Below are 168,421 nucleotides of genomic sequence, written 5' to 3'. Positions count from 1 at the left end.
CCTTCCGGAGTCACCCAGTTGATGTTCTGGGCAGGATCCTTGATATCACAGGTCTTGCAGTGAACACAGTTCTGGGCGTTGATCTGGAACTTCTTGCCGCTGCCGTCTTCGGCTTCAACCACCTCGTATACGCCGGCCGGGCAGTAACGCTGCGCGGGCTCGTTGTACTTGGGCAGGTTGTCCTTCAGCGGAATGTCCGGATCGGTCAGTTTCAGGTGAACCGGCTGATCTTCCTCGTGGTTGGTGTTGGAAATGAACACCGACGACAGCTTGTCGAAGGTCAGGGTGTTATCCGGTTTCGGGTAATCGATCTTCTTGGCCTCGGACGCCGGCTTCAGGGTGGCGTAATCCGGGATGGTGTCGTGCAGGGTGAACGGCAGGCTGCGATGCAGGATGTTCTGCTCGAAGAAGGCGATGCCGCCGCCAACCACATTACCGAATTTGTGCATGGCCGGGCCAAAGTTGCGCTCGTCATACAGTTCTTTGTAGAGCCAGCTGTCCTTGAAGCGATCGGCAAAGCTGGTGATTTCCTCACCGGACTTGCCTTCCTTCAATGCTTCGAACACCGCTTCCGCGCCCAGCAGGCCAGATTTCATGGCGGTGTGGGAGCCCTTGATCTTGGAGAAATTCAGGGTGCCGGCATCACAGCCCAGCAACAGGCCACCCGGGAAGCTCATCTTCGGCAGGGAGTTGAAGCCGCCCTTGGTGATGGCGCGGGCACCGTAGGAAACACGCTTGCCGCCTTCCAGATACTGTTTGAACTCCGGGTGCAGCTTGAGGCGCTGGAATTCATCGAACGGGCTCAGGTGCGGATTGCTGTAGGACAGGTCGGTGATCAGGCCGACATAGACCTGGCCGTTCTCCAGGTGGTACAGGAAGGAACCGCCCGTAGAGCTGCTTTCACTCAGCGGCCAGCCCGTGGAGTGCACAACCAGGCCCGGCTCGTGTTTGGCCGGATCGATGTCCCACAGTTCCTTGATACCAATACCGTAGTGCTGGGGATCCTTGCCTTCGTCCAGCTTGAAGTCATTGATCAAGCGCTTGCCCAGGTGACCACGACAGCCTTCGGTGAACAGGGTGTACTTGGCGCGCAGCTCCATGCCCGGCATGTAGCCGTCTTTCTCGCTGCCGTCACGGGCCACGCCCATATCGCCGGTAATGATGCCTTTTACCTGGCCATCTTCAATGATGGTCTCGGAAGCGGCAAAGCCCGGGTAGACTTCCACGCCCAGGCCTTCGGCCTGCTCGGCGAGCCAGCGGCACAGATTGCCCAGACTGATGATGTAGTTGCCATGGTTGTGCATGTTCTTCGGCACAAAGGCATTGGGGATCTTGGTCGCTTTTTCCTGGTTCTTCAGCAGGAAAATGTCATCCCGGGTCACCGGGGTGTTCAGCGGTGCGCCTTTCTCTTTCCAGTCCGGGAAGAGTTCGTTTAGCGCGGTCGGCTCGAATACGGTACCGGCCAGGATATGAGCGCCGATCTCGGAACCCTTCTCAACGACACAGACCGTCAGTTCCTGTTCAGCTTCCTGAGCCAGCTGCATGACCCGGCAGGCAGCCGAAAGGCCAGCGGGCCCACCGCCGACGATAAGAACATCAAATTCCATCGATTCGCGTTCCACGTTGGTCTCCTCAAACTTCTTTTAATGGATATTATGTGCCCGCAGGCGGATAATTCAGGGGGGTTATCATACCGGTAAAACTCCGTATAGACGACTCCCCTTAGTCGAATAGCCCGACTTGATAACTCTTTTGACAACCCCAAGGGTAGCGCATATCGAAAATCAAACAAACGTTTGTTTGAAATTTGGCCTGTCCTTTGGCATTGTTTATAGAGGTGCTAAACGTGCTTTCTGAGTCGTTTTTTAGTATCGTCTCACAGCTTTGCTGAGTCAATACGGTTCAGTTGGCTGTGAAAACAGGCGTGGCGTGTCGACTGGGGCTATTGACCCCGTGCACCTTTGCCTGCAGTATAAGTCCGCCGTGACAGCAGGCCCCGCGTGAGGCCGCTGTTTGAACGTTCGGTCTGAAGCCCTTAATTCCGGCCTCACATCGAAACGACAGGAATCGAGAAACACTCCGTTTTCCGCATACGTGGAGTCGTGTTTTGAGAGTGTTTCTGATTGCGAGTCATTAAACCCATCGTAGAAGAACGAGGAATCTATGAAGGTTCTGGTCGCTGTAAAACGAGTTATCGACTACAACGTAAAGGTGCGCGTCAAGCCGGACAACACCGGCGTTGATCTCGCCAACGTCAAGATGGCAATGAACCCGTTCTGCGAAATCGCTGTAGAAGAAGCGGTTCGCCTGAAAGAGAAGGGTGTTGCCAGTGAAATCGTGGTGGTATCCATCGGCCCGAAGGCCGCCCAGGAGCAAATCCGTACTGCTCTGGCACTGGGTGCCGACCGTGGTATCCACATCGAAACCGACGAAGAGGTTCAGTCTCTCGAAGCGGCCAAGCTGCTGAAGAGCGTGGTGGAGAAGGAAGAGCCGAAGCTGGTTATCCTCGGTAAACAGTCCATCGATTCCGACAACAACCAGACCGGCCAGATGCTGGCCGCGCTGACCGGTATGGGTCAGGGCACCTTCGCGTCGGAAGTGGTTGTCGAAGGCGACAAGGTCAACGTCACCCGTGAAATCGACGGTGGCCTGATGACCCTGGCGCTGAACCTGCCGGCCGTGGTCACCACTGACCTGCGTCTGAACGAGCCGCGTTACGCTTCGCTGCCCAACATCATGAAGGCCAAGAAGAAGCCGCTCGAGTCCATGAGCCCGGCCGATCTGGGTGTCGACATTGCCAACCGTCTGTCCACCCTGAAAGTGGAAGCACCGGCCGCCCGTCAGGCGGGTGTGAAGGTAGCGGACGTTGCTGAGCTGGTCGATAAACTGAAGAACGAAGCGAAGGTGATCTAAATGAGCATCCTTGTAATTGCTGAACATGACAACAGCGAGCTGAAGCAGGCAACCCTGAACGTAGTCGCCGCTGCCAAAGCCATCGGTGGCGATATCGACGTACTGGTTGCCGGCGAGAACTGCGGCGCTGTAGGCGAAGCAGCGGCGAAGGCCGAAGGCGTGAACAAGGTACTGGTTGCCGACAACGCCGCTTACGGTCACTTCCTGGCGGAAAACCTGGGTGAACTGGTTGCCGAAGTGGGCAAGGGCTACAGCCACATCCTGGCTGCCGCCGGTACCACCGGTAAGGACTTCATGCCGCGCGTTGCTGCGCTGCTGGACGTGGCTCAGGTCTCCGACATCATGCGCGTCGAGTCTGAAGACACCTTCGTTCGTCCGATCTACGCTGGTAACGCCATTGCTACTGTGAAGGCGAACGACGCCATCAAGGTCATCACCGTACGTCCGACCGCATTTGATCCGGTTGCCGCAGAAGGCGGTTCCGCCGCTGTTGAGCAGCTGGACGTGGTAAAAGACGCCGGCCTGTCCGCCTTCGTGAGCGAAGAGCTGGCCAAGTCCGACCGTCCGGACCTCGGCAGCGCCGGTATTGTGGTTTCCGGTGGCCGTGGCATGCAGAACGGCGACAACTTCAAGATGCTGGAGCAGGTAGCTGATCTGCTGGGCGCCGCCGTGGGTGCATCCCGTGCCGCCGTGGACGCCGGCTTCGTGCCGAACGACATGCAGGTCGGTCAGACCGGTAAGATCGTTGCTCCGCAGCTGTACATCGCTGTTGGTATCTCCGGTGCCATCCAGCACCTGGCCGGTATGTCCGACTCCAAGGTGATCGTTGCGATCAACAAGGACGAGGAAGCGCCGATCTTCCAGGTTGCCGATTACGGCCTGGTCGCGGACCTGTTCGAAGCGGTTCCGCAGCTTGAAGAAGAGTTGAAGAAAGTTCTGTAACTTTCTGAGAGCTCAGAAAAAAGGCACCTACGGGTGCCTTTTTTTATGCTTCCTGGAAACGATCCGTTTTTCCGCTTTGCCGATAATCAGGGTGTCGGCCAGTATGTGCAGCGCCCGATTGGTGGTGCGCACGCCGTGGTAAATCTGTTGACTGGTCTGGTCATGGGTTTCCCGGGCTTTGCGGGCAGTTTGACGGAACTGGTCATCCCGGGAGAAATGATCAATCAGCCCAAAGGTAGTCGAGGAAATGGCCTTGTGGACCTTCTCCACGGCTGTCGCGCCGCCGGTAACGGTTTCTTCAAGCAACCTCGCACGGTTACGGACTTCCAGCAGGTCCATCCGGCTTTTCTGGATCGCACTGTTCGCGGCAATGCGCTGGGAATTCACCACCCGCAGACGGCGACGGCTGTCGAGCAGTTGCCAGTATGTATAGGCCAGCCCTGCTGCGCTTGCTGTCAACAGGGTGGCAGAGGCAATCAGAGTAGACATGGGTTACCTCAATCAGCGATATTCAATGTGCATCTGCACGTCGATTTCACGTTCATCCAGTTCCCGTTCCAGTTCCTTCATCACTTCCTGATACACCATTTTTTTAACCATGACAGGCAAGTGGTCGGCCAGAACGCGGGCCGAACGGGATTCCCGCTTGGCAACAGAAATCGGATCCACGACCCGTAACGTAAGGATCAGCTCGGGATCCCGATCCGGTTCTGTGATGTCATCATTTTCCATCATCTGGGCGATGACTTTACGCTGCTCGCAGATCTGCCAGAAAAGAAAGGCACTGAAGGCGGCAAGCAGCAAGCTCAGGATCAGTAACAGTGTCACCAAGGTTGACCTCCGGGACGTGTGTGTTTTTCATTGTGTTTCCTGCAGTGTGCCGGATACATTGTGACAAACGATTGGCCGTGCCGACGATCCTTTTAAGGAGATATTACATGGTTTGGTTCAAGGCATTTGTGAGTGGCTTTCTCGCGACCCTTATTTTCCACCAGGGACTGTTTGCTTTGTTCTATCTGGGCGGCACGGTGCCAATGGCGCCCTTCAATTTGACACCGGTACCGCCTTTTGGCGTGCCGGCGGTGGTATCCCTGGCGTTTTTCGGAGGGCTCTGGGGTATCGTGCTTTGGGCCCTTTTGGGGCGTCTGGCCGGGGTGAAATTCTGGCTGGGCCATGTCATTGTAGGGGCGATCGGCCCAACTGCGGTTGCCATGCTGGTCGTATTCCCCCTGAAAAGCCTTGATGTGTCCGCCCAGACCTGGATGGGCGGGCTGGTACTGAACGGCTTCTGGGGCCTGGGTGTCGCGATCTTCATGCACGTTTTCCAACGTAATAACTAAAAGGATGAATAATGACGAAATCAACGGACACAACCTATGACCTGGTGGTCTTCGGGGCAACGAGCTTTGTGGGGCAGATCCTCACACGGTATCTGCTGGATACCTATGGCGTGGGGCAATCGGTTTCCTGGGCAATCGCCGGACGTTCACAGGGCAAACTCGACAAGCTCAAGGGCGACCTGGGGCCCAAAGGTACGGAACTGCCAGTTATCATTGCTGATGCTGCGGATGAGGCTGATTTGCAGGCCATGTGTGACCAGACGCGGGTTATCATCTCCACGGTAGGACCCTACGCATTGTACGGTGAGCCTCTGGTTCAGGCCTGTGTGCGCACCGGAACCGATTATTGCGACCTGGCCGGGGAAGTGCAATGGATTCGCAAGATGGTGGAGCGCTACGAGGAAGAGGCGAAGTCGTCCGGCGCCCGCATTGTCCATTGTTGCGGCTTTGACTCCATCCCTTCGGATATGGGCGTCTGGTTCCTGCAGAATAAAGCGGAAGAGACCTTTGGCGCGCCTTGTCGCGATGTCCGTATGCGGGTGAAGGTCGCCAAAGGCGAGTTTTCGGGTGGCACCGTGGCTTCCATGATGAACGTGGCCAGGGAAGCCGCAGCGGATCCGAAGCTGCGAAAGGAACTGGCGAACCCGTTCTCCATCTGTCCGCCGGAGCACCGCTCGACGACCCGGCAGCCGAGCCTCAAAGGTGCCGAATTCGACAAAACCTTCAATGCCTGGCTCGCGCCCTTTGTTATGGGTGCGATCAACACCCGGGTGGTGCATCGCTCCAACGCCTTGCAGGATGCCCGGTACGGCAAGGAGTTCACCTACGACGAAGCGATGATGACAGGCCGTGGCGCCAGGGGTCGACTGGCTTCGTACGCCATCACCGGCGGTCTGGCCGCGTTCTTTACTGCCTCTGCTATCAAGCCAACCCGCTGGCTGGTGGAGAAGTTCGTGCCCAAGCCCGGCGAAGGGCCCAGCCCGGAGGCCCAGAAAGCCGGATTCTACGATCTGCGCTTTGTTGGCCGGACCGAGGACGGCAAAACCATCATCACCAAGGTGACCGGCGATCAGGACCCAGGGTACGGTTCCACCGGCAAAATGCTGGGTGAGGCGGGCATGTGCCTGGCGTTTGATGTACCCGCCGAACAGCCGGGCGGATTCTGGACACCGGCATCGGTGCTGGATGGCAAACTGCTTGAGCGCCTGACCTCCAAAGCGGGCCTGACCTTCGAGGTAGTGGAAACCCGCTAGCTGAGGTGAACCACCGCGTCGGAGTCAGGAATGGCTTCCGGCGCGTGGCCCAGACTGATGACGGTTTTCCCGCTGAGCCAGGTCGGCAGACGCGCGTTGATCCGGTCGCGGGTTTTAGCATCCACCCCAGTGAATGGCTCGTCCAGAATGACAATAGGGCGGGAAGTCAGCAGCACCCTGGCCAGGGCGATGCGCCGGGCCTCGCCGCCCGATAAACGGCTGCCTCTGGCACCAAGCCAGGTATTCAGCTGTTCCGGCTCATGAACGAATCGTTCCGCCATACCCACCAGTTCCAGCACGCTCCAAAGCTGTTGATCCGTGGCGCCGGAATGACCCAGCAAAAGATTGGACCGCAAGGTATCTTCAAACAACACCGTTTGTTGCGTCAGATAGCAACATTCCCGGGTGACATGCGAGCCGGCCGTTGGCGTTATCAGTCCCGCCAGAGCGTCGGCGAGTGAGGATTTTCCGGAACCGGATACCCCGATAATTCCCAGCCATTGCCCGCATTCGACGGACAGATTGAAATGGGTCATCAGCGGCGGATGGTTCGGGTGCCGCAGGGTCAGGTTACGGATCTCGACTGCCACATTTTCCTGCAAAGCAGGGCTGGTTTCCGGGGCCGGATGACGTTCAGGCGTATCGTGACAGTCCCGGTTCAGTCTGGCGGCGGAGGCTATCGTGCCACCGAGTCGGCCGAAGGCGTCAGGCAGCATGGCGTAGACCTCGCCCAACCCCAGCAGCGCGATGGGCAGCAACACCATGACCGGACCGCTGATGGCATCAATGCTGTAGAGCTGTAGCCCCATCCACAGCGCACAAACCACCGCCAGGTTGATCAATACCTGGGTCAGGGCAGAGTGCCAGCCCACGCGGGTTTCCGTCTCTGCCTGCTGCCGTGTCACCCAGGAAGCATTACGCAGCAGCCAGGCGGCATGCTTTCCGGTACGTCCAGCGGCGGTGAGTTCTGCAAACCCATCCAGGTGTTCTATCACGCCGGTGCGGATTTCCTCGGTTTCGTCGGTTTGCCGAGAGGTCAGCGCGCAGGTTCTGACAAAAACCGCCACCGTTGCCCCCACAAACGCCACGGTTAGCAGGGCGAGCAGGATCAGTGCCAGTTGCCAGCTGTAAAACAGGGCCGCCGTGATCACCAGGAGCATGGTCACCAATGCGGCCAGCGCCGTCGGGGCGATCAGGCGAAGGTACAGGGTATCTAGTGCATCCACATCACTGGTCAGCCGCGAAAGCCACTGGGAGCCCCTGAGGGCTGACCGGCTGCCACGTCTGGCCAGGGACAGCTGACGGAACAGGGTAACCCGGATATCGGTGAGCAGCCTCAGCACCGTATCGTGGTTGTAGACGCGTTCAAGGTAGCGCGCCACGGTGCGAGTGACCGCAAACAACCGGATACCGCCACCGGGTATATAGAGGTTAAGGGATGCCTGCACACCGGCAGCCAGAAGCAGTCCGGTGAGTGCCGTTGCGGTAATAAACCAGCCTGAAAGTGCCAGCAGCCCCATACCGGCAAGCAGCGTCAGCAACATTAACAGACCGCCGGTTATCAGCCGCCCCGGGCGCTGGAAGATCAGTGCCAGCCAGGGTTTGAGTTCAGGCATTGCGAACCCCTCCCTGCGAGACCAGAAGAATACGGTTGGCCAGTGTGAGCAGCGCCTGGTGGTGGGTGGCAAAGATCAGCGTTTTGCCGGCAACCGACAGTTTATGCAACGCCTCCAGCACGAAAATCTCGCTGTCGGTGTCCAGTCCGGCGGTCGGCTCATCCAGCAGGATCAGGTCATAATCCGCCACAAAGATCCGGGCCAGGCTCAGGCGCCGGGCCTGACCGCCGGACAGCCCCTGACCATCCTCGGAGACCGTGCTGTAGATTCCCTGGTCCCGGTTGTCGATCAGGTATCCCAGCCCCACATGGCGCAGCGCCGCCTCGATGGCGATGTCTGATGCATCCGGCGTGGTCAGACGGAGGTTATCCGCCCAGCTGCCATGCACCAGAAACGCCGACTGCCCGAGCCAGCCAAAGCGGAAACTGCCGGCGGGCTGGCCGAACACGTCAACAGTGCCTTCATCGGGACGGATGAAACCGGCCAGGATTTGCAGCAGGGTAGACTTGCCGCCCCCCGAAGGTCCGGTCAGGGCAACGACATCACCGCGTTCAATGGCCAGGGACTGATTACTGAAAACCTGCGGGCCATCGCCATACCTCATTGAGATACCCTGCAGGCTAATCCGGCTGTTGTTCCCATTTACCCCCTGCTGTGTTGGCGCGGTGACTGGTCGCGAATGGGGTTCGGGTGTCGAGCGCAACCTGGCCAGAAGTTCGGCGCTGGCGCCCAGCGCTGCGGCCCGGTCGTGATAGTGCTGGGAGAGGGTACGCAGGGGCTGGAAAAACTCCGGCGCCAGCAACAACACCAACAGGCCGGAAAACAGCGTCAGCTCCCCGGCGGGACCCCAGGCGATGTAACCCAGCAGGCCAAACCCGATGTAGATGGCGATGACCGCGATAGCGACTGACGCAAAGAATTCCAGAACGGCGGAGGAAAGGAAGGCCACCTTGAGGGTCTTCATGGTGATTCTGCGGTAGCGATCCGAGCGTTCACGAATGGCGGTGATGGCGGTATCCGTCGCGCCAAACAGTTGCAAAGTGGTGAGCCCGCGCACCTTGTCGAGAAACTGGCCCGACAGTCGGCTGATGGTTTCAAAATGCTGTTGGTTAAGCTTTTCCGCTCCCATCCCCACCAGGGCCATGAATATCGGAATCAGGGGCGCGGACAGCAGCAGGAAAATGCCCGCAAGCCAGTCCAGCCAGAGCACGACCACCAGAATGATCAGCGGGAGCGCAACGGCCAGCACCAGTTGCGGCAGGAAACGGGCGAAATAACCATGCAGGGCATCCACATGATCAATCCATTCCCGCGCCAGGGTGCCTGCGGATTGCTGCCCGAGGTGAACCGGGCCACAGGCCCGCCAGTGACGATTGAGTTGGCGACGGACATCCGCACGAACCTTGCGGCTGCATTGGGCCGCCACCCGGGTCTGGAGGCCCTGGGCGACACCACGAACCAGGATGGCAGCCACCAGCCCGGCGAACAGGGCGCCCAGTTCGGTCACCGGTGCCTTATCGACCACGCCGAGATAGACAATGCGTGCCAGCAACGCCATCTGGGCAATGGTGGCCAGCCCGGCCACCGTGCCCGCGATAACCGCTCCCCGAATCAGGGAGCGGCTGCCCCGGGCCAGATCACCCAGCCATGTCCGGACGTCCGCAGGCGTCGGTTCGGTCACTTAATGATATCCCTCGCCGGCCCGGACCTTGCCGCGGAATACCCAGTACGTCCAGGCGGTATACGTCAGCACAATGGGAATCACGAACAGCAGACCAAGCAACAGGAACAGCTGGGACTCATAGGCGGAAGCCGCATCCCACAGGGTGTAATCCGGTGGTACCACATAGGGCCAGCGGCTGACGATCAGGCCCAGGTACGTAAAGATGAACAACCCCATGGTCGCTACGAATGGCATACCCTCAAACCGGTTGCGGACCGAGCGGTAAATCTGGAACGCACACAGCAGCGTCAGCGCCGGCAGGATCCAGATCACACTGAGGTTGGAGAACCAGCGGTCCCGTACCATGTCATCCACAAACGGTGTCCACACACTGATAATTCCAAACACCACCAGCACGCCGCCCAGCAGCGGCAGGGCCAGTTTGTATGCCCAGTCCTGCAGGTGGCCTTCCGTTTTCAGGATCAGCCAGGTGGTGCCGAGCAGCGCATAACCGGCGAGCATGCCGAGCCCGGTCAGCACCGTGAACGGGGTTAACCAGTCCAGGGCGCTACCGACGTACACGCCATCCATGGTTTCAAAGCCCTGGATGTAGGCGCCCACCACTGCGCCCTGGGAAAACGCCGCCAACGTGGAGCCGCCGGCAAAGGCCCAGTTCCAGAGATAACGGGATGTTTGGGCCTTAAAGCGAAACTCGAATGCCACGCCCCGGAAAATCAGCCCCGCCAGCAACAGGAACACACCGATGTACAGTGCAGGCAGCAGGATGGAGTACACCATCGGGAATGCCGCCAACAGCCCGGCGCCGCCCAGCACCAGCCAGGTCTCGTTGCCGTCCCATACCGGGGCGACGGTGTTCATCATGGTATCCCGGTCTTCCTCGGAAGGCGCAAAGGGAAAGAGAATGCCAACACCCAGGTCAAACCCGTCCATCAACACGTACATGATGATGCCAAAACCAATAATGAAGGCCCAGATAAGGGGCAGATCAAACAGTTCCATAATCAATGGCCTCGGTGTTTGGTGGGTTTCGCGGTACCGACAAGGTCGCCTTCATCGTGCTCAATCTCAAAGGGCACATGGGTTGCGGACAACGGGCGTTTCGGGCGCTCCGCTTCATGATCGTCGTCTTCGTGTGAGTCCTCCAGACCGACATACAGTACACGCATGAGGTAGTAGACCCCGGCAGAGAACACCAGGGCGTACACCACGATATAGCCGATCAGAGTGAAAAGGGCCATGCCGCCGGTGAGGGACGGGGTGACCGAATCAGCGTGGTTCATCATCCCGTACACCAGCCAGGGCGCGCGGCCGGTTTCCGTCACGATCCAGCCGGCGAGTACCGCAATAAAGGGGGTAATGCTCATAAACCGCAACCCCTGCAGGAACCAGGGAGAACGCCAGTAGCGACCACCCGCCCTGAGGATCAGACCGGTCACCGCAAAGGCGATCATCAGCAGGCCAAGGCCCACCATCACCCGGAATGCCCAGAACACCAAGGCAACCGGGGGCTGCTCATCGGCCGATATTTCGTTCAGGCCCGGAACCTCGCCATCCCAATCGTGGGTGAGGATGAGGCTAGCCACGCCCGGCAAGCCAATCTCAAACAGATTGGTCTGGTTTTCCTGGTCCGGAATCGCGAACAGCAACAACGGCACATGGGTTGAGGTTTCCCAGTTGCCCTCCATTGCCGCCACTTTCATCGGCTGGTGTTCCAGGGTGTTCAGGCCATGAAAATCACCGACAACCGCTTGCAGAGGCGCGATGAACAGCAACAGCCAGAGGCACATCGACAGCGCCTTCTTGTTCGCTTCCACCTCACGGCCCCGCAACAGGTACCAGGCACTAACGCCCGCCACCACGAAACTGCCGGTCAGGAACGACGCCAGCCCCATGTGCATAAAGCGATAGGGGAAAGACGGGTTGAAAATGGCTTCGCTCCAGGAGGTTACGTAGAACACGCCATCACGCAGTTCCGTACCTGCAGGGGTGTGCATCCAGCTGTTTGCAGACAGGATCCAGAACGAGGAAATAAAAGTACCCAGCGCCACCATAATGGACGCAAACAGGTGAACCCCGGCCGGTACCTTGTTACGCCCGAACAGAAGCACGCCAAGAAACGCCGCTTCCAGGAAGAACGCCGTCACCACCTCATAACTGAGAACCGGGCCGAGGAAGTTGGCCGAGGCCTGGGCAAAATTGCTCCAGTTGGTGCCGAACTGGAACGACATCACTATGCCGGACACCACCCCCATACCGAAGACAACGGCAAAGACCTTGGTCCAGAAACCCGAAAGCTTTTCCCATACCGGATTGCGTGTTTTAAAGAAGAGCCCTTCAAGCACAGCGATGAAGGAAGCAAGCCCGATGGTGAACACCGGAAAGATGGCGTGAAATGACACCACAAACGCGAACTGGATTCGCGATAGGATGAGAGGATCAAGTTCCATTGGGAACCTCCGGTAACTACTCACACGTTACAAAAACGGGCAAAGCGCGCCCGTTCGGCCGCTGCCTGAGCTCATGTTGTAAAGTTGTTATTACCGGCAGATGCGGGTCATGCTACTAAAAACAGGACCTTAACCAATAGGACAAATTGCTCTGTCCTTGATTTAAAACAAGTATGGCGAACCCCATGAGCTTTTACGAAGACAAAATACTGCCTCACATCATAGACTGCACCTGCTCCGTGGGCCAGGTGATGAAACTGCGCAGCCAGGTCGTACCGAAGGCCAGGGGCGTGGTGCTGGAAGTCGGCATGGGTTCCGCCATCAACCTGGAATTCTATAACCCGGACACCGTCAGCCTGGTCTACGGCCTGGAGCCGTCAGAAGGCATGCGCCGAAAAGCCCGGGAAAACCTCAGCCGGTCACCGGTAAACGTGGAATGGCTGGATCTGCCGGGCGAGAAAATTCCGCTGCCCGACAACAGCGTGGACACCGTTCTGCTGACCTTCACCCTGTGCACCATTCCCGACTGGCGCGCCGCCCTGGAACAGATGAAACGGGTACTCAAACCCGACGGAGAACTGCTGTTCCTGGAACACGGAGAGTCCTGTGACCAAGGCGTTCGCCGCTGGCAACACCGAATCACCCCGGGCTGGAAAAAACTGGCCGGCGGCTGCCACCTGAACCGCCCGATAGCCGACCTGATCCGCGAGACCGGGTTCGACATTCTGGAACTGGACAACTTCTACGTGCCGAAAGCCCCAAAGATCGCCGGCTATATCTACAAGGGCAGGGCGGTCAAAGCGGCGTGAGCTTTCCCCGGCGGCCAATTGGAATTGCGTTAGCCGACACGGCCTTATACAATTCTGCCCCTCAAAACCTCCCTCCGATGCCCGGATGGTGAAATTGGTAGACACAAGAGACTTAAAATCTCTCGGCCGCAAGGCCGTGCCGGTTCGATTCCGGCTCCGGGCACCATTAAAATCAATACCTTATAGCGTTACTCTCTCACCCTTCAAATTGTAAATTCACTAACGTAGACACAATGTAGACGGACGGCGTGGTGCCCCGCCCCTTGGCATTTATAGAGTCTTGATGGCTTATTTGGAAACATACGCTTGGAATACCCGTCTTTCTGTGGCTATCATCGCCGAGATCTAGAAATAAGAGGCACACATGGCACGAGGCGAACTAATCAAAAAGCTGTTGGAAAGCTATGGTGACGAAAATGCGTTCCGTGCAGCCGCAGAAGTGATCATTTCAGAGGAAGAATCTAAAAGAAATCAACTTCTTGCCAAGGCTCTGCGTAGAACTCTCAATAATGGAATGTCGGGTTCTAAGTCATCTCCTAACCGTCACCAGACGGTCTCTAGAAAGCAAGAGGCCAAAGGCCTGATGCCGTTGGCCTCAGCACCAGGAATAGCCAATGAATTTTTAGAGGAGGTGGATACAGCCTACTCACATAAAGAGGTCGTTCTCTCTGCTGAAAATAAAAAGATATTCTCTGATTTAATTGTAGAGTTTAGAGCCTCAGATAAGATTGAGAAAACGGGATTGCCGCTGAGGTCCAAACTACTGTTTTGTGGCCCACCTGGTTGTGGAAAGACTATGAGTGCAGGTGTTTTTGCACGTGAAATTGGCTTGCCATTGTACGTTGTGAAAATTGATCGATTAATGTCGTCTTTCTTGGGTGAGACAGCCACTAATATCCGAAAGATTTTTGAATTCGCCACCAAGCAGCCATGTATTCTGTTTCTCGATGAGTTCGATGCTTTGGCAAGAGCCAGAGATGACGCAAGTGAGCATAGCGAACTTCGAAGGGTGGTAAATAGCTTACTGCTGTTCATCGACCGGTTAAAAATTCGGGGCTATCTAATTGCCGCTACGAATTATGAAAAGTCATTAGATCAGGCTATTTGGCGTCGTTTCGATGAGATTATTTGGTTTGAAAAACCGAATTTTCAAATGATCGATAGGTTTTTGAAAACCCGTTTTAAAAATGCTAGGCCTGATTTCTCGGTGCATGATTACGTGCACGAGTTAGATGGATACTCATATGCAGAGTTGGAACGAGTATGTATCGGTGCTTTAAGAAATTCGGTAATTCAATCTAGAGATCATGTATCTAAGTTTGACTTCGAGAAAGCTTGGCAGAATGAGGAAAGAAGACGAAAAAATATTGCCAAACGTTGAATGATAAGGAGCTAAAGGATTATGGCGCAGTATCAACACTTGGAGATGAAGAGGCTCCCTCAACGATTGGAGCGTAGAAAAAGGCCCGGTTTTTCTCCTAGCATAACTCGCAACCCCTCGAATCATGGCGCCAAGCTTAAGTCGGAACTCGAGAGTACAGTTCAACAGCAAATCACTAGGCAACGCCCACCAACGGTAACACCCTCTTTAATCCTTCGTGTGAAGATGGAGGGCGGCTTACAGGAAGATGAGTGGGAAAAGCTGGGGTTGAGCGTGCTCTCAAGCGATGAAGATAAACACCTCGTTCTCTTTTCCTCCACCCGAGATATCAATGATTTAAAGGCTAGGTTAGAGGCTTACGAGCGAGGAGTGCCAGTTGGCCGGCAGAATCCCCAATACGCCGGATTTGTTTCGGCAATTGAGGAGATTTCAGAGGTACAGCCCGTAGATCGTATAGGAAAGCGGTTGAAAGAAGAAGGCTATACATCTGTGGCGGAGTTTGTAGGACAGCAGAAACGAATAATCGATGTTGAAATTTGGGATCTTGGTTCTCGTCCGCTTAGAGAAGCAAAAGTTGAGCAAATCTCAGAATTCATTGAGGCAAATGAATCAAAAGTTCTGGATACCTTCATAGGGCCGTCGATTACTATGATGCGATTAGAGGTTAATGAGGCCTTAATCGCGGACGTGCTAACTTTGGATGAAGTGTCTTTAATCGACTTGCCTCCTCAGGCGGATTCAGAGATTGAGGAACTTCAAAACCAAACAGTCGACGATATTCCCGAGGTATTAACGCTTGAAGGCGATATGCCAATTATTGGAGTAATTGACAGCGGCGTCAATGATCATCCTTTATTAAGAGATCTGCTAGTAGGATCTATTGCGGTGCCTGATACATTGGGAGTTGCGGATGATTTTGGCCACGGAACCCGTGTTGCTGGAATATCAATTTACGGGGATTTAAGGAATCAGCTCCAAAACCGGACTCTCCAGCCAGGCTCACGGCTATGTTCTGCAAAAGTGGTCGACCATCACGGAGCGTTCCCAAGGGAAAAACTCGTTCCCAATCAAATTAGGGAGGCGATTGAAAAATTACATAGAGAGTTCGGTGCACGAGTATTTGTAATATCTTTGGGTCTTAAAGATCAGCCTTACGACGACGGGAAAGTAGGTCCTTGGGCTGCGACTCTGGATGAGCTGGCCGCTGAGCTAGACATTGTTATTTTGGTCTCCGCAGGTAATAGGCATCCGAGAACAGTCGAAAGATTGGAAGAGGCTGTGACTGAATATCCAAGCTACCTGATGGAAAAGGAAAACAGAGTTCTTGAACCAGCGAGCGCTCTAAACGTAATCACCGTCGGTTCTGTCGCACATGGAGAAGGGCTAGACGACCCCTCGGGCCAATATGTAGGAAATAGACCAATCACGACTCTGGGGCAGCCGTCACCATTTACTCGGATTGGCCCAGGCGTTGTAGGTTCCCGAAAACCAGACTTTGTGGATTTCGGTGGTACGTTAGTGTTTGACCCAGTCGCTGCTCGATTGCATGATGCGAGGAGCCTCCCCTCCGCTGGTGTTCTCACTGTCCACCATGACTATTTTAATCAGTTGTTTACAACAGGATCGGGAACCTCTTATTCAACTCCGCTGGTAGCTTTCAAGGCCGCCCAGATACTCAATGTGTTGCCTGGAGCAAGTGCTAACTTGATTCGGGCGCTCCTTGGGATTGCTGCTTCCATCAATGAGCCCATTAGGGATCTCTTGACCCCATTGGGCGAGAAGAATATTCCAAAAATATGCGGGAATGGTCAGATTGACCTCGAAAAAGCGGCGTACTCCGATAACGGAAGGGTAGTCCTGTATACAGAGGATAGTTTGCCTCTAGATCATTTCGCAGTGTATGAAATTCCCATCCCTGAAGAATTCCAGTCCACAAAGGGGCGGAGAAATATAAAGGTAAGCTTGGCTTTTGACCCTCCGGTGAGACATTCGCGGATGGACTATGCCGGAATAAAGGTGAATTTCCGACTTATTCGGGGCTGTGACCCGGATTTCATCTTTGAGCATTTCAGGAAACGGGAGAGAGCCGAAGGAAAATTTCCTGAAATGGAAGGTAAATTCAATTGTGGCCTTAAACCAGGCTCCACAGAAAGGGAGCGTTCCTCCCTACAGGTAGCCTCCCAATCGTTTAATCGAGGGATAGCAGCATACGGGGACAGATACTATCTGGTAGTACGGTGTGAAGGCCGATGGGCTAAAGAGTTTGTTGAGGAGCAGAAATTCGCGGTTGCGGTAGAGCTTTCGCACGAGGAAGAAATCCAGCTGTACGAAAAGTTACGGGTTCGTGTCCGTACCTAATGACTGCCAATACCACCGGTAAGTCAGAACACGTCAGTACAGTTATTGACAGAACTCCAAGGTGGCGGGTGAGCCTCACTGTTCAGTTTCTCCCAGGTGTACGCGGTATCGGCACGCAGTGCGTCGATTTCCGTTTGTGCCACTTCGCGAATCCGGGTAGTTGCGAAAGCCGCTCTAGCCAGGTATTGGTATATGTGTCGTGCGATTCCCTGGTTTGCTTGGGGCGCTGAACTTCCCACCTTAAAAACCGCGTTAACCAATACTTTCCATGAGCGTAAAGGCCCAATAGTTTGTCTTTCGAGGGTTCGCCGTATTGGTTCTCCGGGCAATCCAGGTGCTCTCCAGAATCTTGATCAAACTCGAGCCATTTAGCCGTTTTTATTGGCTGGTCGACTCGTTTGACACAGGGGCCGTTCATAGTCTCGATAAACCCTGCCCAATGGCTTTTGTCAGCAGCCTGACGATCGTGTATACATCCCCGTTTCAGTTGCATCGCTGATTAGAGTTTTCCGACCGTTTGTGTTTCGCCAGATATTCCCATAGCGTCAGGTCTTCCAGTGAATCGTTGGGATGGTCAAAGGCTCAAACATAACCTACAGCACTCATCCCGATCACACCTCTTCTGAGGAAGACGACTCCAGTCCTCTGAACGTCTATGTTCTGGACGTGAATCCTGCTGGGTTCAAAACGCTGAATGTTGATGCGTTCTACTTTGATTAAGTCGAAGCCGCACCGCTGAAGGACGTCTTCAGGGACCTGATAATCCTGGTCGACAAGACCAAACATGGTCCAGCCTGACTCAACACAAATGCCTAGCGTGACTGAGTGGACCCCTTGAAAAGCCATTGCACCAATAGTGGATCCAACTATGTTGCCAATTAGGGCACCCATCACTGGAATTGGAATAATGCTACTTCCCAAAGACGCTCCAAGCATTCCTGAGGCAAGCGCGATGGAGTCCTTGATGCAGTTAAGCGCAACCTCATTCCCTGGCATTTCCCCTTTTGCATATTTTATGGAGTAGCCGATGGAATTGATCACCATAGCCGTGGCCATGCCGACGGCATGTGGCGACATCTCCTTCATGGCCTCACCGCAGTAGCCAGCCTGTGAGGCGCTGACGATCGCCGCAGCTACAGATGCCCTCAGAGCGGCCTGAGGCGTCGCTTTGGTGACTGCCGCCGCACCTTCGCTTAAGGTATCAACATCTATCTCACCCTTCTTGATCCCATTAACAAGCGCCTTGGCCAGATATGGTGCGGCTGTGAGTGCTGCCGAAAAAGCGGCAGCATGCAATGCGGCTAGGCCTGCCTCTCGGGCAATGTCCGACCATTCAACGAACTCGCTGATATCCAGGCCGTGATCTTCAGGGGTAACGGTGTCCTCAGACTTTAGATCTTTTGCCAGATCGATTGCCTCTTTGTTCGAGAGAGGTTTAGAGGTAACGTCTTCGTATTCGAGGCGATCTGACGCGTATTCAGCAGTATGGGCGTAGTTTTCAGAGGTCTCAGGGCGGGTTTCGATGTTTCTCAAGCTCTCTCTTGAGGCAACCCGGCGTACTTCGTCGAGCTGATCAGTTGGCACCACTTTGTCGCTGGAGGAATAGCCAGGGTTATCGAGCGCTTTGGCTGTCTTTTCGCCGGTGCTGTAATATTTCAATTCCGCCACCCGCTCATCAGCATCCAATTGACCGTAGCGAATATCTTGCCCGGGCTTGTTGTTAATCATCATTTCGGCGCTTACATCCGCTCGCCCCTTTGCTGCCGCCGAGGCATTAAAGGTTCCTGCATGGTAGGCCTCAGCTATATTTCCTTTGGAGAACTTGATGTCTACATTTTGGACCCGGTCAGCCTCGTCTCGGATGGCCTCAAAGGCCGCATCGATTGCAGAGTTAACATTCTGGGTGTAGACCGCCGACGCGTGTGTTCCGTGAGCGCTCGCCGTAGCGCCCATTGCTCTATGGAAGGTGTCGTTAAACACACTCATCCGGCAGACTCTTTATCAAGTTCAAGCCATTGATCCAGGCCTCGTTCAAGAAATAGCATCGAAGCAGTTTTGGTATTTTCTATACGTTGGTCAGAAGCTGACCACATACCTTTAACTTTTTCGGCAGCTCGGGCGGCAACTCGACCAGAAGCCATGCTGTTCATCAAAGTGCTTGCCCCCGTTAATGCCCCCCAGCCTGCTTTGCCAAATCTTCCCTGTCCTGTCGGAGCGCTTTCTGCTGGCTCCATTTCTGCCTCTACTGACGCAGATGCAAAACTAATGGGCTCACCATCAAATCCGACGTAGTTTCTATCCGGTCCGGCCTCCGAAAATTTTTCAAGGGTGGGGGCATCCAGGCCAAAGACGAGAGCTTTAGGTCCATCGACGGCATAACAGGCCCCCTCGTGGAAAGTTACAGACTCGACTTGATCGTGGAAGGGTTTTGCGACAGGGCAATCCTTCTCTGTGCCAAGGAAAATTACATGGCTTTTGCCTGACAACGTCGGCAGATTTTGCTGGTACTGCTCTGTAGTCCAAAGAGTGCTATCCAGACGATCATGCTTGGAGATGGCGTGTTTGAGGGATGTAGCTACATCGTAGTAGCCCTTGGGATAAACAACCATAATTGACGTGGTTTGAGGGCCAAACATCATGATTACCTTATTTTTAATATGAGTTGTATGGACTGGATCCCACTCCATAAAGGGTATTTTATAGCAATCTTACACAACAATTTCGGAACGCTTTGTGGTTAAGATCGCCTGCGAAACCAGTTTGCTTGGGAACATTTTGCATGGCGTAAGTATGTTTCAACGCATAACAATTTTCAGCTCCACTTTACAGATTCAAACGAAAAAATGATCGAAGTGCTGGTGTAAACATCGCCGGTTCAGTTGCACCGCTGATTAGAGTTTCCGCCCGTTGGTGTTTCGCCAGGTATTCCCATGGTGTCAGGTCTTCCAGTGAATCGTGGGGACGCTCATCGTTGTATTCCGTCATCCAGGATTCGGTCAGTTCTCGGACTTCGGTGAGGTTCCGGAAGACATACATATTCAGGATCTCGTCTCGGTAAGTCCGGTTGAAGCGCTCAACATACGAATTCTGGGTTGGTGTGCCCTGCTTGATAAACTCCAGCTCGATACCGTGTTGCTCAGCCCAATCTGCCAAAGCAATCGAGATGAATTCAGGGCCGTTATCCATGCGTAGTTTGGCCGGGTAGCCTCGCCAAGCGATGATGCGGTCCAGAACCAGTATGACCCTCGGTGCTGGCAGGTTCAGGTCAATCTCGATAGCCAGTACCTCTCGGTTAAAATCGTCCACCACGTTGAAGGTGCGGAACCGACGACCACAGAACAGACTGTCGCTCATGAAATCCATGGACCAGCATTGATTAACGGTGACTGGCACGCGCAATGGCTCCGGGTTTCGTGTCGGGAGTCGTTTCTTGCCCCGTCGTCGTTTGTTCAGGTTGAGTGCACAATACAGCCGGTGTACTCGCTTGTGATTCCATCCATGGCCCCAGCGTCGCAGCACCTTGAACAGTTTGCTGAAGCCGTAAGCTGGATAGCGTTCGGTTGCGCTTTGAAGCGCTGCAATCACCGGTTCATCCCGGAATGTATCCGGCCTATACCGGTACACAGAGTCACTGATGCCAGCGATTCGGCAGGCTCTGCGGATGCTGACACCGTGAGCCTGGTTGAGGTAATCCACCAGTTCTCGTCGAACGGCTGGCTTTACAGCTTTTTTTCGATCACATCCTTCAACAGTTTGTGATCCAGGCTCAGCTCAGCGTACATCTGCTTCAGCCGGCGGTTTTCCTCTTCCAGCTCTTTGAGGCGTTTCACATCAGAGGCTTCCATACCGCCGTACTTGGATTTCCAGTTGTAGTAGGTCGCATCGGAGATGCCGTACTCCCGGCAGACTTCCTTGACCAGGCGACCGCCCTCGACCTCCTTCAGGATCTTGACGATCTGTGACTCGCTGTACCTTGATTTCTTCATGTTGCTCTCCGTTTGCCTCTTTGTAGGCCGGAGAACTCTAATTACGCATGCACCGATTTTAGGGGATGGTTACAACCGGCTTCGACGATTTCATCGTCAGCATGTGGGAGTTGACGAAGCTCCCGCCAAACGGTGACAGGCGGTCCGCCAATTTGCTGATCTTTTTTCTTCGAGGGTTGTGTTTTTGACTAAGCTATATTGATGCGATATTACGGAGGTCCAAGCCATTGAACTGTATGATGGCAACGTACACGATACAACTAGGATTCAATTTCGGGTGATTGGAGGCGCAGGTGGGACGGAATTCTGTAGAAGGTTACCAGGGGGGCAACTGGCCTAGCACAACCGGCAATCCCTCTGGCGGGGGGCGCGGTAATGCTGCGTCTTCAGACGAAAGCGATGATGATCTCGACTTAGGTGCCAACCCCGGTTTCTCGAGGGAAATGGATGAGCGATCTTGCTGGGCCACAGTATCCAGGGCATTCAGTGAATGTATGGGAGAAACTTCGAGATCGTCAATGCCTTCAATCCCCCTGTGGGCAGTCAACTACGAGGGGGTGATAACCTCTTTCGAACATCAAGGAAACCAGGTTAGATTCAGAATTGATACAGAGAATAGAGAATTCCCGTTCAAGTTGGCCGAAGAATTGATTGGCTGTTGGAATAGTCAGAGTAAACAACATTTTCATGTCGATAATCTGATCGGAGACCGAGTGAAATTCGTCGCTGCTAAGAAACCATTTGGCGATAACACATGGACGAGGGTGCATCGATTTGAAAACCTAGACTGGTCCGAAGACAGATTCGATCATGATCCTTATATCTATGAACTAGAAAATAAACTGAGGTCGGGCGATCTCGGAAAAAGGTCGATCATTCGAGACCCGGCCAGCGAACAAAATATGGAACGCTGGTTTTTGATGTCAGGCAAATATATCTGTCGCCGCGTCAGTTTCGGGACAAAGGAGCAAGCCGCGCAATGGATGGACTCGCTTGGAAGCTACATTCAGTGGCGTGAAGGTTCTAAGTTCAAAATTAATAGAAACTGGTTTGAATGCAGCATTGTCGATGCCAATGGGAATCCGCCACTGCGCTGGTCTTTCTAGCTCGGATTCTCCAGGTTTAAATGGAGCTAAATACCGAGGGGAGTCCGACATTTATAGGTGTTGTGCAATTTCCTGGTTTGCTTGGAACCCTGAACTTCCCACCTGAAAATCCACGTTAGCGAATACCGTCCCCGATCAGTTTTCCTTTCGAGGGTCCCCCTTCTGTCTGCGTAGTTGTCGCCCACAACTTTCGTGATGCCCGTCATGCTCTCCAATACCCATCAAGAGCCAAATATGGTTATTTTCACGACATTCCGCTATAAAAGGCGGGGGCTGGGTGCCCTGTGAACACAATGAATAACCAAGGGAATGAGATCATATGAAGCAGCAAACCTTTATCAAGTCGGTCATGGTGACGTCCGTCGCTCTGGTTTTGTCCGCCTGTGGTGGTGGCGGTGGAGGGGGCGGGAGTGATCGTGAAGTGTCGTCTGGTGGATCGCTTTCTCTGGACGATGGCGGCTATTCGACCCGTAAGGCATCGCTCAACACGCAAGAAGATTTCGAGGGTACGACGTCTGCCTATCAGTCATCGGAAGAAGCCCTGGACCTCGTGACTGAAGTCGAGGAGGTTATCAACTCTGGCGGGCTGGAGGGGGTCGCTCAAGATGGCGCGACTGCTCAGGCGCAGGATGCTTCCGTGGATCTGGCTTGCGAAAATGAGGGCGGCTCGGTCAAGGTCACCGACAATTCTGTCTCCGGCGTCACGGACCTGCGCTACGACTTCAGCAATTGTGGATTGACGACGGTGAGTTTCGGTCAGGTTGAGCTGAACGGGTCCTACACCTACAAGGAAAGCGGCAGTTCCAGCTCCGGATCGGAATCCTGGAGTGGTTCAGAGACTTTCAATATCTCCGGGAGCTTTGTTGCCTCCGACACACCATTCGCTCTCAAAGGTGGTGATAGCTGGTCAGAAACCTCTGATGCCGCTGCGGAAAAGGCCACTCTGACGCTGACCTCTGATGTTCTGGAGTTCAAGAAAGGGACAAGTTACGTCGCATTGCAGGGCTCACTCATTACTCTCAGCGTTGATGGCGACCAGCTGTCTTTGAGTACGCAATTCAAACTGATCAGCTCGGCAATGAACGGCTACGTTGACTATACAACGCCCAGTCCCGTCGTGATTGACCTCTCCCAGGAGACCCTATGCCCCATCCAGGGGATCAATCGTATGGCAGGGGATGGTGTGGTTGAAGTGCGTTACGGCATGGACACTGGCACCGGTGCGGACGTTGTGGTGGAGGTCAACAATAATACTGTTGAGTCTTATGAAACCTGCGACGAATTCGATGCCAACGTGTTCCCAGGTGCACTGTAGAAGCTGAGTATACAGGGGCAGCTCAAGCTGCCCCTGATGCGGCTAACGGAAAGGCCGTTATTTCTTCGCCATAGCCTCCAACATCCGATTCACCGCCTCCAGATGCTCCGGCTCGTTGTGGCACATGCCCTGAAAATTGGCGCATACATCCAGGAAATCCTTCAGCTCCATCCGTGGAGCCATTTTCATCAGGCGTTTGGTCAGGCGCGTGGCTTTTGGTGGCTGGCTGGCCATTCGGTCTGCCATGGCTTGTGCTGCGTTCAGTAGTTCATCGGCGGGGACGACATCCAGAACAATGCCCAGTTCCTTTGCTTCTTTCGCATCGATGATGCGGCCGGTGAGTGTCAGTTCGAAGGCGCGCTGGTAGCCGATCAGCCGCTGCATGAACCAGGCGCCGCCGTCGCCGGGGATGATGCCGAGGTTGAGGAAGGTTTCTCCGAACTTTGCGGTTTCCGAAGCGATGCGGATATCGGCCATGTTGGCCAGGTCGAAGCCTGCGCCGATGGCGGGGCCGTTGACGGCGGCGATGATGGGGACTTCCACATCCTGCAGGGCCAGGGGGATGCGCTGGATGCCTTTGCGGTAGCGGTCGGCGCATTCGGCCACATCGCCGGCGAAATCACCGTTGCGGTTGGCCATATCGCGGATGTTGCCGCCGGCGCTGAAGGCGGAGCCGGCGCCGGTGATTACCAGTACTGATACGTCTTCACACTGGTTTACCCATTCGGCGGTGGTCACGATGTCCTCAATCAGGTTGGATCCTGTCAGGGCGTTGCGCAGGTCGTGGCGGTTCAGGGTGAGGGTGGCTACCCGGTTTTCCAGGGTCAGCAGGGCGTCGGTCAGTTGCGGTAGGGTGGTCATGGCTTCGATTCCTTGTGATCAGTCAGTGCGTATCTTCCCGCGCCAGGTCCGGGTTGATCAACTGCGTGCGACTTCGCCGGTACCTTCGTACTTCGATCCAGCCGTGAACGGCCAGGGCGGAGAACACGATAACCCCGCCGACCAGACTGAGTCTGGGCGGCACTTCGCCAAGAAACAGCCAGACGAGGAAAGAGCCGAGCACGGTTTCCAGCAGTAACATCAGGCTGACTTCCGCCGCCGGAATGTAGCGGGGGCCGATCTGGATAAGAATGCAGGCCATGGGGAGAAACACCAGGCAGAGCAGGGCGATAAAGAAGCTGTCCCGGGGTGAGGGTATGTGTGCGCCGCCGGCCAGCCCCGCCACTGCGGCGAGCAGCAGGGCGCCGAACATCAGCATCACGCTCATGTCGCTGTCTGGTTTGGAGCGGGCCATGTTGAGGTTGGAGGCAAGGGCCGTGGCGGCAACGAATGCCATGATCAGCCCCAGCGGGTTGCCCTTGCCCCATTCACCAATCGCCATGAACGTGGCGCCGGTGACGCACACCAGGATGATGGCCCAGGTTCTGAGGGGCAGGGTTTCCTTCCACACCGCCCACGCGATCACGGCGGCAATCACCGGTGCAGTATTCAGGATCACCAGAACGTTGCCGGCGGCGGTGTTTTTCATGCCCACCACAAAGCCCAGTGTGCTTATGGCAAAGGCGCCGGCGCAGAACAGGCCTTTCCAGCCGCATTTGCGGATCTCGGGTACCAGGCGGGAGCGGTACCTGAGCCAGCTGATCACGTAAAAGCTGATGGCCAGCAGAAGGCCTCGCCAGAACACGAAAACAACCGGGTCGACGGAGGTGATCTTAACGAGGAGTGCGTCCGGGGTAATAAACAGCACGCCCAGTGCGGCAATGGTCAGTCCTTTTATCCGGGTTGTTTCTACGGTCAAGTTACCGGTTCCCTGGCGTGTGTTACTGGTTGTCCTGATCTGGCAGCGGGGTGATGGTGTTGATGTCTCCGGTTGGCACAGCCGGGTCGTCCTTCATGACGATGAAAATGCCGCCCAGAATGATGGCAACGGCAACAACGATTTTGAGGATTATGGATTTCCGCATGATGGTCCTCTCCCTGAGAAAAATAGCTGAACTGTCTCTATCTTGTGGGCGAGGAGGGAGGATAGCAACCCAAACAGGGGCAGCAGGAGCCGCCCCTGTTTGGCAGGGATCAGAGATTGGTTCTCGGGTTCAGATCCACCCCGAACGCCGGGGAAGCCCAGCCTGCGACGGTATCTTCCTGTGTGGGCAATGGTTCGCCTCCGGTGGTGACGTCACGTTCGTTGCCATACTGCAACCAGGTCAGGGTGGGCACTTTGCCGACCGGAGGTTTGCTGTAATCACAGACGCCTTCCGGGAAGATCTCCGCGACTTGTTGGGCGAAGCCTTCGGAGCTCAGTACGCCGTCAAGAATGCTGACCGGATAGTCTGCCGGGTCCACGGGTTTCAGTTGGCACTTGTTGTTCAGTGTGGTGATGGCGTCACCGGCGACGGTACGCGGGGTGCCGAAGCGGGTCTGGACCACCAGTTCCTGGATGTTCACTACCTCGTCCGTGATGGGCTGGAGCGGGTCAGTGATGGTGTCGGGAAGCCCCAGGTCACCCAGGTCCAGGCCACAGACTTGCCCGGTGGCAACGTCCAGTATCTGGCCCAGTTCGGCGGGGAAGGTGGGGATCTGGTCGGAATCCAGCCCGGAGACTTGCGGCTCCGGATAGAGCAGGTTGCCGGTGTAGGGCGCTTTGGGGCCTTCTTCAGAGAACGGCGCGGACAGCGACAGGCAGCGGTCCCTGGCGGTGACGGGTTTATTGGCGATGACCTTGTTGGGCACCGGAGTCGCTTCCTGATCGGCTTCAATCCCGGCCAGCCACTGGTCCATGACAAGCAGCGCTTCGGTGGTGAAGATGGTATCGCCGGCCAGCGGGAAGGCGCCATACCAGATCACATGGTTACGGGCGTGGCCCTGGGTTTCTTGCAGCCGGGCCCGTACCTGCCAGGAGTGGAAGGCATCGTGGGCAATGCCGGGGTCCGGGCCGCGCAGGTCGATGATGGGGACGTTGGCGAGGTTTTCGGCAGTGTTGACTGCGCCGGTGCGGTAGGAATTCTCCAGGGCTTCCGGGTCAGCAGCGATACGCTCCGGCTGGTAGTTGATGTCGACGTCGAGACCACCGATGTCGCGGTTGACCGCCAGGAACTGATCGCCAGTGATGACGCCGTCCTGCAATGCTTTCAGGCCGTACTGCACGCCGGTGTTGTCCAGCGGAATGCCGGCGAAGCCCCGTGACAGCAGCTGCTCATTGGGCGACCACACGTCCGGCTGGCGCGTGCCAAACTGGTTAACCATGTAATCAATCAGGCCGCAGCGCAGGCCGTCGGGGCGGGTTTCCGGGTCATACACTTCCGCTTGTCCCGCCAGCCCCGGGCAGCTCTCCTGATCCGGTTCAGCCGAGGGGAAGAAGGCCAGGTCGGAAACGATCGGGTTTACCGGTAGGTGACCGTACAGCGCAGGCCACTGGATCGCCAGTACCTGTGAGGAGAGCAGGCTTTCAACGAAGGCCAGCAGGTCTGCCGGGTCTTCGGATACCTTGTTGCCCAGGTACTCGTTCAGCAGGTTGTAGTCGGCAAACTGGGTGGCGGTGGTCCACACATCCGGGTAGGAGCATTGGACGATCAGCCCCTGATAAATGCCGGGGTAGGCGTTGGCGATATGTTGCTGGGCAATGGCGCCACCGGAGCATCCGGTGCCGATGGTGTAACGCACCGGGCCATACTGCTCAACGATGTGTTCCTTGGCCATTACCAGGGATTCCGCTGCGGTCACCAGGTTGACGTTATGCCCGAGGTTGGCTTGGGCCGTGGACAGGGTCACAAAGCCGCGTGCAAGGGCAACGGAAATGCTGTCTCCCAACAGGGTTTCCGCACCCTCCGGCGCGGTACCGGCAATATCGCCATTGGGCGGCTGGCCCATGCCGTAGCTGACCCCCACGTTGCCCCCGTGATGGATCAGAATCTTGCCATTCCACTGTTCCTGGGGCGACAACGCTGTCCACTCCTGATCCGGCTGGTACAGGGACATGACCTGATAGCGGTCACGGTTCATCACGCCGGTTTCCACCCGCACGATATAGGGAACGGTGACGCCTTCATCGGTAGTAACCTGGGCGATGTCTTCGGACGGTGGCGGGTTATCGGGGTCGTAGGGCAGGAATGCACCCGGTAATCCGGGGGATTCCGGATCAAAGCTTTCGGCAAACAGGTCAAACTGCGACCGGGGCACATATTTGAACTCGAATTCCGCCGGCTGGTTGCACTTGTCGTCCACCGGATTCTCGTTGGTGCAGGTCCAGGGCTGAACCTGGGGGCCGGAGAATACCGGGCCGCCTTTGGGGTGGTTGATGATGGTTTTGCGCAGCACACCGCCTTTACCGAGGATAACCCGGAGTTCGTTCTCACCCAGTTCCAGGCCAGTGATCAGGCCACGGCGCGCGCCGTTGTCCATGGTGGTCAGCGAGTCACTGATGTCTTTGCCGTTCAGCTGGATTCTGGCGCCTTTGAGATTCGGTGATGCGACTTCTACCAGGGCATCACCGCCGTTAATCAGGTCGGGGCGGTTTGAAAGCACGCGGATAACACCCTGGCCAGCCACTTCCTGCTGTTCCGAATCCACCGCGCTGTTATTTTCGTCGGAGGCGCCACCGCCACTTCCGCCACTTCCGCCGCAGCCGGTGAATGCTATGACTGCCGCCAAGGGCAGAGCCTGCTTGATTAGTCTCATGATTACCTCTTTTTGTTGTTTTTTTGTGATGTTTTGTCACGCTTTGCCGCCATAAGACCACAAGTTTTAGTGTCTGGGCGTTGGCCAAATGGACATCGGGGTCTGTCACTTTTGTGATATAGATCACATTGCGGTGTGGCGGTGGCTCAATCGATCCCGACGAAAGTCGGCTCGACTTGCTGGTACCGCGCCGGAATACTGTAAAAAAGCATGAGGAGTGATCTCGCCATGACTGCCGAAGAGATGATTACGGTTGCCACCGAGAACGGCATTACAACCTTGACCCTTAACCAGCCTGACAACCGCAACAGCCTGTCCATGGCCATGTTGCAGGCATTATCGGACCGGCTTGACGCCCTGGCTGGGGATCCGGATACCCGGGTGGTTGTACTCGCCGCCAGTGGCCGGGTGTTCTGTGCCGGCCATGATCTGAAGGAAATCCGCGAGCAGTTTGGCAGTCAGGATCAGCAGAAGGCTCTGTTTGATCAGTGCAGCAAGGTGATGCAACAGGTGGTGAATCTGCCCAAACCTGTCATTGCCCGGGTTGCCGGCGTTGCCACGGCGGCCGGTTGCCAGCTGGTGGCCAGTTGCGATCTGGCGGTTGCAGCGGATACGGCGCGTTTTGCCACGCCGGGGGTCAACATCGGGTTATTCTGTTCCACACCGATGGTGGCATTATCCCGTAATGTGCACCGCAAGCACGCCATGGAAATGCTGCTCACTGGCGAGATGATCGGCGCACTCCGGGCCGAGCAGATCGGGCTGGTGAATAAGGTGGTGGACGAGCAGGTGCTGGATGAGACGGTGTACACCATGGCCCGGGTCATCGCTGACAAGTCCAGACATACCCTGAAAGTCGGTAAGGAAGCGTTTTACCGGCAGCTGGAACTCGACCTGGCGGATGCCTATGACTACACCTCACAGGTCATGACCGATAACCTGGCCGCCGGTGACGCTCAGGAAGGTATCTGCGCGTTTCTGGACAAACGCAAGCCGGAGTGGAAGGACAGCTAGTTTTCAACGTGACAGTGTTCGGCGCCTGTTTTCAGGCGGTCGCCGACCTGCACGCCTTCTCTCTCGAAGAATCCCTGGTTCATTTCCAGCGCGGCGCTGAACGCCACGCCCGCCGGGTAAGAAGGGCACTCACTGCTGCGGGATGAAGGGCAGGGAGGCATCTGCCGGATTGCGCGAATCACGCCACTGTCGTCCAGATAGGCGATATCCAGTGGTATCTGTGTACGGTACATCCAGAACCCGTGGCCAGGCTCCCGTGGCGTGTTGTACAGGAACAGCATCCCGCTGTCGGGCGCCAGTTCCGTCCTGCCCATCAGCCCCTTCCGGCGTTGCTCGGGAAGGGTTGCTACTTCCAGCTCGACTGCCAGCTTGCGATCCCCGGAAATCAGGCATCCGCTAGTGACCGGCAATTCCCCCTCTGCCTGTACCAATGCCGGCACTGTGGCCAGCAGAAGCAGGGCGAGGGTGGCGGCGCCAACGGTCAGCCGAATCACGACCGCAGCCGGTAACCGGTTTTGAAGATCCACCATATCGCCACCATGCAGGCGGTCAGGAACATCAGGATCATACCGGCGCTGATACCAACATGAACATCGGAGACTCCGTAGAAGGCCCAGCGAAAACCACTGATCAGGTACACCACCGGATTGAACAGGCTGATGGTCTGCCAGATCTCCGGCAACATCTCGATGGAATAGAAGGTGCCGCCCAGGAATACCAAGGGCGTTACGATCATCATCGGGATGATCTGCAGCTTTTCAAAGCCGTCAGCCCAGATGCCGATGATGAAGCCGAACAGGCTGAAGGTGACGGACGTGAGCACCAGAAAGAAAAACATCCAGAACGGATGCAGCACGTCGTAATCCACGAACAGCTTGGCGGTGGCCAGTATGATCAGGCCAAGGATCACCGACTTCGTGGTCGCGGCTCCCACATAACCCAGTACGACCTCCACGTAGGAAACCGGCGCCGAAAGCACTTCGTAGATGGTGCCCGAGAACTTGGGCATATAGATCCCGAAGGAGGCATTGGAGATACTCTGCATCAGCAGTGACAGCATCACCAGACCCGGGATAATGTAGGCGCCGTAACTGATGTTATCGATATCGCCCATGCGGCTGCCGATGGCGGATCCGAAGACCACGAAGTACAGCGATGTCGAGATCACCGGCGACGCCACGCTTTGCATCAGGGTGCGGCGCATACGGGCCATCTCGAAATTGTAGATTGCTCGGATACCGTAAAAATTCATGGGTTGCTCCAGTGTGTCGGCGTCACTAATCGTGAACCAGGCCGACGAAGATCTCTTCCAGCGAACTTTCCCGGGTCTTCAGGTCCCGGTATTCGATGCCAATATCCCCCAGGGTGCGAAGCAAGCGGGCAACACCGGCCTGTTCCTGCTGGGAGTCGAAGGTGTAGATCAGCTCGTAGCCATCATCGGATAGCTCAACCGGCTCCAGCACCAATTCACCCGGTACCGTTTCCAATGGTGAGTGAAGCTGCAGGCGCAGTTCTTTTTTGCCGAGCTTGCTCATCAGCCGGTCCTTGTCTTCGACCAGGATAATCTCCCCCTGGCGGATCACGCCGATTCGGTCCGCCATTTCTTCGGCTTCTTCGATGTAGTGGGTGGTCAGGATAATGGTGACGCCGTCTTCCCGAAGATGGCGAACCATCTCCCACATATCCCGGCGGAGCTCCACATCCACCCCGGCTGTGGGTTCATCCAGAAACAGAATCCTGGGCTCGTGGGACAGCGCCTTGGCGATCATCACTCGGCGTTTCATGCCACCGGAGAGAGACATGATGCGGTTATTTCGTTTATCCCAGAGCGACAAATCCTTCAGGACCTTTGTGATATGCGCCGGCTTTGGCGGCTTACCAAACAGACCCCGGCTGAATGACACCGCGTCCCAGACCGTTTCGAAAGAATCAGTGTTCAGCTCCTGGGGGACCAACCCGATGCTTTCCCGGGCCTTGCGATAATTCCGCACGATATCGTGGCCGGCGGCTTTGACTTCGCCGCTGGACAGGTTGACGATGCCGCAAATGATGCTGATCAAGGTGGTTTTACCCGCACCATTGGGACCAAGCAGGGCGAAGATCTCACCCGGGGTGATGTCCAGGTTGATATCCTTCAGGGCCCGAAATCCATCGGCGTATACTTTGTTGAGGTGCTTAACGGAAATGTCCGGCTGCACTGGCGTATCCTGTGGGTGGTGAATCAAAGCGCAGTATTTTCTCACGATGGGCAGTGGTTTAGAAACCTTTGCGTTCCTGTTGTGAATGACCATAATGCCACCTTTTGCTTGGGGGAAATGGAATTGTTACGAGCGATTGCGGTTGTTGTACTCATGACGGGGCTGATAGCAGCCGCTGTTTTTGGGCCAGGATGGCTGATGTCCGGGGAAGAGCAGGCCTCTGAAACGCCGGTTTGCGACCTTCACATGGGCCCATGCGAATGGAAGATGATGGGGACGCCCTGGGTGGCGGAACTGGAAAAGGGTAAAGTGGGCTCCCAGGGCCAGGAATACCATCTGCGCGTACACACCAGTTCCAACCCTGACCGCTTCCTGGCGGTGCTGAAGGGGGAATCCATGTACCTGGGCGAATACCCGGTGCCGCTAACCCCTGCGGAAACGGAAGCTGGCATTGGTATCTGGCGCGCCACCTTCACCGCGCCGTTCTGTACCACGGATCCCGACATGTTGTGGCGTATTGATCTGAAGCAGGGCAACACGGTGTTCGATGATATGCCGGTGAAACTGGTATTTCAGGCCGAGGGCCGCAGCACCTAGGGCCATGACAGGGCGTCAGGATTGTGTAGCATAATTGGAATAACAAGTTGGTCAGGAAAGATGTGATGGATTACAGCGACAGCGTTCAGAAAGTTCTCCTCCGCAAAATCCGCAAAGCCGAACAGGATTTGCTCCAGCTCAAGCTGGACTACTGCCGTTTTATCTTCGGACTGACTCACCGGGCGCGGGTGCAGCTTGATGGCAACTCCTACCTGGTCCGTTCGGTGGACGTTGAGTCCATGCGTCACCTTGATGATGGCAGTTTCAGCAAACCTGTTGTTGCCGGCGCTCCCCTCGACGCGCCTGAATCATCAGAGGCCGTGGATCTGGGCACCGACTGGCAGCTGGAACCGTCCGGCGTGCGTGCCACGGCCCAGGGCTCTGCCTGACTTCATCGGTCATACCTTGTTCCCACCACTGCAACATCAGCAGGTCGGCATGGTCTGCAGTGCCAGTTTGCGGCGTATGTAACGCCCGAGGATGTCGATACCGATGTTCAGCAGGGCGGTGATCAGGATTAGCATCATGGCGCGATCAAAGCGGATTTGCTGGATTGCGCTGTCCACGTAGAACCCCAGGGTGTAGATGCCCAGTATCCCGAGTATCGCGGTTTCCCGCATGATGATTTCCCAGCGATAGAACAGGAAAGCCAGGAAAGAGCGATACACACGTGGCACCAGCTCCCAGCTGTACCGACGAAAGCCGGTGGGAGCATCTGGGCGGAGTTTTATGGTGTTGGTCTGCCGCCCGATCAGGTGACCAATGATGCCGCCGTTATGCAGCGCCAGGGCCGCCACAGCAGGTAGCATGGACGGTCCCCAGAGCTGGAGCAGAATGTAGGCAAGAATGTACTCGGGGGTGGAGCGTGCAATCACCAACAACACATGGCCGGAGGTGCGCCTGACCGGGCCGCCAAAGTGGTTGGAGATCAGCGGAAACGCCAGCAGGGTGAGAATCCCGGTGGCCACCAGAGCAATCTGGGTCAGCACCAGAGTGTTCCATATTCCCGGCAGAGCCTCGTTTAGCATCAGATCACCAAACCAGGAACCCAACCCGGCCAGCCCTTCGCCGTCTCTCAGCGGCGCTGGAACAATGTCCTCGGTAAAGAAGCGCTCTACGTTGCCCCAGATGATGGGCATGCCGTCACCGAGGAAAAAGGGCGCGCCAAGGATATAGACTGGAAGCAGTTTTGGTTTCACCCACAGGGGAATGGTCGCAATCAGGACATAGAACAGGATCAGCATGGCCCCGGCTTCGGAATAGAAACCCTGGGAAAAGGAAGTCTCCAGGTAGAAACCGAGGGTGGGCAGCCCGACAAACCCCAGGATCGCGCTGGAGCGCAACCCGCATTCCAGGCGGTAGGCGGTATAGGTGCGGAGCTGTATCCAGCAATCCGGTATGCGGGTGTACAGAAAGGTGGAGATCACACCCGTACCGGGCGGCAGCAGGCGCGCAGGGCCGGGGTCCGACTCTTCGAGAATTTCGGAATAGACCTTGGCGAAAATGCCAGCGTACGGAATGGCAATGGCCAGCACCCCCGTCAGCGGGTGAAAGCCGAAAAACTGCAAGAAGATCAACGCCCAGAAAAGTTCGTGAATCGCGCGTATAAAGGCGCAGAAGATTCGCACCGGAGAAAACCGGTAAATAAGCGACAGCAGGAAGCCGCACGCACTGCCCAGTGCAACGCCCACGAAGGCGAATGCCACGGTTCTCAGCAGCGCTGTAGCCAGTCCTTCCGTGCTGAAAAAATCGGGTGTGGCCACCCCAAGGAAAAATCGCCCGAGTTCCTGCCAGGGGTTGGCGGTGGTGATGGCGATGTCCGCAAAGAACAGCCCGGCGATGGCGATCGCCAGAAAAAGCAGGCTGATTCTCAGGGTGGGAGAGAGATACATAGGGTTGCCGTCGCCCGTCAGTACAGCGGCATGATATCAGCCGCGGATAGCCGTTGGCTGGGTTCATCCAGCGCAATCTGGCCATCCTGGATGCCGACAATTCGCGTGGCGTAGGTCAGCGCCATTTCCACATCATGAAGGGCGGTTACGCTGGTCGCAAACCGCTGATTCAAAGCTTTCATGACCAGGTGGGCCATGGGGCCATCAAGGGCCGATATCGGTTCGTCCGAGAGCAGGAGGTCGGCGTTGCGGTATATCGCGCGTGCGATGGCAACCCGCTGGCGCTGCCCGCCGGAAAGGGACGCGGCTGGCGTCCAGAACTTGTCCGCCATGGACAGTTCACGCAGTAGCTCCCTGATGGCATCCCGGTCCTTGCGGAAGGGCCGGACCAGGGTCAGGGTGTTGTACCATGCCGGATGGGCATCCAGTTGCCCCATAAACACATTGTGGAAGACCGGCAGCGCATTCACCAGGCCGAGATCCTGTGGCACCAGGGAAGCATGGCCGTCGACCCGATCGTGAATCAACTTTATCAGCGTTGATTTGCCGGCACCGCTCTTTCCGACCAGTGCCACACGTTCGCCTTCCTTTACATCCAGGCTGAGCGGGCCAATGACCCGCTCACCATCGAAGGATGCCGTCAGTCCGGAGAGCTGAAACCCTGACATTAATCCAGAATTCCGATCTGCTCCGCCACTGAGCGGATAGGCTCGTAGTTTTCGTTGGCCGTCGGGATGAAGCCTGAACGGGGAAAACTTTCCAGCAATGCAGGATCGTCCATATTTAGCAGGGCCTGCCGGACCTTGTCAGTGAAACCCTCGCCGTAGCGGTCGTCCACATCACCGCGGATGGTCCACTGATAGTTCGGGTAGGTCGGAGTTTCCCAGATGACTTTCACTTCGTCGGTGTTGATATTGCCGTTTTCCAGTTCCTTTTCCCAAACGGCATAGTTGATGGCGCCCACCTCGTAGGTGCCGGCTTCCACCAGGCGCAGGGTACGGGTGTGGTTGCCACTGAAGCCAACCCTGGAGAACACGTCCTCGGGGGCTTCGTTAAAGATGCGGCGAATATGGTATTCCGGAATCAGGCGGCCGGAGGTGGACCCCTTGGAGCCAAAGGTGAAGGTCTTACCGCGCACCTCTTCCGGCAGGGTGTCGGACTTTTCCAGACCGGTGCTCTTGTGGGCGATAAAGTAGTTGTAGAAGGCTTCATCCTCCACGCCCTGGGCCAGCGCCTGGGATCCCGGCACCAGTGCCCGGGCCTGAACGCCGGACAGGCCACCAAACCAGGCCAGCTGCACCTGGTTGTTGCGGAATGCGGAAATCGCGGCAGCGTAGGATTTGACCGGAATGTATCGGACTTCAACATCCAGCTCTTCCTGCAGGTAATCCGCTATGCCCTGAAAACGCTCTTTCAGCTTGGTTTCGTCCTCGTCCGGAATGGCGGTGAACACGAATGTCTGGGCTGAAACGGTGAGCGAGGTGAGGGCTAGCAAGCTGCAAAGCATCAATTTCCGTATAAAGCTCATGGCCATGGAGTTTTTCCTTTTATAACAGTGGAAATTTCAGTGCGTTACTACACGGATGTTCAGGATACCCTGATTTACCTCCGGCATGAACTGCAATACGATTGAGCAGCTAAATCGGGTCAGCGCTCGCGGATCAGGACCGCCAACAAGAATATGATTAGGCAGAAGGCCGAACAATGCATATCCAGATTCTGACACCTGCACCACCAGGTTCACGGGCCGGCAACCGGGCTACGGCGGAGCGTTGGTCAAGATTATTGCAGAAGGCAGGTCATCGGGTGTCTGTGGTCACAGAATTATCCCCGGAACCCTGTGATGTGTTCATTGCACTCCACGCCTGGCGCAGTCATCAAGCCATCCGCAAGTTCCGTCGGGACCATCCGGGAGTACCGGTGATCACCGTGCTGACCGGCACTGATATCTATCACCATCAACACGCATTTCCGCACGACACCCGGCAGTCGATGGCGTTGGCGGATGCGGTTATCGGTCTGCACCATCGGGTGGCCGAGGACATCCCGGACGCTTTTCGATCGAAACTGGTCACGGTGTTACAGTCCGCTGGGCTGATTACACCTGCCGAAGCTGATGATGACTACTTTGATATCTGTGTGGTTGGCCATTTACGGGACGAAAAGGATCCACTGCGGGCGGCGCTGGCCTGCCATTACCTGCCCGAGAACTCCCGGATACGGGTGTTCAATGCCGGTAAGCCCCACACAGACCGTTGGCAACGCATGGCTGAAGCCGAGCAGGCCCGGAACCCCCGTTTTCAGTGGCTGGGTGAACTGGACAAGCCCGCAACAGACGCGCTGATGGCCCGGTCACGGTTGATGGTCATCAGTTCGGTGATGGAGGGCGGCGCCAACGTGGTCTCGGAAGCGTGCCGGGCGGGCCTGCCCATACTGGCTTCGGATATTCCTGGAAACCGGGGACTGCTGGGGAACGACTATCCTGGCTATTTTCGGGTAAAGGACGAACAGCACCTGGCGCAGTTGATGTCACGGGCGGAGACGTCATCGGACTACCTGTCGCAATTGCGTCAGCATGTGGAAGCTCTGGCGGGTAGTTTCGTTCCGGAAGCGGAACAGACGTCCTTGCTGTTGGCAATAGAGCAGGCCATCGCCAACAGCAAGCAGAGGATCAGTCCCGAAGGCTGATCGGTTCTATGGGGCCGCTTTCGTCCTGGGGCGTCACCCGGCCTATGAGCGCGGTGTGGGGATAGCCCATGGCCTTGAGTTCCCGCACACAGTCGTCGGCTACGTCCGCCGGCACACTGGCGAGCAGACCTCCGGCGGTCTGGGGATCAAAGATCAGCGGATAACGTGGGTGCTTTACCCATTTATCCTGATCGCGAATACCCCGGCGCAGGCGGATGTTGGCCGGTTGCAACGAACTCAGGATGCCGGCCGCGGCCGTTTCCTCGGCGCCGGGCAACACCGGAATGGCGGACAGGTCCAGTTCCGCATCGACACCCGAGGGCCGTGTCATCTCCACCAGGTGGCCAAGCAGGCCAAACCCGGTTACGTCGGTACAGGCTTTCGACCCGTACTTCCGCAAACACTGGGCCGCACTCTTGTTGGACTGGATCATGGAGGTGAGCGCCGAATCGATCCAACGTCCTTTCGCGGCGAGTCTTGCATGGGCGGCAAACAGGGTTCCGGTGCCAATGGGCTTGGTCAGTATCAACGCATCACCGGCCTTAAGGCCGCCTTTGCTCATCACCTCTTCCGGATCAATCAGGCCGTTGACGGCAAACCCCAGGGCCAGTTCCCGGCCTTCGCCGGTATGGCCTCCCACCAGGGCACAGCCTGCATCGTTTAACACTTCAACGGCACCGGACATCATCTGGTACACCACATCTTCCACCTTGGATTCGATGCCATAGGGCACGGTCGCAACGGCGGTGGCGCTCTGCGCTTCGGCCCCCATGGCGAAGACATCACCAAGACTGTGGTTCGCCGCGACCTGACCAAAGATGTACGGGTCATCAATGAATGCGCGGAAGAAATCGACCGTGTGAACCACGGCCTTTCCCGGCGGCACCCTGAGCACCGCCGCGTCATCGGGCGCGTGCAGGCCGATGATGATGTCATCCCGCTCGATGGGCTTCAGTTCACCAAGGGCCCGTGACAGCACCGTGCTGCCAACCTTGGCGCCACACCCGCCGCAGCGCATGGCGACAGCGGAAATGGCCTGGGACGCTTCCTCCGCGCTCTGGGCGGCGGCTGTGTCCGGTAACTTGCCAGTGTCTTCCATGGGTGGCAGATCACTGAACTTGTCCATGAAGCGCCGGTCGATCCAGTCCTTCCAGCGCCACACCCAGGAACCCGCGAAGGACAGGTCGCCCCGGGAGGCGACGGCAAACTTGTCACCGGTGCTGATCAGCGCCAGCCATTTCTTCTGGGGATGAAAGTTCTTCGCGGACTTGCCCGTAGCCAGACGTTTGAGGTTGTCTGCCAGGGGAGGGCCCTGACGGACAGCAAACACGCCAGCCTTTTCCCGGGGATGATTGACCACATTGGCGATATCACCGGCGGCGAGGATGGCGTCGTCGGTTTCCGTTTGCAGGGTATCCCTGACCCGTATGAAACCGCCGTCATCGAGCGCCAGGCCAGTGTCTTTCAGCCAGGCGGGACCTCCGGCGCGGGTGACCCACAACACTTCGTCAACATCGAAAGTGTCGCCATTCGCGGTTTGAAGTCGTCCGGCTTCCACTTCAGAGACAGCGGTTCCCAAATGGACCTTCACCCCGCGGCTGCTGAGCTTTTCGGCGAATACAGCACGCACCTTGGCGTTATGGGTCGGCAGGATCACGTTCTCTGCATCAAACAGATGAAAGTGCAGCTGATCCGGGTCAAGCCCGCGCTGTCTCAGTTCGTTCCGCAGGCGGAACTGCATGGCCAGCGTCAGCTCCACGCCACCGGCGCCAGCACCGACCACCGCAACTGTCATCGGCCCCTGATGGTTCTCCAGGCGTGACAGCAGTGCCAGCCAGCGGCTGTTGAAATTGTTAATCGGCTTGACGGGTACCGCATGTTCGGCGGCACCTGACACATCTTCAACCCGGGGAGATGAGCCGATATTGATGGACAGGAGATCGTAGGGCACGTCCGGACGGGTTTTACAGATGACCCGCTTTCGATCCCTGTCGAGGCCTATGGCTTCGTCGCGGTAGAAGCGGGCTCCGGCGTATTCGGCCAGCCGGCTAAGGTCAATGTGGACGTCGTCGTAGGAATAATGCCCAGCCACATACCCCGGAAGCATGCCGGAGTAGGGGGTGTGGGTGTCACGGCAAATCAGCGTCAACCGGACACCCGGCACAGGATTCATGGCAAACCGCTTAAGAACCCCGACGTGACTGTGCCCGCCGCCAATCAGGACAATATCCCGTAATACAGGCTGCTCAGGCGTTCGCATCAGAGCACTTTCTTGGCTTCGTCAGACAGCGTCGCGAATCCTTTCATTTTTGAGAAGGCTTGCAGCTTTTCGTTATCCGCATCGGAGGGAGTGGCAATCTGCTCGATGGAGGTAATACCTGCATCCTGCATCTTCTTTGCCGTCGCGGGGCCGATACCCTTGACGCGAGTCAGATCGTTCTTGTTTGCAGGCTTGGCCGCCTTTTTTGCAGGTGCCTTATTGGCCGGGGCGTTCTTTGCCGGCGTTTTGGCCTTGGCCTTGGTCGCGGATTTCGCGGGCGCTTTCCTGGCCTTGGCGGGGCTCTTGGCAGCCGGCTTTGAGGCTGCTTTTTTCGGCTTGGCCGCGCTGACCCTGGCCGATGCCGTGTCAGCGGTTTTCTTCACTTCCTCGCTGGCTTCCTTGCTGGCAATGCCCAGGCGATCAAGGATGCTGTTCTGCAATTCATGGAATTCCTTCAGCCGGCGTTCGAATTCCTCGTTGAAACGCTTCATTTCCCGATCGCGAAGTTCATCCACTTCTTTCAGTAGTTTGCGTACCGGTTCCTGGATCTGGTTCTGAAGGCTATCAAACTGCTTGAGAGCATCATTGATCAGGTTTTCAATCTGGGAAGACGTTTTATCGAACTCCTTGTTTACCTTTTTGACAATTTTATCCACGCTTGGCTTGTTGGCTTTTTTGGCCATGAAGACTGTCTCCTTACGGTTTGAGCGAAGTGAGGTCGTGCTTGGTCAGGCCGTTTGCTGTAAACCTGAAGCTGGCCCGGAGGAACGTCGTGATTTCAGGGACTGCTTTTTAATGACAACATCCCGAATGCGCCGGAGTTTGTCGGCAGCCGGGGAAGAATTTGAGCCGTCAAATTCAATAAAATCAATGGCATAAAAGTAATTGCTGCAGTGTTTTCTGCGTTCTGTGACGAGCCCTGATATGCCTTCCGCCTCGATGTTCTCAAACGGCATGTCCATGATCAGGTCCAGGATGACGGTATCGCCCGGGTTAAACACCTTGTCTGTTTTCATCACACAACCGTAGTTATCGAGCTCAAATAGCGATGCTTCAACCGTTTCCTTGCGAAACAGGCCGCGCTTGATGCGAAAGCGAGCAATCAGATCTGGTAGTGCTTCATTCATGAAAAAGTTCTCGGATTTTCCGGGGCCGGACCGCATCCGGTATGAATAAACCGTAGTTGAATGATTAAACAATAGCCACACTTGGCAGATTTGGCAACGGCGTCAGCGTTATACGATAACCCTCTCAGGCAGTTCATCAACTGCCTGAGGAGTCTATCCGGGCCAAATCAAAAGGTTTTAATATCATACATATCTGTACGTCGGTCCTTGAGATTGGTGACCGAGCCCTCGTTGCGAACCAGTTTGAGCTTCTCCAGATCCATATCGGAAAACATGATCATTTCCGTGTTTGGCGTGGTTTCCGCCATCACCGCATCGTGGGGAAACGCAAAGTCAGAGGGTGAGAACACGGATGACTGGGCATACTGGACGTCCAGGTTATCCACCTTGGGCAGGTTACCAACGCTGCCGGTAATGACAACATAGCATTCATTCTCGATGGCCCGCGCCTGGGCGCAATGCCGAACCCTCAGGTAGCCGTTCTTGGTATCGGTCCAGAAAGGCACGCAGATGATATCGACATCCTGACTGGCGGCGATGCGCCCCAACTCCGGGAATTCGATGTCATAGCAGATCATGATGGCGACACGGCCGGCGTCGGTATCGAATACCTCGAACTGGTCTCCGCCTTCAATCACCCAGTCACGGCGTTCGTGGGGCGTGATGTGGATTTTTCGTTGCTCATCAACCCGTCCGTCCCGATGGCACAGGTAGGACACATTATAAACCCGGTCATTCTCCAGCAGCGGCATGGAGCCGGTAATAATGTTGATGTTGTAACTCACCGCCATTTCGGACATTTCATTGCGGAACTGTTCGGTAAACCCGGCCAGGAACCGAATCGCCCTGGTCTGGTCCATCTGATCCGTCAGCCCCATCAATGGCGCGTTGAAAAATTCGGGAAACAGCGCGATATCACTTTTGTAGTCAGACAGGGCGTCCACGAAGTATTCCACCTGCTTGAGCACTTCCTCAACGGAAGTGAACTCACGCATCTGCCATTGCACTGCGCCCAGACGAACCTGGGTTTTCTTGACGTTCAGTACGGCCGAGGGCGGCGTATAAAGAATGTTCCGCCATTCCAGCAGGGTGGCGTATCCCAGGGACTTCTCGTCTTCCGGCAGGTATTTATGCATCAGCCGGGTAACCTGGAAATCATTGGAGAGCTGGAAAGTAAGGATCGGATCGAAGATTTCCTTGCGGTCCACCCGCTGGATGTACTCCTCTGGCGAGTATTGATCCGCGTACTTGTAGTAACTGGGAATCCGGCCGCCGGCGAGAATAGCGCGCAGGTTCATCGACCGGCAAAGTTCCTTGCGGGCCTCGTAGAGCCGACGTCCCAGCCGGTAACCGCGGTACTCCGGGTGAATAAATACATCCAGACCGTATAGGGAATCGCCCTTCGGGTTGTGCCAGATCTTTTCGTTCCGGAGGATCAGGTCGTCGTAGGTGTGGGGGTTGCTGAATCGCTCGTACTTCACGCACACAGTGAGTGCCACCGCGATCAGTTCCCCGGAGTCCTCAATGCAGATCTGCCCGTCGGGGAATTGCTCCACCAGCGCCTTGATGGTCTCCCTTGGCCAGGCCCCGCCGATATCATCGTAGATCAGATCCATCAGCTGCTGGAGCTCTTCGTAATCGTCCAGAGTGAGATTGCGGAGGTTAAGGTGCAGCTCTTCGTGGGCCATACAGGGAGGCTCCCGTAACAATTAATAAAGGAATTTAGTTCAAGCTCTGCTTACAATAAACCAAGCTACCGACGTGATTTTATCAGAAGGCATTAAAGACTTCGCATTTCCCGCCGAAAGACTTAATAACCCCTGAATAACGCCTCAGCAACTTCCATTGGAGATTTATCCGTGCAACTGACGTTTGGTCAAAAACTGCTCACCGCTTTCGGCGTCCTGTTAATTCTGGTGATGGTCGCTTTCACTTGGTCCGGAAACCTCCGGCTTCAGGACACCACCGAAACCTACGTGGACGCCTTGATTGACGAGGCAGTGGCACAAAGTACATCAGGCATTGCCGATTGGCTCAACACGCGGCTGACAATGACAGAGGCTGTGGCCAAATCCATGGAAGACATGCGCACGGACCGGCAGGCAAGGGTGCTACTGCAATCCGCCACCACGGGGGGTGGTTTCAAGGATGTCTATGTCGGTCGTGAAGACGGTTACATGCTGATGAAAACCGAGAAAGACAGCGCCGGCCTGCCGTCCGACTTTGACCCCAGAACCCGCCCCTGGTACCAGATCGCAATGGACCTGGGCCGAGCCTCATTCACCGAGCCGTACAGGGATGTGATTACCGGCAATACGATCATCACCACGCTGGCTCCGGTTAAATCCGGTAGCTACCGGGGGGTTGTTGGCGGCGATATCGCTCTTAAAACCGTAGAGGAAACCCTGTCCGAGGTCACGCTTGCGGGCACCGGGTACGCCTCTCTGATCAGCGCTGACGGCACGGTGTTGTTCCATCCAAACGAAGAACTGATCGGTGAGAGCATCAAAAAACTGATCGGCCAGTCCCCGAACCTGGACGGCAACGAACACAACTATGAAGTAAACGACGAGAACTGGAGCGCCAGCTTTCACGCCATCAGCGGCGCGCGGGGCGTTGACTGGTACCTCGGCACATTCGTAAACGAAGACATGATCCATGAGCCGGTGGCTGCTGCCCGGGTGACAGGCATCATCATCGCGCTGGTTGGTCTGGTGATTTCACTGCTGGTGCTGCACTTCGGCATTCGCGTGTTGATGGCGCCGGTTCATCGGCTGAACCGGGCCATGGAGGACATTGCCAGCGGTGATGCCGACCTGACCCAGAGACTGGATGACAGCGCTAAGGATGAGTTTGGTCTCCTGGCCCGCAGTTTTAACAGTTTTGTCGGCAACATTCAGGAGGTAGTCCGCGATGTCCAGAGGGGCACCGGAGAGCTCAAGGACAACGTGACATCCCTGCGCCAGACTGCCAGCACCAGTCGCAGCAGCGTGGAAAGCCAGCAGAGTGAGATCGACATGGTGGCGACGGCGATCAACGAAATGTCTGCTGCGGCCGGCGAGATTGCCCAGTCTGCCCAGCAGACCGCTGACGCAGCCAACACGGCGGATAGCGACAGCCGTGCCTCACTGGAAACGGTTGAGGCTTCCCGGGACGCAGTGCAGAAGTTGTCGAGGGAAATTGCCTCTGCCGCTGAGGTGATCGACACCCTGGGGCGGGATGTCAGTGATATCACCTCGGTGCTGGAAGTCATTCAGGGCATTGCTGAGCAAACCAACCTGCTTGCCCTGAATGCCGCCATTGAAGCTGCGCGTGCGGGCGACGCAGGACGGGGCTTCGCCGTGGTGGCGGATGAGGTTCGGAACCTCGCCAGCCGAACCCAGGACAGCACGGAAGAAATCAACAACATGATTGAGCGGCTGCAAAAAGGCGCCAACAACGCCGTTAATGTCATGAAAGCATCCACCGCGGTTTCCAATGTCAGCATGGAAAAAGCACAGGACGCGATGGAAGCGCTGAACCGAATCGCCGAGGCGATTACGTCGATCAGCCAGATGACGTCCCAGATCGCCACCGCTTCGGAAGAGCAGACGTCGGTGACCGAAGAACTGAATTCCTCCATTACCCGCATTGCGGATCAGGGGCAGGAGGCCGCCACCGCCGCCAGTGAAAACGATGTGTACAGCGGCGAGATCGAGTCCATTGGCAATACCCTGAGCCAGAACGTATCCCGGTTCCGGGTTTAACGGCTTAGTACTTTAAGACGGCGGTGGAGGTTGTCCAGAGTATGGCGCCCCACCATTCGTGACTCCTCGCTCAGGAAGGGATTCCTGAGCACAATCACCTTGCGCCGATCCAGCGCCAGTTCCTCGATCGGCTTGCTATAGTAATCCGCCAGGTACCGGGCAAAGCTGCCGTCCAGAATAGCCCGCTCCATACCCAGTTGCACGCGGTGAGCCGTCAGATAGTCGTGCGGCGCGGTAAAGAAGTAAGAAGGCATGGGATAGGCGAGCATCAGCGAGGGCTCAATGACCAGATCAGGATCGTTCTCGATTTCCAGGTCAAACATGACCTCGCTGACCCCCCGGGCAAAACAGTCAAACCGGTCATTACGCAACATCCGAAAGAGGATTTCGTAGCGGGTGTGGGTGACCACCGAAATGTCGTTCGCCCCAAGGATGTCGGTGTCCGGCCAGTGCAGTCCCTGGCCGATACGAATGCCCCGATCCTTCAGATCGTCAATCGAACTGACCCCTTCAAATAAAGGCAGGGCGTGGGGCAGTACCACGCAAACCCGGAACCCCAGCAGGCCGCCGTCAATCGGGATGGGAATCGCCAGGAGTTCCGATTCCCGCTTACTGCTGCTGGCAACATTGGCAATGTCTATAAGACTGGTGCGGGAGCGGGACAACTCTCTCAATACCCGGCCCTGGCCCATTTCTTCGCTGCGGATGATCCGGAAATCCCCGTACTCCGGTGTTTTCTCGAGGGCCAGCTCCAGCAGTGCGCGAATTGCCGGGTTGTCGTAATTCCGGTACCAGAATTTGTACTCCCTTTGCGCCGGAGGCTCGTAGGCGGCGTTCCGGATCTCAGCCAGGCTCTGGGTGGTCCAGGCGAGGGCAATCAGAAGCACCCCGAGAACAAGCCTCAGTGGCTGGGATCTCCTTGCTGGAGGCTGTCGGGTGCTTCTTGCCATATCAGTCTTTCTCCGTGCATCCGTGTTGCGGGAAAGTAGGTTCGTAACCAGTTTAGAGCATAAACTGCTGACAAGGCTGGACCTGATTCTAAAAAACTGTAAAAGAATCTCTTACGCAGAACAGGCCGGAAACAGATAGGGGTCAGCTTTGGCTGAGTTCACTCAGCGTCTGCAGGAAAATCTCACCATACTTTTCCAGCTTGGCGGCCCCTACGCCGTTTACTTCGGCCAGCTCGGAGAGGGTTGCGGGCCGCCGCTCCAGCATGTCGAACAAGGTCGTGTCGTGGAATATAACGTAGGGCGGAACACCCTGCTGTTCTGCCAGCGACTTGCGACAGGCCCTTAACGCATCCCATCCAGCCTGGTCGGTAATCTGATCGCTTATTTTTGCGCGAGCGCTGCCGGAGCTGGCTCGACCGGACGATTTGACCGGCGCCGGATCCTTGCGCAACTGGATCGGCTCTTTGCCCTTCAGAAGAGGACGGCATTGTTCCGTGAGCTGGAGAGAGCCGTAACCTTCAGGATCGGCCCGCAAATGGCCATTGGCGACCAGCTGCCGAAACACCGACTTCCATTCGCTCACCGAGAGCTCCGTGCCGATGCCATAGGTGGAGACCCTGTCATGGCCAAACTGGCGGATGCGCTCGTTTTCAGATCCCCTTAGCACGTCGATCAGGTAGGTGACGCCATAACGCTGGCCCGTCCTGAACACGCAGGACAATGCCTTCTGAACCGCCACCGTGCCGTCCCAGGTATCCGGCGGATTCAGGCAGGTATCGCAATTCCCGCAGGGTTGCTCCAGAACGTCTCCAAAATACCGCAGCAGAACCTGACGACGGCAGCTGGTGACCTCACACAGCCCAAGCATGGCATCCAGTTTTTGCCGCTCGACCCGCTTGAAATGGTCGTTCCCCATGGACGCTTCCAGCATCTGCCGGAGCTTGATGACATCCTGCAGGCCGTAGACCATCCAGGCGGTTGAGGGTTTGCCGTCACGTCCGGCACGCCCGGTCTCCTGGTAGTAAGCTTCAAGGCTTTTGGGGAGATCAAGGTGGGCAACGAAGCGCACGTCCGGCTTATCGATACCCATGCCGAACGCGATGGTGGCGACAACAATGACCCCATCCTCCCGCAGAAAGCGTTCCTGATTACGGGCGCGTTCCGGGCCGCTTAACCCCGCGTGGTAGGGGAGAGCGGTGTATCCCTTGTCCGCCAGCATACGCGCAGTGGCATCCACCTTGTTGCGGGACAGGCAATAGACGATGCCGCAATCACCATCATGTTCTGCTTTAATAAAATCCAGCAACTGCTTGTTGGCATTTGTTTTTGGTGAAATTCGATACTGAATATTCGGGCGATCAAAGCCGCTTACGAAGTGACGGGCATTGGTCAGCGACAGGCGCTCTGCGATTTCCTTACGGGTCCGTTCATCTGCAGTTGCTGTCAGTGCAATTCGGGGAACACCCGGAAACTGCTCCGCCAATAGGCTCAGCTCCAGGTAATCGGAGCGGAAGTCGTGCCCCCATTGGGATACGCAGTGGGCTTCGTCGATGGCAAACAGGGAGATCGACGCGTTGTGGAGAAGATCGATGGTCCGTGGCTGTATCAAACGCTCCGGCGCGCAATAAAGCAGATCCAGCTCACCGGTCATCAGCGCGTTTTCAGTATCCCTGGCCTGGGCGAAATCCATCGTTGAATTCAGGAACGCCGCACGTACACCCAGTTCGTTCAGAGCAGCCACCTGGTCCTGCATCAGCGCAATCAGCGGAGAGATCACCACAGCGGTACCGGGGCGCACCAGAGCCGGCACCTGATAGCAAAGGGATTTACCCCCGCCGGTCGGCATCAGGACCAGGGCGTCTCCGCCATTGACCACTTCGTGGATGATGTCTCCCTGCAGGGGGCGGAAGGTTTCGTAACCAAAAACCTCATGCAGGACCTGTTCGGGGTCTTTCCGGGAGAGGGTCGGGCGTTCTGTGCTCAGCTGATCAAAGTCCATGGATTGCCGGTGCCAGGATGCGGGAATGGTCGGTGTCATGTTGTTCAAGGGTCGAAATCATACCAGATTCGCGGGCACAGTAGAGGCAAAACACCTTGATTAACGCTACAATACCGCGATTTTTATCGTCATCACCGCCAATGACTGACTCTGAAAACAACAGGAACTCCATGCAGGAATTTGATGCCATCCGTCCCTATTCGGACGAAGAAACCGGCGCTGCTATCAAGCGCCTGGTGAATGATCCGGACTTTCTGGACATGATCGCCCGCTTCAAATCCCCCACACTGGCGCGTTGGGCGCCGGGGGTAGTGCGCATCTGGATCAGACGCTGGCTGGTGAAGAACTTTGGTCACCTGAATCGGGTCGACGACCTGCAGGCCAAGGTGTCTGAGTACGCAGAGGATTTGGTGAACCATACCACCACCCGGGTGACCCAGAGCGGTCTCGAGAATCTCAACAAGCATTCCGCGCACCTGTTCATCTCCAACCATCGGGACATCGTGTTTGATCCCATGGTGGTGAACTACCTTTTGTTCGCTAACGGGTTCAATACAACCCGCATTGCGATTGGTGACAACCTGCTTGCGAACCGGGTATTTGCCGAGATGATGCGCCTGAACAAGAGCTTCGTGGTACGCCGGAACATCACCAGCCCCCGTGAAATGCGCGACGCCTATATCATGCTGTCCAGCTTTATCAATCACAGCATTGATACCAATCACAGTATCTGGATTGCCCAACGGGAAGGGCGGGCGAAGGATGGCCTGGATTTTACGGACCCGGCTATCATCAAAATGTTCTACATGAGCAAGAAGAAGAGTGGCCTGGATTTCTCGGAAGCCATGAACCGGCTTCATATCGTTCCCGTCTCCATCGCCTATGAGTACGATCCCTGTGACGCTGACAAGGCCCGCGAGCTGGAAACCCGTGCCCGCACCGGAAGCTACACCAAGGCCGCAGGCGAAGACACCGATCAGATTATGAAGGGACTGACCGGTTTCAAGGGCCACGTGCATGTGCATTTTGGCACGCCGATCGCCGACGCTCCCGGTAACCCCAAGGATCTCTCCGCCCGCATTGACCGGGAAATGCATGCCAACTATCACCTGCATGCTTCCAACCTGGTAGCGTACCGGCAACGGGGCATCCACCCGGATGCGCACACCACGCCGGATACCGTGAGTGATTCCGTGGTTACCGCAGAAACCTGGTCACCCGCGGAACTCGAAGCCGCCGAGGCTGAAATGGAGCGGCGACTGGAAAGCTGTGACGAGGCCATCCGTCCTTATTTGCTGGATATGTATGCCAATCCGGTGGTCACCGCCTTACAGGCGAACGATCCCGACGCTTCCGAACCCGGCACCGACGATTGAGGTATTTTGTGCAGGAACTTGAATATATCGAACTGGAAACCAATCCCAACCCGACCGCGGCCGTTATCTGGCTGCACGGACTGGGTGCAAGCGGCCACGACTTCGAGCCGGTGGTCCCGGAGTTGGGGCTGCCCGCTAACGCGGCCGTGCGTTTTCTGTTTCCCCACGCGCCTGTCATGCCGGTCACCGTTAATGGTGGCATGAGCATGCCTGCCTGGTACGACATCAAGGCCATGGATGTCGATCGCGTTATCGACACCGGGCAGTTGCTGGCATCCGCTGATGCAGTTGCGCGTATGGTGGACCGGGAGATTGAGCGCGGCATCCCCAGCGAAAACATCGTCATCGCCGGTTTCTCACAGGGTGGGGCAGTAGCTTATGAAGTGGGCCTGACCTATCCCAAGCCACTGGCTGGACTGCTGGCGCTATCGACCTATTTTGCCACGGCTGAGACCATCAAACCGTCAGAAGCGAACCGGAATATTCCGATCAACGCTTATCACGGTACGTTTGATCCCGTTGTGCCGGAATCCCTGGGGCAGAAAGGTACGGAAAAGCTTCGCGCCATGGGCTACAACCCCCGTTATGAAACGTATCCGATGGAGCATAGCGTCTGTCTGGAAGAGGTTCAGGATATCGGCCGGTTCCTGTCAGAGAAAATTAATCTTTGACCTGTATCAAAAGATAATTTGACAAATCCGGGATATCATTCCATGAATAACTGTCCTACCCATGGCTTTTGCCTGTCGGCTCGAGGAGGTTTCATGGAGTACCGTTTGAGCAAACGTATAACCGGGAAACTGGGGCTTCTGCTCTACAAGCGCAATATGCCGGTGGCCACGGGGCAGATTCGTGATGCCAGTGAACGCGGCCTGTTTATTGCGACCAGCTACACGGACGTTCAACTCAACCAGACCCTGGAACTGGAGTTCCGCTTTCCCGACAAGTACGAAAACTCGTTCCTGAAGTTAAGAGGTCTGGTGGTTCGCAAATCGGACCAGGGTTTGGGGGTGGATTTCAGCGGTGTGGAGAACGACGGGTTTACAATTTCGGCATTACTTTCCTGGTTGCAGAATCACCATCACACCGTCAGCTATTTCCCCCCGATACGCCGGACTTCTGTTTAACTGCGCCAGAATGCGGGTGATAGCACGATCACTACGCTGAGAATTTCCAGGCGCCCCATCAGCATACCCACTGACAGTATCCATTTGGCCGCATCCGGCAGGGACTCAAACGTCCCTGCCGGACCAATGATTGCACCCAGGCCGGGGCCAACGTTGGTCAAGGCCGACAGCGCACCGGAAATGCTGGTGATGAAATCCAGTTGCAAGGCTGCCAATGCCACCGTAATGACAAGCAGGCAAAGCAGGAAAATGAAACTGTAGGCAATCATCGAAGAGATGATCTCGTCGCTGACGGCGCGGCCATTGTAGTTCCTGGTCAGCACCGCACGTGGGTGCAACAAACGCATGAGCTGTTCCCGCAAAACAATCAGTGACAGCTGGAAGCGGAAGATTTTCATACCGCCCGCGGTCGACCCGGAACAGCCGCCGACAAACATCAGGAAGAAGAACAGAACAAATGCCAGAGGGCCCCAGGCGGAATAGTCCTCGGAGGCGTAACCGGTGGTGGTAACCACCGACGTAACGTTAAACAGCGTGGCGACATAGCCATGGATGAAGTCGAAGTCCCCGACCGAGACATGCCATCGATAAAGGGTCAGCAAGGCCGGGATCACCAGCAGGATAGTGACAAACAGCCGTACCTGCTGATCCCGGAAAAGCACACCGTGCTGTCCGTGCATTTCCCGCACGAAAAGGAAGAACGGCATACTGCCAATCATCATGAACAGGCTGCCCTGGAGCAGAATCAGGTCGGAGTCGAATTTGCCCATGGACGAATCCGACGTTGAGAAGCCACCGGTCGCTATGCTGGTGAGGCCATGGTTAAAGGCATCAAACAGTGACATGCCAGACAGCCAGTAGGTGACCACGGCGGTTACTGAAAATATCACGTACACAAGCAGCAGGCCGCGGCTGAGCGTCTTCATGCGGGGCAGGGCCTTGTCGGTCCACTCCGAGGACTCCGTGGCAAACAGGCGCATCCCGCCTACCCGCAGGAACGGCAGTACGGCAACGAACATACCGATGATCCCGATGCCACCGATCCATTGCAGGATGGAGCGCCACAGCAGCAGGTCCTGGTCCATGGTATCGAGGCCTGTCAGTACCGTTGCACCGGTGGTGGTAATGCCGGAAGTGCCCTCGAACAGGGCGTCCGTCATGGAGATACCGGTGTCACTCAGGTAGAACGGCAGAGACGAGAGCAGGGCAATAATGAACCAGCTCGAAACCGTCAGGACAAACATGTACCGGGGCTTCAGATCCCGCGGTTTCCGGTAGGTGGCCACAATCCCGAAAATCCCGATACCGAACACAATAGCGGCAGACTCCGCAAACGCCATGGCATTGGGCGCTTCAGAACCTGATAGAAGTATTACTGGTAACGTCATGAAAATACTCAAAAGTACAAACATGACGCTGACAATGAAGATGACGGGGTTAAGGTTTCTCAAAGGAAGCTCAAGCCGGCTGAACAGAGAGTCGGCGTCAGAATACATGCGGCCTGTGGCTTTCGCAAGGTAGCGAGGGCCAGCGCCTGCGGTATTGCAGGGGAATTAAATCACTGTAAATATCGGGTAAATCCGGATCCTTGTGCTGGATTAAATCGTTGGTGTAGTGCAATTTCGTAAAACCAACGGTGAAAATCAGGAAGGAGCATCGAAGACAATGAAATCCACACGTTCTTTGGTATTTGGATTTGCCACTCTCGCAGGCAGCCTGGCTGCAGCCCCTGCCATTGCGAATGACATGTACAAGTCAGGGATGGGCAGCCTATACGCCGGCCTGAACTACACCTTCTTCAATCTGGAGGACAGCTCCGACGATGCGGACGTTGGCGCTTTGTCGGCCAAGGTGGGCGCACTGGCGACACCTTACTTCGGCGTGGAAGCACGGGCAGGCTTTGGCGTTGACGACGATCGCGTCAATGGCATCGACTATTCCGTGGATAACTTCTTTGGTGGTTACGCCACATTGAACCTTGCCAATGAATCACCGGCAACGCCCTATGTTATATTCGGCTTCACCCGGGTGGAGCTGGAAGCCGAGGGGCCTTTCACAACCGTTACCGACGATGATTCTGATTTTTCCTACGGCATTGGCGTCAACGTTGAAATGGCGCCACAGGTGTCCGGTAACCTTGAATATATGCGTTACTATGACAAAGACGACGTCACTGTGGATGGCCTCGGCCTGGGCGTGACCTTTAATTTCTGATCGAGTAAGCCCCCGGGATTGCGGGCTTACTCGCTATCCCGGGAGGTTGTTTGAATCATCTGGCCCATCTTTTCCTTGCACCGGATTCGCCTCAGGCCCGCATTGGCAGCGTGATGGGGGATTTCGCCAGGGGACTGCAAGTCCAGAAACTCCCACCAACCGTCCGGGCTGGCCTGTACCACCACCGCGCCGTGGATAGTTACACGGACAGCCACCCCGAAGTACTTGCCAGCAAACGACTGTTCTCACAGCAACGGCGCCGCTTTGCAGGCGTTGCACTCGATATCCTTTATGATCACTACCTGTTAAGACACTGGCAACGATTCAGCAATATCGATTCTGGTACCTTTATCGATACTGTTTACCAGGAGTTTCGGGACTACGAACACCTGATGCCCGAAAAAATGAAGACGGTTACCCGAAACATGGTGGAGAATGACTGGTTCGGTTCCTACGCTGACCTGGATAGCGTGGGTTTTGCATTGAATCGCGTTGCCCAGCGTATCCGTTTCCAGCATCAGTTTTTCGATATCATCGACGAAATAAAAGAGAACGACCGGGAGCTGGAACGCCGGTTCCTGACATTTTTCCCGGATCTGATCACATTTGCCGGAGATGTTTCATGAAGTTAGCAGTAGGACTCACCTTGGCAGCCATCCTGGCCGCAGCCGCACCTATTAAGGCAGAGGAAAACCAGAGCCAGGAACGCCCACCGGAATCCCTCGGTTTTGTGGAATGGATTGTTCTTCAGGACACTGGCTTGCGCCTGAAGGCACGGCTGGATACGGGGGCAAAAACCTCTTCGCTCCATGCGGTTAACATCGAGCCCTTCGAAAAAGGGGATGAAAAGTGGGTGAGCTTCCAGGTCCCCCTTGCCGATCACCGCGATCAGGAAAAGGGCGAAAACGGGCCTGAGGTTGAGGACGTCATCCTGGAGTTTGAGCGCCCGGTGGACCGGACTGTCAGGATCAAACGAAAGGGTGCGCCGTCCCAAAGGCGGTATGTGGTGCGTATGGAGTTCTGTATTGCCGGTTCTACCCATGAAACCGAATTTTCCCTGGCCGACCGGGGACGGTTTTCCTATCCGGCGCTGCTGGGCCGTCGCTTCATGAGTGACGACAACATTCTGGTTACGTCATCAGAGAGCTTTATGGCGGAAAATGAATGCGAACATAACACCCTGGATGAGCTGGCACAGAACAGGCAAAATCTAGCGAAATAGCCAGCCTGCAACCAGGCGAACCACACCCACAAGGACTGTGAGTGTGGTACAAGCTAAAGCTTAGCCCTTCTGGGAGGTAAAGCTCTGCATCAGGTTTGCATAATGTGGCAGGTGCTTGGCGAGGATGCCGCCAAATCCTTCGATATCGTTGCGCCAGTCACGGTGCAACTCGCAGCCAACACTGAACCAGTTCATCAGTTGTGCCCCGGCCTGTTCCATGCGGCTCCAGGAAGCGTCGCGGGTGGTCTGGTTGAAGGTGCCTGACGCATCCGTTACAACAAAGACCTCATAGCCTTCTTCAAGCGCTGACAGCGTCGGGAAAGCAACACAGACATCGGTAACCACGCCGGCAATCAACAGTTGCTTCTTGCCAGTGGCCTTCACGGCTTTGAGGAAGTCCTCGTTGTCCCAGCAGTTGATCTGGCCGGGACGGGGAAAGTAGGGCGCATCCGGGAACATTTCCTTGAGTTCCGGCACCATTGGACCGTTGGGGCCATCCTCAAAACTGGTGGTAAGAATGGTCGGAATGTCGAAGAATTTGGCGATGTCCGCCAGCGCCAGTACGTTGTTCTTGAAATCGTCCGGTGAGAAGTCCCGTACGAGAGAGAGCAGCCCTGACTGGTGGTCAACCATCAGCAGAGCGACATCGTCCTTGTCCAATCGATTGTATTTAAAAGCCATGTTCCTTCTCCTTCGTTTCAGGTGGGTTTTATTTACCGGCCCCCAGATCAAGGAGCCGGTTCCAACCGCTGGCCATCACCTGTTCTGGCTAACGGTGAAGCATGCCGAACTTTCCATTCTGAAAGTCCGCGATTGCCTGATGGATCTCAGCGTCTGAGTTCATGACAAAGGGGCCATGACCGACGACTGGCTCGTCAATCGGCTCACCGGTGAGTACCAGCAACCGGGCATCGTTGTTTGATTCAAGCTGTAGTTCCTGGCCCAGGCGATCAAAGCTGGCAACTTCCGCGTCATGCAATACTTCGGCCCCATTTGCCTGCACCGTTCCCTTGAGCACCACTACAATGGCGGTCTGTCCTTCCGGGACGGACAGGACCACATCAGCGCCCGGCTCAAGCTTCAGGCTCCATACATTCATGGGCGTGAAAGTACTGGCTGGTCCCTGGTGTCCGTGGAACTCACCGGCAACAACCCGGAGTTCACCAGTATGGTCGCCGAGCGAAACCACCGGGATGTCCTTTTTCAGCAAGGTCTGGTAAGCCGCTGGCGCATTCTTGTCCCTGGCCGGAAGGTTCACCCAGAGCTGGACCATCTCAAGTGTGCCGCCGCGATGGGTAAATGCTGGCGAATGGAACTCCTCGTGGACAATACCGGCACCGGCCGTCATCCACTGGACATCGCCTTCACCGATCAACCCGCCGCTGCCAGTGGAGTCCCGGTGTTCAAGTTCGCCCTGCAGGACCAGGGTCACGGTCTCGAAACCACGGTGTGGGTGCTGGCCAACGCCTCGACGGCGCGTTCCCGGCGGAAACTGCGCGGGGCCGGCGTAATCCAGTAGCAGGAATGGACTGATGTTGTTGGCGCCCATACGGTCGTAGGACAACAATGAGCGGACCGGGAAACCATCACCAACCCAGTGGCCATGGGGTGCGCTGTAGGTGGTCAGTATCTGTTTCATGTGCTCCCCCTTACACTGGTTTGGTTATCAATGATCAATACAGTGAAGATAGGGCATGGAAGCTGGTCTGAGTAGGTGCCAAAATTTATAATCTGCGTTCTATAAATAGGACTCTGAACTATGCAGGACTTGAACGATCTCTATTACTTCGTGCAGGTAGTGGAGCATGGCGGCTTTGCACCGGCCGGGCGGGCATTGGGCGTGCCCAAATCCAAACTGAGCCGACGTATTGCGCTTCTTGAGGAGCGCCTGGATACCCGGTTGATTAACCGGTCAACACGCCGATTCAGCGTGACGGAGCTAGGCAAAGAGTATTATCGACACTGTGTTGCCATGTTGATTGAGGCCGATGCCGCACAGGAACTGATTGATCGTTCCCGCTCGGAGCCCTGTGGGTGCATCCGGATGACCTGTCCACCAGGATTAATCTATTTCCTGGTTGCGCCACTGGTCGTGAAGTTCATGGAGATGTATCCGGAAGTCAGGATTGAACTGGTGGCCACCAGCCGCCGGGTCGACGTGATTAAAGAGGGTGTCGATCTGGCGCTCAGGGTCCGGTATCCGCCGATTGAAGACAGCGGCCTGACCATGAAAGTACTGTCCAGGAGCCCCCAGTGCCTGATGGCTTCAAGGGCCTTACTGGAACGGTTTCCCAAGACTGAATCCCCAGAAGACCTGACTCGACTGCCCAGCATCGACTTCGAGCAGACCGATGGCCAGCACGTCTGGTGCCTCGACGGCCCGGAAGGCGTATCGGTACAGGTACACCACAAGCCGCGCCTGGTCACGGATGATGTTTTCACCCTAAGACAGGCTGCAATCGCCGGTCTGGGCGTGGTCAAAATGCCGTTGATTGTGGGTGGGCGTGACCTGATTGAAGGAGGGCTGACCAATGTACTGCCTGGCTGGCAGCCACGCGGTGGCATCTTCCATGCCGTCTTTCCGTCACGCCGAGGCCTGCTCCCGGCGATCCGCGCGTTTCTGGATTACCTGTCAGAGCAGGTGGATGAAGTGGATTTTCCATTGCCAGAAGTACGCGGAACCTGATTTTCAGCCGATCGTCCGGACTTTAGCCATTCAGATGTAGATGGGTGGAATTAGGGAGCACAGATTTGGCATACAGTTGACGGCAGCCGAACGGATGCTAACCTTCGATAAGTGCCGGATTCCCATTTGCTTCATCCAATATGACTATTTGCTTCGTGGCCGATTTGTGAGGGATCACCTGAAATACCTTCCCCCCCTGATTCTCAGTCTATGTCTTGGCATGGTGCCCGTGCACGCCTCCATACGCTCGGAATACGAAGTCAAAGCCGCCTTTCTCTACAACTTCACACGCTTTGTCAGTTGGTCTCATGCCGGGAGTAATTCCGAACCCCTTGAGGTGTGTGTTTTTGGCGACGATCCGTTTGGCGATCTACTAAATCCTCTCCGTGGTCGCAAATCCCAGGGCAGGGAGCTTCAGCTTCGATACCCTGACGATGCCTCGAACCTTTCTGGCTGTAATGTGTTGTATATTGCCCAGTCGCAATCCCGTAACCTCGATGAGCTGCTCGATCTGGCCCAACACCAGGGCATGCTTACGGTCAGTGACCTGCCGGAATTTGTCCGCAAGGGGGGAATGGTCGGTTACGTCAAAAAGGGCAATGTCATTCGCTTCGAAATTAACCTGAAAGCTGCGACCGAAGCGGGCCTTACCATTAACTCCCGACTTCTGGAGCTGGCAGTGAGGGTCGTGCGATGATCGGACAGTGGCGATACTGGCGGCTCAAAACCAAACTGCTTTTCCTGACACTGTTCACCAGTGCACTGGGGATCGCCCTGCTCTGCGCCAGCCTCATCTTTGTTGAGAACCGGAATTACCGTAAACAGCTTGAGTCCGAGCTGCATGTCATTGCAGGCATCCTCGCCGAACAGTCGGCTGCCGCTCTGGTGTTCGAAGATAATGAGCAGCTCAAAAGCATCATTTCCAGCCTTGAGCGCATCGAGACTATCCAGCAGGCTTGTGTCTATGACCAACAAGGGAACGTTATGACTTTCCTGGCCAATATGGACACACGGGAATGCCCATCGGTTAACCGACAACTTAAAGTGGGATTTGTCGATGAGGTTTATCGGCTACTGATGCCGGTAAACCTTGATAACGAAACGGTCGGGCAGCTTTTCCTCTCATCCCACCTTGAAGTGTTACGTGGCCATATCCGCACCTTTGTGTTCGTGGCCATTGGCATCGGCGCCGTCATCCTGGTGGCCCTGGTGTTCCTCGCGCTCAGGCTACAGAGGATTGTATCTGACCCCATCCTCAAGCTCTCGGAAACCGCTGAGCGCATTGCCCAGGACCATGATTACTCCATTCGCGCACCCGTCTCCGGAACCGACGAGCTGGGGCGGCTGGGGAACACCTTTAACGAGATGATCGGCACTATTCAGCAGCAGAATCGCCGTATTCTGGAAAGTCGCGACAGCCTGGAGCGGATTGTCGAAGCCAGGACGTCGGAACTGAGCATGGCTAACCGGGAACTGGAGGCGTTCAGTTACTCGGTCTCCCACGATCTCAGGCAGCCACTGAGAGCCGTGGAAGGGTTTGGGCAGGCACTTGAGGAGGATTGCGGTGATCAGCTGAATGAGACCGGCAAGGATTACCTGCGGCGCATTCGTGCGGCCAGTGTTCGAATGGCGGGCCTGATCGACGGACTGTTGATCCTTTCCCGCGTCAGCCGCCAGCCGATTGAGAACCAGACCGTCGATTTGAGCCAACTGTTGCAGGAAATCACAGACGAGCTAAAAGACATCAGTGACGATGTCCCCTCAGAAGTGCACATACAGCAGGACATTCAGGTTATGGGCGATAGCCGAATGCTGCGTGTTGCCTTCCAGAACCTGCTTGCAAATGCCTGGAAATACAGCGCCAGGGAGGGAAAACGGATCATAGACGTGTCTGCACGAACAGCGGGGCGCCGGGTCGCCATTGAAGTCCGGGACAATGGAGTCGGCTTTGATATGCGGTATATCGATAAACTTTTCGTTGCTTTCAACCGGCTTCACACACCATCGGAGTTTGGCGGCACGGGCATTGGCCTGGCGACGGTTTACCGGGTGGTTCGCAGGCATCATGGCGAAATTTCCGCCACGTCCAAAGTAGGCGAGGGCGCGAGTTTTATTGTGAAGTTGCCTGTTTCGGGAGATCGGGACTAGACTGCAACCATATGCTCACGATCTAAATGCAATTCATTGAAAGGGCAGCTAAAAACATGGACGGCCATTCAATCCTTGTGGTTGAAGACAATCCGGATGATCAGGTTCTGACGGTTCGCGCACTCAAGAGCGCGAGCGCGAGCAGCCCGGTGATCGTACTGGAAGACGGACAGGAGGCCCTGGATTTCCTGTTTGGCGATGGTGCCGGGCACCCGCGTAAGGAACTGGATTCGCTCGGAATTGTTTTGCTTGATGTAAAGCTTCCCAAGGTCAGCGGACTGGAGGTACTGAAAAGCATTCGGTCTTCACCACTCACCAACTGGCTGCCCGTGGTGATGGTGACCTCCTCCGATGAACCGGCAGACCTGCTGGAGGCCTATCGTCTGGGGGCCAACAGTTTTATCACCAAGCAGATCAACTATCTGGAGTTTACTGAACAAATGAAATTGCTTGCCCGCTACTGGCTCGTCGTAAACAAGGTGCCCAAAGCTGGCGCGGTTCGCTCGTACTGATAAGGTAAGTTCATTGATAGATACAAGCAGCCCATTACGGATGTTGATCGTCGAAGATTCGGAAGACGACGCCATGCTTCTTTTACGAGAGATGCGTAAAGGAGGTATTGCCCCCTATCATGAGTTGGTTGATAGCGAGGAGCGTCTGACCTACGCCCTGCGCCGTGGCAAGTGGGACATCGTGATAACCGATCACAACATGCCTGGTTTTTCTTCTTTTCGGGTGCTGGAACTGACTAAACAGTACTGCATGGACGTGCCGGTGATTATTGTTTCTGGAACGATTGGAGAGGGCGTTGCGGTAACGGCCATGAAAGCCGGCGCTCAGGATTACATCATGAAGGACAACCTGTCGCGGCTGATTCCCGCCATTGATCGTGAAGTGCGGGAAGGCTCCGTACGCCAGGCCAAGCGCGTGGCGGAAACAACCCTGGAGCACATGGCTTACTATGACAGCCTGACCGATCTCGTGAATCGCCGCGAGTTTGAGCGCCGGCTGGTACAGGCCCTGGATGACACCTACAAAACCGGACGGCAGCACGTGCTCCTGTACCTCGATCTTGACCAGTTCAAGATCGTCAACGACACCTGCGGCCACGTAGCCGGCGATCACCTGCTTAAGCAGATTGCCGCGCTATTGTCCCATCACATCCGTTCAGACGACACCCTGGCCAGGCTCGGCGGTGATGAGTTCGGGGTGCTCCTGCGTGGTTGCGACTCCGTCCATGCGCAGAAAGTGGCCGAGAAACTGTGTGCAGAGGTCAGCGAGTATCGGTTTGTATGGCATAACCGACCGTTTTCCGTCTCCCTGAGTATTGGCATGGTGCTTGTCGATAAGCACTACAGCAGTGCCGGCGAACTCCTCAGCCATGCTGATCTGGCCTGCTATGCCGCGAAGGACCGGGGCCGCAACAACTTCCAGCTCTATGAAACAAGCGATGTTGAGATGCAGCAGCGCCAGAGTGATATGAACTGGACCAGCCGCATCCAGCAGGCGTTGCAGAACGACAGTTTTTGCCTTTGGCAGCAGGAGATGGCAGCACTCCAGCCGGATGCCGTTGACGGCTATCGAACGGAGTTTCTGGTTCGGTTGAGGGAAGGGAACGACACTATCCCTCCAGGTGCTTTTATTCCCGCAGCTGAGCGCTTCAACCTGATGACCAGGATCGACCGGAAAGTCATTGAAATGGCGTTCCAGTACCTTAACCGTACTGGCCTCGGCCGCGAGAATACCGGAACGTTTTTCATCAACCTGTCCGGAAGCTCGTTTAATGAACCAGAGCTGTTTCTTTCCATTAGCCAATTGGCGGAGCGATATAAACTGAAGCCGGAGCGCATCTGTTTTGAAATCACTGAAACCTCGGCTATCGCCAACCTGAATGTCACCCAGCGATTCATCAGCTCTGCCAGACGAAGAGGCTTTAAATTTGCCCTGGACGATTTTGGTGCGGGCATGAGTTCGTTTTCCTACCTCAAGGCCTTGCCAGTGGATTATCTCAAGATAGACGGTGGTTTCGTCCGTAATTTGCTGGATGACCCAATCGATCTGGCCATTGTTGATGCCTGCAACCGGATTGGCCATGCCTCCGGTCTCAAGACCGTTGCCGAGTTTGTGGAGAACGACGAGATCAAATCACGACTGGTTGAGCTCGGCGTTGATTATGCGCAGGGATACGGGATTTCCATGCCGCGGCCGCTGGATTGACCTTCCGCCTGCTCCCAATACAACTTTAATGCCTCCCCAATAGGATGTGTCATGCTCGAAAATGGTGACTTGTTACTACGCTACCTGGAACGCCTCGGTGTGGAGTATGTGTTTGGCGTTCCTGGCGGGAGCATTGAACCATTTTATGATGCATTGGCAAGAAGTGAACGCCGGGGTGGTATCCGGACCATTACCGCACGCCACGAAACCGGCGCGGCCTTTATGGCAGAGGGTTATGCCCGGGAAACAGGAAAAATAGGCGTTTGTTGCTCCACGGCCGGGCCAGGGGCGACAAATCTTCTCACCGGTGTTGCGTCCGCTTACTCCGATGGCATTCCGATACTTGTCATAACGGCACAAACTGCACTCGACAAGTTTGGGCAGGGCTCATTGCAGGAGACCTCATGCACGGGCATTCATACGGTAGAGATGTTTGCCAGATGTACTCGCTACAACACCCTGGTATCGCATCCAGCACAACTTGAAACGAAACTGCTTCAGGCTGTGAGTCACGCCATGAGCAACCAACCGGGGCCGGCTCATTTGGGAATCCCCCTGGATGTAATGCGCCATAGAATCCCGGACAACGTGAAGGATCAAACACTCCATGCCTTTATCAACCATGAAGTGGCGCCCAATCAGTCCTCTGTGCAGTCGTTGTTGAGGGAGTTGGATGCGGCTTCCAAAGTCACGCTGGTACTGGGTGAGGGCGCTGCCGAGGCAAGTGACATGTTGGTCGCCCTGGCGGAATCCCGTAATTGGTTAATGGTCACGACGCCACGCGGAAAGGGGCTCATTGATAGTTTCCACCCACTGTACCGGGGGGTGTTTGGTTTTGCAGGACACGACAGCGCAACTGACGCATTGAAAGTGGAGAACGCTGAACGCGTGGTGGCCATTGGTACGGCTCTGGACGAGGTGTCGACCTGCGGGTGGGATCCTACGACGATACTGTCTGACCGGTTGATCCATATTTCCAGCAATCCGACACACCTCAGTCGTTCAACCATAGCAAGATTGGTGGTGCTCGGCTCACCAAAACTCTTGTTCGAACGTTTGGCCAACGACTTGAATACCGATGCCGCCGGGAAATTCCGGCGGCCAGCTCTCATCGATGATCGCTTACCTAAAAACACCCGGTTTGATGAGCCCGATAAGTGTTTCGAAAGATCCGGACGCATCAAATCCCAGGCTCTGATGAGTTATATGAGCCGGATATGCCCATCAGACACCCGAGTTCTGATGGATACCGGAAACAGTTTTCTATGGGGAATTCATTACTGGAATGTGCATCGCCCCGACGGTATTCCCCCGGAAAGAAACAATTTCAGTATCGGGCTCGGTTTTGCTGCTATGGGTTGGGCCATTGGGACTTCTATCGGGATGGCCACCGCTAATCGGCAGCATCCTGTTGTCTGTTTTACCGGCGATGGCAGTTATCTGATGTCCGGTCAGGAATTGACCATTGCGCTTCAGGAAAACCTGAATGTTCTGATGCTGGTTCTCAATGACGCCTCACTGGGCATGGTCAGCCATGGACAGAAACTGAGTGGCGGAGAGCAGGTTGCAACCCGGTTGCCGGGCGTGGATTTTGCAATGATGGCCCGGGCATTGGGGGTGGAATCCTACCGGGTGGAAACCATGGCGCAATTGGTGGATCTGGACATACCCGGGATTCTCTCCCGCCCAGGACCGTGCCTGATAGATATCCTTGTTGACGGCGACCAGGTGCCTCCATTGGGATCGAGAATGAAGGTGCTAACCAGCTCGATACAAACCGACAAATAGATTAGGGGAAAACCGCGTGCCCTCAGACTACGTTTATCACTCCAATTTCTGGTTTGAAGAACCTGAAGAGTCCAACCCGTTCGCCGCAAAGGCCAGCTACTGCCATGGCTACGATGTGTATGGTCAAGTCATCGCCAGGGCAAGCTGGTTTGAGTACCTGTTGTTGATGTTCAAAGGCGATCGGCCACAGCCAGCTGAAGCGGCCTTGCTAGAGAAGCTGGCCATGGTCCTTGCCAATCAGGGCCCCAAGGAGGCCAGCATTCGTGCAGCCATGAACGGCGGCGTTGCGGGTACTAATCATAGCTCTGCGCTCATGTCCTCCCTTGCCGTGGGTTCTGGTCTTTATGGTGGCTCTCAGGAACTTGAGATCTGTATTCGCTTGTGGGGCGAGTGTGGTCAGGACATCGAGCGTTGGAAGGCCCGGCTTCAGGCTCCCCAGGAAGACGAAAGGGCAGACATATGGCCGGTGATTGAGCATCCACCGGGCTTTGACCCTAACGGTGACGGTACTCCGACGACACTTCTTCAATCACTGGACCTTCTGGTTCAGTTCGCACCAGAGAAAGGCGCTTTGTATTGGTTGCAGAACCATCGCAATACCCTTGAGGCATTCTTCGGGTATCCAATTTCCATCAGTGCTGTAGCGGCTGCAGCGTTCGTTGATCTTGGTCTTGATCAGGACCAGGGCAGCATGCTCTACCTGATGCTGAGATTGCCCGGTGCCGCCGTCCATTCGCTGGAGCAACGGAAAATGGGCTGGAAAAAATTCCCCTTCTATAGCTCTGCCATTGAACTTGAAGACGACCCGGGCCCCTACAAAAAGCGTGACGCGGAGGACAACCAATGAATCATGATCACCTGCTTGAAACGGAAAGCCATTGGTTGACGCGAATTGGAAAAGCCTTTCTTACCGAACGTGTCGTCATGCACGGTAAGGACCTTCACCATGAACTCGACCATCTTGAATGGCTGCACTTGTACCTGTATTGCATTCTTGGAAGAGATCCGGGAGAAAACGTCGCAAAAATGTTGAACTCTTACTGGGTCGGTACAAGCTATCCGGATCCCTCCATCTGGCCAAACCACGTGGCCGCCTTGGCAGGTTCCGTGCGTACCACACCCTCTCTGGGTCTGATGGCTGGATTAAGCATCTCGGAAGCATCCATATACGGTCGTCGACCGGAGGTCCGGGCACTCGACTTTTTCTACAGGGCAGGTAAGTGGTGCGATGAAGGCGGTAAACTGGAAGAGTTTGTCGATCATGAGAAATCCCTGGGCCGGATCCTTTATGGTTATGGCCGCCCCCTTGCCACTACAGACGAACGCATTGCCTTCACACTGGATAAAGCAAAAGACTATGGTTTCTCCGATGGCCACTATTTGAAGATGGCTTTTGCTGTCTACGAACACCTGAATAGTGTGCACGGATACTCAATGAACGTAGCAGCCGTGCATGCTGCTTTAGCGGCGGACATGGGGTTCAGTTGTGAGGAATATCAACTTATCCTGACACCTTGCTTCGTGGCCGGTATGGCGCCGTGTTTCCGGGACACAAGAGAGCGGCCAGAAGGCAGCTTCTTCCCGATTCGGTGTGAAAGCATTGTCTATCACGGCGTAGGGAAGCGGGGCTGGGAAGACTAACCAACCGCGGGCTCTGTCAGAAACTATAGGAGAGCTCGCCGACGACACGGCGCCCTGGCATGGGGAAGTCGTTCGGGATCGGCGGGGCAGGATCGGCGAACGGGCTGGGGGCTCGCACGTCTTCATTGAAGATGTTTCGAACGGATAGAGAAAGATCCAGCCCCTGCCATAACCCTTTGGTTCTAATGGTCATATCCACGGTGGTGGAGTCGGGCACTGGATCTCGCTGATCTGCAGCCGTTCGCTTCTGTTCACCTACCCAGTTGAGCTGTGAGCTCAGAAGCCAATGTGGCGATACGCTCCAGTCGGCACGGGCATAGACCTGATGATTGGGCGCCTCACCGACGGATCGCCCTGTACCTTCATCCTTTGCGGTTTGATACGCATAGTTGGCTTGTAGAGACAGGGTTTCGAGAGCTTGATACGTCAATTCTAACTCTCCGCCATGCCCAGTCCGTTGGCCCGCATTTCGATACTCCGTCGCGATAAGACCGGCAATTGGAACCGCATTAATAAGGTCATCAATCTCGTAGTAGAACAGGTTCACGCCATACAACAGGCTCGGCGTAAGTTGATGGGATACACCAATCTCGAAGGTATCGATGGTCTCTGCGTCGAGTTCATCGTTGCCCAGGAACACCGGATTATTTGCTACATAGAGCTCATTCAATGACGGGGCGCGAAAAGCCCGGCCGTACAGGAACTTGGTCGTGATGGAATCGGTTGTGGCCCATATCAGGGCGGCTCGCGGGTTTATCGTGCTGCCAAAATCGGAGTAATCGTCAAAACGGATACCGCTGACCAATTGCCAGTTCTGCGCAAACTGCCACTCATCCTGCACAAACGCATAGTAATTGGTGCGGTCTTCCTCCGGCATCCAGACCTCACTCGGGTCGTCGGACACGTCAACCACGCTGCCCTTTGGGCTGAAATCCGGATTGAAGTTTTTGTGTTCGGTAACCTTGTAAAGGTCAGCCCAAAACGTACCGACGCCAGTGTGTATACGGTGATCCTGAATGCCACGGTAAATGGCACTCAGATCGAACCGAGCCTGCTTTTCCTTGTAGCCAGGGCTGCCAATCAAACCGTTGGGGAAGGCCCCATCAAAAGCGCCAGGCGGATAAAGTACGATATCGTTTTCGGGCTCCTGGGTGATATTGAAGTAGGATATTCTGGCTTCCACATCCAGGCCTTCGGCCAGATCGGACCATCGGTAACTGTAATCCGCGTTCAATCTGCGAGATGAAAACTCACCTTCGGGATCCAGAGCCTGGGCGATACCGGGCCCCGTACCCAGGTTGCTACGGTCCTGCAAGCCTGCCCGGAATGTCCACCGTTCGCTGCCCATTTCAAATCGGGCGTCCAACTGATCGACACCGGTATTGACGGGGCCGGGCGCCAGAGAGGCTGATGTGCCAAATGTTTCATCGAAGTTCGTTTGCGCGTCGCGCTCGATGGTGTCATCCCAGCCATCAGTGGTCTGATACTCCAGGACCATGCTGACGCCGATATCCCCCAACCGATGGCCTGATTCCAGCCAAGCACCGCGGGTATCGAAGCTCCCGATCCTGCCACCGACGGTTTGTCCGTCAACGGTCTCATGATTTTTCGTGGTGATATTGATAACGCCAGAATAAGCATCGGCGCCATATAACGCTGAGCCAGGGCCCCTGATAACTTCAATCCTCTCAATGGCCTTAACCGGCATACCACCCCAGGCGTTACCACGGTTTCCATACATCATGGTGGTTGTGGGTATTCCGTTGATCAATAAAAGTGCCTGGGCATTGTTGCTGGACGTAATGCCCCGGAACACATACTTGGGAGAGAACGCCTGATCGGAATGGTTTACGTGCAGACCGGGCACGGTTTCCAGCACCTGGTCGAGATCCGTTGCCCCCATCGCGGCAATGTCGTCAGCATCAATTACCGAGGTTACGGCGGCGGCTTTATCCAGCGGCGTTTCAGTCCCCGAAGCAATCGAAACGACTCGTATCTGTCCGAGTTCTTCCAGGGGGATGTCCCAGAGCGACTCATCATCCGCAGAAACGGCACTGGCAAACGTGATGAATCCGACACTGATACATACCCTGGCAATCGTGAAGGGTTGCCAGGGTCGGATCAGGGATGACAGGGATTGCTGCATGTCGACATCTCAGGACATTAATCTTTGCATTGGTTGAAACGATTCAGTCAATGGTTGCACTCCGAGACTCGCTCCCGACAAATCCAGTGTCTGTGATCTGCCGGGATTCGATTTTGTTCATCAAACAGCGATAAAAATGCAAGCTAAATAGGAGTTTAGCCGCATTCGTCGTATAAGCAAGTGTAAAAAGGGGTGTGGCGAGGCGGGACTGGAGGCTGTCCATGATTCTGGAGTCGCTATAACCAGAATCATGGACGTCACATTTGCGACAACTGAATTGCTTTGGCAGGCCTCTAGACGTAGAAGTCCAGCTCCTCCTGAGCTTTCAGCAGATCCCGCATCTTGATGGGATCGTCCCCATAGAAGAAGATCAGCCCCCAATGAGTACCGAACGCCGACCGGTCAGGAACGGTCTCTTCGGTTGGCGCAACCAATTCATGTGATTCGAAGTAGGGGTGCTCAATCGTTTCTTTGGGCATCTCCAGCTTGCTGACCACACGACGTCTTGGATACACACCGAAGCAACCTGCATAACCTTTTGCGTCGACCACCGGGCGAGGGAAGAATTTGTCGACTTCCTCTTTGGTGCTTTTAGGGTCAAACACCAACATGGAAGCCTGGTACGCATTGAATCCGTAGGCCCTCTCGATAAGCTCAAAAGCCTTGAACCCGGGCGGGCGATAGGCGACTTCCCCAAAGTACATTTCGCCGTCAGCAGTGACGAAGTACTCGGGATGAATCAGGCCGAACTGGATATCGAACGTTTTGATCAGCAACTCAATCTGCTTGGTGATCGCGTTACGCCAGCTCTCGAGTTGCTCGGTAGCAGGCACGAAAACCGAGTAGCCAAGCGTTACATATTCGGAAATGTTCAGGAACTTGATTTTGCCATCGTGGATCCAGGCCTCGACGGCAAACTCCCAGCCATCCAGGTGGCTTTCCATCAATAGGGGATATTCTTCCGTCGGGATGTTGTCAATTTCTTCTATCGTGCGGATCATTCGGTGGCCGAGGCAACCGGCCTTGTCGAATGCCTTGACGTGAATCGGGTCGTCCGGGTCACCATCCAGTTTAAGCAGCGTCTGGTTGACGCGCTTCATGAAGCGGATGATGTCTTCTTTCTCGTGTGCCTCCTCGAAGATCCCGACGCGAATACCGCCAAGCTGAGCACGGCGCTTCATCAAAGCCTTGTCACGGAACAGAATGGACTGCCCGTACATACGGGGGTTGTTAAGGAGAACAGAGTTGATCGCCCCTGACCACTCGACGGTTTCCTCGAATAGCGGTATGGCGACATCAACGCCTTCCGCCTTCAGCTTTTCGGCAATTTCCAGGGACCGATCATTCAGACGGATAAAGTCCCATGGAATGAAAGGTATCTTGTTTGCAGTACAGAAATCCGCAGCCCAGTCCGGAGCAACAACGATATAGCGGCGGTCAAACTTTTGCGCAGCCTTGATCGCATTGACGCTCCAGCCAAGCAGCGCGATGTAACCTTTTTTCGGATCCTTGGGGGTCTCGGTCCCTTTAACCGAGTCCATATCGGGATCAAGCCAGGCTGCTACCTCTTTGGGTAACTCTTTCTCCGATGCCATAGACATTTGATCTTCTCCTTCCTGGTTTATCCGGACAAACTGCGCCGACATTGGAGCGCACCAGACAAACTGAGCGTTTAGGCAATGTCGTTTATAGGGGATCAACATCCCAACCATCAACCTCAATATAGTCGCTCCGGTTACAAATGGAAGCGAAAGCCCCGGAATCGTTTGCTTCTGAATTGCCTTAAGAGCATCTTTGGGTTTGGGCAAATCCAAATGGCACTCAAAGGTAAGCAAGGACGATATTGTGACTATTCCTGGTTCTGATCCAGATACCAACGCCTCTATTGCGACGTTTGACGAGGCCCTGGAACAGCTTGCGTTTGCTCGCCTGAGCGACCCTGTAGCGCCAAACACAGAGGTACTGGAAGCCGCACTTCACGTTATGGAAGCTCCTGACGGGCTGGACGCGTTGTACGCCCGAGTGCCAGCTATAGAAGCCAAGGGCGTATTTGCCAACAGTGACTGGGACCGGCCTGCCATTCTTCGGCCTGCACTGGCCGTGCGAACGTTACGCCAGGGAGCCCCGGCCTATGCGGCCATCGAGGCCCTGAGTGAGCTTCGCCTGCTTGCCGTGGCCATGGGCGATTATCTCCATCCTGGAATTTCAGCGGAACAGGCCAGACATTTTCTGACCCAGGTGACTGCACTGAATCTGGACCTGTTATCAGGCCAGATGAGCGAAGCGGATAGGGAGCGGCCGCAAGGGCTAGGGCACATAGTCACTTCACTCTATCAGTACCTGCTCAGCAGGCTGGGCTACGAGAGTATTCTCGACAGCCTGGTGGACGAAGTGCACCGTTTGCTGGCGCAGCGCCCGATACAAACTGACAGTATCAAGCAGATGGTCAGCCAGATTGCCAAATGCCTGTTTGATCCGGAAATCGAAACCTCGGGCATGGACAAAGCGGCGCGCCTTGTCAGCGCTTTGTTCGGTCCAACGATAGGATGCCGCGATGATCCGGGCTTTGCCGTCTACGGCGAGCGTCTGGCCGCCATGGACGAAGTCGCACTAACCGAAGAGGCGCAAGGCTTTGCCATCAGGATGCATGAAACGGGGATGGTTTCACCTTATCACCCCATGCTGTTACGACACCTGCGTGGACACCGGGATGATCTGATACCTCTGGCTCTGGGGCTGAGTATTACCGGCAACGATGTGTTCCAATGCTACCGTCAGATTGTGTTCGAACTGATTGACCAGGCGGTTCATCCGGAAACCAGTCAGGCCGTTTATGGCCTGGCCATGTTCCTGGAGCGTGGCTCTCTCTTCACACCGCCGGTGGCTTCAGCTCTGTGGCGGCAACTGGAACTGAAATTGAGCCAAGCCGCATCCGATAAACTGAGCGCGGTTTTCGGTGATGCGCACCCTCCGCGAGTGTTTTTGCTGGCCGGTGTACTGAGCCTTCTGGGACAGCCGCTGGGTGTTGGTCAGGGTAATAACCCGACTTGCCAGTCGGTCATTGGCCTTTCCATGTGGTCCTTCAACGATGTTGATTATCTGTTGCAGCTGGTGGCCTGGGGTGCTCGTGATGACGATGTCATCATGCGTTTTGAGGGCCAACACATCACATCGCAGCACCTGGAGGCAGGCCTTGCAAAAGAACCTCCAACCGATGTGGATCCGGTTTCATTGATTCTGGCACCGCACCTTGACCGCATTTATGGCGAGATGGGGCGATTGTGCGGGGTACGCGACGACGACCTGCACCGCTGGATCAACCCTGAAATGTATGGCTGGTGGGTAGGGCATGGCTTTCTCAGTGTGATTAGCCGGACAACAGGGAAGATCCATGAATATGAGAATTTTATCCGCCACTTTTATGCCAGCTATCACCCTTATTACAACGGCAACATACCTGTCATCCATCCTCAACCTGCAGGTATCGCTGTCACCGACAGTGGCGGGCGCCTCGTTGGACGCCACGCCATAACCATCATCCGGGCCAATCTTGATCGCGTTGGAGAGATGCGCATCTACTTCTTCAATCCCAACAATGACAGCGGCCAGGATTGGGGCCAGGGTATCAACTGCTCAACAGAGAGTAATGGTGAGCGTCATGGCGAAGCATCGCTGCCGTTCGCTGAGTTTGCTTCGCGTTTGTGTGTCTTTCATTACGACCCGAGGGAACTGGGGGATGTGTTGGTGGTTCCTGAAGCAGATGTTGTCCGTGCTGTAGATCTTGGTCGCACCAGTTGGGCTGCGAGTTATGAGTAAGTGGGTTGGTTCTGAAGGAGGGAAAGTAGGAACTCAGCTGCACGCATCACATACTGTATTTAACATAATATACATTATGCGCAGTGTAGTGTGGAGGACAACGATCAGTGAGGTACTGCCTGGACGACCAAGCAAATTACTAAACCCGTGAAACCGAGAATCAGAGGGTTACGGCTCGAATTCCACGCAAAGTACTAAACAAACTTAAAGTAAATTCTAGAATATCGAGCTGATTTCAGTTTCCTCACAAAGTACTAAATTGGTTGTCCGGCTCAAGAGCCGGATTTTTCCAACTCTAGGTGGACCTAAAACAGGGGCACACCTACCTATCGATCTGTTTGACAAAGGTGTCCGGTTTAAATGGGGGCTACTACAGTTTCGCAAACCATTGACGCCATCTTGTCAGGAAATGCTTATGCCCATAGTACTGGACGGTATATCTAGTCTGATCCGCAGGGGTTGTACGATGGACCGAACACTTATACCTACGTGTACGGTGACCCACCGTCCTACAGGCAATGTAAACCATATCAGCCTCGGTATATACTCCACTATATGCTTAATCTTTGCATTGAAACCAGACAGAAAAATAAAAACCAAAACCAATTAGTATCGAAACACCAACAACCTTTACAACTTCCAGAAAACCAACAATTTCAGGATTTGATACAGCATAGATAAAACCAGAAATTGTTGTAAAAATAATGGGCGCGGTACGTAGCTTAGGGTTCTTTTTCCAATAAAATGCGCTACATAGAACGCCCAATAAATTCAACACTATGCATATTGCTATCACAATTTTCATATCAACGATAATACTCACTATTGAATGAGTTCGCTAAGCGTATTAGTTAGTTTTAAATCACTACAGTCATCACAACCATCATCGCTAAAATCAGAAGCTCGAACGTCTGGTATACCCCTTTTCAAGGCAAACCCGGCTGGCAAAGCTTTGGTTATATATATGTATGCATTTTGCCCTTGTGTCAAACCAGCGGGCCCTGCCTTACCCATAACCACATTTGATAATAGCGACGGTGCAACAGCCCCCACTGCGGCTGATACCAAAACATGCGTTAAATTTATACACCGAAGCGATCGACCTATATCCCCGTCAGTCAAATAAAGGTTTGTTGAAAGCTGCAAAAAAAAGTTGAACGCGCTACCACCAACTGCACCAGCCAAACCGAATTCACCGGTTGGGTCTGTATAGGACAGTGGATTACCGTACACGTAGGTATAAGTGTTCGGTCCATCGTACAACCCCTGCGGATCAGACTGGGTATACCGTCCGGTACTGGGGTCATAATATCGATGCCAATTATAGTGAAACCCTGTTTCGTAGTCATAGTATTGGCCAGGCAGACGTATATTGCTAATAACATCATTGGTCGTAACAACAGCCCGTCCAAAGGCGTCCCGTTCAGCCTGCCAAATAGTCGTGCCATTATCACTAACGACTTCCAAAGGTGCCCCTAGCTGATCATTTATGTAAAAGCCAAACTCACCTCCCTGCTCAATAAATAATGGATTTGATCCCCAAACCGCATTAGGGGCGTATCCGTACCGGGTATCGATGGCGTTGGCGTCATTAATTTCGGCCACAAGGCCGTCCAGAGAATATACATAGCTGGTTGTCATGCCAGCCACAGTCTTACTAATTCGCCGTCCAAAAGCATCGTATTGATAGTTCGCGACTAGCGCACCGTCTTTCCAGACACCAACCAGGCGGTTTTCTGGATTCCATTGATACGTCCAGATTGAGCCCCCTGTATCCTTTTCGACGAGGTTCCCATTGGCATCATAGCGATAAATATTACTGCCATGACTAATCAACTGATTCAATGAATTGTAGGTCCAAACGGAATCAATGTGCGACTGGATGCGATTGCCAACCTGATCGTATGCATACGATTCTGAGTTAGCTCCCTCACGTGTGACCTGTGTTAGCCTCGATGCTTCCTCATAATCGTACGTTTCTGTTCCGCTGGTTGAAGTTTTCGAGAGAATGTTACCTAGCGGATCGAAACTAAACGCCAACTCCTCGAATATCTCATTGTTACCTAGTGGATCAAGACTAAAGACCAGATCCCCGAGTGTCTTGTAGCGACGTGACGTTACTGCGGATGTTAGCCTGGATCGATCATCGTATTGGAAAGACGTATCGATTGCGGCATCGGGGCGAGTCAATAATGTATGCCTGCCAGCGCTATCATAGCTGTAGCCAAACGAATAGCCATTCGTGATAACTGATGCCAGCATGCCATTTTCATTGTAATCATAATTCATCAGGGGCGCGCCGCTGAGGTCCATACTTGTTCGGTGCCCAGCAGGGTCATACGCATAAGTAATCGTCCGTCCGCTGTTTTGACTGGTTTCCGAAACAAGTCGTCCGGCATCATCATAGATATAGGTTAACGTTTCCGCCCCGTTGGCAACGGATGTTAAACGGCCTACCGCATCATAGGTGTAGCTGACCGATGGCGAGCCATCGGAATAGGTTTTACCGAGCAAACGCCCATTAGCATCGAATGAGTACGCGGTGGTCACTCCCTTGTGATCTGTCTTGGTAGACAGCCGCCCCGCAGCATCATAGGTGAAGGTTCCGCCGGCTGGATGAGAGGCTGCTGTCAGGCGCCCGATAGAGTCATAACCATAAGTTGTCAGGCGCCCCTCTCCGTCGGTTACTGACGTCAGTTTGGACATTACGTCATAACCATAGGCGACTGTTTCGCCGGCAGGATTTGTGACACTGGTAAGGCGGTAACCCGGATCAAAAGTGTAGCTTGTGATCTGACCGAGTTCGTCGGTAACACTTGTTAGCCGCCCAGCAGCATCATAGGCCAGCGAAACGGAATTTCCATCTGGGTGTGTGATGGAAACGAGCCGGCCGACTGAGTCATAACTATAGCTGGATGTATTACCGAGTGGGTCGCTAACACTCAAAATGCGCCCATAGCTATCATGAGACAGAGTGGTAGTCTCCCCTAGCGGGGTCGTCAACGTGCTCAGATTGCCTTGAGCATCGTAACCGAATTCGGTCACATTGCCGTTTGGATCCGTGCTTGTCAGGATTCTTCCATAACTATCATAGGCGTGTTGATAGCCATTCCCCAGGGGATCTACCAAACTGAGCAAGTTACCGTTCCCATCGTAGGTGTACGTATAGGTGTTACCCAAGGCGTCGGTTTTGCTGATCACCTGCCCCAACGAGTTATAGCCAAACTGCGTCGTATTGCCTTGTGGATCAGTTTCACTTATTTTGTTTCCGGAGGCGTCGTAACTATAGGAAATCGTATTTCCCAGACCATCCGTCTCAGTCTTGACCTGGCCAAACTCGTTGTAGGTCCAACTTTTCGTTTCGGAGCTACCACAACAGCTTCCCTCCACGCTTGTGACTAAACTCCTACCCGGCTTGTCCGGGAAATGATAGGTTGTAGTATTGTTGAGCGCGTCTGTGACCAGCGTTTCAGAGGAGCTTACATAGTTTAATGTGACTTTCTCAATGTCATTATGACGTGAAGAGGTGATCGCCCGCCCCTGATCATCGTAAATGTGAGATTCCAGGGTATTTCCTAACATGTCTTTAACCGAAGCTATTTGAAAATAATTGGGCCCACCGCTGCTAAAAGTGAAATCATATCCAGATCCGTCTATATACCGTATTCCTGATAGTCTTTGCAGTGTTTTGTAGTGATAGTCTATGACGATCCCCTGATCATCTGATATTGACGTTACAAAGCTGCTGGTATCAGATGAATAGTCTAATGTCAGAGTCTTCCCGAATGATTGGTTGATACTTGCAGGACGATCAAATTCATCGTAACCAATAACTACCTGCTGATTATTAAGATCGGTTATTGTTGTTAGTCTGCCAGCAACGTCGAACTCTTTGGTGACACCGCCCAAAAGGTAAAGAATATACCTACCATCCTCTGTTTTCGTGATCTCCTTGAACTCCCCTGGGCGCTCATCTGGGATATAACCGCTTTCGGTATCATCGCGATAGAAGTAAACAGTCCCTCCATCAGCCAGGTTCAGTCGAACTGCAAGATCACCAAGTCCGCTTATCGATTCGTCTATAATGGTTGTCCAGCCTCTCCCGAACCGCCCCATTTTACTGGATAGACTGTTATATGTGCGCACAAATTTTGGCAGCAAGTGCGCCTTTGGCCAGGTAAAATCTTCCTGCTGCAAATACATGTTCCCGTTGGTGACATCGATTGGCTCGCCTACGGCTTGGTTACATTCTTTTGGACCAAGATCATCGTCAAGCTCTTCGACAACTTTCAAGGTTATATAGATAGGTTCCTGCCAATCCGGTGATGCCTCTGAGCAGGCGCCAACATGGCTTATTGTCCAAAGATCAAACTTCCATATTCCCGGTGAATATAAAGTCTCGTAGACAGGCCCGGTGTTGTTATCAAGATTCGTATCCAAGACATTGTAAAATGCTGTTGTGCCTGATTCATCCATGCCAAAAACTTGTCCGGCATGATACCGCCCGTTCAACGAATCACTAGAGACATTCATCGCATGAAACTGCTTAGCCACCGTGAGATTGTAGGATGATATTAATCCACACTCCGTCGCACTAATCGCACCATAGCAATCACATGAGCCAAAGCTCTCCGCACGACCGTCAATTTTAATCTTTGTGCCAGCCTCCACGGTCATGCCATCAGTGAGTGCCTCTCCTGTATCTACGCGGGTGATAGAAGCCTCCCAATCCCTGTGTGTCGGGTTGTGTCGCAAGCAGAGACAGGTGATGGGGTTGCCAACAATGCCCCCCCAAATAGAAGAAACAGCAGTGGTGTGGAAAGACGAATCAAAGCATTCATGAACATAACCTCCCTGTCATTCCGCCCTTGGTCAAGTACTAAAAACTGACCATAGGTGGATCTGCACACTGTGAACTGTCAGCGCCTAACGTCGTTCATAAGGGAAATGATTAGCAGAGGTCTGGACATTTAACAAATTGATAGCTGAAAAAAGCAATTTTTGAGGATGACATTCTTCTAGGTAGGAAAGTGCTGTTCTCACCCGTAATCGGCCCAGCTAGTGAGCATGATAAAGGTGTACCATGACCCTGACCCCGTATTTGGAAAAATCCGGTTCCCGAGCAGGACGACGAATTTAGTACTTTGTGTGGAAACTGAAATCAGCTCGCTATTCTAGAATTTACTTTAAGTTTGTTTAGCACTTTGTGTGGAAGTCGTGCCGTAACCTGCTGATTTCTGGCCTCAGGGATTTAGTACTTTCTGTGGTCGTCCACTGCCTGGCCGACCACAGAAAGTACTCCTGCTTTTTCGGCCGGGTGGTCAACATGGGACTCAGCATTGAAATGATCGGACGCTCCGCACTGGTATTCCCCATTGCTTATGCCGTCGCGATGCCCTTCATATTGATAGTTGCCCCAAAACTTCAGAAGCGTATCGATCTGGCCTTGGCGGACTGAAAAAAGCCGGATCAGAGACCCGGCAAAGCGGACACAACTCCAAGTTAGTTGGCAGTTCCTGAGCAAGAACCCGCCCTGTTTTTAAGCGGCCTCCGACGTCCTCGAGGACCATTCAGCTTGACCCGACATCACTTCCCCACCCTTGTCTCGCAGTAGGAAATGGGCTAACGCCGGCAATAGTGTGAGCGCCCCAATCATGTTCCAGAGGAACATGAACGTCAGCAGGATGCCCATATCGGCCTGGAACTTGATGGGCGACAGAATCCAGGTCGCAACGCCAATCGCCAGGGTCAGACCGGTGAAGGACACGGCTTTGCCCGTTGTCTTGAGAGCTTCCTGATACGCCTGACGGAACGGATGCCCTAGTGCAAGATAGGAGTTGAGACGAGTGTATATATAGATCCCGTAATCAACCCCGATGCCAACGCCCAGCGCAATCACCGGCAGCGTGGCCACCTTGATTCCGATCCCCAGTACGGCCATCAGCGCCTGACAGAGCAGCGACGTCAACGCCAGCGGCACCAGAATACAGATCACCGCCTTTATGGAACGGAACGTCAGCAAGACCATCAAGGCAACAATCCCGTAGACATAGGCCAGAATTTCAAACTGGGCACGTTCGATGACTTCGTTCGTGGCCGCCTCGTAAGCGGCATTTCCGGCGCCCAGCTGGAACCAGATATCAGAGTCATTGTGAGCGGCCGCGAAATCCCGAACCACTCCGACAACCCGTTGCAGGGTTTCCTGACTGTGATCGGTCAGTTCCAGCTTCAGCTTCTGGTGATCGCAATTGGCGCTTCCACCGGTGAACGAGAACCCGGACACGGCAATGGCGCGACTCAGAACCCGCTCATCCCGAGGCAACGCCATCATCTTCAGGTTGCCTTCATTGCCGAGGTAACGATTCATCTTGGCGCGGGTTGCCGGCGAGTTCATCGATTTAACCCCTTCGGTATTGGCGAGCTGCCATCCCAGGCGATCAATCAGCTCGATGGCCTTGTAGGTCTCGCATTGCCCCTCGGGCATGCCGGCGAACACCGTCATCAAATCCGTACTGGTGCTGAAGTGGCTGGTGATGTAGTTGGTGTCCAGGTTATAGCGGGAGTCGGCACGCAATTCGGGTGCGCCCTTGTCCAAATCGCCAATCTTCAAACCCTGGCTGAACCAGATACCCCCACCGGCCAGAACCAGAGCAGCAACAACAGCGACACGCGCCAACTTTGGCTCGGCAAAGTGTGCAAGACCATCCCAAAGCGCTGACTTTTTCTGCAGTTTGTATTGGGCATGATCGACACAACGCTGGGACACGCCAACGTAGGACATCAACACCGGCAGCAGAACCAGGTTGGTAAAGATCACCAGAGCCACACCAATGCTGGCCGCCATTGCCAGATCCTTGATGGCGCCGATATCGATCATAAACAGGGTCGCAAAGCCGATGCCGTCACTGATCAGCGCTACCAGCCCCGCCTTGTGCAGATGGTGAAAAGTCACCCGGGCAGCGTCGAACCGGTCCTCGCCCTTGGCCGTCTCATGGGCGATGGCATTGATCACCTGCACGCCGTGACTGACCGCGATGGCAAACACCAGGAACGGCACGAGAACTGAGAATACCCCCAGCCCATACCCCAGCAGATTGATCATGCCTAACTGCCAGACCACGGCTACCACAGAACAGACCAGCGGGATCAGGGTGGACTTGTAGCAGCGCGAATAGTTGAACAGCAACGCCGCTGTAATCAGGAATGCAATCAGGAAGAACAACGCCACCTGGCCGAAACCGTCCACCAGATCGGCCACTTTTTTCACATCGCCGATCACATGGAGGCTGATGTTGTCGTCCTGGTGTTTCTGGCGTACCTGTTCCAGTCGATCCGAGAGCGCATTGAAATCCAGCGGCTGCTGCGTGGCCGGATTGATCGGCAGCACCTTAAAGTCGATCATGCTGGCCTTGAAGTCGTTGGACACATAGCTTCCCACCAACCCCGCGCGGAAGACATTGGTGCGGATAATGTCCATCGCCTCGGCCGTGTCATCGAACGAGGCCATATCGATCACCGGGCCACTGTCGTAGCCCAGAGGCGTGATCGCAAACCAGAGCATACCTGGCGACCAGAGGGAATTGACGCTGCTGGTGTCCACGCCTTCGAGCAGTGACAGGTCGTCACTGATCTGCCGCAGCTTGACCAGGTAGTCGTAATCGAAAACAGTGCCCTGCTCCCGTGCGACCGCCACTCGAATGATACTGCTGTCGCCAACGCTCTCGGTTCCGAGAAACTCCCTGGCGTTAGTCACAAACTCATGGCTGCCCGGGATCAGTCTCTCCAGTCGGGTGTCGGGTTGCACCAGACTCGCCTGCCACGCCAGATAGACCGTGGCCACCAGGCTGAGGAGTAATATGGGTAGGCGGAAAGTAAAAACCGCCCTTGTCAGCGCTGAAAACTTCAGCCCCTGGTTGGGATTACTCATTCTTGTTCTCCTCCGTTCACCGGTCTGGCAGCTGTGTCATGGCCTGGATACCACCCAGCCCAACCATCACGTAACTGTCCGGTGACTGCTGAACCACACTGCTTAAAGGCAGGCCATTCTCGCGCTGGTATTTCTTCACCGAAGCCAGGTCCGCTGAGACATGCAACATCACGCCTTCAGTACCAACAACAAGTGCCGATCCGTCAGCCAACCAGGTACCACCGGCCAGCCCCATCTCGGTGCGGGTCTCCAGCTCACGCCAGTTCTCGCCGCCGTCCTTGCTGGTAAATAGCTTGCCGCCAACCCCGGAGAGGATCAGCCAATCGCTGCCGTCAGGGGCACGTTTGGCCAGGATGCCGTGGAACGATCCATTGTGGTCGGTCTGCAACGGTTCGAAGCTGTCGCCCCCATCAAGGGAACGGAACAGCAGGCCGACTTCGGAGGCAATGTACAGCGTGTCGGCATCGGTGGCGGCAATGGCAAAGAAATGCCATTCATCGGGGTTGTTGGCATGATCAGACCAGTCTTGCCAGGTCTCGCCGCCGTCCTCGGTGCGATAGAGCTTATCGAAGACGCCGACGGCATATCCTTCATTGGCGTTCTTGAAGTACACATCCGACAGTGGACCCTGGATTTCGGCATTGCGGGCGTCGAACTGTTTCTGCCAGCTCAGCCCGCCATTGTCGGTATGCACGATTGCCGCGTCTTCGCCGACGGCCCAGCCCTGCTTATCGTCGACAAAAAACACGGCATTCAGTTGAGTACGTACCGCAACCTCGGACTGCTGCCAGTCCTTTCCATGGTTATCTGAGAAGAGGATATGTCCACGCTCCCCTACCGCTACCAGGCGGTCATCCACCTGCGTAATGTCCAGAAGCAGGGATTGAGGTGCAGAAGGCATTATTTGCGCAGGCGTATCCAGGGGGTCCTGGTATTCCGCCCTCGCACTTTCAACACTCACTACAGCGGCCAGCCCTGCGGCAAATAGCCTGCTCATGGAACGGCAGCCTGTGCTGCGGCGATTGGCGTTGGTTAGTCTTTTCATAAAGTCCCCTAGCTATAAGGCAAGACTCCATCCCAAAGTAGTGATGGAGTCTCAACCCAATCGGTTCTTACCGGCCCCGACGACGCAAGGCAGATGCGGAGTAATACGCCGACTGCGGCGCCTCCTCATCGAAGGTCGGCGCTCGCTCTTCACCGGTTGCACCACCGATGGCGTAGTAACCACCGACCTTCAGGTCGTAGTGAACGTTGATGCCACCCGCAGTGACCGGCACCTCAGGTGCGGTGACCGGGAAGTTGAAAGCCACACGCCACAGGTTGCCGTTACCGTCATACTTGTCGGTCGCCAGAATGCTCCAGGTATCCTCGTCGATGTAGAAAACACGCTTGGCGTAGATATGACGGGCATCAGGCTTAACGGTGGCCTCAACTACCCAGACACGGTGCAGTTCGTAACGTGTCAGCTCCGGGTTGATCACAGGCGTGCGATAGACATCCTCCACGGAGTGCTTGATGGAGTTGAGGTGGTTGTTGTTGTACGGCACGTACATTTCCCGCTTACCCACCAGTTTCCAGTCGTAGCGCTCAGGCGAGCCGGAGAACATGTCGTAGTCGTCAATCACGTTCATCGGCCGGTCCGGCGTATCAAAGGCCAGATTGGGTGCACGTCGAGCACGGCGCTCCCCGGGATCGTAAGTCCAGGCCTTACGGGGATTTTCCTTGGCATCGATGTATTCAAGCGCAACGTACCCTTCCCCGGCATCCCGGGCCGGAGCGTGCACAGTGGCGGCGTAACGGAATAAGGCACCTTCCTCCCGGGTTTCGTCGGTAATGCTCGGGTCGTAATAGGTATAGTGGACCTTATTGCTGAACCACCATTCAAACTTCTGGTCGTTGTTGTAAACAATGGTCGCGATTGCTGATGGAACGTTGAGGTAGGTCCCCAGGAAACGTAGGTTATGGTTCCAGATGGCCTCGTTTCCGTTTTTCGGGATCGGGAACGGTATGGCTCCCCAAACGCCAGAGACGCCGTTACCATCATCCACCAGCTTGGCGGTGGTGGCTTGCTCAGCAATGCTGTCATAAACCCGCTGCGGCCAGGCGGCGGTGCGGTGGGTCTCATAGACCGGCATGCTGAACTCGGGATAACGCTCCAACAACGCAATGGAGCCGTCGGTTAGCCGATCCGCGTACTGATCCACATTGGCGGCAGTGATTGTGAAAAGAGGCACTTCGTCGGCGAACGGGTCCGGGCGGTCGTCGCCCCGCTCCCATCCGGCCGGCACCTCTGTACGACCGCCGGTCCATTCCGGGATGGTGCCCTCGGCATTCCCTGCACGCTCGGCGCCAACCGGCGTCAGATCCTCTTGCAGGCGCTTTACCTCTGCAGAACTGATGGCCGCAGAAACGTTGGCGGTATAAAGGCTTAACGTAGCAACCGCCGTAAACAGGACTTTTCTATTCAACATTGTTTGGATCCCCCTTTGCTCAGGCTCAGAACTTGTAGTTGACAGACAGGTTGACGTTATCCTGCGTCTCGTAGTTGGAGTTGTCCTGGTTCAACCAGTTGTACCCCAACGTGGTTTCCAGGGAGTTGCCGACATTGGCCGTCAGGGAAACCGTTCCAAGCGTTCGGTCTTCGGCGAAGTTGCCCCAGAAATGGGAGTTACCGTGAAGATCCCTTTGCAGGAACAGGCCCAGGGTAAGATTGGTTCCCGGATAAACCGCATACCATGTTCCGCTCCATTCGGCCGCGACGCCGTATGCCAGATCATCCGGCGCTACCACTTCCCCGTGGACGGAGTTGTGGGCCTGAAGGTTGTCCAGGTCGCCGTCAATATAGTCGGCGCCAAGCTGAACAAGCAGCTGTTGCGCGTCGATACCCAGCGGTAACGCGCCACCCAACCAGATGCCATGCACCGAGGCGTTGACGGTGTCATGCTCTTCAATGTTGCGGCCTTTGGCATCAAACGTTGCCAGGTTGGTGAACAGCGGCCGGTCTGGGCGGTAGGCCACTTCACCATTGATTGACCAGGTGCCAACCGTGGTGGCCATGCTGAGACCGAACATGTCCAGATCCTCGGGCCAGACCTGCTGGAGTCCTGTTGCCGAACCCAGGTCGTCCGAACTGCCCGGTGCGGTCAGCTTTATGAACGGGAGGGTTTCGTGGTACCGGGAGTAATAGACCCCCAGTTCCGTGTCATCGGTAACAAAAACACGGCTGGACACGCCCCACTGGCCGCTGTCATCAGGCGTGCTGTCCCGGTCCCGTATCGGCACACCCAGCAGCGGATCAACCTCCGTGCCCCCACGGAAAAAGAAGTCGTCGCTGTAGAAGGTGCCGCGGGGCCCGAATTCGGCTCTTTCCCAATCGGTTTGCACATAGGCCGCGACCGACGCGCTGTAGCCGATACCCATCTGGGCATAGACACTGTTCACCCCGATATAGGCTTCCTTCAGCTCCGACCCCGGAGTAACCAGCTTGTTGAAGTTCAGAGGTACCTGAGTTGAAATCCCATCCAGAAAATACAGCCCCTCACCCCAGTTGATCACCTGCTTACCCACTCGCAGATCAAGGGGGTTCCCGGCGATGTCGAAAGAGCCGTAGGCGTAGGCATCCAGAACATCGTAGAAACTGCCGGCATTATCTTCCGCGGCGTCCGTCCAGGGTGCTGAGTTACCCATAAAATCAACCGATTCGTCGTGCATGATCTCGGTGTCATATTGGTAGGTAACAGAGCCCGCAAAGCCATAGTTTCGCCAATCCAGCCCCAGTTCCGCAGTTGCCTTGAAGACGTTGGAAATCAGGTCGCCCGCCTCCGGCACCCGGGCATCGGAAAGATAGTTGGGAGTGGTACCCGTGCCCAGCAGGTTATTAGCCGGGTTCAATGCAGAGGGTTTCGCATCCTCGGCACGCACTGAGGCCGCATACCCCAGAGTGATATCCAGCTTGCCGGACACCTCACTGTCACTACCGAAGTCAAATTGCATGGCCTGCACTTGGCCAACGCTGGCCAGGCCGATACTTCCGGACAGCATCGCAACTGCCAGGGGAAGCCGTTTTAATCGGAGACTCTTTCTCATTACATGGACCTCTCGTCATTTCTTGTTGTGCGTATCCCTAAATCAAAGATGCGTCCCTGCTTTTCCATAGGTACATTTACGTAACATCTGTTAGGACTTTATCAAGGAGGTCACTTAATGACAACAGATGTTATTATTATTTTATGACGTGAGGGTGAATTTTTAATAACTCATGTTTTCCTAAATCAGGCCACCTGCTAAGATGGGGCGAAACGATGGAAACGACATTTGACTATGGAACTGCCACCAGCCTATGACTCATTCAGATTCTCCCTCCTCCGCGACCAATGGTCGTCCCATTGCATCCAGCAAAGCCAAACCGACAAGCCGACGGGGACGACCAGTCGGAGACCGCGAAGCCAAGCGTGCTGAATTGTTGGCCGCTGCCATAGCTGTGACCGCACAGGAAGGCTACGCCGGAGCGTCGATGCGCAAGGTGGCGAAACGTGCCGGGTGTACGACAGGCGCAGTCACCTACTACTTCGCCAACAAGGAAGAGATGGACGCGGCTGTTGCACAAAGCCTGTTCGACAGATTCGATGGTTTGCTGGACGCTAACCGGGACCGGATCGACGTCAGGGGATTAATCCAGCAGTGGCTGGACTGGACTCAGGTTGATGAGACGGACCTTTGGCTTGCGCTCACCCAATTACTGGCCCACGCCCGGCACGAGCCCGCATTCGCAGACATCGTGCAACGGCGATACGCCAAATTCCGGCAAGCACTTACATCAGTATTGGAGAAGGGACAAAACCAGGGCGTTGTACGAAGCGATATAGCGCCCGACCTGCTCGCCGACCAACTCAGCGCCATGGGCGATGGATGGATGATGCTGATGCCGATCGAACCTGACAGATTCCATTCGGGTCGGGGCCAGGCTCTTATGGACGCCGCCATTACCCTTCTCTCGCCGCCCCGAGCCCCTGACGCTGCTACATAGCCGGTTTCACCTCGGCAGAATAAGGACTTGCACGGGGAATCGTCTTTAGTGCATCCTTTTGGATAACACCTGACATGTAGGTGAGAATTCAAATCCACTGTTATCCAATCATCTATGCCATCTCTTCTTATGAGCGACTCCGAACCAGACACTTCCTCACCAACCAGCCCTCGTCGAAGCGATGACGACCATGAATCAAAAACAACACGGCGGGGGCGCCCGGTAGGAGATCGTGAGGCAAAACGGGCGGAACTGCTGGCGGCGGCGATATCAGTGATCGCCCAGGAGGGGTATTCCGGAGCCTCCATGCGCAAAGTGGCCAAGCAAGCCGGATGCACAACAGGGGCGGTCACATACTACTTTGCAAACAAAGAAGAAATGGTGTCCGCGGTCGCACAAAGCCTGTTCGATCAGTTTGATACGATGCTGGATTCCGGCGAGGGATCAGTCGATGTCAGGGTCGTCATCCAGCAGTGGCTGGATTGGACTAGCCTTAACGAAACAGACACCTGGCTCGCCGTGTTTCAACTTCTGGCCCATGCCCGGCATGAACCAGCGTTTGCCAATGTAATACAACAACGTTACTTTCGCTTTCGCCAGGGTTTGGCGGCAATCTTGGCAAAAGGGCAGGCGCAAGGTGTCATTCGGAGTGACATTCCAGCTGACTTGCTGGCAGACCAACTAAGTGCGATCAGCGATGGCTGGATGATGATGCATCCGATTGAACCGGAAAGGTTTGAGCAGAGCCGGGCAAAAGCGCTTCTGGATGCGCTGATCACCCTGATCTCGCCACCTCCCGGATCGGCCGTGTAACCCACCCCGGGTACGATCAGTTTTCCGCTGGCGACTCAAGCATCTCCTGTATCCGGTTGGTCGCTTCGTGGGTTCGATCCGCCAACTTCTTCACCTCGTCAGCCACCACCGAGAATCCCCTGCCCGCAGATCCAGCTCTTGCAGCCTCAATAGCCGCATTGAGGGCCAACAAATTGGTTTGGGCGGCGAGGCTGCTGATCAAATCAACCACTTCGGATATTTTGCCGTACGTATCCCGGCTGTTATCCATCAGTTTTCTGTGAGCGGCCTTCGCCGAATGCTCATCTTCGATATTTCTGACTGCACCAATGATACGAACCAGATTCCCCCGCTCATCCCGAATTGCCCGGCCGCGCTCACGGAACCAACAGTAGCCCTCGGTTTTATGTTGCATTCGGTACTCTTCAACATACTCGCCAGACCCGGAGGGCGAAAGGAGCTCACTCTCAAGCGCCGCCATGAGCCTGGGCAGATCGTCTGGGTGAGTAATCATGGCCTGGTTATCCAGGCCATCCGGCAATTCTTCCCGGCTGTATCCAAGCAGATTCCGGAAGGCATCTGTAATGATCAACCTGCTGTCCGGATCATCAATTCGTCCATTACTGACAATGAAGTCCCACACTCCTTCTGTGAGCGCCGACTGGATCAGTCCCCATACATGCTGCTCCGCCCTGAGCGCTCCGACTTCCCGCTCATGGGCATCCACCGCTAACCATGCCGTGTGTATTTGCTCTTCTAGTTCCTTGATACGCGCATCCCGGTCGGAAAGCTCGTCGGCATGCCGGCGCTCCAAAACGCTGATGCGGGCGGCCAGAGTATCCACTTCCGAACAGAGCATCGACTCTGAGCGACGCGCCTCTTCGACAAATAGACGAATGGACGAGCCTACCGCCGGATGCCGCCGTAATCCCGGGAAATGGCCGCTGTCTGCTTCTTCGCCATTCCTTTTGAGCTGTTCGATAAAGCCGACGATGTCGTTAGCCAGCTTTCTCGACGAATGCTTCATTAACATCGGCTCCCCCGCTGGAAATCGTTGCACGTTTCAGGGCATAGAAAGCGTAATACAGTACTACCACCAGGTAGGACCAGGTTGTTAACGCAAGGATCAGGAAAATGATCTGCTGCTCATCGCCCGGTATTTTGAAAAAGTCGTAAATAGTGGCAATAGCCTGCCCACACAACATAGCAATAACGACATGCACTGCATGACGGTACTCCCCTACCTGAATCAGCCTGTACCCGAAATAAACGAGGTAAATCGAGAATGAGCTCCACATGACCAGGTAGAAATAAGGCAATGGTTTGGCAAACACATCGATCGACAGAAGTGCAGCCGTTCCCACGAAAGCGCCAACAAAAAACAGGATATCGACGGTCTTGGAAGGCTTGTAGTTGTGCGTCACCGCCATCAGGCCGGCGGTGGCTATAATTGGAATGCCAGCAGCCCTTGAGAAAGCGTCCAGGAAGAACGAGATGTCATAGGCGAGTTGGGACTCGCTCATAAGATAGATAAACAGGTTTGTGGTCGATACTGTAACGACAAGATACTCTATACCGAGCAAGTAGTTGCTTCTCCTGAGGAACTTCATACCCCAGATCAATGTGGTCGCCCATAGCAAAATGGTAGCAACACACAAGATGGCAATTTTGATTTCCATAATGACTCCCGGTTGTTTGTAGGTAACGCGTGTCGGATCAGTTAGTGGCTGGAGAAAGGCCTGCCAGGTAGCTGGCAATGGCCTTGCGCTCATCCGATGAAAGGCTCCTAACCATACTGTTCATTACGCCGGTGGCATCCTTACGCTCACCGCTGGCAAACGCATCGAGTTGTTTCAGGAGATAGTCATACCCCTGGCCAGCCAGGAGCGGGAACTCGCCCTGACCGGTCAGGTTGGTTCCGTGGCAGCCAGCGCAACCACCCGACTCAACCAACCGTTTGCCCTGCTCCTGAAGCTGCGGATCCGCATCGAAGAACTGGTTTTCTTTGGCGACCTGCCTGGAAAAGAACTCCGCATAGAGCTGGATCTCCTCCTCACTCATGGTCATGGCGAGCGGGGCCATATTCGGGTTGTCCCGCTGACCGCTGGCAAAATTGCGAAGCTGGGTCGCGAGGTACGATTCTGGTTGTCCCGCCAGACTGGGATAGCCCTGGTGCAGCGAATTCCCGTTACGGCCATGGCAGCTTTCACAGGCATCCGTCAGGTGGGGCCATTCGCCTTTATTGGCCTCGTAGGCTTCCTGCGACTCCGTGAGATAGGTCTGGAGCCGGATGAGATCCACCAGTTCGGGCCCGAAGAACACGAGTGCCAGCGCTAGGACCGCCGGAATACCGATAAGGATTTTTTTCTTCATGTATGCCTCCTCAACCGCAGGGCATTCAGTGCCTCAAGGGCGCTTTGGTGACCGGAGCGGACCGCTCCATCCATATAACCGGCCCAGATATCGGCGGTCTCGGTACCGGACCAGATAAGATTGCCGCTGGGAGGGTTAAGAGCTTCGCCATGGGTGGTCCAGAATCCCGGCGGAATTGCGGAAATACAGGTGATGGTCCAGGGGTCCACCTGCCCCCAGTCCTGATCGTGGTACGCCACGGGGCGCAAGGCTTCGTCGCCCCATGCCTGGGCATAGATTTCCGCCAGGGCGTGTTTCGCCTGGTTGTGATCGGACGGCAAATTGGCGTTGGATACGAAGGCGTTGATAACCCCCACTTCGCCACTGGCCGGCGAGTTGTCATAGGCCCAGATGATGGGACCGTTGACCTGAAAGATATGGCCGTTAAGCCCCTGCTCGCGCCAGAACGGGCGGGAATAGACCATGGCGGTCTTTCGCGCAGGGGAATGGGCGGGCCACGCGCGTTGAAGCGCTGCTCTTTTCTCGGGGAGAGCTGGGCTGAACTCGATCTGCTGACACAACGGCGGACTCAGCGCCATGATCACCTGCCGGGCGCGAATGGTTCCCTGATCCGTGTGCAGGGTGACCACATCGCCATCCCAGTCGGAAATTCTCCGAACAGGACAGGACAGGCGCAGCTTATCCCCCAGCTCTTCTGCCATCTTGATGCTGAGGAGTTGGGCGCCCCCCACGAACCGGGTGCCCTGGGCGCTGTCCTTGATCGAGTCCAGCTTGAAGTAGTCACTCGTTGCAGAGTTAATCATGGAGAGAAAGTGCAGGAACCCCATCTTTGCAGGCATTGCGCCGCCGGTGAGGGCTATACTGCCGTCCCAGCTCACTCGATCCTCCACTTTGATGTCCTGCCTGGCCAGCCAATCACCCACTGAAAGCTTGTCCAGCTCTTCCGCCCTTGGGGATTTCCAGGGTGCTCCTGAAGGCACATCCCGCGAGAGCTTGCTCAGTTTCTCGGCTATCGCATGATCGGTACCAAAAGTCCCCTCCAGATCGATCGCCAGTTGCCCTTCACCACCCAGAATGACGGTCTTGCCTTCGTAATAGGACGGAAAGGTTTCAACCTCCAGTTCGCGAGCGAGATCCGCCACGGCCGTCTGGCTCGGGCCGATCCACTGCCCACCCACGTCCGATACTTCACCGTTGCCCACGTCGTAGTTGAGCGTTCGTCCGCCCACCCGGTCCCGGGCTTCCAGGACCACGAAGGATTCGCAGCCTGCGCGCTGAAGATCCCGCGCCGACGTCAGTCCTGACAGACCGCCACCAATGATGGCGACGTCCAATACGCCGTCGGAAGAATCAGGGGCAAGGGTTGCGCCCGCCCTGGCTAGCCCGGCGCTTAAACCGAACCCTCCCGCGGCAGCCGATGCGCCGGCAAACTTGAGCAATTGCCGGCGTTGCGCGTTGATCGAAATGTCAGAGGAAACTTTCTTAGCCATATTAGCGTGCCTCAGTGTCGTGCCTCGTTTGCAGAGTCAAACCAGAGATTAGCAAGCCCTCCAATTTAACGCAACACACGTTATTTTTATTTTAAAATAAGGAATCAGTATCCGACTTTGCCGATCCGCCGCGTTAAGCCCTTACCTCTGATCGCTTGCTCTTTGCTCAATAACGATTGTTATGTATATTAACATAACATCCGTAATTATAATTTGGATGGATAACGCGACAAGGGTGGATTATGAAATCAGATAACGATAAACAGCCGCATAGAGCCCGTCGGCGCTTTCTGGTCCGGGCCTTGGGTGGAGGCGCCCTCGCGGGCGGGCTTGCTCTGGCAGGAAGAGCAACGGCAACGACTGCCCGCTTGGGTGAGGACCTTTTGAGAACGGCCGAAACGGATGTAGTGGACGTGGCAATCATCGGAGCAGGCCTGGCCGGCCTGACATCGGCAAGGGATCTACAGCGAGCCGGCTGCGAATCCTTTGTGGTTCTGGAAGCCCGGGACCGGGTGGGCGGCCGTACCTACAACCATGAATTGGGAAACGGAATTGTTTCTGAAGCCGGTGGCCAGTGGATCGGTCCCGGACAGACAGCCATTGCGGACCTGGCTCGCCAGCTGGAAGTGGACACCTTCGACCAGTACTACCAGGGCAAAACCGTCTATCTGGCAGGTGATGGCCGATACGCAGAGGAGTCTAGCAACGGCGGTGCCAGCGTCAGCCACCACATCGCCAGTAAGCTGAACAACATGGCGCGCTCGGTACCGGGTGACGCGCCCTGGACCGCTCCAAATGCCACCAAGCTGGACAGCATGACGGTTGGAGAGTGGTTGCAACAACAAGGCGTGAGCAAAGAAGACAAGATCGGATTCAACATGTCCACCACCCTCACTTTCGGCTCTTCACCCGCCAGCCTCAGCCTCCTGCACTTTCTCTCGATCATCAACACTTCCGACTGCAGCATAGAGCAGCTCGAAGGGATCAAGGATGGCGCCCAAGAGACGCGGTTTGTCGGGGGATCACAGGTTCTCTGCACCAGAATGGCGGAAGACCTGGGTGACAAACTCAAACTGTCCTGCCCGGTGCGGAAAATCATCGGCTGGGACCAGGATATTGTGGAGGTGCATACCGCTCAGGGCGTTATCCGGGCCCGTCAGGTCATCACTGCACTCAACCCGGCCCTTTGCAACCAGTTCACCTACAGTCCCGCCCTCCCCTCGGGCCGTGCACAACTACAGGCAAATTGGCCGGCCCATGCGCCGATGCGAAAAACCGTCCACGTCTATCCTCGCCCGTTCTGGCGAGACAAGGGCCTGAATGGTCAAATCGCTCAGCTCGACGGGCCGGTGATCTGGTCCTATGACAACTCTCCGCCCGATGGGTCCGTCGGTGTCATCAACGCCTTTATCAAACCGGGGCAACTAACCCATGACGCCAAACAGGCGGAAAGCGTGCTGACGGATATCTATGCCCGGGCCCTGGGCGAGGAGGCCCGGCACCCAACCCAGTTCCACGACCATGATTGGGGCAAGGTCGACTCCTGGAGCCTTACCTGCATCCATCCGATTCCACCAGGCTTCTGGACCCAATGGGGCAGGTTCTTGCGTCCATCGACCGGTCGGTTGATCTGGTCCGGCACGGAAACGGCCGACATCTGGCCAGGTGCCATGGACGGGGCGGTCCGCTCCGGTCACCGGGCTGCGTTCCAGGCTTTACAGGCACTCACACAAGTCGGGAGGAACACCTGATGAAGCGAGTCATCAAGATTGCCGCCACCCTGGCCGTAGCCGGCGGCGTGGCCCTGGGCGCGGTGGTGGGTCCGGAGCTGTGGGCGGGGTACCACTTTTTAAAGGTAGTCGACCAGCAAACCACCGAATACGAATCCAATGGCGGCGAATGGCCGCAACTACAGGATACCTGCGCCCTGTGCCATGGCCAGAACGGGCAATCCGGAAACGCTATGTACCCGTCCCTGGCGGGGCTATCGGCTTCGTACATCGAGAACCAGCTGAATGCCTATGCGAACGGTCGCCGACACAGTCCCCAGATGCAACCACTGGCCAGGAGCCTGACCGACAACCAGATCGAGATGCTGGCGGCGTACTTCGAGCGTCAGGCACCGGTCACTGTCGAGTCCCCCGGCGCCAATGCCTTCCTGGGGGAACGGGGACAGAACATCGTGGACAACAGCGGGTGCACAACCTGTCATGGCGATCAGCTCAATGGCTCTTCAAGCGGCCCGCGCTTGGCGGGCCAGGGTGAAATCTATCTGGTCGATCAGCTGACAGCGTTTAAGCGCGGCACCCGCAAGGATCCTACCCAGGTGATGAATGGCATGGCGGCCGCATTGTCGGAGGAAGACATTCTTGCCACGGCCCACTATCTGTCGAACCTGTCCCCAACAAGTCGCAATACCCAATAAACCACTGATGGAGAAAAATATGAATGCCAATCAAGAAAAAATGGAGCGCTTTACAGCCTGGGTCGCCATAGCCGGTGGGATCTTCGCCTACCTGAACGTTGTCCTGGCGGGAATCGTCACCCAAGGCGACTTCACGTTGACCCTGGATGGCGCGAGGATGCTGGGCTTACCGCCGGAAATGCGCGAACTCTTCCGCTTGTCCATGTTTGTCGACCTGCTGGGTTTCTATTTTCCGGTTTTGGTCATCGGCGGCTATCTTTGGCACCGCTTTCGGGATGAAGCGGGAGCCTTCGGTGATATGGCGGCGCTTGCCATTCTCCTGTATGTCGTCGTGGGCGTGAGCGGTGCTGCCATCCTGCAAACCGCACTGCACACCTTGGGAACTTTGCACGACGGTGCTGACGAAGCAGGCAAAGCGGTTGCGGAGTCGATTTGGGCAACCGTCGCCTACTTCAGTCAGAGGGGGCTGTGGTGGTGTGAAGGTCCGGTCGTGTTGTTCTGGGGAATTATCGTAGGCAGACAGCTGAAACAAGCTGGTTGGGGGGCGTCCGTCCTCGTTCCGCTGAAGATCGTCGGCTGGTGTTTCGGACTGTTCTTCGTGTTCGGCTTTTTCCCGGCTCTTGGCAATCTCACCAACGGAATGCTGATTATTGTCGTGTTGCTATTCCCGTTGTGGATGATCCTGTTCGGCCTGAAGTTGCTGCGTCGTCCGGAACTCAGGATGGGAGCTTCGGGGATTAGCCTCTCAAGCCGCTAACCCCGTTCCCTCAGAACATTCAGGTGCCGGCGGAGGAGTCCTCAGCCTCCGCCCGGTAGATCAAGGCGTAAAGCACTGGCAGCACTACCATGGTCAGGACTGTGGCAAACAACAGCCCGCCAATGATGGTGATCGCCATAGAGACGAAGAAGGCATCGAACACCAACGGAATCATGCCCAACGCCGTGGTGAGTGCAGCCATGGCCACCGGCCGCAGGCGACTGACTCCGGAATCCACAATGGCCGCATTCAATGGCTTACCTTCGCCGCTTTCCAGGTTAATCTCTTCAACAAGCACAATGGCATTCTTGATCAGCATACCCATCAGGCTGAGGAACCCCAGCAGGGCCATGAAACCGAAGGGCTGCCCTGTGATCAAGAGACCCGCCGTAACCCCAACCACCGCCAGGGGTACACACAGCCAGATGACGAGCGTCTGGCGCAATGAGTTAAACATCAGGATGGTGATCAGAATCATTGCGAAGATGAACACAGGGATCGTTGCCGCAAGGCCCGCTTCAGCTTTGCGGGAATCTTCGTACTCACCGCCCCATTCCAGCGTGTAGCCAGGAGGAAGAGACAGGGCCTCAACCTGGGGGCGCAGTCTGGCAAAGAGCTCGCTTGCACTACCCTCGCTGGGATCAGCGAACACGGTGATGGTGCGCTTGCGATCGCGGCGGTGAATCATTTCATCCTCGAAGACAGTTTCGAACGATCGCACGACCTGACGCAATGGAATCATCTTCTGCGCGGCCGGGCTCCAGATCTGGAGGTTTGACAGGCTGTCGATATCGTTACGTGCGACCTGGTCGGCGCGGACGATGATGGGAAGAAGCAAGTCCCCTTCCCGGTAAACACCGGCATTCACGCCCTGAAAACCTTCCTGCATCGCCTCCGCCACCATCGCTCGGGTGATGCCGTTCAGGTTAGCCTGTTCCTGGGCAAGGTTGGCTCGTACTAGTTTTACCCGTTGCCGCCAATCGGTGCGAACGCCCTTGGTGTCAGCATCTCTCCGATAGATCTCTTCCACTTCACCGGCCAGCCTCCGCAATTCGTTCGCGTCGGGGCCACTCAGCCGTGCCTGGACCTTGCCAATGGTTCCCGTGCCCAGCTCGAATGGATTGGCGTAGACGAGCGCATCCGGAAATCGGTCGGCAAGCTCGGTTTCGATTTCCGGTATCAGCTCGTCAATAATCCGGTAATCGTCCACATTGACCAGGAACTGCGCGTAGGCGCTGTTTGGCTGCTGCGGCTGGTAGGTCAGCAGGAATCGTGGCGCCCCCTCCCCAACCGTCGTGGTCACATGTGTGACGCCCTCCGTTTCCAGCAGCATCTGTTCGACCTGCTTCGCATCAACGCTCGTCGCATCGATGTGCGCCCCCTGAGGCAGCCAGTAATCCACCATGAACTGGGGACGCGTCGAACTCGGGAAAAAACTCTGCTCAACAAAGGAGAATCCCCACACCGCGACGGCAAACACGCCGACCACCGTTGCCGAACTCAAATAACGGTGGCGGATACAGGTACGCAGGAAATCCCTGTAGCGCCGGTAAAATCCGCCGCCATAGGGGTCAGAATTCGACTGGTTGTCTTTGGGGGGCTTCAGGAACATAACGCACAGCAGGGGCGTCACCGTAACCGCGGTTAGCCAACTCAACAGAAGCGACACCATCACCACCTGGAACAGCGAACGGCAATATTCCCCGGTAGCGTCGTTCGAGGTGCCGATTGCAGCAAACGCCAGTATCGCGATCAGAGTGGCCGCCAACAGCGGCCAGGCAGACTGCCTGACCACCTCCGAGGCCGCCTGCTCGGCGGTTTTCCCCTTCTGCATACGAATGAGCACGCCATCGACCACCACAATGGCGTTATCCACCAGCATGCCGAGCGCAATAATCAGGGCACCGAGGGAGATACGTTCCAACGCCACCCCCATCGGATCGAGAAACAGAAAGGATCCGGCAATCGTCAATACCAGCACAAAGCCGATCAACAGGCCGCTGCGCAAGCCCATGAAGAGCAGCAACACTACAATCACAATGGCAACCGCCTGCAACAGGCTGGTGACAAACCCGGAGATCGCCTCGGTCACCGCTTCCGATTGCAGGGAAACAACACCCAGCTCCATGCCCACCGGGCGCTGGCCTTCCAGCTCCGCCAGTCGGGCCTGCACGGCTTCACCCATCGTCACGACGTTGCCACCCGAGACGGTGGAAATACCCAGGCCAATACCGGGTCGACCGTCAAATCGTATCTTGGCATCCTGGGGCTCAACGTAGCCGCGTCGAACGTTGGCAATATCACGCAGATACAGTTGCCGGCCCTCGCCGCCGTGGATCAGCAATGACTCGAAATCCGATACCGAGTCGAGACCGCCGGATGGGGTCAGGGTGACGAATTCCGACCCGACACGCGCGCGGCCGGCATCTGCCGCTATCCCCTTCTGGCGCAGCTCCTCGATGATTGCGGTCGGTGAAATGCCCAACTGAGACATGCGGTCCCGGTTGAACTCGACGAAGATGGCCTCCTGCCGTTCACCGAAGGTGGAAATCTTGCCAACGTCCTGCACCAGCAGGAGTTCTCGCTGCAGTGAATCCACGTACTCCTTGAGTTCGGCATAACTGTAGCCATCACCGGTAACGACCATGAACACGCTGTAGACATCGCCATAGTCATCGAGAACGATGGATGGGCCGGCGCCCGGTGGCAAGTCCCGCTGGACATCGTTTATTTTCTGCCGCAGCTTGTTCCAGACTTGGGGTAAGGTTTCCTTATCGTAGCTCTCCTTGATGGTCACCGTCAGCGTCGACAGCCCCCGCTCGGACTTTGACTTGACGCGCTCCAGTTCCCCGAGTTGCTGCACGACTTTTTCCAGCCGTTCACTGACTTCCTGTTCCACTTCCGTTGCTGACGCACCGCTGTATGGTGTTATGACCAGGGCGTCCTTGATCGTGAATTCCGGGTCTTCAAGGCGGCTCATCCCGCTGTAGGTCAACAGGCCCGCACCGAGCATCACGACCGTGAGCACCAGGGTAACAACCCGCTTGCGGATGGCGATGGAGGCAATATCCATGATCTCAATCCTCCAATGCGTGTACAGGAAAACCCTCGGACATCGTATGCACACCCGACACCGCAATGCGATCGCCAGTCTCAAGCCCGGAGATCACCTGGATGCTGTCACCTGTCAGTTCGCCCACCTCAACAGCGCGCTTTGTCACCGTGCCGGCTGCTGAATCGAACAGCCAGACATAGGGGGATTTATCAGGGGCTGCGACAACGGCCTGGGCAGGAATCGACAGGCCAGCCGGCGCCGCTTCCGGCGCAGGGGTATAGGCGACATGGCCGGTCATCCCGGGACTCACCGAGAGGTCTTTCGGCGGCTCGAAACCAACCGTAACTTCGAAGGTACGGGTGATCGGGTCGGCAGAGGTGGAAAAGGCCGTAATTCGCGCCGGAATAGCCCTGTCCGGAAGTGAACTGAGCACAACCCTGATGTCGGCGTCCTGTTCGATCTCCGCAGCAGATGTGACGGGCTTATGGCCCACCCAGTCGGCTTCAGGGATATTGACCTTCATTTCCAGGGCGTTGTCACTTTGCAGGATCATCACCGGTTGCTTGGCCTGCACATTGGCAAAGTCCTCCACCAGCTTGCGGGCAACACGCCCACTGAACGGAGCCTGCATAACTGTGTCTTCAACAGCTTTATTGGCCCTCTGGAGCCCCGCCTCTGCCACCTCCAGGGCGCGCCTGGCCATATCCAGCTGCTGCGCCGTTACCGCATCTGCCTGGTAGGCTTTGTCATAACGATTGAAGTCGGCCCGGGCGGCATTGCGCTCGGCGCGGGCCCGATCACGTTCGGATTCGTAATCCCGCGGATCGAGCCTGGCCAGTACCGTACCGGCCTCTACCCGATCACCTTCGGTGACTGGCATTTCAATGATGCGCCCGGAGACTTCAAATGCCATTTCCGATTGTTGGACTGCAGAAACACTACCGGGAAACCTCAACGTCCGGGGGCTGGCCGTTTCACCCACGGTGAAAAGCTTGACCGGCCGAGAGACAGGTTCCGGCGTTTTTTGCTCCTGCTCGCCACACGCACTGACCACAAGTGCGAGCGGTAACCAAAGCCAAAATACCCTGAAGCGGTTGTGAGTACGTTTCATGCGGCCTCTCGTATTACCCAAGCTTTTTTCTACGCGCGTTACGGTTAATGTAGCCGTCAATTCGGTTTGCAGCACCCAGAGCGAATTTGAGGGCGCACCACTGCAGCGGCTCAGGCAGCGTTGTAGGTGACTTATGCCGCAGTGCCGAAAGCAGCGGATGCTCGGAACCACCAATTCGCTCACTAAGTAGCTTTCCCATAAGAGATTGGGTAGCAACGCCATGCCCGGAGCACCCGGCGGTGTAGAGAATGTTCTGGTTGGCGCCGGTCTCGCCCACCACCGGCAAGGCGTCGTAGGCAAGGCTGACATAGCCGCTCCAGCAGGCCTGGATACCAAGCCCTTTCAGGGTTGGGAAGCGATCATTCAGTGCTACTGCGAGTTCGCGATAAGCGGCTTTGTCCGGGACGTTTGGCGTTTTTGAGCCATACACATAGTTCAGCCGCTTGGTCGTAATAACCAGCGTATTGCGGGCGGTCAGGCGATGACTTTCCATGGTCAGGTGCGGTGTCACAATGCCCTCTCGTCCCTGCCATCCTAAGGACTCAAGTTGCGAGGCGGTCAGCTGTTCGGTTTCGATCGCCGAAACCCGCAATGGCGCCACCTTGTTCCCCAGCAGACCGAGCTGAGGGGTATAGGCATTGGTCGCTAACACCAGGTAAGGTGCGCGTACCCGACCCCGTTCGGTGTCGCAAGTGACTACCGGTCCCTCAGTGTAGGAAACCAGCGGAGTCTGTTCGTAGAGTTTTACACCGGCCTGCAACGCCGTGCGCCTGAGGCCCAGCACATACTTGCCGGGGTCCAGTGTGCCGCCGTGTTTCTGGTAGCAGCCAAACAGAAACGCCGGCGGTATTCCGCGAGCCCGCATCTCCGTTTGATCCAGGAATTCTGTCTGCGAACCCAGTTCCAGGCCAAGCTCCATGCTCTTTCGCAGTCTTTTCTCCTGGGAGGCGTGAACTGCCGCGCGAATGATGCCGGAGGCGTTGTAGTCACAGTGTATTCCCAGCTTGTCGAGTCGACCTTCCACATAGGCAACGCCTTCATCGTAGAAACGGACAATCTCCCTGGCTTTCTCCCGACCGACTCGTTTGAGAAAGAATTCGAACTCGATCCCCATGCTGCCAGCAAGATATCCTGCGTTACGCCCACTCGCACCGAAGCCGGCGAAGTCGCGCTCCAGAACGACCACATTGGCGCCCGCCTCGGCCAGTTCCAGGGCGGTGGAGAGGCCGGCGTAGCCGGCACCGACAATAACCACGTCGGCGTTGATTTCATCTTCAAGCGGCGGCTGAAGATCCGTCGGCTTCTCCAGCCAACCGCCATGAGGACGGAATTTATTTAGGGCAATGTTGACGTTTTTATCCAGATCACTAGCCATAGCAGCCTCAAGCAGGAATCAGGCAATCGCCTCGGTTTGTGTCAGGCTGGCAGTTAACCGGCCATTAATGATGTTGGCGGCCTCACGGGCAATCCGAGTGACCAATTACGATTTGGATAATCGTAGCAAGGCCGCCACATTAACACAACGAACGTTATGTTTATTTGAGAAAGGGAGTACCCGAAACTACATCAGGGCGTATGACCATTCGCGCCGGATGGGAGAGAGGCCTGCAGCTGCTCTCTGTATTTCTTTGGGGTTGTTCCAAACCAGCGCCGGCAGGATCGGCTCAGGGTGCTTTGTTCGGTGTAGCCCAGAAGCCCGGCTATCTGGACCATATGCAGACCTGGCTCGCCCAGGTAACGAATAGCCTGCTGCCGCCGCTCCCGATCCAGCAGCTCTTCATATCGATACCCTTCTTCGGCCAGGTGGCGCTGCAGGGTTCGGGGATGAATGGCCAGTTCGGCAGCAATAGTGTCGGCGCTGCAAAGCCCGGTGGGCAGAAGCCGACCTATTAACTCAGTCACCCGTGCCGAGAGTGCAGTGCTACCGGGCGCATAGTGCGACTCGAGGTATCTGGTTGCATAGTACAAGGCCTGGGAGTCGGCATGATCGATGGGCTGGCGTGCCAGCTTTGCCGAAATCCGCCATCCACACCAGTCCTGATCGAACCTTACTTCGCAGCCAAACGATTTCGCGTAGCTTTCGTCCGATCCCACCTGACCATGAAGGAAGGACACCAGCTCCGGCCTGGCGCTTTCCCCTGCAAGCATTCGAAGGATTTGCATCGCATTGGCAAGACTCAGTTCATAGGACTGGCGTAACTGTGGCGGCGACAACTCCGTAATCCGGTAATCGAATTGAACCCAGTCTCCAGTTCCGGAAGGCTGCAGGCGAAGCAACAGCGCAGGACAGTGGATGTACAGGTAGCTGGCAATCGCCTCAAACGCTTCGATAACGGAGCCTGAGTTTCGCGCGATGACGGCGACCGGCCCCAACATCTCCAGGCCTTGCCATTGCGCAAGCCGCAGCCCGAAATCCGGACATTTCAATTGCGCCGCCGTGGCTTCGAGCAACAGAACGCCACTCCGGTAAAGAACAAAGGAATCGTCCGGTCTTTCCGGGGCTGGCGGAATGTGAAAACGAGCCAGATACCGGTTCGGATCCCCACCCAGCTTCTTCACCAGCTCATCGTACCCCCACAAATTGGTCGCTTGAATCAGGCTGCCCATCACACCCTCAATAAATTCCACCGTAGTCGTGTCCGGTATTGTTAAACATGTGTCCGATATTGACAATAAATTAGTCGCCAATACACATAAATTACTCAGTATCCAGCCTCTCTAATCACCGGTTCTCGATGAACGTGGAGCGCACATGAGTAAGCAGCATTACAACGTAATAATAATTGGTGCAGGACTGTCCGGAATTGGAACAGCTTGTCATCTGGCAGAGGATTGCCCGGACAAAAGCCTGGCTATCCTGGAGCGCCGTGAGCGCATAGGCGGTACCTGGGACCTGTTCCGCTATCCGGGTATTCGATCAGATTCGGATATGTTGACCTTTGGGTACAACTTTCGCCCCTGGAACGGACTCAAGATTCTGGCAGGCGGACGCTCGATTCGCGACTACATCGAAAAGACCGCCGATCAATATGGCGTGAAGGACAAGGTTCGGTACGGCCTGAAGACCACCCACGCAGACTGGTCCAGCGAAGATCAACGCTGGCATATCACCGCCTTGCATGAACCCAGTGGCGAGACTCAGGAATACAGTTGCGATTTTCTTATCAGTTGCACCGGTTATTACAACCACGATGACGGCTTTCGCCCCGAATTCCCCGGGGAAACCGACTTCGAGGGGCAAATCATCCATCCCCAGCACTGGCCCGAAGACCTGGATTACAGCGGTAAGAAAGTGGTCGTGATTGGCAGTGGCGCGACAGCGGTCACGTTAGTGCCTTCGATGGCTGAGAAGGCCGGGCATATCACCATGCTCCAGCGGTCCCCTTCCTACGTCTATTCAATTCCGTCTGTAGACAAGATCACTGCCGCACTTCAGCGGGTCATGCCTTCTCGCTGGGCATTCAGCCTGGCCCGTAAAAGAAACATCTTGATGCAGCGCGTTATGTACGTTTCATGCCGTCGCTGGCCCACGCTGATGCGTCGCGTTCTTCTTTCCCATGTCCGCAAACATGTTGGCCCCAACGTCGACATGAAACATTTCTCGCCGGATTACATGCCCTGGGACGAGCGCCTGTGTGCGGTGCCTGATGCGGACCTGTTCAAGGCCTTGAGAGCAGGAACAGCGTCCATTGAAACGGATCACATCGATCACTTCACCAGCAAGGGCATCCTGCTGAAATCAGGCAAAGAACTTGAAGCCGACATCATCATCGCGGCAACCGGGCTCAACCTTCAGATGTTTGGCGGTATGAAGCTGTCTGTTGACGGGAAGGCCGAGGTCCTGGGCGACAAGATGGCCTATAAGGGGGTCCTGGTTGAAAAGATGCCTAACCTGGCCTGGATATTCGGCTACACCAACTCCTCATGGACACTCAAGCTGGACATTGCAGCAGACTACCTTTGCAGGCTTTTCAAGTTTATGAATAGCCAGAAACTGGATGTTGTCATTCCCCAGGATATCGACCAGAGCAGACTTGACGAAGGCATCCTGGACTCGCTGAGTGCGGGTTATGTGCAACGTGGAAAACATCGCCTCCCCAGGCAGGGTAAACATTACCCCTGGCAAATCCTGATGAATTACAGGTATGACAGGAAAATGTTGCTTAAAGATGCCATAGAGGACAGGCGACTGATCTTTAAGTCCGCTAAAGACCGCAAAGCGAGTCCTGAGAAAAGCAGGCGAGCCGCGGCCTGACCCCACAACACAACCGTCCAACAACAAGAGAGTTACGTATGCAAGGCAAAATGATGAATCAGCCTCTGATCGTGTCTTCCATTCTGGAACATGCAGAGCGATATCATGGTGACATCGAGATTGTTTCCCAAACTGTCGAAGGCCCCATTCATCGCTATACCTATGCAGAGGCTCATAAACGTTCCAAAAAGGCGGCCAACGCGCTACTGACGCTTGGTGTTGACACCGGAAGTCGCATTGCCACGCTGGCCTGGAACAACTTCCGACATTTTGAGCTTTATTACGCCATTTCAGGTATTGGCGCCATTACCCACACGGTAAACCCCCGACTTTTTCCCGAGCAGGTAAGCTGGATTGTGAGCGACGCTGAAGATCAGATTCTGTGCTTCGATACCAGCTTCTCAACCCTGGTTGAATCCATAGCGCCGCAATGCCCGAGCGTAAAGTACTGGATTGCCATGACCGACCGGGACCACATGCCGGATATACGCGTCCAGAACCTGGTTTGTTACGAGGATCTGATAGCCAGCGAATCCGAGGAGTTTACCTGGCCCCGGCTCGATGAGAACTCAGCTTCATCACTGTGTTACACCTCAGGAACCACCGGCAATCCCAAAGGCGTTCTGTACTCCCATCGATCAACCCTGCTTCATGCATTGTCGAGCGCCCTCCCCGATGCCATGAACCTCTCAGGCCAGGATGTGGTCCTGCCCGTTGTCCCCATGTTCCATGTGAATGCCTGGGGCCTTCCCTATACCGCACCGCTGGTGGGCGCGAAGTTGGTCTTCCCGGGCGATGGTATGGATGGCGAAAGCCTCTACCAACTGTTTGAGAATGAAGGCGTGACCTTCTCTGCCGGTGTTCCAACCGTCTGGCTGGGTGTTCTTCAGCATCTGCGGAATTCAGGCTCGAAACTGTCCACCGTGGAGCGAATGATTGTCGGCGGAGCCGCCTGCCCGCCCGCGCTGATGCGGAATTTCAAAGATGAATATGGCATCACCATCCAGCATGCCTGGGGAATGACCGAGCTGTCGCCGCTGGGCACCGTCAACACCCCCAAGTCCAAGCACCGTGGGTTGAACGATGAAGAGCGCTTTAAGCTTGATATCAAGCAGGGGCGCCCGCCATTCGGAATTGACCTCAAGATTGTTGACGACAATGGCAACGAACTTCCCCGTGACGGGCAAACGTCCGGAGACCTGCTTGTCCGTGGCTACTGGGTCATCGACCAGTACTACAATAAGGACGACAGTCCACTCGTCGACGGCTGGTTCCCCACCGGCGACGTGGCCAACCTGGACATGGATGGCTACCTGCAGATTACCGATCGCTCAAAAGACGTGATCAAATCCGGCGGCGAGTGGATTAGCTCCATCGAATTGGAAAACATTGCCATGAGCCATTCTGCGGTGTCCGAAGCAGCTGCTTTAGGGCTGACCCATGATAAGTGGGACGAGCGGCCGCTGCTCGTGGTGGTCAGGAAGGCCGGCCAGGACGTTAGCCGGGAAGAGATCCTTGCCCATTACCAGGGCAAAGTCGCGAAGTTCTGCATTCCGGATGATGTGGTTTTTGTGGATGAGATACCTCACACCGCTACCGGCAAGGTCAGCAAAGTCACGCTGCGCAAGCAGATCAGCGACTACCGCTGGCCTGCCCCAAAGTGAGGGTACACCATGTACAACAGCCATGATTCAGCCGACACGGCGGGCTTTACGCACTACTTCAAACCCGCGAAGGGGCACTGGAAGTACTCGCTTCTCAACCTGCTCCTTCGCACCACGGTAAAGTGGCGACACGGGCTGGAAGTAGACGTTGGCTCGGTACGGAAGCAGGTTGCAAAACTGGACCGGCAGGCGCCGAGTCAACTGCCCGGCATTAAACGCTTGCAGGCCGATTGTAATGGTGTATCGGGCGAATGGCTGGTGCCCGACAACCATCGCGATAACCAAGTTCTGCTCTACATCCACGGGGGCGCGTTCGTCGCCGCCACTCCGGATGTTCATGCGGCCATGGTGGCACCCTGGTGCCAATCGCTTCAGGCGAAGGCCCTCATGGTGGATTACCGCTTATCGCCTGAGCACCCTTTTCCGGCAGCCAGCGATGACTGTCTGTCAGCCTACAAGTGGTTACTGGAACAGGGCTTTGAACCCAATGACATTGTTATCGCCGGCGACTCCGCCGGCGGCAACCTGGTTTTGAGCACCTTGTTGCGCCTCAAGGCCGAACAGCTCGCGCTGCCTGTCTGTGCCGTACTCCTGTCGCCCTTTCTGGATTTTACGTTGAGCGGAAGAAGTGCGCTGACCAATGCCAGGCGAGACCCAATATTTACGTCCGGGTTTGCCATTGGCATCCGCAATCACTATGCCCCCGCCGAGTTGCACTCAGATCCCCGTGTGTCCCCATTGCTCGGTGATTTCAGCGGCCTTCCCCCGATGCTTTTCCAGGTCGGCAGTACCGAAATGCTGCTGGACGATTCTGTCAGGGCGGCAACGAAGGCCAACGAACAGGGCATACCCGTGCAACTCGATATCTGGGAATCGCTGCCCCATGTTTTCCAAACGATCGATGCGTTGCCACAAGCGAAAGTCGCTGCACAACGAATCTGCAGGTTTATCGCAGAGAACGCGGAGTGGAATCAATCATGACCAACTACGATTTCGACTACTTGATCATCGGCTCTGGCTTCGGTGGAAGCGTGTCAGCCCATCGCCTGACCCAGAAAGGTTATTCAGTCGCCGTGATGGAAATGGGCAAACGCTGGCGCGCCGAGGACTTTCCCGAGTCCAATACCCAGGTGAGTCGCTATTACTGGCGCCCCAGGATTGGCCTGCGTGGATTCTTCAACCTGCGTCCTTTCCGCCACGTTGCGATCATTTGCGGCAACGCCGTTGGCGGCGGCTCGATCACCTACGCCAATACCCTTCTGGTACCACCGGATTCCGTCTGGGACGAAGGCTCCTGGGCCGGGCTGTCTGACTGGAAGAAGGACATGCCCGCTCACTATGCGGAAGCCGAACGTATGCTCGGTGTCACTGAAAACCGGATCTTTGGCACAGCAGACCACCTATTAAAGGAGATGGCGGAACTCCAGGGCGTCGGCCACACCTACAAACCGACGCGCGTCGCAGCCTTCTTTCCACCGGAGGGTGAAGAAGGCGGCAAAACCTACCCCGACCCCTATTTCGGCGGTGAGGGCCCGGACCGTGGAACCTGTACCGGCTGCGGCAGCTGCATGACCGGCTGCAAGTACAACGCGAAAAACACGTTGGATAAAAACTACCTGTACTTTGCCGAAAAGAATGGCGCAAAAGTCTATGCCGAAACCCGTGTGGTCGATGTCCGCCCGCTCGACGGTAAAGCGGACGGCTCCGCCGGTTACGAAGTCACCACCGAACGTTCTACCGCCTGGGTTCGCAAGCAACGTCAAACCTTCCGTGTAAAGAGCGTTGTTTTCTCGGCATCCTCCCTGGGCACCCAGGAACTGCTGTTCAAACTCAAGCAGACCGGCTCCCTGCCCAACATTTCCGATGATCTGGGCAACCGGGTGCGCACCAACGCCGAATCGATTGTGGGCATCCGCTTTCCGGGCAAGGACATCAACATCAGTGAAGGCGTGGCCATTGGCTCTGGCATTCACATTGACGAGCACACCCATATTGAAGCCACCCGCTACGGTAACGGCCACAACATGATGAGCACGCTGATGACACTGATGGTTGACGGCAAAGGCCCCTTGCGAATCCTTCGTTGGTTCTGGGCCATGCTACGCCATCCGCTGACCTTTGCCCGCGCTGTCAGCCCGTCCAACTGGGCTCGCCAGTCGTTGATCTTCCTGGTGATGCAGACGCTCGACGCGTCCCTGAACATGCGCTTCAAGCGCCGTTGGTATTGGCCTTTCTCCAGGATGCTTTGCAGTGAGGGGAAGAAGATACCGACCAATATTCCCCAGGCCAATGAGTTCACAAAGAAGATGGCGGCCCACTTCAACGGCATACCGTTCACAACGGCAACGGAAGTGTTCTTCAACGTGCCCTTTACGGCCCACTGCATGGGTGGCTGTGCGATGGCCGACACACCGGAGCGAGGCGTTATCGACGCACAAAACCGGGTGTTCAATTACCAGAATCTCTACGTGGTCGATGGCGCCATGCTTGGCGCCAACCTGGGGGTAAACCCCAGCCTGACCATTACCGCACTGGCTGAACGCGCAATGAGTTTTATCCCTCCCCGGGATGAGGCAATGAAGGAAGCGACCACATGAATCAATTTGTCACCCCCAACGCGAAAACCGTCACTGCGATCAATCCAGCCACTGGCGATGTTCTCGGAGAGGCGCTCCACACCCCGGAAGATCAATACGCCTCAATCTTCCAGCGGGCCAGACAAGCCCAGAAGGTCTGGGCCAAACAGAGCTTTGCCCAACGTCGCACTCATCTGGTCAAGATGCGGAATTACATCCGTGACCATGCCGAGGAACTGGCTCGCCTTGTCAGTGACAGTAACGGAAAAACCCGTATGGACGCCCTCATTACCGAGGTGTTGCCCTGCCAACTGGCATGCGACTGGTACGGTAAACACGCGGCGAAGGTACTCGCACCGGAACGTCGCGGCCCATCAAGCCTGATCTGGATGGGAAAACGTTCAGAGGTTCGCCATGAGCCATTGGGGGTTGTGGGTATCATAAGCCCCTGGAACTACCCTCTTTCTATTCCCTTTGGAGAAATCCTGATGGGGCTGATGGCCGGCAACGCCATTGTCCTCAAGGTCGCCGCAGCGACCCCGTTGGTGGGCAAAGCCATAGAAGACATCATCGCCGCAGGCGAACTGCCGAGCGGTCTGTTCAGCCATATTATTGGCTCGGGCGGACAGGTCTCGACCGCGATGTTCGAGCACGGCATCGACAAGCTGTTTTTCACCGGCTCCGTACCTACTGGCAAACAGATCATGGCTCAGGCGGCACAGACCCTGACGCCGGTGTCACTCGAACTCGGCGGCAAAGATCCCATGATCGTTCTGGAAGACGCCGACCTGGAGCGCGCAGCCAACGGTGCGGCCTGGGCAGGCTACCAGAATGCCGGTCAGTCCTGTGGCGGCGTCGAGCGCATATATGTACACGAATCGGTCTATGATCGATTTGTCACACTGCTGGCTGATCGGACCAGGGCTCTCCGACACGGAGTGCCCAACGATGAGTGCGACGTTGATATCGGCTCAATGACCACGGCCAACCAACGCCTTACGGTCGAGAAACAACTGGCCGAAGCCCTGGAGGCCGGCGCCACCATCGTCGCTCAATCCGAGGGACCGGTGCACGGCCCCGGCCATTTCCATGCGGCAACGCTGGTGACTGGTATTGATCACGGAATGACACTGATGCGGGAAGAAACGTTTGGTCCAATCCTTCCCGTCATGCCCTTCCGTACCGAAGATGAAGCCGTTGAGCTCGCCAATGACTCCCCCATGGCACTGACCGCATCAATCTGGACTCGGGATACCCGTTATGGGAAGAAGTTGGCCAACCGTATCAATGGCGGTGTCGTGGCAATCAACGACCATCTATACACACACGCCATGTCCGACGTGCCCTGGGGCGGCCCGGGCGACTCCGGCATCGGTCGTACCCATGGCCCCGAAGGCCTGAAGGAAATGAGTAAGTTGAAAGTGGTGAACTGGGACTGGCTACGCGCCAGGCGTAACCTGTGGTGGTATCCGCAAGACAAGGCCAGCTATGCCGCCATCCGCAGTGCTTTGTATCTGGTCGCACCACGAACAGTACTGGATTTTCTGCGGTCTGCCATTCGGGTCTTGCCAACAATGATACGGAAGATGTATTTCTAGCCAGTTACCAAACGGTCGAGGGGATCAACATGCTATGTGGTGACCCCCTCGACCATAGGAAGGTTCAGGATGCGAACCGTTCCATGAACTCTGCGGCCTGCTGTCTGGTGTAAAACAGCCCAAACCGGACAAAACCGGAAACAACGGAATCTTTGAGCTTCGACACCTTTCCTGCCACGTCCTTCCCGGTAAACCAGTCATCGGGTAAGCCATCGATAAGGTGAAATGGAGCAGGTCGACCGTCACGAAATCGGGAGATTACTACCTGCCCGGTACTGACATCCTGAAAGGCGGGACAAAAGCGAGCCTGAACGTTATTGGCACTGATGCCGCCGGTGCCTGCGAATTGAAGGTTTTCTTCTACTAGAAATGAGGGGTTATTCCGGGTCACCATTTTCTTCACCTTACCTATTCACTAACTACCTCAATTCATACTCCTTACCTGCTTGAAAGCGCTTGATTCCATTTCGCTTGTTACTACCAAGACCTCGAAAAAAAGAGCATCCCTGCCCGTAAGGGGGCACAACAACAATCCGTTTTGCTGCGTGAAGTCGTCAATTGCCAGTAGGCAAAGCCAAAGTGAATTCCAGGGAAATCATCAGAGCGTCTTCCCTGCATTTCCCTTTGGCTTGAGAACAAGCATAACAAGCTCCATTGTTTTACACAACAGATGTTATGTTTATTTTTGAACTACCGGAGTGACTGGTGTGAATGCTATGAGATGGTGGGTATGGACGACGGATTTAGCACTTTCTATGGAATACGGAATCGGACGATTTTCCTAGAATTCACTTTAAGTTTGTTTAGCATTTTGCGTGGAATTTGGCACGTAAGGCTCTGATATACGGTTCCAGAGGTTTAGTACTTTGTGTGGTCGTCCAACGTGCTCATCCCCGAACAGTTCGCCCACCTATTGAGCGTGCCCCAAGAGCATCGCTACCCGGAAAAGAACACGGTGCTGGTTCAGGTCAGTTTCAAGCTCATATTGCGAGTCCAGAGATCGCGCTACTCCAGATCAAAGATATAGCGAAGCTTCGCCCGGTTACGTCTGGTCAGCGTTCATTCAAGCTTATAGAAAGCCTGGCGTTACCTGCGGCCGGATTCAACAATATAGGTTAAACGAACTTGGGCTAATAATTTCTTGGCCCGCTACTCGTTAGCCAGCCGCATCACGTGTTCACTGACAAGTGATGAAAACATTTGGGTAATTTCTATTTTAGATCGACCTGACGCCACGAGCTGAAGCATCTCATCTACGGTCAGTGTAACCAACTGATTGGGGCGGGGATTAATCAGGATTATTTCCTTGTATTCCGCCGTATCGTCTTCTAACGAGCTCAAATAACTTAGTAGCTACCCGTGTCAGACTTGTCCTTGAGTGCGACGGGCGTGATTACCACGATGTGGTCATATGCGTACACATCAAAGGCAGTATTGCGCAACAAGCTCAAAGCAGTTTTGGCTAGAGAAGGAAATCCACGCCGCCCAGGCACCAAGTAGTCTATGCACTTTCCTCTAGTGCTAACCTCGCTACGGCTTCCACATCGGAGCTTACCATCGGTCCTAAAGTAGCGATGGCATCAGGACTAAACCACCCCGTTTCTAGCGCATCATCTGCCGCATTCCCCTCACCCTCCAGCCAATGACAGATCACTGCAACCAGAACAAAGTGATGCCTTAGCCCCTCATCGTCAAAGTTAAGGGCATCAACTGCAGTAAGGACATGCCCTGCTTTCGCTATCACCCCCGTTTCTTCTCGCAGCTCGCGAACTGCGGCACTCAAGAGAGTTTCGCCTGATTCAATATGTCCCCCAGGAAATCCCCAATACGTTGCATCAGGAGGATTGGCGCGCCGGACGAGCAGCAGTCTGCCTTGGCGAGCGACGACAGCCAATATCGCCGGGGTGGGTAATGGTGTTTTACGCATGACTACTGACTTGCTCCCTTCTAACATAACCGGTGTTGCCCAAGCCCCCCTCAGGCCCCGATCTGGACGACGAATTTAGTAACACAGCCACCCTCCAAATCCTATCAGTTACACGAGATTGGGTTCATACTGGATATTGAAGATATGGGCATTTGACAGAGCGTCAATGCCGGATCACCCACAATCAGAGGTGGACAGAACGCATGAGTAAAAGCCAGGACAGAAAAAAAGATACTAAAAAGAAACCGCTTTTAACCGCCAAAGAAAAGAAGAAGGAGAAAAACGCAAAGAAAAACGAAAAGGATGTACTGGGACATTGATTTAACGGGGAGAATAGCCAGCGTCACCCACGCCAGGCTTCCCTGCCTGCGCTGATTCTTTGCCCCTCCCCGCATCCCACATCAGGGAATGATCTTCTCGGCCCGCAGGCGGTCAAACAGATCCAGGAACGCACCTCGTGTCTCGCGGAAATGGTCGAAGCCGAAATCCCGTGACTTTGTGGTGTCGTTAACACATTCCTGATCGCGGCCCAGGTCGGCATCGGTGTGCCACCAGGAAGCGAGCCTGGCAACGTCCGGCTCGACCAGATCATGCTTCTCGGCAATGTCGCGCCAGGTTGCATGGACCCCGGCCATCTGCGTTTCCAGCGGCTGCGGCGTCTCGGGACAGTTCGCTACTTCCAGACCGAAGTACTCACCGATCTCGCGCCACATGCGGCGCCAACGAAAAACGTCACCGTTGACCGTATTGAATGCCTGGTTCGCCGCGCCCGGCGTGGTTGCGGCCCACTCCATCTGCCGGGCCAGAACCAGCGCATCCGTCATGTCGGTCAGCGCGTTCCACTGAATCTGCGAACCCGGGAATACGAACGGCTTACCCGTCGCCTTGCAGATCGAGGCGTAGACGGCCAGCGTGGTGCCCATGTTCATTGCATTACCACGGGCATAACCGACCACCGTGTGCGGGCGATGCACATTCCATGCGAAGCCCTGTCGCTCGGCGGTTTCAAGCAGTACATCCTCCAGCGCGTAGTAGAAGTTATCGCCGGGGACGCGTGGCTCGGATTCGCGGAACGGCGTCTCGGTGCGCCCACTGCCATAGGCTTCAAACGACCCGAGATACTGTTTGGTACCCGTCACCAGCGAGGCGTGCTGCAGATCGGCATCGCCGAGCGCGGCAAACAGGTTGCGCATCATGGCACTGTTGGCCTCGATATTGGCCTTCTCGTTTTCGCGCCGGATCCAGGTACAGTAAAAGACATGAGTGATCGGCAGGCCGGCCAGCGCCTCCCGGGTAGCGGACTCGTCGAGCAGATCGGCTGCCACTGGAATCACGCCGTTCTGTTCGGTCGCGTGGCGTGAAAGCCCGTAAACTGTCCAACCGCTGGAAACCAGATGGGACGCGAGATTGCCACCGGTAATGCCGGTGGCGCCGGCGACCAGTGCGATACCTTTACGCATGTGTTGTCTCCCTTTTGAATAGTGTCCGGCCCCAAGGCGGGTAACCGATGCGACCATTCTGTTGGCGATCATTCGTTGCTACAATCGAAAAACTGGCAAATCTTTATTGCGTCCAATGCAACTTAAAGGATTTCAATCAGATGGATCTCAATGCCCTGCGTGTTTTTGAACGGGTCGCCGCGACGGGCAGTTTCACGGCCGCCGCCCGCCATTTCCACCGCGCAGTTTCTTCGATTTCCAGGCAGATTCGTGGATTGGAGGAGGCCGTGGGCCAGCCGCTGCTCTATCGGCATACCCGTGCAGTGACGCTGACGGAGGCGGGGGTGCGCTACTACGAAGAAGTGCGTGACATTCTGGAGCGGCTTGACGTCGCTACGGAGGAGCTGGCACATCCAGCCGTTGAGCTCAGCGGTACGCTGCGCATCAATGCGCCCGTGGCTTTTGGTCAGCGCCAGATCGTGCCACTGCTGCATCACTTTCAGCGCCGGTATCCACTGCTCAAGGCGGAACTTCAGCTTAATGACCGGGTGGTCGATCCGGTTCGCGAGGGGCACGATGTCACCTTCCGCGTGGGTGAGCTCTCGGATTCGTCGCTGGTGGCCCGTCGCCTGGCGCCGATGAACTATGTTATCGCCGCTGCACCGAGCTATCTTGAGGCACATGGCGAGCCCGAATCGCCGGAGTCACTCGCCTACCATAACTGCCTGCTTTATCAGGGCGAGATGGGCCGCCAACGCTGGTATTTTCAGGCACCGGATCAACCTAAAGCCACGCCTTTCGAGGTCACCGGCAATCTATACAGCGACGACGCCATCAGCCTGTTGCAGGCCGCACTGCTGGGTCAGGGGTTGGTCATGTTCCCGACATGGCTGATTGCCGACGAACTCAAATCCGGCGCGCTGGTTCCTTTGCTCGACTCCTGGCGCTGTGAGGTCAACCCGGGGCGCCGTGATATCCACGTGCTGACCACCGAACGACGCCTTCGCTCCCACAAGGTCCGCGCTTTTCTCGACTACCTGTTCGAATCAGTAGGTCATGTACCGCCCTGGGATCGTTAGCCCATTACTCAAACCCCTCCAGTACAATCTTGCCCACGGCCGTTCCAGCCTCTAATTCGGAATGAGCCGCTCGCAGATTTTCAGCATTAATTACACCGAGATGTTTCCCGGCGGTCGTGCGAATGTGCCCCTGATCGACCAGGCCCGCAACCGTTTCTAAGAGATCGTGCTGAACTGTAATGTCATCGGCATTGTGCATTGAACGGGCAAACATGAACTCAAAGTGCAGAGATAGACTCTTTGGTTTGAGTTTCATCACGTCCAAAGAGGCTGGGTCGTCAATCATGGCAATTTTGCCAAACGGCTTCAGGACCGACACGTAATCATCAAGGTATTGATCCGTAGCGTGCAGGCTGGCCACGTGGGTAATCTGGGCAATTTTACCCTCTGATACCAGTTTCTCGATCTGCGGCTGCAGTGGCTCGCGGTGATTAACCACGTGATCCGCGCCCAGCGACTTCACCCACTGCTGGGACTCTGGGCGGGACGCTGTGGCAATCACAGTGGCGCCAGTCAGCTTTTTAACCAACTGGATCAAGATGGAGCCGACACCACCGGCCGCACCGATAACCAGAATCACATCTTCAGTCGCCGTGATTTCGTCTGGCGCCTGCTGCTTTAGGCCCAAATGATCGAATAGCATTTCCCAGGCGGTGATGGTGGTCAGGGGCAGCGCTGCCGCCTCCGTGTCGGTCAGGCTGGAGGGTTTGCGGCCGACGATACGCTCATCAACGACCTGGTACTCAGCATTGCTGCCCGGTCTGGTAACGTCGCCTGCGTAGTAAACCTGGTCGCCCGGCTTGAACATTGATGCGCCCTCACCTACCTTTACCACCTCTCCGACGGCGTCCCAGCCAAGTACCTTGACCTGGCCCGGCTCTGCCGCAGCCCGTCGCCGTACTTTGAAATCGACCGGATTGACGCCAATGGCCCTGATCCGGACCAGCAAATCCCGTCCCTTGGCCTCTGGCTGAGGCAGTTCCAGGTCCTGCAGGGATTTGGGATCGTCGATGGGCAAGGACTCGGTATATCCAACGGCTTTCATGTTTGTCTCCACTATAGGTTGGTAGTAACAGGCAGTCTGATCTCTTTCTACAATGCGATAAACAGCGCAATCACGACGAAAAAGCCGCCCCCTCGATATGATAGACCTTCGGTTCTTCGGAAAAATATTCCTCTAAGCCCATCATGAACACCCGATGATCTTCACTCGCTTCGAAGCCCGGCGTGTGATCCTCAAGTGATCGCCATCGCACGATCAAGTTGAATAACTCGGGCGTTTCGATGCCTTGCGCGAGCATGTGGCCGCCGTAACCCTCTGCGCGTTTGAGCAAAGGCACAACGTCTTCGAATGCACGTCGGAACTGTTCAATCTGTTCTTTGTGAACCGGTAGTAGAGCGATTTCATAAACCATGGGGCATTCCCTCAAATTGACTTAAGCGGTTAGATGCACGCACTTACGAGACGAGCGATGGCTCGACGGCAATCGCGATTTTCCCCCGGAGACCGTTGGTGGGTGTCTCCAGCAGGGCGTGGGCGGCTGGAATGTCGGCAAGGGCGTACACCGCGCCTACATGTGGCCGCAGTTGTCCGCGCGCTACCAATGCACTCAACTCATCCAGCTTGCCGCGGTTTTGTCGGGTGAATACGAAGTGATAACTGGCGTTTTTACCCCAGGCCTCCACGAGGTTTTGTGGCTGGGCAATGTCCACAATTGAGACCACGCGGCCAAGTTGTGCGAGTGCGTCGGGGCTGCGCGACAATGTATCGCCGCCGATGGTGTCGAACACTACATCGACGCCGTGGCCACCGGTTTCCCGCAGGATGGCGTCGACGTAATCTTCTTTCTTGTAGTCGATGACCACATCGGCACCCAGACTCCGTGCGAACTCAAAGTTTGCTTCGCGCACGGTGGTGAACACCCTGGCGCCCATGGCTTTTGCCACCTGGATCGCTACATGGCCGACGCCTCCCGCACCGCCGTGCACCAGGATGCTCTCCCCCACTCTGAGCGCAGCACGCACGACCAATGCTTCCCACACCGTCCCGCCAACCAGGGTCAGGCTGGCCGCCTCGAGATGACTCAGCGAGGGCGGCTTCTTCCCGATAATGCTTTCGGCTGCAACGTGGTACTCGGCATAACTTCCAGGGCCGTCAAAAATCTGCGGGGTGTACCAGACTTCGTCGCCTGGCACGAAGCTCGTCACACCTGGCCCAACGGCTTCGACAACACCGGATACGTCATGCCCGGTAATGGCCGGCAGTGGCACCAGGTCGGTGTAATCGCCTCGTCGGACCTGGTAATCCAACGGATTGATGGAGGTTGCGTGTACCCGGACCAGAACTTGACCCGCGTGCGGCACCGGCTTGGGTACCTCGGAAAGCTCGAACGATTCCGGGCCGCCAAATGATTTAAGTATCTGCGCTTTCATTGTAGATCCTCGTTTCTGCATAATTGGATATCGCGAAATTACGATGTAGTGTGGTAAAAATTTACGCCTTTTTCCTGCGATCTCATTCCATATTTTACCCTCCTTTCGGTAAAATTAGATATCGAGAATTACCGATATTAGTGAGTAAATAATTACAGCTCTTTCCGGATGACCTCGGCAAGAGCGCTGATGACTTCTTCATTGCGCTTGTAGTAAGTCCACTGCCCGATTCGCCGGACTTTGACCAGGCCCGCTCGTTGCAGAGTTGCAAGGTAATTAGACACCGTTGACTGCGACAGTCCGACGCCTTCCTGGATGCTGCTGACGCAGACGCCTACAGTATGAACGTCCCCTTCATCCTGTGGAGGGAAGTTCTTTACGGGATCCTTCAAACCCTTCAGGATTTCAAGGCGCGTACGATTTGAGAGAGCTTTGAATATTTCGATCAATTCCATAATCTGATGATATCGAAATTTACCGATATGTCAATACAAAATAAACCGCCATTTCTTGGCTTACTTCCTGAACAGCGAGTTGAGTTCCGCTCCGGAAGGCGCGTTTGCAAAACCATCGAACCGACCTTCCTCGACTATGGAGCGCGCCGCTTGGATAAAGCCTCCCCAGGCTGCACGTGCCAACGCTCCGCCCAGGCTGACTCTCCTCACCCCAAGCTCAGCCAGGTCCTGAAGGGTAAAATCGCTGTCCCAGCCGATCAAAACGTTGACCGGTTTGGGAGCAACCGCAGTGACCACAGCACTGATTTGTTCTCGCGTTTTGATACCCGGTGCGTACAGGCAGTCTGCCCCGGCATCCGCATAGGCTTTCAAGCGTATTAGGGTGTCATCAAGATCGGCGCAGCCGACGAAGAAGTTCTCCGCGCGACCAACCAGCAGCACATCCCCGCCGCTGGCATCAATTGCGGCTCGCGCTGCACTGATCCGCTCAGCCGACTCGCCAATCTCTCGCAATGGGCTACTGGGAATACCTGTCGAATCCTCAATAGAAAGTCCTGCCACGCCAGTTTCCAAGGCCATACGCACACTTTCAGCCACACCTTCTGCGGTATCCGCGAATCCGCTTTCGAAGTCGGCATTAACGGGTAAATTTGTGGCTTCAACCATCATGCGCATATGTCCCAGGGTTTCGGCACGCGAAAGCTGTCCATCCGCGCGTCCGCACGACCAGGCATAGCCTGAGCTGGTTGTTGCCAGCGCCTTGAACCCCAGACTTTCCAGGAGCTTTGCGCTTCCGGCATCCCACGGGTTCGGTAGCACGAAACAGCCTGACTGATGTAAATCACGAAATGCGGCACGCTTTTGCGACCTGTTGTGGTCAGTCATAGAATTCCCTTAAAGGTCAGATCGGAACCAGCACGCGTCGAGAGAAAAGTTGGAATAGAAAGTTCTATCGGCTGCCCGTCACGACGAGCAGCTATAGTGTGACGACCCTCCAACCTCAAAGAGCTCCGGCGGCTTCAGCCTGTAGTATTTCTTCTCTGCGTCCTCCGATTGCTCGGCGTATGGCTGCGTCATCACGTCCTGCAGTTCTCGCAGCAAAGCGTAATTCCCCGCTGCCGCTTGCTGATAAGCAGGCACAACGAACCACTCCCTCAAACTGTACTTTGGATTGACGAGCTTCATCTGACTCGAAAGCTCCTCAGGAGAGCGAGATTGAGTGAGCGATTGCCATTTTGTGAGCCACGCTGACCAGCGCTTGTCCATCCCTCCGGGGTCTGCAGCATTGGTCGGGCCCTTGTAGAAGCTCTTCTTGAGTGGCTCAATGTCATCTGGCAAGTACGAAAGTTCCCGGAAGAATAGGGTGTAATCAACAGGCGTTTGCATCATCAGAGTAGCCAGCTCGCGGAACAAATCCGCCTCAAAAACGTCAAGTCCAAGCTTGGCCGCCCACATCTCCTCCATTTGCGTTTGCATCACCTTTGGGAAATCACTTTGAATTTCTTCCAGCTGCTGCAGACAGTCTGGATGCCCTGCCAGCAACGGCCGAACCGCCGAGCAAAACGAATGGAAGTTGCGTTCGGCCGCTGCTGGTTGGTTGAGGAACGCGAAGTGATGCCCGCCACCCGTCCATGGTTGGTACTGCGGATCAAACACATCGCAGAATCCAAAGGGTCCATAGTCGAGCGTAAAGCCGCCCGCCGCACAGTTGTCGCTGTTGAAGTTACCCTGGCAGTAGCCAACACGGATCCAGTTCGCAACAAGCGACGTCAGTCGGCTGCGGAACTCACGTGCAAGCAACACTACTTTTTCGGCGGTGGCCAGTGACTGGTCGATAACGTCACCGTACTCACGATCGATCAGGTGTAAGACGATCTTCTCGAGCTCCTCCATCGCCTGCGGGTGTTCCTGCTTGCGGGCTCGCCGACTAAAGAGCTCGAGCTGCCCTACCCGAATGAGCGACGGCGCCACACGCGTAGAGATGGCAACTGGCTCGGATATAAGGATATCGGGATCTATTGAACGTGAGCCCTCCGAATACCATGGACGCCTGACTTGCTCGGTTTTCGACACGTACAGACTTAGAGACCTTGACGTAGGCACACCGAGCGCGTGCATGTGCTCCTGGGCCAGGAACTCCCGCACACTGGACCTCAGAACGGCCCTGCCGTCCGCGCCGCGGCAGTATGGTGTGCGCCCTGCCCCTTTCAACTGCATTTCCCAGCGCTGCCCGTTGATGACAGCCTCGAGCACCGAAATAGCGCGTCCGTCGCCGTAGCCATTGCCGGTCTGGAAGGGGCATTGCTGGTAGAATTCGGTGCCGTAGATGGAAAGTGCGTAGCCACACGCCCACCCGACATTGCGCAGAGGCTCCGGAACCCGGGATAAGTCGCCGGAGAACATGCGGACGAAGTCGCTGGACTGCGCCATGCTGTCGGCAAAACCCAGTTCGCGAAACAGATTTTTCCCATGCGCGACGTATTCGGGGTTTTCGATTGGCGTGGGTTTGACCGGAACATAGTGCCCTGAGAAGACTTGCCGTGGCGCGTGGTCAGCTCCGTCTGCTTTCCCCTCAGGATCGCAGTTGAGCGTGTCCATGAGTGAATAGTCTGCCAAAGGTGCGAGATCGTCGAGGGTCGCGACAGTTGGGGGCGTATCCAGGCGATGCCGCGTTGTCATAGGGACTCCTCTTGCGTTGGTTCAATCATGGCCAACAGTCGGTTGGCTGGCCAGTTCCTTCAGAGCTTTCATGGCCTCATCAATGCGATCACTGGGTACGAACATGTGGTCGTGATAAAACCCTGCGATGACATTGGTGGTAATGCCCCGTTCGGCCAGCAGGCTGGTTACCACGGATGTGAGACCCAGAGCTTCCAGGCTGGAGTGGCCCTCCAGGGTGATGCGACGAAAAACCCGGTAATAGTCCAGGCCCTCGGCTTTAGCCTCCTCAAGAGGAATAACCAGGGTAAGACCTTCCAGTTCGGCAATGCTGACGATGGGCTTGAGGTGTTCCAATTCGCCATACTTTGCCTTTGGCACTGTGCAGTAGACATAGGACGTCGAATCCAGTTTTGGCGAGAGCTGTTTTATCAAATCCTGGAGAAACTGTGGTCGCATCATCTCTAGCTATCCTTCGGCCTATTATGAACAAATGTCGTTTTCCGCCCCTGGTTGTCGGAACTAGCGCTCATACTACTGTGACATACCGGCAGAAGTTTTTCTTCGAGCAATTGTCTGGATTCGAGCCAGAACTTAAGCAATGGCTCTGGTAGCCGAATAGCCGCACGGAGAGTTGGTCATGATGTCGTGCCAGCGCTCCCGTAGAAGCCGTTCCACATGATTTCGCAGCCAGACAATCCCGGGATCGCGGTCATGGCGGGTGTGCCAGATAAGGTACAAGCTGGTTGGATCCACTTCAAACGGAAGCTCACCCATCCATAATCCGTCCACGAAGCCACAATCCTGACTGATCAACTCGGGAACAGAAGCAATCAGGTTTGATTCCCGGAGTATCCGGGGAACAATTGAAAAATGATTCACTGTCGCCGCGATCCGTCTGCTCTGGCCTTTCTGGTCGAGATAGCCATCCACGAAACCGTGAGCATCTCCCGACATCGTCACAAGCAGGTGCCGGGCATCAAGAAATTCGTCCATCGTAATTTGGCGGCCCGCAAGCGGATGGTCCGCACGCATCGCCAGCACATATCCACCTTCGAACAGCCATGTGCTTCGCAGGCTGTGGTCATGTTGATTCAGCATTCCCACGGCCAGATCCACATGCGCTTCCCGCAAGTCGTCGTAGGTTCCCTCGGGGGTATACGGAACGGCATGGACATCCACACCAGGAGCCTCACTTTCCAGCAGTTCAAGCAGCTGACGCCAGATCATCTCAACCGTTACATCCGTTACCGCGATGCGAAATTTCCGCTTTGATGTTGCCGGCTCAAACTGTGTGGCGCTGACCGCGTTGGTGAGAGCGTACATGTGATCCCCCACCTGATGCCAAAGACTCACCGCATAGGAAGTTGGCTCAATGTTCCGCCCTTTACGGACGAAAAGTGGATCGTTCCAGATCTGACGCATTCTTGAAATCGCGTTGGATACCGCAGGCTGGGTCATCGCGAGCCGATCCGCTGCACGGGTAACTGAGCGCTCGGTCATTATGGCATCGAAGATGTAAAGCAACTGAAGCTCTTGCGTTTTCATTTGGCATTCCTGGAAATGGGACCCCGATCAGTCTGGCTGGCAAATAGTTTGATGGCAATTACGATATTCCGGTAAAGGTGTGGTTTGCGAGCTCCTATACCAGAAAGCCTCCTGTTCAGGAGGCTTTGGATCTGGGTTACAAGTGCCCTTTTACGAAGGTCCTCAATTCACCCAGGCTGCCAGCTCCAGTTTTTTGGGCAATAACCCCTCCGTCCTGAAACAGGGCCAATGTCGGAATCCCCCGAATACGCATTTTTGCCGTGATGTCCGGGCTGTCGTCCACGTTCACTTTGGCAATGGTCAGCTCGTCACCAAACTCATCGGCGATTTCCTCCAACATGGGGGCGACTGTCTTACAGGGGCCACACCACGGTGCCCAGAAATCCACCAGCACTGCCCGATCGCTCTGAACCACCGCTTGCTCAAAGTTTGCGTCTGTCACATTGATAATGTTGCTCATAAGATTGTCTCCTTAACTAGATTGCCTCGGTGACACATTGCGACTCTGAAAGCTCAAAAACCAATTGCGGGGCCATATACGTCCTATTTCCCAGAATGATGAGTGCTTTTACATGCCGTTCAGAGGCGTAAGGCCCATCATAAGTAATGATGTACCCCATACTGTTTGAGAATTATTCCTCGCCATTCTCCGGTTCCATACTTCGCTCATCTGATATCGAGTCGATTGGCGGCATCGGTCTCAGCTGAAATCATTCGAACCCAGGAGAAACTAAAATGCGCAGAATTGCACTGTTTACCCTCGCGTCACTTGTTACCGTCGCTGCCCTGCCCGCACACGCTACCTTCGCAGACCGCAAATCAGACGAGCCCCGCTCCGAGCAGGCTCAGCCCGCTCCCTATAGCGGTCAGATGGTGATTCGCGGTGAAATTCAGGATCGCGACGCAAAGAATGATTCTGCCGAACCGGCCCCGTACAGCGGTCAGATCGTTATCCGTGGAGAAGTACGTTCCAAAAGCAGCGGTTGATCTTTAGAAGTTTCACCTGCGTCTTGGCACCAGGGACGGTGCGTTTTCATCCTTTAGTTGTCAGGAAAACACCCAAAGCGACAACCGCCGTGCCAACCAGCGTGAGAGCATCGAATGTCTCGTTGTATATCAGGTAAGACGCAACCGCGGCGGAAACGGGGACCAGATAGAATACGCTTGCGACCTTGCTTACCTCTCCCCTCCTTATCATCAGATAAAGAAGCGTAAGCGCGCCAATCGATACACCCACTGACATGTACAACAGTGCACCGACAAACTCAACGGTCCACTCCAGCCTGTACTGGTCAAAGATGGGGAGCAGCAATAGGCATATGACAGCAGATGCGAATGATTGGATGCACCCGCCGGATATTACGTTCATGTTGGAGCAGAATTTTTTCTGATACAGATTTCCGAAGGTCAACCCCAAAAGTCCCAGAACTGACATCGTAATGGGTACGGCTGAAGCCATGCTGAAATCGACATTGTGACCAACAACCATCGCCACCCCTGCCAAACCGGAGACCAGTCCACCCCACTGAATCAGGGTGAGCTTTTCGCCGACCATATAACGGGCAAGAAAACCCACAAGGATGGGTTGAAGAGCGATAATCAGAGCTGACAACGCGGGCGACAAGCCCATGTCAATCGATACAAATACCCCAATTGAGAACATCGCAACCGTCAACGATCCTGCCACGGAGATATGCCAAAACTCTTGCCAGGTAGGAACGGCAACTTTGAGCATTCGTGCTACTACCAGAAGAATTGCCGCAGCAATCAAAAAGCGAAGCGACAAGAAGCTCATCGGAGTCGAGTAAGGAAGGCCGTATTTCGCCCCGACAAAACCGCTCCCGTAGAGCACCACGAAAAAGAACGGGAATGTCAGTGATTTAAGCAGGCCGCGATCAGTGGGCTTGTTGACGGTAATGGTACTCATCAGTGCCTCCTCGGCGTTGCTGCGCTCTATCTGACTGTTTATCGTGAGACAGCTTATTGGGCTAGAGCCAGTACCCGAGGTTACGAACGAAAGTTTAGTGGGCGCCTTTAACTCACACGCCGTTCCCGCACCAGAAGGTTCTGCTGGGCAAAGCCCAGCGGCCCACTCTCGTCATGCAGCACGGAGCGGGTAATTCCGATACCTGAGGTTTCGATCCAGGTACGGCTGTCCACCCCCACCCACTCGGACACCGGCGGCCGCTGGATATAGAAGGTGAGGTCGGTATTGGCGAACAAATAGCGCTCTAAAGGTAGCATCCAGCTTAATCCGTTGCCGAAGTCCGAGGCGGCGGCGACTCGCATCAAGGGGGTGGTCTCCATGCTCTCCACCAGCGGTACGGTGAGCCGCAGCCAGGCCGCTGCCGGGCCCGGGCTTTGGGTGCTCCCGCCGGCGACCCTGGACTCCATGGCGGTATAATGAAAACTCTCCTCATCGGTCATGCCGGGAATCCAGACCGGCGTGTGGCATTGTGCAGGCGGAGGTAGTGGGCGTTCATCGGCGGCGGCCCCCTCGCTGATGGGCGTACCCCGTACCATCACTGCCAGGCCGCTGGCCACGACCGTGTCACCGTGACGCAGAGTCACCCTCACCCGGCGTACCGTGCGGCCCGGCTCGACGTCCACGGTGGCGCTTAGTTCCGCCACCGGCACCGGTCGAAGTAGCTCCATGGTGAGGCGTACCAGCTGGTAGCCTTCCGGCGCCAGCGCCTCCTCGGCAAGCCCAGTGATCAGGCCGGCCGGCGCACCGCCGTGTTGAGCATCGGGACTCCAGGGACCGCGTGACAACACGGTGGGAAGAATACGCCTACCCTGCCGGCGGAACACGCAGTTGTTCACGGAAGCAGCGATTTCAGACATTGGTCAGCTCCAGAGTGTTGGCCATCCCGGTGATCGAGCGCTATTCATTATTTGTTCGCTATAGGTTAAAAAGTAGCACGCCACCGATAATCAGATTAGCTTTCGCACTAGTACCAATGGAGTATTCAGTGGGAATATACTCTTCCTATGATGACATCCAGCCCTAATCTGCACCTGCGAAGCTACGGCCATGAGGGGAAAAAACATTCCCATGACCACCACCAGTTGGTGTTACCGCTGTTGGGCAGGCTTTCGCTGTCTGTAGACCAGACCGAAGGTAACGTCGAGCGAAACCGGTCTGCGGTTATTCCGTCCGGAAGCGACCATGGGTATTCCGCATCTGAAGAGAATCGATTTCTGGTGGCCGATGTGCCAGAGGCCCTGGCCCCTGCATTGGAACGGCTCCCCTGTTTTGTTGAGCTGGATTCGGCATTACTTCATTACGTCCGGTTTCTGCACTCGCAAATGTTAAACGGGGCGGCGTCATCTCACACAGAGCATCAGATGCTGCTTTTGTTGATCCAGCTCTTGCAGGAGCGCCACGGCGACAAACTGAAGCTTGACCGGAGGGTAGCTACAGCAAAACAGTTCATTGATGATAATTTCCACAATAAAATCATCGTTGCCGAACTCGCGGCCGTTGCTCACCTGAGTATTCGGCAGCTTAATGAATTGTTCCGTGACCAGATTGGCATGACACCCCACCACTACCTGACCGAACTCCGCATGCAGGAGTCCTGGAGATTACTGGAACAGACTGATCTCAATATCCAGCGCATTGCGGACTCTGTGGGGTACAGTTCGCTGTCGTCCTTCAGTGACCGCTTCTCCCGTCACTTTGGAAAATCGCCAAGCCATTTCCGCCGAAAATCGAAATAATGCTGCCTTAATCGGAAAGCAGAGGCCCTTCCACCGGGCATAGACTCCCTCCCCTGAACTTCAAGAACTGATTGTGTCTGGGAGAACCTATGGCAACCATCGTCACGGCAACGTGGATTGGCTCAATTTCTGTGTTTCTGTGGGGAACGCTTGCGCTGCTGACCAAGCTTTCTGGTGGGAAGATTCCGGAATTCCAGTTGATGGCGATGACCTTTGGCATCGCGTTCCTGTTGATGTGTGTTCGCTGGTTCCGCGCGGGCCATAATGGAACCCGGTATATGCGTCAACCCCTATTGGCCTGGTGTATCGGGGTTGGTGGCCTGTTCGGCTACCACTTTGCCTACTTCAAGGCGATGACGCTGGCTCCGGCTGTCGAAGTCAGCCTGATTGCCTATCTCTGGCCGCTGTTCATTGTTCTGTTGTCGTCCCTCTTGCCCGGCGAGTCCCTGCGGAAACAGCACATTGTGGGAGCTGTGCTCGCCCTCGTGGGGTGCTGGTTGCTGATCGGGCGGAATAGCAGTGGTTTTGCGGCGAGTAACATGGACGGTTACCTGGTGGCCTTCAGTTGTGCGTTGATCTGGTCGTCATACTCTGTTCTGTCCCGGTTGGTAAAAACCGTACCGACTGATGCCGTGGGCTGGTTTTGTGGCGTGACCGCCGTTCTGGCCCTGGTGTGTCACCTGGTCTGGGAAACCACAGTGTGGCCAACTGGGTGGATTCAATGGGCGGGCGTGTTAGGCCTTGGCCTGGGCCCGGTTGGTATTGCCTTTTTCACCTGGGATTATGGCGTGAAGCACGGCAACATCCAGTTGCTTGGTACCCTGGCATACAGTGCTCCCCTCATTTCCGTGGTTTTGCTGATCGCGGCGGGTTATGGAGAAGCCACCAGCGCCGTGATCGCTGCAAGTGTTCTCATCGTAGTGGGTTCACTGATTGCCGGCAGGGCCAGGCGTCAACCGGTTGCCGAGCCTGAAGTCGTTCAATGATCAGTTTATCTGGATGTTGTCGTAGAGATAATCCAGGAATGCCCGAACCCGACCCGGCATCAAACGGCCCTGCCCCAGAAAAACCGCGTGGACCTCTTCCCGGTCTCCGGGGTTGTGGTCTTCCATAACCGGCACAAGTCGACCCTGGCGTATGTCTTCATCAACCAGGAATCGGGTCAAACGTGCCAACCCGGCACCCTCGACTGCCAGTTTGCGCATGGTTTCCCCATCACTGACCAACAGATTTCCCTGAGGCATGAGTTCAGTGTGCTCGCCATTAATCATCAGGGGCCAGGCGGTAGTATGCCGGGAAAAACTGAAACCCAGACGATTGTGTGTCCTTAGTTCTTCTACGGTGACCGGCATGCCATGTCGTTCTAGATATTCCGGGGCTCCCACTATCACCATACGGGTTTCACCCAGCTTGCGGGCTACCAGATTGGAGTTCTCGAGAGGACCATTACGGACGGCCACATCCGTATGCTCAGCCAGCAGATTGACTACCTGATCAGTTAACGACAGCTCCAGTGTAATACCGGGGTACTGTGCCAGAAACCTGGAAACAATCGGCAGTAAAAAACCGTGGCCGACAGGAAGACTGGCAGTGACCCTCAAGTGCCCCGTAGGCTCTACTGCTCTACTCGCTCCCCTTTCCGCCTCTTCCAGGTCACTGAGGATGTGGAAGCAACGTTCGTAAAACCATCGGCCCTCCGCAGTCAACTGCATTTGCCGGGTGGAGCGATGAATCAGCTTGGTTCCCAGCCGCTGCTCCAGGCGCGTAATCGCCTTGCTGGCGGCAGATGGGGTCAACCGGCAGGCCCGGGCGGCGGCCGAAAAACTGCCCTGCTCTACCACAGCACTGAAGATTTCCATGGCCGCCAGGCGATTGGTGGAGGATTGAGGCATAGTGAATTCATTTCACAAATATTGTGACAACAGGATGTCTATATCATAAGTAAAGGCCTCTGTATCGTCGAGTTACCAACGACGCGAGAGGAGAACTGCTATGGAATACCGTCAACTGGGCGCTTCTGGCCTGAAAGTTCCCGCATTGAGCTTTGGCGCCGGTACCTTTGGTGGCCGGGGCCCTCTGTTTGGTGCCTGGGGCAATACCGAGAGTGACGAGGCACGCCGTATAGTGGATATATGCCTGGATGCTGGCGTTACCCTGTTTGATACTGCGGATGTGTACTCCGATGGTGCGTCCGAGGAAGTGCTCGGAAAAGCGATCCGGGGCAAGCGCCAGCAGCTGATGATCTCCACCAAAACCACCCTGCCCATGGGCAATGGCCCCCACGATGCCGGCTCTTCAAGGGAACGCTTGATCCGAGCATGTGAAGCGTCGCTGAGACGGCTGAACACCGATCATATCGATCTGTATTATCTGCACGCATTCGATGCCCGTACCCCGGTGGAAGAGGTGTTGAGCACGCTGGACCTGTTGATCCGGCAAGGAAAGATCCGCTATGTGGGCGTATCGAACTTCTCCGGCTGGCAGATAATGAAATCCCTTGCGGTGGCTGACCGATATGGCTACTCCCGTTATATTGCCAACCAGACCTATTATTCACTGGTCGGCCGGGATTACGAGTGGGAACTCATGCCCCTTGGGCAGGATCAGGGGCTCGGCGCGGCCGTTTGGAGTCCACTGGCCTGGGGCCGGCTGACCGGTAAAATCCGGCGGGGGCAGCCGTTACCGTCGACCAGCCGCTTGCATGAGACAGCGCAGTTTGCGCCCCCGGTGGATGACGAACACCTGTACCGGGTTATCGACGTTCTGGAGGAGATCGCCGAGGAAACCCATAAGACTGTGCCCCAGATCGCGATAAACTGGTTGCTGCAAAGACCCACCGTGGCCACTGTGGTCATGGGTGCACGTAACGAATCGCAACTTCGGCAGAACCTGGGTGCAGTGGGGTGGAACCTGACTCCTGAGCAGATCACCCAGCTTGATGAGGTCAGTGCCGTGACACCGCCTTACCCCTATTACCCTTATCAAACCCAGGAAGGGTTCAAACGCGTTAACCCTCCGTTGGTGTAGCAAAGAAATTCCGGGTCGACGCCTCAATTGCCGCAAGCCACCAGTTGGGACATATAACTACCCCTTCCCCGAACAAAGGCCAACAGACGATCCGGATAGTCAAGGGAGACCGCCTTGCGAACCGACTCCCGAGTCCGCAAGCGGTCCCGCCACATATGAACCTTTTCCACATTCTCCAGAATGCCCAGGTCCACCACAGACTCAAACACATCGAAATACCTGAAAATCGGACCGTAGACAGCATCAATGATCTGAAAGTTCTCCCCGGAGAAATAAGGACCGCCGCCCAGCCGATTCTCTAATTGCCCGAATCGTATCCGTAACCTGTTACGTGAGGCATCAAACTCTTCCTGTGTTGGTGCGCTATACAGTTGGGCAATGCCATTCAACAGACCAGACCCGAATTCTATCCAGGCGCGGTGATCGGCACGCTCCAATGGGTCCTCCGGATGCAGCGAGCCTGGTGTCACCTCATCGAGGTATTCGCAGATCACAGCTGACTCAAAAAGGGATTGTCGTTTCCCCACCACGAGCACCGGCACCTTGCCCAACGGGGAAATATCCTGAAACCACTTTGGTTTGTTTGCCAGGTCAATGTCCGTGCGCCTGTAGGGAATTCGTTTTTCACTCAGGACGATGACCGAGCGTTGAACGTAGGGGCACAGTACATGGGTGATTAGCTCGAACTCGCGAGTCATAGACGGTTCTCCTTATTGGATTCAGATCGGGCTCAGTATCGCGCTTGCACTCGGTGAGTAACATTCGCAAAATCGGAAAGGCAGAATTGCAATTTTGCAAGATCAGGGGATATCAAATGGACTGGAATTCACTCAAAGTCTTTCTCGCCATCGAACAAAGTGGCTCCCTGGCTGGCGCAGCCCGAATACTGGGTGTGAACCACTCAACTGTGTTTCGGCGGTTGAACGCCTTCGAGAAAGATTTGGGTGCCCGCCTGTTTGAACGCCTGCCTGGCGGTTACGCGCTAACTCCCCTGGGCGAGGAATTGAAAGACATCGCCAATCGCGTTGACGGTGCCTTTAACGATATGGAGCGTCGAATTGCGGGTCGCGACGTGCAGCCAAAAGGTAAAGTCCGGATTACCGCACCCAATAACCTTGCCTATCGATACCTGCCGAATTATCTGGCCGATTTAAACCAGGATTATCCGGAGATCACGGTCGAATTGCTGGTCAGCAATCTGGAAGTCAACATGAACAGCCGACAAGCAGATATCGCCGTCAGGGTAACGGATGTGCCGCCTGAACATCTGGTTGGCCGGCAAGTGTGTTCCATCGGCTGGAGTGTTTATGGCAGCCCCACCTACCGGGAAAAACATGGCTTCCCGGCAGGATTGGACGACTTGCAGCACCATCTACTGATCGGCGCTAGTGGCAGCATGCAGGGACTACCGGCATTTGTCTGGCTGGAGCGCACACTGGCGCAATGCATCGCTGCCCGCAGCGACGACCTGGTGGCCATGTCCTGGTTAGCCCAGAGCGGTCATGGCCTGGCCCTCCTACCGGACGACCAGCAGCGACCGGAACTGGAAGCCTTGTTTGCTTTCCCGCCGGGGAAGACATCAAATCTGTGGCTACTGACCCATCCCGATCTGCGGCACGTTGAACGTATCAAACTGGTTATGCGATATCTTTCGAGCGCATTTGCGGAAGATCAGCGTCTTGGTGGCTTGATCCGGTAGTTAATCATGCAGAAACACACCGTCTTCATCCCAATCTTCCCTGCCAGTAAACGGGATTGGGAGCTGACTAAATTCCTCTCTAAAACAAGAAGATTTTAACTGCAGCAATGGCGGCCACCGTTCGAATCAGCCATTTGAACTGTTGAAACTGCATTTTCCTCAACAGTAGATAACCAATGAACCCACCGACCAGCATCGCCGGGATGGACTGCAACCCCAGCAATGTGGTTTCAGCGTTCAGGAATCCCAGTTTGTATAGAAGCGGCACCTTAGCCAGGTCGATTACCAGAAACAGCCACGCCCGGGCGCTCACATAGGATTCCTTTTCTAATCGCTGTTCCATCATATACAGGCTGAGCATGGGCCCGGCTGCGCTGGCTGTCATGCTAATGACGCCGGTAACCAAGCCAATAACCTTTGCAGTGAATGGATGCCTCATAAATGTTGCTTCATGATGGTCCAGCCAAATGCCAAGAAGCAGCATTCCCACGATACTTAACCCGATTAACAGCGCAAATTGATCCGCATTCATACCTGCCAAGAACCACGCCCCTACCCCCATCCCGAATATCTGCAAAGGTAACAAGCGAAGTAGCACCATCCAGTTCACGGACTTCCGGTAAATGGAAACAGCTATAAGGTCGGCGAGTATATAAATAGGAACCAGGATGCCCAGTGCTTCTGGTCCGGGGTACGCTAACATCAGAATCGGCACTATAAGCATGCCCATACCACCGACGGAGAACTTGGAAAAGCCGGTGATGAATGCCGCTGCCAGCAAAATAAATGTTGCGCTCTCCACCAGTCCTCCTTCGTGGATGGTTGAAGTTATGAGCTTTGGGAGAACTTTATGCTAGCCAGACAAATGAAAAGAAGATAACTATTAATTGCTTTCAACATGATCGATAATACCTTTCATGACCAACGATCAGCTCAAAGCATTTATCGCAGTAGTGGAACACGGAAGCTTCCGCTCGGCGGCTTCGCACGTTCATAAAACTCAGCCAACAATCAGTGCAGCAGTCGCGGCCCTGGAAGACGAGTTCGGGTTTCTTTTGTTCACCAGAGAGGGGTACCGCCCTGTCCTGACTGCCGAGGGGAAAGCCTTCTACCAGGAAGCCAGGCGGTTGTTGAAGCAAGTAACAAAACTGGAGTCTTTAGGTCATCATCTGGCTAAAGGTGCGCCCCCTACTCTTTCGATATCAATGAGCGCAATGTGTGCGTTGCCACCCAGGCTGAATGAAATAAAAGCATTCTGCGATGGCTATCCTGACTTACAGCTAACAATTTCCACCGAACATTTGTCCGGGATTCTGGAACTGCTCCATCTGGAAAAAGCCGATGTCGCAATTGGCCCGGATATCGGGCTGGACAGCCGCTACGATTTCGTTGAATTCGGAAAGGTCACCATGGTGACGGTTGCCTCACCCGAATTTATCAATCACGACGAAGGAGAGATCATCAAACAGGCCGCACTTCGTAACCGACCGCATATATTGGTCGCTGATACCGGTTCGCTTTCGCCACTCGACAACATCAACATCCTTCCCGGCGGTCGCCGCTGGTTTGTAAAAGATTATCAGGTAAAAAAGGCTTTGATTCTCAGTGGAATGGGCTGGGCGCGAATCCCGCTCCATATGGTTGAAGCTGAACTAAGGTGTCGAGATCTGGTGCCGTTGGAAATAGAGAACTTCACATCGAGAAACGACGTGCCAATTCACTTGATTCGCCTGCGCCAGAATCCACTGAGCGAACTTGGCAAGGCGTTTTGGAATACGATGATAGAAAGAAGCACGGAACATTAGTCGAACGTTTTCATTGCTGCTTCCCACTCCTCAAGTATTAAGCCTCGCTTCGCCTGATCGGCATACATCAATAATGACAGGCTTAAGGGAATTGGCTGGAAATGGGTATCCGGCTGCTGACTCAATGAATGAGCAGGTAATTCGCCCGTCACCTCTTCACGAATTGGAAACAGGTCGGCCTTATCAGCTAGCACCTGCTGGCCATCAACAGAGAGCAGGAAATCCAGAAAGAGACCGGCGATCTTCGGGTTCGGGGCTCTTTTCGGTATAAAAGCGGAGCGCATAACCAGGGTTGTATAGTCGTCAGGCATCACCACAGAAACATTGGGGTACTGTTCGGCCCAGGATTTGGCATAAGACCCGAGAACGTTGTAGGCAATGAGAATTTCCCCGGAGTTGACGTTTCTCAACATGGAAGAACTGCTCGGGAAACGTCGGGCGCGATGTGTGCCAAAGGCCTCAAGCAATCGCCCATAACTACCCGATTGCTGACGATCGTGCGCCCAGGTTAGATACCCTACGCCAACGTTTTCAATATCAAAGGTTCCTATCCTACCCATCAGTCGATCGCTCTCCTGACGAATAAGATCAAGCAGTTCTGAACGAGTTGCCGGCTGCTGATCTTCAGGGAGAAATTTATTGTGGATAGCGATTACCGCCGGTTCGTATGTAAACCCAAAGACCTCGTTACGCCAGTTGGCCCACCTTGGTAAAGCCTGGGTCTGATCCGACCTGTGTGGCCTCGCATGTCCGTCATTGACCAGTTTGACCTGAAGATCCATTGCGGAACTCAACATGAGATCCGGGCTTCGAGGCAATCTTTCCAGATAGCTCTTATAGAGAACGCGTGTATTAAACTCTGAATAGCGGATTGAAACATGAGGGTGGCGATTCTGGAACTCCGCCAACACGGGCCAAAAGACTAAAAAATCTGCAGCGCCATATATTTGCAACACGGACGTTTCATGATCGATGGCCGGTAATTGGTAGACGTCTTCAGAAACCACCGGGCTGGCCCAAAGAGCTAATAGCAGCACCAACTGTCTATGACACTTCATCGATTTGCTTCCCCAAGGAAATGAATTTCCACTGTGAGCCCCTGAGGGAAGTTGTCCTTGAGTTGCAGGTGGGCATCATGGTGAGCTGCAACTTCTTGTGCTATCGCCAACCCCAACCCGCTTCCTGATCGCGGATTATTCGGGCTGCGATAGAACTGCTCAAAAACATGCTCCCGTTCATCTTCAGATATTCCCGGGCCATTGTCGCTGACTCTGAGCATGGGGCCGTCGGAACCCTCGCCGCTCAGGAGATCCACTTCAACTACGCTATTTTCAGGGCTGTACTGAATGGCGTTTTCAATAATATTCCGGAGCATCTGTTTAAGGGAAAACGCGTCACCCAATACAACAACCTTGGTTTTCCCCAGGTATGCTACCTCTACTCCACGATGCAGCGCGGATACAGCTATCTCTCGACAGACCTCTTCTATCAGGCTGTCCAACGCTACGTCACCAAACAACTCACTTCGTAAACGGTGTGCCAACTGAGCCCGACTCAACAGTTGGCTGACCGTAGTGGAAAGCATGTCTGTGCACTCAACCACACGATTGATCTGCTCCTGACGCAATTCGGGATCATGTTCTGCCAGCGCATTTTGGGCCTGTGATTTCAGGCCCGCCAGGGGTGTACGAATCTGGTGGGCGGCTTCTCCGGTATACCTTTTCAGTCCGTCCAACGTCGACGCCAGCTGCAACATGAAATGATTGATGGTCTGCAGAAGTGGACGTATTTCCTGTGGCACGTTCAAAGTAAGGGGTTTCAGATCGACGGGTGACCGTTTGCTTAATGCGACATTTAACTTATTCAGGGGCCGGAGAATCAGCCATATACCAAACATTATCAGCACCAGAGCCACCACAATGAATCCACCCGCCGCCTGTAGGGCCCGCCAGCTAATACCGTCAGCTAGCTCATTGCGAGCAAGCAAAGTCTGGCCAATTTTAACCCGTACTGTTTTGGCAACTCCCAGATCCTTCAGTACACGCTCGACCGTGACAAAGCGGACTGGCTCATCGCTGTAGGTGGCCTCGAAGAAACTCACCGGCAGCTGGCCCACTGAACTTTCTGCGCTGGGAGCTGTTTCCTGATTGTTTGATTCAGGCAGCCCTTCATAACCAGTCAAGTGATTGCCACCAACAATATCGACCGCGTAAAAGACACGATCTTTAGGTGCGAGAGCGAGGGTATCAAAGGCTGATCGTGGCAGGTCTACCAAGACCCGCCCGTCTTGCAGCCTTATGTTCTCCGCTATTTGAAATGCGGCGCCGGTGAGCAGGCGGTCGTAGGATAACTGGGCCGCTCTTTGGGCATATTTGTTTGCGCCCCAGTAGCTCACTGCTGCCAATATGAACAGCAGTACAATCGTCATCGTTGCAAGTTGCTGCTTGATCGAGTAGCTAAGCGGCTCAGCCATTGTCCCTGTCCAACAAATAACCCAATCCGCGAAGTGTTCGAATCTCTACGGTGCTGCTCTGAAGTTTTTTTCTGAGCCGCGCCACATAGGTTTCAATTGCATTAGGACTGGGGGAGTCATCGAAACAATAAAGATGATCAAGCAACTCCTCTTTGCTCAACACGCGTCCAAGATGACTGAGAAAAATCTCCAGTAAACGGAACTCTCTCTGTTTAAGGTCGATTGGTTGCTGATCAACCGTGACTGTACAAGCGCTGCGATCCAGGACAAGGTTACCGTAAATGATTGTATTGTCGGCTTGGCCCTGACTACGCCTGAGCAACGCGCGGATTCTTGCTTCGAGCTCACCAAAATCGAACGGTTTTGTAAGGTAATCGTCTGCCCCAAGATCAAGAAGCTGTATCCGGTCATGAATCTGGTCGCGGGCGGTGAGTATCAGTACGGGCGTATCGGTCTTCCGGCTGCGCAGGTTTTCCAGTACCCGGTCACCACCCAGGCCGGGCAGGTTAAGGTCCAGAACCACAAGGTCGTAGGCCGTGTGTTTCAGTATTTCATTTGCAGTATTCCCTGTTGTTACCAGATCAACGCCATGACCTTGTTTAGTGGCGTGCCGGTGGAGAGCCTCTCCAAGGATCTCATCGTCCTCAACAATCAATAATCGCATTAAGAATTTACTCTATCTTATTGTTTTATATGAATTGATAAGAACTTTAGTTCCTGCCTCAATTATTATACTAACAGCACATGCGGCCAATTCAGGAACAAAATCTGTACCCGTTATAAAGCGTAGAGGTCTTTCGTGTTGTGACAGGCTGGTGACAGGTTCACCGGTTAGCGTTAGCTCCTGTGTATTCATTTGTATACAAACAGGAGTTAAACAAACCATGTCAGTCATCAACAAGAATTATGACTTGGTGGTCGTCGGTGGCGGCAATGCAGCACTGTGCGCCGCAATAACTGCTGCGGAGCATGGTGCACGAGTGCTGATACTGGAGGGTGCCCCCAAAACCTACCGAGGAGGCAATTCGCGCCACACCCGTAACTTTCGCTGTATGCACAACACGCCAATGGAGGTTCTGACAGGACGGTATGACGAAGAAGAGTACTTTCAGGATTTACTCAAGGTCACAAAAGGTAAAACCGATGAAACGTTGGCGCGGCTGGCGATAAGAGGTACTGAAAAGAGCTATCGATGGATGCAGGAACACGGGGTTCACTTTCAGCCCTCTTTGTCCGGCACCCTGTCACTGTCACGGACAAATGCGTTCTTTATGGGTGGCGGTAAATCGCTGGTCAATGCGTACTATCGGGTAGCCGAGAACCTTGGGGTTGATGTTCTTTACGAAGCTGAAGTAACTCATCTGGAGCGCCAGGACAACGTTATTGTCTCGGTCGAATTCACATACAACGGTTGCCGTGAGCGCCTTACTCCAAAAGCTGTCGTTGTGGCCTCCGGCGGATTTCAGGCTGATCTTGACTGGCTCGCCCGCGCCTGGGGGCCTGCGGCCCAGAATTTCCTCATACGTGGCACACCATACAACCGTGGCGTTGTGTTGCGTGATTTGCTCGATCAGGGGACTGAGCAGGTTGGCGACCCAACCCAATGCCACGCTGTGGCCATCGACGGTCGCGCGCCCAAGTTCGATGGTGGAATAGTTACCCGTCTCGACTGTGTGCCCTTCTCTATTGTTGTCAATGAAAAGGCAGAGCGTTTTTACGACGAAGGGGAAGACGTCTGGCCAAAGCGCTACGCCATTTGGGGGCGGCTCGTAGCGGCACAGCCGAATCAGGTTGGTTATGTGATCATTGATAGTAAATCCATCAACCTTTTCATGCCCTCGGTATTTCCTCCGCTGAAAGCCGAGAGTATAGAAGAGCTCGCCTTGAAGATGGATTTGGATCCTACTGCATTGCGGGAAACGGTTGACGAATTCAACAACGCCTGTGTTGGCGGGGACTTCCATCCTACTGAACTGGACGGCCTCTCAACGGAAGGCCTTACACCTGCGAAAACCAACTGGGCACGCCCTCTCGATAGCCCACCCTACTACGGGTATAGCCTGCGTACCGGAGTCACTTTCACCTACCTCGGTTTGAAAGTGGATGAAAACGCGAAAGTTCAAACCAAACAGGGTCCGCTCGACAACCTTTGGGCTGCGGGCGAGATCATGGCCGGATCCATTCTGGGCGAAGGTTACCTGGCTGGTTTTGGTATGACCATCGGAACCGTATTCGGCCGTATTGCCGGCGAGGAGGCAGCACGTTATGCAACCAATTGAAGTAGTTAATATTCAGACGAATGACGAACCTATACAAAACCAGGCCCTTGAAGAAGCACGTCGCCAGTTTCAGATATGCAACGCCTGCCGATACTGCGAAAGCTATTGCTCAGTCTTCCCTGCCCTACATCGGCAACGTGAACTTGAAGATGGCGAGCTCCAGCAGCTGGCGAACCTTTGCCACAACTGCCGTGCTTGTCACTATGCGTGTCAGTACACGGCACCTCACGAGTTTGCAATAAATGTCCCGGCGGCCCTTGCAGAAGTACGCCAACAGGTCTGGCAGGAAAACGCATCGCCTAAATGGCTGGCTCGCCTGTTTCACCGCAGTGGAGCAGCAATCGCAGTGATCACCTCGCTGGCTTTCGCTCTTCTACTCTGGCTTGCGCAATGGCAGTCGGGTGGTGATGGAGCGGGTTTCTATGCCGTACTGCCGCATAACGTCATGGTGGCACTGTTCCTTCCGGCGTTTATTTTGCCACTGATCTCCGTGGCTGTCGGACTTCGTCGATACTGGCGAAGCATTGGTGGTAGCAGAATTACGTTCAGGCACCTTCACGCAGCCATGGGTGCGGTTTCAACTATGAAAAATCTCGCTGCGGGCCATGGTGATGGTTGCAATTTTGAAGATGAAGATCGCTTTTCACATAAACGCCGACTTTATCACCAGGCAACAATGTATGGTTTTTTACTTTGCTTCGCAGCGACCAGCGCTGGAACGATCATGCATTACGCGCTTGACCTGCCTGCCCCCTACAGCCTGTTTTCTGTTCCGAAGCTATTGGGTTTAAGTGGCGGCATTTTACTCTGCATAGGTACTCTCGGCCTGGCTTACCTGAAAACGAAAGCAGACCCGGAATTATCTGCTCAACATGTCTGGGGCGGAGAAATGGGCTTTATTCTTCTGCTATTCAGTGTAAGCAGCACCGGGCTGTTGCTATACGCCTTAGCCAATAGTGCCTGGTTGCCAGAGCTGCTGGCTCTGCATTTGGGTACCGTGCTTGCGTTCTTTGTACTCATACCGTTTTCAAAAATGGTGCATGGGTTCTACAGGCTGGCAGCGCTGGTCAGGGACGAACAGATGAAAGCCAACGGTTAGGAAAGGAACACTACCATGTCCCGTGCAGAGCATGCCTATCAAATGTTGTTGCAAGCCATTACCCAGGGAAGCCTCAAACCGGGTGGGCGTATTCTTGAGGCTGAACTGGCCAGTTGGTTTGGAATAAGCCGGACGCCCGTTCGGGAAGCGTTGAAGCGCCTCGAATCAGAGGGGTTGATATGCACCGCTCCGCGCAGGGGCATGATAGTTGCCCGGCTGGATTTACAGGCGATTATGGAGCTTTATCAGATGCGCGAGGTGCTTGAGGGCACCGCTGCGCGTCTGGCTGCTCAACAGTGTTCGGATGCGGAGGTGTACAACCTTCGCGAGTTGCTGGACCAGGAATATAGCGCACAACACGATCCAGCGGAGCAGGCGATTAAAAACCGTGCATTTCACAACGCGATCTACCTCGCTGCCCATAATCGCTACCTGCTCAAATCCCTTAATAGTTTGAGAGATGCCATGGCATTACTCGGACCAACCACGTACATGTTGCACAGCAGACCTCAAATCGCGCTGACAGAACACGCTGCTATCGTTCAAGCCATTGAAAATCGCGATGGTGCAGCCGCTGAGAGGGCTGCAAGAGAACATATACAAGCAGCGCAAAAAGCTCGCATTCGTCTGGACAACGAGCAGCCTAACAAATGCGCCATTGCTGGTTGAGACAAAGCCATCGGATGACAGGTTGATGACAGGTTCCTTCTTTAGGGTGTGTTATCCGGAATATTCAGATTCCGGCAACAAAAACACCAATTCAAAAGGGGACCCTGATGTTAAAAACAAAAACCACCAAGTGGATAGGCACGGGTATTATTACAGCTTTGGCCGCAGGCCAGGCTATGGCGGCTGACACAGACAACACTTACCAGTTAAAAACCAAAAGTCGACTCGTTCATTTCGATAGGGAGTACGAGGATCCCGACAAAGATCGAACCCAGTCAGCGTTTGCAATCACTGCAGACTGGACCACCCCAGCGTTTGGCGACTGGATCGGATTCGGGGTCTCCCCCTACTTTGTCGAGGATCTTCACTCCGGAGGGCTAATCAAGGAAGACGTATTGACCGTCAAGGATGGGGAAAACCAGGGTTTTGCAGTACTGGGACAGGCATTTGTAACGCTTACTCCCTTGGACAAACTTGCTATCAAACTTGGCAGGCAAACCCATAAGTCAATGCTACTAAGCAGCTCCGGAAGCCGCTCGGTTCCAAATACCTTCCAGGGTTTAAACACTCAGTTCCGTATAACCGACAACTTTTCCCTATACGGCGCCGTCTATGACAAATGGTCGCCACGTTCCAACGACAGCTTTGAAGGTTTTGCCACGGACCAATCTCTTGAAGGTGACATTGACTATGTATCAGTCGTTGGCTTTGGCTACAGCCTGGAATCTTTCCGCGCCGATGTGGAATACCTCAACGCAAAAGATTATCTCAGCAAGCTTGGTTTGAGAGTCAGTAACAGGATAGGTTTTGACAGTTCGAGTCTGAAACTGACCGCCGGGCTCTTTACCTCTTCCGACAGCGGCGATCTCTTTGTTACCGGAGCTGAAGGCGGGGATCTGGATGATGAGGATGCAACTGGCAGCGTTGCCGGGGTGACCAAAAGCGAAAACGATGGGCTAGGCGCCTATATTGAAGCGCAGTGGGCAGTTAACAACATAGAGTTGACGGCAGCTGTGTCGAAATTCGACGACCTCTGGATCGAAGATAACTTTTCTGGTGATCACGGAAGCAACCCGTTCCCTACGCGTTCTCGCGTTGGACCAGATGTCACCAACACCAATGAAACTGCAGCGAAGTTAGCCCTCAAGTACGACTGGAAAGACTTCGTTCCAGGTCTGCAAACCACTGTGGCGGCAGGCCACGGATGGGATGCTGAAAACTCGGTAAACGACTCTCTGGGTAGCGCTGATGAAGATTGGCGCGAAATCGTTGTCGGCTACAAGGTGCAGGGGATTAAAGGGCTCAAATTCAAAGCCATCTGGCATGACTATACTTCCGACGAAGATGGCAGCATCGACGGCGTCAAACCAGACCAGACAGACATACGTGTATACCTGGATTATTCCTACGCATTCAATTTTTAATTATCCCACCCGTTCAAACAGTGGCCGGAGAGTCACTGTTTGACTGTTTTTATTGGATTTCCTTCCTCTTTATTTCAATAAAGCCTCCACATCTCAACTGGTGACAGGTTGATGACAGTTTGGCGCATTAAATTGATCTTATCGCGCTCGTTAATGCGCCTCCTCTTGAACTGATCAATTAGACAGCTACAGCGGTCAGGAGCGATACCCATGTTTGTAACAAAAACAATGTCCACATCCGAAATTACGAAGCTCGTTCCCTCGGTCATTCCCCATTCCAACCAAATCCAGTTAGCGGCCTCAGATTCGAACGGGGCAGAACAATCCGATGAGCTCGAACACGTTGCGATATTGAGTACCAACTGATTGTCATTCGCCGGTAGCGGTGTTCCAGACGGTGCGTCGCTATCGGTCTTTTTATTCCGTCCAGGCTCCGAAGCTCAGCCCATCTGGCTGAGATAAGCCCACTCCAAACAGGAGAAAAATAATGCCCAATCAAACTGCAATTCCCTGCACCATGATGCGGGGAGGTACGTCGCGAGGACCTTATTTCCTGGCAATTGATCTACCGGACGACAGAGCAACCCAGGAGCGGGTCATCCTTGCTGCAATGGGATCGGGGAACGCTCTACAGATCAATGGTATTGGCGGCGGTTCCAGCCTGACAAGCAAAGTAGCAATCGTATCGCAATCACAGCACCCAGATGCAGATGTCGACTTTCTGTTTGCCCAGGTTTCTGTTGAGGAATCTATCGTTGATACATCACCATCCTGCGGAAACATTCTCTCAGGGGTCGGGCCTTTTGCCATAGAAAAGGGGCTGGTACCCGCCGATGTTGAAGAAACATTGGTGCGCATACGGAATATCAACACGAATTCCTTTATCGAGGCTGTAGTAAAGACGCCCAACGGAATCGTCGAGTATGACGGTGATGCTTCCATCGATGGGGTCGAAGGTACCGCGGCGCCAATTCTGCTCAATTTCCTCAACGTCGCAGGAAGCAAGACAGGACAGCTGTTGCCTACCGGCAAGCTAAGAGACCGCATTGACGGCATAGAAGTGAGTTGCATCGATGCGGCCGTGCCGATGGTGCTCATTTCAGCGTCATCGCTGGGCAAGCGAGGTGACGAGTCCAAAGAAGAGCTTGATGGTGATACCGAATTACTGCGTCGAATCGAAGCGATCCGGCAGGAGGCATCCTGGAAAATGGGGCTTGGGGATGCAACAGGCAAAGTCATTCCAAAGGTAGCTCTTTTGTCCAGGCCGCGCCATGGCGGAACCATTACCTCCCGTTATTTTGTCCCCCACAGCTGTCACGGCGCTCATGCGGTGACCGGTGCCATCTGTGTCGCAAGCTCTGTTGCCCTCCCCGGCTCTATTACTGACGAATTGGTCGTCCGTCCGGAGGGAGAAAAACAGGTCATTCAGATTGAACACCCGAGCGGAAAGATCGATCTGGCACTTGAAGTTAACTATACGACGACCGGCCCTCAAATTCAGCGAGCCGGACTGATTCGAACCGCCCGTAAGCTATTTCAAGGTGATCTCTATGTGTCTTCTCACATCTGGTCCTACTCGAGAAGCCAGGCCTGTTAACAAGCGCCCATAAGCAATCAAGCGAATACGCCAACAAGCCTTTTTGATGACAGGTTGCTGACAGGTTGACTCCCTACATTAGAAAGCAAGTCCGGTTATGACTCTCGACAGTAGCCGGCACCAAAGACAAAAACAAAGCAATACAGAATAGAGAGGATCATTATGAACCAACCAACAAAACAACGTTCGTGGATCAAAGCAATGAAAAGCATCACTGTCATTGCTGCCATTTCATTGACCCTTGGCACCGCAGCATCGGTACAAGCCAATGTTAACTTCGCTGACGAAAGGGTTGAATGGGTTGTTCCGTTTAAAGAAGGCGGCGGTTCCGACACCTGGGCCCGTTTTTTTGCACCGTTGATCTCTGAGAATTTGCCAGGTCGGCCTCCTGTTGTCGTAAAGAACATTCCCGGAGGTGGTTCCACAAAGGGTGCCAACTATTTCGATCGCCGCGCCGAAGCAACCGGTCTTGAGGTTCTGGGTACCTCTGGCTCAACCCAGTTTCCTTTTCTGTTGGGTGATCGCCGGGTGAACTACGACTACAAAAACTGGACCCCCGTACTGGCCTCCCCCACTGGCGGCGTGTTCTATGTGAGCCCGGAACTGGGAATCGATTCCGCAGAAGACCTGGTCAAGCTTCGCGACAAGTCGATCAAGTATGCCAGCCAGGGCGCTACATCTCTCGATCTTGTTCCCCTTCTCGCTCTAGAGATTCTGGATATTGATGTTCACGCAATCTTCGGCATGAAGGGCCGTGGCGCTGGCCGGCTGGCATTTGAGCGAGGTGAGGTAAATGTTGACTATCAGACAACCTCCGCTTATTTGCAGAAAGTAGCCCCCCTGGTTGAGGAAGGAAAAGCAGTACCAATCATGTCCTGGGGAGTTCTCGATGACGACGGCAACCTGCAACGTGATCCCACCTTTCCGGATCTTCCTCACTTTGCCGAAGTCTACGAAATGATTCACGGTACCAAGCCAGAAGGCACCGCTTTCAAAGTCTGGAAGGCTTTCTTTGTGGCCGGTTTTGCCGCTCAGAAAGGGATATTCCTACCACGCGATACCAACCCAGAAGTGATTGAAGCATGGGCCAAGGCGGTTGAGGACACTGTGGCCTCTGAAAAGTTTAAGAGCCGTGCCGAAGCGGTTCTGGGAAATTACCCGCAAGCCGTTCAGGCGAAAGCCGCCAAGGCCTTTCAGGTTGCACTGGACATGGACGAATCCGAGCGTGCGTGGGTCCGCGATTGGCTCAGCACCCGTTATCACGTTCGGTTCTGAACGACTCTCCAGCAATTGTCTTTCACGGGCGGGCTCCAAGAGGTCCGCCTCGCGAACGCAACCTTGAGGTAAGGAATCATGATTGACGCATTCCTGTCTGCTCTGGCAACGGCTACTACCGGCGCCCACTTGTTGTATCTTGCCGGTGGTGTAGCACTGGGGCTCGCTATTGGCATTTTCCCGGGGTTAGGAGGGATAGCAGGCCTTTCGCTACTTCTTCCTTTCCTTTATGGCATGGAGCCAACCACCGCTCTTGCAATGCTGATCGGTCTGGTCGCAGTGATCCCGACATCCGATACCTTCACATCCGTACTGATGGGGATACCGGGCTCCAGCGGCTCACAGGCAACGGTTCTTGACGGCTTCCCGATGGCGAAGCGTGGAGAGGCTGCCCGGGCATTGGCGGCAGCGTTTTCTTCTTCACTTTTTGGCGGGGTTTTTGGCGCCCTCGTCCTTACAGGCTTTGTTCTTATAGCCCGCCCAGTGATTCTCGCGTTTGGCTCAGCCGAATTATTCATGCTGACGTTGCTAGGTTTGAGCATGGTTGGTGTACTGGCTGGTAATAGCCTGCTTAAGGGGCTGGGAGCCTGTGGAATTGGTTTGCTTCTTGGGAGTGTTGGCAGTGCACCGGCGACGGGCGAGTACCGGATGACTTTCGGTAACTTTTACCTGATGGATGGCCTTCCTCTGGTGGTTGTTGGCCTCGGTATTTTTGCTTTACCGGAAATTGTCGATTTGTTACGACAAAATCGCGCCATCTCAGAGGCTTCCGAACTGGGCAAGGGTTGGTTATCAGGTGTCCGTGACCTGATAAGAAACAAATGGCTCGCGTTACGATGTGCCGTTCTGGGGTGTATCGTTGGTGCTCTTCCCGGCCTTGGAGGAAGTGTTGTTGACTGGATTTCATACGGTCACGCGGTGCAAACCACCAGGAACAAGGACAACTTCGGAAATGGCGATGTGCGCGGCGTTATAGCGCCGGAATCCTCTAACAATGCGAAGGAAGGTGGTGCGTTAATCCCAACGCTGCTATTCGGTATCCCCGGGTCGGGCAGTATGGCCGTGTTCCTGGGTGGGATGGTGCTTATTGGTATTGAGCCGGGTCCCTCCATGGTCACCTCAAATCTCGACATCACCTACACTATCGTATGGTCCCTGGCTCTTGCGAACCTGGTTGGCGCCGGTGCCTGCCTGCTCCTTTCGAAATGGGTGGCGAGAATCACGACGATACCTTACGCCCTGATGGCACCATTCATGATCACTATTATTTGCTTCGCCGCATTTCAGGCGACACGTGATCTGAATGACCTGGTGGCACTGGTAGGAATAGGAGCCCTCGGCGTTCTGATGAAGCGATTCGATTGGCCGCGACCTGCCTTCCTGATTGGCTTCGTTCTGGCGAGTGGTATGGAAACCTACCTCTATCAAGCGGTCCAGTTCGACGGGTGGGAATTCCTGACCAAGCCGGGCGTGCTTGTCATCGGGGCTCTTACCCTGATCTCCATTTACTTCGCCGCGCGCCATGCGTCCGGGAACTCGAAAAACAAAGCGGTCATGAACGAAAGACAAGAACGCACCAGCTCACAACCAGTGCGTGCTACCAATTTACTGCCACAGGCTTTGTTCGCTGCGGGAGTGTTCGTTACGTTCGGTTATGGACTCTACGACTCTTTGCAGCAATCGTTTCTTGGTAGCGTGTTCACTGCATCCCTATGCGCTGTCATGCTGGTAATAAGTGGCGCCGTACTTTTCAAGCTGGCAACAGGACGTGTTGAAGATCCGGTCAACCACGATAAAGAAGTCATCGAGGGGCACATAGGTGACCAGGGTATCGCCAGCCTCTTCCACTATCTCTACTGGATTACAGGATTGGTGATTAGCTGTTACCTGCTCGGATTCCTGATATCCATCATCGGATTTTTTGTTGCCTTCTTGCTTGTCAAAGCCAGAACCACGCTGATGAGGACCGCCGTTCTAACTTCCACGATTGTGGTTTTCATGGCCAGCTTGGCGCACATGCTCGTTTTGGATCTGCCACATGGACTTCTACAAAGCGCTGTTGAATTACCTTGGCCGCTTGGCTGACAGCCTTTGCAAAATTCGTCGGATCTGAATCTGGAGAACAACATGTCCATACCAAAATCGCTCCTTATGCCGCTGTCCAGCAGCGGCCAGGAAAAAGAACGAATGCTCAGCGCATTATCAGTGGCAGCCCATTTCGATGCTCATCTGGAAGTGCTTCACGCAACCCTGAATCCACGCCAGTTTATTCCTGACGAGGTCATCGTACGACGCATGCCACAGAATTTGCTGCGTGAGCTGGAAACGTTGGCTCAAAAGTACTCGGTTACTGAAGCTTCCGAGCTGAAACAATTATTCCTGTCGCTATGCGAGCAACAACATATTCTTCATAGTGAACGGTTCTCCCATCGTGGCCCAACAGCTTACTGGCGTGAGATCAATGGCCTACGCAGTGAGCTTGTGGCCGAGCGGGGCAAAGTCAGTGATCTGATTATCGTCCCCCAGCCCAAATCCGGAAACCCAACATCGACCTTCGAAGCCGCAATCATGCACAGCGGAAAACCCGTGCTTTTAGTACCTCGTACCTTGACGACTTTTTGCACCGATCGAGTTCTGATTGCCTGGAATGGTAGTACTGAAAGTGCGCGCGCTGTGACGAGCGCGCTTCCAGCACTGAAACAAGCGAAGGAAGTTATCGTTGGATGTAGTAATCGCTCTGCCGTTCGCAAACCCGGCATTGACCAACTCACTCAATACCTGGCACATCACGGCGTAGAAGCCGTTGGCAAACATTTTGACAGCCATCGCCTCGCTGCGGGTGAAAGCCTCCTGCAACTTTCAGATTCTATTGGATCCGATCTTATCGTTATGGGCGCCTATACCCACAGAAGGGTTCACGAGCAAATCTTTGGCGGGGTGACGCGACATATGGTTGGTCACGCAAAGATACCGATCTGGATGATGCATTGAAAAGCTGATGGCAGGGAGCGTGCCCCCCGTACCAGGTCCCTCCAGAGTGGGGGAAATCCGATTGATTGAGTCGGACAACGAATTTAGCACTTTGGGTGGAAATGAGCAGCCAAGTATCTGATCTATCGTGAGGCGGATTTAGTATTTTGTTTGGTCGTCCAAGGGCAAGCAATAGAGGCAGCAAAAGAATCTGGCTAGCGCAAACCCCGGACAGACGAGAACAACGGGGGAGCCAAACTCCCCCTTACGGATCAGTTTTCAACTTCGTCCTCTGCGTCATCAGACATACTCTTCACACCCTGCTTGATGTTCTGCCAGGCGGAGGAGGTGGCCTCCTTGGTGTCCTCCCAGGCGCTGCGGCTGGTTTCCTTGGTGTTTTCCCAGGCCTGACTCATAGCGTCACTGGTCTGGTTCCACCAGCTTTCATCGTATTCCGGTAACGCCTTGATTTCATCCTGGGTCGCTTCCATATGGACTTCGTAATCCTGGTCGTCAAACTCGTTGTTGCCGCCGTCTTTCATTCGCAAAGTAAAGGTGCCGCGCTCGGCTACTACATCACGGCCACCCATACCCAGCACGTCACCGGTCTTGATCACCAGTGCGTGGACGGACATGTTGTCGTCCATGAGTATGTTCTCCACTTCGCCGACCTCCTCACCGCTGCTGTCGTGGACGTCTGCGTCCATCAAGTCATCCGCTGAATAAAGTCCCTGGGCCGCGTGGGCGGACAGGCCGAAGGCCATGGATCCAGCGACCAGGGAAATGCCCATTGCCCGAATCAAGTGTGTGCGCATCATAGTGAACTCCTGTATTTGCTGAACTTTTATCTATTCTCAGATTTTCTACAAGAAAATCAGTTGGTTGTTAGTTTCTGGATGGGCACTAGTCAGTTCCAGGATGAGCCTTGCTGGAATCTCGAGCTGCTGCCGCTGAAGTCGGATCCAGCTGGGGTGGCTTGGGGTCCGATTGGCTAGCGTCTGTTCCAGCCGGGGAGTTCCCTCCGCCTGAGAAGTCGGATTCAGGCTTGTTTGTAGCCTTCGGTGAGGGCGCGCCGCCCGATGACACATCATTGTCGTCTGCGCTTTCCGGGGCAGCCTTTCCCTGCGCTTCTTGCAGTTTTTCCTCTGCTTTCTCCTTGAAAGCGTCTGTTTCCCTGTCGCTCAGTTCTCCCATCACGCGATCTTCCACCGAGGTCCGTGGCAGGAGGGCTCCCAGGGCAGCGCCGGCTGCCACTGCCAGAACCCCAACCAACAAGGGTTGGTCACGTAACATTTGGGTATATCCTTCGCGCGCATTGCGGAGGCCACTACGTGCGCTTTCGGCAGTGTGTCGGCTGGCGTCGCTTACCCGGTGCATGGCATCACTGGCACCCGCGGCCACTCGGTGGCCAGCTTCCCGGGTACGCTCGGCGGCATCATGAGAAGACGAGCGGAGGCTGCTGGTTGCTGAAGACAGCTTCTCGCGAGTAGCACCTGCTTTTTTTCCGATCGTGTCAGTCACACTCTCTCCCCGATCTCCCCGATCTCCCCGATGTACCGACGGCTGCTTCGACGCGGTCATCAGCCAGATCAGGCTTACCCCCGCAAGGATTGTTGGAATCGGATTATTTTCCACCTGTCTGGAGAGATTGCGAAGGAAGTCATAATTACCTTTGCTCTGCAAAAGGGAGATTCCCCGATTGAGCAGTTCGCTGGGAGAAAACTGCTGCATCAGCTCGTCAACTGTACCCTCGATATCTTCACGTACACTGTCAGCCTCACGCTCCAGATCTTCAGGATCCTTTTGCAGGTCGTTTTTGAATTGCTCTTTTGCTGTATTCATAACGCATGTCCTTTAACGGTTTCCTTGTCTTTCCGGACGCTGTCCATGGTGCGCGTCAGTTTCAAACTGGACGGTTCCAGCTTCTTCTTGCCCGCTGTTACCATGATCAGCCCTATAATCGTCACCACACCACCAACAATCAGGGCGGCCAACCAAAGCTCCATAACCTGCCCGAGCCCCAAAGTCGCGGCAGCAAGCAAGAACAGATAACCGGAATTCAATACCACCACTCCGCTGATCAGGCCGGAGACGCCTTTTTTGGTATCGTTAAGTGATTGGGAAACTTCCGAGCCAGCCAGAGCCAGCTCCTTGCGGAAAAGAAGCGCAAGATCGTCGATCAGATGTCGAACCAGGTCGTAAAAACGCGCTTTTTCCTCGGGCTGAGTGGCAGATTGACTGTCACGATTCGCACCGGAAAGATCGAAATTTTCATTCTGAGCGGCATCGGTATCAGCCATGATAACCTCCTGAATTCCCTTGTATGAGTGCACTCGTTTGCTTAGCTGTGTCCATCAGACAATCTTGAGGAGGCTTTGAGGAACCTGCTCAAAGCGAGCCCAATACCTACACTGCCAAGCACAAAGAGCGTCGGATTCTGGCGGGCCAGGCGCACCAGATCCTGGATCAAATCCTCGGCAGTGCGTTTTTCAAGGCGTTCGGCATATTCAGATAGCCCGGACGCAATAGAGGTAGTTGCCTGAGCCAGTGTTTCTTCACCCTGGTCCCGGAGACTGTCCGCTGCGCGGCCCAACGCTTCAGCGCCGTGACTGGCAGTACTGGAAAAATTCCTTTTAGCGGTATCAGCGCCTTCCTCAGCCTTGGCCTGAGCGGCTTTTCTAGCTTCACTACCAAGCTCACTTGCACTGCCTGCAGTGGAATCGGTTTTACTGCCCGGGTTGAAACTGTCTTCACTACTAGGTGCGCCCGCCTGTTGCGCACCTCTTCCCTGATGTGTATTCGGATCGTTTGGTTCCATGGCATTTCTCCTGAGACGCAAGGGCACAGGGCATCTCCCGTGCCACTACACGGGATATCTCGCCTCACAGGCCCTGCTTTGCTGAGAGGCGGAAGAACGCGAAATTTTCCTGTCGTGAGATTCTGGCTGGCAATAAAGTCGAGCGATGAGAAAAGACTAGCGCTTGGTGACAGCGGAGTATGTACGGTTGCCCACACAATTAGGGGCACTTAACGCTGAAGCGCCTCCGTCTCGAGATGTGTTCTACGGATGCTTACTTGACTGGTGTGTCAGGACTTATCCCTTACCCATTTCTCGCCATCCTTGTGATACTCCTTTTTCACTGCAGACCAGGCCACCTTGTGAGCGGTTTCCTCCCGGTCTGAATCGCCGCGGCGATCTTCCGGCTTGCGGTATTCCTCCCAGGCCGAATTAAAGGCCTTCCGGTAAATTTCCTGGGCATGAGATGGCAGGTTGTTGCGTACGTTGTCCGGCAACTCAGCATTACTGTTGTAAGGCATTTGATCGATCCTCCAAGGTATAGAACTTCCTGGTCTTCACGGACTGAGCTCGTCTGCCTGGTCTTCAGCTTCAACTGCAGACCATTTCCAACCTTCCCGGCGAACGAGCCTGTGCAAACGCACCCGGCGGTTTTTCAGATGATCGAACGCATCATCCTGATTATCCGCCAGTGGAACATTCTTGCTTTTGAGGAGGCCAATGGCAGGCAAAGGTGGCATGTCTAAGTGACCGTTGTTGCTCCTTTTCTCAAACCTGTTCAGATAATGGGAGACAACTTCTCGAATATTTCCCACCGTAAACGAATTCCACCGGTAGTTTGGTTGCAATCCCTCTGTCAGCAGGCTGAGTGCATCGTCCAGGCGGCCCAACTGAACACCAAGGGAGAAGCGGCTTTGCTTGCAATGAAACAGATCAAGCAGCGGATAAGCCAACCGTTGTTCAGAACACTGAATCAAGTCCGAGGAAACTTGCCCAAGCGCGTTTTCAAACCCTTGGGTATTCTTGTTCTGCCAGGCTCGCCAAACCATTTCCTGAGGGCTACTGCCCAATAAAGAAATCGAGAACGCCAGCTTTCTCCGCGCAACAGCACCCTGAACCAACGGCACCGCATAAGTAATAATCAGGGTGACCAGGACCAGCCCGTTAAACGCTGCCAGCGCCGTTAAAAGACGTGTTACATCTCCGCCCGGCTTGAAATCACCCATACCCAGAGTGGACAAGGTGAAGCCAACAAAATAAATGCGATCCACTAAACCCGCTGTTTGTTCGCTTTGTGCCTCAATCACTCCGTCCGGGAAGGCGCTGAAAATAAGCAGCCATCCGGCCCATAAGGAGAGCAGCCACGCAGACCCTACTGCCACAATTGCGATAGGCCCCGCGGCAACCAGTACGGCACGATTACCAAACACAGCATGGGCCTTTGCCGAGGCCCACTCGACGGCGATGGTGATCAGTCTGGTAATTGGTCCGCTCCCCTGCGTAGTAAGGGTGGTCCATGCAACGTCAACCATCACGATAACGAGAACGATAATCCCAGGCACAACCAGCAATTGTGTGTTCACCCTGCCTCCGCTAAGACGGGACCGACTTTAATAGCCCGGCCCCTGAGTTGGTCAGGCCAGTTCCGGGAAATCGTCATATATGGTCAGGGCATGCCGTCAGGTAATGCACGCTGAACAGCGCCTGTTCATCAATCCACGCCCCGCGGCTCGCGAAGCCGGCACGCGCGGCCAGCCTCTGAAATCCCGGCACCGAGTATTTGTAGGAGTTCTCCGTGTGGATCGATTCGCCCTCGCGGAAACGGATGGTCTGACCCTTCAACTGCAGAACCTGAGCGATCCGGCTGTCCAGGTGCATTTCGATCCGTGATTCTTCTGCGTTGAAGAAGGCCCGGTGACGGAACCGTTCCCGATGGAAGGCAAACCCCAGTTCCCGCTGAAAGCGGTCCAGCAGGTTCAGGTTGAACTCGGCGGTAATGCCGTCTGCGTCGTTGTAGGCAGCTTCCAGTGTCTTATGGTCCTTCACCAGGTCAACGCCGATTAACAGCCCACTGCCCGGCGGCAGCAGTCGATGCAGGCTGTTGAGGAAGCCCTCTGCCGCTGCCGGGGTAAAGTTGCCGATACTCGATCCGGGAAAGAAACCCACCAATCGATTGGGATCGATCGCCTCTGGCAGGGCTACGCCCCGGGTAAAGTCGGCACAGGCGGCGTGGACTTCCAGCCAGGGATAATCTGCCGCCAGACGTCGGGTGCTGTCGATCAGGAACTCCCTGGATATGTCGATACCCAGGTAACGCTGTACCGAGAGGGATTCCAGTAGCAGCCGCACTTTGCGACTTGCACCGCTGCCGAACTCCACCAGGGTTGCGTCCTCGCCAGCCAAGGCCGCGATCTCGGACATTGCGTGACCCAGAATAGTTTCCTCGGTGCGGGTGGGATAATACTCCGGAAGTTCACATATTTTCTCGAAAAGCTCTGAACCTTTTTGATCATAAAGATATTTTGGGGAGCAGTACTTCGGCTTCGAGGTCAGTCCCGCGAGCACTTCTTCCGCCATTGTGGAGAAGTTGTCTTCAGACAGTTGATCGTGAAAATGAATTTCTGCAACGTTCACCGGGAAGCCTCTCTGGCAAGTCTGAACCCTGAAAAGGCCCAGCGCGCCGATGGGGGGAAGAAATTGCGGTACGTGGGTCGGATATGGCTGGCGGGAGTGGCGCAGCACCCTCCCCTGAGCACCATCTGCCCGGACATGAATTTGCCGTTGTACTCGCCGAGGCTGCCGGAGAGTGTCCTGAACCCCGGATAAGGCCGGTAGGCGCTGCCTGTCCACTCCCAGACATCGCCAAACATCTGTAACGGCGGGTCGCGCAGGTTGTTCGTAGCACAGGCCTCCGCGGCGACAGGCTGCAAATAGCCGCTCTCAACAAAGTTGCCTTTCCAGTTCCGGATGTGGATTGCGGCATGCTCCCATTCCGCTTCAGTGGGCAAGCGTTCTCCCGCCCAGCGGGTGTAGGCATCCGCCTCGTAAAAGCTGACATGGCAGACCGGCGCATCAGGGTCCACGGGGAGCCAGCCAGCGAGGGTGAAGTGGTACCACCGGTCCCCTTCCCTGGCCCAATACAGTGGCGCCGTCCAGCCGTTTTCCCGGATCAGGTGCCAGCCGTCCGCGAGCCACAGGGCCGGATCCTGATAACCGCCCTGCTCCATGAAACCCATATAATCCCGGTTGGTCACCGGCCGCGTTGCCAGTTCGAAGGGTTCAAGGTACTGCCGATGGGCCGGCCGTTCATTGTCAAAGGCAAACCCCACGCTGTCCGGCTCCACGCCGATGGATACCAGCCCGCCTTCATAGATCCGCCAACGCATGGGCACCGGTTTACGCCCTGGCGGGGCCTGAAGGCGTTTACTGTAGACGGGGCGCAGCGGGTTCTGGGCCAGGATGTGCTTGATGTCCATGGCCAGCAGTTCCTGGTGCTGCTGTTCATGGTGGATACCCAGACAGACTCGTTCTGCAATGGTGTGGCGATGTTGCGACGGCGGGTTGTTCAGCAGCCGCCCTATGGCTTCGTCCACGTAATGCCGGTAACGATAGATCTCTGCTACGGTCGGCCGGGACAGCAGGCCTCGGTGGGGCCGCGGAAAGGGATTGCTGTGGGTTTCGTAGTAGGAATTGAACAGGTGATCATAAGTCTCGTTCAGGGGTACATACCCCCTCAGAAACGGCTTGAGCAGAAAAGCCTCGAAGAACCAGGTAACGTGGGCCAAATGCCATTTTGGCGGACTGACATCGTCCATGCTCTGGATGACGTAATCTTCCGTTTCCAGGGGGCTGCACAACTGTTCCGTAATGGCTCGAACGTTCCTGAAGGCTTCCAGCGAGTATTCCAGCGCACTGAGTTCCCCGCCTGGGGCCGGGTAAAACGGTTCTGCGTATGACATGGCGGCATTCCCTGGTTATGGGTATTGCCCGTGGCCATCAATGGCCAACCACCGGTACTGGAATTCTGTGCGGCACCGCCAGGTAGAATGACGCCTGCCGGCAGGTCCGTTGCCTCAAGTAAAGGCCGACGATAAGGATCGGTCAAGTAGCCTATCGCCGTCGGCGACGATGGCTATGTCGTTTTTATCCCCAACTGTTTGTTGACTGAATCACGAATCTCCCGGTAACGATCAGGATTATTGATCAATGCATCCAGGTCATCCTCAGGAAACATCTCCTTCTTCTTTTTGTTGGCTTCCTCTTTGGAAAAAATAGCCGGTAATAATTGCTCCAGGCAGCGCAACATAACCTCGGGCGAAACCGACGCCCCCGGCGATGCCCCCAGTAAGGTTCCGTAAGTTTTATCCGAGGACACGAGGATTTCCGTACCCATCTGCAGATCCCCGTCTTTGATGATCTGTACTCGTTGGCCGGCCTGAACCGGTTTCCAGTCAAACTTTTTACTCAGGCCGGGAGCAAAGTTCTCAAGCTCATCGAACATGCTCTTTCTGCCTTTAAACGTCTCTGAAATCAGGTACTTGACTAACGGGAAGTGGTCCCTGGCGACGTCCAGCAAAGCCGGGATATCATGCAGGCGAATGGAAGTGAGGTAATCAAAAAGCCCACGGCCTTTTTCGAGAACCGGTTTAAAGGATGCAAAGGGACCGAACAGTAAATAGTGCTTACCATTCACTGCCCGCAAATCCAGATGGGGCACGGACATGGGAGGAGCCCCCACTTTCGCCTTGCCGTAGGTTTTGGCGCGATAATACTCGGCTTGCTCTTCACTGATCGGAGCCTGCAAAAACCGCCCGCCCACGGGAAAGCCGGCGAATCTGCTGCGGAACGGCAAGTGACTTTTCTTCAACAGCGGGAAAGCGCCCCCACCGGCGCCGACAAAGAGCACATCCGCCCTATGCTGAACCGAATCCCCTTTCCTGTCTGCCTCAATAACCCAACGCCCGGTCGGGCTCCGGTGCACGCGCTTAACATGGGTGCCGTATTCGATTTTAACGCCCAGGTCTTGCACCGCATGCGTCGCCATTTGCTCCGTTAGCGCACCAAAGTTAACGTCCGTACCTGTTTCAATGATAGTAGCCGCCATTTTTTCATGGCGAGGGCGTTCTTCCATGGTGTAGGGAATCCAGCTTTTTATTTCGTCGAAGTCTTCCGAGTAACGCATGTGCTCGAAAAAATGATGAGCGGACATTTCCTTGAATCGCAATTGCAGCTCTTCGATTGAAGGTTCAGAAACAATGGTGCAGTGTTTGGTTTGGTGAATAAAAGTTTGAGGGTCCTTGATGGCGCCCTTTTTGATCAGGTAAGCCCAGAACTGCTTGGCAACGTTGAACTGGGCGTGGATCTTCAGCGCTTTTTCGACCGAAATGACCTCTTCATCCACGGGGGTATAGTTAAGCTCACAGTTCGCTTCATGTCCCGTACCGGCGTTGTTGAATGCCCATGAGTTTCCCGCCCCAGCGCGGTCCAACCTCTCCAGGATGGTGATATCCATATCCGGTGCCATCTCTTTTGCCAAGGTGGCAAAAGTGGTTCCCATAATCCCTGCGCCGATGATCACTACGTTCATAAAGTCTACTCGCCAGTCTGGATTTTCTGATTTTAATCAACAACATCTTGTGGTTCGAAAGTACCATGCTTCCGGCATACACTGAAAACCTATCGCTAGTATTGCCGTCAAGCCAATATAGGCTCCCGCGCGGATCATCGCCAGACGCGCATCATCTCCCCGCCCTACCCCAAAACCCATTCCATGCGCCGCAGTGGTTCAGCTCTGCAATGGTTACCCTCCCAAAATATACCCAGGGGGGTATATCCCAGGATTGTCACTTCTCCGTAACGTTGTATCCCAAGACAAGACTATATCGGCCAACCTTCGGGAGGCCGGTCAAGACACAATGATGTTTCGGGAGTAACACCGTGCCAACAACGTCTCATACCAATTCCTACTACGCTGCGTCGGCGAATGACAAGGCGGTACGCCCCACCCTGCAAGGGCACGTAAGGGCTGATGTATGCGTCATCGGCGCCGGCTTCACCGGCATGTCGACAGCGCTCCACCTCGCCGAAAAAGGGTTCAAGGTGGTTGTCCTGGAAGGCAGCCGCATTGGATTCGGCGCATCCGGCCGCAATGGCGGCCAGATCGTCAACAGCTACAGCCGCGATATCGACTTCATCGAACGGAACTACGGCGAGAAAGTCGGTGCCGAAATGGGCCAGATGGCCTTCGAGGGCGGTCGTATCCTGCGGCGCTTCGTGAAGCAGTACGACATCCAGTGTGACCTGAAGGAAGGCGGCATTTTTGCGTCCTGCAACAGCAAGCAATTCGATGGACTGGTCGAGAAGAAAAAGCTCTGGGAAGCCCACGGCCATGACCAGCTCGAGCTGCTCGATGAGAACGCCATCCAGCAACACGTCGGCAGCGAACGCTACACCGGCGGTCTGATCGACCACAGCGGCGGGCATTTCCATCCGCTGAACCTGGTACTCGGTGAAGCAGCGGCCGTTGAATCTCTGGGTGGCGTCATCTATGAGAACTCCGCCGCGCTGCGGATTCGCGAAGGCGACAAACCGGTCGTCCACACCGAGGAAGGCTGCGTTGAGGCCGACTATGTGTTGGTTGCCGGTAACGCCTACCTCAATGGTCTGTTGCCCAAGCTGGAATCCAAGGCCATACCCTGCGGCACGCAGATCATTACCACAGAGCCGCTGGCCGAGAATGTACGCCAGCGCCTGCTGCCCAAAGACAATTGCGTCGAGGACTGCAACTACCTCCTCGACTACTTCCGCCTGTCCGGTGACGGCCGGATGATCTACGGCGGAGGCGTCACCTACGGCGCCCGCGAGCCAGAAAAGGTCGAATCCCTGATCGTACCCAAGATGCTCAAGACCTTCCCGGAGCTGAAAGGGGTGAAGATCGACTACGCCTGGACGGGCAATTTCCTTCTCACGCTGATGCGTCTGCCCCAGTTTGGCCGCATCGGCGGGAATATCTATTACGCGCAAGGCTATAGCGGCCATGGCATCACCTGCACCCATTTGGCGGGCAAGGTGATCAGTGACGCTATCCAGGGCCAGGCAGAACGATTCGATATCTTCGCCGGCCTGCCCCAGTACTCCTTCCCCGGCGGACGGGCCATGCGGATTCCGCTGACCGCCATGGGGGCCTGGTACTACAACCTGCGCGACCAGCTCGGCATTTGATTTCTCACTTGCCCCCGAATTCCGCGGTGACTGCTCTCACCGCGGTTTCAATGAAAAACAAGAGACGGGTAATATGATGACTGACAACACAATAAGTACTGATAGCGGGATCATGCCAATGAACGATGGTCTGAAGGACCGTCCCGGCTGGGGGCCCCTGTATTCGATATTGGGCTACGGAGCGATACTCGCGGCCTTCGCCTATATGTCGACCTGGCAGGTGGAGGGCGATTCGTACGGTATACTGAGCTTGCTGCCTTCCCTGTTGATTGTCCTGGTCGCAGTTAAAACCAAGCGTCCCCTCGAATCCATCTTCGCCGGTATCATTGCCGGTTCCCTCCTGATTGACCCGACCAACCTTTTCACCAGCCTGGGTGATCTGTCCATGAACGTGGTCCAGAACGAAACCATCGCCTGGATTGTACTGGTCTGCGGCATGATGGGCGGCCTGATCAATATGCTGGAACGCGGCGGCAGTGTGCTGAGTTTTGGCGAGGTGCTGGCCAAGCGTATAAAGACCAAGCGCGGCACCATGCTGACCACGTCCTTCCTGGGCCTGGCGGTCTTTATTGATGACTACTTGAACTCGCTGGCTGTATCCGCGTCCATGAAGACCCTGACGGATCGCTTCAAGATCTCCCGTGAAAAACTGGCGTTCCTGGTGGATTCCACCGCCGCTCCGGTCTGTATCCTGGTTCCGATTTCCACCTGGGCGGTCTATTTCGGCGCTCTGCTGGAAGAAAACGGCGCCGTTCCTGACGGCCAGGGCATGTCGCTGTACATTGATTCGATTCCCTACATGGCTTACGGCTGGGCCGCACTGATTGTGGTTTTCCTCGTAGCCATGGGTGTACTGAAGGATCTCGGCCCGATGAAAAAGGCCGAGGAACGGGCCCGTAAAGGCCAGCCGATCCCGGACGGATTAGAGGACCAGGGTTTCGATACCAGCAACGTTCGTCGTACTTCCACGATGGTGGGACTGATGAACTTCCTGCTGCCGATGGCAGTCCTGATTATCGCCAGCATCTACTACGAGATCGACCTGTTACTGGGCGCGCTAGTGGCTTCCATCTTCACTATGATCCTGTACTTCTGCCAGCGGCTGATGAGCTTCGGCGAACTGACCGACTCCATGCTGGATGGCTTCAAGGTTATGCTGCATCCGATCGCCGTGGTGTGTGCCGGCTTCATGGTCAAGGCCATCAACGATGAACTGGGCATGACTCCCTATATCATCGAAACCATTACACCGTATCTCTCTCCGGAGCTGCTCCCGGCAGTGGTGTTTGCCACCATGGCTGCGGTGGTGTTCTCCACCGGTTCAAGCTGGGGTGTGTTTGTGGTATCGCTGCCCATCGTAATCCCGATGGCCCAGGCCATGGATATGTCCATGCCGCTGACTGTGGGCGCCCTGCTCTCCGCGTCTGCGTTCGGTAGCCACGCCTGCTTCTTCAGTGACTCTACGGTGCTGTCATCCACGGGCTCCGGCTGTACACCGATGCAGCACGCCCTGACCCAGATCCCCTACGCCACGATAGGCGCGATCATGGCATTCGTATCCTTCATCGTGATGGGTTACATGATCGCCTGAGGCGGCGATCTCCACAGCCGGGCCAGGCGCTTATGCCTCGCCCGGCTTTTTTGTGCCTGCAAAAAAAGACCGGCGCTTGGCGCCGGTCGATATGGGACGGGATTAGAACCTTACCGGTTCACCCCTGCTGGAGAAATGAGGCCATCCATCGCGCGACCTGCAGGGAATCCGTGTCGGCGGACTCGTCGTTGAGGCCTGCCAACGCTTCATCTGCCGCTGCCGGCGGAATCGGATTGTCACGGCGCGACTGTACCAACCGGGATTCGAAATCCACGTTAAATTCGGGGTGGGCCTGCAGGGTCAGGATGCGATTGTCGTACTGGAGTGCGGCAAAGGGGCAGAATGACGAAAAGGCGACGACTTCGGCCTGCTTCGGCTTGGTCAGCACCTGGTCCTGATGCATGGCGTTCAGGGTGAACTGCCCTTGCAGGCCGTCCAGTTCCGGTACAGTCTTTTCCAACTGATAGGTGTGCAGGCCAACGCCCCAGCCTTCCGGGTATTTGTTAACGTCGGCACCAAAGGCTTCGGCGATAATCTGGTGACCGAAGCAGATACCAACCATCGGGCGACCGATGCTGTAGATCTCGAGGATCAGGCTCTTCAGGCGGGCCATCCACGGCGTGTTCTCGTAGACGTTGGACTTGGAGCCGGTAATGATCCAGGCGTCGCAGGATTCGGCCGAATCCGGAAAGACATCGTCCCGGACATCAAAGGTTTCGTAGTCGAAGTCGTAGCCGGCCTGCCCGAACAGCTTCATGAACATGTCCGCGTAGGACCCGTAGGTATCAATCAAATCGTCCGGCGTAATGCCGGTGGCGAGTATGCCGATTTTCAGACTCATCAGGTACTCCTCGCCTGCGGCTTTACCGCAGGCGTTATCTGTTGTTAATTAAATCAGAGCAGGCCCAGGTAGGCTTCGTATTCAATGTCGGAGATCCGCTCATTCAGGCGCTGACGCTCCTGGCGCTTGGCTTCGGCGTAGACCCGGACGAACTCGTCACCCAGGTACTCCCGCAGGATCTCACTCTGGTCGAAGCGATTGGTCGCTTCCTGCCATTCGCACGGCAGCGGGTATTCCGGGTTCTCCTCGGTATAAGCGTCGCCCTCGACCGGTGCGTTCGGCTCAAGCTTGTTCTCCATACCATAGAATGCGCCGGTGAGGACCGAGGCCAGTACGAGATAGGGGTTGGCGTCAGCGCCGGAGACACGGTGTTCGATCCGCCGTGCAATGTTCGGACTTTCCGGTACACGCAGTGCAACCGTCCGGTTTTCGTAACCCCAGCTGGCGAAGGTCGGTGCATAGGCGCCCGGCATAAAACGGCGGTAGGAATTCAGGTGGGGCGCGAAAACCAGCATGCTCTCGGGCATCAGCTTCATCAGACCTGCAATGGCATGTCTGAGAAGGTCACTGCCCTCTTCGGTGCCGTTATCAAAGACGTTGTTACCGTCCTGATCAAGCAGGCTGAAATGCACATGGAAGCCGTTGCCGCTTTCCTCAGCATAGGGCTTGGCCATAAACGTCGCCGCATAGCCGTGACGCCGTGAAACGCCGCGCACCAGGCGCTTGAACAGGATCGCCTGATCGGCTGCATTCAGTGGGTCGGCGACATGATTGAGGTTGACCTCGAACTGGCCGGGGCCCATCTCGGCGATAATGGTGTCGGCCCCGATACCCTGGGTCTGACACGCTGCACGGATATCGGTAAAGAAGGCCTCAAACCCGTCCATTTCCTCGACGGCATAACCTTCCGTGTTGGACAGCCGGCGCCCCTTGCCGTCGGCCAATGCCGGTGGGATCGGGCGTTGCGTGCTTTCGGATTCGGCATCCATAAGGTAGAACTCAAGCTCCGTCGCCATCACCGGCGTTAATCCCTGCTCGGCAAAGCGGTCCACGATGCGCTTGAGGACCTGGCGAGGATCAGCCTCGAAGGGCGTTCCGTCCGGATTGAACATCATCGCCAGCATCTGGTCACGGGGTACTTCGGACCAGGGCACCGGTGTCGGGTCGTTAGAGACGGGCATACAGACGCCATCACTATCGCCGGTTTCAAACACCAGCCCGTTTTCAAGCACGTCGGCACCCCAGAAATCAAAGCCGACCACCGAGCGTGGCAATTTGAGCCCCTCCTTCCGTGCCTTTTTCAGGCCGCTGGAAGGCAATCGCTTTCCGCGTAAATTCCCGTTCAGGTCCGTGATGAAGAAGTCCAGGTCGCGGTTCTTGTTAATAGTCATACGGGTTACTCTTGAATGCTTTTAGGAAGTCAGAATGCCACGATATCCCACTGGAGTAAGGGTGTATCTATCACCCGGGGGGTATATCTCCGAAAACACGACATTTCCTATGGTAGATGTGGACGTTAATCCAGGCGCCTACACTTTCATGGGAATTGTCATGTCATACACAACCAACATTCCGAACACTGAAACGCAAAACGCCGTGCGCGACACCGATGCCCGCCACCACCTGCATCCGTTCACAGACACCCAGGCACTCAATCGTAAGGGTGCACTGGTGATCACACGAGCTGAGGGCGTCCATGTCTGGGATTCGGACGGCAACGAACTAATCGACGGTATGGCTGGCCTCTGGTGCGTGAACCTGGGCTACGGAAGGCAGGAACTGATCAATGCCGCCCACGAACAGATGCAGGTGCTGCCCTACTACAACACGTTTTTCCAAAGCACCCATACACCCGTAACCAGGCTCGCCCAGGCCATCGCTGACATAACACCCGGCGATCTTAACCGGGTCTTTTTCGCCAATTCCGGCTCAGAGGCGATCGACACGATCATCCGAATGGTGCGCCATTACTGGACGCTCAAAGGTAAGCCCTACCGCAAGCTGCTGATCGCACGGGACAATGCCTACCATGGCAGCACCCTTGGCGGCGCCAGTCTGGGCGGCATGCCCCATATGCACGGTCAGTGTGCCCCGCTGCTACCGGGTATCCACCGCATCCGGCAGCCCTATTGGTATGGCGAGGCCGATGGCCTTTCCGAAGATGAGTTCGGCCTGCTCCGCGCCCGCGAGCTGGAACAGAAGCTGCTGGAAGTTGGCCCGGATAACGTCGCCGCCTTTGTCGGTGAACCCATCCAGGGCGCCGGCGGTGTGATCGTCCCGCCACGCACTTACTGGCCGGAAATCCAGCGTATCTGCCGCAAGTATGACGTGCTGCTGGTGGCGGATGAGGTGATCTGTGGTTTTGGTCGGACCGGGCAATGGTTTGGCAGCCAGACTTACGATTTCCAGCCGGACATTATGTCGATGGCCAAGGGGCTCTCCTCCGGGTATCTGCCCATCTCCGCCGTGGCGGTTGGCGACCGGATTGCTGACACCCTGATCGAGTCGGGCGGCGATTTCAGTCACGGTTTCACCTATTCCGGTCATCCCGTGGCAGCGGCTGTCGCTCTGGAGAATATCCGGCTGTTGAAGGAAGAAAGGATTGTCGAATCGGTCGCCTCCGACATTGGCCCCTATTTCCAGGCCCGTCTGCGGGACACCCTGGGCGAACACCCGCTTTGCGGCCATATCGAGGGCACCGGCCTGATTGCGGGCCTGGCCCTGGTGAAGGATCGCCAGACGCGCACCTTCTTTGACGAAGACGTTGGCACCCTATGCCGGGACGAGTGCACCGCCAGCGGGCTGATTGCACGGGCCTGTGGCAATCGGATCGTGCTCTCGCCGCCGCTGGTTATCAGCCATGCGGAGGTGGATGAGATGGTGGATCGCCTACGTGTCGCGCTGGATCGCACCTACGCCCGGGTGGGCGGCATTTCTGCGGCATGAGCCTTGCTGTGGATCGGGCTGGCTTCGGTCCACTAATTGGCTTAGCCTTGAAAGAAAGACCATTAAGGTGTGTGATGAGAGATCGCGTGAATCAGATACAGGCGAACGAGAGCTGGCAGAAGAACCTGGCGGTCCTCATTGAACATCAGCGCCTGCGCAGCTTCCCGACCATGCTGGAAGCGTTCCTGTCGACGCTGTGTTTCTTCGATACGATCCTTCTTCTAACCTACAAGAAGTCCCTGCGACCGATCCTGGTCCATCCCTCCGAACCAGAGGAACAAAGCGACACCCTGCGCCAGTACCTGAACCATGCCTATGTACTAGACCCACTGTTCCATGCCATCAAGAACGGAGCATCGCACGGCATTGTGCGTCTGGCTGAGATCATGCCGGATTCCTTCAGGAGTACAGAGTACTACCAGACCTGTTACCAGAACTTCGGCCTGGTGGATGAGATCAACTTGCTGATCCGCCTCGATGACAAAGTGACCTGCGCCATCACCCTCGGGCGCAAGGCATCGCTGGAGAGCATTTCCCGCACCGAGTTAAATGCCCTGCAGGAATTCTACCCGGTCATCAGCGCGCTGGTGCGCCAGTTCTGGCAGGCCCAGTCCGGTGAATTCCTGCAATACGGTCGTTCCGACGGCCCCATGAAGCGCGCCCTGCGTACGTTTGCCAGCGGCGTCCTCACCCAGCGCGAGCGGGAAATCACCGACCTGATCCTGCGTGGTTTCTCGTCCCAGGCGATTGCCGATCACCTGAAGATCAGCGTGGGGACCGTGAAGGTGCACCGCAAGAACATCCATACGCGGCTGAACACCTCCACCCAGGCGGAAATCTTCACGCAGTTCATCAACCACCTGACCCACCTGGAAGACAACCCCACGAGCCTTGAGCACTGATCAGAGGCTGATCCACACGGTTTTCAGGTCCGTGTATTTCTCAAGCGCATGCAGGGACTTGTCCCGGCCATAACCGGAGGCTTTTACCCCACCGAACGGCATCGTGCTGTCACCGCCGCCCCAGCCGTTGACCCAGACCATACCGCTCTGAATTTTCCCGCTGACGCGATGGGCCCGGGACAGATTGCCCGTCCAAACCGATGCGCCCAGACCATAACGGTTGTCGTTGGCCAGGTGGATGGCCTCGGCTTCGTCGCTGAATTCGCCCAGGGCCAGCACCGGGCCGAAAATTTCTTCCTGCACGAAGCGCATGCCGTTGTGGGCATCGCCAATGATGGTAGGCCCGACGAAGTAGCCCTGCCCCGGTACCGCCTCAGGGACACCGCCGGTCAGCACCTGGCCACCCTCGTCGATCGCCAACTGGACATAGCGGGCAACGGTCTCCAATTGGGTCTTGTCGACAAGCGCCCCCATGCGGGTTTCCGGATCTAGCGGATCCCGGGGCCGATAGGCTTTCGCCGCCTCCAGCAAGGCTTCCGTGAAACGCTCGCGGATGGACGACTGGACATAGAGCCGGGAGCAGGCGATACAGACTTCGCCCTGGTTGGAGAATATCGCTGCGGCCGCCGTGGACGCCGCCTTCTCGATGTCCTCGCAATCCTCAAACACCAGCATCGGCGATTTGCCACCCGCTTCAATCCATACCCGCTTGAGATTGGATTGACCGGCATATTCCATCAGCAGTCCGCCGACGCGGCTGGAACCGGTAAAGGCGAGCACATTGACGTCGTTATGCAGCGCCAGCGCCTTGCCCGCAGTGTGACCGAAACCGGGCAGCACGTTGAACACGCCATCGGGAATGCCCGCCTCTTTCGCCAGCTCCGCCAGTCTCAGCACGCTCAGCGCACTTTTCTCGGATGGCTTGAGGATGACCGAGTTGCCCGCCGCCAGTGCCGGGGCAATCTTCCAGGTGGCCATCATCAGCGGATAATTCCAGGGGGTGATCGCAGCGACGACGCCCGCAGGCTCATGGCGGATCAGGCCCAGGGTGTCGTTGCCAGTCGGTGCAATCTCGCCGTAGAGCTTGTCGATGGATTCGGCCGTCCAGCGTAGACAGTCAATGGAATCCGGCACGTCGATGCCGACCATCTCACTGACGGGCTTACCCATGTCCAGGCTGTCCAGCACAGCGAGTTCGTCACCGTGTTTTTCAACCAGGTCGGCCAGGCGCAGCAGAATGCGTTTACGGTCGCCCGGGGCCAGTTCCGACCAGACGCCGGAAACAAACGCCTCGCGGGCCGCGGTCACGGCCAGGTCGACATCGGCCGCATCGCAACTGGCGACATCCGTGAGTTTCTGTTCGGTCGCCGGGTTAATGGCCGGGAAGGTCTCTCCGGACACCGCACCCCGGAACTGTCCGGCGATGAAGGCCTGCCCTTGCAAGCTAACCGACTCGCTCAGGGCTTTCCATTCCGCACTGGTTTTCATGATCTTCTCCCGACATTGAATGACTTTGCAGACAAGCCTATCCGACCCGGCCACAAACCCTCCATATACCCCAGTAGGTATAATAGTGCCGTACAGCGATCTGAATGCTCTTATGGCTCTTTAGTCCGGAATTCCGGACACAGAGTCCTGAATAACGGACAAAAACTGGATAATCCGCCAAAAACCGTCCTTATATTCGGACGCCCAATGTAAGAAAGCAGAAACAAATACTCCCACAAGAAAACCAAAGTCTTTGCAAAACAGCACCTTGGCTAACTGGCACGCTTTCTGTATCAGCACTACAAATAACCATAAAAAACTGCCTGAAAAACACATCGTTAAGAATTCTGTTTTTCAACTTTGCCCGGATAATAATAAGGAACAGCTATGCGTTTTCTCCTCCTGGCACTCCTGCTGGTCAGCCCCCTGTGTTTTGCTAAATCCGTCGTCATCATCCAGAGCTATCACATTGAATACAAATGGGATGCGGACTACATCGCCGCCGTTAAGTCCGTGCTCGGGGATGATCACGATATCCGTGTGTTCGAGTTGGACACGAAGCGCCTGTCAAAACCCGAGTGGCCGGAAAAAGTGGCGGAGATCCGGAAAGCCATCGCAGACATCAAACCCGATGTTGCCATCCTCGGTGATGACAATGCCTTCTCCCTGATGGCAGACCATCTGGTGGAAAGGGAGATTCCGGTTGTCTTCCTTGGTGTCAATGGCGGCCCGGTACAGCACCCTACTCTGAGCCATCCTCTGGTGACCGGCATCCTCGAGCGCCCATTCTTCGAAGACAGTATCCGTCACCTGAGAAAAGTGCTCGGTCAGAAAGTACGCTTCCTGGTATTGATGGACGATTCCCCCACCATGCGTAACGCCGTAAACGAGTACTTTGGCGACAAACGCCAGGCTACGATTTACGGCTCAGATCTGGACATCGTGCTGACCAATGACCGGGGCACCTGGTTAGAAACTGTAACAAGCGCCCATGAGCGTTATGACGCGGTCGTGCTCGGCACCCACCATACGATCCGGGATCAGGACGGCAGATACGTCATACCACAGGAACTGTTGGAAGAAGCTTTCCATAAGGCGCAGCTGCCACTGTTCTCGTTCTGGGACATTTTTGTCGGTGAGGAACAGAGTATCGGCGGGTTCACCATTTCCGCCCACCAGGAAGGTCTGACCGCTGCCCGCCTGGCGTCGCTGATTCTCAAGGACGTCAAGCCTGACCGTATCCCCCATCTGAAATCCCTCAGCGGCCACTACGTCTACAGCGAGAGTGGTCTGAAACACTGGCACCTCGAGTTGTCACCGCTGATTGCCAGCAAGGCCAACTTCGTTGACTAGATCACGCGGTAAATGAAGTATCAGTCGGGGCGATCGATGGCCCGTATGGCCGAGGAAATGAACACACTGGTTCGTCGCTTTCAGTGAGCCCTGGGCAGTCCGGTTAAATGGGAACGCAAGAAAGTTCACTTGGTTCAATGTACGGACAAACGATATAAAGTGTTCCAGATTAAAAGATAATCCTTAATGCCATTGGATATTGGATGGGACACGAATGACGTCCGGAAAAGTCGAGACAGCCGGTATTAGCCTCCCATGGCCATTACGCTGGTTCGGGCCGGTGGCGACGATCGCCATCGCCCAACTGTTCGGTACATCACTGTGGTTCAGCGCCAATAGCGCCACAGAAGACCTCATGAACAGCTGGCACATCAGTGCTGCGGACATCGGCTGGTTGACCAGCGCCGTTCAGGGAGGCTTCATCCTCGGCACACTGATCGTGGCGCTTGGCGGGGTGGCAGAGCGCTACCGCGCCAGTGTGATCTTCGTTTGCAGCGCGATTGCCGGGGCCCTGTTTAATGCCTGCTTTGCCTGGCTTTCGGAAGGGCTTGCCAGCGCCATTGTGTTCCGCTTCCTGGTCGGCCTGTCGTTGGCGGGCATCTACCCGGTGGGCATGAAACTGATTGTCAGCTGGGCCCCGGAGCGAACAGGCCAGGCCCTGGCTCAGCTCGTTGCGATGTTGACACTGGGTACGGCGCTGCCCCATGCGTTGCGGGAAGCGGGCGCGGATCTGCCCTGGCAGTACATCATTCTCGCCTCGTCGATCCTTGCGCTGATGGGGGCGCTGCTGATCCATCTACTGGGGGACGGACCACACCTGCCCCAGGTGCGTTCGGGTAAAACTCCCATCCATGAAACGCAGGAACGGCACGCCACTGTTTTCGATGCCTTCAGAATTAATCGATACCGCGCGGCCGCCTTTGGGTACTTCGGTCACATGTGGGAACTGTATGCGTTCTGGACCGTGGTGCCGTTGCTGGTGTCAAACACCGTGCTTGCCAGCGAATTCTCCGGGCTCGGCGTCTCTGGCATGGCTTTCAGTATCATTGGCATTGGCGCGTTGGGTTGCCTGATTGGCGGGGTTCTTTCACGCCATCTCGGCAGCGCAAAGGTCGCCCTCGGCGCACTGGCCTCTTCAGGCATATGCGCCCTGGTGTTTGTCCTGTTTTGGCGTGAGCTGTCAGCCGCCTGGCTTGGCGTTCTCCTGCTTTTGTGGGGAGCTACGGTCGTGGCGGACTCCCCCCAATTCTCTGCCCTATCAGCGCAGGCCTGCCCCCGTGAGCTGGTGGGCGCTGCGCTGGCCATTCAGAATTCCATCGGCTTTGCCATTACCGTTGTATCAATCGCAGCCACCACCGCCCTGTTCGACTACATTGGCCTCGATGCGGCCTGGATACTGGTTCCCGGCCCGATTGTCGGCTTGCTTGGATTCGCGTGGGCCTCCAGGCACGTCAGGCCCTGAGGAATTTCAGTACCGCATCAACACTTTCCTTGGCGTCGCCAAACAGCATGCGGGTGTTTTCCTTGTAGAACAGCGGATTATCGACGCCGGCGTAGCCCGTGGCCATGCCACGCTTGAGCACGATGGTGGTCTTGCCCTTCCAGGGCTCGAGGACCGGCATGCCGGCGATGGGGCTGTCCGGTACTTCCTGGGCCGCCGGGTTGACGATGTCGTTGGCGCCAATCACCACGGAGACATCCACGTTGGGGAAGTCCTTGTTGATCTCGTCCATCTCGTAGACGATGTCGTAGGGCACCTTGGCCTCGGCCAGCAGCACGTTCATGTGGCCCGGCATGCGGCCAGCCACCGGATGGATGCCGAAGCGCACGTTGACACCCATCTCCCGCAGCTTATTGCTGATCTCGAAGACCGTATGCTGTGCCTGGGCGACCGCCATGCCGTAACCCGGCAGGATCATCACTTCCCTGGCGCTCTCCAGCAAGTGCGCCACTCCCTCCGCCTCAATCGGATTAACGTTGCCGGCCTCACCAGCCTCGCCTGCTCCGGCGCTTTTGCTCGAACCACCGCCGAACCCGCCGAGGATGACGCTGACGAACCGGCGGTTCATCGCCTTGCACATGATGTAGCTGAGGATGGCACCACTACTGCCGACCAGCGCACCGACCACAATCAACAGATCGTTGCCCAGCATGAATCCCATCGCCGCCGCGGCCCAGCCGGAGTAGCTGTTGAGCATCGACACCACCACCGGCATGTCGGCGCCCCCGATGGCAACGACCATGTGCACGCCGAACACCAGTGCGACAACGGTCATCAGCACCAGCCAGAGCATGCCACCGCCGGCGGCGGACTGTTCGACGAAGAACACGCCGAATACCACCGCCGCTACACCCAGGCTGGCGTTGAACAGGTGCCGCCCGGGTAGCTGCAAGGGCTTGCCGCTGATTCTGGCGCTCAGCTTGAGGTAGGCAGCAACGGAACCGGTGAAGGTGACCGCGCCGATCAGGATGCCGACGTAGGTTTCGATATCATGGATGGTCTTCTCGACACCGCTGAGCTCACTGTGCCCCAGCGCGTTGGCGTAGCCGACGAAAACCGCGGCCAGCCCCACCAGGCTGTGAAGGATCGCGACCAGCTCCGGCATCTGGGTCATCTCGACCTTTTTTGCCAGATACCATCCGATAGCACCACCGGCGATCATGCCTGGCAGTAGGAAGAGGTAGTTGTTGGTGACGATACCGAAAATCGTAACAACCAACGCCAGGCCCATGCCCAGCATGCCGAAGAGGTTTCCGCGACGTGCGGATTCCTGATGGCTGAGGCCGCCCAGTGCGAGAATAAAGAGCGCGCTCGCCCCTATGTAAGAAGCCGTGATTACGCCTGTGATCATCGTTATTCGCCCTTATTTCCGGAACATTCTCAGCATGCGCTGGGTGACGGCAAAGCCGCCGACAATATTGATGCTGGTGATGAACACCGCCAACACCGCCAGTATCAGCACCAGGGGTTGCTCGCTGGATATCTGCATCAGAGCGCCGATAACGATGATGCTACTGATTGCGTTGGTGACGCTCATCAGCGGCGTATGCAGCGAGTGCGACACCCCCCAGATCACCATGTAGCCAACGAAGCAGGACAGCACGAAAACGGTCAAGTGCCCCATGAACTCCGGTGGCGCTACCGAACCCAGGCCCAGCAGCCCGAGCCCTGCAAGCGCCACGGGGACCAGGAAGGCCAGCGGGTGTTTCGGGTTGGGCTCCGACTTTTCAACCTCGACCCGGGCTTTGTCGCCCATGTCGGTCTTTGGCGCCGCCGACAAGCGCGGGGCGGGCGGCGGCCAGGTAACCTCGCCTTCTTTCACCACGGTGGCGCCGCGAATCACCTCGTCTTCCATGTTGACGACGATCTCGCCGTTCTTCTCCGGGCACAGGTCGCTCAGCAGGTGGCGCAGGTTGGTGGCATAGAGCTGGCTGGCCTGCGACGCCAGGCGGCTCGGCAGGTTGGTGTAGCCGATCAGGGTAACGCCGTGCCTGACCACCACCTGGTCGGCCTCGGTCAGCTTGCAGTTGCCACCGGTTTCGGCCGCCAGGTCGACGATGACGCTGCCCGGTTTCATGCTGGCGACCATGCCCTCGGTGATCAATTCCGGCGCCGGTTTGCCCGGAATCAGGGCGGTGGTGATGATGATATCAACGTCCTTGGCCTGCTCCGCGAACAGTGCCATTTCGGCTTCGATGAACTCGGGGCTCATGGTCTTGGCGTAGCCGCCCTGGCCGCTGCCGTCCTCGCCGTCGAAATCGAGCATCAGGAACTCTGCGTCCATGCTCTCCACCTGCTCCTTCACCTCGGGGCGGGTGTCGAAGGCCCGCACCACGGCGCCCATGCTCTTGGCCGCACCGATGGCAGCGAGCCCCGCCACCCCGGCGCCGATCACCAGCACCTTGGCCGGGGGAATCTTGCCGGCCGCGGTGATCTGTCCGGTGAAGAAACGGCCGAAGTGCTGGGACGCCTCAACCACCGAGCGGTAACCCGCGATGTTGGCCATGGAGCTCAGCGCGTCCATCTTCTGGGCACGGGAAATGCGTGGCACCGAGTCCATGGCCAGGGCGGTGACGCCACGGTTGGACAGTTCCTGCAGCATCTCGGGGTTTTGCGCCGGATAGAGGAAACTGATCAGTGTCTGCCCCTTGCCCAGCAGCTCAACGCCATAAAAGCCCAGTTCCGGGTGTTGGCTGGGCGGACGTACTTTCATGACAATGTCGGACGAATGCCAAAGTTCTTTCGGGTCCTCGATAATCTCAACACCGGCTTCACGGTACTGGTCGTCATCGAAACTGGCCTCAAGGCCCGCCCCTGTTTCGATAGCGAGGCTGAAGCCCAGCTTTTGTAGCTGTATTGCGACTTCCGGGGTCAACGCAACGCGTTTTTCCCCTTCGTCAATTTCTTTCGGAACACCTATTCGCATCTTGTTCTCTCCGCTGCGGATTATCCAAGGGATCAACTGAGAATTCCGGCGACTTCCAGCTGGAAACCGTGCGCCGGCTGGTTCGTCATCCAGTCACAACCGTCTTACGGCATCCATTGCCAGTTCGCACAACCCCTCTCCGCTGGATTCCGCATACTGCTTTATCGTCTGTTTCATCGGCTTTGCCCAAAACTTTCGCAGGTGGGAAGCCACGGCCTCCGCCGTCGCTTCCGGACTGTCTTTGCTCGGGGCGTTCTCCGCAATCTGGTTGGCCATCTTTACCAGATGCTCTGTATTGCTACTCATGTATTCAATCTCTGCCATTACGGGAATTATGGTTATACGCCGTGATACACCACCTGCCGGCCATTGTTTCCATTCCTATTTAATAACCTGCTTTTCGTCTGTTTCCCCGGGTTTCAGGAAACTCCATTGTTTTTTATGTTGTGCCAGGTGGCGCTGTTGCCAGGCCGCCAGGTGGCGCTGTTGCCAGGCCGAGGGTTGCGCGACCTTTTCGCACTGTACGGCGGTGACCTTGTATTCAGGGCAGTTGGTGGCCCAGTCCGAATTGTCGGTCGTGATGACGTTGGCGCCACTCACGGGATGGTGGAAGGTGGTGTAGACCACGCCCGGTTGCATGCGAGTGCTGATCCGGGCCTGCAGCACGGTATTCCCCGCCCGGCTGGTGAGGCCGACCCAGTCACCGTCATTGATACCGCGTTCTTCGGCGTCGTGAGGATGCAACTCCAGCCTGTCCTGGTCATGCCAGGCCTGATTGTCGGTGCGTCTTGTCTGGGCGCCGACGTTGTATTGGCTGAGGATACGGCCCGTGGTCAACAGCAGAGGGAAACGGCGGTTAGCACGCTCGGTGGTCGGCACGTAGTCGGTGACGACGAACTTGCCTTTGCCGATCGGGAAGTCTTCCTCGTGCATGATCGGGGTGCCGTTCGGGTGTTCATCGTTGCACGGCCATTGGATGCTGCCGAGTTCGTCCAGCTTCTGGTAGGTCACGTTCTTGAAGCTCGGCGTGAGGCGGGCGATCTCGTTCATGATATCTTCCGGGTGGTTGTAGTCCATCCGGTAGCCGAGGGCGTTGGCGAGGTCCTGGGTGACCTGCCAGTCTTCCTTGCCGGCCAGTGCTGGCATCACTTTGCGCACGCGGTTGATGCGGCGTTCGGCGTTGGTGAACGTGCCGTCTTTCTCCAGGAATGAGGAGCCGGGCAGCAGCACGTGGGCGAACTTGGCGGTCTCATTCAGGAACAGGTCCTGCACGATCAGGCATTCCAGCGAGCCGAGCGCCTGTTCCACATGGTGGGTGTTGGGGTCTGACTGAGCGATGTCCTCACCCTGCACATACAGCCCCTTGAAGCTGCCGTCGATGGCGGCGTCGAACATATTGGGAATGCGCAGGCCGGGTTCGCTGTCGATCGTGACGCCCCAGGCGTCTTCAAAGGCCTTGCGCGGGCCCTCCCGGGAAACGTGCTGGTAGCCCGGCAGTTCATGGGGGAAGCTCCCCATGTCGCACGAACCCTGGACGTTGTTCTGGCCACGCAACGGGTTGACGCCCACACCTTCGCGGCCGATATTGCCGGTGGCCAGTGCGAGGTTGGCGATGCCCATCACCATGGTGGAGCCCTGGCTGTGTTCGGTCACGCCCAGGCCGTAGTAGATGGCGCCGTTACCCGCCTGGGCGTAGAGCCGGGCCGCTTCGCGGACTTTACCGGCCGGAACGCAGGTGATGTCTTCCGTCGCTTCCGGTGAGTGGCGTTCCTCGCGGATAAACGCATTCCAGGCGGCGTACTCGCTTCCGTCGCAACGGGTGGCGATGAACATGCGGTCTTCCAGTCCTTCGGTGATGACAACATGCGCGAGGGCGTTGATCAGGGCGACGTTGGTCCCGGGACGCAACGGCAGATGCAGCGCCTCGCCGCCGTGCGGGGTATTCAGCAGATCAATGGAACGCGGGTCAGCGACGATCAGCTTGGCGCCCTGGCGGAGACGGCGGCGCAGTTGCGAGCCGAACACCGGATGGGCGTCGGTCGGGTTTGCGCCAATAACGACAATGACGTCGGATTTCATCACCGAATCGAAGGTCTGGGTGCCGGCGCTTTCCCCAAGGGTCTGTTTCAGGCCGTAGCCGGTCGGGGAATGGCAGACGCGGGCACAGGTGTCGGTGTTGTTGTTACCGAAAGCGGTACGCACCAGCTTTTGCACCAGGTAGGCTTCCTCGTTGGTGCAGCGTGAGGACGTAATACCACCGACGCTGTCGCGGCCGTATTTGGCCTGGATGGCCCTGATGCGCTCGGCCGCGAACTGGATCGCCTCTTCCCAGCTGACTTCGCGCCAGGGTTCGTCGGTGTGATTGCGGATCATCGGCTTGGTCAGCCGTTCCGGATGGGTGGCATAACCAAAGGCGAAGCGGCCTTTTACACAGGAATGGCCGTGGTTGGCGTGGCCATCCTTGAACGGCACCATGCGTATCACGGTGTTGCCTTTCATCTCGGCCTTGAACGAGCAGCCGACGCCGCAGTAGGCGCAGGTGGTCACCACCGAATGTTCCGGCTGGCCCTGCTCGATCACGGAGTTCTCCATGAGTGTCGCCGTTGGGCAGGCCTGGACGCAGGCGCCGCAGGAGACGCATTCGGAATCCATGAAGTCTTCGCCCTGCCCCGCAGCGACCTTGGAATCAAAGCCCCGGCCGTCAATGGTCAGTGCGAAGGTGCCCTGCACTTCCTCGCAGGCCCGCACGCAGCGTGAACAAACGATGCATTTACTGGTGTCGAAGGTGAAATAGGGGTTGCTGGTGTCCTTCTCGGCCTCGAGGTGGTTCTTGCCCTCGTATCCGTAGCGCACCTCGCGCAGGCCGACGGCGCCGGCCATGTCCTGCAGTTCGCAATCGCCGTTGGCGGAGCAAGTCAGGCAGTCCAGTGGGTGGTCGGAAATGTACAGCTCCATCACGTTGCGGCGCAGTTTGGCGACGCGATCGTTCTGGGTGATGACGCTCATGCCCTCGGCCACCGGCGTGGTGCAGGAGGCCGGCAGGCCGCGCCGGCCTTCAATCTCCACTGCACACAGGCGGCAGGAGCCAAAGGCGTCGAGATTATCGGTGGCGCACAGCTTGGGAATCTGGATGCCGGCGATGGCGGCGGCGCGCAGCACCGAGGAGCCCTCGGGTACGGTCACGGCCTGGCCGTCGATCGTCAGTGATACGGTGTGGCCGGTCTCGACCGGGGGCGGCGTGCCCAGATCACGGTCAGAGCGGGTGTTCGGATCGTAGATGTGCAACATGATCAGGCCTCCCCCGCCGTCGTGCGGGACACAGTGGTGCGGTCTTGGTGAAAGTCGTCCGGGAAGTGCTGCAGGGCGCTGCGCACCGGGTTAGGCGTCATGCCGCCCATGGCGCAGAGGGAGCCGTCTTCCAGGGTGTCGCAAAGGTCTTCCAGCAAATTCAGGTTGTAATCACGCTCCTGGTTGGCGCGGATGTGGTCGATAACTTCCACGCCCCGAGTGGAGCCTATGCGGCAGGGGGTACATTTTCCGCAGGATTCCACCGCGCAGAATTCCATGGCGAAGCGGGCCTGGTCGAGCATGTCCACGGTGTCATCAAACACCACGATGCCGCCGTGGCCGACCACAGCGCCAACCTCGCTGAAGGCTTCGTAATCGAGTGGAGTGTCCCACTGGCTTTCAGGCATGTAGGCACCCAGCGGGCCACCGACCTGGACGGCACGCATCGGCCGGCCGGAGGCGGTACCACCACCGTAGTCTTCAAGCAGTTCGCGCAGGGTGACGCCGAACGCCAGTTCCACCACGCCACCGCGTTCGATGTTGCCGGTCAGCTGGAACGGCAGGGTGCCACGCGAACGGCCCATGCCGTAGTCGGCGTAGGCCTGGCCGCCTTCGGCCAGGATAAAGGGTACGGCGGCAAGGGTGAGCACGTTGTTGACCACCGTCGGTTGGCCGAAGGCACCTTTCAATGCGGGTAGCGGGGGTTTGACTCGCACCTGGCCGCGTTTGCCTTCGAGGCTGTCGAGCAGAGAGGTCTCTTCGCCGCAGATGTAGGCGCCGGCGCCGAGGCGAACTTCCAGGTGGAAGGCCTTGCCGGAGTTCAGTACGTTGCCGCCCAGATAACCGGCTTCCTCAGCTCTGGCGATGGCTTCGTTAAGGATCTGGTGGGCAACCGGGTATTCGGAGCGCAGGTAGATGTAACCGGTGTCCGCGCCCACGGCGAGGCCGGCGATGGTCATGCCTTCAATCAGCATGAAGGGGTCGGCTTCCATCACCAGGCGGTCGGCAAAGGTGCCGGAGTCGCCCTCGTCCGCGTTGCAGACGATAAACTTGCGTTCGGAATAAGGGTTGCTACCGGTGCGGGCGTCCGCATCGAGCACCGTCTGCCATTTAATGCCGGCCGGGAAAGCCGCCCCGCCCCGGCCGCGCAGGCCGGAGGCTTTCACTTCGTCGACGATCTCCTGGGGAATCCTGGCCAGGGCTTTACGCAGGCCGACGTAGCCGCCCAGGTGAACGTAATCATCCAGCGAAGTGGGGTCGATAATGCCAGCACGGCTGAAAGTGAGGCGCTGTTGATTTTTCAGGTACGGGATCTCTTCCGTCAACCCCTGGTACAAGGGGTGACCGGGTTTGCCTTCGAGCATGCCCTGGTCGAGCAGCGCCGGGATGTCTTCAGGAGCCACGGGGCCGTAGGCGACGCGGCCCTCCCCGGTCTCGATTTCAACCAGGGGTTCCAGCCAGAAAAGGCCCCGTGAGCCGTTGCGGACCAGGTCGATATCGGTGTCCTGGCCACCGCAGGCCCGTGTCAGCGCATCCGCGACCTGATTGGCACCGAGTGATAAGGCGGTGGTGTCTCGTGGCACAAAGACTTTAACCATGGCTGCTGTCTTCCTTTCTGTCTGCCCCTGCCTGTGCCACCTGGATAAAGAGCGGCACGGTCTGTAACTGGTCGATCAGGGCGTCAAAACGGGCCGGTGTGACACGGCCGTGAATGTCGTCGCCAATGCGGATGGATGGTCCGGTGGCGCAGTTTCCGAGGCAGTAGGCAGCCTCCAGGGTGATGTCGCCATCCAGGGTGGTCTGGTGGTAGTCAACGCCGAGTGTCTGCTGGGCGTGGCGTTCGAGTGTACGGCAACCGCGGGCCTGGCAGGCTTCGGCCCGACATATCTGGACGGTGTGCTTGCCGGGGGCGGTGGTGCGGAAATCATGATAGAAGCTGATGACGCCGTGAACTTCGGCGCGGGTAACCTGCAGGCCCTCGGCGATGGTTGGCACGGTGTCGCTGGGGATGTAGCCGAGTTCGTCCTGGATGGCATGCAGGATGGGCATAAGGGCGCCCGGTTTGTGTTTCAGGTTGGCAATGATGTGGCGCACTTTGTGCTGAACGTCGGTGGTTTCGGTTCTATTCATTTTGGTCACCCGGAAAATTCTGCACTTGATGGGTCATTGTAATCGTGGAGAAAGCGCCGGGTTGCTTGCCTGCGACACATTCAAGCGCGGGAGCGCATGGGTGGCTGAAACAGGTATCCGGGCCGGGGGGGTG

143 protein-coding genes, 1 tRNA gene and 1 pseudogene are annotated in these 168,421 nt (G+C 55.7%); 62 read left to right on the top strand and 83 right to left on the bottom strand.

Annotated features, from left to right (window positions below; translation table 11 throughout):
- On the bottom strand, window positions 1-1,622 hold a 1,622-nt coding region (locus tag ACJO5Y_RS02135), incomplete at its 3' end, for an electron transfer flavoprotein-ubiquinone oxidoreductase (RefSeq protein WP_406984723.1).
- A gap of 541 nt (window positions 1,623-2,163) precedes the next feature.
- On the opposite strand from ACJO5Y_RS02135, the gene ACJO5Y_RS02130 reads away from it, so the two are divergent.
- Together ACJO5Y_RS02130 and ACJO5Y_RS02125 are read left to right on the top strand one after the other, a co-directional pair.
- Window positions 2,164-2,913, top strand: a complete 750-nt coding sequence (locus ACJO5Y_RS02130) for an electron transfer flavoprotein subunit beta/FixA family protein (protein ID WP_406984721.1) — start codon at window positions 2,164-2,166, stop codon at window positions 2,911-2,913.
- The gene (locus ACJO5Y_RS02125; protein ID WP_406984720.1) at window positions 2,914-3,855 is read left to right on the top strand and encodes an electron transfer flavoprotein subunit alpha/FixB family protein; all 942 of its coding nucleotides are present in this window, start codon (window positions 2,914-2,916) and stop codon (window positions 3,853-3,855) included.
- Between the two features lie 27 nt (window positions 3,856-3,882).
- On the opposite strand, the gene ACJO5Y_RS02120 is transcribed toward ACJO5Y_RS02125, so the two are convergent.
- Window positions 3,883-4,344 carry a hypothetical protein gene (locus ACJO5Y_RS02120; protein ID WP_406984719.1) on the bottom strand — a complete coding sequence of 154 codons (462 nt, stop codon included), beginning with the start codon at window positions 4,342-4,344 and terminating at the stop codon, window positions 3,883-3,885.
- Window positions 4,345-4,356: 12 nt separating this feature from the next.
- Entirely contained in the window at window positions 4,357-4,683 is a 327-nt protein-coding gene (locus tag ACJO5Y_RS02115; protein WP_406984730.1) for a hypothetical protein, read from the bottom strand.
- 110 nt (window positions 4,684-4,793) lie between these two features.
- On the opposite strand from ACJO5Y_RS02115, the gene ACJO5Y_RS02110 reads away from it, so the two are divergent.
- Together ACJO5Y_RS02110 and ACJO5Y_RS02105 are read left to right on the top strand one after the other, a co-directional pair.
- A complete protein-coding gene (locus tag ACJO5Y_RS02110) occupies window positions 4,794-5,195 on the top strand; it encodes a hypothetical protein (RefSeq protein ID WP_406984717.1) in 402 nt (133 codons plus the stop codon).
- 11 nt (window positions 5,196-5,206) lie between these two features.
- Window positions 5,207-6,448 carry a saccharopine dehydrogenase family protein gene (locus tag ACJO5Y_RS02105; protein WP_406984716.1) on the top strand — a complete coding sequence of 414 codons (1,242 nt, stop codon included), beginning with the start codon at window positions 5,207-5,209 and terminating at the stop codon, window positions 6,446-6,448.
- On the opposite strand, the gene cydC is transcribed toward ACJO5Y_RS02105, so the two are convergent.
- Genes cydC through ACJO5Y_RS02085 form a run of 4 tightly spaced genes read right to left on the bottom strand, consistent with a single transcriptional unit; the run spans window position 6,445 to window position 12,195 of the window.
- Window positions 6,445-8,064: a thiol reductant ABC exporter subunit CydC gene (gene cydC, locus ACJO5Y_RS02100; RefSeq protein ID WP_406984715.1), complete on the bottom strand. Its 1,620-nt coding sequence runs from the start codon at window positions 8,062-8,064 to the stop codon at window positions 6,445-6,447. The genes ACJO5Y_RS02105 and cydC overlap by 4 nt on opposite strands.
- A complete protein-coding gene (cydD, locus tag ACJO5Y_RS02095; protein ID WP_406984714.1) occupies window positions 8,057-9,745 on the bottom strand; it encodes a thiol reductant ABC exporter subunit CydD in 1,689 nt (562 codons plus the stop codon). The genes cydC and cydD overlap by 8 nt, the downstream gene beginning before the upstream one ends.
- Entirely contained in the window at window positions 9,746-10,747 is a 1,002-nt protein-coding gene (gene cydB / locus ACJO5Y_RS02090) for a cytochrome d ubiquinol oxidase subunit II (protein ID WP_406984713.1), read from the bottom strand.
- 2 nt (window positions 10,748-10,749) lie between these two features.
- Window positions 10,750-12,195, bottom strand: a complete 1,446-nt coding sequence (locus tag ACJO5Y_RS02085; RefSeq protein ID WP_406984712.1) for a cytochrome ubiquinol oxidase subunit I — start codon at window positions 12,193-12,195, stop codon at window positions 10,750-10,752.
- 185 nt (window positions 12,196-12,380) lie between these two features.
- Here ACJO5Y_RS02085 and ACJO5Y_RS02080 point away from each other — a divergent pair, with 185 nt between their 5' ends.
- From ACJO5Y_RS02080 to ACJO5Y_RS02065, 4 genes are all read left to right on the top strand, one after another.
- Window positions 12,381-13,004 carry a class I SAM-dependent methyltransferase gene (locus ACJO5Y_RS02080; RefSeq protein ID WP_406984710.1) on the top strand — a complete coding sequence of 208 codons (624 nt, stop codon included), beginning with the start codon at window positions 12,381-12,383 and terminating at the stop codon, window positions 13,002-13,004.
- 79 nt (window positions 13,005-13,083) lie between these two features.
- Window positions 13,084-13,170: transfer RNA gene (locus ACJO5Y_RS02075), tRNA-Leu, on the top strand.
- A 198-nt stretch (window positions 13,171-13,368) separates the two neighbouring features.
- Window positions 13,369-14,385: an AAA family ATPase gene (locus ACJO5Y_RS02070; protein ID WP_406984709.1), complete on the top strand. Its 1,017-nt coding sequence runs from the start codon at window positions 13,369-13,371 to the stop codon at window positions 14,383-14,385.
- A gap of 21 nt (window positions 14,386-14,406) precedes the next feature.
- On the top strand, window positions 14,407-16,743 hold the full coding sequence (locus tag ACJO5Y_RS02065) for a S8 family peptidase (protein ID WP_406984707.1): 2,337 nt from the start codon (window positions 14,407-14,409) through the stop codon (window positions 16,741-16,743).
- A 582-nt stretch (window positions 16,744-17,325) separates the two neighbouring features.
- Here the strand turns inward: ACJO5Y_RS02065 and ACJO5Y_RS02060 are convergent.
- From ACJO5Y_RS02060 to ACJO5Y_RS02050, 3 genes and pseudogenes are all read right to left on the bottom strand, one after another.
- Window positions 17,326-18,729, bottom strand: a complete 1,404-nt coding sequence (locus tag ACJO5Y_RS02060) for a hypothetical protein (RefSeq protein ID WP_406984706.1) — start codon at window positions 18,727-18,729, stop codon at window positions 17,326-17,328.
- Complete coding sequence (locus ACJO5Y_RS02055) at window positions 18,726-19,430, bottom strand: hypothetical protein (protein ID WP_406984704.1); 705 nt, start codon at window positions 19,428-19,430, stop codon at window positions 18,726-18,728. The genes ACJO5Y_RS02060 and ACJO5Y_RS02055 overlap by 4 nt, the downstream gene beginning before the upstream one ends.
- Before the next feature lie 191 nt (window positions 19,431-19,621).
- Window positions 19,622-20,729: pseudogene (locus ACJO5Y_RS02050) on the bottom strand (IS3 family transposase); the annotation flags it as partial.
- Window positions 20,730-21,022: 293 nt separating this feature from the next.
- Between ACJO5Y_RS02050 and ACJO5Y_RS02045 the strand changes: the two are divergent.
- A complete protein-coding gene (locus ACJO5Y_RS02045; protein ID WP_406984703.1) occupies window positions 21,023-21,835 on the top strand; it encodes a hypothetical protein in 813 nt (270 codons plus the stop codon).
- Window positions 21,836-22,154: 319 nt separating this feature from the next.
- The gene (locus ACJO5Y_RS02040; protein WP_406984701.1) at window positions 22,155-23,150 is read left to right on the top strand and encodes a hypothetical protein; all 996 of its coding nucleotides are present in this window, start codon (window positions 22,155-22,157) and stop codon (window positions 23,148-23,150) included.
- 57 nt (window positions 23,151-23,207) lie between these two features.
- Here the strand turns inward: ACJO5Y_RS02040 and ACJO5Y_RS02035 are convergent, their stop codons facing one another.
- The 4 genes from ACJO5Y_RS02035 to ACJO5Y_RS02020 all read right to left on the bottom strand — a co-directional run bounded on the left by ACJO5Y_RS02035 (window position 23,208) and on the right by ACJO5Y_RS02020 (window position 27,824).
- The gene (locus ACJO5Y_RS02035; protein WP_406984699.1) at window positions 23,208-24,011 is read right to left on the bottom strand and encodes an enoyl-CoA hydratase-related protein; all 804 of its coding nucleotides are present in this window, start codon (window positions 24,009-24,011) and stop codon (window positions 23,208-23,210) included.
- Window positions 24,012-24,033: 22 nt separating this feature from the next.
- Entirely contained in the window at window positions 24,034-24,948 is a 915-nt protein-coding gene (locus ACJO5Y_RS02030; protein WP_406984697.1) for a DMT family transporter, read from the bottom strand.
- 22 nt (window positions 24,949-24,970) lie between these two features.
- Window positions 24,971-25,114 (bottom strand): hypothetical protein, encoded by a 144-nt coding sequence (locus ACJO5Y_RS02025; RefSeq protein WP_406984695.1) that lies wholly within the window; start codon window positions 25,112-25,114, stop codon window positions 24,971-24,973.
- 109 nt (window positions 25,115-25,223) lie between these two features.
- Entirely contained in the window at window positions 25,224-27,824 is a 2,601-nt protein-coding gene (locus ACJO5Y_RS02020) for a DUF6351 family protein (protein WP_406984693.1), read from the bottom strand.
- Window positions 27,825-28,052: 228 nt separating this feature from the next.
- On the opposite strand from ACJO5Y_RS02020, the gene ACJO5Y_RS02015 reads away from it, so the two are divergent.
- The gene (locus ACJO5Y_RS02015; protein ID WP_406984692.1) at window positions 28,053-28,838 is read left to right on the top strand and encodes an enoyl-CoA hydratase; all 786 of its coding nucleotides are present in this window, start codon (window positions 28,053-28,055) and stop codon (window positions 28,836-28,838) included.
- Here ACJO5Y_RS02015 and ACJO5Y_RS02010 read toward each other — a convergent pair.
- From ACJO5Y_RS02010 to ACJO5Y_RS02000, 3 genes are read right to left on the bottom strand one after another with little or no spacing between them, the layout of a single operon-like run.
- The gene (locus tag ACJO5Y_RS02010) at window positions 28,835-29,368 is read right to left on the bottom strand and encodes a DUF192 domain-containing protein (protein WP_406984691.1); all 534 of its coding nucleotides are present in this window, start codon (window positions 29,366-29,368) and stop codon (window positions 28,835-28,837) included. The genes ACJO5Y_RS02015 and ACJO5Y_RS02010 overlap by 4 nt on opposite strands.
- Complete coding sequence (locus tag ACJO5Y_RS02005; protein WP_406984690.1) at window positions 29,329-30,090, bottom strand: ABC transporter permease; 762 nt, start codon at window positions 30,088-30,090, stop codon at window positions 29,329-29,331. The genes ACJO5Y_RS02010 and ACJO5Y_RS02005 overlap by 40 nt, the downstream gene beginning before the upstream one ends.
- A gap of 25 nt (window positions 30,091-30,115) precedes the next feature.
- A complete protein-coding gene (locus ACJO5Y_RS02000) occupies window positions 30,116-31,036 on the bottom strand; it encodes an ABC transporter ATP-binding protein (protein WP_406984688.1) in 921 nt (306 codons plus the stop codon).
- A 198-nt stretch (window positions 31,037-31,234) separates the two neighbouring features.
- On the opposite strand from ACJO5Y_RS02000, the gene ACJO5Y_RS01995 reads away from it, so the two are divergent.
- On the top strand, window positions 31,235-31,633 hold the full coding sequence (locus ACJO5Y_RS01995; RefSeq protein WP_406984686.1) for a hypothetical protein: 399 nt from the start codon (window positions 31,235-31,237) through the stop codon (window positions 31,631-31,633).
- Between the two features lie 65 nt (window positions 31,634-31,698).
- The gene (locus ACJO5Y_RS01990; protein WP_406984685.1) at window positions 31,699-32,022 is read left to right on the top strand and encodes a hypothetical protein; all 324 of its coding nucleotides are present in this window, start codon (window positions 31,699-31,701) and stop codon (window positions 32,020-32,022) included.
- Between the two features lie 36 nt (window positions 32,023-32,058).
- Here ACJO5Y_RS01990 and ACJO5Y_RS01985 read toward each other — a convergent pair whose 3' ends face one another.
- The 3 genes from ACJO5Y_RS01985 to ACJO5Y_RS01975 are packed head-to-tail and all read right to left on the bottom strand — an operon-like array spanning window position 32,059 to window position 35,059.
- Window positions 32,059-33,525, bottom strand: a complete 1,467-nt coding sequence (locus tag ACJO5Y_RS01985; RefSeq protein ID WP_406984684.1) for a PhnE/PtxC family ABC transporter permease — start codon at window positions 33,523-33,525, stop codon at window positions 32,059-32,061.
- A gap of 17 nt (window positions 33,526-33,542) precedes the next feature.
- Complete coding sequence (locus tag ACJO5Y_RS01980; RefSeq protein ID WP_406984683.1) at window positions 33,543-34,193, bottom strand: ATP-binding cassette domain-containing protein; 651 nt, start codon at window positions 34,191-34,193, stop codon at window positions 33,543-33,545.
- Entirely contained in the window at window positions 34,193-35,059 is an 867-nt protein-coding gene (locus ACJO5Y_RS01975; RefSeq protein ID WP_406984681.1) for a putative selenate ABC transporter substrate-binding protein, read from the bottom strand. Before ACJO5Y_RS01975 ends, ACJO5Y_RS01980 begins: the two co-directional genes overlap by 1 nt.
- A 170-nt stretch (window positions 35,060-35,229) precedes the next feature.
- Between ACJO5Y_RS01975 and senB the strand changes: the two genes are divergently transcribed.
- Complete coding sequence (gene senB, locus ACJO5Y_RS01970; protein WP_406984679.1) at window positions 35,230-36,213, top strand: selenoneine biosynthesis selenosugar synthase SenB; 984 nt, start codon at window positions 35,230-35,232, stop codon at window positions 36,211-36,213.
- On the opposite strand, the gene selD is transcribed toward senB, so the two are convergent.
- The 4 genes from selD to ACJO5Y_RS01950 form a co-directional block, all read right to left on the bottom strand.
- The gene (gene selD / locus ACJO5Y_RS01965) at window positions 36,197-38,473 is read right to left on the bottom strand and encodes a selenide, water dikinase SelD (protein WP_406984677.1); all 2,277 of its coding nucleotides are present in this window, start codon (window positions 38,471-38,473) and stop codon (window positions 36,197-36,199) included. The genes senB and selD overlap by 17 nt on opposite strands.
- Window positions 38,473-39,156, bottom strand: coding sequence for a helix-hairpin-helix domain-containing protein (locus ACJO5Y_RS01960; protein ID WP_406984676.1), 684 nt, complete (start codon window positions 39,154-39,156; stop codon window positions 38,473-38,475). Before ACJO5Y_RS01960 ends, selD begins: the two co-directional genes overlap by 1 nt.
- Window positions 39,157-39,201: 45 nt before the next feature.
- Window positions 39,202-39,600, bottom strand: a complete 399-nt coding sequence (locus tag ACJO5Y_RS01955) for a hypothetical protein (RefSeq protein WP_406984674.1) — start codon at window positions 39,598-39,600, stop codon at window positions 39,202-39,204.
- A gap of 167 nt (window positions 39,601-39,767) precedes the next feature.
- Window positions 39,768-41,288, bottom strand: a complete 1,521-nt coding sequence (locus tag ACJO5Y_RS01950; RefSeq protein WP_406984673.1) for a GNAT family N-acetyltransferase — start codon at window positions 41,286-41,288, stop codon at window positions 39,768-39,770.
- Between the two features lie 171 nt (window positions 41,289-41,459).
- Between ACJO5Y_RS01950 and ACJO5Y_RS01945 the strand changes: the two genes are divergently transcribed.
- Entirely contained in the window at window positions 41,460-43,346 is a 1,887-nt protein-coding gene (locus ACJO5Y_RS01945) for a methyl-accepting chemotaxis protein (protein ID WP_406984672.1), read from the top strand.
- On the opposite strand, the gene ACJO5Y_RS01940 is transcribed toward ACJO5Y_RS01945, so the two are convergent.
- Complete coding sequence (locus ACJO5Y_RS01940; protein ID WP_406984670.1) at window positions 43,343-44,296, bottom strand: transporter substrate-binding domain-containing protein; 954 nt, start codon at window positions 44,294-44,296, stop codon at window positions 43,343-43,345. The genes ACJO5Y_RS01945 and ACJO5Y_RS01940 overlap by 4 nt on opposite strands.
- A 142-nt stretch (window positions 44,297-44,438) precedes the next feature.
- Window positions 44,439-46,295, bottom strand: a complete 1,857-nt coding sequence (gene recQ, locus ACJO5Y_RS01935; protein ID WP_406984729.1) for a DNA helicase RecQ — start codon at window positions 46,293-46,295, stop codon at window positions 44,439-44,441.
- A 170-nt stretch (window positions 46,296-46,465) separates the two neighbouring features.
- On the opposite strand from recQ, the gene ACJO5Y_RS01930 reads away from it, so the two are divergent.
- The 3 genes from ACJO5Y_RS01930 to ACJO5Y_RS01920 all read left to right on the top strand — a co-directional run bounded on the left by ACJO5Y_RS01930 (window position 46,466) and on the right by ACJO5Y_RS01920 (window position 48,798).
- Window positions 46,466-47,671: a 1-acyl-sn-glycerol-3-phosphate acyltransferase gene (locus tag ACJO5Y_RS01930; RefSeq protein ID WP_406984668.1), complete on the top strand. Its 1,206-nt coding sequence runs from the start codon at window positions 46,466-46,468 to the stop codon at window positions 47,669-47,671.
- Between the two features lie 8 nt (window positions 47,672-47,679).
- The gene (locus ACJO5Y_RS01925) at window positions 47,680-48,342 is read left to right on the top strand and encodes an alpha/beta hydrolase (RefSeq protein WP_406984666.1); all 663 of its coding nucleotides are present in this window, start codon (window positions 47,680-47,682) and stop codon (window positions 48,340-48,342) included.
- Between the two features lie 105 nt (window positions 48,343-48,447).
- Window positions 48,448-48,798 (top strand): PilZ domain-containing protein, encoded by a 351-nt coding sequence (locus tag ACJO5Y_RS01920; protein WP_406984664.1) that lies wholly within the window; start codon window positions 48,448-48,450, stop codon window positions 48,796-48,798.
- On the opposite strand, the gene ACJO5Y_RS01915 is transcribed toward ACJO5Y_RS01920, so the two are convergent.
- The gene (locus ACJO5Y_RS01915) at window positions 48,795-50,210 is read right to left on the bottom strand and encodes a TrkH family potassium uptake protein (RefSeq protein ID WP_406984727.1); all 1,416 of its coding nucleotides are present in this window, start codon (window positions 50,208-50,210) and stop codon (window positions 48,795-48,797) included. The genes ACJO5Y_RS01920 and ACJO5Y_RS01915 overlap by 4 nt on opposite strands.
- Window positions 50,211-50,463: 253 nt before the next feature.
- On the opposite strand from ACJO5Y_RS01915, the gene ACJO5Y_RS01910 reads away from it, so the two are divergent.
- From ACJO5Y_RS01910 to ACJO5Y_RS01900, 3 genes are read left to right on the top strand one after another with little or no spacing between them, the layout of a single operon-like run.
- The gene (locus ACJO5Y_RS01910) at window positions 50,464-51,012 is read left to right on the top strand and encodes a porin family protein (protein WP_406984662.1); all 549 of its coding nucleotides are present in this window, start codon (window positions 50,464-50,466) and stop codon (window positions 51,010-51,012) included.
- A 50-nt stretch (window positions 51,013-51,062) separates the two neighbouring features.
- A complete protein-coding gene (locus ACJO5Y_RS01905) occupies window positions 51,063-51,638 on the top strand; it encodes an acyl carrier protein phosphodiesterase (RefSeq protein WP_406984660.1) in 576 nt (191 codons plus the stop codon).
- Complete coding sequence (locus ACJO5Y_RS01900; protein ID WP_406984658.1) at window positions 51,635-52,234, top strand: ATP-dependent zinc protease family protein; 600 nt, start codon at window positions 51,635-51,637, stop codon at window positions 52,232-52,234. Before ACJO5Y_RS01905 ends, ACJO5Y_RS01900 begins: the two co-directional genes overlap by 4 nt.
- 60 nt (window positions 52,235-52,294) lie before the next feature.
- Here the strand turns inward: ACJO5Y_RS01900 and ycaC are convergent, their stop codons facing one another.
- Complete coding sequence (gene ycaC, locus ACJO5Y_RS01895) at window positions 52,295-52,915, bottom strand: isochorismate family cysteine hydrolase YcaC (RefSeq protein WP_406984656.1); 621 nt, start codon at window positions 52,913-52,915, stop codon at window positions 52,295-52,297.
- A gap of 88 nt (window positions 52,916-53,003) precedes the next feature.
- Window positions 53,004-53,873: a pirin family protein gene (locus ACJO5Y_RS01890; RefSeq protein ID WP_406984654.1), complete on the bottom strand. Its 870-nt coding sequence runs from the start codon at window positions 53,871-53,873 to the stop codon at window positions 53,004-53,006.
- 120 nt (window positions 53,874-53,993) lie between these two features.
- On the opposite strand from ACJO5Y_RS01890, the gene ACJO5Y_RS01885 reads away from it, so the two are divergent.
- The 8 genes from ACJO5Y_RS01885 (at window position 53,994) to ACJO5Y_RS01850 (ending at window position 62,714) form a co-directional block, all read left to right on the top strand.
- Entirely contained in the window at window positions 53,994-54,920 is a 927-nt protein-coding gene (locus ACJO5Y_RS01885) for a LysR substrate-binding domain-containing protein (RefSeq protein WP_406984653.1), read from the top strand.
- A gap of 229 nt (window positions 54,921-55,149) precedes the next feature.
- Window positions 55,150-55,617: a TOL_0243 family YfiR-like periplasmic protein gene (locus ACJO5Y_RS01880; RefSeq protein WP_406984652.1), complete on the top strand. Its 468-nt coding sequence runs from the start codon at window positions 55,150-55,152 to the stop codon at window positions 55,615-55,617.
- Window positions 55,614-57,068 carry an ATP-binding protein gene (locus tag ACJO5Y_RS01875; protein ID WP_406984651.1) on the top strand — a complete coding sequence of 485 codons (1,455 nt, stop codon included), beginning with the start codon at window positions 55,614-55,616 and terminating at the stop codon, window positions 57,066-57,068. Before ACJO5Y_RS01880 ends, ACJO5Y_RS01875 begins: the two co-directional genes overlap by 4 nt.
- 56 nt (window positions 57,069-57,124) lie before the next feature.
- Window positions 57,125-57,580, top strand: coding sequence for a response regulator (locus ACJO5Y_RS01870; RefSeq protein WP_406984649.1), 456 nt, complete (start codon window positions 57,125-57,127; stop codon window positions 57,578-57,580).
- Between the two features lie 40 nt (window positions 57,581-57,620).
- Window positions 57,621-59,285 (top strand): EAL domain-containing protein, encoded by a 1,665-nt coding sequence (locus ACJO5Y_RS01865; RefSeq protein ID WP_406984647.1) that lies wholly within the window; start codon window positions 57,621-57,623, stop codon window positions 59,283-59,285.
- A 51-nt stretch (window positions 59,286-59,336) separates the two neighbouring features.
- On the top strand, window positions 59,337-61,073 hold the full coding sequence (locus ACJO5Y_RS01860) for a thiamine pyrophosphate-binding protein (RefSeq protein WP_406984645.1): 1,737 nt from the start codon (window positions 59,337-59,339) through the stop codon (window positions 61,071-61,073).
- Window positions 61,074-61,089: 16 nt separating this feature from the next.
- The gene (locus ACJO5Y_RS01855) at window positions 61,090-61,920 is read left to right on the top strand and encodes a citryl-CoA lyase (protein WP_406984643.1); all 831 of its coding nucleotides are present in this window, start codon (window positions 61,090-61,092) and stop codon (window positions 61,918-61,920) included.
- Entirely contained in the window at window positions 61,917-62,714 is a 798-nt protein-coding gene (locus ACJO5Y_RS01850; protein ID WP_406984642.1) for a citrate synthase family protein, read from the top strand. The genes ACJO5Y_RS01855 and ACJO5Y_RS01850 overlap by 4 nt, the downstream gene beginning before the upstream one ends.
- A gap of 16 nt (window positions 62,715-62,730) precedes the next feature.
- Here the strand turns inward: ACJO5Y_RS01850 and ACJO5Y_RS01845 are convergent, their stop codons facing one another.
- Together ACJO5Y_RS01845 and ACJO5Y_RS01840 are read right to left on the bottom strand one after the other, a co-directional pair.
- On the bottom strand, window positions 62,731-64,860 hold the full coding sequence (locus ACJO5Y_RS01845) for a TonB-dependent receptor plug domain-containing protein (RefSeq protein WP_406984641.1): 2,130 nt from the start codon (window positions 64,858-64,860) through the stop codon (window positions 62,731-62,733).
- A 293-nt stretch (window positions 64,861-65,153) separates the two neighbouring features.
- Window positions 65,154-66,461: a carboxylate--amine ligase gene (locus tag ACJO5Y_RS01840; RefSeq protein WP_406984640.1), complete on the bottom strand. Its 1,308-nt coding sequence runs from the start codon at window positions 66,459-66,461 to the stop codon at window positions 65,154-65,156.
- A 244-nt stretch (window positions 66,462-66,705) separates the two neighbouring features.
- Between ACJO5Y_RS01840 and ACJO5Y_RS01835 the strand changes: the two genes are divergently transcribed.
- The gene (locus tag ACJO5Y_RS01835; protein ID WP_406984639.1) at window positions 66,706-68,676 is read left to right on the top strand and encodes a hypothetical protein; all 1,971 of its coding nucleotides are present in this window, start codon (window positions 66,706-66,708) and stop codon (window positions 68,674-68,676) included.
- A 559-nt stretch (window positions 68,677-69,235) separates the two neighbouring features.
- Here ACJO5Y_RS01835 and ACJO5Y_RS01830 read toward each other — a convergent pair.
- The gene (locus ACJO5Y_RS01830; protein WP_406984637.1) at window positions 69,236-69,499 is read right to left on the bottom strand and encodes a hypothetical protein; all 264 of its coding nucleotides are present in this window, start codon (window positions 69,497-69,499) and stop codon (window positions 69,236-69,238) included.
- Window positions 69,499-73,353, bottom strand: a complete 3,855-nt coding sequence (locus ACJO5Y_RS01825) for an RHS repeat-associated core domain-containing protein (RefSeq protein WP_406984635.1) — start codon at window positions 73,351-73,353, stop codon at window positions 69,499-69,501. The genes ACJO5Y_RS01830 and ACJO5Y_RS01825 overlap by 1 nt, the downstream gene beginning before the upstream one ends.
- Before the next feature lie 649 nt (window positions 73,354-74,002).
- On the opposite strand from ACJO5Y_RS01825, the gene ACJO5Y_RS01820 reads away from it, so the two are divergent.
- Window positions 74,003-74,134: a hypothetical protein gene (locus tag ACJO5Y_RS01820; protein WP_406984634.1), complete on the top strand. Its 132-nt coding sequence runs from the start codon at window positions 74,003-74,005 to the stop codon at window positions 74,132-74,134.
- Window positions 74,135-74,215: 81 nt separating this feature from the next.
- Here ACJO5Y_RS01820 and ACJO5Y_RS01815 read toward each other — a convergent pair whose 3' ends face one another.
- The 4 genes from ACJO5Y_RS01815 to ACJO5Y_RS01800 all read right to left on the bottom strand — a co-directional run bounded on the left by ACJO5Y_RS01815 (window position 74,216) and on the right by ACJO5Y_RS01800 (window position 80,689).
- On the bottom strand, window positions 74,216-76,603 hold the full coding sequence (locus ACJO5Y_RS01815; protein ID WP_406984632.1) for an efflux RND transporter permease subunit: 2,388 nt from the start codon (window positions 76,601-76,603) through the stop codon (window positions 74,216-74,218).
- Window positions 76,604-76,619: 16 nt separating this feature from the next.
- Complete coding sequence (locus ACJO5Y_RS01810; protein WP_406984631.1) at window positions 76,620-77,648, bottom strand: WD40/YVTN/BNR-like repeat-containing protein; 1,029 nt, start codon at window positions 77,646-77,648, stop codon at window positions 76,620-76,622.
- A 67-nt stretch (window positions 77,649-77,715) separates the two neighbouring features.
- Window positions 77,716-79,074: a DUF1329 domain-containing protein gene (locus ACJO5Y_RS01805; protein ID WP_406984629.1), complete on the bottom strand. Its 1,359-nt coding sequence runs from the start codon at window positions 79,072-79,074 to the stop codon at window positions 77,716-77,718.
- A 25-nt stretch (window positions 79,075-79,099) separates the two neighbouring features.
- Window positions 79,100-80,689, bottom strand: coding sequence for a DUF1302 domain-containing protein (locus ACJO5Y_RS01800; protein WP_406984628.1), 1,590 nt, complete (start codon window positions 80,687-80,689; stop codon window positions 79,100-79,102).
- Between the two features lie 253 nt (window positions 80,690-80,942).
- On the opposite strand from ACJO5Y_RS01800, the gene ACJO5Y_RS01795 reads away from it, so the two are divergent.
- Together ACJO5Y_RS01795 and ACJO5Y_RS01790 are read left to right on the top strand one after the other, a co-directional pair.
- Entirely contained in the window at window positions 80,943-81,629 is a 687-nt protein-coding gene (locus ACJO5Y_RS01795) for a TetR/AcrR family transcriptional regulator (RefSeq protein WP_406984626.1), read from the top strand.
- A 252-nt stretch (window positions 81,630-81,881) separates the two neighbouring features.
- Window positions 81,882-82,442 carry a TetR/AcrR family transcriptional regulator gene (locus ACJO5Y_RS01790; RefSeq protein WP_406984726.1) on the top strand — a complete coding sequence of 187 codons (561 nt, stop codon included), beginning with the start codon at window positions 81,882-81,884 and terminating at the stop codon, window positions 82,440-82,442.
- Window positions 82,443-82,458: 16 nt separating this feature from the next.
- Here ACJO5Y_RS01790 and ACJO5Y_RS01785 read toward each other — a convergent pair whose 3' ends face one another.
- The 4 genes from ACJO5Y_RS01785 to ACJO5Y_RS01770 are packed head-to-tail and all read right to left on the bottom strand — an operon-like array spanning window position 82,459 to window position 86,284.
- Window positions 82,459-83,448 (bottom strand): methyl-accepting chemotaxis protein, encoded by a 990-nt coding sequence (locus ACJO5Y_RS01785; RefSeq protein ID WP_406984625.1) that lies wholly within the window; start codon window positions 83,446-83,448, stop codon window positions 82,459-82,461.
- The gene (locus ACJO5Y_RS01780) at window positions 83,420-84,100 is read right to left on the bottom strand and encodes a hypothetical protein (RefSeq protein ID WP_406984624.1); all 681 of its coding nucleotides are present in this window, start codon (window positions 84,098-84,100) and stop codon (window positions 83,420-83,422) included. Before ACJO5Y_RS01780 ends, ACJO5Y_RS01785 begins: the two co-directional genes overlap by 29 nt.
- Window positions 84,101-84,137: 37 nt before the next feature.
- Complete coding sequence (locus tag ACJO5Y_RS01775) at window positions 84,138-84,794, bottom strand: c-type cytochrome (protein ID WP_406984623.1); 657 nt, start codon at window positions 84,792-84,794, stop codon at window positions 84,138-84,140.
- Complete coding sequence (locus ACJO5Y_RS01770; protein WP_406984622.1) at window positions 84,791-86,284, bottom strand: flavin monoamine oxidase family protein; 1,494 nt, start codon at window positions 86,282-86,284, stop codon at window positions 84,791-84,793. The genes ACJO5Y_RS01775 and ACJO5Y_RS01770 overlap by 4 nt, the downstream gene beginning before the upstream one ends.
- A gap of 242 nt (window positions 86,285-86,526) precedes the next feature.
- On the opposite strand from ACJO5Y_RS01770, the gene ACJO5Y_RS01765 reads away from it, so the two are divergent.
- From ACJO5Y_RS01765 to ACJO5Y_RS01755, 3 genes are read left to right on the top strand one after another with little or no spacing between them, the layout of a single operon-like run.
- Window positions 86,527-88,035, top strand: a complete 1,509-nt coding sequence (locus ACJO5Y_RS01765; RefSeq protein WP_406984621.1) for a flavin monoamine oxidase family protein — start codon at window positions 86,527-86,529, stop codon at window positions 88,033-88,035.
- Window positions 88,035-88,709, top strand: a complete 675-nt coding sequence (locus ACJO5Y_RS01760; protein ID WP_406984620.1) for a c-type cytochrome — start codon at window positions 88,035-88,037, stop codon at window positions 88,707-88,709. The genes ACJO5Y_RS01765 and ACJO5Y_RS01760 overlap by 1 nt, the downstream gene beginning before the upstream one ends.
- A 19-nt stretch (window positions 88,710-88,728) precedes the next feature.
- Complete coding sequence (locus ACJO5Y_RS01755) at window positions 88,729-89,466, top strand: hypothetical protein (protein ID WP_406984618.1); 738 nt, start codon at window positions 88,729-88,731, stop codon at window positions 89,464-89,466.
- 19 nt (window positions 89,467-89,485) lie between these two features.
- Here the strand turns inward: ACJO5Y_RS01755 and ACJO5Y_RS01750 are convergent, their stop codons facing one another.
- From ACJO5Y_RS01750 to ACJO5Y_RS01735, 4 genes are all read right to left on the bottom strand, one after another.
- Window positions 89,486-92,539 (bottom strand): efflux RND transporter permease subunit, encoded by a 3,054-nt coding sequence (locus ACJO5Y_RS01750; protein ID WP_406984617.1) that lies wholly within the window; start codon window positions 92,537-92,539, stop codon window positions 89,486-89,488.
- Window positions 92,540-92,543: 4 nt separating this feature from the next.
- Window positions 92,544-93,632 carry an efflux RND transporter periplasmic adaptor subunit gene (locus tag ACJO5Y_RS01745; RefSeq protein WP_406984615.1) on the bottom strand — a complete coding sequence of 363 codons (1,089 nt, stop codon included), beginning with the start codon at window positions 93,630-93,632 and terminating at the stop codon, window positions 92,544-92,546.
- A 13-nt stretch (window positions 93,633-93,645) separates the two neighbouring features.
- Window positions 93,646-95,007, bottom strand: coding sequence for an NAD(P)/FAD-dependent oxidoreductase (locus ACJO5Y_RS01740; RefSeq protein WP_406984613.1), 1,362 nt, complete (start codon window positions 95,005-95,007; stop codon window positions 93,646-93,648).
- A 191-nt stretch (window positions 95,008-95,198) separates the two neighbouring features.
- Window positions 95,199-96,260: an AraC family transcriptional regulator gene (locus tag ACJO5Y_RS01735; RefSeq protein ID WP_406984611.1), complete on the bottom strand. Its 1,062-nt coding sequence runs from the start codon at window positions 96,258-96,260 to the stop codon at window positions 95,199-95,201.
- Window positions 96,261-96,384: 124 nt separating this feature from the next.
- On the opposite strand from ACJO5Y_RS01735, the gene ACJO5Y_RS01730 reads away from it, so the two are divergent.
- Genes ACJO5Y_RS01730 through ACJO5Y_RS01710 form a run of 5 tightly spaced genes read left to right on the top strand, consistent with a single transcriptional unit; the run spans window position 96,385 to window position 103,725 of the window.
- The gene (locus ACJO5Y_RS01730; protein ID WP_406984609.1) at window positions 96,385-97,887 is read left to right on the top strand and encodes a flavin-containing monooxygenase; all 1,503 of its coding nucleotides are present in this window, start codon (window positions 96,385-96,387) and stop codon (window positions 97,885-97,887) included.
- 38 nt (window positions 97,888-97,925) lie between these two features.
- Window positions 97,926-99,551, top strand: a complete 1,626-nt coding sequence (locus ACJO5Y_RS01725) for a 3-(methylthio)propionyl-CoA ligase (protein WP_406984608.1) — start codon at window positions 97,926-97,928, stop codon at window positions 99,549-99,551.
- A 9-nt stretch (window positions 99,552-99,560) separates the two neighbouring features.
- Window positions 99,561-100,532 (top strand): alpha/beta hydrolase, encoded by a 972-nt coding sequence (locus ACJO5Y_RS01720; protein ID WP_406984607.1) that lies wholly within the window; start codon window positions 99,561-99,563, stop codon window positions 100,530-100,532.
- Complete coding sequence (gene choxAB, locus ACJO5Y_RS01715; protein ID WP_406984606.1) at window positions 100,529-102,148, top strand: cholesterol oxidase; 1,620 nt, start codon at window positions 100,529-100,531, stop codon at window positions 102,146-102,148. Before ACJO5Y_RS01720 ends, choxAB begins: the two co-directional genes overlap by 4 nt.
- On the top strand, window positions 102,145-103,725 hold the full coding sequence (locus ACJO5Y_RS01710) for an aldehyde dehydrogenase family protein (RefSeq protein WP_406984605.1): 1,581 nt from the start codon (window positions 102,145-102,147) through the stop codon (window positions 103,723-103,725). Before choxAB ends, ACJO5Y_RS01710 begins: the two co-directional genes overlap by 4 nt.
- 64 nt (window positions 103,726-103,789) lie before the next feature.
- Here the strand turns inward: ACJO5Y_RS01710 and ACJO5Y_RS01705 are convergent, their stop codons facing one another.
- The 3 genes from ACJO5Y_RS01705 to ACJO5Y_RS01695 all read right to left on the bottom strand — a co-directional run bounded on the left by ACJO5Y_RS01705 (window position 103,790) and on the right by ACJO5Y_RS01695 (window position 107,112).
- Window positions 103,790-104,119 (bottom strand): hypothetical protein, encoded by a 330-nt coding sequence (locus ACJO5Y_RS01705; protein ID WP_406984603.1) that lies wholly within the window; start codon window positions 104,117-104,119, stop codon window positions 103,790-103,792.
- A gap of 1,107 nt (window positions 104,120-105,226) precedes the next feature.
- Window positions 105,227-105,652 carry an NUDIX hydrolase gene (locus ACJO5Y_RS01700; protein ID WP_406984601.1) on the bottom strand — a complete coding sequence of 142 codons (426 nt, stop codon included), beginning with the start codon at window positions 105,650-105,652 and terminating at the stop codon, window positions 105,227-105,229.
- Between the two features lie 401 nt (window positions 105,653-106,053).
- Window positions 106,054-107,112, bottom strand: a complete 1,059-nt coding sequence (locus ACJO5Y_RS01695) for an SDR family oxidoreductase (protein ID WP_406984599.1) — start codon at window positions 107,110-107,112, stop codon at window positions 106,054-106,056.
- 140 nt (window positions 107,113-107,252) lie between these two features.
- Here ACJO5Y_RS01695 and ACJO5Y_RS01690 point away from each other — a divergent pair, with 140 nt between their 5' ends.
- A complete protein-coding gene (locus ACJO5Y_RS01690) occupies window positions 107,253-108,170 on the top strand; it encodes a LysR family transcriptional regulator (protein WP_406984597.1) in 918 nt (305 codons plus the stop codon).
- Window positions 108,171-108,174: 4 nt separating this feature from the next.
- On the opposite strand, the gene ACJO5Y_RS01685 is transcribed toward ACJO5Y_RS01690, so the two are convergent.
- From ACJO5Y_RS01685 to trxA, 9 genes are all read right to left on the bottom strand, one after another.
- Entirely contained in the window at window positions 108,175-109,215 is a 1,041-nt protein-coding gene (locus ACJO5Y_RS01685; RefSeq protein WP_406984596.1) for a zinc-binding alcohol dehydrogenase family protein, read from the bottom strand.
- A gap of 70 nt (window positions 109,216-109,285) precedes the next feature.
- The gene (locus tag ACJO5Y_RS01680; RefSeq protein WP_406984594.1) at window positions 109,286-109,585 is read right to left on the bottom strand and encodes an antibiotic biosynthesis monooxygenase family protein; all 300 of its coding nucleotides are present in this window, start codon (window positions 109,583-109,585) and stop codon (window positions 109,286-109,288) included.
- A 43-nt stretch (window positions 109,586-109,628) separates the two neighbouring features.
- Window positions 109,629-110,603: a zinc-dependent alcohol dehydrogenase family protein gene (locus ACJO5Y_RS01675; RefSeq protein WP_406984592.1), complete on the bottom strand. Its 975-nt coding sequence runs from the start codon at window positions 110,601-110,603 to the stop codon at window positions 109,629-109,631.
- 152 nt (window positions 110,604-110,755) lie between these two features.
- Complete coding sequence (locus tag ACJO5Y_RS01670; RefSeq protein ID WP_406984590.1) at window positions 110,756-111,058, bottom strand: ArsR/SmtB family transcription factor; 303 nt, start codon at window positions 111,056-111,058, stop codon at window positions 110,756-110,758.
- Between the two features lie 60 nt (window positions 111,059-111,118).
- Window positions 111,119-111,943: an isocitrate lyase/PEP mutase family protein gene (locus tag ACJO5Y_RS01665; protein ID WP_406984588.1), complete on the bottom strand. Its 825-nt coding sequence runs from the start codon at window positions 111,941-111,943 to the stop codon at window positions 111,119-111,121.
- A 78-nt stretch (window positions 111,944-112,021) separates the two neighbouring features.
- Window positions 112,022-113,737: a protein adenylyltransferase SelO gene (locus ACJO5Y_RS01660; RefSeq protein WP_406984586.1), complete on the bottom strand. Its 1,716-nt coding sequence runs from the start codon at window positions 113,735-113,737 to the stop codon at window positions 112,022-112,024.
- Window positions 113,738-113,758: 21 nt separating this feature from the next.
- The gene (locus ACJO5Y_RS01655; RefSeq protein ID WP_406984585.1) at window positions 113,759-114,178 is read right to left on the bottom strand and encodes an ACT domain-containing protein; all 420 of its coding nucleotides are present in this window, start codon (window positions 114,176-114,178) and stop codon (window positions 113,759-113,761) included.
- A gap of 132 nt (window positions 114,179-114,310) precedes the next feature.
- The gene (locus tag ACJO5Y_RS01650) at window positions 114,311-115,264 is read right to left on the bottom strand and encodes a LysR family transcriptional regulator (protein ID WP_406984584.1); all 954 of its coding nucleotides are present in this window, start codon (window positions 115,262-115,264) and stop codon (window positions 114,311-114,313) included.
- 136 nt (window positions 115,265-115,400) lie between these two features.
- Window positions 115,401-115,724, bottom strand: a complete 324-nt coding sequence (trxA, locus tag ACJO5Y_RS01645) for a thioredoxin (RefSeq protein WP_406984583.1) — start codon at window positions 115,722-115,724, stop codon at window positions 115,401-115,403.
- A gap of 275 nt (window positions 115,725-115,999) precedes the next feature.
- Here trxA and ACJO5Y_RS01640 point away from each other — a divergent pair, with 275 nt between their 5' ends.
- Window positions 116,000-116,251: a hypothetical protein gene (locus tag ACJO5Y_RS01640; protein ID WP_406984582.1), complete on the top strand. Its 252-nt coding sequence runs from the start codon at window positions 116,000-116,002 to the stop codon at window positions 116,249-116,251.
- Between the two features lie 46 nt (window positions 116,252-116,297).
- Here ACJO5Y_RS01640 and ACJO5Y_RS01635 read toward each other — a convergent pair whose 3' ends face one another.
- Window positions 116,298-117,191: a DMT family transporter gene (locus ACJO5Y_RS01635; protein ID WP_406984581.1), complete on the bottom strand. Its 894-nt coding sequence runs from the start codon at window positions 117,189-117,191 to the stop codon at window positions 116,298-116,300.
- A 107-nt stretch (window positions 117,192-117,298) separates the two neighbouring features.
- Window positions 117,299-118,108, bottom strand: a complete 810-nt coding sequence (locus ACJO5Y_RS01630; protein WP_406984580.1) for a thioesterase family protein — start codon at window positions 118,106-118,108, stop codon at window positions 117,299-117,301.
- A gap of 147 nt (window positions 118,109-118,255) precedes the next feature.
- On the opposite strand from ACJO5Y_RS01630, the gene ACJO5Y_RS01625 reads away from it, so the two are divergent.
- Window positions 118,256-118,987 (top strand): helix-turn-helix domain-containing protein, encoded by a 732-nt coding sequence (locus ACJO5Y_RS01625; protein WP_406984578.1) that lies wholly within the window; start codon window positions 118,256-118,258, stop codon window positions 118,985-118,987.
- Window positions 118,988-119,076: 89 nt separating this feature from the next.
- Entirely contained in the window at window positions 119,077-119,973 is an 897-nt protein-coding gene (yddG, locus tag ACJO5Y_RS01620; RefSeq protein WP_406984576.1) for an aromatic amino acid exporter YddG, read from the top strand.
- Here the strand turns inward: yddG and ACJO5Y_RS01615 are convergent, their stop codons facing one another.
- Entirely contained in the window at window positions 119,974-120,879 is a 906-nt protein-coding gene (locus ACJO5Y_RS01615; RefSeq protein ID WP_406984574.1) for a LysR family transcriptional regulator, read from the bottom strand.
- 100 nt (window positions 120,880-120,979) lie between these two features.
- Between ACJO5Y_RS01615 and ACJO5Y_RS01610 the strand changes: the two genes are divergently transcribed.
- Window positions 120,980-122,014 (top strand): aldo/keto reductase, encoded by a 1,035-nt coding sequence (locus ACJO5Y_RS01610; protein WP_406984572.1) that lies wholly within the window; start codon window positions 120,980-120,982, stop codon window positions 122,012-122,014.
- A 23-nt stretch (window positions 122,015-122,037) separates the two neighbouring features.
- On the opposite strand, the gene ACJO5Y_RS01605 is transcribed toward ACJO5Y_RS01610, so the two are convergent.
- Window positions 122,038-122,712, bottom strand: coding sequence for a glutathione S-transferase family protein (locus tag ACJO5Y_RS01605; protein WP_406984571.1), 675 nt, complete (start codon window positions 122,710-122,712; stop codon window positions 122,038-122,040).
- Between the two features lie 116 nt (window positions 122,713-122,828).
- Here ACJO5Y_RS01605 and ACJO5Y_RS01600 point away from each other — a divergent pair, with 116 nt between their 5' ends.
- Window positions 122,829-123,713, top strand: coding sequence for a LysR family transcriptional regulator (locus tag ACJO5Y_RS01600; protein ID WP_406984569.1), 885 nt, complete (start codon window positions 122,829-122,831; stop codon window positions 123,711-123,713).
- Window positions 123,714-123,792: 79 nt separating this feature from the next.
- Here ACJO5Y_RS01600 and ACJO5Y_RS01595 read toward each other — a convergent pair whose 3' ends face one another.
- Window positions 123,793-124,515 (bottom strand): sulfite exporter TauE/SafE family protein, encoded by a 723-nt coding sequence (locus ACJO5Y_RS01595; RefSeq protein WP_406984567.1) that lies wholly within the window; start codon window positions 124,513-124,515, stop codon window positions 123,793-123,795.
- A gap of 115 nt (window positions 124,516-124,630) precedes the next feature.
- On the opposite strand from ACJO5Y_RS01595, the gene ACJO5Y_RS01590 reads away from it, so the two are divergent.
- Window positions 124,631-125,518 carry a LysR family transcriptional regulator gene (locus ACJO5Y_RS01590; protein WP_406984565.1) on the top strand — a complete coding sequence of 296 codons (888 nt, stop codon included), beginning with the start codon at window positions 124,631-124,633 and terminating at the stop codon, window positions 125,516-125,518.
- Here the strand turns inward: ACJO5Y_RS01590 and ACJO5Y_RS01585 are convergent.
- From ACJO5Y_RS01585 to ACJO5Y_RS01575, 3 genes are read right to left on the bottom strand one after another with little or no spacing between them, the layout of a single operon-like run.
- Window positions 125,515-126,576, bottom strand: coding sequence for an ABC transporter substrate-binding protein (locus ACJO5Y_RS01585; protein ID WP_406984563.1), 1,062 nt, complete (start codon window positions 126,574-126,576; stop codon window positions 125,515-125,517). The two genes, ACJO5Y_RS01590 and ACJO5Y_RS01585, sit on opposite strands and share 4 nt — an antisense overlap.
- Entirely contained in the window at window positions 126,573-127,991 is a 1,419-nt protein-coding gene (locus ACJO5Y_RS01580; protein ID WP_406984561.1) for a sensor histidine kinase, read from the bottom strand. The genes ACJO5Y_RS01585 and ACJO5Y_RS01580 overlap by 4 nt, the downstream gene beginning before the upstream one ends.
- On the bottom strand, window positions 127,984-128,655 hold the full coding sequence (locus ACJO5Y_RS01575) for a response regulator transcription factor (RefSeq protein ID WP_406984559.1): 672 nt from the start codon (window positions 128,653-128,655) through the stop codon (window positions 127,984-127,986). Before ACJO5Y_RS01575 ends, ACJO5Y_RS01580 begins: the two co-directional genes overlap by 8 nt.
- A 220-nt stretch (window positions 128,656-128,875) precedes the next feature.
- Between ACJO5Y_RS01575 and tcuA the strand changes: the two genes are divergently transcribed.
- From tcuA to ACJO5Y_RS01535, 8 genes are all read left to right on the top strand, one after another.
- Window positions 128,876-130,270 carry an FAD-dependent tricarballylate dehydrogenase TcuA gene (tcuA, locus tag ACJO5Y_RS01570; RefSeq protein ID WP_406984557.1) on the top strand — a complete coding sequence of 465 codons (1,395 nt, stop codon included), beginning with the start codon at window positions 128,876-128,878 and terminating at the stop codon, window positions 130,268-130,270.
- Window positions 130,257-131,369: a tricarballylate utilization 4Fe-4S protein TcuB gene (gene tcuB / locus ACJO5Y_RS01565; RefSeq protein ID WP_406984555.1), complete on the top strand. Its 1,113-nt coding sequence runs from the start codon at window positions 130,257-130,259 to the stop codon at window positions 131,367-131,369. Before tcuA ends, tcuB begins: the two co-directional genes overlap by 14 nt.
- 15 nt (window positions 131,370-131,384) lie before the next feature.
- Window positions 131,385-132,038: a GntR family transcriptional regulator gene (locus ACJO5Y_RS01560; RefSeq protein ID WP_406984553.1), complete on the top strand. Its 654-nt coding sequence runs from the start codon at window positions 131,385-131,387 to the stop codon at window positions 132,036-132,038.
- 107 nt (window positions 132,039-132,145) lie between these two features.
- The gene (locus ACJO5Y_RS01555) at window positions 132,146-133,462 is read left to right on the top strand and encodes an OprD family outer membrane porin (protein WP_406984552.1); all 1,317 of its coding nucleotides are present in this window, start codon (window positions 132,146-132,148) and stop codon (window positions 133,460-133,462) included.
- 487 nt (window positions 133,463-133,949) lie between these two features.
- Window positions 133,950-135,059, top strand: coding sequence for a 4-oxalomesaconate tautomerase (locus tag ACJO5Y_RS01550; protein WP_406984550.1), 1,110 nt, complete (start codon window positions 133,950-133,952; stop codon window positions 135,057-135,059).
- 162 nt (window positions 135,060-135,221) lie between these two features.
- The gene (locus ACJO5Y_RS01545; RefSeq protein ID WP_406984548.1) at window positions 135,222-136,334 is read left to right on the top strand and encodes a Bug family tripartite tricarboxylate transporter substrate binding protein; all 1,113 of its coding nucleotides are present in this window, start codon (window positions 135,222-135,224) and stop codon (window positions 136,332-136,334) included.
- Window positions 136,335-136,412: 78 nt separating this feature from the next.
- Complete coding sequence (locus ACJO5Y_RS01540) at window positions 136,413-138,419, top strand: tripartite tricarboxylate transporter permease (RefSeq protein WP_406984546.1); 2,007 nt, start codon at window positions 136,413-136,415, stop codon at window positions 138,417-138,419.
- Window positions 138,420-138,461: 42 nt separating this feature from the next.
- On the top strand, window positions 138,462-139,325 hold the full coding sequence (locus tag ACJO5Y_RS01535) for a universal stress protein (protein WP_406984544.1): 864 nt from the start codon (window positions 138,462-138,464) through the stop codon (window positions 139,323-139,325).
- A 251-nt stretch (window positions 139,326-139,576) separates the two neighbouring features.
- Here ACJO5Y_RS01535 and ACJO5Y_RS01530 read toward each other — a convergent pair whose 3' ends face one another.
- The 9 genes from ACJO5Y_RS01530 to ACJO5Y_RS01490 all read right to left on the bottom strand — a co-directional run bounded on the left by ACJO5Y_RS01530 (window position 139,577) and on the right by ACJO5Y_RS01490 (window position 147,688).
- Window positions 139,577-140,122 carry a PRC-barrel domain-containing protein gene (locus tag ACJO5Y_RS01530; RefSeq protein ID WP_406984542.1) on the bottom strand — a complete coding sequence of 182 codons (546 nt, stop codon included), beginning with the start codon at window positions 140,120-140,122 and terminating at the stop codon, window positions 139,577-139,579.
- Between the two features lie 85 nt (window positions 140,123-140,207).
- Window positions 140,208-141,146: a hypothetical protein gene (locus ACJO5Y_RS01525; protein ID WP_406984540.1), complete on the bottom strand. Its 939-nt coding sequence runs from the start codon at window positions 141,144-141,146 to the stop codon at window positions 140,208-140,210.
- Window positions 141,143-141,604, bottom strand: coding sequence for a phage holin family protein (locus ACJO5Y_RS01520; RefSeq protein WP_406984538.1), 462 nt, complete (start codon window positions 141,602-141,604; stop codon window positions 141,143-141,145). The genes ACJO5Y_RS01525 and ACJO5Y_RS01520 overlap by 4 nt, the downstream gene beginning before the upstream one ends.
- 41 nt (window positions 141,605-141,645) lie before the next feature.
- Window positions 141,646-142,122, bottom strand: coding sequence for a hypothetical protein (locus ACJO5Y_RS01515; protein ID WP_406984537.1), 477 nt, complete (start codon window positions 142,120-142,122; stop codon window positions 141,646-141,648).
- Window positions 142,123-142,391: 269 nt separating this feature from the next.
- The gene (locus ACJO5Y_RS01510; RefSeq protein ID WP_406984536.1) at window positions 142,392-142,622 is read right to left on the bottom strand and encodes a ChaB family protein; all 231 of its coding nucleotides are present in this window, start codon (window positions 142,620-142,622) and stop codon (window positions 142,392-142,394) included.
- 36 nt (window positions 142,623-142,658) lie between these two features.
- A complete protein-coding gene (locus ACJO5Y_RS01505; RefSeq protein ID WP_406984535.1) occupies window positions 142,659-143,684 on the bottom strand; it encodes a potassium channel family protein in 1,026 nt (341 codons plus the stop codon).
- 73 nt (window positions 143,685-143,757) lie between these two features.
- Complete coding sequence (egtD, locus tag ACJO5Y_RS01500) at window positions 143,758-144,678, bottom strand: L-histidine N(alpha)-methyltransferase (RefSeq protein WP_406984724.1); 921 nt, start codon at window positions 144,676-144,678, stop codon at window positions 143,758-143,760.
- Window positions 144,679-144,731: 53 nt separating this feature from the next.
- A complete protein-coding gene (egtB, locus tag ACJO5Y_RS01495) occupies window positions 144,732-146,060 on the bottom strand; it encodes an ergothioneine biosynthesis protein EgtB (protein WP_406984534.1) in 1,329 nt (442 codons plus the stop codon).
- A 173-nt stretch (window positions 146,061-146,233) separates the two neighbouring features.
- Window positions 146,234-147,688 (bottom strand): malate:quinone oxidoreductase, encoded by a 1,455-nt coding sequence (locus ACJO5Y_RS01490; RefSeq protein WP_406984533.1) that lies wholly within the window; start codon window positions 147,686-147,688, stop codon window positions 146,234-146,236.
- Between the two features lie 350 nt (window positions 147,689-148,038).
- Here ACJO5Y_RS01490 and ACJO5Y_RS01485 point away from each other — a divergent pair, with 350 nt between their 5' ends.
- Window positions 148,039-149,322 carry an NAD(P)/FAD-dependent oxidoreductase gene (locus tag ACJO5Y_RS01485; RefSeq protein WP_406984532.1) on the top strand — a complete coding sequence of 428 codons (1,284 nt, stop codon included), beginning with the start codon at window positions 148,039-148,041 and terminating at the stop codon, window positions 149,320-149,322.
- A gap of 118 nt (window positions 149,323-149,440) precedes the next feature.
- Window positions 149,441-150,913 carry a Na+/H+ antiporter NhaC family protein gene (locus ACJO5Y_RS01480; RefSeq protein ID WP_406984530.1) on the top strand — a complete coding sequence of 491 codons (1,473 nt, stop codon included), beginning with the start codon at window positions 149,441-149,443 and terminating at the stop codon, window positions 150,911-150,913.
- Between the two features lie 118 nt (window positions 150,914-151,031).
- Here ACJO5Y_RS01480 and ACJO5Y_RS01475 read toward each other — a convergent pair whose 3' ends face one another.
- Both ACJO5Y_RS01475 and ACJO5Y_RS01470 read right to left on the bottom strand, forming a co-directional pair.
- Window positions 151,032-151,754, bottom strand: a complete 723-nt coding sequence (locus ACJO5Y_RS01475) for a glutamine amidotransferase-related protein (protein WP_406984528.1) — start codon at window positions 151,752-151,754, stop codon at window positions 151,032-151,034.
- 53 nt (window positions 151,755-151,807) lie between these two features.
- Window positions 151,808-153,145 (bottom strand): glutamine synthetase family protein, encoded by a 1,338-nt coding sequence (locus ACJO5Y_RS01470; RefSeq protein ID WP_406984527.1) that lies wholly within the window; start codon window positions 153,143-153,145, stop codon window positions 151,808-151,810.
- Window positions 153,146-153,305: 160 nt separating this feature from the next.
- On the opposite strand from ACJO5Y_RS01470, the gene ACJO5Y_RS01465 reads away from it, so the two are divergent.
- Window positions 153,306-154,700, top strand: coding sequence for an aspartate aminotransferase family protein (locus ACJO5Y_RS01465; protein ID WP_406984525.1), 1,395 nt, complete (start codon window positions 153,306-153,308; stop codon window positions 154,698-154,700).
- Between the two features lie 86 nt (window positions 154,701-154,786).
- Window positions 154,787-155,602, top strand: a complete 816-nt coding sequence (locus ACJO5Y_RS01460; RefSeq protein WP_406984523.1) for a response regulator transcription factor — start codon at window positions 154,787-154,789, stop codon at window positions 155,600-155,602.
- Here ACJO5Y_RS01460 and ACJO5Y_RS01455 read toward each other — a convergent pair whose 3' ends face one another.
- Window positions 155,603-157,090, bottom strand: coding sequence for an aldehyde dehydrogenase (locus ACJO5Y_RS01455; RefSeq protein ID WP_406984521.1), 1,488 nt, complete (start codon window positions 157,088-157,090; stop codon window positions 155,603-155,605).
- Between the two features lie 387 nt (window positions 157,091-157,477).
- On the opposite strand from ACJO5Y_RS01455, the gene ACJO5Y_RS01450 reads away from it, so the two are divergent.
- Together ACJO5Y_RS01450 and ACJO5Y_RS01445 are read left to right on the top strand one after the other, a co-directional pair.
- On the top strand, window positions 157,478-158,443 hold the full coding sequence (locus ACJO5Y_RS01450) for an ABC transporter substrate-binding protein (protein WP_406984519.1): 966 nt from the start codon (window positions 157,478-157,480) through the stop codon (window positions 158,441-158,443).
- Window positions 158,444-158,657: 214 nt separating this feature from the next.
- A complete protein-coding gene (locus ACJO5Y_RS01445; protein ID WP_406984517.1) occupies window positions 158,658-159,905 on the top strand; it encodes an MFS transporter in 1,248 nt (415 codons plus the stop codon).
- Here ACJO5Y_RS01445 and ACJO5Y_RS01440 read toward each other — a convergent pair.
- From ACJO5Y_RS01440 to ACJO5Y_RS01415, 6 genes are all read right to left on the bottom strand, one after another.
- Window positions 159,895-161,295 (bottom strand): NAD(P)(+) transhydrogenase (Re/Si-specific) subunit beta, encoded by a 1,401-nt coding sequence (locus tag ACJO5Y_RS01440; RefSeq protein WP_406984515.1) that lies wholly within the window; start codon window positions 161,293-161,295, stop codon window positions 159,895-159,897. The two genes, ACJO5Y_RS01445 and ACJO5Y_RS01440, sit on opposite strands and share 11 nt — an antisense overlap.
- 12 nt (window positions 161,296-161,307) lie before the next feature.
- Window positions 161,308-162,870, bottom strand: a complete 1,563-nt coding sequence (locus ACJO5Y_RS01435) for a Re/Si-specific NAD(P)(+) transhydrogenase subunit alpha (protein WP_406984513.1) — start codon at window positions 162,868-162,870, stop codon at window positions 161,308-161,310.
- Between the two features lie 93 nt (window positions 162,871-162,963).
- Complete coding sequence (locus ACJO5Y_RS01430) at window positions 162,964-163,176, bottom strand: formate dehydrogenase subunit delta (RefSeq protein ID WP_406984511.1); 213 nt, start codon at window positions 163,174-163,176, stop codon at window positions 162,964-162,966.
- 75 nt (window positions 163,177-163,251) lie between these two features.
- Window positions 163,252-166,158, bottom strand: coding sequence for a formate dehydrogenase subunit alpha (gene fdhF, locus ACJO5Y_RS01425; RefSeq protein WP_406984510.1), 2,907 nt, complete (start codon window positions 166,156-166,158; stop codon window positions 163,252-163,254).
- Window positions 166,159-166,160: 2 nt separating this feature from the next.
- Window positions 166,161-167,756, bottom strand: coding sequence for a formate dehydrogenase beta subunit (locus ACJO5Y_RS01420; protein WP_406984508.1), 1,596 nt, complete (start codon window positions 167,754-167,756; stop codon window positions 166,161-166,163).
- Entirely contained in the window at window positions 167,749-168,288 is a 540-nt protein-coding gene (locus ACJO5Y_RS01415) for a formate dehydrogenase subunit gamma (RefSeq protein ID WP_406984506.1), read from the bottom strand. The genes ACJO5Y_RS01420 and ACJO5Y_RS01415 overlap by 8 nt, the downstream gene beginning before the upstream one ends.
- Window positions 168,289-168,421: the final 133 nt, after the last annotated feature.

The sequence above is a fragment of the Marinobacter alkalisoli genome, from assembly GCF_045449855.1.
Classification (GTDB): domain Bacteria; phylum Pseudomonadota; class Gammaproteobacteria; order Pseudomonadales; family Oleiphilaceae; genus Marinobacter.
The sequence above is the reverse complement of the archived record's forward strand: the minus strand, read 5'-3'. Positions and strand labels throughout refer to the sequence as shown.

Coding starts and splice junctions, on each gene's coding strand:
- ACJO5Y_RS02130 (WP_406984721.1), top strand. CDS start 2,164: ATGAAGGTTCTGGTCGCTGTAAAACGAGTTATCGACTACAACGTAAAG.
- ACJO5Y_RS02125 (WP_406984720.1), top strand. CDS start 2,914: ATGAGCATCCTTGTAATTGCTGAACATGACAACAGCGAGCTGAAGCAG.
- ACJO5Y_RS02120 (WP_406984719.1), bottom strand. CDS start 4,344: ATGTCTACTCTGATTGCCTCTGCCACCCTGTTGACAGCAAGCGCAGCA.
- ACJO5Y_RS02110 (WP_406984717.1), top strand. CDS start 4,794: ATGGTTTGGTTCAAGGCATTTGTGAGTGGCTTTCTCGCGACCCTTATT.
- ACJO5Y_RS02105 (WP_406984716.1), top strand. CDS start 5,207: ATGACGAAATCAACGGACACAACCTATGACCTGGTGGTCTTCGGGGCA.
- cydC (WP_406984715.1), bottom strand. CDS start 8,064: ATGCCTGAACTCAAACCCTGGCTGGCACTGATCTTCCAGCGCCCGGGG.
- cydB (WP_406984713.1), bottom strand. CDS start 10,747: ATGGAACTGTTTGATCTGCCCCTTATCTGGGCCTTCATTATTGGTTTT.
- ACJO5Y_RS02085 (WP_406984712.1), bottom strand. CDS start 12,195: ATGGAACTTGATCCTCTCATCCTATCGCGAATCCAGTTCGCGTTTGTG.
- ACJO5Y_RS02080 (WP_406984710.1), top strand. CDS start 12,381: ATGAGCTTTTACGAAGACAAAATACTGCCTCACATCATAGACTGCACC.
- ACJO5Y_RS02070 (WP_406984709.1), top strand. CDS start 13,369: ATGGCACGAGGCGAACTAATCAAAAAGCTGTTGGAAAGCTATGGTGAC.
- ACJO5Y_RS02065 (WP_406984707.1), top strand. CDS start 14,407: ATGGCGCAGTATCAACACTTGGAGATGAAGAGGCTCCCTCAACGATTG.
- ACJO5Y_RS02060 (WP_406984706.1), bottom strand. CDS start 18,729: ATGAGTGTGTTTAACGACACCTTCCATAGAGCAATGGGCGCTACGGCG.
- ACJO5Y_RS02055 (WP_406984704.1), bottom strand. CDS start 19,430: ATGGAGTGGGATCCAGTCCATACAACTCATATTAAAAATAAGGTAATC.
- ACJO5Y_RS02040 (WP_406984701.1), top strand. CDS start 22,155: ATGAAGCAGCAAACCTTTATCAAGTCGGTCATGGTGACGTCCGTCGCT.
- ACJO5Y_RS02035 (WP_406984699.1), bottom strand. CDS start 24,011: ATGACCACCCTACCGCAACTGACCGACGCCCTGCTGACCCTGGAAAAC.
- ACJO5Y_RS02025 (WP_406984695.1), bottom strand. CDS start 25,114: ATGCGGAAATCCATAATCCTCAAAATCGTTGTTGCCGTTGCCATCATT.
- ACJO5Y_RS02020 (WP_406984693.1), bottom strand. CDS start 27,824: ATGAGACTAATCAAGCAGGCTCTGCCCTTGGCGGCAGTCATAGCATTC.
- ACJO5Y_RS02015 (WP_406984692.1), top strand. CDS start 28,053: ATGACTGCCGAAGAGATGATTACGGTTGCCACCGAGAACGGCATTACA.
- ACJO5Y_RS02010 (WP_406984691.1), bottom strand. CDS start 29,368: ATGGTGGATCTTCAAAACCGGTTACCGGCTGCGGTCGTGATTCGGCTG.
- ACJO5Y_RS02005 (WP_406984690.1), bottom strand. CDS start 30,090: ATGAATTTTTACGGTATCCGAGCAATCTACAATTTCGAGATGGCCCGT.
- ACJO5Y_RS01995 (WP_406984686.1), top strand. CDS start 31,235: ATGTCCGGGGAAGAGCAGGCCTCTGAAACGCCGGTTTGCGACCTTCAC.
- ACJO5Y_RS01990 (WP_406984685.1), top strand. CDS start 31,699: ATGGATTACAGCGACAGCGTTCAGAAAGTTCTCCTCCGCAAAATCCGC.
- ACJO5Y_RS01985 (WP_406984684.1), bottom strand. CDS start 33,525: ATGTATCTCTCTCCCACCCTGAGAATCAGCCTGCTTTTTCTGGCGATC.
- ACJO5Y_RS01980 (WP_406984683.1), bottom strand. CDS start 34,193: ATGTCAGGGTTTCAGCTCTCCGGACTGACGGCATCCTTCGATGGTGAG.
- ACJO5Y_RS01975 (WP_406984681.1), bottom strand. CDS start 35,059: ATGGCCATGAGCTTTATACGGAAATTGATGCTTTGCAGCTTGCTAGCC.
- senB (WP_406984679.1), top strand. CDS start 35,230: ATGCATATCCAGATTCTGACACCTGCACCACCAGGTTCACGGGCCGGC.
- selD (WP_406984677.1), bottom strand. CDS start 38,473: ATGCGAACGCCTGAGCAGCCTGTATTACGGGATATTGTCCTGATTGGC.
- ACJO5Y_RS01960 (WP_406984676.1), bottom strand. CDS start 39,156: ATGGCCAAAAAAGCCAACAAGCCAAGCGTGGATAAAATTGTCAAAAAG.
- ACJO5Y_RS01955 (WP_406984674.1), bottom strand. CDS start 39,600: ATGAATGAAGCACTACCAGATCTGATTGCTCGCTTTCGCATCAAGCGC.
- ACJO5Y_RS01950 (WP_406984673.1), bottom strand. CDS start 41,288: ATGGCCCACGAAGAGCTGCACCTTAACCTCCGCAATCTCACTCTGGAC.
- ACJO5Y_RS01940 (WP_406984670.1), bottom strand. CDS start 44,296: ATGGCAAGAAGCACCCGACAGCCTCCAGCAAGGAGATCCCAGCCACTG.
- recQ (WP_406984729.1), bottom strand. CDS start 46,295: ATGGACTTTGATCAGCTGAGCACAGAACGCCCGACCCTCTCCCGGAAA.
- ACJO5Y_RS01930 (WP_406984668.1), top strand. CDS start 46,466: ATGCAGGAATTTGATGCCATCCGTCCCTATTCGGACGAAGAAACCGGC.
- ACJO5Y_RS01915 (WP_406984727.1), bottom strand. CDS start 50,210: ATGTTTGTACTTTTGAGTATTTTCATGACGTTACCAGTAATACTTCTA.
- ACJO5Y_RS01910 (WP_406984662.1), top strand. CDS start 50,464: ATGAAATCCACACGTTCTTTGGTATTTGGATTTGCCACTCTCGCAGGC.
- ACJO5Y_RS01900 (WP_406984658.1), top strand. CDS start 51,635: ATGAAGTTAGCAGTAGGACTCACCTTGGCAGCCATCCTGGCCGCAGCC.
- ycaC (WP_406984656.1), bottom strand. CDS start 52,915: ATGGCTTTTAAATACAATCGATTGGACAAGGACGATGTCGCTCTGCTG.
- ACJO5Y_RS01890 (WP_406984654.1), bottom strand. CDS start 53,873: ATGAAACAGATACTGACCACCTACAGCGCACCCCATGGCCACTGGGTT.
- ACJO5Y_RS01885 (WP_406984653.1), top strand. CDS start 53,994: ATGCAGGACTTGAACGATCTCTATTACTTCGTGCAGGTAGTGGAGCAT.
- ACJO5Y_RS01875 (WP_406984651.1), top strand. CDS start 55,614: ATGATCGGACAGTGGCGATACTGGCGGCTCAAAACCAAACTGCTTTTC.
- ACJO5Y_RS01870 (WP_406984649.1), top strand. CDS start 57,125: ATGGACGGCCATTCAATCCTTGTGGTTGAAGACAATCCGGATGATCAG.
- ACJO5Y_RS01865 (WP_406984647.1), top strand. CDS start 57,621: ATGTTGATCGTCGAAGATTCGGAAGACGACGCCATGCTTCTTTTACGA.
- ACJO5Y_RS01860 (WP_406984645.1), top strand. CDS start 59,337: ATGCTCGAAAATGGTGACTTGTTACTACGCTACCTGGAACGCCTCGGT.
- ACJO5Y_RS01850 (WP_406984642.1), top strand. CDS start 61,917: ATGAATCATGATCACCTGCTTGAAACGGAAAGCCATTGGTTGACGCGA.
- ACJO5Y_RS01845 (WP_406984641.1), bottom strand. CDS start 64,860: ATGCAGCAATCCCTGTCATCCCTGATCCGACCCTGGCAACCCTTCACG.
- ACJO5Y_RS01840 (WP_406984640.1), bottom strand. CDS start 66,461: ATGTCTATGGCATCGGAGAAAGAGTTACCCAAAGAGGTAGCAGCCTGG.
- ACJO5Y_RS01825 (WP_406984635.1), bottom strand. CDS start 73,353: ATGACCGTGGAGGCTGGCACAAAGATTAAAATTGACGGTCGTGCGGAG.
- ACJO5Y_RS01820 (WP_406984634.1), top strand. CDS start 74,003: ATGGGACTCAGCATTGAAATGATCGGACGCTCCGCACTGGTATTCCCC.
- ACJO5Y_RS01815 (WP_406984632.1), bottom strand. CDS start 76,603: ATGAGTAATCCCAACCAGGGGCTGAAGTTTTCAGCGCTGACAAGGGCG.
- ACJO5Y_RS01810 (WP_406984631.1), bottom strand. CDS start 77,648: ATGAAAAGACTAACCAACGCCAATCGCCGCAGCACAGGCTGCCGTTCC.
- ACJO5Y_RS01805 (WP_406984629.1), bottom strand. CDS start 79,074: ATGTTGAATAGAAAAGTCCTGTTTACGGCGGTTGCTACGTTAAGCCTT.
- ACJO5Y_RS01800 (WP_406984628.1), bottom strand. CDS start 80,689: ATGAGAAAGAGTCTCCGATTAAAACGGCTTCCCCTGGCAGTTGCGATG.
- ACJO5Y_RS01795 (WP_406984626.1), top strand. CDS start 80,943: ATGACTCATTCAGATTCTCCCTCCTCCGCGACCAATGGTCGTCCCATT.
- ACJO5Y_RS01785 (WP_406984625.1), bottom strand. CDS start 83,448: ATGAAGCATTCGTCGAGAAAGCTGGCTAACGACATCGTCGGCTTTATC.
- ACJO5Y_RS01780 (WP_406984624.1), bottom strand. CDS start 84,100: ATGGAAATCAAAATTGCCATCTTGTGTGTTGCTACCATTTTGCTATGG.
- ACJO5Y_RS01775 (WP_406984623.1), bottom strand. CDS start 84,794: ATGAAGAAAAAAATCCTTATCGGTATTCCGGCGGTCCTAGCGCTGGCA.
- ACJO5Y_RS01770 (WP_406984622.1), bottom strand. CDS start 86,284: ATGGCTAAGAAAGTTTCCTCTGACATTTCGATCAACGCGCAACGCCGG.
- ACJO5Y_RS01765 (WP_406984621.1), top strand. CDS start 86,527: ATGAAATCAGATAACGATAAACAGCCGCATAGAGCCCGTCGGCGCTTT.
- ACJO5Y_RS01760 (WP_406984620.1), top strand. CDS start 88,035: ATGAAGCGAGTCATCAAGATTGCCGCCACCCTGGCCGTAGCCGGCGGC.
- ACJO5Y_RS01755 (WP_406984618.1), top strand. CDS start 88,729: ATGAATGCCAATCAAGAAAAAATGGAGCGCTTTACAGCCTGGGTCGCC.
- ACJO5Y_RS01750 (WP_406984617.1), bottom strand. CDS start 92,539: ATGGATATTGCCTCCATCGCCATCCGCAAGCGGGTTGTTACCCTGGTG.
- ACJO5Y_RS01745 (WP_406984615.1), bottom strand. CDS start 93,632: ATGAAACGTACTCACAACCGCTTCAGGGTATTTTGGCTTTGGTTACCG.
- ACJO5Y_RS01740 (WP_406984613.1), bottom strand. CDS start 95,007: ATGGCTAGTGATCTGGATAAAAACGTCAACATTGCCCTAAATAAATTC.
- ACJO5Y_RS01730 (WP_406984609.1), top strand. CDS start 96,385: ATGAGTAAGCAGCATTACAACGTAATAATAATTGGTGCAGGACTGTCC.
- ACJO5Y_RS01725 (WP_406984608.1), top strand. CDS start 97,926: ATGCAAGGCAAAATGATGAATCAGCCTCTGATCGTGTCTTCCATTCTG.
- ACJO5Y_RS01720 (WP_406984607.1), top strand. CDS start 99,561: ATGTACAACAGCCATGATTCAGCCGACACGGCGGGCTTTACGCACTAC.
- choxAB (WP_406984606.1), top strand. CDS start 100,529: ATGACCAACTACGATTTCGACTACTTGATCATCGGCTCTGGCTTCGGT.
- ACJO5Y_RS01710 (WP_406984605.1), top strand. CDS start 102,145: ATGAATCAATTTGTCACCCCCAACGCGAAAACCGTCACTGCGATCAAT.
- ACJO5Y_RS01705 (WP_406984603.1), bottom strand. CDS start 104,119: ATGGTGACCCGGAATAACCCCTCATTTCTAGTAGAAGAAAACCTTCAA.
- ACJO5Y_RS01700 (WP_406984601.1), bottom strand. CDS start 105,652: ATGCGTAAAACACCATTACCCACCCCGGCGATATTGGCTGTCGTCGCT.
- ACJO5Y_RS01695 (WP_406984599.1), bottom strand. CDS start 107,112: ATGCGTAAAGGTATCGCACTGGTCGCCGGCGCCACCGGCATTACCGGT.
- ACJO5Y_RS01690 (WP_406984597.1), top strand. CDS start 107,253: ATGGATCTCAATGCCCTGCGTGTTTTTGAACGGGTCGCCGCGACGGGC.
- ACJO5Y_RS01685 (WP_406984596.1), bottom strand. CDS start 109,215: ATGAAAGCCGTTGGATATACCGAGTCCTTGCCCATCGACGATCCCAAA.
- ACJO5Y_RS01680 (WP_406984594.1), bottom strand. CDS start 109,585: ATGGTTTATGAAATCGCTCTACTACCGGTTCACAAAGAACAGATTGAA.
- ACJO5Y_RS01675 (WP_406984592.1), bottom strand. CDS start 110,603: ATGAAAGCGCAGATACTTAAATCATTTGGCGGCCCGGAATCGTTCGAG.
- ACJO5Y_RS01670 (WP_406984590.1), bottom strand. CDS start 111,058: ATGGAATTGATCGAAATATTCAAAGCTCTCTCAAATCGTACGCGCCTT.
- ACJO5Y_RS01665 (WP_406984588.1), bottom strand. CDS start 111,943: ATGACTGACCACAACAGGTCGCAAAAGCGTGCCGCATTTCGTGATTTA.
- ACJO5Y_RS01660 (WP_406984586.1), bottom strand. CDS start 113,737: ATGACAACGCGGCATCGCCTGGATACGCCCCCAACTGTCGCGACCCTC.
- ACJO5Y_RS01655 (WP_406984585.1), bottom strand. CDS start 114,178: ATGATGCGACCACAGTTTCTCCAGGATTTGATAAAACAGCTCTCGCCA.
- ACJO5Y_RS01650 (WP_406984584.1), bottom strand. CDS start 115,264: ATGAAAACGCAAGAGCTTCAGTTGCTTTACATCTTCGATGCCATAATG.
- trxA (WP_406984583.1), bottom strand. CDS start 115,724: ATGAGCAACATTATCAATGTGACAGACGCAAACTTTGAGCAAGCGGTG.
- ACJO5Y_RS01640 (WP_406984582.1), top strand. CDS start 116,000: ATGCGCAGAATTGCACTGTTTACCCTCGCGTCACTTGTTACCGTCGCT.
- ACJO5Y_RS01635 (WP_406984581.1), bottom strand. CDS start 117,191: ATGAGTACCATTACCGTCAACAAGCCCACTGATCGCGGCCTGCTTAAA.
- ACJO5Y_RS01630 (WP_406984580.1), bottom strand. CDS start 118,108: ATGTCTGAAATCGCTGCTTCCGTGAACAACTGCGTGTTCCGCCGGCAG.
- ACJO5Y_RS01625 (WP_406984578.1), top strand. CDS start 118,256: ATGATGACATCCAGCCCTAATCTGCACCTGCGAAGCTACGGCCATGAG.
- yddG (WP_406984576.1), top strand. CDS start 119,077: ATGGCAACCATCGTCACGGCAACGTGGATTGGCTCAATTTCTGTGTTT.
- ACJO5Y_RS01615 (WP_406984574.1), bottom strand. CDS start 120,879: ATGCCTCAATCCTCCACCAATCGCCTGGCGGCCATGGAAATCTTCAGT.
- ACJO5Y_RS01610 (WP_406984572.1), top strand. CDS start 120,980: ATGGAATACCGTCAACTGGGCGCTTCTGGCCTGAAAGTTCCCGCATTG.
- ACJO5Y_RS01605 (WP_406984571.1), bottom strand. CDS start 122,712: ATGACTCGCGAGTTCGAGCTAATCACCCATGTACTGTGCCCCTACGTT.
- ACJO5Y_RS01600 (WP_406984569.1), top strand. CDS start 122,829: ATGGACTGGAATTCACTCAAAGTCTTTCTCGCCATCGAACAAAGTGGC.
- ACJO5Y_RS01590 (WP_406984565.1), top strand. CDS start 124,631: ATGACCAACGATCAGCTCAAAGCATTTATCGCAGTAGTGGAACACGGA.
- ACJO5Y_RS01585 (WP_406984563.1), bottom strand. CDS start 126,576: ATGAAGTGTCATAGACAGTTGGTGCTGCTATTAGCTCTTTGGGCCAGC.
- ACJO5Y_RS01580 (WP_406984561.1), bottom strand. CDS start 127,991: ATGGCTGAGCCGCTTAGCTACTCGATCAAGCAGCAACTTGCAACGATG.
- ACJO5Y_RS01575 (WP_406984559.1), bottom strand. CDS start 128,655: ATGCGATTATTGATTGTTGAGGACGATGAGATCCTTGGAGAGGCTCTC.
- tcuA (WP_406984557.1), top strand. CDS start 128,876: ATGTCAGTCATCAACAAGAATTATGACTTGGTGGTCGTCGGTGGCGGC.
- tcuB (WP_406984555.1), top strand. CDS start 130,257: ATGCAACCAATTGAAGTAGTTAATATTCAGACGAATGACGAACCTATA.
- ACJO5Y_RS01560 (WP_406984553.1), top strand. CDS start 131,385: ATGTCCCGTGCAGAGCATGCCTATCAAATGTTGTTGCAAGCCATTACC.
- ACJO5Y_RS01555 (WP_406984552.1), top strand. CDS start 132,146: ATGTTAAAAACAAAAACCACCAAGTGGATAGGCACGGGTATTATTACA.
- ACJO5Y_RS01550 (WP_406984550.1), top strand. CDS start 133,950: ATGCCCAATCAAACTGCAATTCCCTGCACCATGATGCGGGGAGGTACG.
- ACJO5Y_RS01545 (WP_406984548.1), top strand. CDS start 135,222: ATGAACCAACCAACAAAACAACGTTCGTGGATCAAAGCAATGAAAAGC.
- ACJO5Y_RS01540 (WP_406984546.1), top strand. CDS start 136,413: ATGATTGACGCATTCCTGTCTGCTCTGGCAACGGCTACTACCGGCGCC.
- ACJO5Y_RS01535 (WP_406984544.1), top strand. CDS start 138,462: ATGTCCATACCAAAATCGCTCCTTATGCCGCTGTCCAGCAGCGGCCAG.
- ACJO5Y_RS01530 (WP_406984542.1), bottom strand. CDS start 140,122: ATGATGCGCACACACTTGATTCGGGCAATGGGCATTTCCCTGGTCGCT.
- ACJO5Y_RS01525 (WP_406984540.1), bottom strand. CDS start 141,146: ATGAATACAGCAAAAGAGCAATTCAAAAACGACCTGCAAAAGGATCCT.
- ACJO5Y_RS01520 (WP_406984538.1), bottom strand. CDS start 141,604: ATGGCTGATACCGATGCCGCTCAGAATGAAAATTTCGATCTTTCCGGT.
- ACJO5Y_RS01515 (WP_406984537.1), bottom strand. CDS start 142,122: ATGGAACCAAACGATCCGAATACACATCAGGGAAGAGGTGCGCAACAG.
- ACJO5Y_RS01510 (WP_406984536.1), bottom strand. CDS start 142,622: ATGCCTTACAACAGTAATGCTGAGTTGCCGGACAACGTACGCAACAAC.
- egtD (WP_406984724.1), bottom strand. CDS start 144,678: ATGGCGGAAGAAGTGCTCGCGGGACTGACCTCGAAGCCGAAGTACTGC.
- egtB (WP_406984534.1), bottom strand. CDS start 146,060: ATGTCATACGCAGAACCGTTTTACCCGGCCCCAGGCGGGGAACTCAGT.
- ACJO5Y_RS01490 (WP_406984533.1), bottom strand. CDS start 147,688: ATGAACGTAGTGATCATCGGCGCAGGGATTATGGGAACCACTTTTGCC.
- ACJO5Y_RS01480 (WP_406984530.1), top strand. CDS start 149,441: ATGAACGATGGTCTGAAGGACCGTCCCGGCTGGGGGCCCCTGTATTCG.
- ACJO5Y_RS01475 (WP_406984528.1), bottom strand. CDS start 151,754: ATGAGTCTGAAAATCGGCATACTCGCCACCGGCATTACGCCGGACGAT.
- ACJO5Y_RS01470 (WP_406984527.1), bottom strand. CDS start 153,145: ATGACTATTAACAAGAACCGCGACCTGGACTTCTTCATCACGGACCTG.
- ACJO5Y_RS01465 (WP_406984525.1), top strand. CDS start 153,306: ATGTCATACACAACCAACATTCCGAACACTGAAACGCAAAACGCCGTG.
- ACJO5Y_RS01455 (WP_406984521.1), bottom strand. CDS start 157,090: ATGAAAACCAGTGCGGAATGGAAAGCCCTGAGCGAGTCGGTTAGCTTG.
- ACJO5Y_RS01450 (WP_406984519.1), top strand. CDS start 157,478: ATGCGTTTTCTCCTCCTGGCACTCCTGCTGGTCAGCCCCCTGTGTTTT.
- ACJO5Y_RS01445 (WP_406984517.1), top strand. CDS start 158,658: ATGACGTCCGGAAAAGTCGAGACAGCCGGTATTAGCCTCCCATGGCCA.
- ACJO5Y_RS01440 (WP_406984515.1), bottom strand. CDS start 161,295: ATGATCACAGGCGTAATCACGGCTTCTTACATAGGGGCGAGCGCGCTC.
- ACJO5Y_RS01435 (WP_406984513.1), bottom strand. CDS start 162,870: ATGCGAATAGGTGTTCCGAAAGAAATTGACGAAGGGGAAAAACGCGTT.
- ACJO5Y_RS01430 (WP_406984511.1), bottom strand. CDS start 163,176: ATGAGTAGCAATACAGAGCATCTGGTAAAGATGGCCAACCAGATTGCG.
- fdhF (WP_406984510.1), bottom strand. CDS start 166,158: ATGTTGCACATCTACGATCCGAACACCCGCTCTGACCGTGATCTGGGC.
- ACJO5Y_RS01420 (WP_406984508.1), bottom strand. CDS start 167,756: ATGGTTAAAGTCTTTGTGCCACGAGACACCACCGCCTTATCACTCGGT.
- ACJO5Y_RS01415 (WP_406984506.1), bottom strand. CDS start 168,288: ATGAATAGAACCGAAACCACCGACGTTCAGCACAAAGTGCGCCACATC.